The sequence below is a fragment of the Microlunatus phosphovorus NM-1 genome, from assembly GCF_000270245.1.
Classification (GTDB): Bacteria; Actinomycetota; Actinomycetes; order Propionibacteriales; family Propionibacteriaceae; genus Microlunatus; species Microlunatus phosphovorus.
Genome location: NC_015635.1, coordinates 4319511 through 4549187, shown reverse-complemented (window position 1 = coordinate 4549187; position 229677 = coordinate 4319511). Strand labels below are relative to the sequence as shown.

Here is a 229677-nt window from a genome sequence, read left to right as displayed (position 1 = left end):
TCCGGGCTGCGTCAACCCCAGCAGGAGCAGTCGATGCGCGCAGTCGTCGTCATCGAGGAGATCCTGGGAATGCTTCCCGGTGAGCTCGAGTCGCTGACCTCGCCGGGGCGTCGCCGGCTGCCGCGCTCCGATCTGTTCGCTGTCTATCCAGACCGGCAGGACGTGATCCTTCGACTCCTGCGCGAGCTGGGAATGAGCCACCCGTACGAGGAGCTGGTGGAGCGGGAGGTCACCACGAAGTACGACCTCGACGCGCGGGGGTGCGCCGTACGGTTCACCAACATCGCGGTGCTCGAAGCCGTTGTCCCTGGTGCCCGACGTCTTGCCCTGGTGATGGTGGGCGAGACGCCCGACGAGCGCCCGTTGGAGTTCACCTCGCTCGGGGGATATCGCGTCGGCCAGGTGGTTCGAGACCGGGAGTCGATGGTGACGATCGCCGAGATGCTGCTGGAGGAAGAGCTGCAGGTAGGGGAGACTGCGATCGTCGAGCAGCAGGTGGAGCTCGATGCCGCCGAGGACGACAACGAGCTTCGCTACTGGGCCTGGCCGCGGGTGGGGTCCGTGAGTCTGTGGGTTCGGTACCATCCGGACAAGGTGCCCGTGCGATGTGAGTCATTCACCATCGTCAACGGGACCGAGGAGTCTCACGAGGTGCCGATCCATGGCACCAGCGTGCACCGCACCGTCGCCAAGTTCGGCCCAGGGACGGTTGGCCTTCGTTGGTTCTGGGGCGACTGAGTTCTCGGCGTCGCAGCCGACGGTCAGACATTGTGGCTGGTTCTACGGGGACTTCATCGCGCCGAAGCCGGCGCGTCGAGGTCAAGGCGCCAGAGGTTGCCGGCCACGCCATCACAGCTGAGCGAGATGACCCTGGTCTCGTACGGGACGTTGGGCAACTGAACGACACGTTCGCCCCAGACGTGATGATGACCGTGGACGAGCACTCGCGGCTGGACGGCCTCGAAGACGCGGTTGACCCGGGCGCGGGAGACCGCGGCCCACGACAGCGAGTCCCGCGGCCACCCGTACGGGTTGTGGGCGAGTGTCTCGCGGACCGCGGGGACACACCACTCCAGCTCGGGTGAGTCGTGGGTGATGAGGATGTCGACCGGCCCGTCGGTCACGGCCCCTTCGACGTCTGCCTCCGACGGCATCTCCTCCGGCCACCAGTCGACGCCCTCGGTACGCCGGTGCTTGTCGACAGAAGCAGCACCGCCGAACGAGAGGAAGGTCGTCTTGCCGATGGTGAACCGGTAGCCCCGAGGCAGCACCTGGACGTGCTCGGTCAACCGGACGGGCAGGTCCGCGCCGGTCGCGGGATCGCGATGCTTGCTGTGCTGCCACAGCGTCGTCAGTCGCGCCCAGTCCTCGTGATTGCCAGGCGTGACGAGAACCTCGACACCCTGGCGTACGCAGGCGTTCTCGACAGCCTCCAGGTAGCGCTTACCGAACGAGCCGGGCCAGATCCCGAAGTCGCCGACATGCAGGATCGTCGTGATTCCAGCTGCGCCGATCGACTCGATGCGGCTGGTGGCCCAGCGCACGTTGCCATGCCAATCGCCAGCGAACACCACCTGCACCATGGCAAGGACCGTAGTCGCTGGGTGGTGCCGTTGCCGAGTGAGTTTCTCTGTCGACAGAGTGTTGACAGAAACCCGCTCCGACCAGGTCGGCGACGGCCACCTCACACCCGTTAGGGTTTGGGTCGAGGCTGATATATCGCCTTCTTCGTCGCTCAGGCGGACTGCTTGGCGAGGATCTCGCGGTCGAGTTCGCTGGATGTGCGAGTGGCGATCCTGAACTTCAGGAACAGGGCGTCCCGGATGGCCTCCACGGCGGTGTGTAGTTCCCCGTCAGTCGGCGCGTAGATATCGATCGCGAGTTGCTGACCCGGATAGTCGAGCGCGGGCTCGACCTCAACCTCGGTCGATGCAGGGAATCCGAGTGCGGGCAGCAGCGCGTCGATCTGTTCCATCAGGCTCAGATCAGGGAAGACGATGGTGTCCTCAGCCATGAAACCAGCCTACTGCCAGGTCGTCCGCGAGGACGAGCAGAGTCTCGTCGAGGTGCAGCCCGTAGCGTCGGAGTGCCAAGTCAAGCCCGGCCCTGGCATCGTCGAGATGGGAGCCTTGATTGCGCAGATCGATGACCACCCGGCGCGCCTGTTTGCGGCCCTCTCGGACTCGTTGGGTGATCGCGTTGGCAGTCGAATCGGCGGTCTTGGTCTCGATAGTCACGGCCACATGCGCCGCGACCGCATCGGGCGTCTTGCGATAGCGGCCTTCGAGACGCCTCACCGACAGAGTCGGGCACTCGCGGCCTCGTAGCCATGCCGCCGTTCTTGCCTCGGCAGGGCTGAACCAGCGGTCTGGATCGTCGACCGGGGCGATCAGCCCCGCAGCCTCGAGTTCAAGGTAGGTCGGCGGAGCCGGTGGCATGCCAGATCGTTCCAAGCCGCCAAGCACTCCTTCGAAGACGTGGTCGACATCGAAAGGCAGGCCGCCGACGATTGAGGCGTTCCCCAACAACGAGGTGCTTCTTGTAGGCGATCAGCCCAGACCGCTTGCAGACCAAGCATGCGCGGCCCTGCTTGAGCTTCTTGGGCGTGCCAGCACGACAACCTTGCATGAGCAGGACGCACTAGGCGAGAGGTTCCGGGAACTCGGCCCGCGCGTTTCCACCAGTGTGAGGGCGCTGGCTGAGGCGCTCATTCGTGCACATGTCGACATGGATATGGAGTGGATGGAGCCGGAACGTCCAACAGTCAGGGCTTCTCTGCCGGTATCGGCGGCTGGCTGGATCCGAGAGTTCGTTACGGGCAGGGAACTCGATGAGGAGGAGCTGACCCTGGTCGGCGTGGTACGCACAGTCAGTGATATTGCGAAATGGTCCGTTGAGACAGCCGAGAGGCTCGAGCAGGTTGATGCAAGCCGCCTGCCTGTCGAGGTAGTCCACTCAACGAAGGTCGGCGACGAGATCCGACTGTTGGTTCTCGCCCGACTGACCGAGCGCCCAGACGGGACTGTTCGTCGGGAGATGAGTGCTCGGCAACTCCTGGCGGACGATGGCCGGGAGTGAAGCGGCGGCGACCTTGCTGGGCTTCCTTCGGATGAGATGAGTCGTGAACTGCGGAGCCTGCCGACCGCTGACCGTCGCAGACGCTCGATCTTCAGCGCAGCCGGACTCCTGCCGGCACTTCCTGCGGGTTCTGTGCCCTTGGCCAACTGGTTGGTTCACCGATCATGCGAACGTATGGCTCATCCGAAACCACGCGGCGTGTCGGGCTTGTTTCTGGGATTGAGCCGCAGATTTGTCACAGGTGAAGGGCTCAAGCTGGGTGCAGACTGCTGTCCAGCGGTCAGCACCTCAGGCTCAAAGCCTCTCGGGGAGCAGCGTGAACGCCTCGACGTGACGACGCCGAACTGCGGTGAAGTGCCGACGGTCGAGCGTGGCGATCTCGGTGATGCCCAAACGCTCGGGCGAGCGCGATGACTGAGGCATCGGTGGTGCCGAGTCGCATGTCGTCGTACTGTTCGACGAGCTCAGCCATCCGGCGGTAGTCGGCGGTCGTCAGCTCTACGGGCTCGAACCCGCCCTCCGCCACCCCGACCAGGAACGTCGCTTCGTCGGCTGGGCCGCCGAGTCTGTCGATGAGGTAACCCGGTTCCGCAGCCACCGTCGCCGGGAGTAGGAATCGGCGGCCTGGGAGACGCAAGCCGGTGAAGGTCCACGCAGGCACGATCGTGGTCTTCTGTCGTGAAAGCGGCTGCAACGATTGGTGCGGTGTCAAACAGAATCACGGTCAGTCGCGACCGAAACCCTCGGTCAACGACGCATCGATACGTTGGGCGTTGTCGGTCCGCCCATTCCTGGCCGGCCCCATCGCGATCCAAGTGAACGCCTTGTCAGATGGTGCCGGACGCGGCCTTGTGCGGCGCCGCACATCAGACAGCACCTGTCCGACCTGCTCCTCAGAGAGGGAGTCAATCAGCTGGTGTAGTTCGTCGCGACCTGCGGACACGACTCAAGTCTGGGCGGTGGCGGCACCGACCGTCGAGTGAGGCCGGCCTCCTTGTGGGGAGTTGGGAAGCACGCGACAGGCGACGCTGGCATTGAGAAGCCAGGCTCGGTTGTCGGAGGTGTTGATGGAAGTGTCAGGCGAGCAGACCGCGTGCCTTCTCGATCAAGGCAGCACTGGCGCGTTCGGCCTTCTTCTGTGCATCCACGTTGATCAAGGCGATCGAGTAATGGGCGGTGTCTTTGAGGTCGAGCAGTGCGCTGAGGTGCTTGCTTGGCTGGTCGCTGGGAACGGCGCTGCGGAGGAAAGCGATAGCCCCTCGGTGGTCCTCCCCGCGCCATCGTTCGCCGATGGAGCCAGCACCGATTGCGTCGGCAGACGCTATCCCGGCCAAGACGTAGAGCGATACGGCTACCTTTCCGGCGTAGGTGTCGTCGCGGTCAGAGCCAACGAGTTCGGCGGTTTCATGGCACTTGCGAGCGAAGTCAAGTCGCTGTCGACCCTGTGCACGGTTAAATACCTCGGTCCTGCTGCGGCTCGAACGACTCATGCCGCAGTCTCTGCTTCATTGAGGAGATCGATTCCGTCTCGGCGGAGGCTGCCGACCAGGGGATCGGCGTCGCGGGTCATCTGCGCCCAAGTTGATTCGCTGACGGTGACTAGTTGCGCATGGTTGCCGGTCCAACGACGCACTGCTGCGCGCAGCGACTCCATCTCGGACTCGAGTGGCGCCGCCAGGTCGCGGTGAATGATCAAGATGTCGACGTCGGACGAAGTATCACCGTCGGCGCGGGCCGTAGAGCCGAACAGTCTCGCCCGCGTCGGCGGGTTGTCCCATCCGGCCAAGTGGTCACGGATGCGTCGGAGCAACGTCTCCCGGATGCCGATGAGGATCTCGACGGCAGGCCAGGCAAGGTGGTCGCGGTTCGCCTCGTAGAGGATCGCTGATCCGGCGCGCTCGGCGGTCACGATGCCTACCTCAGTAAGTCGGTCAAGTACGGCCGCAATGCCGGGAACGCTGCCTCGTCGTGCCAACCGTTGGACTTGACGACCTGTGATCGGCCTGCCTGCCCGGGCGAGTACTTCCAGCACCGCACCATCAAGCGAAGGTACGACGCTCTCGTACGGGGCCGACACATCCATGCGTTAAGAATAACAGACACGTGTCCGAAATACTTGTCGTCATGGAGGTGGATGGCTTCGCGCCAAAGCAGGTCTGACCTACGCAAAGGGGTTCGTGAACCCACGAGCAAGGGTCTAGCCGATGCCTTCGGAACGGCTCAGTTGCGGCCGAAGCCCTCAAGCTGGTCGGGGTTGGTCGAAAGATCCGCAGGACCGCTGAACGAGCCGATCCAAGCGGAGGCAGAGTCCGGTGGCGTCATGCGCCGCTGAGTACGCCGACGCACATCGCTGAGCACCAAGTCGACCTGCTCCTCGGGGAAGGAGCCGATCAGGTGGTGCAACTCGTCGCGGTGCGCAGACATGGCAATCAGTGTAATGCGGCGTTGGCGTTGAGAAGCAGAGTCGGGTATCGCATGCCATTGCGGCCGTGTGTGGAGTGACTATTCGGCCTTTTGCATAGCTTGTAGTCGACCTTTTGCATAGGACTGGATCGACTTTCACGGAGCTCGCGAACGGCTGGCGTCCGCCGATCATCTCTGGCCCGGAGGCGCGAAACGTACGAAGACCACGCCTAACCGCTGATCGTCTGTGGCCCCGTGGCGCCAAAACGGGCCGCCGGAGGCAGGTACGCACGGTGCCGGAGGCAGACAGGCGCGGCGACACGCAAGGGCCCAAGCGAAAAGGGCCTCTGACCCAGGCAAATGTCCAGGTCAGAGGCCCTTTTCGTGGCTACGTACGAAGGATCAGCAGTCGTAGTAGAGCTCGAACTCATGCGGGTGCGGACGGAGCCGGATGCCGTCGATGTCGGCCCGCTTCAGCTCGACCCAGGTCTCGATCAGGTCGGGGGTGAAGACGTCGCCCTGCAGCAGGAACTCGTGGTCGGCCTCGAGTGCGTCGAGGGCGCCGTCCAGGCTGTCCGGCACGGTCGGCACGCTGGCGTGCTCCTCGGGCGGCAGCTCGTAGAGGTCCTTGTCGATCGGTGCCGGCGGCTCGGTCTTGTTCTGGATGCCGTCCAGACCGGCGAGCAGGATGGCCGCGAACGCCAGGTATGGGTTCGACGAGGGGTCGGGGCAGCGGAACTCGACCCGCTTGGCCTTCGGGTTGGTGCCGGTGATCGGGATCCGCATGGCCGCGGAGCGGTTGCGCGAGCTGTAGACCAGGTTGACCGGGGCCTCGAAGCCGGGGACCAGGCGGTGGTAGGAGTTCACGCTCGGGTTGGTGAATGCCAGCAGCGCCGGGGCGTGGGCCAGGATGCCGCCGATGTACCAGCGGGCAATGTCGGACAGGCCGCCGTAACCGGCCTCGTCGTAGAACAGCGGGGTGCCGTTCTGCCACAGCGAGGAGTGCACGTGCATCCCGGAGCCGTTGTCACCGAAGATCGGCTTCGGCATGAAGGTCGCGGTCTTGCCGGCGGCCCAGGCGGTGTTCTTGATGATGTACTTGAACTTCTGCACATCGTCGCCGGCAGACAGCATGGTGTTGAACCGGTAGTTGATCTCGGCCTGGCCGGCGGTGCCGACCTCGTGGTGCGACCGCTCGACAGTCAGGCCCGAGGCCTCCAGGTTGAGGGTCATCACGTCGCGCAGGTCGGCGAAGTGGTCGACCGGCGGCACCGGGAAGTAGCCGCCCTTGTACTTCACCTTGTAGCCGCGGTTGCCGCCCTCTTCGACCCGGCCGGTGTTCCAGGCGCCGGCCACGGAGTCGATGGCGTAGAAGCCGGTGTTCTGCTTGGTCTCGAACCGGACGTCGTCGAAGACGTAGAACTCAGCCTCCGGGGCGAAGAACGCGGTGTCGCCGATGCCGGTGGAAGCCAGGTAGTTCTCCGCCTTGCGGGCGATGTTGCGCGGGTCGCGGCTGTACGGCTCCTTGGTCAGCGGGTCATGGACGAAGAAGTTGAGGCACAGCGTCTTGGCCTCGCGGAACGGGTCCAGGTAGGCCGTGGTGGGATCAGGCAGCAGCGCCATGTCCGACTCGTGGATCTTCTGGAAGCCGCGGATCGAGGATCCGTCGAACGCCAGGCCATCTTCGAAGACGCTCATGTCGAACGAGCCGGCGGGCACCGTGAAGTGCTGCATCGTGCCGGGCAAGTCGCAGAATCGGACGTCGACGATCGCGACGCCCTCGTCCTTGATGTAGGCCAACAGCTCGTCGGCGCTTTGGAACATCTGTCCTCCGGTGAATGTTGGTGCGAAGACTGCTCCGGGCCGGGAACAATCTCGAGCTGGATCGAGCGCGGTTCGGTGCCACCATGCCCGTTTCCAGCACTTTAGGAAAGTGCCGTTTCCGTCCAGTTGCTGAAATGTTTCGTGCAGGTAACACCGCTTGTCAGACCGCTCGAAGTCCATTGATGGGCTTGCCGGTCCGTCGAAGAGCCACCCTCTCATGGCCAACCGGTAACCTCGCAGAGTGCCCGACCAACCACCCGCGTACGCCGGCAGCCGGCTTGGTCTGCCCGAGGCCGGACGGGGCTCACTGGCCTCGTGGCGGGCTCGGGTCGCGGCCCTGATCTTGGACTGGGCGGCTTCGATGGCGATCGCCGTGGGTTTGTTCGGTCCCGGGGCGGTGACCGGCAGCGGCTGGCAGGCCTGGATGACTCTGGCCGTGTTCTGGGTGGAGTCGACCCTGTTGGTGACCGTCGCCAGCGGCAGCTTCGGCCAGCTGATCTGCCGCATCGCGGTGGTCCGGCTGGACACCAAGCCGGTCGGATTTCCAAGGGCGGTGCTGCGCCAGGCCCTGATCTGCCTGGCTCTGCCGCCCCTGGTGATCGGGCCGGACCGGCGCGGTCTGCAGGACCTCGCCGCCGGCACTGTCGTCGTCAACCGCCGCTGAACCTTTGCCGGGTCAAGATCCCGGCCGTACGCGAGAAGTTGCTCGGGTTTGTCGGCTTTGCTCGATCTACAGATCGAGCAAAGCCGACAAGATCGAGCAACTTCGGCCCGCTGAGCCCGAGTCCGCTGAGCCCGAACCTGAGCGCACTCGTCAGCCAACCGTCAGGAGGTGGGTGGGGCAGGGATCAGGTCCGGCGAGTTGATTGACCTGTGGTCCACGGACGACGTGGCCGCTCGGCAAGTCCAGCTTGGGGGAAGCCATGGATCAGTCAACGTTGCGTCGCCTTGCGCTCACACCGGTCGGCCGCCGCTGGGTGCTGAAGGTCGGTGGGGCCTCCGCGCTCGCCGTAGCCCTCGCAGCAGGTCTCGACCCCGTCCTTGCGACGGCGAAACCGCACGCGCCGAAGCAGCCCAAGCCCAAGCCCACACCCGCACGTTCCCGCCGTCGGCATCGCGACGTGTACGCGGCACTGCCCCGCTCCCGCGACTATCGCGACCTGGTGCTGCGGGTGGCGGCGCAGGATTACCCGGTCCGGCCGGTCACCGATCGCGATCGCCGCCGGCTGCGCCGACTCGGGGGCTTGTACGCGCTGATCGACGCGAACAAGATCACCCATATCGCCGAGCGGGTCCCGTTCGTCGACAATGCGCCGACCATGATGGTGCTGCTCGGTCGGCCCCGATCCGACAGACCCCGATCCGGCAAGTCCCAAGCGGGCAAGCACCGTTCGAGCCCGCGGCAGGGCGTGCTCGCGCAGCGCATGGCCGTCCCGCCGGCGTCAGCCACCCGAATCGCCCGGGTCAAGATCCGGCTCGCCGGGTCGGTGGCCAAGGCCTATCGCGACGCGCCGTGGATCGAGAGCCTGGGCATCCGCCGCGTACGCTCCCTGAACCGACTCAAACCCCAGGAGCTGGCCGAGCTCGACATGCTGATGGACGACGCCTCGACCGGGGCGGCGCTGGTCAACATGCACCCCGAGATCCTCAACCTGGACGACGACTCCGCCGCGATCACCACCGACATCCTGCTGGACACCCCCGAGGTCGCCGCCCTCGGCGACAGCATCGCCGCGATGCGGGAGGAGGGCGAGCTGCCGTACTGGATGACCGACGTGATCGACCCGACCACCGGCGAACAACTGCTGCTGACCGACGCGGACGGCAACTACATCCTCGATCCCGACACCGGGCAGCCGACCCCGTCCCAGATGTTGACGGTCAGCCCGGACCTGAACGACAGCTACGGCACGGCGGTGCGAGCCTCCCTGACCGGCATCAAGGCAGAACCGTCGTTGGAGGGTTCCACCTACTACGTCCAGCCATCCGATGCGCCGACCGTCACCGACACCGACTCCGACGAACTGTCCGATCCGGAGCTGACGGTGCAGTTGAGCAGGTCGGGCTGGAACTGGGGCACCAGGATCAGCGTGCAGGGCTTCGATCAGAATGCGCGGAAGATCGACCTGCGCTTCTACAACAACTGGGAGCGGGTGCTGCAGACCCACGTCCAGTACTTCGCCGACAAGGACACCCAGCTCGCGGTCGACAACCACGACCAGGATCCCGACTCCGACCAATCGTGGCGCTCGACCCCGAACTCGGAGTATCTGACCTACGTCAGTGACATGCCGACCTCGTACGGCATCCCGTGGGCCTACGACGAGAACTACACCAGCGCCTCGATCACGCTGCCCGACGAGGCCAACTATGCGCGGATCCTGCTCTGCGGACCAGGCAGTTCCTCCGGCTCGTCGCAGTGGCGGCAGTTCATGAGCAACGACGACTACCCGGGCCAGAACTTTCCCGACGAGTGCAAATGGCCGCTGATCTTGACCTGGGTCTTCGACGTCGGCGTGCCCTCCATCCTGCTGGGCTTCGACGCCGCGATCGCCGGTGGCGAGGCCATCTCGGCCTACAAGTCGGCCCTCAAGTACAGCGCGACGGCGGCCAAGAACATCACCCTGCAGGCCGACGACGGCTTCGCGTCCTTCGGTGATCTGGGTGCCTATCTGCGCAACGGCAGTGACGCGCCACCCCGCTCGCCGAGCGACGAGATGGCGCAGATGGCGCTGTCCATCTGCCCGTTCCTGTGGTCGAGCGATCCCAATATGGCGCTCTTCGGCGAGGCCGCGGCCCTGGTCACCGCCATGATCATCGAGTACGCGCTGACCAAGGCGATCCCGGTGATGGGGGAGGTGTTCGGGGCCCTGGCCGCCGCCGGTGACCTCGCCCAGATCGCCACCTCGAGCGCGGAGATGTCCCTGTCGCCGTGGGTGATCGACTGCGACGTCCGGCTCACCTACGCGGCCGAGGTCACCCTGCTGCACGATCCCAAGGACGCCACCTGGCCGCGGGCGGTCGGTGGGGCTCGCTGGACCCTGCAGGTGATCACCGACGGAACCGACAACGCCACCTCGCTGACCGGCACCATCCCGGACGGGCAGTCCGACCCGATCGTCGTGCAACTGCCGGCGGTCGCGGTGTCGCGGACGATCCAGTACACCTTCCAACTCGTCGACGTGAACCAGAACATGATCGGCAAGGGTCAGTCGGACGTCCTCGCCAACAACGACACCTCGAACCTGCCGACCGAGTTGACCATCCAGACGCAGGAGCTGTTCAAGCCGATCACGGCCCAGACAATCTTCGTCCGGCAGGACACCCTGCAGGCGACAAGCACGGCCGGCCGCTATCACTGGCAGGCCGGTGCCACGGTGACCGGCACCGTGAACAATGTGCCCAGCGATCTGGCGGAGCTGGACACGGTCAGTGTCGGCACCGTGAGCGGGATGCTGGGCTCGATCTGGCGATCCAACGACACCAACCGGTCCTACTGGGTACGCAACACACCCACCGTCGAGAACAACAACGCCGGTGTCGAACAACAGCTGGCGGGCCCGTACACCCGGCGGCCGTTCCTGGTCTACGACCGGCTCAACCCGGATCTGACGCTCGGCAACAACTTCTTCCTGGAGCCACTGGACGGCGGTGGCTACCTGGTCCGCCGGCTCATCCTCAGCGCCGACGGTGGCACGCTCGGCTGGACGCCGAACCAGGCCTGGGGTCACATCTTCCAGGACCTCTCCGCGGTCACCTACCACCCGTACGGCTATCTGATCGGGGTCAACGCGACCACCGGGAAGCTGCAGTCGCTGAAGGTCCCCAGCACACCGGTCGCCGACGACGCCGAACCACCACTGTCCAGCCTGTACGCGGGCGTCGGGTCTCGACCCGGTCTGACCATGAGCCCGACGGCGCTGACCTGCACCCTGGACGGGGTGGTGATCGTCTTGGAGGGCGGGGCGAACCGGATGCAGGCCTTCGACGTCAACGGCAACCCGGTCAGCTACTTCGGCACCGATCCGGACAACCTCGGCTCGCTGCAGCAGCTGCACGGCAGTGTCAACGACACCCGGCTCGGCATCGCCGTCGACGGTCAGAGCTTCATCTATGTGCTGACCAGGGCCGGCGGCAGCACCGCCCCGGTGAGCAACTATCGCGTCGACGTGCACAAACCCGACGGCACCTTCGTGGTCGGTCCCACCGGCGTGAACCTGGCCCAGTTCGACGTCGACTACTGGCGCTCCATCTTCGGTCTGGACTACGCGGCCCTGACCGGCCCGGACGGCGCCACCCCGTATGTCGATCCGGCGCTGGGTCGGATCCAGCCATCCCTGAGCATCTTCCTGGCTACGACACCGAGCGCCGGGCAATGAGTGCCTCGGACGGTCGTCGTCGGGATCGGCGGCTGCTGGCCGCGCTGCTGGTTGCGACCTTGGCGATGCTGCTCGCACCGGCCGGCGTCATTCCCGTGGCGGATGCGCAGCCGCGTACGTCACCTCAGTCCGCGTCGTCGTCCCCTAACAAGTCGACACCTCACCAGACCAGGGTGCCCAAACCGAAGGCCGCCAAGCACAAGTCCACACCGCCCAAGCCTCACAAGCCGAACTCCCATGGGCCGAAGCCACATAAGCCCAGGCCCAGGGCGCTCCCGGTGCTGCCGCGCGCTCAGCTCGACAATCCGTGGGCGCAACGGCTGCGGTTCGCCCAGCGGCGGGCTCTGGTCACAGAACTCGAACGCCGAGCGACCAAGGCCAGGCCCAGGCACCACGCGCGGCCGTCCAAGGACCGGCCGACCTGGCCGGATCGCCGGCATCGCAATCGTGTGCATCGTCCGGCAACGGCCCTGGGCGCACCCGCCGGCGCCGCCAGCTGCCCGTCGAGCCTGAACACCCAGCCGGTCACCGGCAACTTCTCCCAGCAACCGGAGCATGCGGCCTCGCTGCTGATCCGCAGCGGCCGGACCGACCCGTACTATCTGGTGGCCCGGATCCAGGGTCCAGGAACGGCCGCCACCGAGAGCTGCTCCAGCGTCTCGCTGGAGGCTAACCTGGTCGCCACCGAGCCGACCGCCTCCTGGCTGATGTACACCGGTCCGCACACCGTCGTGCAAGCAACGGCGTACGGCAGCACGAGCCGGAACCCACCGGCCACCTGGACCAAGTACTACCGGACCGCGCTCTGGGACGACACCGGCGGCTGGGACCAGAACCCGCTGTTCGACAACGTGGCCGCGGGCACCACGCTGGCCAAGGCGTTCCTCGCCGGGACCGGGACCATTGAGGTCTGGGACACCCTCGACTGGCTGCAGACCACCGGCGGTTGCCAGCAGTGCGACCTGTCCGGCTACACCATCGAGTCCGCGACCCTGCAAGAGACCAACGGCGGGCTCCCGGCCAGCGACCTGTCCGGCGCGACCATTCGCAACGTCACGTTCGGCCCGGGCTACTCCCTTGACGGGGCGAACCTGCGCGGTGCTCGATTCGAGAACGTCACGTTCGGCACGGGGGCCAACCTGGCCGGCGCGGACCTCACCGGCGCGACCTTTGTCAACGTGACCATGCCGTCGGTGGTGCTCACCGGCGCCAATCTGAGCGACGCTGCCTTCGTCGGCACCAACGCCATCACCGCACCGCAGCTGGCCGGAGCCAAGCTCGACGGGATCTCCCTGTCGGCCGGCACCTCGATCAGCGGAGCGCTGATCGGCAAGGCGGCCGCGAGCACGAAATGCACCACCGCGGCCGATGCCGACCTCACTGTCGGAGCCTTCACGGTGGCGTCGGTGACACCGTGCCTCGAGACTCCGTCATTCGCCGGCAGCATGATCAAGCCGAGCGCCGTCCCGCTGTCGCTGTGGACCTCGGTCAGCTGGAACAACGCGATCCCGGTCTTCGACGGCTCCACGCAGGCGTATCTGAAGGGTGCGAATCTGACTGGGCTGCAGATGCAGGGGGCCAGCTTCTGGGGGTCGGTTGCTGACTTCAGCGGGGTGAACCTGACGAAGGCCGCGCTGGACGGCACCGCGTTCACCAACGCGACCCTGACCGGCGCCACGCTGCAAGGCGCCAGTGCCACCAGGGCATCGTTCGCCGGTGCGAATCTGTCGTCGGCCAAGCTCGACCAGCCGCAGGGGATGATCACCACCTTCGACTACGCGTCGTTCATGCGGGCCACGCTGGACAACGTCACCTTCAACGGCTCGTTGATCAGGGCAGCCAACTTCACCCAGGCCAGCGCTCACGGCAGCACCGACTTCGGCAATGTGAAAGCGGCCGCCGCGATCTTCGACCGAGCCCACATCCTCGGCAATCCGCTCGCCTTCCGCGGTGCCGCATTCGGTCCGAGTGACAGCTTCACCAAGCCGGTGTCGTTCGTCTCGGCCGTTCTCGGCGGAAACAAGAACGCGAGTACGGGGATCAGCTTCGAGAGCGCCGATCTGGCCGGCGCCAACTTCGCCTAGTCCCAGTGCATCGGCTGTGCCTTCAGCAACGGCACCGATTTGACCGGCGTGGACTTCCAGGAGTCCTACCTCGAGGGCGCGACGTTCGTGTCGACGACCCTGACCGACGCCACCTTTGCCAACTCCCAGACCAGCTCCGGCAACGGGACTTGGACCTTCGCGCTCGGTCTGACGGAGTCGGCCTCGGGTGCTTATGCGGTGAGCTATGGGCCGACCTCGTTCGCCGGCAGTGCCAGCACCGACGTGGCGTTCTGCCCGACAGGAGAGCGTCCGGATCCGACGACCGGATGCCTGACCAAGATGGACGGGCACCCGACCGTGCCGACACCGGGCTGTTCGGCGGCCGGGCTGGACGCCTGCCCGACCAAGGTCACGACGGTCGTCGGCACGAGTGGTGTGGCTGGCGCACCAACCACCCACGTACGCCAGCCGCAAGCGGTCGCAGTGGCACCCAACGGCAGTGTCTTCTTCGCCGATGCCGCCAACCATGTCGTCGTGCAGGTGGAGTCCGGCGGGCAGGGAGTGCCGATCGCGGGAAACGGTCAGTCCGGCGACAGCGGGGACGGTGGGCCCGCCCTGGACGCCGAGCTGGAGTCACCAACCGGATTGGCGATCGCCTCCGACGGCACCACCTTGTATGTCAGCGATGCCGGGAGCAACCGGATCCGCAAGCTCACCCGGGTGGTCGACACCGGCACCGGCACCGTCAGCTACACGATCAGCGCGGTCGCCGGGTCGGGGGAGGAGTGCGCCAACCTGCAGTCGACCTGCGGCGACGGCTCGGATCCCCAGCAGGCCCAGTTCAGCGAACCGGCCGCGCTGTGGGTCGATCCGGTCGACAACGTGTACGTGGCCGACACCGAGGCCGATCGGGTTCGCGTGATCATCGCCGGTGGCGGGGTCGGCACGGTGCAGAGCGGGCTCTCCGGGCCGGCCGGAATCGCCGGCGACCAACTGGGTCAGCTCTACGTGTCGAACACCGATGCGGCCACCGTGCTCCGACTGGGGCCGAACGGGTCGTCCACGACGGTGCTCGGCACCGGGACGGCGGGCTACAACGGCACCTACACCGCCGACCCGCTGAACCCCAGCGTCAAGGATCAGCCCAAGCTCGGCACCCTGGCCCAGACCAACCGGCCCATGGGTCTGGCCACGAACCTCGCCAACCAGGTCTTCGTCGCCGAGGCCGGCAACGGGATCGTGCGCCGGATCAGCACCTCGGGCTATCTCTCCATCACCGCCGGCAAGACGAACAGCTCCGACACGGCTACCGACACGTCAACCAACCCGGACGGGCTCTATTCGAACCAGACGGGCTTCAAGACACCGGTCGGGATCGCGGTCACCGCCGACGGCCAGTTCGTGGTCACCGACGCCGGCTACTACCGCGTACGAGGGTTCGGCCCGTACCCGCCGTCCTAGCCCAGTCCTAGCCCCTTCCAGACCTACAGGATCGCGCCAGGATTGAGGATGTTGTCGGGGTCGAAGAGCTGCTTGACCTGTCGGTTCAGCTCGGTCACCCGGGGACCGAGCTGGGCGGGCAGCATCGACTTCTTCAGTCGACCGACGCCGTGCTCGCCGGTGATGGTGCCGCCCAGGGAGATGGCGAGTTCCATGATCTCGGTGAAGGCCAAGGCAGCCCGCGCCGGAGCATCCGGATCGGTCGGGTCGACCACGATCGAGGGGTGTGTGTTGCCGTCGCCCGCATGCGCGACGACCGGGATCTCGAGCCGATGCTTCGCCGCGATCGCGGCGACACCGCCCAGCAGCGCAGGTAGCTGGGGAAGCGGTGCCCCGACGTCTTCCAGCAGGAGGGTGCCCCGGGATTCGAGTGCGACGAAGAAGGACCGACGGGCTTGGACGAACATCTCACCCTCCGCGGGATCATCGGTGCTGAAGCACTCGCTCGCCCCGTTCTCGCTGCAAGCGGTCTCGACCATCGCGATTTCTGCCGCGGCTGCGGGCCCCGGGGCATCGGACTGAATCAGCAGCAGGGCGCCGGCAGCTCGATCCAGACCCATCCGGTACGCGTCCTCGACGATGTTGATCGAGGCCTTGTCCATCAGCTCGACCATCGCCGGCCGCGCCACCCTCCCGAGCGCGACCACTGCGCGGCCCGCGTCTTCGAGGTTGGGAAACATGGCAACCAGGGTGGCCTTCGCCGGTTGGGTCGGGACCAGCCGGAGGATCGCCCGGCTGATGATGCCGAGCGTTCCTTCCGACCCGACGAACAGCTTGAGCAGCGAGAGTCCGGCGACGTCCTTGAGCCGCTTGCCGCCGAGCGTGATGAGTTCCCCGTCTGCCAGCACAACGTCGAGTCCCAGGACATAGTCGGTGGTCACCCCGTACTTGACGCAGCACAGCCCGCCCGCGTTGGTGGCGATGTTGCCGCCGATGGAGCAGATCTCGTACGAGGAGGGATCCGGGGGATACCAGAGCCCGTGTTGCGCAGCGGAAGCCTTGACCTCGGCGTTGAGCGCACCTGGCTCCACGACCGCGACCCTGGTGGCGGTGTCGATCTCGATGGCTCGCATCCGCTCCATCGACAACACGATCCCGCCGTCCACGGCACTCGAGCCACCCGACAGACTCGTACCAGCGCCGCGCGGGGTGATCGGCACCCGATTCGCCGCGCACCAGCGAACCACGGCCTGGATCTGAGTGGCATCGGTAGGGCGCACGACGGCGAGCGGCGTACCTGCGTCGGGGTCCCGGGACCAGTCGTACCGGTAGTTCTGGATCGTCGCGGGATTGGTGATGACGATCCCCTCGGGCAGCGCTGCGACGAGGGACTCGGTGGTGATCACGCTCATAGCGGTCAACCTACTCTGGCGCCCGGCCCGGCCTTTTGGTCGAAAAACCCGACGAGACACGGATACCTGACCGGAACTGCCCCTGGACCGGCGAACTCAGCGGCCGAGGGTGACCTCGCAGCTGGTGCTGAGCGCCAGCTCTCCGACCGGCCGATCCTCCGTGCCTTGATAGACGAGATTGGTATAGCTGACTTCGATCAGATAGGCGCCACGGGTGATTTCGTCAAGGTCAAGGTCGAGGTTGAGGACGGTGCCGTAGGAGTATCCGGGATCGAGCGGGAGATAGCTGTCGTTGCGCGACGGCTTCAGCTTGGGCTTGAACTTGGGTACGTCCGTGGCGAAGACCGAGTCCCCGGCGGTGTTGCGTACGTCGACGCGTACGAACGCGCCGACCGGGCGCAGCAGCCGCGGCACCCAGACAGGTTCCGCTGCGGCATCAGGTAGCTGCAGGCTCACGTGCAGGCGTAACGGGTCGGTGTCGAGCACCTCGACCAGGAGCTCGATCGAGGTGTCGGCTACCACTTCTGTGCCTTCTTGTGGGCCTTCACTCGAGCGGCCAAGGCATCGACGGCCGGCGCCTGCGCTTTGTACGGCGGATCTCCCGGGGAGTCGCCCATGGCGTTCCACTTGGTGCGAGCCGCCTGCATCTCCGCGTCGAACAGTGCTTTGGCCTGCGGCTCCAAGACCTTCTCGGCGTCAGCCTGGGTCGCCGCCGTCGCGGAATCCACCTTGAGCTTGGCGATCTTCGACTCGGCCTTGGCCATCGCCTTTCTGGCCAGCTTCAGCCATTCCTGCTTCCAGTGGTAGTCCTCGTGCAGATCCTCGGCGAGATAGGCAGACCAGTGGTCCGGGATGCCCTTCCGGTTGTCCTTGAAGTCCTTGAGGATGGTGTTGACGTTGGCACTGGTGACGTTGGTCAGTGCACCTGAGTCGTCCTCCGGGGTTGGGGCGGGATAGCGGTCGGCGGTGAAGTAGACGATCTGGATCGTCCCCTCCGCCTCGACCGTGTCCAGCTCGTACGTCCAGCGCTGACGCTTCTTGTCCTCGACCGCATGGCCAGTGAAGGTCGGGTCCTTCGCCTTCGTGGTGCTCGAGGCGGTGTTGGAGCGGGTCGGAGCAGGCTTGTTCAGGGTTGAGTTGAAGGCTGCGCGCTGCAGAGTCAGCGTAATCGCCGAGGGTGTGACCGTTCGCTGGATGCTGAGTTCTTCCTTGAGACGTTCCTTGTCCTCGTCACCCTCGGACTTCGGCTTGCTGTGCACCGTCGTACCGGCGACCAGCCGCTGCACCGCCTGGTTGCCGGCCCCACGCTGGATGGCGAGGATCGCTCCGGCTCGCGCGTCTCCGCTCGGATCCACGTTGGGGGAGATCGTCAAAGGTCGCCTTCGCGGCTCAACCACCAGTTCGTCGGACCGCAAGACCCTGTAACTCATCACGCATCACCTGCTCGGCAGTCGAGAGCATCCCTGGCCCCTCCGTCCAGGGTACGGCAGGCAACTCGTGGTAGATCTGTTCACCAGATCTGATGCCGACGCTACGAGAAGACAGGAGTGTTGAGGATCCTCATGCCGACTTGGCAAAGCGCGTCGACCCGGCCGTTTCGTACGTCGGCGGTCGGCAAGGTGCCGGTCATCGCGGTCACGGGACATCTCGGCGCGGGCAAGACGAGTCTGCTGAACCAGCTGTTGCGCACTCCGGGCGCCCGGCTGGGTGTGATCGTGAACGACTTCGGGACTTTGAACGTGGATGCCGCGCTGGTGACCGGGCAGATCGATGAGGCTGCGGCGATCTCGGGTGGGTGCCTGTGCTGCCTGCCCGATGCCGGTGGGCTCGATGAGGCGCTGGAGAAGCTCGCCCATCCGCGGCTGGGTCTGGATGCGATTCTCGTGGAGGCCAGTGGCGCCGCCGATCCGCTCGCCCTGGCGCGGCTGATCCGTTTCAGCGGGGCGGAGCGGGTCAGGCTCGGGGGCGTCATCGAGGTCATCGACGCGGTGGAGCATTTCCGCACAGTCGACATCTGGACGGATCCGCCGCTGCACCATGCGGCGGCGACGCTCGTGGTGATCGGCAAGGCTGACCTGCTGCCGGAGGGCGAACGGGATCGCACCGTCGAACGCATTCGGCAACGGGTACGTGAGCGCAATGCCGATGCTCAGCTGGTCGTAGCGAGACAAGGGCGGATCGATCCTGTGCTGGTGTTCGATACGGTGACCGACGAGGATCCCGACGACCAGCTCCCCTTTGCGCAGGTGCTCCGCGACCAGGCACCCGATGGCCACGCCAACCATGACCATGGCCGTCACGAGCACGCCCAAGCCGCCTCCGTACCGCTGACGGGGCCCGTGTCACCGAGCGCACTCGTCGATCTGCTCGAGGACCCGCCGGAGGGTGCGTATCGGCTGAAGGGTCGGGTGCGGTTGCGGGGCTCGAGGGCCGAACAGGGCTATCTCGTCAATGTCGTCGGGCGGATGATCCATGTCGACCGGCTGCCGGAACCGCCGCCCACGGGCGAGCTTGTCGCGATCGGCATGCAACTTGACTCCGCCATCGCTGAGCAGAAGCTGCTGGCGGTTGCGGCAGCATCGGCCGAACGTCCCGACGCGGCTGGTTTGCGACGACTACGACGCCACCGCCGGCTCAGCGACTGATTCGGCCGTTCGCTTCGGCTGCTGATGGCGCAGCAGGTGGGTGATCGCGGTGAGGTGGGGGAACTCGATGAGCATGCCCAGGATGATCGCCGCGTGCACGACAGGCTGATCAGGCAGCGCGATCGTCGTGACGGCAAGCATCAATGGCGCGTTGCGGGCGGAGGTGGTCATCGTCAGCAGCGCATGCTCCGGGTAGCGGAGTCGGAGCAGCCGGGCGACGGCTTCGCCGAGCACGTACGTGGCCGCGAAGAACAAGAACACCACCACCAGCACCCAGGCGAAGGCGGTCGGGTTCACGAGAATGGTGCCGACGTTGCCGGCGAAGATCGCGTCGATCAGCGCGGCGATGACCATCGGCACGGCTCGATCCACGACCGCCACGATCCGCTGGCATCCCCTCCTGGGCACCGCGAGCCGCAACACCAGCCGGAGGCCGAGGCCTGCTGCGGCAGGGATGAGGAACCAGGTCAGCAGGGTCGGACCTGCGCTCGCGACGGTCGCCTCGACCTGCTCGCCGGCGAACAGGTCGAGCCAAAGCGGGTACAGCACCAGCTGCAGGACCATCTGAACGGGGATGAGCGCCGCCCCGGTCGTGGTGTTGCCGCCGGCGAGGCGGGTGAATCCGAGGAACCAGTCCGTGCACGGAGCCAGGCAGTAGATCAGGACACCCAGACGCAGCGCGTCGTTCGGCAGCAGCGTGGTGAGTGCGAGGGCCAGCAGCGGGATCGCCAGAAAGTTCATTCCGACCGCCAGCAGCACCGTACGCGGGGCGCGGCGCAGGGCCGGCAGCCCGTCCAGCCGCAGCGTGAAGAAGAGGGTGCCGACCAGCAGCAGGATGAGCGGATCGGTGATGTCGCCGACTCGTTCCGCGGCGACGGGCGCCAGCGCGCCAAGCAGACTTCCGACGAGGATCGCAGCGAGGAACACAATGGTGGTGATCACCGGTCGCAGAGGTGTGGTCAGCATGCGCACTCCACGCCGCAGCAGGAGAGATCGTCGGTGAGCATGCCGGCCGTACGCCACGCCTCCAAGGCGCCGACATCCTTGCCGGCCCGTTCGCCGATGACGCGGGCGACATGGGCGAACCGCTGGCGGAACTTGTAGATGAAGCAGAACTTCAATCCGGCGTGCCGAATCGCCGGGCCGGACAGGAACAGCCCGGGAACAAGCGTGGACTGGTCGTCCTCGTCGAGCTCCGGCCAGCCGTCCGGGCGCCGGGCGAACAGCTTGTCGACCGGACCGAGACCTGGCCCGTACCCGGTGGCGGCGATGGGGCGGGAGTCGACGCGCAGGCGGGTGCCGTTGTCCAGACTCACCGTCCACTCGGTGCCGGCGCGTTTGATCCCGTTGGCGTGGGCGTCGACCAGGTCGAGTCGGCCGGTGTCCAGTGCGGTGGCTAGGCGTATCCGGGAGCGTGGCGCCAGCCGGAAGGAAGGATCGGATCCGGTGCCGGCATCCCAGGGGGTTGAGCCGTCGACGACGGTGACGTGGGCGCCACGTTCGGCATGATGGCAGGCGAGGTCGACGCCGGACTCGTAGCCGCCGATCACCAGCACCCGACCCGCCCGCGGCTCCCAGGCCTCGGCGGTGTGCGCGAGGTCGGCGAAGCCGCTGCCGGAGATGCGCGGCTTCAACGGGTGATGGAACTCGCCGCCGGCCCAGACCAGTGAACGAGCCACCACCGGACCGCGTCGGCACCGGATCTCGAAGCCCTGCTCGTGCCGGGCGACCGCGGTGACCTCGGCATCGTCGAGGACGGGGACCCGGAAGTGTGCTGCGACGCTGCGCAGGTATTTCGCGTACTGCGGCCCGGTCAGATAGTCCACCCCGAGGCTGAACGCCGGGGACGTCTCCGGGTGCACGGCGTTCAGGTCCGTGGCGCCGAAGCCGTTGCCGGTGAACGACGGGGTGAGGAAGGTCTGCTCGGCCGGCCAGTCGAGGAAGGTCTGACCGATCTGGCCGCGTTCGAGCACCCCGAAGGTCAGGTCCGGGATGGCAGCCAGGGCGAGGGCGGTGCCGATGCCGGCCGGTCCGGCGCCGACGACGAGCGCATCGAGGGCTTGAGGTTCTGTGGGCATCGCTCAGCTTCTAGCAATAGTGATAATCATTTTCATTAGTCTAGAACAGGAGAGGCAGTCCTGCGAACCGCGCCCACGGTTGAAGGAGCGTCCACGAACCACGACAACGCGGAGCCGCCGAGGGGTCCGAATCTGCGCGGGTCACTCATGGCCTCAATTGCACCATGCTGTTGCGCGGTGCGGCTCTCGGCGAGCTAGACCTAGCCGATCAGGCACCGTCACGATACTGATCAGGACTGGAGCCCTCGCAAGAGCAGGTCGATCAATCTGCGCGGGTTGTAGCGGGGATCGCGCTCGGGGGCAATGCAGAGGTTGCCGATTCCGCGCATCAGCTCGTAGGGCTGGATCTCGGCCTTGGCCTCGCCGGCGTCGACCGCAGCTTTCAGGAGCTGCTCGGCGACGGGCAGGAGTCGGTCGAGAAAGTACGTGTGGAGGGTGGCGGAGCTGTTGTCCGCCTGGGGGATGGCGGCGAGGCCGTGTTTGGTGATCAGGAAGTCTACGAAGCGGTCGATCCACAGGCGCAGCGCTGCCATCGGGGACTCCGTCTCGGCCAGCAGCCGCGGTCCAGCCTCGGCGCATTCCTCGACCTGATGGCGGAAGACGGCCACGACGAGATCCGCCCGTGTCGGGAAGTGGCGGTAGAGCGTGCCCATGCCGACGCCGGCTCTGGCGGCGACCTCGCGAACAGGTGCATCGACACCAGACGTTGCGAACACCTCCGCTGCGGCAACGAGCAGCTTCTTCTGGTTGCGCACCACGTCGGCCCGCTTGGCCGTGGCACCCATCTCTCCGGGCTGCTCCGCACTGCTGGCCACCACGCCCCCTTCGGTTCGGCGAACTCTCTTCCCGGTTGCAAAATGGAGCGGCGCTCCGTATTGTAAATGGAGCAGCGTTCCGATTCGGCTTGAGTGTAGCCGAGCCTGAACGTTTCTCACCGCTCCTGCCACCCTCCGCGCCGCGATCTGCCACGGAGGCCTTAGAAGGGAAACACGCATGCCTGAGTGGACTTCCGTCGCCGACACCTACCTCCACCCGACCGCCCCGCCCGTGATATCGGTCAGCCCCGTCACGCTGGCCGTGCCCGGACGCCCCCTGGACCTTGAGGTCCGAGTGTCCGCGCCCCTGACCGGCACGGACCTGGCGGTCATTCTGTTGTCGCACGGCCACGGCGGGGCCTACGGCCAGTCCTCGCTCGACGGCTATCTGCCGCTCGCCAAGGTCTGGGCGGCTCGCGGCTTCGTCGTGATCCAGCCCAACCATCTCAGCGCCCCCAGGCTGAGCCACCTGGTCGGCGACAGGCCCGAAGCGCCGCTGTTCTGGCGTTCACGCGCCGAGGACATGAGCAGCATCCTCGACCGGCTGGACGAGATCGAGCAGGCCGTGCCGCTGCTCGCCGGGCGCATCGACCGTAGCAAGGTCGCGGTGGCCGGTCACTCTCTCGGCGGCTTCACCGGCGAACTCCTCCTCGGCGCCCGGATCACCGACCTCGACACGGGAGAGGAGGTGAACCTCTTCGAGCCGCGGATCACGCAAGGCGTGCTGATCTGCGCCACCGGCAGGGGCGGCGACACCTTCAACGGGTTCCTGACCGATCACGCGCCGTTCCTCAAGACCGTCGACCTCACCACGATGACCACCCCCGCGTTGGTCGTCGCCGGCGGCAAGGACGACTCCCAGCACTGGACGACCATGGGACCGGACTGGCATGCCGACCCCTACCACCTGGCCCCCAGGCCCAAGACCCTGCTGACCGTCTTCAACGGTGAGCACCTCCTCGGCGGCATCCAGGGCCACGACAACGTCGAGACCACAGACGAGAGCCCCGATCGGGTCGCCGCGGTCGCCGAACTGACCGCCGCCTACCTCCGCACCGCCTTCGACTCCGACGACACCGCCTGGCAGACGGCACAGGACGCACTCGCCACAGGCCCCGACGCCTTCGGCCAGGTCGAATCCAGGTAGTCCCCGGAGGCTGGGCAAGCACTGAAGGAGCCCCATGAACCACTCAATGATCGCCCTGGTCACCGGCGGCAATAAGGGAATCGGTCGCGAGATCGCAGCCCAGCTCGCCGGACTCGGCCATACCGTCCTCATCGGTGTACGAAGCATCGAGCGCGGTGAAGAGGCAGCCGCCGAACTGCGCGCAGCAGGCGGCGATGTCACGGTCGTAGCCCTCGACGTCACCGACCCCGACTCGGCGTCCGCCGCCGCCGAGACCGTCCGGTCCCGCTTCGGCCGGCTTGACGCATTGATCAACAACGCTGGTATCAGCCATCAGCCTGGCGTCGACTTCGCCGGGCAGCTACCCCGCTCGGCAGACGTCGATCACGTCCGCTACGTGTTCGAGACGAACGTGTTCGGTGTCATCACCGTCAGCAGCGCCTTCCTGCCGCTGCTGCGCCGCTCCGACAGCCCGCGGATCGTCAACGTATCCAGCAGCGCCGGCTCCCTCGCGGCGATCTCGGACTTCGCCAACACCGATCCCATCGCACTGGGCTACGTCGCATCCAAGACCGCGCTCACCGCGGTGACCATGATGTATGCCCGCGACCTCGCCTCCGAGCACATCCTGGTCAACGCCGTTTGCCCCGGATTCGTTGCCACCGATCTGAACAACCACCGCGGTGTTCGCACACCGGCCGAGGGAGCCGCATCAGCTGTCCGCATGGCAACTATCGCGCCAGACGGGCCTACTGGCACGTTCACCGACGACCAGGGACCCGTCGCCTGGTAGCGCGGCCTCGACCGCCTTGAGGTGGCAACCAAGCAGTCACCAGGTAAGGGATGCTTAATCCAGGTCGATCAACTCATCGACGGCGAGCGCGGTGAGAGCCGCCTGGGCTTGAGGCGGCAGAACGCCGGACTACGCTGAGAGACTGGCCTAGTCGATGAGGTCGGAGAGCTCCAGCCAGCGTTCTTCGAGTTCGACCGTCTCGCCCTCGACGGCGCGGAGCCTGCCCGCGAGCTTCTGTAGGCCTTCGTAGTTGCCCTGATCGTGGTCGACCATGTGCTGATGCAGGGTCTTCACCTCGGCGTGGAGTCTGTCGAGACGGCGTTCGATCGAGGCGACTTCCTTCTGCGCGGTGCGTCGTTCGGCACCGGAGAGCCCGGACGCACCCGCTCCCGCGTCGCCGGTCGTCGGAGTAATCGGGCTATTCGTGCGCGACGACGGTTGCTCGCGTCGCAGCCGCAGGTACTCGTCCACTCCGCCGGGCAGATGCCGCAAGCGTCCGTCGAGGATCGCGTACTGCTGATCGGTGACTCGCTCCAGCAGGTAGCGGTCGTGCGAGACGACGATCAACGTGCCCGGCCAGGAGTCCAGCAGGTCCTCCATCGCCGCGAGCATGTCGGAGTCCACGTCGTTCGTAGGTTCATCTAGAGCGATCAGGTTGGGTTCGCTCAACAGCAGGAGCAGCAGTTGCAGCCGCCGTTTCTGACCGCCCGACAGTTCTGCGACCCGTGCGGAGAGGTGCTCGCGGGCGAAGCCGAGCCGTTCCAGCAGCTGCGCGGGCGTCAGGTTTTTGCCGTCGATCATGAACGTGGTCTTGGTCCGCGCCAAGACCTCCCGCACCCGGTCTCCGGCGATCTCGGTGAGCTGGGTGAACTGCTGATCCAGCAGACCGAGCCGTACCGTCTTGCCACGCTTGACCCGCCCGGAGGCCGGCTGCACGGTCCCCGCGATCAGCCCCAACAGGGTCGACTTCCCGCTTCCGTTCGCCCCGAGGATCCCGGTCCGCTCACCTGGGGCGATCCGCCAGGTCACGTCCCGCAGCACGTCGCGGTCGCCATACCGGACGCCCGCGCCTTCCAGATCGATCACGTCCTTGCCTAGCCGGGCGACAGCGAGCCGCTGCAACTCGATCGGATTGCGTACCGGCGGCACGTCCTCGATCAGCTGATTCGCGGCATCGATGCGGAACTTCGGCTTGGACGTGCGGGCGGGTGCGCCACGACGGAGCCAGGCCAACTCCTTGCGCATCAGGTTCTGCCGTTTCGCCTCGGTGGCCGCAGCCATCCGGTCCCGCTCGACCCGCTGCAGCACATAGGCGGCGTAGCCGCCCTCGAACGGCTCCACGATCCCGCTGTGCACCTCCCAGGTCTCGGTGCAGACCTCATCGAGAAACCAGCGATCGTGGGTGATGACCAGCAGCCCACCGGAGTTCTTCGCCCAGCGGGTCTTCAGGTGCTGAGCCAGCCAGGCGATGCCCTCGATGTCGAGATGGTTCGTGGGCTCATCGAGAGCGATCACGTCCCATTCGCCGACCAGCAGCGCGGCCAAGGCCACTCGGCGCTGTTGACCTCCACTGAGCGAACCGATCGCCGCGTCCCACGGCAGGTCGGCGACGAGACCGCCGATCACCTCTCGTACCCCTGCGTCGCCCGCCCACTCGTGGTCGGGGCGGTCGCCAACGATCGAGTGCCCAACCGTGGCCGCCGGATCCAGGTCGTCGCGCTGGGAGAGCATCCCGAACCGGACACCACCCCGCCTGGTCACCCGGCCAGACAGCGGCTCGATCGAGCCGCCGAGCATGCCCAGCAGGCTCGACTTGCCGTCGCCGTTACGACCGACGACGCCGATTCGGTCGCCCTCTTCGATGCCGACGGTCACCGAGTCGAACACGACCTTGGTCGGATACGCCAAGTGCATGGACTCTCCGACCACCAACGGCACAGCCATCAGTGCATCATCGTGTCGTCAGAAAGCTTGTCGTCGGAGCGCGATTCAGCGACCACGCATGGCCTGGCGGGCGCCCTTGACCTGCCGCGGGTTGGTGGGCATCGGGCCCTTCGGCATGGGTGCCATCGGACGGACGGCATCCAAGGCGCGCAGCCGCTGCTTGATGTCGGTGATCTGATGCGGCGCCAAGGTCTTGGGCAGCTTGCGGATGTGGTCGGCCAGCTTGTTCAGCGGCACCTGACCCGGCTTGTCGCCCATCACGATGGTGATCACCTTGACCCCGTACGCGACCCGCTCGTGCTTCTTGACCTCGCCGGCCAGCAATGCCTTGAGCCGGCCCGGATCGCCCTCACCGATCAGCACCAGCCCACCGGGACCGAGGGTGCGGTGAATGGCGTCCATCTGCCGGGTGCCCGCGATGGCAGCCTTGGACACCCATTGCTTGGGCAGCATTGACAAGGCGACCTCGGCCGAGCCCGCCTGGCCGGCGTACCGACGATAGGTCGCTGCCTTGGTTCGGCGGACCAACATCATCATCGCCAGCAGCATGCCTGCCGACAGACCGAAGAGCGCCAAGTAGATCGGGTGGCCGATGACGAACCCGATGGCCAGGAAGACCACGACCACCAGGGCCCATGAGCCGAACACCCACAGCGGCAGCATCTTGTCGTACTCATGCGTCAGCTTGTACGCCCGGGCGATCTGGCGCATCCGGCCCATGTCGGCCGGGTCGGTGCTGTTCTTGCGGCGCAGCTTCTCTGCCTTCTTCTCGGCCTTCAGCTGGGCCTTGGCTTCTTTGCCGGCCTGGTCAGCCATGCCGTGCTCCCTCGTGCTTCATCTGCTCTTCTCGGTCTTTCTGCGGTGGTGCCGGCCTACGTCGCCGGCTGGTGCTCAGCTATCACCGTTGACTGGCGCTCAGTCAGCGCCGTTGGCTGGCGCTCAGGGCTGACCGCCGACGGGACGAGGTCGTCGCGAGTCGCCATCGCCTGACGATACAGCCGGCCAGCACGGTAGGAGGAACGCACGAGCGGTCCGCTCATCACGCCTGCGAACCCTATCTGCTCTGCCTCGGCTTTGAGCTCGATGAACTCCTCGGGCTTCACCCAGCGCTCCACTGGGTGGTGTCGAGGCGAGGGACGCAGGTACTGGGTGATGGTGATCAGCTCGGTGCCCGCATCGTGCAGGTCCCGCAGTGCGGCCGACACCTCTTCGCGGGTCTCGCCCATGCCCAGGATCAGGTTGGATTTGGTGACCAGGCCCGCTGCGCGGGAGGCTCGTAGCACCTCGAGCGAGCGCTGGTATCGAAAGCCCGGGCGGATGCGCTTGAAGATTCGCGGCACCGTCTCCACATTGTGGGCGAACACCTCCGGGCGGGTCTCGAACACCTGGTTCAGGTAGTCGAGGTTTCCGGAGAAGTCCGGTGCCAGCATCTCCACCCCGGTGTCGGGGTTGTACGCATGGATCTGCCGGATCGTCTCTGCGTAGAGCCAGGCCCCCTCATCGGGCAGATCGTCGCGGCAGACACCGGTGACCGTTGCGTAGCGAAGCCCCATCTTCTGCACCGACTCCGCGACCCGGACCGGCTCGGCGGCGTCGAACTCGGCCGGCTTGCCGGTGTCGATCTGACAGAAGTCGCAACGCCGGGTGCACTGGTCGCCGCCGATCAGGAAGGTCGCCTCGCGGTCCTCCCAGCATTCGAAGATGTTGGGACAGCCCGCTTCCTGGCAGACCGTGTGCAGGTCCTCGTTCTTCACCAGGGCGCGCAACTGGGTGTACTGCGGGCCCATCCGTGCGGTCGTCTTGATCCACGACGGCTTCTTCTCGATGGGCACACTCGCGTTGCGGACTTCGAGGCGAAGCATCTTTCGTCCTTCAGGGGCAACGGTCACCAGGTCAGCCTACTCGTTGAGCGTCTGCGCATCAGGTGACGTCACGGCGGCGGAAGACCAGCGAGGTGATGGTGATCAGCAATCCGAGCACGACCGCCCAATAGCCGAGCCCGTGCAGCAGGCTGACTGTCTTTTCGACGCTCGGGACCTCGTAGATCTCTGATCCCGTGCCGGTGCTGACCACGTACGTCGTGCCCTTGTTCAGCACCGCCTGGAGATTGACGTCCGGGCTCCACGGGGACAGCCGTTGGGCCCATCGGGAGCTGAAGGCCAAGATGGTGCGCACGTACAGCACGAAGACTCCACCCAGCAGCATGCCGATCGTGGCACCGGTCGAGCCGGTCAGCAGGGCCAGGCAGAAACCCACGACTCCGAAGACCGTGACCACCAGCGAACCGCGCGCGGCCATCGCGGCGATGTCGGGCAGGCCGGTCAGCGGCTGGCCGTGCACGCTGGTCAGCAGCGCGGAGACCGCGACGGTGAGGGCGCCGACCGCCAGGCCGACGAGCAGACTGAACGCGGTGGCGACCAACAGCTTGCTGGTAAACACCCGTCGGCGGTCGGGCACGAAGGTCAGCCAGTTTGCCAGTGAGCCTGTGGTCACTTCTGCCCCGATGAACGAGGCCGTGACGACGAGGGTGACCATGCCACCCAGATAGGCACCGAAGGTGACCGCGATACTGGCGGCGTCCTTGTACGGCAGCGCGGCCAAGCCCCAATCGCTCGGCTCGGGCCGTTCCGAGGCACAGTCCTGCGCCGAGCCGCCATCGGCCAGGCACTCGGCCTCCCATTCCTCGTGATTGGCCTCCCAGTCCTTCACATACTCCTGGTATTCAGCCTGGGAAGTCGCCACCTCCTCGGCTGACGGCGGGGTCACCAGCTGATTGACCTGCAGCTGGAAGAGCCCGATCAAGGCCAGCAGGCCCAACAAGGCGAGCAGGGTCAAGCGGCGCGCGAACAGTCGCCGGATCTCAGCCCGCAGCACGTGGATCATCGCAGCGGCTCCGATGACGACGGAAGCGCCGGGGGCGGCTGGCTCCCAGGCGGCTGGCTCGTCGCAGGGGGACGCGCCGGGGAAGTGGGTGGGGCCGGGGGAGAGGGCTGACCGAGGGCAACGCCAGCTGTGAGATCCAAGAAGACCTGCTCCAGGCTGTCGGTCTGGCGATACAGCTCGGCGGCGAAGATCCCACGCTCGGCCAGGAACCGGTTGAGCGCCGCGCCATCGACGGCCGACCCATCAGGAGCGAGGGTGACGAGCAGGCCCCCATCTGGGTTCTGCGTCAGACGGAAACCCGCCGACCGCAGCAGCTCGCCGGTGGCGACCGGGTCGGTGGCCCGCACCACGAATCCGCCGCCCGCCGAGGCCAGCAGGTCTCTCACTCGGCCTTCGGCCAGCAGCCGGCCTTGACCAACGATCGACACCGTGTCCGCCACCTGTTGGACCTCGGCCAGGATGTGACTGGAGACCAGCACCGTCTTGCCCTGTCCGGCGAGCTGGCGCATGGTCAGCCGGACCGCATGGATCCCGGCCGGATCGAGGCCGTTGGTGGGCTCGTCGAAGATCAGCAGGTCAGGGTCCTTCAACAGCGTCGCGGCGATCGCCAGCCGCTGTTTCATGCCCAATGAATAGGTCTTGTAGCGGTCCCTGGCCCGTTCGCTCAGCCCCACCTGTTCCAGCACCTTGCCGACCTGCGCCGGCGGGGTGCCGATGCCGGTAGCCAGCAGTTCCAGGTTTCGTCGGGCCGAGAAGTTCGGGAAGAACTTGGGCTGTTCGACGATCGCTCCGACTCTGTCGACCACCTCGGGCAGCCGCTGCGGGACCTGAGTGCCGAAGATCTCGATCTGCCCGGCGTCGGCACGGATCAAACCCAGCGCCATGCGGATGGTGGTCGTCTTGCCGGATCCGTTCGGTCCGAGGAATCCGTGCACGCCGCCAGCCGGCACATTCAGATCGAGTCGGTCGACGGCAGGGACGCTGACTCCACGGCGCCGCCGGTAGCTCTTCACCAGTCCCTGGGTGCGCAGCGCCCACCCGTCGGCAGATGCGGACATCGCGCTGCCGGACACCGACACCTCCCCGATCTGAGCTGGCCCTTGCCTCACCCCGCCGACTCTCGGCTGATCGGGTCAGCCTGCCAGATAGCACTGACAGCCAGGATGCGGCGCGCGGCGTGCTGGGTATGTGATCCGCGGTCGGGCCTGGTGTCTTGTGTCGGGCGTCTTTGGCCCGGCGGCGCGAAACGGGTCGACCATGCGCCCGATCCGCAAACGTCCTTGGCCCCGGGGCGCCGAACGCATCGGGCTCGCGGTCTTCTGTGGCCCGGGGGCGTGGGGCGTACCGGCTTTGCGCTCGGCTCGCGGTCTTCTGTGGCCCGCAGGCGCGAAACGTACGGGCTTTGCGCTGGATCCGCGGTCTTCTGTGGCCCGCAGGCGCGAAACGTACGCGGATCGCGCTCAGCCGCCGATCGCCTTGCGCCGCCGGGCCAAGAACGTCCGCAGACGCCTCACACCCACCGCGCGCTCAGGCGACGGCGATGTCCAATCCGTAGGTGACAGCAGGTTGCGGCGGCAGCGGCGCGGACTGCTCGTACGGCTGGAACGACAGATAGCGCTCCAGGTGGGGGCGGAGCACATGTGCCACCTCAGGCAGCGACGGTGATTCGCCGAGCTCGGCAGCCAAGGAGGTCACGCCGGCATCGGTGATGCCGCACGGGATGATCGCGTCGAAGGCGCTGAGATCCGGATCGACGTTGAGGGCGAACCCGTGCATCGTCGCTCCGCCGGCCACCCTGACTCCGATGGCGGCGATCTTGCGTTCCTGCTTGCCGGGCTCGGCCGGCAGCCAGACGCCGGATCGCCCCTTCACCCGTGCCGCGCGATGGAGTCCGTAGTCGGCGCACAGGTCGATCAGGGCCTCCTCCAGCCGACGGACGTAGTCCACGACATAGACCGCCTGCGGCAGCTTGACGATCGGATAGCCCACCAGCTGACCGGGCCCGTGCCAGGTGATCTTTCCTCCCCGGTCGACGTCGACCACCGGCGTGCCGTCCAGCGGTCGCTCGTGCGGTTCGGTCCGCTTGCCGGCGGTGTAGACGCTGGCGTGCTCCAGCAGCAGCACGGTGTTCGGGCGTTCGCCCGCGACGACCTCGGCGTGCAGCTTGCGTTGGGCTTCCCACGCCTCGCGGTAGTCGACAAGGTCGGTGCCCAACGGACCGGGGTAGAGGAAGTCCAGGCTCATGGATTGGAGTCTACGAGCAGTGTTGGTCGTCACTCGCTGTTCGGCCGCGCTCCCAAGACTCCGTCTTCCTCCTTCACTCACAAGACGAAAAGGCGTGTCTTGTTCGCTCAGTCGTCCAGACGGAGCCGTCGCTCCGCCTCACGGCCGCTCGCTGTGTCCTCGTCGCTCGCTGTTCGGCCGCGCTCCCAAGACTCCGTCTTCCTCCTTCACTCACAAGACGAAAGGCGTGTCTTGTTCGCTCAGTCGTCCAGACGGAGCCGTCGCTCCGCCTCACGGCCGCTCGCGACGGGGTCGTCACTCGCTGTTCGGCCGCGCTCCCAGGACTCCGTCTTCCTCCTTCACTCACAAGACGAAAAGGCGTGTCTTGTTCGCTCAGTCGTCCAGACGGAGCCGTCGCTCCGCCTCACGGCCGCTCGCGACGGGGTCGTCACTCGCTGTCGTGCTCAGCGACGCAGGGCGAACCGGACGGCAGTCTGGACATCCGGCGCGAGGAAACCGAATCCCTGGTCGACCGCTCGCTGGGGAACCAGCCAGGCGTCGCCCAGGAGTTGCTCGGCGAAGTCCCCCAGCACGGTTGACAACACCACCTTGGGCACGGTGAAGAGCCGCGGCCGACGCAGCTGAGTGGCCAGTTCGTCGCTGAAAGCGCCGTTGGTTGTCGGTTCCGGCAGGGTGAGGTTGTACGGACCGGAGGCTGTGGGATTCTCCACCGCCCAGAGGACGAAGCGCAGATAGTCGGTGAGATGAACGAGGGGCATGTGCTGCTTGCCGTCACCGAACCGAGCGCCGGCGCCGAACCACCAGGCTCGCCGCATCAGCGGGAACATCCCGCCGGAGGAATCCAACACCGGACTGGTCCGGGTCCACACCACGCGTACGCCGGCATCGGCCGCCGGCCGGGCCGCCTCTTCCCACTCGTCGACCAACTCGGAGATCCAGCTCTGACCGGGCACGTTCGTCTCGGTCATGGGCTGGTCGGTGCTGTCGGTCGGGTAGTAGCCCGTGGCACTGGCCTGCACCAGCACCGGCGCTGACCCGGTCTGCACCTGCCGCTCAGCCAGCGCCCGGGCCAGCGTCTGGGTCGGGTCGATCCGTGACGACCGGACAAGCGCCTTGCGTCTGGTGGTCAGCGGTCGGTCCGCGATGCCGGCCCCGCAGAGGTTGATGACGGCATCGACGTCGTCGAACAGCCGAGGCGGGAGCGAGCCGGTCTGGGGGTCCCACTGGGCCTCGGTCCCCACACCCGGCTCGCGCCGGACCAGCCGAACGACGTGATGTCCTTCCTGCGCCAGCCGGATCCGCAGGGCTGTGCCCAGGAATCCGGAGGCGCCCGCCAACAGGTATTTGATGACTAGACCCCGAACTCGGAGCCGAAGTCGCCTTCTTCCAGTCGGGCCTTGACCGCGGACAGGAAGCGAGCGGCATCAGCGCCGTCGACGATCCGATGGTCGTACGACATCGACAGATACATCATGTCCCGCACGGCGATGACCTCTCCGAGAACCGGATCGGTGAGCACCACCGGCCGCTTGACCAGCGCACCGGTGCCCAGGATGGCGACCTGCGGCTGATTGATGATCGGGGTGTCCATCAGGGTCCCGGCCGAGCCGTAGTTGGTGATGGTGAAGGTGCCACCGCTCAACTCGTCGGGGGTGACCTTGTTCTTCCGGGTCCGGGCCGCCAGATCGCCGATCTTCTTGGCCAGGCCGGCGATGTTGAGGTCACCGGCGTCCTTGATCACCGGAACCATCAGACCGCGCTCGGTGTCCACGGCGATGCCGATGTGCTCCGCGCTCGGGTAGGAGATCTCGCCGGCCTCGGTGTCGACGATGGCGTTGAGCTTCGGGAAGACCTTGAGCGCCTCGACGGCGGCCTTGGTGATGAACGGCAGGTACGACAGGCTCGCACCCTCGCGGGCCTTGAAGGCGTCCTTGGCCTGGGCACGGATGCGAGACACCGCGGTGAGGTCGACCTCCACGGTGGCGGTGAGCTGAGCCGAGGTCTGCAGCGACTCGACCATCCGCCGGGCGATCGTCTTGCGCATCCGCGACATCTTCTCGGTGGTGCCGCGCAGACCGCTCGGCTCGGCAGCCGGCTTCTTGGCCGGTGCCGGGCTCGCGGTCGGGGCTGCCGCCGGAGCCGCAGCTGGCTGCGCCGCCGCTGCCTTGGCCGCGGCCTCCGCCTTCGCTGCCGCCTCCGCGGCCCGCTTGGCGGCTTCCGCCGCAGCCAGCACGTCCTGCTTGCGGATTCGGCCGCCGACCCCGGTGCCCTGAATCGTCGACAGGTCGACATTGTGCTCAGCGGCCAGCTTGCGGACCAGTGGGGTGACGTAGCTGCGATCCCCATCGGCTGCCGGTGCTGCCGGAGCTGGGGCCGCCGGAGCTGGGGCCGCTGGAGCCGGTGCTGCCGGGGCTGGCGGCTCGGCCGCGCGCTGCAGCGGCAAGGACTCGGCGGCCGACCGCGCGGCCGCCGGAGCGGGCTTGGGCGCTGGTTCCGGCTCGGGCTCGGGTTCCGGCTCCGGTTCGGGCTCAGGCTCCGGCTCGGGCGCCCCGGCCTGGGACGCATCACCGATCACAGCCAGTACGGCGCCGACCTCTACGGTCTCGTCCTCGCTGACCCTGATCTCGAGGATCGTGCCGGCGACAGGCGAGGGGATCTCGGTGTCGACCTTGTCGGTGGAGATCTCCAGCAGTGCCTCGTCGGCATCGACCGTGTCACCGACCTGCTTCAGCCAGCGGCTCACGGTGCCTTCTGTCACGCTCTCGCCGAGCGCCGGCAAGGTCACCTCGGTGCCGGCCCCGCCGGCGGGCGCGGAACTGCTGGCCGCGGGCGCCTGGGACTCGGACGTCGCCGCCGGCTCCGGGTCGGGCGCTGCCGCCTCCGGAGCTGCCGGGGCGGGCGCCGCAGCGGCGGAGTCGCCGCCGTCGCTGCTCGCTGCCTCGTCGGCGTCCCCGATCACGGCCAGGGCCGCGCCGACCTCGATGGTCTCGTCTTCAGCGGCCTTGATCTCCAGCAGCACGCCGGACACGGGTGACGGGATCTCGGTGTCGACCTTGTCGGTCGAGACCTCGAGCAAGGGTTCGTCAGCCTCGACACGGTCGCCCACCTGCTTCAGCCACCGGGTGACCGTGCCCTCGGTGACGCTTTCGCCGAGGGCGGGAAGGGTTACGGAAGTCGACATGGGGTGTTTGGACTCCTTCTGGCGCGGAACCGGGTCAGACGCTGGTCGCGTTTGACCTGAGCGTAACGGTGGGGGCCAGCCTAGCCATAGGAGCATCCGGCCTGCCGCGCGCGTCACCGTAGATACCGCGCGCGTCACCGGAGACGGCGTGGCCGACATCGTCAGCTGTGGGCATGGAGCGGTTTGCCGGCCAGGGCGAGGTGCGCCTCGCCCAGCGCTTCAGCCTGGGTCGGATGGGGGTGGATGAGACCTGCGACATCCGCGGGGAAGGCATCCCAACCGGTGATCAGCTGCGCCTCGGCGATCAGCTCGCTGACTCGTGATCCGATCAGGTGGACACCCACGACCGGCCCGTCAGTCTGTCGGATCAGCTTGACGAAACCCTGCGTCTTCAGGATCTGCGAGCGGCCGTTGCCCGCGAGGTCGTAGGTGAGCGTCTCGATCTCCCCGTACGCTTCCCGCGCCGCTTCCTCGGTCAGGCCGACAGAGGCGACTTCGGGGTCGCTGTAGGTGATCTTGGCTAGGTCGCGATCGCGGACCGGTACGGGCGCACGATCCAGCCGGGCCAGTTGGTGGGCGATCTGTTCGGCCACATAGATCCCGTGCGCGAAGCCGCGGTGCGCGAGCTGCGGACCCGACACCAGGTCACCGACGGCGTACACATCATCGACCGAGGTCTGCAGTTGCTCGTCCACGCGCACCAAACCGCGCTCCAGCACCACACCGGCATCCTCGTAACCCAGGCCGGCGCTGACCGGCCCACGGCCCACCGCCACCAGGACGAGTTCGCCGCTGACCGTGCTCTGGTCGGCCAGGTGAAGGGTCACCCCCTCGTCGGTGACCACCACCTGCTCGACGCCACTGCTGGTACGGATGTTCATTCCGCGCTTGCGCAACGCCCGTTCGAGAGCGGCCGAGATCTCCGGCTCCTCGCCCGGGAGCAGGCGCGGCAGCGCCTCGACCACGGTCACCTCAACGCCGAGCGAGGTCCAGGCCGACGCGAACTCGACGCCGATCACGCCACCGCCCAGCACCAGCGCCTTCGCTGGCAGGGTCTCCAGACGGAGCGCGTGCTCACTGGTGAGGACCCGGGTGCCGTCGATCTCGACGCCGGGGATGCTCTTGGGCGCCGATCCGGTGGCCAGCACGGTCGCGCGGCCAACGATGAGGTCGTCTCCGACCCGGACCGCGATCTGGCCGTCCGGAGCGCGCTCCACGCGTCCCTCGTCCGCGACCACGGTGATTCGACGGCTCTTCACCAGGCCGGTCAGGCCCTTGTACAGGCGGCTCACCACCGAATCGGCGTACGTCACGATCTCCTTGGCATCGATCCGATCCAACCTCGTGTGCACCCCGAACCGAGCGCTGTGCCGCGCGCTGTCGGCGACCTCGGCAGCATGCAGGATCGCCTTGGTCGGGATGCAGCCCCGGTGCAGGCAGGTGCCGCCCAGCTTGCCTTTCTCGATCAGCGTCACGCTCAGCCCGAGTTGTGCGGCGCGTAGTGCCGCCGCATAGCCACCGCTGCCCCCGCCGAGAACGACGACATCCACCTGATCACTCATGGAGCCATCTTCGCAGTACCTTCGTCGCTCGCTGTTCGGCTGCGCTCCCAGGACTCCGTCTTCCTCCTTCACTCGCAAGACGAAAGGCGTGTCTTGTTCGCTCAGTCGTCCAGACGGAGCCGTCGCTCCGCCTCACGGCCGCTCGCTGTGTCCTCGTCGCTCGCTGTTCGGCTGCGCTCCCAGGACTCCGTCTTCCTTCCTCGCTCGCAAGACGAAGAACGTGTCTTGCTCCCTCGTCAGTCCAGACGGAGCCCTCGCTCCGCCTCACGGCCGCTCGCAACGGGGTCGTCACTCGCGACGGGCCCCGTCAGCCGCGTTCGATCAGGCGGGAGAGCACGATGATCGACTCGGTGTGGTCGATGGTCTCGTCGCCGCGGATCCGCTCCAGCGCCTGCTCGAGGTGGCGGACGTCGCGGGCCCGGACCCGCAGAATCGCGTCAGCTTTCCCGGTGATGGTCGACGCACTGACCACCTCGGGGATGGACTCCCAGGTAGCCAGCAGAGCCTGCGGTGACACGGTGCCCTTGCAGTAGACCTGGACGTACGCCTCCGTGCCCCAGCCCAGCGACTCCGGATCGACGATCGTGGTGAAACCGGCGATGGTGTTGTCGGCGAGCATCCGATCCACTCGTCGTTTGACCGCCGGTGCCGACAGGTTCACCTCGGCGCCGATCTCGGCGAACGTCGCGCGCGCATTGCGGACCAGGTGCTGCAGGATTCGTTCGTCGACAACGTCCATGGTTCCCTAACCTAGCTGCACAACAAATCGCTGCATAGTCTGAACGTACACATGAGTTGAGGCGTGAAAGACGCAATGTATGGCGATTGATTGTGAGCGGGCGTCTTCCTACGATCGAAGCACCACACCACCGGGACCCCGGTGGATTCGTCCGTGCCAACTTCCGTGTCGATCGGAGCGTTCGTCATGACCAATCTGGCATTCACCTCACCTCTGACGGTCGAGCGCTCGGCGCGCTCCCGGCACTACTTGATGACTCCACCTCGATACTTCGCGGTGCAGTATGCGATCAATCCCTGGATGCATCCAGGCATCGAGGTCGATGTCGACCTGGCATTGCGGCAATGGCAGAGCCTGGTCGACAGCTACCGTCGGCTCGGCCATCGGGTGGACATCATGGAGCCGGTCGCGGGCCTGCCCGACATGGTGTACGCGGCGAACGGTGCCTTGATCACTCCCACGGCGACCATCGCGGCTCGTTTCGCCTATCCGCAGCGGGCCGAGGAGTCGAAGGCGTACGCGGCGTGGCTGGACAGCCATGGCCTCGGTCCGGTCCATGTCGCGCAGGAGATCAACGAAGGTGAAGGCGATTTCCTGGTCGTCGGCGACCTGATCCTGGCCGGTACCGGCTTTCGGACCGCGCCGGCCGCACATGCCGAAGTGGCGAGGCTGACCGGGATGCAGGTCGTCAGCCTCGAGCTGGTCAACCCGAGTTATTACCACCTCGACACCGCGCTGGCGGTGCTCGACGACCGCACGATCGCCTACTATCCGGCGGCGTTCTCGCCGGTCGCCCAGGCTACGCTGGCCACGATCTTCCCCGACGCGATCATCGCCACCGAGGCTGATGCGGCGGTCTTCGGCCTCAACGCGGTCTCCGACGGCAAGCACGTGATGCTGGCCGCGGCGGCGTCCGGGTTGGCGGCCCAGCTCGTCGGTCGCGGCTTCGTACCCATGCCGATCGACCTGACCGAACTGCTCAAAGGCGGCGGCAGCGTCAAGTGCTGCACTCTCGAGCTCCGCCGTGCCCTCCCTTCGCTGGGGGACCAGCGCTGAAAGACGCTGTGCTGGGAGCCCCAGTGCTGAGAGACCCCGTACAGACCTCAGGAGAGAAGTGATGATGGACGTCATGACCGAGACCACAGACCGGACCCTTCCGGACGAGATCGAACTCGAGGACGAGTTCGTAGCCCACAACTACCATCCCCTGCCGGTAGTCATCGCCGAGGCGGAGGGCGCCTGGGTCACCGACGTGACCGGTCGCCGCTATCTGGACTGTCTGGCTGCCTACTCAGCGGTCAACTTCGGTCACTGCAATCCCATCGTGACCGCCGCCGCCAAGGAGCAGCTGGACCGGGTCACGTTGGTCGGTCGCGCCTTCCGCTCTGATCGGCTCGGGCCGTTCGCGGCTGAGCTGTGCGAGTTGGCCGGCAAAGAGATGATGCTGCCGATGAACACCGGTGCCGAGGCGGTGGAGAGCGGCATCAAGGTGGCCCGCAAGTGGGGCCACGAGGTCAAGGGGATCGAGAATCCGAGCATCATCGTGGCTGCCGGGAACTTCCACGGCCGAACCATCTCGATCGTCTCCTTCTCCGACGATCCGGATGCGCGGGTCGGCTTCGGGCCCTATACGCCGGGCTTCCGCACGGTTCGGTACGGCGACGTCGAGGCGGTTCGGGCAGCCTGCGACGAGACGACGGTCGCGGTCCTGGTCGAGCCGGTGCAAGGCGAGGCCGGGATCATCATCCCGCCCGATGACTACCTGCCAGGCCTGCGGGCGCTGTGTGATGAGCGTCAGATGCTGCTGATCTGCGATGAGATCCAGGCCGGGCTCGCTCGGACCGGTACGACGTTCGCCAGTCAGCATTGGGGGGTCGAGCCCGACCTCTACCTGCTGGGCAAGGCCCTGGGCGGCGGCGTGGTGCCCGTGTCGGCCGTGGTCGGCAACCGCGATGTGCTGGGCGTGCTGCGCCCTGGTCAGCATGGCTCCACCTTCGGCGGCAATCCGCTGGGCGCTGCGGTGGGCCTGAGCGTGGTACGGATGCTCGCCGATGGCAGCTGGCAACAGCGGGCTGCCGAGCTCGGCACGGTGCTGGGTGACGCGTTGCGGGGTCTGATCGGCCAAGGTGTGACCGCCGTACGCTGTATCGGGCTGTGGGCCGGCATCGACATCGACCCGGCGTTGGCGACCGGTCGCGAGGTCAGCGAGCGGCTGATGGAACGCGGGATCCTGGTGAAGGACACCCACGGCTCCACCATTCGGATGGCGCCACCCCTGGTCGTCACCGCCGAAGAGATCACCTGGGCCGTCAACCAGCTCGCCGAGGTTTTGGTGGACTTGCGTCGCGGGTGAACAGCGAGTGAGGACCAAGGTCTCCCGTCGCGAGCGGCCGTGAGCGTAGCGACGGCTCCGTCTGGACTGAGGAGTGAGCAGACAACGCTTTATCGTCTGCGAATGACGAGGGAAGACGGAGTCTGTGGAGCGGAGTGAACAGCGAGTGACGACCAACACAGCCTTGGCGCCGCTGCGGGCGCGGTACGGCTATTGGCTTGGGCTGAACGCCGCCGAAGTGGAGCAGAATCGCGAGGAAGCGGCGGAGGACATCCGGGCCTTGCAACTGCTGATCCGGATGGAGCGAGACCGACCGCCGTCCTGGCACCGCGCCCTGGAACTGGCCGCTTCTGGAGCGGCAGCCATCTGTCTTGACCCGCGGGCCGAGCCGGGCGGCGAATGGTTCGACGCGGTGGCCGCGTACTGCGCGGGCCACATCCGCAAGGTCACCCGGCGCGGGCGTGGCGCGCAATGGGAAGCGACCGCCGATATCCCCGGACTGACACTGACCAGCGCCGACACACAGGTACGGGCGCTGGTCCCCGGTCTGGTGTCGCAGCTGGACAAGCGGGTCAGCAAGCTTCAGGTTGGCGGCACCGATGTCGACCGAGATGACCCGGGACCCGCGCCCACCGAGCCGGATCGAGTGCTGCGTCTGCTACTGCCGCCCTCCCTCTCGATGACCATGGGCAAGGCGATGGCTCAGACCGGGCATGCGGGGATGATCGCCGCCGCGCTGATGGCCGATGGGGCGAGTGATGCGTTGAGCCGATGGATCGCGGCCGGCTGCCCGGCGCATGTCGACACGCTCGACCAGACCTCGTTCGCTCAGTACTGTGCGCTGCTGGCCGACCCTGCGTCAGCCTGGCGGGAACACCGATTGCTCGCGGTCCGGGACGCCGGGTTCACCGAGGTCGACCCCGGCACCATCACGGTGATCGCTATCGCTCCGGCTTGATACCGGCTGCAACTGCCTCCGGTCTTCGCGTGAGGGGGCGGCGCCCGATTCGTTTCGCGCCGGCGGGCCACGTACGTACGCGGTCCGCGCCCGGCCTTGGGTTGTCTTGCGCCACGGGGCCATAGATGATCTGCCGGTACGCGGTGCCCAGGCACGTTTCGCGCCCGCGGGCCACGGACGATCCCGGGTGCCGGGCCTGGGGCCACGTGCTCACAGCCGAATCACAGTCGGCATTCCTGTGGCGCATTCATAATGGCGGTATGGCCTGGTGGAAACGGAGTTCCCAGAAGCAGCGTGCTGGCGGCGCAGCCAAGGGCAAGTCCGGCAAGGTCGACGACGCAGTGGTGACGCATTTGGCGTCGTTCGTGCAGACTCGGCGTGGGGTCGAGGCCTTCATCGAGCCGCGTACCGCAGTCACCCAGACCACGCTGCTGCTGGTCGCCTGGGACGGGGAATGGACGCGGCGCGTCGTGCCCAGCCCACAGTGGGGCCACAAATTCGCCGAAAGCATGAAGATCCCCGGCTACGACGCCGCGGTCGTCGGGTATCCGCAACGCATGCGTGACTACAACACCCGCAACAAGAAGCATCCCGATCTGCGCTGACCCGAACCTGCGCTGACCCAAGCTGACTCCGGAGCCAGCGCCCGACGAGAAGGGGGTTTGGCACCCAAATTTCGCGAAATCAGGTGCCAAGCCTCCTTTTCGATGGGCGATTGAGATGGCCGATTGAGCGGACGACCAACAGCCAGCGCCCGCCGGGCCCTACTTCTCCAACGAGCGCGCCAGGGCGACCAGCGTCCGTACCCCGAAGCCGGTGCCACCGGAGGAGATGTAGCCGGAGCCGCCGCCGTCGGTCCAGGCCGGGCCGGCGATGTCGAGGTGCGCCCAGGAGATGCCTTCGCCGACGAACTCCCGCAGGAACGCCGCCGCCACGAGCGCACCAGCGGTCCGATCGCCGCCGGTGGAGCGGATGTCGGCGACCTTGGAGTCGAGCTTGCCGCGGATGTGCTTGGGGATCGGCAGCTGCCAGATGTCCTCGCCCGCGGCCTCGGCGGCGTCCAGCAGCCGGTCGGCGGTGTCGTCGTCGCTGGCCATCAGACCAGCGGTCTTGTCACCGAGCGCGACGATCGCAGCGCCGGTCAGGGTGGCCACATCGACGATGAGGTCCGGGGCATCCTCGCTCGCCCGCGCGATGGCATCGGCCATCACCAGTCGGCCCTCGGCGTCGGTGTTGCCGTTCTCGACGGTCTTGCCGCCATACATCGTCAGCACGTCGGACGGACGGTACGAGGTGTCCGAAGGCAAGTTCTCCGCCATCGACGCATACGCGGTGACCTTCACCCGCAGGCCGAGGTCAGCGATCGCCTTGACGGCGGCGATCACCGCAGCAGCCCCCGCCATGTCGCACTTCATCGTGTTCATGCTGTCCCCGGGCTTGAGGTTCAAGCCACCGGAGTCGAAGGTGATGCCCTTGCCGACCAGCGCTAGGTGCAGCTTGGCGCCGCGCGGCGCGTACGCCAGCCGGACCAGTCGCGGCAGCCGCGACGAGCCGCCGCCGACCGCCAGGATGCCGCCGTACCCGCCCTTGGTCAGCGCCTTGTCGTCGAGCACCTCGACAGCGACCTTGGAGCCCTTCAGGTACGCAGCAGCCTCCTCGGCGAACGAGGCAGGAAAGAGCAGGTTCGGCGGGATGTTCACCCATTCCCGTGCGGCGACCACCGAGGCGGCGACCGTCCGTGCCGACTCGACGGCATGGGTGACCGCGGATCGCCGCCCGGCCAGCGGGGTGATCACGGTGAGCGCGGAGATCGCGGCCGGCTTGCCATTGCTGCTATTCGCCGTGCCGGTGCTGACCGGCTGGTAGCGATAGCTGCCGAGCAGCGCGCCCTCGGCGACGGCCTGGACTGTCTCGGGCTCGTCGGCTCCGAGCGCGACGGCCACGTGGGCATCGCCGCCACCCTGCTTGGCTGCCTGGCGGACCCCTGCGCCGGCGGCCTGTCGGAGATCCTCCTGCGTGGGGGTGCCGTCGCCGATGCCGACCACGATCACCACCGGCCAGCCACCGACCGCAGGCAGTGTCCGGGTATGACCGCTGTCTGTCTTGATGCCGACGCTGGCCGCCAGCGCGCTGACCGACTGCCCGAGTCGCCTGGCGTACTCCTTGTCGAGGGTGCTCGGGGCACCTACGACACCATCGGGCCCATACCCGACCACCAGCGCAGACGCGCCTTTGTCCGGGACCTTGGCGACGGTCAGAGTGGGCAAGCTGGGCACAGGCACGAGATCTCCTCGATTCGAACGACTCGGCCGGCTCGGGACACCGACCACGGCCCACAGTAGTGGGGTAGGTTCGCCTCCGTGTCCACCGCATCCTCGGACCTCAGACTGTCGCCTGTCCATGACCGGCACGAGGCCGCCGGCGCCAAGTTCTCCGAGTTCGGCGGCTGGTCGATGCCGCTGGAGTACGCCGGTGCCGGTGTCCTGGCCGAGCACACCGCAGTGCGGTCGGCGGTCGGCCTGTTCGATGTCAGCCACCTCGGCAAGATCTCTGTGATGGGATCCCAGGCGGCAGCATTCGTCAACCGTTGCCTGACTGCCGATCTGGCCAAGATCCAGCCCGGCCAGGCGCAGTACACGCTGATCTGCAACGACGACGGTGGAGTGATCGACGACCTGATCGCCTACCTGAACTCGCCCGACGACGTGTTCCTCATCCCGAATGCGGCCAACTGCGCCGAGGTCGCCCAGCTGCTTGCCGACACCGCCTCGGCTGGTATCGGAGTCAGGAACGAGCACGAGGCGTACGCGGTGTTCGCCGTGCAGGGGCCGCTCAGCAACGAGGTGCTGACGACCGCTGGGTTGCCGTCCGAGCTCGGCTACATGTCGTTCCTGCACGCCGAACTGGCCGGCGTTCCGCTCACCGTCTGCCGGACCGGCTACAGCGGTGAGCGTGGCTACGAGTTGGTCGTGCCGAGCGCGCAGGCCGGTGCCGTCTGGGACGCGGTGGTGGCCGCCGGGGAGCCCTACGGACTGCAGCTGGCCGGGCTGGGAGCTCGGGATACCTTGCGCACCGAGATGGGCTATCCGTTGCACGGCCAGGACATCTCACCCGATATCTCCCCGGTCCAAGCTCGGCTCGGCTGGGCGATCGGTTGGACGAAGGATGCCTTCTTCGGCGATGCCGCGTTGCGCGCGGAGAAAGAGGCCACCCCGAATCGGCGGCTGTGGGGCTTGCGCGCCGTCGGGCGAGGGATCCCGCGACCCGGCATGCTGGTCCGCGACGCCCATGGGCACGAGATCGGCTCGGTCACCTCCGGCACCTTCTCGCCGACTCTCAAGACCGGGATCGCGCTGGCCCTGTTGGATTCTCGGTTCGTGGTGGGGGAGCAGGTCCAGGTCGACATTCGCACCAGGCGGGAGGCGTTCACCATCGTCAAACCGCCGTTCGTCACCACCGACGTACGGAAGACGTGAACGCGGTGACCCGGCGGCGCATTGCCCATCTGCTCCTCGCCCTGGTCGGCGTGCTGATCGTGGCCTACCCGTTCACCCTGGGTGCGAATCCGACACCCACCTGTCGCGGCGTCCAGCTCCAGCCAGGACAGACCTGCAGCAAGGCCGACGGCAGCGCCGAACAGACCTACGAGGAGCGCCTGGCCACCGCAAAGAACGCCACCCCGGTGATCGTCGGGGTGGGTCTGCTGATGGCCGGTTTCGGCACCGCCTTGTTCATCGGCGACGTACGCCGGGGGCGAGAGCAGATCAGCGCTCGGTAGCCGGCGGCACCGGGCTCTCGGTCAGTACGACCTCCTCGGTCGGTACGACATTCTCGGTCAGTACGAAGGTGCAGGCCGGATCGGCCGATAACGCGTCGGCGATCCGGCGGTGGTCCTTCGGTTCCAGGTCGGGAAGCGCCTGCAGCTCGAACCAGGCAACCGCCAGCGACTCGTCGTCGCCCACCGCGGCTTCTCCGCCGAGATAGCGGCAACGAAAGGTCATCGACATGAACTGACAGCGGTCGCCGTTGGGATAGCTGATCTCCGGGTCCGCCGATACTCGAACGAGCCGCTCAGGAAGCGCCCGGATCCGAGCCTCCTCCCAGATCTCCCGAGCGATGCAGTCACCAGGCTGCTCGTCGGGCTCGACGATGCCGGCCGGTAGGCTCCAGCGGCCGTTGTCGCGGCGTTGGACCAGCAGCACCTGATTCTCCTGGTCTGGATCGCCGCGCAGCACCACCCCCGAGACTCCGGGCAGCAGCAGCGGCCGGTGTCCCCAGACCTCGCGCAGGGCAGTGATGTAGGTCGGCGTAGGCACGAGACTCAGGTCTGGTGGCTCAGGGCAGCTTGACGACCTGACCCGCGTACGCGAGTCCGCCGCCGAAGGCGAAGAGCAGAGCCGGCGACCCCGAGGGCAACGGGTTCTCCTCCAAGAGCTTGGACAGCGCGAGCGGAATCGAGGCCGCCGAGGTGTTGCCCGAGACGGTGACGTCGGTGGCCACCACGGCGTTGACGGCACCGATCTTGTTCGCCAACGGCTCGATGATCCGCAGATTCGCCTGATGCAGCACGATGGCCGCCAGGTCCTCCGGGGCGATCTTGGCTCGGTCGATCACCTCGCGGGCGATTCGGGGCAGCTCGAAGGTGGTCCACCGGTACACCGCCCGCCCGTTCTGGGCGAACTTGTCGTCGTTGGCGCGCTCGATGCGCACCGCATCACCCAACTCGGGTACGCAGCCCCACAGCACCGGCGAGATGTGCTCGTCGGCGTCCGCGGTGAGCAGGAACGCGCCGGCGCCGTCCGCGGTCAGCACGCAGGTCGTCCGGTCGGTGAAGTCGGTGACGTCGGTCAGCTTCTCCGCCCCGATCACCAAGGCGGTGGTCGCGGCGCCGGCTGAGATGGCGTGCTGGGCGATCGCGACCGCATGTGGGAAGCCGGAGCAGGCCGTGTTGATGTCGATGGTGACCGGGCTGGTGGGGATGCCGAGCCGAGCCGCGACGCGGGCGGCCATGTTGGGGGATCGATCCAGCGCGCTGCAGGTCGCGACGATGACCATGTCGATCTGATCCACACCGGTGCCGGCTTTGGCCAGCGTGTCCAGCGCGGCGCGCTCCGCCAGCACGTCGACGGACTCCTCCGGCGCGGCCCAGCGCCGCTCCTTGATGCCCACCCGACGCTGGATCCACTCGTCGCTGGTCTCGACCATGGTCTCCAGCTCGGAGTTGGGAACCACGCGCTCCGGCTGGTAGTGCCCCACTGCGACAAGACGGGTACCGGTCATGGGCGGAGCCTCTCGGGAGTGCGACCAGTCAGCACAGTCATGGCCGGAGCGTATGCCATACCGCCGGAATCGAGCGGCCTGTCCCAACCGCGTCCTGCCGCCCGGGGGCGCTCAGGAGGCATCGGGGTCGAGCGACATCGGTCCGTACACGCGACGATCCTCCTCGTAGAGGGTGACCGAGCGGACACCGGCCGTACGCAGGTCGGGATAGAACTCACCCAGCCAGGTCTCGGCGTCGCCCTGGCTGGGCCAGCTGTGTTCGTACTCCTTCGGGAGCTGCGGGTCGCCGACCCAGCGCCAAGCCATCAGCTGAGCCGACGCGACGGCGAGGCCTGGCCGACGACCGAGCCATCGCGCTGGACGGCGTCGCCGAGCGCCGCATCGATCCCGGCCAGGGTCTCCGCCGACAGCTTCTTGCCCGCCGCCGCGGCGTTCGCAGTGATCTGTTCCGGCCGGGAGCCACCGGTGATGGCGGACGCGACGTTGTCGTTGGCCAGCACCCAGGCGATCGCCAGCTGCGCCATGGTGAGTCCCTCGGCGTCCGCCAGCGGCTGGAGTTGCTGGACCTTGCTGAGCGTGTCGTCGGTGAGCAGGTTCTTGATGAACACCGAGCCGTCCTTGTCGGTGGCCCGCGAACCCTCCGGCACCGGCTGACCCGGCTTGTATTTGCCGGTCAGTACGCCTTGGGCGATGGGGGAGAACACCACCTGGGAGATCCCCAGCTCGCGGCAGGTCGGCACCACCTCGGGCTCGATCACCCGATAGAGCGCGTTGTACTGCGGCTGGTTGGAGACGAAGGGGATCCGCAGCTCGCGGGCCAGGGCATGGCCCGCCCGTAGTTGCTCCGGCGTCCACTCGCTCACCCCGATGTACAGCGCCTTGCCCGAGCGCACCACGTCGGCGAACGCCTCCATGGTCTCCTCCAGCGGCGTGAAGTGGTCATAGCGGTGGGCCTGGTAGAGGTCGACGTAGTCAGTCTGCAGCCGCTGCAGCGATCCGTTGATCGACTCGAGGATGTGCTTACGCGACAGCCCGGTGTCGTTGTGGCCCCGGGGTCCGGTCGGGAAATAGACCTTGGTGAAGATCTCCAGACTCTCCCGCCGCTGGCCCGCGAGGGCATCGCCGAGGATCTTCTCGGCTGCGGTGTTGGCGTAGACGTCGGCGGTGTCGAAGGTGGTGATGCCCGCCTCGAGCGCCGCCCGGACACATACCGTGGCCCGGTCGGCCTCCACCTGGGAACCGTGGGTCACCCAGTTGCCGTAGCTGATCGCCGAGACCTTCAGCCCGCTGTTGCCGAGATAGCGGAATTCCATCGTCCGTGCTGCTCCTAGTCGATTCGCGTTGCTAGCCGACCCTACTGCTCAGCCCGAGCGAGCAATCCCGTCGCGAGCGGCCGTGAGGCGGAGCGACGGCTCCGTCTGGACGACTGAGCGAACAAGACACGTCTTTTCGTCTTGTGAGTGAGGGAGGAAGACGGAGTCTTGGGAGCGCAGCCGAACAGCGAGCGACGACAAACACAGCCCTCAGTACTTTTGTCCGCGCTTGAGTCGGGGTGCAGGCATCCGGAAGCGCCGGATCTGGATGGTCCGGTTCATGGCATACATCATCAGGCCCTTGGTTGAGGATCGCGGATACCGTTCGGCCAGCACCTTCTTCAGGCCACGCCACATCCACCAGACGTCGATGATCACCCACGCGATGTAGCCGTACATCAGCACCGTCGCATACAGCGCCACGCCGGGGATCATCGAGTTGAGGAAGCTGAGCGACAGGATGAGGACCAACGCCGGGAGCAGGAACTCGCCGATGCTGAATCTGGCGTCGACATAGTCGCGGGCCAGCACCTTCTCCGGTTGCGCCTCGCGGGCGTTGAGGGCCCTCATCCGCTCGGTCCGGTTTCTGGCGGCGGTCTCCTTGCGCGCCTCCTTCGGCGTCAGCTGGCGGTTCACTCGCGCTCGACGGGCTGCCTCAGCCTCCTTGCGGGACGGGGTGGGTCCGTCCTTCTTGGCTCGGCCGGATTCGGCGGCGGTGTCGAGCTGTGTGTCCTCCGGCTCCGGCTGCGCTGCCTCGGACTTGTTCCGGCGGAAGAATGCCACTGCTGCCTCTCGATGCTTGCGACGCCCGGCGAGACTCGAGATTGCCGGACTGGGTGATGCGGGTAGGTATCCCTGGATTGTGTCAGGGGATACCCGTGATCTCGAATCCTCGACACCCATTGTCTGTCACTCGTCCGGCGACCGGGCTACGGTAGAAGTCGGTGTACACCCGCCCCGGCGCGCGCCGGGGCCGCGAAGGGACAGTTGAGGACACGATGGCAGGCATCTTTCAGCGCATCTCGTTGATCTTCCGCGCCAAGACCGACAAGGCCTTGGACAAGCTGGAGGATCCGCGCGAGACGCTCGACTACTCCTACCAGCGTCAGCTCGAGCTGTTGCAGAAGGTACGTCGCGGTGTTGCCGACGTGGCGACCAGCCGCAAGCGCGTCGAACTGCAGGCCGCCGGACTCAACACCCAGATCGACAAACTCACCCAGCAGGCGCAGAAGGCGCTCGAGGTCGGGCGGGAGGACCTGGCTCGCGAGGCGCTCACCAGGCGTTCCGGTCTGCAGCAGCAACTCGGTGATCTCCAGGCCCAGCACGCCCAGTTGCAGGGCGAGGAGGAAAAGCTGACCCGGGCGAGCCAGCGGCTCCAGGCCAAGGTCGATGCCTTCCGAACCCGCAAGGAGACCATCAAGGCCACCTATTCCGCGGCCGAGGCGCAGACCAGGATCAACGAGGCGTTCTCCGGGATCAGCGAGGAGATGGGCGACGTCGGTCTGGCGATCCAGCGGGCCGAGGACAAGACCGCACAGATGCAGGCGCGTGCCGGAGCGATCGATGAGCTGCTGGCTTCTGGCGCCTTGGACGATCCGAGCGGGCTGGCCAAGGACGACATCACTCGTGAGCTCGAGCAGTTGGCCTCCACCTCCGAGGTCGAGGACGAGTTGGCCCGGATGAAGGCCCAGCTCGGTGCCGGACCGGCTGCGTCCGGCCCGCAGGCCATTGGCGGCGCCAACCAGCCGCCGGTCGGCCAGCAGGCGCCGAACCAGACGTACGGGCAACCCCCTCAGTCCTACGGTCAGCCGCCTGCCCAGCCCTACGGGCAGCCTCCGGCTGGGCAGCAGCCGAATCAGGGTGACCTGCGATGATCGTGCGGATCCTCGGCGAGGGTCAGTGGCGGATCGATGACGCCGTACGTGCGGAGTTGAACTCTTTGGACGACGAGGTCGAAGCGGCCGTGCGGGCCGATGACTCCGAGCGCCTCGGTGTCGCGCTGAGCCGACTGCACGACCGGGTACGGGCGATCGGTGCCGAGCTGCCCCTCGATGAGCTGGCCGACTCCGACCTCATCCTGCCGGAGACCGACGCGTCCCTGGCCGAGGTCCGGGCGCTGCTGAGTGAGTCGGGCGAGGGTCTGATCCCGGACTGAGTGACAAGTCGAGTGCGTGTGCTGATCTGTCCCGACCGGATGGGCTCGCTGTCCTCCGCGTCGGCCGGCCAGGCATTGGCCGTTGGCTGGCCGGGGGCCGACACCGTCGCGATAGGGGAGGCTGGTCTCGGCCTGGTCGAGGCGACCGCCGATGGCTGGGGGGTCCCGTTGCAGACGGGAGTGCTCGACGGAGCACTGTTCGAATGGGCGGTCACCGATGGTCAGGCGGTGCTCGGCATCCGTGGGCCGAGTGGCCCGCCCGCCGCCGACTCACCGATCCCGTACGAGGCGACGTCGCTGCCGCTCGGCCGCGCCGTCGCGACGGTGCTGGCCGAGCACCGACCGCGACAGCTGTTCGTCGATCTCGCCGGGTTGGACTGCCACGACGGAGGGGCCGGCCTGCTGGCCGGGTTGGGTGCTGTGGCCACGGGTGCCGAGCTGACCGGTGGCGTGGCTGGGCTGTCTGGGATCGACGGCGTCGATCTGGCGCCGGCGCGCGCGCTGCTCGCCTCGACCGAGCTGATCGGCGTCGTGCCCAGCCAGCAGCGCGATGCCTTGCTGCTGGGTCTGCGTGGCATCACCTCCCGGCGCGGTCATGCGGCGCGGGAGGACGCGGCGCTGCTGCTTGCGGCCGACGCCGCGCTGCAGCGGCTCACCGGATTGGTCGCCTCCGAGGCGGCGGCAGCTCCCGGGGCCGGCGCGTGCGGCGGGCTGGGCTGGATGGTGCTGGCCTTGGGCGGTCGGTTGACCACCGGCCCCGAGTTGGCGCTGGCGGAAGTGCGAGGTCCCTACGACCTGGTGGTCACCGGCTGTGGCCTCTTCGACTTCGCGACCCGCGGCGGGGGCGTGGTGGCCGCCTCCGCTGAGTTGGCGGCGGAGTTGTTGGCGCCCTGCATCGTGGTGGCGGGCGAGGTGCTGATCGGGTCTCGGGAGATGCGCACGATGGGCATCGAGGCGGCGTACCCGATCCGCGAGTCCCACCTGGACCGGCCTGCCGGAGGCGACCTGCAGGAGGCCGAGTTGGTCGCGACAGTGACACGGATCTCACGTACTTGGCGTTGGTGAGGGGAGTTTCCCGGACTCGATCGCGGTTCTACACTGAGACTGAAAGACCAGCCCAACCCCGTGGAGACAGACATGACGGTTACCGACCAGAGCACCACCCCGATCGCGGATGGTGTGAGCCTCACCGACGGCGCGGCCTCGAAGGTCAAGGCGCTGCTCGACGGCGAAGGCCGCGACGACCTGGCGCTGCGAATCGCGGTGCAACCGGGCGGCTGCTCCGGGCTGCGCTACCAGCTGTATTTCGACGAGCGAAACCTGGACGGTGACATCGTCGCCGAGTTCAGCGGCGTCAACGTCGTCACCGACCGGATGAGCGCGCCGTATCTGATGGGCGCGACCATCGACTTCGTCGACACCATCGAGAAGCAGGGCTTCACCATCGACAATCCGAACGCCACCGGATCCTGCGCTTGCGGCGACAGTTTTCACTGAGTCTGCACGAACGATCCTACGTTGGCTCCCCGGCATCGGCCGGGGAGCCTTCGTCGTTCTCGGAGGGCTTCGCGTGATGAGACGCCACGGTCTTCGAGACCGGCTGCCGCAGCCATCGTCTGACTCCTACGTTATGGTTTCCCAAGAGGATTGGCTCCCCCCGCAAACCTCGAGACCGACGCGTCGCGTCGGGACCGTGTTGGGGGGCCGCTGGGCCTCCCAGTTGACACGGACGAAAGGCGCGATGTGGGTGGCGCGGAGATGCCTGAACTGACGAGACGGACTCGCTCGTCGGTTGGATGGCAGCGGTTACGGCGACCGGTGGCGATGGCGGCCGGGTTGGGTGTGTTGTTCCTCGCGTCGTGCTCGGTCGAGGACACCACGAACTCGTTCCAGCGTGTGGGGCTGCCGGAGCCGGCCAGCGACAACGCGGTGGCCATCGGCAATCTGTGGATCGGTGCCTGGATCGCCGCAGCGGCGGTCGGCATCCTGGTCTGGGGCCTGATCGGCTGGGCGGTGCTGCGCTACCGGCGGCGCGCGAACCTGCTGCCGCGGCAGAACAGGTACAACCTGCCGCTGGAGATCATGTACACGATCGTTCCGTTCATCATCATCGGCACGCTCTTCTATTTCACCGTGGTCACCCAGAACAAGGTGCTGGAGAAGCAGCCGGATCCCGATGTGAAGATCAACGTCATCGGTCAGAAGTGGTCGTGGACGTTCAACTACAAGTCCGCGGACAATCCGGCCGTGGGCGAGGATGTCTGGAACGCCGGCACCGTCAACCAGACGCCCGACCTCTATCTTCCGGTCGGCAAGCGGGTGGAGTTCAATCTCCATTCGCCGGACGTGATCCACTCCTTCTGGATCCCCGCCTTCTACGACAAACTCGACATCGTGCCTGGGCGGGACAACGTCATGCAGGTCACCCCGACGAAGGAAGGCGTCTTCGCCGGCAAGTGCGCGGAACTGTGCGGCACCTACCACTCGGCGATGCTGTTCAACGTCCACGTGGTGAGCGAGGCCGAGTACAACGCCTACCTGAAGTCATTGGTGGCGAAGGGTCAGACCGGCGAGGTCAAGGGATCGGTCGACGCGCAGGCCCATGGCCCGGCGATCCAGAGAGAGGAACGGCGATGACCACCCTGCAGCGCACGGCGTCCGGTGCCGAGGTTGCTGAGCCGACTCGTCAGCTCGGCACCATGATCTGGAAGTGGATGACCACCACCGATCACAAGGTGATCGGCAACCTCTACTTCATCACCTCGTTGGTCTTCTTCGCCTTCGGCGGGATCTTGGCTCTGTCCATCCGCGCCGAGCTGGCCTTCCCCGGTATCCAGTTCCTGTCGTACGAGACCTTCAATCAGTTCTTCACCATGCACGGTGCGATCATGCTGCTGCTGTTCGCGACGCCGTTGTTCGCCGGATTCGCGAACGCGATCATGCCATTGCAGATCGGCGCTCCGGACGTCGCCTTCCCACGGCTGAACATGTTCGCGTACTGGCTGTATCTGTTCGGCGGCATCATCGCTTGCTCCGGCTTCCTCACCCCGCAGGGCGCGGCGAGCTTCGGCTGGTTCGCGTATGTGCCGCTGAGCGACGCGGTGAACTCGCCGGGCGTCGGCGGCGACCTGTGGATCATGGGCTTCTACATGGCCGGTATCGGCACGGTGCTCGGCTCGGTGAACTTCATCACCACGATCCTCTGCCTGCGGGCTCCGGGTCTGACCATGTTCCGACTGCCGATCTTCACCTGGAACATCCTGGTGACCTCGATCCTGGTGCTGATCGTGTTCCCGGTGCTGGCGGCGGCGCTGCTGGTGTTGGAGGCCGACCGAGTGCTCGGTGCGCACATCTTCGATGCGGCCACTGGTGGCCCGATCCTGTGGCAACACCTGTTCTGGTTCTTCGGGCATCCCGAGGTGTACATCATCGCGTTGCCGTTCTTCGGCATCATCACCGAAGTGCTGCCGGTGTTCAGCAAGAAGCCGGTCTTCGGCTACATCGGTCTGGTGGCGGCGACGCTGCTCATCGGCGCCTTGTCGGTGGCGGTCTGGGCGCACCACATGTATGTGACCGGAGCGGTCAACCTGCCGTTCTTCTCCTTCATGACATTCCTGATCGCGGTGCCCACCGGAGTGAAGTTCTTCAACTGGATCGGCACCATGTGGGGTGGCAACATCTCCATGGCCACTCCCATGCTCTGGGCGGTCGGCTTCTTGACCACCTTCTTGTTCGGCGGTCTGACCGGCGTCATCCTGGCGTCGCCGCCGCTGGACTTCCATGTGTCCGACTCCTACTTCGTGGTGGCGCACTTCCACTACGTGGTGTTCGGCACGGTCGTCTTCGCCATGTTCGCCGGCTTCTACTTCTGGTGGCCGAAGTTCACCGGGCGGATGCTGGACGAGCGGCTCGGCAAGATCCACTTCTGGCTGCTGTTCGTGGGCTTCCACACCACCTTCTTGGTGCAACACTGGCTGGGTGTCGAGGGCATGCCGCGGCGCTATGCGGACTACCTGCCGACCGACGGTTTCACCACGCTGAACCAGGTGTCCACCGTCGGTGCGTTCCTGCTCGGCGCCTCGATGATCCCGTTCTTGATCAACGTCTGGAAGACCCGGAACAGCCCGAGGGTCACCGTCGACGACCCATGGGGTTGGGGACGTTCGCTGGAGTGGGCGACCTCGTGCCCGCCGCCACGGCACAACTTCGCCTCCCTGCCGCGGATCCGGTCGGAGTCTCCGGCCTTTGATCTGCACCACCCGGAGGTGGCCTTGGCGGAGTACCCGGCCAACGACGCTCCTGCTGATGGGCTGGTCGACGCCGGCGATGACACCGGGCGGGTGGACGAGTTGAAGGCGCGGGTCGGGGGACAGTCCGATGACGTGGTCGGCGATTCGTCCGATCAGACCAAGGGAGAGGGTGACAAGTGAAGGTCGAAGCTTGGATCTTCGGCGGGTTGATGATCTTCTTCGCCATCGTCACCCCGGTCTACTGGTTCCTGAGTCACGAGCTCACCGGCACGGTCGCGCTGATCTTGACCTTCTTCCTGGTGATGATGATCTGCACCTATCTCGGTCTGGTCTCGCGGCGCTTGGCGGCGCGGCCGGAGGACCGACGTGACGGTGAGATCGCCGAGGGTGCGGGCGAGTACGGCTTCTTCCCGCCCCAAAGCAAGTGGCCGCTGTTCTGCGCGGTGTCCTTCGCCCTCTTCGTGCTCGGACCGGTCTTCGGCTGGTGGCTCTCGATCATCGCCGTCGGCACCGCTTTCGCCACCCTGACCGGCTGGATCTACCAGTACTACCGGGGTGACTACGCGCACTGAGCTAGTCGTCACTCGCTGCGCCAACTACGCGCCGATTGGTTCCGTCTTCCCTCGTCGCTCGCAAACGAAGAACGTGTTTGCTCGCTCCTCAGTCCAGACGGAACCGGGCGCTCCGCGGCGCGGCCGCTCGCGACGGGAGTCGTCACTCGCTGCGCTCCTGACTCCGCTCTCGGTCGCTCGCAGGGTAAGCCGGCTCGCTGACGCTCGCCGGAAGGCCCGCTGCGCGGCACTGATTGTCGTTTGTGGCCCGGGGGCGCAAGCCGTTCTCTGGGCACGCTCGACCGCCGGCCGTTCGTGGCCCGCCGGCGGCAGCCGTGCGGGTGTTGTGCTTGGCTTTCGATCGTTTGTGGCCCGGGGGCGCAAGCCGTCTGCTGGGCGCGCCTGACCGCCGATCGTTCGTGGCCCGCCGGCGGCAGCCGTACGGGTGTTGTGCTCGGCTTTCGATCGTTTGTGGCCCGGGGGCGCAAGCCGTCTGCTGGGCGCGCCTGACCGCCGGTCGTTTGTGGCCCGCCGGCGGCAGCCGTGCGGGTGTTGTGCTTGGCTTTCGATCGTTTGTGGCCCGGGGGCGCGAGCCGTCTGCTGGGCGTGCCTGACCGCCGATCGTTCGTGGCCCCGCGGCGCAAGCCGTCTGCTGGGTCCGCGTGATCGCTGGTCGTTTGTGGCCCGCGGGCGTAGCCCGTACGGGTGTTGTGCTTGGCTTTCGATCGTTTGTGGCCCGGGGGCGTAAGCCGTCTGCTGGGCGTGCCTGACCGCCGATCGTTCGTGGCCCCGCGGCGCCAGACGGTTCGCCATCGACCGCTCCCGGTGCTCGACGCGGCTGAGCTGGCGGCTCAGGGCCACTGAAGACCAATGGTCAACCGAGGATCCGGGCGTGGATGTCGCCGGGGAAGCGGACTGAGAAGCGGGTGTCGCCCACCATTGCTTTGAGGTCGGCGACTCGGGCGTCGATCTCGTGACGGCGGGTGGCAGCAACCCGTTCGAAGTAGTGCAGGTGGATCTGGCCCTGTTTGTCTTGGGCCCAGGCGCCGACGATCCGGCCGTCGACCCAGATGGTCGGCCCACCGTTGCCGACGGAGTCGAACGCCTCAGCCGCAGCGTCCGGGAGATACCAGGCGCGCTGTTTCCAGCCCATCGTGGTCGGGTCGAGGGCCGGCAGCAGCGCCACCCACGGCTCGTCGTCCTCGACCGGATCCTCGTCGGCGGCAATCCAGCCGGCACCGGCTGCCAGTTGCACCGGGACGGCATCGCAGCCCTGAAGTGCGCGGCGGGTCAGACCGAGTGTCCAGCCCATCCACCACTGCAGGTCGGTCGTGGTGCCGGGACCGAAGCGGCGCAGCCAGCGGCGGGCGAGCTCGATGGCCGAAGCCTCTTCGTCCAGCTCGCCCAGACCGTCGGGTAGCCAGTCCTGAGCGGTCACGTACGCGTACGCACCGGTGATCCAGCTGGATGGCCGCGCCCGGAGGATCTGCCCCTCGAACCCGAGCAGGACGATGACTCGACTGTGCGCGCCCTGGATGGACGCGTACGACTTGCCAGGCGCCAAGTGCAGCGGAAGTCGGACAGCCTCGACCCGCTGGCCGATCTCACGCGCGGTGCTCGGGCCGTGACTGCGGAGGTCGTCGAGGATGGCCGCTCGCGCGTCATCCAGCCAGGCGTCGGGATCTGCCACTCCGTGTCGGGCGAGGGCGGTGAGCAGCCGCCGCCGCTCGGGTGCCACCAGCTTGCGGCTCGTGGCGGCGTTCATCAGCCGCATCGTTTCCGGCGGTGCGAGCCACAGAGTGCGGCGCATGGCATGGTGCCTGATCAGGGCCCGCTGCTCGTACACCACCTGCTCGATGATGGCGAGGGACGGGTGCTTCATCCGCACCATCGGTGACATCATCGCCGTCACGGGGTCCGTGGAGTGCAGCGCGACGAGGTCGTCGGCGATCTGGACGACATCGTCGGTCCGCAGCCGCGGCAGCAACCGATGCCGCTGAGCCAGCCGCGTACGGCGTTCGTCGTCGTCGATGATCCTCATGGCCAAGAAGTCTGGCGGAGACTCCGGTCCTGCTCCGCACCAGGTGACTCATCTCCGCACCATTTCGATGCGCCTCGGAATCGGGTGGGGCAGCAGGTGGGCCTATTGTCGAGATATGTGCCGGAACATTCGCCAGCTCCACAACTTCGAGCCGCCCGCGACGAGCCGGGAGGTGCATGAGGCAGCCTTGCAGTACGTCCGCAAGATCGCCGGGACGACCAAGCCATCCAAGGCCAACGAAGAGGCGTTCAACGAAGCCGTTCACGCCGTCGCACACGCCACCCAGCATCTGCTCGACCATCTGACGACGACCGCGCCGCCCAAGAACCGCGAAGAGGAAACGCTGAAAGCGCGAGCAAGGGCTGCGAAACGGTACGCCACCGTGTGACGGGCAACCAGCACGGCCGAGCTAGACTGCGGACTGATCTCGGGGAAACGGGCTCGATGAGCAGCGAGGGATTGGCATGTCAGCAGTCGCACACGCGTCTGAGAACGTCCGAGTGTCCGCTCGGCAGGTGCTCCTGGTGGAGGACAACCAGCTGAACCAGATGGTCGCCGAAGGCATGCTGCGGCTCCTCGGCTATGAATGTCGGAGCGTGAACGACGGGCTCCAGGCCGTCGCGGAGCTGCACACGACGTTCTATCCGATCGTGCTGATGGATGTGCAGATGCCGGAGCTCGACGGCTACGAGGCCTCTCGTAGAGTTCGCGCTGAGCTGCCGGACGAGCGGCAGCCGTACATCATCGCGCTCACAGCCAATGCCATGGCCGGTGACGCCGAGCGCTGCCGGGCCGCCGGCATGGACGACTATCTGGCCAAGCCGTTGACGAAGACCGCACTGAGTGCGGCGCTGGGTCGTGCGCCGTCCCGGAGGTGACAGCGCCGACGTCCAGGATCTGACTCCGCGCTTCGTCGGGACGCAGTCCTGACGGTTGATGTCAACGTGCGTATGATCGGAGCGTAATCGTCGCGCTCGGGGCGGATGAGGAGTAGCTGCCACATGCCCCGGAGCCGTCAGACCGTGGATCCTTCGGTCACAGCTCACCAGAACCACTTCCCAGACCGCGCCAGGCGGTTGTTGATCGCCTTCGGCATCGGTTGGGCGTTGGCGGTTCTGCTGGTCGCGTTGCTGCTGGCGCGTCGGGATCCGGCGTCGATCCAGGCCCAGGTCATCGGCAGCGTCTCGATCCTGGCGGCGCTCATCTTCGCATGCGTTTGCTGTGTGCTTGCGGTACGCCGTCGAACCGCAGCACGGCTGGCCTGGATCTTCATGGCAGTCGGGATGGGCCTGGGCGGGCTCGGCCAAGTCGGCTGGGTGCTCACGGCTCTCTCGAACACCGAGTCATCGCCATCCGCGATCGCTGACACGCTGTCGTTCCTCGGCTACATGGTGCCGTCCGTCCTTGCTGTGCTTGCCTTTCCCCGTCGCTCCGAGCTGTTGATCTCTCGCTTCCGTCAGCTACTGGATGCGCTCGTCATCACCATCGGTGTGCTGCTGATTAGCGAGGCCACCGTTCTCGGCGCCGTGCTGCGAAACGCGGACTTCGGCACCCTCGACAGCTGGCTGCACCTGGCCTACCTGGTCTCCGATGTCGCGATCTGCGCGTTGGTCCTCGGCTTTGGCATGCGGCAGCTGCCGGGGGACCGGCTGACCTGGTTCTTCCTGGGTTCTGGTCTGCTGATCATCGCGGTCTCCGACAGCGTCTACGTGTGGCTGATGGCACACGGGGTCGAGTTCGCCACCGCCACCCCGTTGGCGGCAGGCTGGATGGCTGGGCCGGCGCTGATCGGGCTGGCGACCTTCATCCCGATGAGCGGCTGGCACTCACGTGGTCGCGACTACACCTTGCTGCTCCAACTGCTGCCGTACCTGCCGTTCGCGGGTGCCTTGGTGCTGCTCGGCATCGGAGTCGGCGACCGGGACCCGTACTTCCTCACCACAGCGGGTCTACTGCTGGTCGTGGTGACCGGTCGGCAGGTGATGATCGTGTACGAGAACGTGAGTCTGACCCGCGACCTCGAGGCCAAGGTGGCCAGGCGAACCTCGGAGCTCGCCGCGCTGGGGTCCATCGTCACCTCCTCGACGGACGCGATCGTCGGTGTCTCCCTGGACAGCCGGATCACCTCCTGGAATCCGTCTGCGGCCCGGCTCTACGGCTACCCGCTCGATCACGTGATCGGACGATCTCCCGACTTCCTGCTCGCGGATGCCGGGGTCGATGCCAAGACACTGCTTGCCAGGGCCGTCCGCGGCGAACGGATGGACGGGTACGAGATCGACTGGTCCCGCCCGGATGGCAGTGTCGTCCCGATCGCGTTGACCGTCTCACCCATCGTCGGCGGCGAACGTGTGGAAGGAATCTCGATCTTTGCCCAGGACATCACCAGCCGGCGTCGCGAGGCCGAGGCTCTCGAACGGGCTCGTGAGGAGGCGCTGACCACGGCACGGTTGAAGTCGGAGTTCCTGGCGACCATGAGTCACGAGATCCGGACGCCCATGAACGCCGTGATCGGCTTGACCGCACTGCTGTTGGAGACCGAACTGGACCCGACACAGCGGCTCTACACCGAGGGCGTGCAAAGCGGAGGTGATGCACTGCTCAGTGTCATCGACGACATCTTGGACTTCTCGAAGCTGGAGGCCGGCAAGGTCGTGCTCGAGCAATCGGACTTCAGCCTGCGCCACGTCGTCGAAGAGGTCGGCGCTTTGATGGCCCCCACTGCTACGACCAAGGGGCTGGAGCTGATCGCCTACTGCCTGCCGGACGTGCCCGAGGCACTGCATGGCGATGCCGGTCGGATTCGCCAGGTTCTGCTCAATCTCGCCTCGAACGCGGTGAAGTTCACCCAGGAAGGCGAGGTGATCATCAAGGTGGCCGTGGTGGGTGTGGATCGTGATCGCTGCCGGTTGCGACTGGAAGTGATCGATACCGGCATCGGCATCGCGGAGGAGCATCGTGGCCGATTGTTCGAGTCGTTCTCTCAGGCCGATGCATCGACGACCCGCCGCTTCGGCGGCACCGGGCTCGGGCTGGCGATCTCCCGAAGGCTGGTGGAGGTGATGGGAGGCACGATCACCTTGGAGAGCGAGGTCGGTGTGGGCAGCCGGTTCATCGTCGAGTTGGGCCTGCGGACAGCGACGCGGGCCGAGCCGACTGCCAGGTCGGTGAGCCACGACCTGCTGGCCGGTCTGCGCGTTCTGGTCGTCGACGACAACTCCACCAACGGAACCCTGCTCGAGACGCAGCTGAGATCTTGGTCGATGGAGCCCGAGATCGTCGATGGTGCACAGGAGGCCTTTCAACTGCTGCGTAGCGCCGCGATCGAGGGGCGACCGTACGATCTGGCCGCCCTGGACGCCCATATGCCCGAGGTCGACGGCCTGGAGCTGGCACGCCGAGTGACGATGGACCCGATCCTGCGGGGGCTCCCGATGATCATGCTGACCTCGGGTTTGTATCCCGGCCCGGAGGCCATGCGTGAGGCGGGGATCAGCCAGTGGTTGCCCAAGCCAGTGCGGAACGGGGACCTCTTCGATCGGCTGATCCGTTTGATGGCTCCGCGGGAGAAGGAACTACTTCGTCGCCGTGCACATCAAGGGGAGTCGGGGTCCCCGCACGAGCCCGGGGGGAGTGACCCCGTCTTGGTTGTCGGCGAAGACCCTGCCCGAAGGATCCTCACCGGCCGGTTCCTCGCGAGCCTCGGTTTCGAGATCCGGAGTGTCGCCGATGGTGAGGAGGCACTGGAGGTGCTCGCAGGCACGGCCGTCAGAGCTGTGCTGATCGATCTCGAGGTCGAGGAGAGTCTCGACGTTGCCCGTGCCATCCGGCGCACGCAGGGCGCGGGTCGTGAGATACCGATCGCGGCAGTCGTCTGTAACGCCACGGCCGAGGACCGAGAGCGTTACCTTGCCGTTGACGTCAGTAGCCTGCTCTTCTGTCCACTGGACACGGCCTCGCTGCGGTCGACTTTGGTCGAACTGCCACCTGCGCAGGGACTGCATGACGTACCGCTGACCACGGCGCCGGAACCGGCGGAGGAGCCGGACGACGATGTTCTGGATCTCAGCAGACTGATGGATCTGACCGAGTTGGTCACGGCCGACGGCACCCGGCTGGTCGAGTCGATGGTCGCCTCCTACGTGCGTCGCAGTTCAGACTGGGTCGAGGCGCTGAGGGATGCCGTCGCCACCGACGATCGGGAGGCCATGGTCGCGATCACCCACGAGCTGAAGGGGTCTTCGGGCACGATCGGGGCACAGCGAGTCATGCATCATGCAGCCGGGATCGAGCAGCGGACTCGATCCGGTGCGTCGCTGAGCGCAGCAGCGGTCGACGATCTGTTGGCCGAGATGGATGCCGCTGTTCGAGCGCTGTCCACGCTCGGCCCGCCGCTGCTCTGCGACGCTGTCGAGAGTCCGCTCAGCGAGCGGTCTGGTAGCTGACCCACACGTTCGGCTCGACATATCGCCCCTGGTCGGCCGTCCGGTCGACCAGGAGCGGCACCAATCCACCGTCGATCACGAACTCGCCGTTGCCGGGCAGCGGCATGCCCAACCAACCTTCCCACTGTGCGATCGTGCCGGTGACGACCATGGACTCGGGGGCAATGGCAAGGACGGTCGCACCAAGACGCAGGTGCACCCGCAGCCACCGATCGAAGGACTGAGCGTCGGCCCGGGTCCAGCTCAGGTATTCCGTCATCGAGATCAACGGATAGCGCGACTTCTGGCTGGGACGAACCGGAATGATTACGGCGTGCGCTCCCATGCCGCTCGCCCGCTCCTTGAAGGCACCGATAAGCCGCTCAGCAAGGCCGCGGCCGGTCAAATGTGGTGCGACCGTGATCGACAACACACAGACCGTGTCGAGTCGGCCGCCGATGCGCTGCAATCGCTCGCTGGCCACGATCGCGTCGTCCCAGCCTCCCGGCAGATCGTCGACGGTGCCGTCCCACTGCAGCGGCACCGAGAAGCCCACGCCGGCTAGTGCCTCCTGCTCGTCCACCAGCAGCAGTTGGCTCTCGGCAAGGCCGAGCAGCAGCCCGTCCAGGTCCACCCCGTGACCTGCGTTGCCGATCAGAGTGTAGGCCGGCCACTGCTTGCTGAGCAGCATGCGGACGTCGTCGAGGAGATCGGGGCGCTCAGCGAGAGAGGTGAGGGCATAGCAGTCGTTCGAGCGTTGCGATGTCCGGTAGTCGGCGATCAGGTAGGTCTGCGTGTCACCGCGGACGACCTCTCGGCTGCTGGGGAACAGCCGCTGAAGGCGCCGGCCGATGCCGTGCTCCATGGCGAATCCGCACATGTCGAGCCCGATCACACCGTGCACGGAGGAGACTCGCTCGTCGACGGCCTCCGTCATCATGGCGAAGGCACGGGTACGTCGATGCTCGATGTCGACGAAGCTGTAGCCCAGATAGAACATCGTGCCGTTGGCGCACTCGTCGGGATAGCGCTGCTGATAGAAGTCCGGATTGATCCACGGGATGGCATCGAGATCGGTCGTCATCGTGGTCATGGCGACGACGCGATCGTCGGTGTCGAGGACCACGTACTTCTCCAGCCGGGGGTCGAGCATCTCGTGACGGAACTCCTCGGCGCTCAGCCGGTGCCGCGCAGCGGCTTTGGGCAAAAGCGACTCCCAGGCAGCGGCGTACCGGGGATAGAGGTCATCGATGGTGTCGAGAGGCAGGATCGGCATCATGATCGTACGCATCGAGGGATTGGCTCCAAGGTGTAGGGGGTTGGGGTGCGGGGGGATGGACCTTGATGGGAGAAGAAGGTTCGGATCGGTATCGATGGCTGGGACAAGGCGAGGGCTGACCATGCTCACCACATCCGGGCGAGGATGGTCTTGACGATGTCCATCGAGGTGTTCGGGTGGAGGAAAGCCAGCCGAGCAACGGTTTCGCCGTGCCAAGTGGTCGGTGGGGCGAACGCGATCTGATCGGTGAGGAGTGCCGCCGACCAGTCGTGATAGTCAGCGGTGGACCAGCCCAGCCGGCGAAAGAGCACCACGCCGAGATCGGGGTCGCAGACCAGTTCGAGACCAGCCGTGTCTTTGATGATGTCGGCGGTTGCCTCGGCGAGGCACAAGGACGCCTCGATCGCTTCCCGATAGGCGCCCACCCCGTGTACGGCCATGGAGAACCACAGCGGGAGACCGCGCGCCCGCCGCGTCAGATGGTAGGCGTAGTCGGAAGGGTTCCACTCCCCGTTGGCGTGCAGCACCTCCAAGTAGGGCGCCCGCTGCGCGTGGACGGTGCGGGCAGTCGCCGGCGTACGGTATAGCAACGCGCAGGAGTCAAATGGGGCAAACATCCACTTATGCGGGTCGACGATGAAGGAGTCCGCACGTTCGAGACCCCGAAATCGGGGGCGCAGGCTCGGCGCGAAGATCCCCGCGCCGCCGTAAGCGCCGTCGACATGCAGCCAGAAGCCGAACTCTTGTGCCAAGTCGGCGATTCCGGCGAGGTCGTCGATCATCCCGGCGTTTGCGCTGCCGGCCGTCGCCACGACTGCGGCCACGGTGCTGAGATCGGTCTCCTGGGCCAGGGCGCTTGCCAGGGCCTCGGCTGTCAGGCGGTGGTGGGGAGTGTGCACGACCAATGGCTCCATCTCCAGGAGCCTGAGAGTGCTGAGGATGGAGGAATGCGCGGACTGGCCCACGACGACCCGCCAGGTCCTTCGCCGGCCATCGCTGCTGTCGCCGGCTTTCGACTTCGCCACCTCGCGAGCCACCGCCAACGCCGACAGATTGCCGGCCGAGCCACCCGACACGAAGCAGCCGCCGGCGCTGGGTGGCAGCCCTGCCTCGTCAGCGATGATCCGGAGAACCGAATTCTCCGCTGCGATGATGCCGGACGCCTCCGTCCAGGAGATCCCCTGCAGTGATGCGGACGAGGCAAGGGCGTCGAACGCCAGACTGGCCTTCGTCGGTGCGGCCGGGATGAAGCCGAGGAAGCGCGTGCTGTCTGCGGAGAGCACGGTTGGTGCGATGACCGAGGTGTAGAGATCGAGCACCTCATCGGGGTCACGGCCTTGCTCGCGGATCACACCTCCCAGACACGAGTCCAGTTCGGCACGGCTGCGGACCTGGCCGTCCAGTGGGACGTCGTCGGTTCGGAGCCGATAGTCGACATAGCGCAGGACACTGCTGATGACGCGGTCGGTTGTCGGGTCGGCCTGGTGCACCCGCCGATTCCTCTCTGATCCACCCCCGAGGTGGCAAAGGCCAGGCAGGAGTTGCTTGGCCCGAGATCCTTCTACGCTGTGAGTCCGGAGCGCCGGGGCTCGTCGGCCGTCAAGTGCGCAGAGAGTGGGTGAGTCGATAGCCCACCCCACGGACAGTCTCGATGAAACGTGGCGAGTTCACCGGGTCACTCAGCTTGCGCCGAAGATTGGCCAGATGGACCTCGACCGCGCGACGATCGGCGTCGAGAGCGTACTCTCCGGTAGGTCCACCCCGGAGTCTGAGCGCGAGCTCTTTCTTGCTGATCACCCGTCGTCGCCCCTCCACCAACGCCAACAACAGTTCGAACTCGCTTCGGGTGAGATCGATGGGCCGACCGTCCAGCTCACACTGCCACATCTCCGGATGGATGCGTAGCCCGTTGTGATCCAGCCAGCCGTCGCTGGTCTCGTCCAGTCCCGGGCCGGGCGAGCCGCCAGTTGCCAGGGCCACAGGAGCCCGTGTGGCGACACCGGAGGCCGAGGAACTGTAGCTGACCTCAGACGGCTTCTCGTACTGGTGGAAGCGGCGCAGCACCGCCTCGATCCGAGCTCGGAGTTCACGTGGGCGGAACGGCTTGGTCAGATAGTCGTCTGCGCCGGCATCGAGCCCCATCAAGGTGTCGATCTCCTCGTCCCGAGCGGACACCATGATCACGTAGGTGGTGGAGAAGCTGCGGATGCGTCGGACCACCTCGAAACCGTCGATACCGGGCATGCTGACGTCCAGCGTGGTGAGGATCGGGTGGTGCTCGCGGATCGCTTCGATGCCATCGGGTCCGTTCGAGGTGATGATGCAAGTGAATCCTGCCTGCTGCAGGATGGCCGCGAGAAGGTTGCGCACATCGGCGTCGTCGTCGACGATCACCGCGGTGCGCTCCGGGGCCTGCTGCATGGCCTCAACCTTAGTTGTATGGGGTGAAGGCCGTGGTGCGGCCCGGCAGGCGGCCGATGTCGTCACCACGAGGTGCTCAGCGGCCGGCCCTCGTCATAGCCGGTGTTCGACTGCACCCCGACCACAGCAAGCCGGTGGAAGCCTTCCAAGGTGGTGGCGCCGGCATAAGTGCAGCTGCTGCGGATCCCGGCGACGATCGAGTCGATCAGGTCCTCCACACTCGGCCGCTCGGGATCCAGGTACATCCGTGAGGTGGAGATGCCCTCCTCGAAGAGTCCGGCCCGGGCTCGGTCGAACGCTCCGGCATTCTTGGTCCGCATCTTCACTGCCCGAGCCGAAGCCATGCCGAACGACTCCTTGTAGAGACGACCCTGTGCGTCGGTCATCAGGTTGCCGGTGCTCTCGTACGTGCCGGCGAACCAGGAGCCGATCATCACCGAGCCGGCGCCCGCAGCGAGTGCCAGCGCCACGTCGCGGGGATAGCGAACTCCGCCATCGGCCCAGACCGAGCGGCCGAGTTCGCGAGCTGCGGCGGCGCACTCCAAGACGGCGCTGAACTGGGGCCGACCGACCCCGGTCATCATCCTTGTCGTACACATCGCGCCAGGTCCGACCCCGACCTTGACCACGTCGGCACCGGCCTCGACCAGGTCGCGGACACCTTCTGCGGCGACGACGTTGCCCGCGGCCAGCGGGATCGACCGTCCGGTGAGCGCGGTCAGTCGGTCCCGGACCTCACGGACAGACGTCAATGCCTGCAGCATCTTCTCCTGATGGCCATGAGCGGTGTCGACGACCAGCACGTCAACCCCCGCTGCCAACAGCCGCTCGGCCCGGCCGGCCACGTCACCGTTGATACCCACTGCGGCGCCGATGATCAGCTTGCCGTCCGGGTCGACCGCCGGTTTGTACAAAGTCGCTCGCAATGCATGCTTGCGCGTCATCACGCCGAGCAAGTGGTCGTCCTCGATGATCAGCGCCACGGCCAGGTGACTGGTGCTCAGGGCGTCGAAGACCGCTCGTGGCGAGTCGGTCGACGAGACCAGCAGCAGATCGTGGTTCATCACCTCGTGGACCTGTGCGAATCGGTCCACGCCGGCGGCCTCGGCCTCGCTGATCGTGCCGATCGGCTTGCCGTCGTCGACCACGACGACGAGCCCATGAGCCCGTTTCGGGAGCAGTGACATCGCTTCGCCGACCGTGGTGTGCGGGGTGACGCGTACGGGGGTGTCGAAGACCGTGTGCGAGGCCTTGACTCTGGCGACCACGTCGGCAACGACCTCGGTCGGAATGTCCTGGGGAATGATGGCCACGCCGCCGCGGCGAGCGACCGTCTCGGCCATTCTGCGCCCGGAGACTGCGGTCATGTTCGCGACCACCAGCGGGAGCGTGGTGCCGACGCCATCGGTGCTGCGCAGGTCGACATCGAGCCGCGAAGTGACTGCCGAGCGACCCGGCACCATGAAGACATCGGAGTAGGTGAGGTCGTACTCGGGAGCAGTGTTCAGAAAGCGCACGTGCTCGATTGTCACTCAAACGAAGGGTTCTGCCTAACAAGGGCCGGCATTGCGTCGAACTTGCCTCAACAGCGCTCCTATGGCCCGACATGCCCTGTCTGGCCGGGAGTCAGGGCTAGTTGGCCGCAGTCCGGGCCGCATCGATTCACCTAGGCTGACCGTATGACCGATGATCACTCCACCAAAGGCGCGTACGTGACCAGCGGGGCAGAGTTCACCCGCGACACGAACTACATCACCACCCACATCACCCGTGACGGTCGCGACGGCTATCCGGTGGAGCCGGGCCGCTATCGGCTGATTGCGGCCCGGGCCTGCCCCTGGGCGAACCGGACCATCATCGTGCGTCGACTGCTCGGGCTCGAGGACGTCATCTCGATGGGACTGTGCGGGCCGACTCATGACAAACGGTCGTGGACCTTCGACCTCGACCCCGGCGGCGTCGACCCGGTACTGGGCTACGAGCGGCTGCAGCAGGCGTACTTTGCTCGCTTTCCCGACTATCCGCGCGGAATCACGGTGCCTGCCGTCGTCGATATTCCGAGCAAGGCAGTCGTCACCAACGACTATCCCCAGATCACCATCGATTTCTCGCTGGAGTGGAAGGAGTTCCACCGTGAGGGTGCTCCGGAGCTCTATCCCGAGAAGCTGCGGGAGGAGATCGACACCGTCAACAAGCGCGTCTTCACCGAGGTGAACAACGGCGTCTACCGTTGCGGGTTCGCCGGCTCACAGGCCGCGTACAACGCCGCCTACGACCGGTTGTTCACCGCCTTGGACTGGTTGAGCGAGCGGCTGGCAACCCAGCGCTATCTGGTGGGCGACACCATCACCGAGGCCGATGTGCGGCTGTTCACCACGCTGGCTCGCTTCGACCCCGTCTACCACGGGCACTTCAAGTGCAACCGGGAGAAGCTGAGCGAAATGCCGGTGCTGTGGGCCTACGCGCGGGATCTGTTCCAGACACCCGGGTTCGGCGACACCGTCGACTTCACCCAGATCAAGCAGCACTACTACGTGGTGCACACTGACGTGAATCCGACTCAGATCGTGCCCGCTGGGCCGGATCTGACCAACTGGCTGACAGCGCACGGGCGTGAGGAGCTAGGCGGCCGGCCCTTCGGCGAAGGTACGCCGCCTGGTCCGGTCAAGGCAGGCGAAGAGGTGCCGGCCGCCGACTGGGTGCCGCAGAACTGAGTAATAGGCAACCCTGACGTGTGCCTTCGCCCACGGGGCGTGTCCCTGGGCGTCAGCGGTCGACGATCGTGCCGTCCGTGCTGTCGGCCTGACCGCGTACGCCGCCTTGGTCACCCGCGCCGGCGCCGGCCGAGGGGGTCTCGGTGGTCGTGGCTGGCGGCACCGTCGTCGCGCTGGGCGTGCTGCTCGGCGCAGCCGACTGACTCGGCTCGGCGGATGGCGCTGAGCTGGTCTCGGTCGATGCCTCGGTGCTCGCGCTGTCGCTGGGCTGCGTCGACGGCGCATCCGACGGCTTGCTCGAGCCGCTGGAGCGTCCTTCGCTCACCTGCGTGATCGTGGTGCCCTGACCACCGGAGATCGCATGGCCGGTGAGGACCTCGAATCCGGTGATGGCCGCGAACGTGAGCACGAACACAGCGGCCGTGCTCATCAGGATCGCCTTCCACGGCCAGCGACGCCCGGGTTGGCCCGGCTCAGTTGCATCGGCAGCGGCCGCTGGCTGTACGGCAGGGTCTGCTGCCAGTGACCGCTGCAGCGTACGTGTGTCGCCGACAGTGACCTGGTTGGAGGTGTGCTGGTCCGCGATTCGGTCCGGCTCCACCGAGACCGGAATGATCTCGGTCTCCGCGTCACCCGCCTTGGCGACGATGACTTCGGAGATCTTCTCCTTGGTGTGCCGCAGCGAAGTGGTGTAGAGCGTGCCGGCCACCCCGGCCACGACGCTGCCCACTGCTGCGCCGAGCACCGTGCCGGCGACGCCGAGACGCGCGCCGACGACCGCTGAGGTCATCGCAGCCAGCGCGCCGCCGGCGAGCTGGGTCGGCGACAGATCGATCCGCTTCGGCTTGGGTTCCGGCTCCTGCGCGGGCGGTCGTCCGTGGTTGCTGCGGTAGTAGGTCTTGTCTTCGGTGGTCAAGTCGCGGGCGCGGTATTCAGTCTTGGTGTCAGTCATGGCGAAGCAGATAATTCCCTGGTGTTTCGGTGCGGCGCAGAACCAGGCCCGGACAGGGCATGGCGGACGCCTCTGTCCGTCCAAGTCAACGCGGGGGAGGGGCTCATCGTTACCAACGCGCGCCGGGGGTGATCAAACGCACACGGTGCTGGCTGCACCTTCCCGGGACGCCATCGGGGTGCGTGTCCGACTTCGCTGGCACGCAGGGCGAAAGCACGAACGCCCCGCCCTGACGGGCGAGGCGTTCGGCATGGCTGCGGTGGAGGTGGACGGTCAGTCCGCGGCGCGCCGCGCTCCTGAGCTGGCACCCAGCGCCTTGGCGTCGTGGCCGCCGTGCCCGTCGCCGTCCGCACCGTCGTGATCCCCGCCATCGTGATGATGCGCAGCCTCTTCCAGCTCGGCCCGGGTGGGCTTGCGCAAGGCATCCAGGAACCAGAACCGGGTCGCCTTGCGACGACGCTGCTCGGCCTTGTACTCCTTATCGGAGAGGTCGCCCTGCTCCGTGAGCGGCGCCAGCGGCTTCGGCTCGACGTGCTGGGTGAGAGCGTACGCCTCCTCCTGGCTGATCGGGACATGCGCCTCGGAGTAGGAGCCCGAGGGATCGCGAACGATGATGGCGCTCTCCGAGCCATGCAGCAGCCGCTCCTCGTCGGCGCGCTGCAGAGCGATGCAGATCCGTTTGGTGATGATGAACGCGATCACCGGTCCGACGAACACCGCGACCCGGAGGAAATAGGTCACCGAGTTCAGCGAGACGTGGAACTGGGTGGCGACCAGGTCGTTGCCGCCGCCGATCCAGAACAACCCGTAGCAGGTCATCGCGGCGACGCCGAACGCGGTCCGGGTCGGGGCATTGCGCGGCCGGTCCAGGACGTGGTGCTCGGACTTGTCCCCGGTGACCCAGGCCTCGATGAACGGGTAGGCCGCCATCAGGCCGAACATCAGACCCATCAGCCCGAGACCCGGAATCGCCACGTTCCACGACCAGGTGGTGCTGCCGATGTGCGACTCCCAGTTCGGCATGATCCGGATGGCGCCTTCGACGAAGCCCATGTACCAGTCGGGCTGGGAACCTGCCGTGACCTCCGCCGGGTTGTACGGCCCGTACGTCCAGAGCGGGTTGATCTGCATCAGGCCACCCATCAAGGTGACGACGCCGAACACGATGAAGAAGAAGCCGCCAGCCTTGGCCATGTAGACCGGGAAGACCGGGTAACCGACGACGTTGCCGTCGTTACGGCCCGCCCCCGGATACTGCGTGTGCTTGTGGTAGACGACGAGCGCCAGGTGAGCACCGATCAAGCCGAGCAGCAACGCCGGAATGAGCAAGATATGGGCCATGTAGAGCCGGGCCACGATCAGGTCGCCGGGGAACTCGCCACCGAAGACGAACATCTCCGCCCAGGTGCCGATCACCGGGATCGAGCGGATCAGGCCGTCGACGAAGCGCAAGCCGGTGCCCGACAGCAGGTCGTCCGGCAGCGAGTAGCCGGCGAAGCCCTCGACCAGGCCGATGCTCAACAGCCCGACGCCGATCAGCCAGTTGACCTCACGCGGCTTGCGGAACGCGCCGGTGAAGAAGATGCGCAGGCTGTGCGCCAACATGGCGGCGATGAAGAGCATGGCCGCCCAGTGGTGCATCTGGCGGATCAGCAGGCCACCGCGGATGTCGAACGAGATGGCCAGCGAGGATTCGAACGCCTGGGACATCTGCAGGCCGCGAAGCAGCTGATAGGTGCCCTCGTACTCGACCTCGGCCATCGACGGCTTGAACCACAAGGTCAAGAAGACGCCGGTGAGCAGCAGGATGATGAACGAATAGAGCGCAACCTCACCCAGCAGGAACGACCAGTGGTCGGGGAACACCTTGCGGATGAAGGGCCGGCTGAGCTTGGCAACACCGATCCGCTCGTCGGTCCACTTAGCGGGACCGGCCGCGGCTTTGAAGACCGGACCGAGTTGCTTGGCCGGCGTCTCGGCCGGGACCGAGGCGCTGCCGGAGACAGTGGGTGCTGGCTTGGCCATCAGTTGTCACCCCGCTTGAAGTCGTTTCTGGAATCCCGCTCGAAGTAGCTGGGACCCGTTGGCACATCGAATCCGTCTCTGGCGACCAGATAACCCTCGGCGTCGACCGTGATCGGCAACTGAGGAAGCGCGCGAGCCGCCGGCCCGAAGACCACCAGACCGGAGTCGCCCAGATCGAAGGTCGACTGGTGGCAGGGGCAGAGCAGATGATGGGTCTGCTGCTCCCACAAGCTGATCGGGCAACCGACGTGGGTGCAGATCTTGGAGTAGCAGAGGATGCCCCCGACATGCCAGTCCTTGCGGGACTCGGGGATCTTGATCGTGTTCGGGTTCATCCGGACGACGATGATCGATGCCTTCGCCTTCTCCTGGAGGAACTCGGTGCCGTGGAAGTCCTGCAGGTTCTCCGGCTGGGCGTTGATCAGCTGACCGATCTGGACCTGCTCCGCCTTGATCGGGGTGTACGTGACGTCGTTGACCAGGCGGATGCCCTCCTTCCAGATCGTTGTCTCCAGCGTCCGCTCCAAGAACTTGCGCGTCGGCCAGGGACCGAGATCGGCGAGCAGCACGACACCGGGCAAGGCCACCAGACCCAGCGCGCCGAGGAGGCTGGCACCGAGCACCTTGCGGCGGGTGATGCCGGACTCGTCGATGCCCTTCTCGAGCTCGGTGATGACGTACTCGCGGTCCTCATTGCTGGACGCCGCGCCGTGCCGGTGGTCGACCATCTCGTGATCGTCCATGAGTTGCCGCGCCCACTGGATCGCACCGGTGCCGATCAGCAGCAGCGCCAGTCCGAGCGTGAGACCGAAGATGACGTGCTGGGCCGGCGTGTGCAGCGGGCCGAAGTCGACAACCACGTCTTTCGGAACCGCGAAATAGCAGACCACGAAGATCAGGGCCAGGATCGGCACCAGGCCGAACATGGTGGCGACCTGGCGGGTCGCGCGATTGGCGGCCGCCTCGTCGATATCGGTGAGGCGAGGAAGATGCTCGGGCTCGCCGGGATCCGGCACCGGGAACCGCTCGCTGTCCACGGTCGCGAGCTCGTGGTCGGTTGCGCCGTGACGCTGGAGGTCGCTCATCGCGCCCTGACTCCCTTCGCTGCGATCCAGATCGCGAACAGCACCAGCACACCAAGGCCGGCGAGCCAGGCCCACAGGCCCTCGGACACCGGGCCGAGCCCGCCGAGTGCCAGACCGCCGCGGCTGGGCTGCTCATGCAGTTCGTTGAGGTAGCCGATGATGGCTCGCTTGTCGTCGACGGTCAGCACACCGTTGGAGAAGACCGGCATCTGCTGCGGGCCGGTCAGCATGGCCTCGAACAGGTGCAGGTTGCTGACCCCGAACAGGGACGGGGCGTACTTGCCGTTCGGCAGTGCGCCGCCGGCGCCTTCGAAGTTGTGGCAGGCCGAGCAGTTGGTGCGGAACAGTTCGCCACCACGAGCGATCTCTTCCTCGCTGAGACCCGCCGGGTCGTAGTCCGCAGGCTCGGGGATGGCCGGGCCGGGGCCGAGGCTGGCGACGTACGCGGCGAGGGCGAGCGTCTCCTCCTCGGTGAACTCGCTTGCCTTCACCTCGGCCTGCGGGCCGGGGCGGGCCATCGGCATCCGGCCGGTGGCGACCTGGAACTCCACGGCGGCGGCACCGACGCCGATCAGTGGGGGACCTTGGATCGTGCCTTCGGTCTGTCCTTCGCCGTTCAGCCCGTGGCAGGAGGCGCAGGAGACCGCGAACAGTGCGCGCCCCTCCTCGACCTGCTGGCTGGTGCTGGTGTCAGCAGCGGACTTGGAGCTCGGGGCGAGCGCGGAGTAGAGAGCGCCCATGACAAGCAGGGCGAACACCAAGACCAGCGCTTTGGCTGCCGGATGCCGTCGTCTTGCGGTCAGGAATCGCACGTGGGGGTCCCTCTCGGTTGTGCGGTACTTGGTGGATATTCACTTGGCGGAGCTTGAGCTTGCGATGGGACTCGCCCAAGGGTCTTTCAGTCGAGCATGAGGGCAGGCTATCGGTCGGGTAATTCAGCGGAGCAGGTAGATGACGCCGAACAGGGCGATCCAGACGACGTCGACGAAGTGCCAGTAGTAGGAGACCACGACGGCGCTGACCGCCTGCTCGTGGGTGAAGGTGCGGGCCAGGTAGGTGCGGCCCAGCAGCAGCACGAAGGCGATCAGGCCGCCGGTCACGTGCAGACCGTGGAAGCCCGTCGCCAGGAAGAACGCCGACCAATAGACGTCGGTGGAGATGGTGGCACCCTCGGAGAACAGCGCCGCGTACTCGTACACCTGGCCGCCGATGAAGAAGGCGCCCATCAAGAAGGTCAGGATGTACCACTCCCGCAGCCCCCAGCCCTTGATGTTGGCCAGCGAACCGGCCCGCTTGACCTGGCCACGCTCGGCAGCGAAGACACCCATCTGGCAGGTGAATGAGCTGGCCACCAGCACCGTGGTGTTGATGATCGCGAACGGGATGTTGAGCATCTCGGTCGAGGTGTGCCACAAGGTCTCGGTGCCTGCGGCGGCAGCCTGTCCATTGGTGATGTTGCGGATCGTGAAGTACGCCGCGAACAAGGCCGCGAAGAACATCAACTCCGACGCAAGCCAGACAATGGTGCCGACGGCAACCATGTCGGGGCGCCCTGCGTGCCCGCGCAGCCGAGACTGGGGAATGCGGTGCAGCGCGCCGTGGGGCTGGATCATCGAGCCGCTGACCTCGTGTGTATGGAGAGCCACGGGGTCATTATGTCGGTATGACACCCGGAGGTCACCCCAGGGCTCGCAATTGTGGGCTGAAAGCCTAGATCTTCGGAGGCAGCAGCGTGTGTTCGAGCGGGTTTGGGCCCCAGCCGAAGGACCCGGGCAGCGGCGGCGCGGGGTTGCCAGCGCCGTTCGGCTACGATCCCTGCCAAGACCGGAATTGGACGGCGGACGGTGGACGCCGGAGGCGAAGGACGCGACGCGATGACCGATGGGGCCCAGCAGACCAAGCACGGTGAGCAGACGCCGAGCGGCGAGCAAGGTCGGGCGGCAGACGAGTCTCAACTGACGATCCTGCTCTATTCCTCCGACCGGACGGTCCGGGAGAACATCCGCTTCACCTTGGGACGCAAGCTCGCCGACGATCTGCCACCGATCCGGGTGTTGGAGGTGGCGACACAGCCAGCGGTGCTGACGGCGATGGATGCCGGCGGCATCGATCTGGCGCTGCTGGACGGGGAGGCCGTGCCGGGGGGCATCGGGATGTGCCGTCAACTCAAGGACGAGATCTTCCCCTGCCCGCCAATCATGGTGCTCACCGGACGCCGCGACGACGCCTGGCTGGCCACCTGGTCCCGGGCCGACGGTGTGGTGCCGCACCCGGTCGATCCGATCCGGCTGCCCGAGGCAGTGGCGACCATGCTGCGGCGTGCCCGCGCGGTCGTGCCTGCGAGCCCGGCCTGATGCCGGCGTCGAGCACCGGGCACGGCGGGCGTACCTGGCCGCAGGTGCTCGGTCCGCTGGTCGCCGGGCAGGATCTGTCGCGGGAGGCGACCGCTTGGGCGATAGAGCAGCTGCTCAGTGGTGAGGCCACCCAACCGCAGCAGGTGGCTTTCGCAGTCGCGTTGCGCTGCAAGGGCGAGACGGTCGAGGAGATCGCCGGTCTGGCCGACACGATGCTCGACTTCGCGACCCCGATCGAGGTGCCGGGTCCGGCGGTCGACATCGTGGGCTCAGGTGCGGATCGGTCGAACTCGGTCAACATCTCCACCATGGCGGCAATTGTCGCCGCGGCGGCGGGTGCCCGAGTGGTCAAGCACGGCAATCGGGCGGCTTCGTCCATGTGCGGCGCGGCCGACGTCCTCGAGGCGCTCGGGGTCAAGCTCGACCTGGCGCCGGAGCGACAGGCCGGGGTGGTGGACGAGGCCGGGATCGGCTTCTTGTTCGCACCGATCTATCACCCGGCGCTCCGGCATGCCGTCTGGCGCCGGGAGCTCGGCATCCCGACCACGTTCAACATCCTCGGGCCGCTGACCAATCCGGCCCAGCCGATCGCCCAGGCAGTCGGGGTCGCCGACGAGCGGATGGCCCCGCTGATGGCCGGCGTCTTCGCCGCCCGCGGCCAGCGCGGCCTGGTGGTGCATGGCGGCGACGGTCTGGACGAGCTGACCACCACCACGACGTCCCGATTGTGGGTCTACCGCGACGGGGTGGTGCGCGAGCGGGAGTTGGATCCGCTCGAGCTGGGCATCCCGCGGGCGGAGGTGGACGACCTGGTCGGTGGCGACCCAGCCTTCAATGCCGGTGTGGTCAACGACCTGTTGGACGGCAAGCCAGGACCGGTACGCGACGTGGTGCTGCTCAATGCTGCCGCGGCGCTGGTCGCCTTCGACGGCCCGGTGGCCGACGAGTTCGAGACACAACTGGCGGGCGCCCTGGATCGGGCCCGAGAGGCGATCGACAGCGGGGCTGGTCGAACCAAGCTCCAGCTGTGGGTCGACGCCACTCGGGCCTGAGCCTGACCCCGGGCTGGTCAGTTGATCCGCAGGCTGGCGAGCGACTGTGCCGCAAGCTCGCGGATCTCCTCACTCGCGTCGTTCGGGATGGAACTGAAGGCCGCGATGACCGAGCCGTCGTCGAGCCGGACGACTTGGGCGGTCACCTCGTCGTAGTGATTGGGCAGCCCGGCGATCTTGTAGTGGATCTGAGCCGTCACCCGCATCCCGCCGTGTCCGTCCACTGCGTGGTCGAAGGCTTTGAGGTGGCGGATGCGGGTGGGTCCCGTGCCGTACATCTTCTCCGCGAGCCGACGTACCGTGTCCACGGAGTCCGCGTCGAGATCGAAGTCCGCCGTGAGCCGCTCATGGACCGAGGCAAGGCAGACCACCGCGCCCCAGCTCGGCTCCTGGGAGGAAGTGCGAGAGTGCGTGGTTGCCTCGGCGACGAAGGCGGTGTCGAGGATCCCCGGCACCGAATGTGCGCCGGCCACCTTGTACGGCGCACCGGGTAGGTCCATCGTGACCGGACCGATGCTGGCTCGCCGAGCCCGCTCATCGAGCTGGCCGCCGATGGGCGCGGTGACCTCGACCGGCTGGTGTCCACCGCTGGCTTCGGGTCCGGTCCACAGCAGCACCAGGGCGCCGGCCGCGGTCGTCACGACCAGCGCCACGATCACGGTCCAGGACACGACCTGGATCATCCGTGACCGCGGGCGGCGGGGGGCCGTGATGTCGGCGATGTCCGGGGCCGGCGCGTAGCCGTGATCCGCGACGTGGTCGGTCCAGCCGCTGCCGTCCCACCAGCGAAAACCGCCGCGTTCGGCGTCCTCGGCAGGGTCGGGATACCAACCCGGTCGCGGCGTCGTGGTCACGACGTCGAGAGTAGTCGGAGTGCGAGCGGCCGGGATCGCCCGCCGGTGTGCTGAGGAGGAGTGGGGAGAGGCGTTCTTCCTCTCCGCGCGACGACGAAGTAGCCGGGCTGGAAGGGCGGTCCCAGCGAGCACGACCATTCAACGGAGTGCGAGCGGCCGGGATCGCCCGCCGGTGTGCTGAGGAGGAGTGGGGAGAGGCGTTCTTCCTCTCCGCGTGACGACGAAGTAGCCGGGCTGGAAGGGCGGTCCCAGCGAGCACGACCATTCAACGGAGTGCGAGCGGCTGGGATCGCCCGCCGGTGTGCTGAGGAGGAGTGGGGAGAGGCGTTCTTCGTCTCCGCGTGACGACGAAGTAGCCGGGCTCGAAGAGCGGCGACCGTTGAACTCGTAAGCTCGCAACGTGATCTCCCGCGAGCTGGCCCGAGAGCTGCAGCCGTACCTGCGCTGGCAACCGCGCAACGGTGATGAGTTCTTCATCCCGCAACCGGAGATCGCTGACTCAATCTTTCTGGTCAGCGACATGGTGGTGGAGCTGGTGACTCGCGACAACGACACCCGATTCCACTTCAACGGCACGGTGGAGTGGGCGCTGGACTCGGTGCAGGTCGGTCAGGTGATCTGGCTGCCCAGGGAGGATCAGCTGCGCACCCTGCTGGGCGACCACTTCTTGTCCCTCGATGCCGGGCCGGACGGATTCGTGGTGGCCGTCAGCGGACCAGGGCATGCCATGCACACGCCCCCGGAGCCTGAGGCGGCCGATGCCTACGCCCGAGCGCTGCTCCATGTGGTCGGCCACGGCGACTCTCAGGCGAGCAACCAGCGGGCCAGCAAGGCAAGGTAGCCACCGGCCAGGATGGACGGCGCGTATGCGAAGGCGCTCCGCTTGCCTGCGGCCAACCGGACGAGCCCGACCACGGCGCCGACCAGGCTGCCGAGCACGAGTGCCCAGGCCAGCAGCGACCACGACACCGATGCCGTGGCTGCGCCCACCAGCGGGGCATAACGGACGTCGCCGAAGCCGAATCCTCCTCGGGTCAGCAGCCAGACCAGGCCGAACAGGGCTCCGGCGAGCACAAACCCACCCAGCCCGCGGAGAGCGTCGCCCCAGCTCCCGAGCACGCCGTCGATGATGAGCGCCAGCGCCGTGGCAAGCCACGCCACGCGAGTCAAGGGCAGTGGCAGCCAGGTCGTCCTGGCGTCGATGGCGGCAAGCAGCATGCCCAATGTGCTCAGGGTCAGCCAGACCGGCAGCCCGGAGGACGGCAGCAGGAGGCCGGCCACGATGCTGCCGAGTGCTGTGAGCCCGCCGACGACCAGAGAGAACCGCGGCGTGGCCAGCGACGCGTAGGGGATCTTCGACTCGCCGGACTCGCCGGACTCGCCGGACTCGCCGGACTCGACCGGGACGACGCCAGGTTCGTCCAGGTCGGGCTCGGTGAGCTGGTCGTGCTCGCTCGGGTCGGCAGACGGCGCCGGTGGCTCGGGTAGCGCGCGCAGCATGCGTGGCGTCAGCAGGGCCATCAGGATCCCGAGGCCGAGGGCGACGCCGATCGTGGCCATCATCGAACGTGGCCCGTCACGCGACCGCCGGGCAGCCGGGACCGGCTTCCTGCTGGGCGATCCACCGCTGGTACCCGACGGCGATCTTCAATGCGCAAAGCTGGGAGCAGGTGGCCGACCCACGGCCCACGATCCGCGCCACCTCGTCGATCCCGAGACCGGTCTGGTCTGCCAGCTGATCGACCGACCAGCCGGCGCCGACCATGGTCCGTAGTCGTTCGCGGCTGAGCCGGACGGGCACCGGGCGAAACCGGACTGCTCGAGCCTCCAGCGTGGTGATCCGCAACAACCGTCGTCCGGTATCGCGGCAGATGCGATGGACTCGACGACCCTCGCGGCCGTGGGCCAGATGCTGGACCGAGCGCTCGCGTACACCCGCCAACTGGGCGATCACCGGCACTGTCAGACCCGTGGCGAGCAGTTGGGCGACATGGGCTCGAAACGGTGTCGCGTCGACCCACACCGCCTCCCGCTCGGGGTCGTAGGAATACAGAACCGGCTGCAGCGCCGCTGACATGGATCCTCCTCATGAAGCCTCTATGAAGAGAAGGCCTCGTCGAGGAGGTTGTTGTGAGCGCTGCAGCCGATGTTTTTCTGCTCAGGTGTGGGCGATTTCCGGTCGGTGTTTCCCGACGGGCAGGAGCCGTCTCCCGGGACTACTTGTTGTTGTCGTTCTCACCCTCGGTGTTGTCGCCTTCGCCCTCGGTGTCTTCCGAGCCCTCGGTGTCTCCCGAGGCAGAGACATCGCCCCCGTCGGCTTCGGCGTCTTCGCTGGGCAGCTCGCCGCCGGTGCCGTCGCTCGACTCGTCCGACGCTTCCTCGGACGCCGACTCCTCGGGCACCTCATCGGACGCGGCGACCTCAGCTGTCTGGCCTGCCTCCGCGGAGACGGCGTCTTCATCGGCGTCGGCATCGGCCTCGTCAGCAGTCGGGGCCGATGGGCTGACCTCTGTGGTGGGGTCGGCCGCAGCGGACTCGCTGGCCGGTGACGTCGCCGGAGCCGAGGTGGGGGCATAGGGCGCGGTCGGCCGGGCCGCCTGCCAACTGGCGTCCGAGCTGCCCAGCAGCTTGCGGGCGACGATTGCGGCGATGCCGCCGACTGCCACCACGACGGCGATCCGGCGCAGCCACCGTCCCTTGGACCGGGTCGGCTCGACCTCCTCCGCGGCAGTAGACACGAGGGCCTTGCTCTTCTCGGCGGCAGCGGTCACCACCGGAGCGGCGGCTGCTGCGGCGAGCGCCTCCGCGAGCTTCGGCAGCACATCGACATGCATCTTCGTCTTCGCGGACTCGACTGCGGGTGGCACTCGATCCAACGCGTCCTCGAGAACCGGGCCGAACCTCTCGACCGCATCGTGCGCGACCTGGGCGCCTCGCTGCTTGGCGGTCTTCGCGTACGGACCGACGACCTCCGCGGCATGATGGGCATACGGGCCGACCTTGTCGGTGACGACTCCCGCGGCGTGCTGTGCGTATGGGCCGACCCGCTCGCTGACCACCTCAGCGGCGTGATGTGCATATGGTGTGACGGTCTCGACCGCCTGGTGGGCGTAGGGGCCGACCGCGTCGGCTGCCTGGTGGGCGAGGGGGCCCACCTTGTCCGCTGCCTGGCCGATCTTCTCGGCCGCGAGGTGTGCGAAATCTTGCGCCGCCGGCACCACGTGCTCGTTCACCACCTCGGCTGGCGTGCTCTTCTTCCCCATTGCATTCCTCCATCGTCGGGTGCTGCAGTCCGCCCGGTCCGATCCTGGGCTGTCGGATTGGCCCAACCTACCGCTCGGCTCGAACAGTCGGCTCGACGGTGGCCCCGCGCCCACATGTCAGTCCGCGCCGGCAGCCCTGTCGCGGGTTCGCATGATGTTGTCCCGACGCTCGGCATTGCCTTCCGGGCGGCGAAAGCCACATGTGTCGGAGAACGTCAGGCTGTCACCGGATCTCGTACCAGTGCAGAAGGGCTCGTGTGCCCCCGGCGGGTTGGGCACTCATGACAGGATGTCTGCGATCTCCGTGACCGACGGAGCCTTGACGGAAAGGTACGACCCCGGTGCCCACGACGGCGACACTGCACACCAACCACGGTGACATCACCGTGAACCTGCTTCCCGACCATGCTCCCAAGACGGTGGCGAACTTCGTTGGCCTGGCCTCGGGCACCAAGGAATACCGCGATCCGGTGACCGGCGCGCCGACCACGGGAAAGTTCTACGACGGGCTGACCTTTCACCGGGTCATCGACGGCTTCATGATCCAGGGCGGCTGTCCGCTGGGCACCGGCACTGGTGGCCCCGGCTACGCATTCGCCGACGAGATCCACCCCGAGCTCGTGTTCAACAAGCCTTATCTGCTGGCCATGGCCAATGCCGGTCCGGGCACCAACGGCTCGCAGTTCTTCATCACCGTCGGCCCGACGCCCCACCTCAACCGGCGCCACACCATCTTCGGCGAGGTCGCCGACCAGGCCAGCCGCGACGTCGTCGACCAGATTGCCCGGGTGCGTACCGGTCGGCTGGACCGTCCCGCCGAGCCCGTCGTGATCGAGTCAGTGGACATCAGCGAGTGACGTGACCGAGCCCGGGCCGAGCTACACCGCACCCGACTTCACCGGCTGCTACCGCCACCCCGATCGGCTGACCGGGATCACCTGCCGGCGTTGTCGGCGACCGATCTGTGGGGAGTGCATGACCGAGGCGTCGGTCGGGTTCCAGTGCCCGAAGTGCGTCGGGCTCGGCCGGGCCAGCGTCCGGCAGCCGAAGTCCGGATTCGGGGCAGCGCTTCGTCGCGGTGGATCACCGGCCACCAAGGTGATCATGGGCACGCTGGCTGCGGTGTGGGTGCTCGACCTGGTGACTCGCGGGCTGGTCACCGGGCTGCTGGCGATGAGCAACGGGTACGTACAGACCGGACAGCTCTGGCGGCTGGTGACCTCGTCGCTGACCTCGGGTCAGCTGTTCGGCGTGCTGATGAATCTGCTGGTCCTGTGGCTGGCTGGTCGTGCACTGGAAGCAGAGCTGGGTAGTTGGCGGTTCGCGGTGCTCTATCTGGCGTCCGGCTTTGGCGGTGCGACGCTGTTTTTCCTGGTGGCACCCCTCACTGCCTGGTCGATCGGTGCAACCTCGGCGATCATCGGCCTGCTGGCCGCCAACATGATCGGCAAGGCCAAGAGCGGCGAGGACATCCGGCCCGACATCGGGCTGCTGGTCCTGCTAGTGCTCTATTCGGTCCTGGTGGGCTTCGCCAGCTTCGGCTGGGTCACCATGATCGGCGGGATCATCGTCGGCGGCCTGTCCGGCGCGATCCTGGCGTACGCGCCGCGGCAGAACCGGCTCACCATCCAACTGGTCGGCATGCTCGCGCTGGTGGCAGTCTGCCTGGGCCTGGTGGTGGCCAAGCTCGCGTTCTGACGCCGCTGTGGATGGAAGTCCGCGGGTGGCGGAGTAGCGCTGCTGGCTGGTGCCTTGACGAGTGCCGAGTCGCACTCTCAGGTGCGACCGACCGAGGGCACCGGCACGGGCTCGTACGACGGGGGCGCGGCGACCACCATCAGCATGATCGCCGAGCCGACAAACGCCAGGGTCAGGACAGCGAGGACGACCAGTAGAGCCTTGGGCTGGCCGCGTACCCAATGCCGGATGCTCACCATGGGCAGACTGGCCGCGGCGCTAGCCACCGAGTGAGAAGGCCGCTTCGAGGTCGTGGCTCGAATACGCCCGGAAGGCGATGTGGGTCTCGGTGGCCTGGACACCGACGACCTTGTTCAGCCGATCGGCGACCACCTCCGCGACCTGCTCGTGGCTCGACACCCGGACCAGGACGATCAAGTCGATCGTGCCGGTGACCGAGTAGACCTCGCTCACGCCCGGCAGCGCCGCGATCTCCTCGGCGATCTCGGGGATCCGGGCCACATCGGCCTTGACGAAGACGATCGCTGTCACCATGACGCCATCCTAGTGATCGTCGGTTCGGCTGGATCCTCCGCCCACCGAGCACGAAGTGCGACCAGCAACGCGATCACGAGTCAGCTCATCGACCAGTCCGGCATGGTCCAGGGTGGTGTGCAGCGGCCAGCTCCAGTCGCCCTCCAGTTCCATCAGCCGAGAGCCGGGCTGCTCCAGCCAGGCTGCGATCCGTTCGGTCTCCTCGATACCGGCCGCCGGCAGCGGACCGACCGGCGCCAGCACGGTCTCGGCGGTGGCGCGAACCGCCCGGGCGACAGCTTGAGGCACGTCGTTGGGTCGAGCGCGCCCGGCGGCGGCCAGTCGGCCGAATCTGATGACGTGGATCTCCCAGTCGTCCCCGTTGCGTCGCGCGGCGACGATCTCCGGGCATGCGGCGAGACTGCGAACCCGATGGAAGCGGATCCCGGTACGCAGCAAGGCATCCAATCGACTGCGCACCGTGGCAGCCTCCTCGTAGCGCTGCTCACTGGTGAGGCGCTGCAACCGGCTACGCAGCCCGCGGACCGCAGGGCGGACATCACTGGCCAGCGTGGTGCGCACCTGCTCGACCAGGTCGGCGTAGCCGTCGAGAGAGATCGCGCCCGTGCAGGGGGCGAGGCACCGGCTCATCTCGGCCAGCGCGCAGGCGGGGGACGGATGGCGTGGGCTGAGCCGCTGGGTGCACTGGCGGATCGGGAAACCGTCGTAGATCGCCAGCACCACCTCCTCCGCGGCTTGGCGTCGGCGAAAGGGACCGAAGTAGGTCGCCCCGTCGTCGCGTACCTCGCGCACGATGCTCAACCGGGGATAGGCCTCGGTGGTGATCTTGATCCACTGGGTGCGCTCGGGGAATTTGGACCGCCGGTTGTAGCGCGGCGCATGACTGGCGATCAGCCGGAGCTCGACCACCTCGGCGTGCAGCGGGGTGGCGCAGGGCACCGCCTCGACGCCGGTGGCGACCCGCAGCATCTCCTCCATCCGCGGACGCTTCTCGGCGGCGGTGAAGTAGGTCCGGACCCGCTTGCGGAGGTTGCGTGACGTGCCGACGTACAGCACCTCACGACTGTCGTCGTGCTCGGCGACGAACAGGTAGACGCCGGGCACTTCTGGCAGGGCATGCGCCCAGGTGCGCTTCGCCCGGCGTTGCGGAGAGACCCGCCGGGTGAACTCGCGAAGGTCCTCGATCGTGTGCACGCCGAGGTTGCCGACGCGCTCGATCAGACCGTGCAACACATCGACGGTGGCCTCGGCATCGGTCAGCGCGCGGTGGTTGGGAGCGGTGACGGACCGGAAATGCCGGGCCAGCGTCGCGAGCCGGCAGTTGGGCACTTCGTCGCGCAGCAGGATCGCCCGCGCCAGACTGGCGGTGTCCAGCACCGGCCATTTCGGGTACGGATAGCCGAGCGACTCGCAGGCGCGTCGCAGGAAGCCGGTGTCGAAGGGTGCGTTGTGCGCCACCAGCACGGTGTTCTCGGCGAAGGCGAGGAAGGCCGGCAGCACCTGCCGCAGCGGCGGGGCGTCGGCGACCATGGAGTTGGTGATCCCGGTCAGCACCGCGATCAGTGGCGGGATGCTCCCCTTCGGGTTGACCAGCGTCTGGAACCGTCCCTGCACCTCGCCACCGCGCACCTTGACCGCGCCGATCTCGGTGATCGCATCACTCTCCGCCCCACCGGTGGTCTCCAGGTCGACGACACAGAACGTCACCTCCGACAGATGCGTGCCGAGGTCCTCAAAGGAGTCCTGCAGGCTCTCGCGGCCGCGCGTCGATGTCATGCCCGGAAACCTAGCCACCGCCTCTGACAGTGTTGGTCGTCGCTCGCTCGTTCGGCTACGCATTCCACACGCAGCAGCGAGAACTCGCTGCTGCTTCTCCTGTGCGTGTGTGGCCCAGGGGCCAAAGACGTACGCGGTTCGTGCGGGACCCGCGGTCGTATGTGGCCCGCGGGCGCAGGACGTGACAGAGTCCCGTGCCGATCCGAACGGGCGAGCGAGACAGCACTGTCAGACCCCTGCTTCACAGTGATCGTGCCGGTTCCGACGGGGCCGGGCAGGACGAGCGGAGGTTGGAATGGATACGGTGCATGTGGACTGCGACGACTGCGTGGCGCGAGGTCCCGCATGCGCGGACTGCGTTGTGACAGTGCTGCTTGGCTCACCCCGGCACGGCGTCGATCTGGACGCGGACGAACAGCAGGCCTTGGCCGAGCTGGCGCGGGCCGGTCTGGTGCCGCCGCTTCGGTTGCTGCCCCGGGCCAGACGGGTACGGTCGGTGCAGAGCCCGCTGGATTGGAGCGAGTCCGGCTGACACGCCAACGCAGTGGCTTACATCACAAATTGGTTGTGAGAAGCTGCGAATTTCGCAGAACAATTTGGCAGTGACCATTCCGTGACCTAACCTGATTCGGTGACCTCACGCTGTACTGAGGCCGTCCGACTCGGGGACCGCCTGCGCAGGCTTGCGCGAAACGGGACCCTCGGTCTGTCTGCTCTTGCCCTCGCCGGTGCCCTCATGGCTGCTCCGCAGCTGGCCTCCGCGGACCCTCCGCTGACGGTCGAGGAGGCCAAGGTGCAGGTCGCCGAGCTGGAGACCGAAGCAGCGGCGATCGACCAGGAGTACGTGGGAGTCAAGGAGAGCCTGGCGCAGAGCAAGGCTCAGCTGAAGCAGAAGAAGGCCGACCTCGCGGCGCAGACCAAGAAGGTCGAGCGCCTGCGGGTCCAGGCAGGTCAGGCCGCGCTGGCTCAGTACCAGAACCGGCACCTCGACACGGCGGCCAAGCTGCTGCTCAGCGACGACACCGAAGACTTCCTCAGCCAGGTCTCGACGCTCGAGAAGGTCAGCGAGAACCAGAACTCCGCGCTCCAGGACTATCAGTCCGAGCAGGCCAAGCTCGCCGAGTTGGAGCGGTCCACCGAGACTGAGACCGCTCAGCTGACCAAGGAACAAGCCGAGCTCAGCAAGCTCCGGAAGTCCTCGGACAGCAAGATCGCCGAGTCCAAGACGGTTCTCGACCGGCTGACCGAGGAGGAGCGCCAGCGGATCGCGGCCGAGGAGAGCCAAGCTCAGGCGGCTGCGCAGGCCACCGCCGAGGGCGGGTCCCCCGTCTCGTCGACCACTGTTCCCGCCGGCTCCAGCAAGGGAGCGACCGCGCTGGCCTTCGCCAAGTCGCAGCTCGGCAAGCCCTATCGGTACGCCTCCGCCGGTCCCGATGCGTACGACTGCTCCGGCCTCACGTCGGCGGCATGGGCCAAGGCTGGCGTCTCGCTGCCGCGTACCTCGCAGTCCCAGATCGGTGCGGGTCGTTCGGTCTCGAAGTCCGAGCTGCAGCCAGGTGATCTCGTCTTCTACTACAGCGGCATCAGCCATGTCGGCTTGTATGCGGGCAACGGCCAGATCATCCACGCCCCGCGGCCGGGCAAGTCGGTGGAGTACGCCGCGCTCGACTCGATGCCGTTTGCCGGCGCTCGTCGCCCGGGCTGATCGTCACCCTCGCTCGAACCAGCCACCAGGCGTGGCTTGGATCATCCGGTAGCTCATGCCGGCTGGGCATTGCGCTGGTCGTCCTTCTTCTGCTGCTCGTCGGCGTCCTCTCCGGTTGCTCGCCCTCCCCGACGCCAGCCCAAACCAACGGATCGGATCCGGGCGAGACCAGTTCCGTCGAGCGCACCGCGGCCGCTCAACAGACAATCGACGACTTCGTTGCGGCCGCCCGCCGTGGCGATCAGACAACGGCGGCCGCTCTGGTTTCGCCCCGCGATGGCAGTTTCGCCGGTCGGGCGGCGATCTGGGCCACCAACCTGGCACGTCTGGATTGGTCGACGCTGACCTGGACCGTGCAGTCGGCGCAGGGTGAGCTGTCCGACGCCAGGCAACAGCGCATCGGCACTGACGCCTGGGTTCAAGAGGTCACCATCTCGTGGGCGTACGCGGGGGAGAAGCGGGTCGCCCAGGAGAGCGTCTGGCTGACGTTCGTCACCGAGCCTCCGACGGCCGCGGATGGGGTGACGACGAGACTGGCCGGCGACGCGGACGATCCGACGGGCAGTTCGCCGACGCCGCTCTGGCTGCAGCAGCCGGTTCGGTTGCATCGATCCGGGTCGGTGCTGGTGCTGACCGCCTCGGCTGCGGCGGACCGCTGGGTTGCCGAGTCGTGGGGTGCCCAGCAGGCTGTCGCTCAGCGCGTCGGGAGTGCCCGTCGGGGTCGGCGCAGCGTACTGGTGGTCGAGGTGCCGCAGAGCCGGGCGCTGTTCGAGCGCACCGTCGGTGTGTCGCCGGGATCATACGCGGCCGTGGCTGCCGCGGCGTGGCCGATGGGCCCGGATACGACGCGCGCACCGATCCATGTCGTGGTCAATCCGGAGGCGGCCGGTCGGCTGACCGAGCTCGGTCGGAAGGTGCTGTTGACCCACGAGGCGGTCCATGTGGCGGTCCGGTCACCGGGCTCGCCGACGCCGACCTGGCTGGTGGAGGGTTATGCCGACCAGATCGCCTACGACGCCTGGCCCGCCGGACGTCTCCCGGCGCTGCGGTCGGTCGAGCGGTCGGTCCGCGAGCACGGCGCGCCGACCCACTGGCCGTCGGCGGAGGACTTCGCGCCCGATGCCAAGGATCTCGACCTGGCCTATGACCTGGCTTGGACCGCCGCCCACTCCATCGCTGCGGCGGATGGTGCTGATGCGCTGAGCCGCTTCTATGCGGCAGTGGCTGCTGGGAAGTCTGTCGACGAGGCGGCTGCGACCATCGGCACGACTGAGTCCGCGTTGCGGAAGCGGTGGCGGGCCGACCTGGCACAGCTGGCCGATCGATGACCGTCTTGGTCGTGACGAACGACTTCCCGCCGCACATCGGTGGCATCGAGTCGTTCGTGGCGCAGGCCTGTGGGTTCCTGGACAACGAGGTCGCGGTGCTGACCTCCATCGCACCCGGGTCCGCGGCCTGGGATGCCGCCGCCGGGTATCCGATCGAGCGCCTGCCGGGACCGCTGTTGCCGACCCCGGCGGTGGGCCGGGCGGCCGTGGGCCTGTTGCGGCGCAGTGGCGCGAGCCGGGTGCTGTTCGGTGCCGCGGCACCCCTGGCGTTGCTGGCGCCGGTGCTGCGGAGCGCTGGGGCAGAGCGAATCGTCGCCCTGACCCACGGCCACGAAACCTGGTGGGCGACACTGCCGGGTTCGCGTGCCCTGCTGCGGCGGATCGGTGACGAGGTCGACGTGCTGACCACGATCTCGGACTACGTCAGCGTACGGATCGCTGCTGCGTTGAGTCCCGAAGGGCGGGCCAAGCTGGTCCGTCTGCCGCCGCCGGTGGATCTGACGGTGTTCGCGCCACCTGCGGCTGGTGCGCGTCCACAAGGTCAGATGCGTCGCGTGATCTCGGTGGGCCGGATGGTCAAGCGCAAGGGGTTCGACACGCTGCTGCAGGCGTGGTCACTGCTGCCGAGCCTGCTCGATGTGCGCTCGGGGCCGTACGAGTTGGTGCTGGTCGGCGACGGCCCGCAGCGTCGACGGCTGGAGCGACTCGCGATTCAGGCTGGACTCGACCAGGTCAGGTTCACGGGTGCCTTGAACCGATCCGACGTGCGCGCCGAGCTGCAGCGCAGCGACGTGTTCGCCTTTCCGGTGCGGACCCGGCTCGGCGGTCTCGATCCCGAGGGTCTGGGGCTGGCACCGCTCGAGGCGGCCGCCTGCGGGCTCCCGGTCGTGGTCGGTCGCTCGGGTGGTGCCCCGGAGACGGTGCGCCACGGACGTACCGGCTATGTCGTCGAGCCCCACGACCCGTACGAGCTCGCCGGCCGACTGGCCCAGCTGCTGACAGACCCGGATCATGCCCACGCTCTGGGTGTCGCTGGCCGAGTCTTCGTCGGTGAGCGCTACGGTTCCGAGCAGGCGCGCCGTGTGTTGCGGTCCGCGTTGCTCCAACCGGAAGGGATGCCAGGTGGCTGATCAGACCAAGGACACCATCGAGATCACGGCCTCACCCGAGGAGGTGATGGCGGTCATCGCCGATATCGCGGCCTACCCGCAGTGGGTCAGCGCCATGAAGCAGGTTGACATCCTGAGCAGCCATCCCGACGGGCGACCGGATCACGTGAAGATCAAGCTGGAGCACAGTGTGGTGTCGGATCAGTACACGCTGGCCTACGACTGGCAGCCGAGTCTGGTCAGCTGGCACCTGGTGGAGGGCTCGCTGCTCAAGGCCATGGACGGCTCCTACGAGCTGGCGCCGACTGCCAGGGGCACCAAGGTCACGTACGCGTTGTCGGTCGACATCCGGATGCCGATGATCGGGATGTTCCGGCGCAAGGCCGAGAAGACGATCATCGACGGCGCGCTGAAGGACCTCAAGCGACGGGTCGAGGGCTGACCACTGGTGTCCGCGTCGCACGCTGACCACGACTCCGCAGCCCTACCGCTCAGCGTCGGCATCGACATCGGTGGCACCAAGGTCGCCGCCGGCGTCGTCGACCCGGGCGGTGGCATCGCCGAACGGCTGCAGATACCGACCCCGTCGCGCAGCCCACAAGCGGTGGAGGACGCGATCGTGGACCTGGTGACCGAGCTGTGCGCCAAGCACGAGGGCGTGGAATCGGTGGGCATCGGCGCGGCCGGTTGGGTGGACAGCACCCAGTCCATCGTCCGCTTCTCGCCGCATCTGGCCTGGCGGGAGGAACCGCTCAAGCAGCGGCTGCACCAGCGGATCGACCTGCCGCTGATCGTCGACAACGATGCGAATGCGGCTGCCTGGGCCGAGTATCGATTCGGTGCCGGCCAGGGTTCGTCGGTGATGGTCTGCATCACCCTCGGCACCGGCATCGGCGGTGGCCTGGTGCTCAACGGCGACCTCTTCCGTGGCGCCTACGGGATGGCCGGCGAGTGGGGCCACATGATCAGCGTTCCCGGCGGGCACCGCTGCGAGTGCGGCAATCGTGGCTGCTGGGAGCAGTACGCCTCCGGCAATGCACTGGTCCGCGAGGCCAAGGAACTGGCCAGCTCCAACTCACCGATGGCCTTCCGGCTGCTGGAGATGCTCGGCGGCGACCCGGAGACGATCACCGGGCCGGAGGTGACAGCTGCGGCGGTGGCGGGGGAGCAGACCGCGATCGAGCTGCTGGCCGATGTCGGACAGTGGCTGGGACAGGGCATCGCCAACCTCGCCGCCGCGCTGGATCCGGATCTGGTGGTGATCGGCGGTGGCGTGAGCGCGGCCGGTGACCTGCTGCTGCAGCCTGCTCGCCAGATGTTCGCGCGCACCCTGACCGGCCGCGGGTTCCGCCAGCAGGCGCGGCTCGAGCTCGCGCACTTCCGCAACGACGCCGGCCTGATCGGTGCCGCCGACCTTGCCCGGCACGCCGTCCTCAACCCCCCAATGTCCGACTGCGGCGGCTTCTGGCCCGGCCGCGGCTACGACCGCCAGGAGTAGGCCCCGTTCGGTCCCGAGCGAGCGTAGCGAGCGAGCCTGTCGTGAGCGACGAGGCGGAGCGCGGCTCTGTCTGGACCGAGGAGGGAGCAAACACGTTTTTCGTTTGCGAGCGACGAGGGAAGACAGAGTCCTAAGCGCGCAGCCCGAGTCGCTCACGACTTACAAGACAGCCCCGTCGCCGGCGTCCGGCGGGCGATGTCGAGGCAGCCGACTGAGCAGCAGGCCGAGACCACCGGCGAAACCGATGACGCCTGCCCACGCGGCCCAGCGGGGCAGTGGGAACCCGAATACGCCGACCAGAACCGTCAGCAAGGCATAGCCGATGCCGATCCAGCCGACCAGCATCGGCCAGCTCGGCCGTGGCAGCGGAGCAACCGGGCCCGGGTCATAGCGCTCCTCGTGAACCGGCTCCGATTCCTCCTCCGCATCCGGCACATCGATCTGGGGCGCGTCGGTCGTGGGCGTTTCGAAGACCGATCCGGGTGCCGCCGAGTCTGGGACGGCTTCATCCCAGTCCGACGGCTGGCCCGAGTCCGGTCGCTCGGCCGTCTTGTGGAAGCCGGCGACCAGGTCGGCGAACGCGCGGTCGACCGCTGCTCGGTCGTCGGCCTCGTTCATCGGCTCCCTGACGTCGTTGCGGGCTGCGGAAGTGGGTCAGCCCGGCCGGACGGCACCCGCGTACGGCATCGAGCTGATCTTGCTGTACGACACCGTCTTGCCGGGTCGTGGCGCGTTGATGATCAGACCGTCACCAGCGTACAGACCGACGTGGCTGGGATTCGAACCGTAGAAGAAGACCAGATCGCCGAGCTGCAGGTCGGCGCGCGCGACCCGCTTCCCGACTTTGAACTGGGTGTAGGTGGTGCGTGGGATGGAGACTCCTGCTGCTCGCCACGCGGCCTGGGACAGGCCCGAGCAATCCCAACGGTCTGGACCGGTCGCGCCGAACACGTACGGCTCGCCGAGCTGGGCACGAGCGAAGGCGAGGGCGACCTGCCCCCGGTGGCTGGAACTGACGGGGTTGCTGATGCTCACCGGCACCGGCCGGCTGGGGGAGGCGGAGCCCACCGCTTCGGCGAGGTACGCCGCCGAGACCCAGCGGGTGGCCGTCCCCTGCCGGAACTGCGCGTAGCCGCCGCTGAATCGACCGGTCAGCGTGATCGCGCTGCCCTCGGCCAGTTCGCTGGCGATCCGGTAGCGGGTGCTGGGTCCGGTGCGCACGTTGAGCTCTTCGGTGGCGATCTTGGTCCCGCCGGCCGGGATGCGCTTCGGCGCTGCCGGACGGGCGCCGACCCGATCCAGGTACTCGCCGTCCATGTACGCGGTGGTGCCACGGAACCGGACCTTCACCCAGTCACCGGTGGCGTGGCCGTTGACGGTGATCTTCTGGCCGCGGACCAGCCTGCCCACGACGGTGGCCGACGTGCTGGCGCCGGTACGGATGTTGACGGTGGTGGTCGCCACCCCAGTGCTGGACGCGGCATGAGCGGGCGTGACCCCGCAGATGGCGATCAGCACACCCGCGCCGCTCAGGGCGGCGAGGCTGGTGATCACGCGGCGTCCGAGCGGCGCGCGCGCCGGACAAGCTTCGAAGACGGACATGGTGTGATTCCTCACCGATGTGGTTGCTCTGTGGTCACTTCAGTCACAGGAGACTGAGATTTCCTCAGGAGGCTAACCATGCACCAATGATCACAGCAAGATCACGGGCAACATTTGGGTGTGCTATGCAAGGCGACACGCCGGTGAAGGTCGAGATGAGGTTGAGACTTTTCGGGTGCTTTTGGGCTGAAGGCCCAGTTCAGGACGAGAGGCGACCGATGAACTCCACGGACGCGTCGAAGATCTCCTGGGCCTCGTAGTCGAGGGTCGCCACGTGGAAGCTGCGGGTCAGGGTGCGGAATTCGGCATCCGCGGAGCCGACCCGCTCTTTCAGGATCGCCACCGAGGAGGGGTCGACGACGTGGTCCTGTTCGGAGCGGAAGACCAGCAGCGGCTGCGTGACCAGATCGAGATGGGCGACGACATCGGCCCACAGCTTGCTCTGGGAGTGCAGCGCGCGCAGTGGGTTGCGGTCATAGGCGATTTCTCGGGCCGCCGGGTCGGCGACGTCGTTGCCGATGGCCGAAAGAGACGGCACGAGCCGGGACAGCACCGGCAGGACTTTCATCCGCGGGTCGGTGATGTTGATAGCCGGGTTGACCAGGACCAGACCGGAGACCGCGTCGCCATGCTGCTCGGCCAGCCGCAGGCTCAGCGCACCACCCATCGACAGACCACAGATGAAGGTCTGCGCACAGCGCTCCCGCAACTCGTTGAACGCAGCCTCGATGTGGGCATACCAGTCGATCCACTGAGTGGCGTTGAGCTCCTTCCAGTGGGTTCCGTGCCCGGGCAACCGGGGCAGTGACACGGCGTAACCGGCCGCGGCCAGGTGCTCTGCCCAAGGGCGCATGGACTGGGGAGTGCCGGTGAACCCGTGCACGAGTAGGACCCCGATCGGGCCCTCTCCGGCTGCGTACGGCTGGATGGCCGGGTCGTCGACAAAAGCTGGCGGCGTCGGTTCGTCGCGGCCGTGAAAGCGATCGACGAGTCGGACCACCGGCTCCAGGGCTCTGCTCAGCAGTGAGGTCACGAGCGCATCGTGGCACAGCTTCCGCCACCGCGGGCGAGGGCACTAGGCTCGGTGCGGAAACAAGCCGCTGGAGGGCCTGGAGGGGCGTTGTTCTACTGGATCTTCAAGTGGTCGCTGTTCGTGCCGGTCGTCCGGCTGATCTGGCGTCCCAAGGTCACCGGGCTGGAGAACGTCCCCGACTCCGGACCGGCCATCGTGGTGTGCAACCACACGTCGGCCGTGGAGACCTTCATCGTGCCGGCGATGATCAGTCGCCGGTTGACCTTCCCGGCCAAGGCGGAGTTGTTCACCCAGGGTGGCGGCATCGGCAAGCGGATCGTCGCCTGGTTCCTGGCGGCGGTCGGCCAGTTGCCGATGGACCGCTCCGGCGGACGCGCCAGCGCTGGGAGCATGGACGGCGTGCTTCAGGTGCTCAAGAACGGCGAACTGCTGGCGATCTTCCCCGAAGGCACTCGGTCGCCGGACGGACGCCTCTACAAGGGCAAGACCGGGGTAGCTCGGCTGGTGCTGCAGGCCAAGGTGCCGGTCATCCCGATCGGTATTCGTGACTCGGTGGCCAGGCGGACCAAGCGGCTGGGGATTCCGTACTACCCGCGAACCAAGATCTCCATCGGCCCGCCGATCGAGTTCGACCGTTATGCGGCGGCTGCCACTGACCGGAACGTCATCCGCTATGTCACCGACGAGATCATGGCGGCGGTCCAGGCGCAGTCCGGTCAGGAATACGTCGACGCGTACGCAGCCTCGGTGAAGTCTGCGCTCGCCGAAGGGCGTCAGTTGCCCTCGGCGGTAGTGGTGGCTCGCCCAGGGCTCGGCCGGCCCGTGCCTCCGGTGCCGGGAGACGAGCAGGTTCAGGATGAGGCCTCGTGACCAAAGGGGATCGTAGGCGGGCCAAGTCTGAGCTGGCGGTGCGCAAGGACAAGCAGGATCGCCAGGGCCGTGGGCTCTACTGGGTGATGCGCAACGTGCTGCTGGGACCGCCGGTGCGCAGGATCTTCAACCCGATCGTCGAGGGCGCGGAGAACGTGCCGAAGGAAGGCCCAGCGATCCTCGCCGCCAACCATCTCTCCTTCGCGGACTGGCTGTTCATGCCGCTGGCGTTCGATCGGCGGATCACCTTCGTGGCGAAGTCGGACTATTTCACCGGCGATGGTGTCAAGGGATGGGCACAACGCCGGTTCTTCGCCGGCACCGGCCAGGTGCCGATCGACCGCAGCGGCGGCCGAGCGTCGGAAGGGGCGCTCCGGGCCGGTCTGCGGGTGCTGGAGCGCGGTGATCTGTTCGGCATCTTCCCGGAGGGGACCCGCAGCCATGACGGACGGCTCTACAAGGGCCGCACCGGCGTGGCGCGGATGGCGCTCGAGGCGAAGGTGCCCGTGATTCCGGTCGGTGTCATCGGCACCGACGTGATCGCCCCACCCGGCAAGGTGGTCAGCAAGGTGATCAGCCCGACCGTGAAGTTCGGCAAGCCGTTGGACTTCTCCCGCTACGACGGGATGAGCGAGGACCGGTTCATCCTGCGCTCGGTGACCGACGAGATCATGTACGCGATCATGGAGTTGACCGGGCAGGAGTACGTCGACATGTACGCGCCGGCAGCGAAGGAGCTCGCCGCCAAGCAGGCCAAACAGGCCGAAGAGGACGAGGTCTCACCGCAGACGTGACCCAGTCGTGGGTCGTCGTGTGAGTTTTCGTGGCGTACTCGCCCCAAGAACTCACTCAATGATCGCCGGGGATCGGGTGGCGGGCGCGATCCCACGCACCGTAAAGCGCGCGCCGACCGATGTCGAGCCGTCTAAAGTTGCCGCGTGCCCGACAACCCCCCCATTCCCTCCCTGGACGAGCTTCACGCGCTCAAGCCACTGCAGCAGCCCAGCTACGACGACCTGACTGAGGTTGCCCACGTCGTGAACCGGCTGCGCTCGTTGCCGCCGCTGGTGTTTGCGGGGGAATGCGATGCCCTGCGCGCCAAGATGGCCAGCGCCGCGGCCGGTGAGGCGTTCGTCCTGCAGGGTGGCGACTGCGCGGAGACCTTCGACGGCGTGACCGCGGCCAACATCCAGGGCAAGCTGCGGACCCTGTTGTCGATGGCGATCGTGCTGACGTACGCCGCCCAGGTGCCGATCGTCAAGGTCGGCCGGATGGCGGGGCAGTACACCAAGCCGCGCTCGGCGGCGAACGAGACGCGGGGTGACGTCACGCTGCCGGCCTACCGTGGGGACGCGGTGAACGGGTTCGCGTTCACGCCCGAGGCGCGGCGGCACGATCCGCAGCGGCTGCTCGGGGTCTACAACGCCTCGGCCGCCACCCTCAACCTGGTGCGGGCCTTCGTCACCGGCGGCTTCGCTCACCTGCGCAGTGTGCACACCTGGAACGCCGACTTCGTCAAGAGCTCCGCGGCTGGCGTGCAATACCAGACGCTGGCGAACGAGATCGATCGCGCGCTCGCGTTCATGGTGGCCTGCGGCATCGACGACGAGGTGTTCGGCACCGTCGACTTCTACGCCAGCCACGAGGCGTTGAGCCTGGAGTATGAGCACGCGATGACGCGGGTCGACTCGCGGACCCAGCTGCCGTACAACGTTTCCGGTCACTTCTTGTGGATCGGGGAGCGCACCCGGCAGTTGGAGGGCGCCCATGTCGAGTTGCTCCGGCATGTCCGCAACCCACTCGGCATCAAGCTCGGCCCGACCAGCACCGCGGACACCGCACTGGAGCTGGCCGACCGGCTCGATCCCGATCATGAGCCGGGCCGGATCACCTTCATCACCCGGATGGGTGCGCACCGGATCCGCGACGTGCTGCCCGAGATCGTGGCCAAGGTGACCGCCAGCGGCCGACAGGTCGCCTGGGTCTGCGACCCGATGCACGGCAACACCTTCGAGGCCCGCAACGGCTTCAAGACCCGGGCGTTCTCCGATGTGATCGGGGAGCTGAACGGCTTCTTCGACGTGCACGAGGAACAGGGCACTTGGCCGGGTGGGGTGCATGTCGAGCTCACCGGCGACGATGTCACCGAGTGCGTGGGCGGCAGCGAGGACCTGGTCGAAGCCGACCTGGTCAACCGCTACGAGACCTTGTGCGACCCGCGGCTGAATCGCAACCAGTCGCTGGAGTTGGCCTTCCTGGTGGCCGAGCGGTTGACCACCGGCCGGATCCGGCGGCCGAACCCGGTGCAGGCATTCGTGCCCGTCTCGTTTTGAGGTTGCCGCTTCCGAAAGGTTGTTTCTGGTGATCGATCTGCGCTCCGACACTCTCACGTTGCCCACGCCTGGGATGCGCGAGGCGATGCTGACCGCCCCGCTGGGCGACGACGTCTATGCCGAGGACCCGACCATCAACGAGCTGGAGCGGCGGACGGCTGCGCTGCTCGGGCACGAGGCAGGGCTGTTCTGCGCGACGGGCTCGCTCGCCAACCTGCTCGGGGTTCGGCTGTTGGTCGAGCCCGGCCAGGAGGTGCTCTGCGATGCCGCGGCCCACATCGCGCGGGCCGAGATGGGCGCCCACGCCGCGGTGCACGGGGTGACGATGCGGACCGTGTCCTCGGCCGACGGGCTGGTGGACCTGGCGGCGTACGAGGCGATGTTGTCGCCGAATGCCGGTCCGCATCTGGTGTCGACCGCTGCGGTCGCCGTGGAGAACACCCACAATTTCGGCGGCGGCACCGTGCAGCCGTACGAGACGCTGGCCGAACTGTCGGAGCTGTGCCACTCGGTCGGCGTGGGGGTCCACCTCGACGGCGCGCGGCTGTGGAACGCGCACGCGGCGACGGGCGTGCCGCTCGCCGACTATGGCCGGCTGTTCGACACCATCAGCGTCTGTTTCTCCAAGGGCCTCGGCGCTCCGGTGGGCTCGATGCTGGTCAGCAGCGCCGCCAATATCGCCAAGGCCCGGGTGCGGCGCAAACGACTGGGCGGTGGCTGGCGTCAGGCCGGCATCCTCGCCGCAGCTGGGCTGTATGCCCTGGACCATCACGTCGACCGGCTGGCCGAAGATCATCTGGCTGCGTCACTGTTCGCCCGCGCGGTGGCCGAACAGGCACCTGGAGCGGTGGATCCGGAAACGGTAGCGACGAACATCGTGGTGCTCGACACCGGAGAGCGGCCGGCCGCCGAGGTCGCCGCCGCGGCGCTGGATGAAGGGGTTCGGGTCTCGGCGTTGGGTCCGCGGATGTTGCGCGCTGTGACGTACTTGGGCGTGACTGCCGACCAGTGCGCAGGCGCCGGCACCGTGATCGGTCGGCTGCTTCGTTCCTGATCTTCCCGACACTTCGTACGCTGTTCAGAGCGGCCGGCATCACCGTCGATCCCGATGCGGCTGGTGATGCCGAGAAGGAGCAGCCGTCCTCGACAAGGAGCAGATGCACCCCAAACGCGCGGATTTACCTGCGTTTGCTCCTTCTCGAGGCAGCCAGTCGCGGTCAGAGGAGGAGACATTCGACTCCTCGACCACCGCGCGGGCGGCGTCGGTAGGTTGGGTCGTATGCGGATCACACACCTCGGTCACTCGGCCGTCCTCGTCGAGACCGACGACGCACGCGTCCTGATCGATCCTGGCAACTTCTCCGACGACTGGCACGGGGTCACCGACCTCGACGCGGTGCTGATCACCCATCAGCATCCTGATCACGCCGATCCGGCGCATGTGCCGGCGTTGGTGGCCGCCAACCCGGGGGCCAAGGTCTATGTCGAGCCGTCGATCGCCCTGGCCGCCGGGGCGGGCCGGTTTCCCGACCTGAATGCGCACCCCCTGGCCGCGGGCGAGCAGACCGTGGTCGGTGATCTGCTGGTCACCGCTGTCGGTGGCGAGCACGCGATCATCCATCGAGACATCCCGCGGATCGGCAATGTCGGGTTCGTGTTGCGCTCGGAAGGCCAACCGGCGCTGTTCCACCCGGGTGACTCGCTGGCCGCCGTCCCCAGTGGCGTGGACATCGTCGGCGTACCGATGATGGGCCCATGGGCGGCGATGAAGGAGACCATCGACTTCGTCCGTGCGGTGGGATCCTTGGAGGGATTCCCGATCCACGACGGGTTGCTCAACGAGCGTGGCCGCGGTCTGATCTATGGCCGAGTTGTCGACATGACGAGTACGCGGATGACTGATCTGCGGGCAGGAGTGACTCATGAGTTCTGATCAGGCTGGATCCGATCGGGGCGGGTCTGAACAGGGGAGACGGCTCACGGTCGTCTTCGCCGGCGGTCATGGGCAGATCGCTCTGCTCGCGCAGCATCGGCTTGGAGCCGAGGGACATAGGCCGATCGGGTTGATCCGCAACGCCGACCATGCCGACGAGCTGCGCGCCGTCGGGGCCGAACCAGTGGTCTTCGATCTGGAGCGGCAAACCGCCTCTGAGCTGGCCGAGATTCTGCAGGCCCAGGGGGCGGACGCGCTGGTGTTCGCAGCCGGTGCCGGGCCGGGCAGCGGTACGGCGCGCAAGATGACCGTCGACCGGGATGGCGCGATCCTGCTCGCCGATGCCGCCGAGTTGGCGGGGATCGGACGCTATGTGGTGATCTCCGCGATGGCGGCCGATGACTTCGAGGTGGGCTCCGGTGAGGTGTTCCAGGTCTACCTGCGAGCCAAGTCCGAGGCCGACGAGATCGTACGCTCGCGCCCGCTGGACTGGACCATCGTCCGGCCCGGTCGGCTGACCGACGAGTCGGCCACCGGCCGGATCCTGATCGCCGAGCAGACCGGCAGGGGCCCGATCCCGCGGGACGACGTCGCCGAACTCGTGGTCCGGCTGGTGGTCGACGGCACCGGTGTGCGCCGGCAGTTCGAAGTGATCTCGGGCGAGACCCCGATCGCCGAAGCCCTCGCCAGCCTCTGAAGTAGGTCTGCCCAAATCTGCTCGGGATTGTCGGCTTCGCTCGGGCTACAGATCGAGCGAGACCGACAAGATCGAGCAGATCAAGGGACGGACCGCCGGCGGGGGGCGAGCTCGACCAGATACATGGCGGCCAGGATGGCGCCGCCGCCGAGGAGCATCCGCCAGGTCAGGCTCTCCCCGCCGAGCGCTACGGCGAAGCCGGCGGCCCACACGGGCTCCATGGCCATGATGACCGCAGCGCGGGACGCCTCCACCCGAGCCTGGGCCCAGGTCTGCAACAGCATCGTCAGCGCACCGGCGATCAGCGCGAGATAGACGACGATGGCCCAGTCCACTCCGCTGCTCGGCAGCTGGATGCCACCCGGCGCCGCTCCGATCCCACAGACGACCGCGATCGCCGCCATCTGCACCACGCTCAGCTGCAGTGCCGTCCCGGGCTCGCTCACCCGACCGAGCACGATGATGTGCAGGGCGTAGACGACAGCCGACGCCACGGTGAGCAACTCGCCATAGCCGATGGCGAAGCCCTGCAGTGACAGCACACCGAGCCCGACCGTGGCCAGGACTGCCGCCGCCCAAACCGCCGGTGCGATCCGCGTTCTCAAGATCAGCGCCGAGAGCAGGGGAGTGAGCACCACGTAGAGCCCGGTCAGGAAACCCGAGACGCTGGCCGCGGTGTGGGCCAGTCCAACCGTCTGCAGCAGCTGGGCGATCCCGTACAGGACACCGAGCAACAGTCCCTGGCGCAGGGTACGCAGCGGCATCTTGAGTCGCCGCCCGGCGACGATCGCGAGTGCCACCGCGGCGATGGCGAACCGGATGGTCAGCATGTCCGGGACCGGGATCCGGGTGACCACGTCCTTGATCATGAAGAACGTGGAGCCCCAGGCCGCCGTCATCGCCAGCAGCGCGATCAGCGGACCGAGCTCACCTCGGCGCACAGCCATGCAGTCAGATCCCGGATTCAGCCGACGCGTACGAAAGGATGGTCAGACGACGTACAAGGTGATCGTAGAGCCCTTCGGTGCCGCGCTGTTGGCGCCGGGCCTGGTGTAGACGACGTACCCGAGCCCCAAGTAGTTGACGGCCACCGGCTGCACCTTGGTCTTGAAACCTGCCTTGGTCAGGGCCTTCTTGGCCGCCTCGACCCCTTGGCCGCGGACGCTCGGAACGGTCACCATCACCGGGCCGAGCGAACGCTGCAGGCTGATCGTGTCGCCCTTCACGCCGGTGCCGGACTTCGGCGACTGGCTGATCACCAGACCCTTGTCGATGCTGTCGGAGTGCTCGGCGGTGACCTTGACCTTGAAGCCGGCGTTCTTCAAGGACTTCACTGCGGCTGCCGTCGATTTGCCGGTGTAGTCGGTGATCTTGATCGGCTGCGGGCCCTTGGACACGGTCAGGTCGACCGCCGTGCCCGACTTCAGTTTGGTGCCGGGCTGGTAGGACGCCGTGAGCACCGTGCCGCGCTTGCTCGTCTCCGAGTACGTCTCCGATGTCTTGCCGACAGCCAGGTGGGCCTTCTTGATGGCGTCGACGGCATTGGCCTTGCTCAGGCCGACCAGCTTCGGCATGCCGTAGCGCTCCGGGCCCTGGGAGAGCATCGCGGTGATCGAGCCCCCGTCGGGCACCTTGGTGCCGGCCGTCGGATCGGTGTCGATCACGACGCCACGCGGGACCGTCTCGGAGAACGCGTCCACGAAGCTGAGTTGCAGGCCCTCCTGTTCGGCCACGGAGGCTGCCTCGGCCTTCGGTAGCGCTGCCAACGCGGGGGTCGCGGTGAACCGGCCTTCGGTGAGATACCAGCCGGCCAGGGCCGCGACGGCGGTCAGCATCAAGACCAGCAGCACGATCAGCCAGCCGCGCCGCCGGCGCTGGGCCTCCCGCTCGCGGCGCGACACCAGTCGCTCGGTGGAGACGTACGCACCCGGGTTGTGCGACTGGCCGCCGCGAGGATCAGTCGAGGGCACGGCGGGCGGCGGGGCATCTCGGACGGTCGGCGGTGACGTCGGGGTATGGCCGCGCTGATGCACGATCCGCGGTGGGCTGACCGGCACCGCACCCGGCGCCGGCACGAACTGGGTCAGCTCGGCGTCGGGATCGGTTCCGGCCGGCATCGCCGATGACAGGTCGGAGCGCTGCAACACGCTCAGGTCCTGGGTGAGCTCGGGATCGTCGGGCAACCCTTCGCGCAGGGCCATTCGCACGCGACGCACCTGGGAAAGGAACACCTTGCCGTCGTGCGGCCGGGCATCGGGGTTGCGGGCGGTCGCTCCGGCCACCAGCGCGTCGAGATAGGGCGGGATGTGTCCCGCGGTGCGGAACTGCGACGGCGGCGGCACATCGTTGTGGACGTGGGCGTACGCGACCTGGATCGGGGTGTCACCGACATGGGGCTTCCGGCCGGTCAGCATCTCGAACAGCACCACGCCCGCGCTGTAGACGTCGGATCGCGGACCCGACTTGCCGGACAGCACCAACTCCGGCGGCAGATAGGAGACGGTGCCGATCAGCAGTCCCTGGGTGGCGGTCGAGGTCTGTGCGCTGACCGCCTTGGCCAGCCCGAAGTCGACGACCTTGATCTGGCCCCGCTCGGTGAGCAGCACGTTCTCCGGCTTGACGTCGCGGTGCACCAGACCGGCCTCGTGGGCTGCGGCGAGGGCCGCGATCACCGGTTCGATGATCTCCAGTGCCCGTTCGGGCGGCAGCGGCGCCTCGTGGTTGAGGATGTCACGGAGAGTCCGACCCTCGACATACTCCATCACGATGTAGGGCCGGCCGTCGTCGTGTCCCTGGTCGAAGACCGACACCACATTCGGGTGCGAGAGCTTGGCCGCGGACCGGGCCTCGCGGTCGAATTTGCGCGCGAACTCTGCGTCGTCCCCGAGCCCGACGTGCATCACCTTGACGGCGACCGTCCTGGTCAGCCGGGTGTCGGTGGCGACATAGACCGTCGCCATGCCGCCGCGGGCCAGCCGGTGGGTGATCTGATAGCGACCGTCGAGCAGCTGGCCCACCAGGGGGTCACCAACGCTCGTCATGGTCACGCCTGCTCCAAACACGGTGGGGGAAGTTGGCCGTGGGGAAGTCGACCCCGCGGCTCCTGATTGCCCCGGTGGCCTTCCGACGGAGTCTAGGCGCGAGTTCGGTCTGGTTCGGGGAGGGCGCGCCGTGAGATTGAGGAGATTGAGGCCGTGTGAATGGCACTGCTCGCCCGGCGCTCAGGACCGCTCGTTCGTCGCGTCCTGTCGCAGGACGGAACAGCGTGTCCTACGACCGGACGCTCCTGCACTCCCGGTCGCGCCGGGCTGCGCTGCGCTAGTCAATTCTTCCTTCATCCGTCGAGGATGCCTCCGCATAGCGGCGAACCGGAATGCGACCGGCACCGCGGGCCAGCCGACCGGCGCGGACCGCGTACTTCATCGCCTCGGCCATCTGCACCGGACGCTCGGAGCGGGTCACCGCGGAGGCCAGCAGCACGGCGTCGCAGCCGAGTTCCATCGCCTGGGCGGCCTCGGATGCGGTGCCGATCCCGGCGTCCAGAATGACCGGCACGGTCGCCGACTCCACGATCAGCTCGATGTTGTGCGGGTTGCGGATGCCTAGCCCGGAGCCGATCGGCGCGCCCAGCGGCATCACCGCCGCGCAGCCGGCATCGGCCAGCTTGCGGGCCAGGATCGGGTCGTCGTTGGTGTAGGGCAGCACGACGAAACCGTCGGCGACCAGTCGCTCTGCCGCGTCCAGCAGCTCGATCGGATCGGGCAGCAAGGTGATCTCGTCGGCGATGACTTCCAGCTTCACCCAGTCGGTCTCCAACGCTTCCCGGGCCAACTGCGCGGTCAGCACCGCTTCGGCCGCCGAATAGCAACCGGCGGTGTTCGGCAGCACCGCGATCCGATGCCGGTCGAGCACATCGAGCACCGAGCCGGGGGCGCTCGGGTTCACCCGGCGCATGGCCACGGTGGTCAGCTCGGTGCCGGAGGCCAGCAGCGCGGCTTCCATCACCTCCACGCTGGGGGCACCGCCGGTGCCCATCACCAGCCGGCTGCCGAACGCCTTGCCGGCGATCACCAGTGGGTCGTCGGTCGTCGTAGGCACCGCGGTTACCTCACGCGCCATGGCTTCAGCCACCCTGCACCGCCGTCACGATCTCCACTTTGGCTCCCTCGTTGAGCGCGGTGTCGGCCAGCCGCGCCCGGGGCACCACCGAGCCATCGACCGCGACGGCGATGCCGCGGCGGGGCTCGAGGTCCCCGTGCTCGACGATCACGTCGCGCAGTGTCGCATCCTCGGCGACCTCGCGCTGCTCGCCGTTGAGGAAGATGATCACGTACGTACTCCTCGGTCGTTCTGGGGCCGTTCGGATGTGGCACGGCCGCTCGTCGATCGGTCGAATCGCTCGACACCGAACGGTTCGATCACCGGCAGCGACCGGTCATGCAGGATCAACTCGGCCACGGCGTCTGCAGTGATCGGGGTGAGCAGGACGCCGTTGCGGTGATGGCCGGTGGCCAGCACCAGCCCGGCCAGGGCACCTCGGCCGAGAATCGGCGCGTTGTCCGGAGTGCCGGGCCGATAGCCCACCGACGTCTCGGCCAGCACGTACTCGGTGCTCATCGGGATCGCCAGCCGCGCGTCCCGCAGCAGCTCGTACACCCCGCCGGCCGTCACTCGGCGATCGAAGCCCAACTCCTCCGAGGTCGCGCCGACGACCAGCTCGTGGCCACTGTCCCTCGGCACCAGATAGATCTCCGTACCCCGGGTGAAAGCTCGCACGACGAGGCCGGGTTGCGGGAACCTGCCCGGGTCCAGCCGCAGGATCTGGCCCTTCACCGGGCGGACTGGCAGTGCTGGGATCCCGGTCAGCTGACCGGCCCAGGCACCGTTGGCGACGACCACGGTCGGCGCGGAGATCTCGCTGCCGTCGGCGAGCACCACGCCGGTGACTCGGTCCGCGGTCGAGGAGACGTGGTGGACGAACCCGGTCAGAGTCCGTACGCCGGAGCGCCCACCCGCCTCGCGCAAAGCCGCTAGCAGTTGCCGGTTGTCGCAACTCGCATCCCCGGGAACCAGCAGGCCAGCACGGATCGTCGGCGCCAGCAGCGGCTCGAGTTGCCGGGCCTCCCGGCTGGTCAACCGGGTCGACTCCAGGCCCAGCCGGGTCAGATAGTCGGCGAGCTGCGCCATTCGGGCCGCGTCGTCGGCGTTGTAGGCGATCGAGATCGTCGGTCCCGACCGCAGCCCACTGGGCAGCCCGCTGGCCTCGCTGACCTCGGCCGCGAAGCTCGGATAGCGCTCCATCGAGGCCAGGTTGAGGCCGAGCAGCAGCTCTTCGGTGAACGTCGTCTCGGTGACCGGTGCCAGCATGCCAGCCGCGACATTGGACGCCGCGGCCTGCGGTTCGCCGGCGACCACGACCGCGTCCAGCCCGGCGCTCGCCAGCCGCCAGGCCGCCGCCCGGCCCATCAGGCCGCCGCCGATCACCACCACGTCGGCGGTGACCGGCACGGAGCTGATGGTGTTCACGCTTGCAGTCTAGGAAGTCGCCCTGACAGTCGTGACCCCGTCCAGCTCCGAGCCTCCGAGCCGGATTCGGCCGGTGCTGTCGGGTGCGAACGCTAACCTCGACCACCATGACCGCCTTGATGGGCTTGCAGGCACGGCTGCGACTGGCCCGGCTCTATCTGTGCACCGACGCCCGGACCGAGCGCGGCGATCTGGCCGAGTTCTGCGAGGCGGCGTTTGCGGGTGGCGTCGACATCCTGCAGATCCGGCAGAAGGAGATGGATCCTGCTGAGGAACTCGACGCGCTCGAGATCGCCCGGCGCGCCGCCGAGCGGCATCAGGCGCTGATCTGCGTCAATGACTCGCCGCGGCTGGCCGGGCGGTTCGCCGCGGACGTGCTGCATCTCGGCCAGACCGACGGCTCCTCCCGCGAGGCTCGGCGTCAGCTGCCTCGGTGGGCGTTGATCGGTCGGTCGACGCACGAGCCGAAGCAGGCCGACCGGGCGATCGAGGACGGGGACGCGGACTACTTCTGCGTCGGACCCGTGTACGCCACTCCGACGAAGCCGGACTACCGCCCGGCGGGTCTGGATCTGGTGCAGTACGCCGCCGAGGTCGCCCCGCCGAGCGATATCGCAGCCAAGCCCTGGTTCGCCATCGGCGGCATCGATCTGGGCAACCTCGACCAGGTGCTGGCTGCCGGGGCTCGCCGGGTATGCGTGGTCCGGGCGATCACCCAGGCCGACGATCCCGAGGCGGGGGCCCGAGAGCTCAGCGATCGACTGCGCGAAGCTTGGCGATCCGATCCGGCCATGAAGCCGTACGCGCTGGCCGCCGCCGGATTCACCGGCCCGGCCCGCTGACCTGTCGGAAAGCTGCGGCGATGAGCAGGAAGATGAAGGGGATCGGCGGTGTCGTCGCTGCCCTGGCCGCGGTCGTCGTGTTGGCGTTGGCTCTCCTCGATCCAGGCAGCTCGGCACCGACGAACACCTCGACTCCTGGCTCGGGTGCCAGCAGTCAAGGCTCCGGATCACCGACCTCCGGGGCCGGCTCGGCTTCTCCCGGCGGCACCTGTGCCGGGACCACGGTGGATGCCGGCGGCTGGACCTGGGTCTGTCTGACGGAGTTGCCGCGCCAGGCTCAGCAGACCGTGACCTTGATCGATGCCGGCGGGCCGTTCCCGTACGCGAAGGACGGGTCGACGTTCAACAACTTCGAGGGGCTGCTGCCGAAGCAGCCCAAGGGCTACTACCGGGAGTACACGGTGTCGGCACCGGGCAAGCGGGATCGCGGACCTCGTCGGATCGTCACCGGGGATCATGATCGGGAGCTCTTCTACACCGAGGATCACTATGCGTCGTTCGTGCGGGTGAAGCGATGAGTGACTCCGATGCGTTGTGGGAGCTGGCCGCGGGCCACGGCGGTGTCTATCGGCTCGAGTTGCCGGTCAAGACTGGGCCGCCGGTCGAGGCCATGCTCGCCGACGAGGGCTGGCGCGTGGCGGTCGTGGCCGAGGTCTCGCGTACCCGCGACTTCTATGCCGCGCTGCGGACGGCACTCGACCTGCCGGAGTGGACCGGGTCCAACCTCGACGCTCTCTGGGACGTGCTCACCGATCTGCGTGAGCCCACCGCGCTGGTCTGGCGGGGGGCTGACTCGTACGCCGTTGCGCGCCCGCAGCGCTGGTCGCAGCTGCTGGAGGTCCTGACGGAGCGGTCCACCCAGGACCCACCGTTTGCCGTCGTGCTCGCCTGATTCCCGGGGGTTCCACGGGTTTCAGGCCTGACGGCGGACGGCCGCCGTGGCGAGCGCGGTCAGTGCCTCCCGACCTGGAGTGCTGATCGACGGCTCGGCCAGCGCGGCGATCGCCTCCTGGTAGGCGCGGTCGATCATGACCTCGACCGCCTCGCGAGCGCCGCTGCCGATGATCACCTGTTGCAGGGCCGCCACCCCCGCGTCATCCAACTCAGGGTCGCCCAGCCGCGTGGTCAGCAGCGCCCGGCCGGTCGCGTCCGTATGGGCCAGGGCATGGGCGACCAGCACGGTCCGCTTGCCCTCCCGAAGGTCATCGCCCACCGGCTTTCCGGTGACCTCCGGATCGCCGAACACCCCGAGCAGATCGTCCCGGAACTGGAAGGCGCGGCCGAGCGGCGACCCGTATGCAGCCAGGGCATCGAGCAGGGTCGGGGAACCGCCGCCGATCACCGCGCCGAGCTGCGCGGGGCGATAGACGGTGTAGCGGGCCGACTTGTACTCCACCACGCGGTTCGCCGCATCCAGCGCATGGCCGAGCTCGGCCCCGAAGGGACGCGACTGCGCGGTCACATCGAGATACTGACCGCAGGTCACCTCGGTGCGCATCCGCTGTGCGATCGAGTACGCCGCCGGCGCCACGGCGACCGGCATCCCGGCCTGCTCCAGCATCTCCACCGACCACATCACCAGCAGATCGCCGAGCAGGATGGCGCCGGCCCGACCGAACGGCTCCGGCTCACCCAGCCGGTCATCGGCGGTATGCAGGCCCTCGAATTGGCGGTGGGCGGCAGGTGCCCCGCGACGGGTGTCGGAGCCGTCCATCACGTCGTCATGGACCAGGGCGCTCGCATGCAACAGCTCGAGACTGGCGGCCGCATCGAGCACACTGTCGAGCACCGGATCAGCCGGCGCTCCTGTCGCGCCATCCATTGTCGCGCGATCCAGGCCTGCGGCGGCCACATAGCCCCACAGACAGAAGGCCGGGCGCATCCGCTTGCCGCCGGAGAGCAGCCGCTCGGTGACTGCGAGCAACGGTTCGATCTCCGGCTGAAGCTCAATCAGCTCGTCGGCCCGCCGGGCCAGGAAGGCGGTGATCCGCTCTCCGATCCTGGTTCGGAAGGGGATGCCAAGCGGCCTGCTGGGATCCAGCAGCACGGGAACAGCAGGAGCGTCGACCACATGGTGAGCCTACGGATTCGGGGAAAACGCCGTGGTGAGTGGTCACGACCGGAGGTTCGTCGGAGTGTCCGACGCCCAGGCACGCACCTCGCTGCGTTCTCCTCGGTCGTGATACGACCTGGTATCCCTTCCTCGTCGGCCTTGCGATGCACGCACCTGGATGCCGGACACCCGTGACGAACCTCCGGTCGCAACCACTAGGGTTGCCCGCATGGTGGGCCGGAACGTGTACGCGACGCGCCCGCCCACCGTCGCTGAGTTGCTGCATGCCGCCGAACGCCCGCTGTTCTCCTTCGAGCTGTTCCCGCCCAAGGACGACGAGCAGGGCAGGCTCTTGTGGGATACGGTGCGTCGGCTGGAGGCCCTCGGCCCCGACTTCGTGTCCGTCACCTACGGGGCGAGCGGCTCGACGCGGGATCGGACCATCGAGCTCACCCACGCCATCGCCGAGCACACGACGCTGCGCACCATGGCGCACCTGACCTGCGCCAGCCAGTCGCGCGACCGGCTGCGTCAGGTGGTGGGTGCGTACGCCGGGGTGGGCATCCGGCACATTCTGACCATCCGCGGAGACATGCCGGGCGGTCCGTTGCAGCCGTGGGTACGGCATCGCGACGGCTTGGCGAACGCGACCGAGCTGGTCGAGCTGGTCCACAGTCTGGGGGACTTCTGTATCGGTGTCGCAGCATTCCCGGACCTGCATCCCGAGCAGCACAACGCCGATCTCGACGCACGGATCCTGGTGGCGAAGGAGCAGGCCGGCGCCGGTTTCGCGATCACCCAGCTGTTCTTCACCGCCGAGCACTATTTCGAGTTGGTCGAGCGCGTCCGGGCGTTGGGCTCGGACCTGCCGATCATCCCCGGCATCATGCCGGTCACCCGGCTGAGCCAGATTCAGCGGTTCGCCGAGCTGTCCGGGGCCCAGTTGCCCAGCTGGGTCGTCGACCGGGTGACCGCGGCCGGGAATGATCCGGCCGCCGTCCGCCAGATCGGGGTCGAGATGGCCATCGAGCTGTCCCAACGGCTGCTCGCCGGCGGCGCGCCGGGGCTGCACTTCATCACCATGAACCGCTCCACCGCGACGCTGGAGATCCTGCGCGAAGTGGAGCCGCTCGCCCGCGTGCACTGAGTTTCCCGGTGTTCCGCGTGGGCGCCGCCTCCCAGGTCCGCTCGCCTGCTGGGCCACGAAGCGCGTACCGGGCCCGGACTTTTGGTCCGTGGTCCCCTTCTGAGGTGGACCACGGAACAAAACTGTCGGCCAGGCGGCGGCGAACTGGAGGCTCAGACCCCGACGATCAGACCAGGTTCTTGCGCCAGGCCGGGTCCCGGCCGAGATCCAGGGTGATCAGCCGCTGGGTCGGCCGGGTCAGCGCAACATAGAGCGACCGCAGCCCGCCGGCGGACTCGGCCACGATGGCGTCCGGGTCGACGACCAGGACGCCGTCGTACTCCAGCCCCTTCGCCTGCAGCGCCGTGACCACCAGGACCCGCGGATCGCGGTCCTCACCGGTCTCGTCGAGCGCTTGCGCGACCGAGGCGAGCAGCGAGGGCGGGGCTACCACCCCGACGGTGCCCTCGACCGCCGCCAACAGATCAGCGACACCCGACCGCACATCTGTGGCGAGATCCCCGTCCAGGGCGGTCCGCAACTCGGGCAATACTCCGGTCGAGCGCACCGCGACCGGCAGATCGGCGTCCGGATAGGCATGCACCACCACCTTGGCGGCAAGGTCGAACACCTCGGCCGGCGAGCGGTAGTTGGTGCTCATCCGGAACCGGCGCACCGGTGCCGTCCCGATCAACTCACGCAGTGCCCGATCGGTCTCCCGCGGGTCCGGCCAGGAGCTCTGCGCCGGATCGCCGACGACGGTCCAGCTGGCGCTCGACCCGCGCCGGCGCAGCATCCGCCACTGCATCGGGGTGATGTCCTGCGCCTCGTCGACCAGGATATGGGCGTACGTCTGGTGGGGGGTGGCGAACGGGTCGACCTCCCGCTTGGTCTCCAGCCGCTCCATCGTGGTGACCAGCTCCGAGACCGAGGCGTCGTCGTCGAGGAACAGCGACACCTCACGTTCCTCCGGCTCGGGCAGCGGTCCGAGCCGGTGCACCAGTTCGTCCAGCAGTGCGGCGTCGGCGATCGTCCAGTCGTGGGCGCCGCGCCGGTTCCGGTACGAGGCACTGAGCTGCTCGGCCTCGTCGGCGCTCAGCACATGCTCGGACAGCCGAGCCGCCAGGGTCGGCGAGGCCAGCCGGGCCAGCGCATCGGCCGCGCTGACCCGTGGCCACCAGGCATTGGCGAAGACGGCGAACTGGGCGGTGTCGGCCACTCGCTCGTCGAAGTCGTCTCGTTCCAGATCCAGCTCGACCGGCCGCTTGCGCCACAGCGCATTCAGCAGCGCCCGTTCCGCAGCCTCTCGGCCGGCGTTGAGCTTGTTGTGGGCCAGCACGTCGGTCCGGATCCGAGCCAACTCGCCGGCACCCAGGCGCAGCACGTGCCCTTGCACGCTGACGAACAGCTCCAGCGGCACGTCCTGCCACGGCTCGTTGACCAGCCGCTTCAGCACGGCGACCATCCGCAGGCTGCCCTTGATGGTGGCCACCGTCGCGTCGTCGGTCCGCTCCCCGCGAAGGTCGACCACATCGGAGGCGACGGTGCCGACCGATCGGAGCGTCACCGCATCCTCGCCGAGGGAGGGGAGCACCCGCTCGATGTAGTTCATGAACACCTGGCTCGGCCCGACGACCAGCACACCACCGTTCTCGAACCGGCGGCGGTGGGTATAGAGCAGGAACGCGGCGCGGTGCAGCGCGACCACGGTCTTGCCGGTGCCCGGGCCACCGGAGATCAGTGTGAAGCCCTGCCACGGCGCACGGATCGCGTCGTCCTGCTCGGCCTGGATGGTGGCCACGATGTCGCGCATCTGCGGCCCACGGGCGCGACTCAGGGCAGCCATCAGCGCGCCCTCGCCGACCACGACCAGGTCGGCAGCGGAGCCGTCGTCGAGCAGATCGTCCTCGATGCCGATCACCCGATCGCCCGAGCAGCGCAGCACCCGTCGCCGAACCACCTGCATCGGGTTCGCCGGGGTGGCGCGATAGAACGGCTCCGCCGCAGGAGCCCGCCAGTCGATCACCAGCGGCTCGTACTCGGCGTCGCGGACCCCGATCCGGCCGACATAGCGGATCTCACCGTCGGTCCGGTCCAGCCGTCCGAACACCAGACCCTCGTGCTCGGCATCCAGCACGGCGAGCCGCTTGGCGGCCTGGTAGGCGAACACATCGCGCTCGAAGAGACCGGTGCCGTCTTCCTCGCGGACAAAGCTGTCACGCTCGGAGTGATACAGCTTGGCCCCCTCGTTGGCCACCTGCTGGGCCGACCGGGTTGCCTCGTCGAGACGTGCGTACACCAAGTCCACGTGCGCCTGCTCGATCGCCAGCTCGTGCTCCAGCGTCGATTGCTTCAAGGGAAAACCGGCCTCACCGTACGACAGCGAAAAACGAACGACTCACTCTACCCGTGCGTCGTGCCGACCGGGGATCGTCGAGCCTGTCGTCTCAGCTGACCAGCTCGTGCACCGCGTACGAGGCCAGCGCACCGGAGAGGATGGCGGCTGCTGGGCTGTTGCCGGCCGGCGACCAGGGTCCGGCGAGCAGCAGGTGGTCGAGACCGCTGCGGACCGGTGGTCGGTTCAGCCAGCTTTCGAAGCCGTGCCAGGCGGCGCCGTAGCCAGGGTCGGGCTGCCTCCGCTGCCAGTCGTGGATGCTGCGGAGGGTGCCCGCGGTGACCGGACGCTGGTAGCTGACGGTCGGCACTCCTCGGTCGTCCAGCGTGATCGTCTCGCTCACCAGGCCCTCTGCCCAGCCGTCGGCGTACGGCAGCAGTTCGTGGGTGACGGTCGGCGCCTGGGCGGGATGGAGGTGATGCAGGTGCCGACGCAGCGATCGAGCCCGGAACCGGGGGAGTCCGGCATCGGGCAGCTGCCAAGGATCGGCGGTCCACACCACCGCGCTGGCCGTGAGCCGCTCGTGCGTGGTCACCACCCCCCGGACCCGGCCGCGGTCGAGATCGAGCAGATCGACCTTCTCGTTGAGGTGGATGTCGACGCGTCGCAGTTTGGCCCGAGCCGCGAGGGCGTCGATCAGCGTGGAGGAGCGGCCCGTCCGGTCCTGGTCGTCGTCCCCGCAGTCCGACTGCAGCGTCCAGCGGCCGAAGCGGCGTTCGATCGACTGGGCGACCGCGCACCACGCGGGGGTGGTCTCCGGCTCTCCGCCCTGCCGGTAGGCGCCACAGCGCAGCACGGCGGCCAGATGCGGATGATCGATCTCCTCGGCGAGGTCGGCGATCGTCCGGTCCTGCCGGATCCGGCGTCGCACCGGTGCCGTGAGCTGGGCCTTGCCGGTCAGCTCCGCTTCCCAGCCGAGTCGGCGGACGGTCTGCCAGACGTCGTCCAGCTGGTCCACCAGCATCCGCCACCGGGTGGCGGTCGCCGTGCCGTACCGCTTCTCCTGCACCGAGAACAGCTCGCCCCGGTCGGTGGGCCAGCTCAGCTCGGCGCCGTCGGCGAACACGTACGTCGCCGGCGGCGCCGCCGAGAGTGTCGCCGCGGACCGGTCGAACTCGTCGGCCAGGGTGCGGCCGGATTTGCGGTAGAGGTCGCGCCACGGAGCCGGGAACTCCAGCACTGCCGGTGCGTCGTCGACGATGACGTCACCGCCGGGAAAGCTCTGGACTCGCGACGACCAACGGCCACCGAGCCGATCGGCGGCCTCGTACAGCCGGACCGGGTGGCGCGCCTTGGCCAGCCGCATGGCGGCCGCCAGACCGGCCAAGCCGCCGCCGACCACCACGACGGGTGATCCGCCGCCGGGTCGCTGTGCCCTCGCCGCCGCGCTCACACCCGGCAGCGTAAACGACCGAGCCGAAGCTCCGACGATCCCACTGGCTGCGGCGCCCGGTCGGCGAGACCTGAGCGCGGCTAGGCTGCGCGGGTGCAGATCGCCGTGACCGGATCCATCGCCATGGACCATCTGATGAGGTTTCCGGGCAGGTTCGCCGAGTCGTTGGTTGTCGAGCAGTTGGACAGGATCTCGCTGAGCTTCCTGGTCGAGGATCTGCAGATCAAGCGCGGTGGGGTCGCGCCCAACGTGTGCTTCGGACTGGCCGCGCTCGGCCTGAGTCCACTATTGGTCGGCTCGGTCGGGGAGGACTTCGCGGAGTATCGCGCCTGGCTCGACCGGCACGGAGTGCTGACCTGGCCCATCCACATCTCGCAGACCCAGCACACGGCTCGATTCGTCTGCACCACCGATGCCGACAATGCGCAGATCGGCTCCTTCTACACCGGGGCCATGGCCGAGGCCCGCCAGATCGAACTGGCGCCGATCGCCGAGGTCACCGGCGGTCTCGACCTGGTGATGATCTCTCCGAACGACCCGGAAGCGATGCAGCGGCACACCGAGGAGTGCCGAGCCCGTGGCTACCGGTTCATCGCCGACCCGTCGCAACAGCTGGCCTGGCTCGACGGCCCGGACATCATCCGGCTCATCGAGGGCGCGGACTATCTGTTCTCCAACGACTACGAGGACACCCTGATCAGCCAAAAGACCGGCTGGTCGCACGACGAGATCGTGTCCCGGGTTGGCGTGCGGGTGATGACCCGCGGTCGCGACGGCGCGCGGATCGAGATCGCCGGGCGGCAGCCGATCGAGGTGCCGATCGCGCCGGAGACGACCAGACTCGACCCGACCGGGGTCGGGGATGCCTTCCGGGCAGGCTTCATCGCCGGGCTCTCCTGGGGCGTCTCGCTGGAGCGGTGCGCGCAGGTCGGCTCGTTGCTGGCGTCCTATGTGATCGCGGTCGTCGGCACACAGGAGTATCGCTTCCACGGCTCCTTCGGGCGACGGTTCGCTGCGGCGTACGGTCCTGAGGCGGCTGCGGAGATCGCACCCCACCTGGCAGAGTTGCGGCTGTGATCGAGTCCGCAGGCGCGAGCGATGCCGCCGAATCGGCTGCCGTGGCGCCTGGGGCGCGACCGCGGATCGTCATCACCTACTGCACGCAGTGCCGCTGGCTGCTGCGAGCGAGCTGGGTGGCGCAGGAGCTGCTGACCACATTCACCACCGATCTGGGGGAGATCGCCCTGCGGCCTGGTGTCGGTGGCGTGTTCACCGTCGAACTGGACGGCGAACTGATCTGGGACCGCAAACGCGACGACGGCTTCCCCGATGTCGCTCCGCTGAAGCGGCTGATCAGAGACCGGATCGATCCCGAGCGCTCGCTGGGCCACTCCGACCGGACTCATTGACCTTCCCGCCCGCACCCTGTGACCCGCCGGTCCTATGGTTGGAGACGTGACCGAGGAGACCCGAGAGCCCTTCGTTCCCGTCGATGAGAACTGGGAGCGCGCGCTGTGCGTGGTGGCGCATCCAGACGATCTCGAGTTCGGCACCGCAGCGGCGATCGCGCGCTGGACCGATCAGGGCAAGACCGTCGTGTACGCGATGGTCACCAGTGGTGAGGCCGGCATCGATGCGATGTCGCCGGACGAGTGCCGTACCGTTCGAGAGGCCGAGCAGATCGCCTCGGGACGGGTCGTGGGCGTCGATGTGGTCGAGTTCCTCGGCCAACCGGACGGCGTGCTGGAGTACGGCGTCGCGCTGCGGGCGGTGATCTGTGCCGCCGTGCGTCGTCACCAACCCGAGATCGTGATCACGAACAACTTCCGGCCAAGCTGGGGCGGGCAGTCGCTCAATCAGGCCGATCACATCGCCGTGGGCATGGCCACCCTGGACGCGGTACGCGATGCGGGCAACCGCTGGGTCTTCCACGACCAGATCGCCGACGGGCTGCAGCCGTGGGGCGGGGTCAAGCAGGTCTGGGCAGCCGGCTCGCCGGACAGCCGGCATGCCGTCGACACGACGGCCACCTTCGACCGGGGCGTTGCGTCCCTGGAGGCGCACCGCGCCTACATCGACGGTCTTGGCTGGGAGTTCTTCGATCCGCGGGAGTTCCTCGAAGGCGGTGCTCGTCAGGCGGGCACCCGGCTCGGTGTGCCGATGGCCGCGCCGTTTGAGGTCTTCCCGATGGGCTGGGGCGAGTAGCCGACCGATGGGATGGGTCGAGTAACCGTCCTGTGACCTGGCCGAACGGGGTCACAACGCTTCGATCACGACACGACACGCCGAGTCGGGGAAGCAGACCGAGTGTCGGAGCGGCCGTGTAGCGTATGTCTTGCTTCGAACGCGATTTCGATTCAGTTGCTTGGGGAAGACCTGGTCGAGAGCGCGCTCGAGGTGCCGCAGTGATTCGCGCCTGCGGGCCCGGGTTTGCCCCGGCGCGGACGGACCTCGACCCCCGTGCGTGCCGGGGCTCCCGATGACCTCGGTCGATGTGATGGGATCTTCGAAGGACCGCCGGATAGCCTCGACCCTGGGCTCTGCCGTCCGTCGACCAGCCCTGAGGAGGACTGAAGTGCCGGACCTGCATCGTCGCCGTTCCGTGTCTCAGACGCGCTTGAGCGAGATCCTGGTCGCTGCGCTCGACGGATGGAGTGTCGACCACCCCGGCCGAGAGGTGGTCGACCTGGGCGGTGGCACCGGCGGGATGGCCATCGGGCTGGGGGAGCGCGGTTATCGGGTCCGAGTGGTCGATCCGAGTCCCGATGCTCTGGCGGCACTGGGCCGACGGACCGCGGAAGTGCACCTGAACGACAGCGTCAGCGGGTTGCAGGGGGATGCCACCGACCTGGTCGAGGTCGTCGGCGCAACCAGCACGGATCTCGTCGTGTGTCACAAGGTGCTCGAGGTGGTCGACGATCCCGGCCAGGCATTGGCTGCCATCCGTACCGTGCTGCGACCCGGTGGGGCGCTGAGTCTGGTGGTCACTCAGCGGCATGCGGCGGTCTTGACCCAGGCGATCGGCGGGCACATCGCGCAGGCGCATCGCACCTGGGCTGCGCCGGGGATGTTCGATCGTGATCAGGTTCTCACCTTGGTGCGGCGGGCCGGCTTCGAGGTCGTGGCGACTCGCGGTGTCGGGGCCATCGCCGACCACGTCGCGGAGTCGGTGTTGGACTCCGAGGCGGGTGCCCATGCCGAACTGCTGGCCTTGGAGGCGGCGGTGGCGACCGATGCCGCCTTCCAGGCGCTGGCGCCGTTGTTGCATGTGTTCGCCTTGCGCTCGTCGTAGTCGGTCGGTGCTCCGGCGGTGGGCCCGCGCTTGGCTGCGGGCTGTTGGTGCGGGTCGCCGCTGTTGTGCCGCCGCCTACCCGGTAAATCGAATATGTGTACGATGAGGTGGTGCGCGACGACAGAGCGAGCCGGATCATCATGCATGTCGACATGGACGCGTTCTATGCCTCGGTCGAGCTGCGACGCCGGCCTGAGCTGCGCGGTCGGCCGGTGATCGTCGGAGGCTACCCGCGAGGTGTGGTGTTGTCGGCGACCTACGAGGCGCGGGCCTTCGGGATCCGCTCGGGCATGGCGTCGGGCCAGGCCGTACGGCTGGCACCCAATGCGGTGTTCCTCGATCCCGACTTCGACAGCTATACGGCAGTATCGGCCGGGATCGCGGCGGTGTTTCGATCAGTGACCTCGGTGGTGGAGTCGGCCTCGATCGACGAGGCATACCTGGACATCACCGGTGCGCTGCGCATGTTCGGCTCCCGCATGGGCATGGGCATGGGCATGGGCATGGGTGTGGGCAGGAGCGGGGGCGAGGGGTGGGGGCAGACACCCGCCGGGATCGGGGAGTACGTCCGTGCGGTCGTGGCCGACGAGCAGCAGATCGCCTGTTCGGTCGGCATCGGGCCGACGAAGTTCGTGGCCAAGGTCGCTTCCAAGCAGGCCAAGCCGGACGGGCTGGTCGACGTGCCGCCCGACCGGGTCGAGGCGTTCCTGCATCCGTTGCCGGTCGAGGCGATGTGGGGCGTGGGTGCGAAGACGGCCGAACGGTTGCACAATCTGGGCATCAACACCATCGGGGAGTTGGCGCATACGCCGCGTGGTGGGCTGCGCCGTACGTTCGGTCCGCACGCCGGCGGCATGCTGCGCGAGCTGGCGTGGGGTCGCGACGGGCGCCAGGTGGTTGCCTCCGAGCCGGAGCGCAGCATCGGCTCGCAGGAGACCTTCGGTGCCGACAGCGACTCCGATGCGGTGATCCGCCGCGAGCTGCTCCGGATGGCCGACAAGACCGCCGGCCGGATGCGGAAGGCGTCCCTGGTCGGGCGGACAGTGACCATCTCGGTGCGCTTCGCCGACTTCGCCGACCTGACCAGGTCGATCACCTTGCCGTCTGCGACTGATGTGACCGAGGAGATCTATGCCGCTGCGCTGGGTCTGTACGAGCGGTTGAGGCTGGATCGGCCGCGGATCCGGCGGGTGGGGGTGCGGGTCGAAGGGCTCGTGCCGATCGAGAAGGCCTGTTTGCAGCCGACTCTGCTCGAGCCGGAACTGGGCTGGCGCGACGCCGATCATGCCGTGGATGCCGCGATCGGCCGGTTCGGTTCCGGAGCAGTGCGCCGGGCGGTCCTCACCCAGCGGATCAGCCGACCGCCGGCTCCGGACTGGCAGCCTCGCAGCTCGCGATCCGAGGGCGGCTGACGCTGGCTCGCAGGGTGGATCCAGTGGCTGGACCTTGAGGAAAGATGAAGAGTTCCACCAGGGATGGGCCCTGGATCGACTCCGTTACCACACTGGAGTTTCCCTGGACACGCGTGACACATACACTGGCGTCACGAATGGCGGTGCTCTCGGCAGTTTGTTCGGTGGTCCGGGATCCTTGCCGAACACCAGGCGCGTACAGTGAGAGTAGGCGCACGACGAGACGTGGGAGGTGGCCGATGGCCCTCTCAGAAGAGGAGCAACGGCTTCTCGATCAGATGGAGGCGGCGCTTGCCGCCGAGGACCCGAAGCTGGTTAGCACCCTGCGCGGAACCGGGACCCGCAAGATCCATCGGCGACGGGCCGCTACCGCCGGGGTCGGGTTCTTCCTCGGTTTGGGGCTGCTCGTCGTTGGGCTGTACCTCATGTCGGACGGCCCGATCGGCTTCGTCGCGTTGAGCCTGGTCGGCTTCGCCGCCATGGTCGCCTCGGCCGTCACGGCGATCTATGCCTGGCAGCATGTCGGTCACGCTGCGCCGGATCAGGGCCGCGACCGGCCCCGCGCCCAGCAGGGCACGTCGTCCGACGGCAGCTTCATGGACAAGATGGAGGAGCGCTGGCGTCGTCGCCGCGACGAGTCAGGCTTCTGAAACTCCTGGACAGCCGTCGGTGAGCACCGTCTCCCGGCGGCTGTCGCATGTCTGCCTGGTTGGTCCACGGTCGTTTGTGGCCCGCGGGCGCGAGCCGTGCGGAGGTTCCGTCTGGCTTGTGGTTGTTTGTGGCCCGTGGGCGCGAGCCGTGCGGGAGTTCCGTGTGGTCTGTGGTCGTTTGTGGCCCGGGGGCGGCAGCCGTGCGGAAGTTCCGGCTGACTTGTGGTTGTTTGTGGCCCGTGGGCGCGAGCCGTGCGGAAGTTCCGTGTGGTCTGTGGTCGTTTGTGGCCCGGGGGCGGCAGTCGTACGGAAGTTCCGCCTGGTCTGCGGTCGTCTTTGACCCGCGGGTGCCAGCCGTGCGGTTCAATGCTCCGGCTGACTATGGTCGTGCGTGGCCCGCGGGCGCGAGCGGTGCGGAAGCTCCTCCTGGCCCCGGGTCGTTTGTGGCCCGCGGACGGCAGCCGTACGGAAGTTCCGCCTGGTCTGTGATCGTCGTTGGCCCTCGGCGCAAGAGCATCAGCCCCGACCGGGGAAGTGCTGGCGCCACTCGGGATTCCAACGGGCCGGTGGCTCGCCGCCCATCGCACGGATCGCATCGGCAACGCGGCGAAGCGTCTTGGCGGGATCTCGGTAGATGCCGAGCGAAGTCACGGTGACGATCTTGTATCCCTGGCGCTCCAGCTCCTCGCGTCGGTCCTGATCCGAATCACGCTGCTCAAGCTCGCCGTGCTGCTCGCCGTCGTACTCGATGATCAGCTTCAACGCTCGATAACAGAGATCGAATCGCCGTCCCCACTCACCGTCGAACTCCCGCAGGATGACCCTGATCTCCGGCTCGGGGAACCCGGCGAGCACCAGCAGCATGCGCAGCCGTGACTCCATCGGCGAATCCACGCCCGTCCTGATGTAGTGCAGTGCCCGTCGGGCCACGCGTACGCCGTTGCCGGCCATCCGATCGACTGCTTTGGTCAACGACGCGAGACTGGCCCTCTTGCGTTTGAGCATGGCATCCCCAGCGACAACCAGGTCAACCAAGCCGACGCCTGCGCTAGCGAGTTCGCAAAAGACCTGGTCAGGAGACGAGAGCCGGATGCCGTTCTGGGTTTCGATGCGTCCGATCAGCTCGATCGGACGATGTGACAGGATGCCCCGGCAGCGATTCCGTCGGGCGTCACGGTCAACGGTGATGTGGATGCGCCCGTCCTTGGGAACCGGGATTCCCCACAGTCCCGCGGCCGTGTGATGACTGGCATATGCAGTCGCCGACTTGGTCCGTGCGATTGCGGCCTTGGCGCGTACCTCCATGGTCAGTGCCATCGTCGAGCAGAGATAGGTGTCGTAGAAGATCCGTTGATATGCCGAGGACAACAGCTCTCGCGTCGAGATGCCTGCCGCTCGGGCATCGGCCCGGCTGAACGGTGACCGGGGATTGAAGGGGATCGAATCCAATGATGTCGTCATACCCAGATACATAAGGATGTCGGCGAAAATCGACCGCGACTATCCACAGGGCATCGGAGCATCAGTCTGGGTTGTGGATAACTCGCCGGAAATCACCTCCTAGGGCTGAGGTGGTCGCTACGGCTGGCGCCCGCGGGCCACGAACGATCGCGGGCCGGGCGGGGACTGGGGTACGGCTGGCGCCCGCGGGCCACAAACGACCCCGGGCCGGGCACAATTCCGGTACGACTCGCGCCCGCGCGCCACAAACGACCCGGGGCCGGGCACAACTCCGGTACGGCTGGCGCCGGCGGGTCACAAACGACCAGCAGCCCGTCCGACCCGAAGTGGATCAGAGTCAGCGCCGCCGGAAGAGGGATTTCGGTGCCAGGTTCGCCAGCAGCCGACGCCAGCGGGATTCGGGGGCCAGGCCCCGGCGGATCTGGTGGGTCACCACCGGCAGTTCGCCTACGTCGTCGAGGTCGTCGGCTTCGAGGGTGCGGGCATAGCGACCGCGTTCGACCAGGACCGCGACCCGGCCGATCGCCTCGGACTCCGGGGGCTCGAGCCGACCACCTACTACCGCCCCGATCGTGCGTGGCGAACCGGGCGGCCAGGTGCCGCCATAGTCGATGACCGTATCCCGCAGTTCGGCCCAGGCGTCTTCCACCTGCTCCTCCGGTGCCTGGTCACCGGAGAGTCGCGCCGCACGCCGCCGGACTCGCAGCGTGGCCGGCGTCGCCAGAATGGCGAGCACCAGCAGCGTGATGCCTGCGACGAGCAGGTTGCGGCCCCACGACGAGCCGGTTTCGGTGTCCACCGCCAAAGGGTCGTCCGATGCTTCGGCGGAGGGTGCCACGCTCTCGTCCGAGGCGTCGGAACTCGGCTCGTCGGTCGGTGTCAGCGTCTCCGAATCGTCCGGTGAGTCGGACTGGGGGAGGGTCCACGAGGGCGGCGCACCGGTCACGGTGGACGGCGTCGGCTCGAACCGCACCCACCCCTGTCCGGCGAAGAACAGCTCGGGCCAGGCGTGCATGTCATGGATCGACACTTCCCAGGTGTCTCCCTCGGTGCGCTTGCCGGGCAGGAATCCGACCGCGACCCGGGACGGGATGCCGACGATCCGCGCCATCATGGCCATCGAGGTGGCGAACTGCTCGCAGTAGCCCTCCCGGTCGCGGAGCAGGAAGTTCTGCAGGGCCCGATAGCCGCTGCCCGGTTGGGGATCGGTGCTGTAGGTGAACTCCGAGCTGCGGAGGAACTCCTGGATCGCCCACGCCTTCTCCGCGTCGGTGTCGGCGTCCTCGGTCACCTCGCGGGTCAGGTCGATCAGATCCTCAGGCAGGTCCGGCGGCACCTCGGAGGTGGTGTTCTCGTCGGGCGGGGTGCCGGCCACCGCGCGGGCCAGAGTCGCGGCACTCGGCTCAAGGTCTCGGCTCTCGACCGTGTAGGTCAGGTTGCGGATCGCGTCGGTGCGGTTCCCCGTCCGGGCCACGGAGAGCATCACCAGTGAGTTCGGGTCGTACGCCCAGTCGCCGCTCACCCGCACTGTGCGCGGCGCGTACGGCAGCGGCAGATATTCCGAGCCGAAGTCGAGGATCGAGACCTCGGTGGTCCGCGGTTCGCCGGGCTCGCCGCTGACCCCCGGGATCACCGACAGCCGGGTGCCGCTCTCCAGCCGCATCTGCACGTTGCTCCAGCCGCCGGCGTCGAAGGACGGCAGCGAGGCCATCCGCAGGTAGAGTCCGCCGGGGCGATCCGAGGTGTAGTGCAGCACGACGCTGTTCTCGCCCTGCTTGAGGTTCCGGCGCAGATCCAGGGTCGGGTCGGTCAGCTGCAGCGGCCCGCCGCCACCGGGGCCGTTGCCGAGCGACAGCCCGGGCACCGTCAGCGTCGGCAGCGCCATGCCGAGCACCGCGGTCGCGATCAGCGCCGGCACTCCGATCAGAGCGGCGGCTCGCCAGACCACGGCGGTCGCGCTGCCATACCCTTCGGCGGAATCCCGGGAGAGCCCGCGAGTCCACCGCCCGGTCCGGTTCAGGCCGTCGGCGATCAGGATGCCGAGATAACCCAGTGCCAGGCAGAGAAACGCGCTGATCCAGGTGTCGGTCGGCAAGCCGAGAGCCGGTACGGCGAAGGCGGCGGCCGGTGGCATGATCCCCCACGCCGGACGGTCCAGGCCGCTGACGACGAGGTCGGTGAGCACGAACAAGACACCGATCACCGAGACGAAGATGATCTTGACCCCGGGATCGGCGTCCATCGGTGCCACCGATGTCTGCATGTGCTCGACGCCTTGGGCCCACAGCTCGGCGTAGTGCGCATACCAGGGCACGCCCCGGTTCGGAGTGAGCGAGCTCAGCACGAACAGCATGACGACCAGCAACACCACCTGGGCGCCGACCACGAAGCCGGGAGTCAGCCGCGCTCGCCGCATGCCGACGGTTGCCCCCGCCAGCACCAGCACCAGCAGCCAGGACTGGCCGAGATAGGTGTCCTGGGTCAATGGCTGGGCGGTCAAGCTGATCAGCAGCACCGCGACCGCCGAGGCGATGACCAGCCGGTCGCTGGCCCGGATCATGATCGTGCTCCGATCGCCGCCGCACCCAGCCGGTCCAGCCCGGCCCAAGCCTCGGCCACGCTCATTCCTCGCCGTACGCCGACGACGCGCCACTGGTGCTGGACGAGGATCTCGGTGGCCAGCTCGTGCTGGCTGCGCGTCCGCTCGCTGGTCGGCTCATCGCTGAAGGTGTCGACGTCGAGCACCATCGCCAGGCCCTGCGCGCGGTTGCGCCGCAGCCGCAGCAACGAGTTCGCATCGGACGGCGTGAGTCGACCCAGGATCGCCACCACCAGCTGGCCCGCCTTGTCCACGTCGGCGGCCTGGACGGCATAATGCAGGCTGGTCGTCTGCCGCGGCCGCAGATCGGTCAGCCGGCCGATGGCCAGATCGCTCGACGCGGAACTGTGCTGGCCGAGATTGCCGGAGATGTGCATCGAGCCATCCGGCTCGTAGATCTCGACCCCGAATCCGTCGTCGAGGAAGTGCACCGCGACCGAGGCCGCGGCCGAGACGGCCCACTCGAGCGAGCCGTGCATGCCGCGGCCGGCATGGCAGCCCGACCGTACGTCCAGCAGCACGCTGGCAGTGGGGTCCCACGCCTGCTCCTCGCGGCGCACCATCAAGTCTCCCCGGCGGGCGGTGGATCGCCAGTGGATGCGTCGCCGGTCGTCGCCGTGCCGATACTCGCGGATCAAGACGTCGTCCTGGCCGGTGATCCCCACCCGGTGCGGGCGCGACTCACCGGCACTGCCGGCACCGCCGGCCGATCGCATGGCCGGCAGGACCTCCACCACGGGGGTGATCATGACCTCGCTGGTGGCCTGGAAGTGCCGGTCCAGCTGGACCAGTCCGAACGGGTCGCTGGTTCGGACCAGCAACGGCCCGGTGTGGAAGCGACCGCGTACCCGACCCAGCAGCGGATATTCGATCTCCCGCCGCCAGGTCAGGTCGGCCTTGTCCACCGAGAATCGCGGCCGGTTGCCCAGCTCGGGCGGCACGGAGTCCTCCAGCAGCAGAATGCCGGCCGGCAGTCGACCCTCCTGGCGGAGGGCGATCCTGCCGCGCAACGGCGAGCCCAACGGTGCCCGGGCCGGTTGAACGCTGCGTTCGCACGACAGTCGCAGCCGGGCCCGGGCGACCAGCACGGCCGCGATGATCGGCAGCACCAGCAGGAGCAGGCCGACCCGCATCAGGTCGCGCTGCCCGGCGATCATGGCGGCCAGCACCACCAGCAGCCCGATGACCAGGAACGCATGGCCGCGGGCCGTGAACAGTCGCCAGGGTCTGCGCATCTCGGTCCGCCCGGTCCCGTCGTGTCCGCCCGCGGCTAGCGGTGGTCGGGTAGGTGTACCGAGGCGATCAGATGGGCGACGATCTCGTCGACCGTACGCCGGGAGATCTGAGCATCGGCCGACGGCAGCACCCGGTGTGACAAGACGGTCGGCGCCAGGCCGGCGACGTCATCGGGGCTGACGTAGCCGCGCCCGCCCAGTGCCGCCAAGGCTCGGCTGGCACGCAGCAACTGCAGCGTGGCCCGCGGGGAGGCGCCGAGCCGCAGCTCGCGACTGTTCCGGGTCGCGTGGACGATCTGCACCAGGTAGTTCTTCACGGCCGGGCTCACGTACACGGTCTTGACCGCCTCGATCAGCCCTTGGACGGTGGCCCCGTCGGTGACTGGTTCGAGGGCGGCCAGGGGGTCGGTGGTGCCGTGCGACTCGAGCATGGCCAGCTCGGCAGCGTGGGTGGGATAGCCGATGGCGACCCGGGCCATGAACCGGTCCCGTTGCGCCTCGGGGAGCGGATAGGTGCCTTCCATCTCGATCGGGTTCTGGGTGGCGATCACCATGAACGGCAACTCGAGCTGATAGGTCGTGCCGTCCACGCTGACCTGGCGTTCCTCCATCGACTCCAGCAGTGCGGACTGAGTCTTGGGTGAGGCGCGGTTGATCTCGTCACCGACCACGATGTTGGCGAAGATGCCGCCGGGCTTGAACTCGAAGTCGCGGGTCTCCTGGTTGAACACCGACACGCCGGTGATGTCGGAGGGGAGGAGATCGGGGGTGAACTGCACCCGGCGGACCGAACAGTCGATCGACCGGCCCAGTGCCTTGGCGAGCATGGTCTTGCCGACCCCCGGCACGTCCTCGACCAGCAGATGGCCTTCGGCCAGCAACACGGTCAGCGCCAGGTCGACCGCCGGTCGCTTGCCCTCGATCACCGACTCGATCGCGGTCCGGACCCGGCCCATCACCGAGACCACGTCATCGAGCGTCAATTCTCCGGTGGCCAGGCCGGCACCGCTCCGCTGGTAGCTGAGTGTCACGCGGCCTCCCGCCTCCTCGCGTCCGGTGTTCCCCGACCGGACAGGTCTCCTCGCACCCTACGTGCTGGGAGGGTGGTGTTAAACGACGACCTACTGCGCGGCACCCGCGCACGCGCCAGGCTGCCTTGTCGGTCGTCGCGGATAGAACCCAACCGCCCGCACGGGAGCAACCAACCCAGATCCAGCCTCAACCAGTGCCCAAGTGGAGCGAAGTGGAGTACAGTGGCGCGAAGTGGAGGAGATAGGGCGTCAGGTGGAGCGAGGAGGTGGGGAACGGGATGTTCCTCGGCACTCACACACCTCGCCTGGACGAGAAAGGACGGCTGATCTTGCCCGCGAAGTTCCGTGACGAGCTGGCTGCCGGCCTGGTCATCACGCGAGGGCAGGACCGATGCCTGGCCATCTGGCCGATGGAGACCTTCATCGCTCAGACCGCCGATCTGCGCAACGCCTCCTCCAGCAGCAAGCAGGTCCGGGACTACCAGCGGATGCTCGCCTCGGGAGCGTCCGACGAGGTGCCCGACAAGCAGGGGCGGATCACCATCCCGCCGCACCTGCGGGCCTATGCCGGTCTCGACAAGGAGTGTGTCGTGGTCGGCGCGATGAACCGGGTGGAGGTCTGGGATGCGGCGTCTTGGAACACCTACTCCACCGAGCAGGAAGCGGAGTTCGCCGATCTGAACAACGAGGGTTTCCCAGGGCTCTGAGCCCGTCCTGGGAGATGTCACACATCGGCTCGAGAGAACACGACAGCGCGTGCGGCGAGGCTTCAACCCGCAGGTCCGTTTGCCCTGGCACACCTTCCCCGGTGCCAGGTCAGATGAGGCGGGTCTCGGGTTGAAACCTGGCGGTACGCGCTGACTGTCCGCAGCAAGCGGGCAGGACGAGAGCAGGACAAGAGCAGGACGAGAAGGGTCGAGATGGCTACCCCCCGCGTGCCGCCGCGTCACGAGCCGGTGATGCTGGACGAGATCGTCGCCGTCCTCGCTCCCGCTCTGACCGCGCCCCTGGCTGACGACGCATCCAACAGCACCCGGCCGGTGCTGGTCGACTGCACGCTCGGTCTCGGAGGGCACGCCGAGGCGCTGTTGCGGGCCTGTCCCGAGTTGCACCTGATCGGCCTTGACCGTGACCCCAACGCCTTGGCCCTGGCGACCCGGCGGCTGGCCCCGTACGCCGATCGGACCACCTTCGTCGAGGCCGTCTACGACGAGCTGACCGACGTACTGGCCGAACTCGGTCGCCCCCGAGTCCAGGGCATTCTGCTCGATCTCGGTCTCTCCTCGCTGCAGATCGACGACACCGACCGCGGCTTCGCGTACGCCGTCGACGCGCCGCTGGACATGCGGATGGACGGGCAGCAGGAGCTGACCGCCGCCGAGGTGGTCAATACCTACAGCGCCAGTGAGCTGGCACGGATCCTCCGCACCTACGGCGAGGAACGGTTCGCCGACCGGATCGCTCGACGGGTCGTCGCGGCCCGGGCCGAGCAGCCGTTCGACACCTCCGCCCGGCTGGTCGGTGTGCTGGAGGCGGCGATTCCGGCGGCGGCCCGCAAGACGGGCGGGCATCCCGCCAAGCGCACCTTTCAGGCCTTGCGGATCGAGGTCAACCGTGAGCTGGCTGCGTTGGAGTCCGTGCTGCCGCAGGCGGTCGCGGCCCTCGCCGTCGGCGGCCGGATCGCGGTGTTGGCCTACCACTCGCTCGAGGACCGTTTGGTCAAGCAGGTGCTGGCAGCCGGTTCGCGCGACACGGCTCCCCCGGGGCTGCCGGTTGTCCCGGATGAGCATCAGCCGCAGTTAATGTTGCTAACCCGTGGTGCCCAGAAGCCGACGGAGGCAGAGATTGTGAGCAACCGCCGTGCTGCCTCGGCGCGTTTCCGGGCAGCGGAGCGGATTCGAGAGCCGCAGACCCGGGGGAGGGGAGCGGCATGAGCGCGCTGTGGTCATCGCTGCAGGCGCCCATCGTCGGCGGCCGGTCGTACCAGACCGGGGACAAGGACACTGGCGACAAGAGCTCGGAGCGGCGACTCCGGGCGGTCCCCTCGCTGCCGGCTCGGATGGCCCGGATCCCGTTCATCAGCGTGCTGATCGCCGTCTTCGGGGTCGGCATGGTCGGGTTGTTGATGGTCAACACCACACTGCAGAACCAGGCCTTCGAATCCCGGTCGCTGAATCGGCAGGCCGCGCAGCTGGTCTATCAAGAAGCCGAGCTGCAGTCTCAGTTGAACAAGCTGCGGACCCCCGATCAGATCGCCAGCAAGGCGTCGGCGCTCGGCATGCGGGCCAACCCGAAGCCGGCCTTCCTGGTCGTGCCCTCCGGCAAGGTGATCGGTGAGCAGTATCGGGTCACCGGTGACGAGATGAAGGGTCTGATCGTCAAGACACCGGAGCAGCTCGCGGCCGAGAAGGCCGTACGGGAGGCCAAGGCGAAGGCGAAGGCGGAAGCAGCCGCCAAGAAGAAGGCTGCCGCCGAGGCCAAGGCGGAAGCCAAGGCCAAAGCCAAGGCGGAGGCTGCGGCGCTGGAGGCAGCCGCGAAGAAGATCGCGGCCGAGGCCAAGGCGAAGAAGGCCAAAGCCGCCGAGAAGGCCAAGAAGGCGAAGCAGGCCAAGAAGCGGAACGGCGGCAACTGATGGCTCCCGGACGACCACTGCGGGAATCGGCGAAGCCGGCCGCCGCGCGGCACCGCCGAAGCGACAGCCAGACCGATCGCCGGCTCCGCGATGGCGGCAAAGCTCGGACCTCGACGGCCGCCCGCCGGCGCCGGAGGATCCGCCGGGTGCCGCTGGCCGACGGCACGCATCGCCTGCACGTCGTCTTGATCATGCTCGCGGTGGCGATGTCGTTGTGCGCCGGTCGGCTGCTGCAACTGCAGGGATTCGACTCGTCGGCGTACGCGGCCGAGTCCGCGGCGGCGCTGACCCAGCGGATGCCGCTGCTGCCCTCCCGGGGTGACATCACCGACCGCAACGGCACAGTCCTGGCGGCCACTGAGCCCGCCGTCGCCGTGACCGCCGACCCGTCCCTGACCGGTAAGCAGCCTGGTGCCTTCGCCGTCGTGATCGCGCCCTATCTCGGCATGACGGTCGAGGAGCTGCTGCCGCTGCTCACCAAGCGGGACACGCACTTCGTGTACCTGAAGAAGCAGGTGCCGGCGATGACGTACACCCGGATGGCAGCGGCGCTGGCCGAACAGAACCTGTACGGGGTCTTCCGGGAGAGCGACCCGATCCGCACCTACCCGGCCGGCTCGCTGGCCGGGCCGATCGTCGGCTTCGTCGATGGCGACGGGACCGGCAAGGCAGGGCTGGAGAGCTCGTTGCAGAGTCAGCTGGCAGGCGTCGAAGGGCAGGAGGAGTACGAGAGCGCGCCCAACGGCAGCAAGATCCCGCTCGGCGACAGCAAGATCACCCCGGCCCAGAACGGCTACGACTACCAGCTGACCCTGGACTCCGAACTGCAGTGGGTGGCACAGCGGCGGGTGGCGCAGCAGGTGAAGAAGGCCAAGGCCGACTTCGGCTTCGCCATCACCATGAACATCAAGACCGGCGAGATCTTGGCGCTGGCCCAGGCGCCGACGTACGACTCGAACGATCCCAAGTCGTCGCTGAAGAAACACCGCAACCTGCAGGCGGTCACCGCGCCGTACGAACCGGGCAGCGTGCAGAAGATCCTCACCTCGGCCGCGCTGCTGGAGTCGGGTCATGCGGGGGAGGGCACCCGGGTGAGCATCCCGAACCGGCTGCCGTCGGGCCCGTACCTGATCAAGGACCACTTCGAGCACTCTGACGACTATCGCTTGAACATGCGCGGGGTGATCGCGAAGTCGTCCAACATCGGCACCGCGATGCTGGCTCGGCAGATGCCGATCGATCAGTTGCACGACTATCTGGCGAAATTCGGACTCGGGAAGAAGACCGGGATCGAACTGCCTGGTGAAAGCCTCGGCACGCTGCCGGACGCGGACATGGAGCCGATGACACGCGACCGGGTCGCGTTCGGTCAGGGGCTGGCGGTGACCGGGATCCAGGAGGTCTCGGCGATCGCCGGACTGCTCAATGGCGGTGTCTACAACCCACCGACGATCATCAAGTCGGCTACCGACTCCGACGGCAAGCAGGTCGCGCTTCCGGTCCGAGAGCCGCGCCGGATCGTGTCGACGACGACCTCGGCACACATCCGTGACCTGATGCGCGCGGTGGTCGACAACTCGAGCACCGGCAAGTACTCGTTGCGGCTGGACGGCTACACCAGCGGCGGCAAGACCGGCACCGCGCAGCGAGGCACCGCGAGGGGCTACCAGGGCTATATCACCTCCTACGTCGGTTTCGCCCCGCTGAAGGATCCGCAGATCATCACCTATGTGGTGGTCAACAACCCGAAGAAGGGCGATCCGACCGGCACCCAGGTCGCCGCCCCGGTCTTCCGCGACATCATGCAGTACGCGCTGCCGCGCTATTCGGTGGCGCCGTCCAAGAAGGCAGTGCTGAAGCCGAAGCCGATCTCCTGGTGAACGGCGCGCCGAGCCTGCGGCCGACCGGGCTGGCCGGTCTCAGCTGGTTCGAGCTGCTGGGAGCCGACGTCGTCCCGGTGAGTTCGACCGGTGCCGCGGGGGAGCTGCGGTTCACCGGAGTCACCGCAGACTCGCGACTGGTGCAGCCGGGCGACCTGTACGTCGCGGTGCCCGGTGCCAGCCGGCACGGTGCCGACTTCGTCGCCGAGGCACTGGCACAGGGAGCGCTGGCTGTGCTCACCGACCCGGCGGGCGAGGAACGCGCGCTGACCGCGGCGAGCTCTCCGACAGGCTTGCCGGACGGGGACGGAGCGGGCTCATCGGTAGCCGCGGCGCCGGTCGCCGTGCTGCCGCAGCCCAAGTCCTTGATCCCGCTGCTCGCCGACCGGGTGTATCACCATCCGGCAGCCCGACTGCAGCTGTACGGGATCACCGGCACCAACGGCAAGACCACCACCGCCTATCTGCTGCAGGCCGCGCTGCGGGCCGCCGGCCAGCGGGTCGGTCTGATTGGGACGATCGGCTACCAGCTCGACGATCGTCGGTTGGAGTCCCGGCGGACCACGGTGACCACTCCCGAGGCGGCCGAGCTCTATGCGCTGCTGGCCGTGTTGGTCGAGTTGGGCGCGGACGCCGTCGTGATGGAGGTGTCCTCACATGCGCTCGTCCTGGGTCGGGTCGACGGGCTCTGCTTCGACGTCGCCGCCTTCACCAACTTTGGCTCCGATCACCTGGACTTCCATCACGACCTGGACTCCTATTTCGCCGCCAAGGCTTCGCTGTTCACTCAGCGGCGGGCCGCCCGGGCCGTGATCAACGTCGATGACCCGCGCGGGCAGCAGCTGATCGACCAGGCCCACCGGGAGGGTCTGGACGAGGCGCGATCGGTCAGCCTGGACGGTCCGGCGGACTATTCGGCCGCGGAACGGCGACCGGCCGGCAAAGGTCGGACCCTGATCTCGGTCCGCACACCGCACGGTGCGCTGCCGGCGACCCTGGGGCTGCCGGGAGAGTTCAACGTGCGCAACGCCTTGACCGCGCTCGCGATGGCCGATCTGGCCGGGATCGACCTGGCACTGGCTGCGGGTGGACTCCGCGACGCGGTGGTGCCGGGCCGGATGCAGCGGATCCCGCTCGGCCCGGAGGCGCCCGCGGTGTTCGTCGACTTCGCCCACACGCCACAGGCGGTGGGTGCGGTCCTGGCGACCCTGGCCGGTCACCGTCGGATCGTGGTGCTGGGCTGCGGCGGCGATCGGGACTCCGAGAAGCGGGCGCCGATGGGCGCGGCGGCGGTTGCGGGCGCCGAACTGGTCGTGGTGACCGACGACAACCCGCGTACCGAGGATCCGGCAGCGATCCGGGCCGAGGTGCTGCGCGGCGCCGCGGACGAGCTCGCCCGGTCGGGTAGGGACGTGACGGTCGTCGACGGTGGTAGCCGCCGGAAGGCCATCGCGGCCGCCCTGGCAGCTGCCGGGCCGGACGATGTGGTGGCGATCCTCGGCAAGGGGCACGAGCGCGGGCAGGAGATCGCCGGCTCGGTGGTGCCTTTTGCCGATGACGACGCGGTACGAGAGGTCTGGGCGGAAAGGGGCACGCCGTGATCCCGGTGACTGTTCGTGAGGTCGCGTCGTTGCTCGGGGCCGAGGTGACCGGGCCCGGCGAAGGGTATGACGACGGGCTCGACGAGGTGCTGACCGGCCTGGTCGTCGACTCCCGTCAGGTGGCTTCCGGGAGTCTGTTTCTGGCGCTGCCCGGCGAGCACGTCGACGGTCATGATTACGTCGTCGGCGCGTTCGCCCGTGGTGCCGCGGCGGCGTTGACCGCCAGACCGGTCGACGGGGCTGCGGGTCCTTGTCTGGTGGTCGCCGATCCGCTGCTCGCCGCCGGCCGAATCGCGCGTGACCAGGTGGATCGTGGGACGGCGGGCGGACTGCGTACGGCGGCGCTGACCGGTTCGGCGGGCAAGACCTCGACCAAGGATCTGCTGGCGCAGCTGTTGGAAGCGGCCGGTCCGACGGTCGCCCCGATCGGGAACCTCAACAACGAGCTCGGTCTGCCGCTGACCGTCTGCCGGATCGAGTCCGACACCAGATACCTCGTTGCCGAGATGGGGGCCCGGGGGATCGGTCACATCGCCTATCTGTGCGGCATCGTGCCGCCTCAGGTGGCGGCCGTGCTGAACGTCGGGACCGCGCATGTGGGCGAGTTCGGCGGCCAGGAGCAGATCGCGGTCGCCAAGGGCGAGATCGTGGAGGCGCTGCCCGCCGACGGCACGGCCGTGCTGAACGCGGACGATCCGCTGGTCTGGGCGATGCGCTCGCGGACCGCGGCGCGGGTGGTCGCCGCCAGCACCGCCGGTGAGCCGAGTTGGCCGGACGCGGTCTGGGCCGACGACATCGTCGCCGATCCGCTCGGTCGCTGCTCGTTCCTGCTGCACCAGAAGTGGTCGGCAGAGCCGTCGGCGGACCCGGTTCGGATCCAGTTGGGCGTCTCCGGTCACCATCAGGTCGGCAACGCCGTCATCGCGGTCGCGATGGCGCGGGCCCTGGGCGTGGACCACGCCACCGTGGTCGAGGCGCTGCCCGCGGCGCAACCCCGATCTCGATGGCGGATGGAGCTCACCGAGCGAGCTGACGGCGTACTCATCGTCAACGACGCCTACAACGCCAACCCGGAGTCGATGCACGCTGCGTTGGACACCGTCGAGGAGATGCTTGCCGGCCGGACGGCTCCCGATGGCCGGACCGCCGCCCAGCCGACTGCAGCTGGTGTGCCGAGGGTACGAGGCTGGGCGGTGCTCGGCGACATGTTGGAGCTCGGGGACTCGGCGGCGGCCGAACACCGGGCACTGGGCAGCTATGCGATCCGACATGGGATCAGCCGGTTGATCGCGGTCGGCTCCTTCGCCGACGAGATCGTCGCCGGCGCCCTGGCCGCCGGAGCTGTTGCCGCGGATGCGAGGGCGGTAGGAGCGACCGTGGAGTCGGTCGGGGACGACCGGGACGCTGCCGTACGACTGGTGGCAGAAGGGCTCGCGCCAGGCGACGTGGTTCTGGTCAAGGCCTCGCGTGGCTTAGCCTTGGACACCGTGGCCGCCGCCCTTGCGGTGGCCGATCCAGTCGGCCGAGACGACCAACACGGCCGAGAAGACGAGTCGGGCCACGACCAGCCCGGCCTGGACGAGCACAGTGGGGGCACCGCGTGAAGACGATCGTTTTCGCCGGTGCACTGGCTCTGCTGGGCACGCTGCTCGGCACCCGGCTGGCCATTCGCGAGCTCGTGAAGAAGGGCTACGGCCAGCTCATTCGGGACGACGGGCCGACCTCGCACCACGTGAAGCGGGGCACGCCGACGATGGGCGGCCTGGTCATCATCGCGGCGGTCCTGGTCGCCTATATCGGCAGCCATCTGCTGACCTGGACGCCGCCGTCCGCGTCGGCGGTGCTGGTCTTGTTCTTGTTCACCGGGCTCGGTGCGGTCGGTTTCCTCGACGACTACATCAAGATCCGCAACCAGCGCTCCCTGGGTCTGCGCAGCAAGGCCAAGATGGCCGGCCAGGTGCTGGTCGCGGTCGTCTTCGCGCTGCTGTCGCTGCAGTTCCCCGACGAGCGAGGCATCACTCCGGCATCCACGCACATCTCCTTCCTGCGCGACATCCCGTGGCTGCAGCTGCCGATTATCCTGGTGGTGCTCTGGGTCATCCTGCTGATCGCGGCGGCCAGCAACGGTGTCAATCTGACCGACGGCTTGGACGGGCTGGCGACGGGCTCCTGCACGATGATCTTCGGCGCATTCACGCTGGTGAACATCTGGCAGTACAACCAGTCCTGCGCCTACACCGCCTCGGCCGGACCGAAATGCTATGAGGTGCGAGACCCGTACGACCTCGCGGTGGTCGCCATCGCGCTCGCCGGCGCCTGCTTCGGCTTCCTCTGGTGGAACGCCGAGCCGGCCAAGATCTTCATGGGCGACACCGGCTCGCTGTCCCTGGGTGGTGCGTTGGCCGGGTTGGCGATCTTCACCCGGACCGAGCTGCTGCTGCTGATCCTCGGCGGTCTGCTGGTGATCGAGGTCGGCTCGGTGATCCTGCAGACCAGCTACTTCAAACTGACCCGAAGAATGACCGGCACTCCACGCCGCCTGTTCAAGATGACGCCGTTCCATCACCACTTCGAACTGCTGGGCTGGGCCCAGGTGACGATCGTGATGCGCTTCTGGATCATCTGCGGGCTCTTCGTCTCCGCTGCCTTGGGCATCTTCTACGCCGAATGGGTCGTGGGAACGTGAGTAGTTCTTCGGGTGGTCTGAGCTGGCTGCCCACCGCCGACGGTGCATCGCCGTGGTCGCAGGCCCGGGTGCTGGTGACCGGGCTCGGCGTGTCCGGGTTCGCGGCGGCGGACGGGCTGTTGGAGTTCGGCGCGCAGGTCGTGGTGGTCGAGGACAAGGTGACCGAGGCCAACAGTGACAAGGCCGAACTGCTCCGTACGCTCGGCGCGGAGGTCCGGCTCGGGCCGGGGTCCAGCACCCTGCGACCGGACGGTATCGATCTGATCGTCACCACCGGGTGGAGTCCGACGCATCCGCTGCTGGCCGCCGCGGCTGCCGCCGGCATCCCGATCTGGAGTGAACCCGAGCTCGCCTGGCGGCTCAGCCGGCCGAAGCGCCCCACACCCTGGCTGGGCATCACCGGCACCAACGGCAAGACCACCACCACCCAGATGCTGGAATCGATGCTGCGGGCCGCCGGGCTGCGGACGGCAGCGGTCGGCAACATCGGCCGGCCGCTGATGGAGACCGTGCTGGACCCGGAGCCGTACGACGTGCTCGCCGTGGAGCTGTCCAGTCATCAGCTGCACTGGTCGCACGCGCTGGCGCTGCACTCGGCGGCCGTGCTCAACTTGGAACCGGACCACTACGAGTGGCACGGCGGACCACAGGGCTACCGCGACGCCAAAGCGAAGATCTACTCCGGCGTCCAGGTCGCCTGCGTCTACAACGTCGCCGATCCGGCCACCGAGCAGATGGTCGAGGACGCCGAGGTGGTGGAGGGTGCCCGGGCCATCGGGTTCACCCTGGGCACCCCAGGTCTGTCCATGCTCGGGGTGGTCGACGATCTCTTGGTCGATCGCGCGTTCATCGAGCAGCGCCGCGACTCGGCCCTGGAGCTGGCCAAGGTCGCCGACGTGACCCCGGCAGCGCCGCACAACATCGCGAATGCGCTGGCGGCGGCGGCGCTGGCCCGGGCGTACGGTGTGCCGGCCACCGCGGTCCGCGATGGGCTGCGCGGCGTGCGGGTGGGTGCGCACAAGATCGAGACCGTCCTGGTCCGCGACGGCATCACCTACGTCGACGACTCCAAGGCGACCAATCCGCATGCGGCCGACGCCGCGCTCCGGGCATTCGAATCGGTGGTCTGGATCGCCGGCGGCCAGGCCAAGGGCACCACCTTCGACGACCTGGTCGTCAGCCACCGCGACCGGCTGCGTGGCGCCGTGCTGTTGGGGCTCGACCGCGCCGTGATCGCCGACGCACTGAGCCGACACGCGCCCGAGGTCCCGGTGATCACCATCGAGGAGACCGAAGATGGAGCGATGGCGCAGGCCGTGGCGGCCGCGGACTCCCTGGCTCGTCCGGGAGACACCGTGCTGCTGGCTCCGGGATGCGCCAGCTTGGACATGTACAGCGACTATGCCGCCCGAGGAGACGCCTTCGCCGCGGCCGTACGCACTGGGTGAGGAGTGACCGCGTGGCGACCAAGCCGAAACCGGATATCTCGCCCACGGGCACCCGTACCCTCCGCACCTGGCTGCAGACCATCCTGGAGCGGCCGCTCACCAGCTATCACCTGGTGTTGGGCTCATCCGCGATGTTGCTCGCGCTCGGGTTGATGATGGTGCTGTCGGCGTCCAGTGTCAGCGCCTACCTGGCCTTCGACGACGCCTACTACTACGTCAAGCGGCAGGCAGTGTTCCTGGTGCTCGGCGTGCTCGGGGCGTTCGCGCTGGTCCGGCTGCCGCAGAGCGTACTGCGGGTCTTCGGCTGGATCGGGGTGGCGCTGGCGACCGTGCTGCTGATCTTGACCTACACCGCGCTCGGCTTCGAGAGCGGCGGCAACCGCAACTGGATCGACCTCGGCTTCACCTCCATCCAGCCGTCGGAGTTCGCGAAGCTGGCCATGATCATCTGGGGGGCCGATGTGTTGGCCCGCAAGGACCGGCTGATCGACCAGCCCAAGCATCTGCTGATTCCCTATCTGCCGGTCTGCGGCACCTTGATCCTGCTGGTGGTCTTCCAGGGCGATGCCGGGACCGCGGTGGTGATGGGCTCGATCATGGTCGGGGTGCTGTTCATCGTCGGCGCCCCGCTGCGAGTGCTCGCGGTGCTGGGCCTCGGTGCGGTCGCCGGTGTGATCACCTTGTTCGTGACCAGCCCGGTCCGGATGCGCCGGCTGGCCGCGTACCTGGATCCGACCACGAACCTCAACGGCGCCAACGACCAGGCCAACGCCGCGATGCTGGCGATCGCCTCCGGCGGCTGGTGGGGGCAGGATCTCGGTGGCAGTCGACAGAAGTGGGGCGGGCTGCCGGTCGCGCACTCCGACTTCATCTTCGCGGTGATCGGCGAGGAGCTGGGGCTGTTCGGCAGTCTGATCGTGCTGACGCTGTTCCTGGTGCTCGGCTATGCAGGTCTGCGGATCGCCACCCGCAGCGACGAGAAGTTCCGTCGGTACGCGGCCGGTGGAGTGACGATCTGGTTCATGATCCAGGCGCTGATCAACCTGGCCGTGGTGCTGCGGCTGCTGCCGATCGCCGGCGTGCCACTGCCGCTGGTGTCGTACGGGGGATCGGCGCTGATCGCCAACCTGCTGGCCCTGGGCGTGTTGTTGTCGTGTGCCCGGCATGAACCCGAGGCCCGCAAGCTGCTCGCCGCCCGCCGGAACAAGACGCCGAAGCGTAGGTTCAGTGCGGTGACCGAATCACCGAAGGCAGCCGATGCACGGAAGGCGAGCGTATGACCAGTGTGGTGCTGGCTGGAGGTGGGACGGCCGGGCACACCTCGCCGCTGATCGCGACCGCGCAGCAGGTGCTCCAACTGGCACCGGAGGCCCGGGTGACGGCCGTCGGCACCGCCCGTGGCCTGGAGACCACCGTCGTACCTGCCGCCGGACTGACCCTGGAGCTGATCCCGCCCGTACCCTTGCCGCGCAAGCCGGGTAAGGACCTGCTGCTGGTGCCTTCCCGGCTGGGCCGAGCCGTCGGCGACGCCGGTCGGCTGCTGGACAAGGTGGGCGCCGACGTGGTGGTCGGCTTCGGCGGGTACGTCTCGACTCCCGTCTATCTCGCTGCCCGACGCCGCAAGCTGCCGATCGTGATCCACGAGCAGAATGCCCTGCCTGGGCTGGCCAATCGACTGGCTTCGCGGTTCACCGACCATGTCTTCACCTCCTTTGCCGACACTCCACTGCCACACGCCACCTGCATCGGGCTGCCGCTGCGGGCCGGGATCACCGACCTCGATCGGGCGGCATCCCGGGCTGCGGCGCGGGTTCGGCTCGGGCTGCCGGCCGAGGGGCAGGTGCTGTTGGTCAGCGGTGGCTCGCAAGGTGCGGCGAGCCTCAACCGGGCGGTGATCGGCTCGATCCGGACGCTGCTCGAGGCCGGCATCTCGGTGCTGCATGCCGTCGGCCCCAAGAACCTGACCGATGACCTGGCCACGCTGACCGATCAGGGCACCGGTGCGGTCTATCTACCGCTGGCCTACATCGAGGAGATGGATGTCGCGTACGCGGCTGCCGACCTGATGCTGGGCCGCTGCGGGGCGAGCACGGTCCTGGAGACCGCTGCCGTCGGCCTGCCGGCAGTCTTCGTGCCCTATCCGCACGGCAACGGTGAGCAGGCTCGTAACGCCGCCGGCGTGGTAGCGGCCGGCGGCGGGGTGCTGCTGGCCGACGCCGACTGCACCGCCGACTGGGTGACGGCCGAGATCCCGACCCTGATCCGCCCGGACGTGCTGGCCAGGATGACCCGGGCGCTGGCCGGGGTCGGCCGCCGGGACGCGGCCACGGTGCTGGCCCGGGAGACCTTGCGGCTGACCGGTTGGAGTGATGAGGACGCGGTGGAAGGACGGACCGGCTGATGGGGCTGCTGACACCGGTCGAACTCGTCGGGGTGCGCGAGCTCGGCCCGGTCCACTTCATCGCGATCGGCGGCTCCGGCATGAACGGCATCGCCTCGGCGCTGCTGCACCTCGGGGTCCCGGTCAGCGGCAGCGACCGGCAGGACTCGAAATATCTGCGCGCGTTGGAAGCTGAAGGAGCCCGGGTCTACGTCGGTCACGATGCCGCCCAGCTGTCCGACGATGTGCAGACCGTGGTCGCCTCGTCGGCGATCCGGGAGGACAACCCGGAGTTGGCCAAAGCGCGCCGCCGGGGGCTGCGGGTGCTGCACCGCAGTGCGGCGCTCGGCTCGATCATGCTCGGTCGCCGCGGCGTGGCCGTGGCGGGGACGCACGGCAAGACCACGACGACGGCGATGATCTCCCACGTTCTCTCGGGGGTGGGCGCCGATCCCTCGTACGTCATTGGTGGCTCTCTCACCGGCGCGAGCACCGGCGGCCACATCGGCGGCGGTGACGCGTTCGTGGTGGAGGCCGACGAGTCCGATGGCTCCTTCCTGCAGTATCCGGCCGAGATCGCGGTCGTCACCAACGTCGACCCGGATCATCTGTCCAACTGGGGGACCGCGGAGAACTATGCCGACGGGTTCCTGCGGTTTGCGACCGGTGAGACAGTCCGGTTGCTGGTGATCAGCGCCGACGATCCAGGTGCGGTGGTGCTGACCGAGCGAGTTCGCGGGTTGGCGGGGGAGCGGCCGAGGATCGTCACCTACGGTGCGGCCGAAGGGGCGGATATCCGGATCGCCAACGCCGCCTTCGAAGGCACCGGTTCGAGTTTCACGCTCGCTGGGGAACAAGTCCGGCTGAGGGTGCCGGGGGATTACAACGTCTGGAACGCCGCGGCGGCGTACACGGTCGCCGTTGCACTGGGCGCCGATCCGGCGGCGGCCCGCGCCGAGCTGGAGACGTACGGGGGCACCAAGCGCCGGTTCCAGCTGATCGGCACCGTCGATGACATCCGGGTGTACGACGACTACGCGCACCACCCGACCGAGGTGGCCAACACCTTGCGAGCGGCCCGAACGGGAGTTGCGGGCACCGGCGGGCGGGTCGTGGCCTGCTTCCAGCCGCATCTCTATACCCGGACGCGGGACTTCTGGCGGGAGCTGGCGGCGGCCCTGGAGATCGCCGACCAGGCCGTCGTGATGGACGTCTGTGGTGACCGGGAGGATCCGATCCCGGGCATCGATGGGGCGATGGTGGCGGAGGCGGTGACGCCCGGGACGGCCGAGGTGACCTACGTGCCCGGTTGGGACGATGCCGCGCCGACGGTCGCCAGGATTGCCCAGCCAGGGGACCTGGTGGTCACCCTCGGCTGCGGTGACGTGACCAAGGTCGCGCCGCTGATCGTCGACGAGCTGGCGGCCCTGCGTGGGGCAGGGGCCTGATGGCGACGACCATGACGACCCGGCCACCCTCGGTGGCGGACGGCAAGAAGGGCCGGCAACTGCGCCGCCGCCGACGGATCTGGCCGTTCGTGCTCGGTGGCGTGCTGCTGGTGGCACTGCTGGGCGCCGGAGTCTGGCTGGTCTGGTTCTCCTCGGTACTGGCCACCCAGCACGTGCAGATCACCGGGCTGAAGACACTGAGCAAGGACGAGGTCAACAGCAGGGCCGCGGTGCCGCTGGGTGTCCCGCTGGCACGTCAGGATCTCCCGGGAATTGCCGACCGGGTCGCCCAGTTCCCGCAGATCGAGCACGTGGTGGTCGAGCGGTCCTGGCCGAACGACGTCAAGGTCGTGGTGACTGAGCGGACCCCGGTGTTCGCGGTCCGCTATGCCAATCTGTATGTGCTGGTGGACAAGAGCGGCGTTCCGTACCTGACGGTCACCAAGCAGCCCGACGGACTTCCGCTGGCGGCCGCCAGCAAGGACGACCGAGCCAGCCTGGTCGAGATCGCCACCGTCTCCCGGGACCTGTCGAAGAAGCTGCGCCAGCAGGTGGTGACGATTCGCGCCGATTCCCCGTACGCGCTGGTGCTGGTGCTCGACTCGGGCGTGGAGATCTCCTGGGGCACCTCGGAGCAGTCCAAGCTCAAAGGTCAGGTCGCGCTGGCCTTGCTGAAGCACGACCCGAAGGCCATCGACGTCTCCGCCCCCCATAACGCCACGATCCGTTAGTCGTCACTCGCTCGGGTTCCCCCACCGGAACCCCCACAACTCAGAAGTCGAGCGAGCCCGTCGCGAGCGGCCGCGAGGCGGAGCGAGGGCTCCGTCTGGAACGACGAGAGAGCAAACACGTTCTTCCGTTTGCGAACGAGGAGCGAAGACGGAGTCCTGGGAGCGCAGCCGAACAGCGAGTGACGACAGCACAGCCCCCTCAAGGTCAACTTCAGGGTCAGCGTTGAGGGTGTTTTCTCGACCCTCGGGCGTGTCCAGGGGTCCCATGTGGACAGTGGTTGAAGCGACTTACTAGCGTTGCCGGAGCGTCGTCGGCCACCCTTGAGTTTCCTTCCCCGCAGACCTGAGGTCCAGGCTGTCGCGCGCACGGAATGTCCCATCAGCACAAGAGGCAGGAACCACGTGGTGTCGGCATCACAGAACTACTTGGCCATCATCAAGGTCGTCGGCGTCGGCGGAGGCGGGGTCAACGCGGTCAACCGGATGATCGAGCAGGGTCTGCGGGGGGTCGAGTTCATCGCGGTCAACACCGACGCCCAGGCGTTGCTGATGAGCGATGCCGACGTCAAGCTCGACATCGGCCGGGATCTCACGCGTGGTCTGGGCGCCGGTGCCGACCCGGACAAGGGCCGCCAGGCGGCCGAGGACCACGCCCAAGACATCGAGGACGCCCTGAAGGGCGCCGACATGGTGTTCGTCACCGCCGGCGAGGGCGGTGGCACCGGCACCGGTGGTGCACCGGTGGTGGCTCGGATCGCCCGGGCCCTGGGCGCCCTGACCATCGGCGTGGTGACCCGCCCGTTCTCCTTCGAGGGCAAGCGGCGTGCCAACCAGGCGGATCAGGGCATCTCGAACCTCCGCGAGGAGGTCGACACTCTCATCACCATCCCGAACGACAAGCTGCTCCAGATGATCGATCACCAGATCGCCATCCTGGATGCGTTCAAGCAGGCCGACCAGGTGCTGCTGCAGGGCGTCTCGGGCATCACCGATCTGATCACCACGCCCGGTCTGATCAACCTCGACTTCGCCGACGTCAAGGCGGTCATGTCCAATGCCGGCTCGGCCTTGATGGGCATCGGCGCCGCGCGCGGTGAGGACCGCGCACGAGCCGCGGCCGAGATGGCGGTCTCCTCCCCGCTGCTGGAGGCCAGCATCGACGGTGCCCACGGCGTGCTGCTGTCGATCGCCGGCGGCTCCGACCTCGGTCTGTTCGAGGTGTCTGCCGCCGCCAACCTGATCCAGGAGGCGGCCCACGAGGACGCCAACATCATCTTCGGCACGGTGATCGACGACGCCCTCGGCGACGAGGTGAAGGTAACGGTGATCGCGGCCGGGTTCGAGGGCGGCTCACCGCCTCGGCGGCAGCCGGGCATCAGCCGGGCCGCCGATCTGCGCGCCAACCGTCCCGGCCCGGCCACCATGGCCGGCCACTCCGCGGCAGCGGCGGGTTCGTCGCGGAACAACCCGTTCTCCTCCGAGCAGGCGGCACCGCGACCGGCGACACCCCCGGTGTCCACCTCTCGGCCGGCCGCTCCGGCAGCCGACGACGATGACCTGGACGTGCCAGACTTCTTGAAGTGACCGCGTGTCGGCCCCGGCGATCCCGGGGTCGTGCCGTCTTGGGCGGTAGGGTCGAGCGCGGAACCTGGACCTGCACGGAGGGTAAGGACTCAATCCCATGGCCGAAAGACTGAAGCGGGCAGCTGCCTGGCTCGGGCTGGTGACCGACGACCGGTACGGGCAGTACGACGAGTCCGACGGAGAGCTGACCGAGGGCATCAGCCGCGAAGAGCTGGTCGGTGACACCGACCAGAGCACCGCGGCCAAGACCTCGACCTCCGCGACCGGCTGGAACGCCGGCCAGGACAGCGCCTCATCCTCGGGGGTCGGCAGCGTCACTCCGCTCGAGACGAAGCGTCCCGCCGCCACCTCGGTGGTGGCATCCAATCCGCCTGTTGCTCCAACGCCCCGGACGGCTGACATGTCGCGCATCATCACTGTGCACCCGCGTACCTACAACGAGGCCCGCACCATCGGCGAGCACTTCCGCGACGGGGTGCCGGTCATCATGAACCTGTCCGAGATGGAGGACGTGGACGCCAAGCGGCTGGTCGACTTCGCCGCTGGTCTCATCTTTGGTCTGCGTGGCAGTATCGAGCGTGTCACCAGCAAGGTGTTTCTCCTCTCGCCCCCCAACGTCAACGTGACGGCGGAGGACAAGGAGCGCATCGCGGGCGGCTTCTTCAACCAGAGCTGACCCGCCGGTCGGTGACGGACGCCGGCACACGACAGAGGCTACGGGACTCGACTCATGTTCATCATCGGACTCATCATCCAGTGGGTGCTCTGGATCTTCTTGCTGATCCTCTTCGCCCGGATGATCCTTTCCTGGATCCCGGTGCTGGTGCGGGACTGGCAACCGCGCGGTCCGATGCTGGTGGTCGCGGAGGTCGTCTATTCGATCACCGATCCGCCGCTGCGGGCGCTGCGGAAGGTCCTCCGACCGGTCCGGATCGGCAACATGATGCTCGACCTCGCCTTCCTCGGTCTGGCCATCGGTGTCAGCATCCTGATGCGTGTCAACGCCGCCATCTTCTTGTAGCGCTGGTCGGTCGCTTGTGGCCCGCGGGCGTCATCCGTACGAGGTTCACGCTCAGCTCGCGTTCATACGTGGCCCAGTGGACAATTTCCATCCGTGGGCGGTGTTTGTGGCCCGGGGGCGCGAAACGTACCTGGGATGCACCTGACCTGTGGTCGTTGATGGCCCGCGGGCGGCAGACGTACCGGTCGCGGCTCGGCACGTGTCGAACCTGACATCTCGGCTGCGGTGTGCGCGGGTGAGCAGAGGCAGACCCGGCGAGTACGGTAGGTGCCGGTCGGTCGCATGCGACGCCCGGCGACTGTCGTATCAGCGAGACACGGCCAGGTCGGGAGCCCCGGACCGGGCCGAAGAAACAACAAGAGAAGCAACTAACTGAGGTGGACGATGACGCTGTCGCTGGACGACGTGCGCAACAAGCGGTTCCGGATGACTCGTAGGTCCGGCTACGAAGTGATTGAGGTCGACGAGTTCGTGGACCAGGTGGAGGTGTCCTTCGAGCAACTCACCGAGGAGAACCAGAACCTCAAGAAGCAGCTGGAAGCGTTGCAGGCGACGGCGCCCGAGCCACCCGCCGCCACGCCGGTGCCGGCTCCGCCGAGCACGAGCGGCGCCGAGACCATTGTGGTCACCACGGGCGCTGAAGCGAGTACCGCTGTCGTACGGCTGGTTGCCATGTCCACCGAGCAGGCGGAGCGACTGGTCGTCGAAGCCACGGACGAGGCGAACGAGATCAAAGAGAAGGCGGCGGCGTCGGCGCACGAGGTGACCAGCGATGCGCAAGCTCGGGCGGATCGCCTCGTTGCCGAGGCGCAGCAGACCGCTGAGCGGGTCCGGGCCGAGGCTCAGGGTCGTGCCGACAGCCTGGACGCGGAGGTCGCAACTCGTCGCGTCGCGCTGCTGGATGCACTGAACAGCGAGCGGGACGCGTTGCAGCTGGCGGTCGGCGAGTTGCGCAGCTTCGAGAACAGCTTCCGGGCCAACCTCACCGGCGAGCTTCGTCAGCACATCAGTGCCTTGGAGGCCGGGCATGCCCAGCCGGCCAAGGTGCCTGCCCTGGCCTCTGACACCGATGCAGCCGCCGGGACCGGTACGGCCAGTGTCGGGACGTCATCGGCGGACGCGGCCAACGACTCTGCTGACTCGGTGTTCCCCGGCGAGGACCCTGCCCAGAACGCCGGAGCCGAAACCGCTGACCAGGGCAGCGAGACGCCTCGGCTGGATGCGTTGCTGGGCGACCGTTGATATCTGGGAACCGATACTAAGAATCTTCGGTGTCTCGTTGAAGTACGAGACCGCAAGCCCTATGGTTCGTGCGACATACAGCAGCACAGCCGAGCCATGGCTGCTTCACTGACCCCAGGGGGCCAACCTATGACGACGACGCGGGCGACCGCCGACGACAGAGCCGGGACCGACAAACCACGGCTGAAGCTGGATGCTGCAAGCCTGCCCGTGCGAGACGGGGAGGACCCCTGGACTGCCGAGGAGCTCGAAGAGGTCCGCGAGACCTTGGTGAGCGACATCGACCGATTTGCCAGTCAGCTGCAGATTTCCGAGGCCGAACTGGTCGGGCTGCTCTGGGAGGGCAATGAGGGCGCCGGCCGTGACCCTGCCGACGTCGGCTCGGCGAACTTCGAGCGCGATGCCGAAATGTCGCTGGCGAACAATGCCCGCGAGATGCTCGATCAGGCGCGGTTGGCGCTGCGTCACATCGAGCAGGGTGCGTACGGCCGGTGCGACAGCTGCGGCCAGCCGATCGGCAAGGGGCGTCTGATGGCGTTCCCGCGGGCGACGCTGTGTGTCACCTGCAAGCAGCGGGAGGAGCGTCGATAGCCGGCGGTGCAGCGTCCGGCGCCCACCAGCGCCGGATGCGAGTGGTGTTCGCCCTTGTCGGCGCCTGTGGTCTGCTGCTTGATCAGCTCACCAAGCTGCTGGCCGTGCGCAACCTCGATCCGCTGGATCCGCCGGTGCTGCTGGGCGGCTTGGTCACCTTGCGACTGATCCGCAACCCGGGTGCGGCGTTCTCCCTCGGCGAGAACTTCACCATCGTCTTCGCCCTGCTGGCCGCCGCCGTGCTGACCTTCATCTTGGTCAGGCTCGCGCCACGGATCAATCATCCCGGCTGGGCGGTCGCCTTGGGGCTCCTGGTCGCCGGCGTGGCCGGCAATCTGATGGACCGGATCTTTCGCGAACCCGGGTTCCTGCACGGTCACGTCGTCGACTTCATCCAGCTGCCGCACTTCGCGATCTTCAACGTCGCGGATATGTGCATCACCTCGGCCGCGGTGCTGATCATGGTCTTGGCGGTGGTGAAGAACGTCGGCATCGGCGGCGAGCATTACACGCGGGCCGGGGAAACCGTCGCCGATCCAGCGGCGAAGCCATCCGAGGAACCGGAACGGGAGTCGCGCGAGTGAGCGAGCCACGCGTGCTCCTGGTGCCCGAAGGGCTGGAGGGGGAGCGAGTCGACACCGCAGTCTCCCGGATGCTCGGGGTGTCCCGCAGCCGGGTCGCTGAGCTGGCCGCCGACGGATCGGTGGTGGTCGACGGCCAGGTGGCGGGAAAGTCCGACCGGATCCGGGCGGGGTCGGTGCTCGAAGTGATCCTCGGTGAGCCCCGGACGGCGACTGTGCAGCCGATGATCGCAGCGGGGCTGACGGTGGTGTACGACGATGACGACATCGTGGTGATCGACAAGCCGGTCGGCGTCGCCGCCCATCCCAGTGTCGGGTGGAGCGGTCCGACCGTGCTGGGTCACCTGGCCGCGGCGGGTTTCCGGATCTCGACCTCCGGGGTGCCGGAGCGACAAGGGATCGTCCAACGGCTCGACGTCGGCACCTCTGGGCTGATGGTGGTGGCGAAGAGCGAGATCGCGTACAGCGTGCTGAAGCAGGCCTTCCGTTCCCGGACGGTCGACAAGACGTACCACACCCTGGTCCAGGGCCATCCCGATCCGTTCACCGGAACCATCGACGCACCGATCGGGCGGCATCCCAGTGCCGAGTACAAGATGGCCATCACGGCCAACGGCCGGCACAGCGTGACCCACTACGACACGCTGGATGCGTTCGTGGGCAGCACCCTGTTGGAGGTCCATCTGGAGACCGGACGGACACACCAGATCCGGGTGCACATGGCAGCGATCCATCACCCGTGCGTCGGCGATCCCATGTACGGCGGCGATCCGGTGCTCGCCGCCCGGCTCGGTCTGGAGCGGCAGTGGCTGCATGCGGTCCGGTTGGGTTTCGTCCACCCGGTACGGGGCGAGTACGTGACCTTCGAGTCCGACTATCCCGACGACCTCCGGCACGCTCTCGACATGGTGCGGGACGCCTGACCCTCCGCCGGACCTCGAGAGCCGGCTGACTCGGCGGATGGCAGGGGAGGAGACCAGCGGTGTCGGTGGCACGCATCTGCGGTGGTCACCTTATGTAGGGTCGGCTCGTGCGGAGAGCAAACATCGTGTGTACGCTCGGGCCGGCCTCAGAGTCGCCCGAGCGTCTGGTCGAACTGGTAGAAGCGGGCATGGACGTCGCTCGGCTCAACATGAGCCACGGCGACTATGCCGAGCATCGCAAGCGACTGGAGGCCGTCCGCGAGGCGGCGCGGCTCGCCGGCCGACCAGTCGGTGTGCTGGTCGACCTCCAAGGCCCGAAGATCCGGCTCGGCCGCTTTGCCGCCGGCAAGGAGGTGCTGGTTCCGGGGGCCCAGTTCACGATCACCATCGATGACATCCCCGGCACTGTCGACCGCTGCTCGACCACCTTCAAGGGGCTGCCAGGCGACGTGGCCCCCGGCGACACGATCTTGATCGATGACGGCCGGCTCCAGCTGGAGGCGATCAGCGTCACCGACACCGACGTGGTGACCCGGGTGGTCGTGGGCGGTGAGGTGAGCAACAACAAGGGCATCAACCTGCCCGGCGTCGCCGTGAGCGTGCCGGCGATGAGCGAGAAGGACATCTCCGATCTCCGCTGGGGCCTGCGTAATGGCGCCGACATGGTGGCGCTGTCCTTCGTCCGCAACGCCGAGGACGTGAAGCTGGTCCATCAGGTGATGGACGAGGAGGGCCGGCGAGTTCCGGTCATCGCGAAGATGGAGAAGCCCCAGGCCATCGAGAATCTCGATGAGATCATCGACGCCTTCGACGCGTTCATGGTCGCGCGAGGCGACCTGGGCGTGGAGCTGCCGCTGGAAGAAGTGCCGCTGGTCCAGAAGCGGATCGTGACCGCGGCCCGGCGCTGGGCGAAGCCGGTCATCGTGGCGACCCAGATGCTGGAGTCGATGATCTCGGCCCCGCGACCGACCAGGGCAGAGACCTCCGACGTGGCCAACGCCATCCTCGACGGCGCCGACGCGGTGATGCTCTCGGGCGAGACGAGTGTCGGTGCCTATCCCGTGCTGACCGTGCAGACGATGGCCAGAATCGTGGCGAACACGGAGGCCCACGGACAGGATCAGCTGACCAACATCGACTGGGATCCGCACACGACCAGCGGTGTCATCACCAAGGCGGCCGCCGAGATCGGCGAGCGAGTCAACGCCAAGTTCCTGGTGGCCTTCACCCACTCCGGCGACGCCGCGCGCCGGCTGTCACGGCTCCGGTCGCCGATCCCGATCCTGGCCTTCACACCGATCGAGGCGACGCAGGCGGCGCTGACCCTGGCGTGGGGTGTGGATACGGTCCTGGTGCCGATGGTGTCGCACACCGACGACATGATCCGTCAGGTCGACAAGGCGCTCACGGAGAACGGCTTCATCAGCGAGGGCGAGCGGGTCGTCATCATCGCCGGGTCCCCGCCCGGGGTGGCCGGTCACACCAACATGATCCGGGTCCGCCGCATCGGCTCGCCGCTGTGACTTCGTCACTCGCTGCTCCGCTGCGCGCCGATTGAATCGATCTTCCCTCCTCGCTCGCGACGAAAAGCGTGTCGCTCCCTCGTCAGTCCAGATCGATTCGGGCGCTCCGCTGCGCGGCCGCTCGCGACGGGGCCGGCGGGTCGCATTCAACCCGGATTCTCCGCCGGTCGATGGAGGAGTGATGAGGTCGACACGCTTTTCGTCGGCCGAAGAGCGACGACTCCCGTCGCGAACAGCGAGTGACGACCAACACAGTGCCGGGAAGGGGAGTCGAACCCCTATGTCCTTGCGGACAGACGGGTTTGAGCCGTCCGCGTATACCATTCCGCCACCCCGGCCGGCCCGTCCGTACGGGCGTGAGGCGCGCGCCATTCTGCCACAGACACCGGCGGAAGCGAGCATTCTGGGACGGTTGCCACCCGAGCTAGCAGACCGGGGATCGGATTCGACCAGCAGACCAGACCGGCACGAGGACTGAAGCCTGACGCCGGTGCTGGCTTAGAGTGAGCGCGTGACGAACGAGGAGACGAAGGCCGGCACGGCGACCCGAGTGGTCGTGGCCGAGGACGAGGCACTGATTCGCCTCGACGTGGTCGAGATGCTGACCGAGGAAGGGTACGAGGTCGTCGGTCAGGCCGGTGACGGGGAGGCCGCGGTGGCGCTGACCATCGAGCTGCGGCCTGACCTGGTCGTGATGGACGTCAAGATGCCCAAGCTGGACGGGATCAGCGCGGCGGAGAAGATCGCCGCCGACCGGATCGCGCCCGTGGTGATGCTGACCGCCTTCAGCCAGCGTGAGCTGGTCGATCGGGCTCGTGAGGCCGGCGCCATGGCGTACGTGGTCAAGCCCTTCGGCAAGGCCGATCTGATCCCGGCGATCGAGATCGCCCGGGCCCGGTTCTCCGAGATCAAGGCTGTTGAGGCCGAGGTCGAGGATCTGACGGAGCGTCTGGAATCGCGCAAGGCCGTGGACCGGGCGAAGGGCATGCTGCAGACCGGACTGGGGCTGACCGAGCCCGAGGCGTTCCGCTGGATCCAGAAGACCGCGATGGACCTGCGCAAGTCGATGCGTGAGGTGGCCGAAGGCGTCATCGAGCACGGTGCCGGCGCCAAGCGAAGGTAGCGGTTTTCCGGCGGATCTCTTTTAATCGTGTAACGAACTGACAACACGACCGGCAAACCTCGTGGTTGGCTGAGGCACGGCGCATATCGTGCGTCTTGCTCGCGGAATGTCGGTCTGCCGACCCAGTGCAGAGTGGGCCGCGGGCACGCAGCGATCCTTAGGAGGAAGCATCGTGCGAAAGCATCGGCTCGTAGCCGTCGGAGCAACCCTGCTTGCGGCGACGATGGCCTTCTCAGCATGTGGCAGCCGCGCCCAGGAGGGCGGCACCAGTGAGGAAGCCACCACCAAGGTGGCCAAGATCGGCGTGATCGCGCCGCTGTCCGGAGATCTGTCGGCTTTGGGTCTGGGCATCCGGAACTCCGTTGACCTCGCCATCCGGCAGGCGAACGAGTCCAACGCGATCCCGGGCTGGAAGCTCGAGATGGCCGCTGAAGACGACCAGGCGTCGCCCGATGTGGGGAAGAACGCCGCCACCAAGCTCGCCGGTGACGACCAGGTCATTGGTGTCGTCGGCACGCTGAACTCGTCGGTGGCCCAGTCGGTTCAACCGGTGTTGTCAGCCGCCAACATCGTCCAGGTCTCCCCGGCGAACACCAATCCCACCCTGACCCGGGGCCCGGATGACAACAACCCGAAGCGGCCGTACGCGAACTATTTCCGGACCTGCACCACAGATGCGGTCCAGGGTCCGTTTGCCGCGCGGTATCTCTACAACACCGCCGGGATCAAGAAGGTCGCCACGATCCACGACAAGCTGGCGTACGGCCAGGGCCTGGTGTCGGCGTTCAGCGGCGAGTTCAAGAAGCTCGGCGGCGAGATCGTGGAAGCGGAGACCATCAACCCCGACGAGAAGGACTTCGGCTCGGTCATCACCAAGGTGAAGAGCGCCGGCCCGGAGGCCATCTACTACGGCGGTCAGTACCCGCAGGCAGGTCCGCTGAGCCAGCAGGCGAAGGCGGCAGGTCTCAATGTGCCGGTGATGGGTGGCGACGGGATCTTCGACCCGACCTTCATCAAGCTCGCCGGCAAGACCTCCGAGGGTGACCTGGCCACGTCCGTCGGCGCGCCGACCGACACGCTGCCCAGTGCCAAGGCATTCGTCGAGGCTTACTCGGCGGCCGGCTTCAAGGAGCCGTACGCGGCCTACGGGGCCTACTCGTTCGATGCGGCAAATGCCATCATCGAGGCTTTGAAGGTGTCGTTGAAGGATGCCGCGGACGCCAAGTCGGCTCGTCAGCCCACCATCGACGCGATGGCCAACGTCTCCTTCGATGGCGCAACCGGCAAGGTCGCCTTCGACGAGTTCGGTGACACCACCACGAAGGTCTTGACCGTCTACAAGGTCGAGGGTGGCGAGTGGAAGGCCGCGACGACGGAGGAGTTCAAGTAAGCAGTGCCGCTGCTTCCTTGATCGCTCGCTAGCAGCGGGGGCAGGACCTACGGGATCTGCCCCCGCCTGACGCCGGACCCCGGATCGTTGGTCGAGATCGGGCAGGTTCGGCTCGCCGATCTCGACCTCCGCGTCAGTAGGGGTGCCTGTGGAACTGTTCTTTCAGCAGTTGGTCAACGGATTGTCGCTCGGCGCTCTGTACGCGCTGATCGCTGTGGGCTATACCGTCGTGTACGGCATCATCCAGTTGATCAACTTCGCGCACGGCGAGATCTTCATGATCGGCGCCTTCGGAGCTTTGACGGTTTGGATGGTGGTCCCGGGCGGCAGCACCGCTCTTTGGATGCTCCCTGTCATGCTGATCGGCGGCATGGTCGCCGCGATCGGTGTCGCATTGTTGACCGAGAGATTCGCCTATCGGCCGTTGCGCAATGCGCCTCGGCTCGCACCGCTGATCACCGCCATCGGCGTGTCGATCTTCCTTCAGGAAGCGGTTCGGCTCTTCTACGGCCGAATCCCGGGCTTCCCGGATGCGAAACTTGCCATTCCGTTCCCACAGATCGACGTGGTGACAGGGCCGGCAGTCAACATCGGTGGCGTACTCATTCAGCGCGCGGCCATCTTCACCTTGGCTGCGCTGGTCGTCTGCACCGTGTTCCTCTACATCTTCGTCAACAAGTCACGCCTCGGCCGCGCCATGCAGGCCACCTCACAGGATCCCGACACCGCCCGACTGATGGGCATCAACGTCGATCGCATCATCATGGTGGCCTTTGCGCTCGGAGCCGCGCTGGCCGCGGTCGCCGGCCTGGCGCACGGGCTGCGGTACACGAACATCGACTTCCGCATGGGTTTCCTGGCAGGTCTGAAGGCATTCACCGCTGCTGTGCTCGGCGGTATCGGCAACATCAACGGCGCCGTGCTTGGCGGACTGGTGCTCGGCATCATCGAGGTGATGGCGACCACGTACATCCCGGGGCAGTTCGGTGGGTCTGCCTGGAAGGACGTCTGGGCCTTCGTGCTGTTGATTTTGGTGCTGGTCTTCAGACCGCAGGGTCTGCTCGGCGCAAGGGTGGTGGATCGAGCATGAAGATCCCCAATCCGCTCACCGCGGAGCTGCAGCAAAGGACGCAGCACAGCGGATACCTCCTCGGCCTGGTCGGTGGCGCGATCATCATCGCCGCCCCGTTCCTGCCGTGGGCGTACGGCCGTAGCGCCCTGGACAACATGACGGTGCTCGGCTACCCGTCCCCGATGCAGTTCCTGTCGTTGGTGCTCGGGGTGCTCGTGGTCGGCCTGCTGCTCGGCCGCACGTTCTATGCCAAGAAGAAACGCAGGCGCAGGGTCGGCTGGGTCCGGGGCGCCAAGTCCGCGGCCACGGGCGCGCTGATCTACCTCCTGCTGATCATCATCAGCATCGCCGTCGAACTCGAGGGCCTGGTCAACGTCGAGTACGGCGGCTGGATCGCCCTGGTCGGCGCGCTGCTCGCCTTCGTTGGCACCAAACTGATGCTCGCCGACCGTTCACCCACGCTCGGGGCCGCGACCGCCCGCCCGTGGGTGGAGGTTCTCGCCATCGCGGGGGTGATGGCGCTGGCGCTGTTCGCTGCCGCCTTCGCGCTGAACATGGACGACGGCGGGTCGTTCGTCTCCTTCCTCGGTTTCGTCGGCGCGATCATCGCGGTGCTGATCACCAGCGGCGCGATGGGCTGGCTGTCCGCCTGTACGCAGCGGCATCGCAAGGTCTTGATCTTGTCCGCATTCATCGTGGCGTTCGCCTTCCCGTTCACCCAGAACGGCTCGGACGCGAACATGTCGATTGCGACCCAGGTGATCATCTTCGCGGCGACGGCGATGGGTCTGAACATCGTGGTCGGTTTGGCCGGCCTGTTGGATCTCGGCTACATAGCCTTCCTCGGTGCGGGCGCCTTCACGGCGGCCGTGTTGTCGAACTCGGTGTTCTCCAGCGTGAACTGGCATCCGCCGTTCATCGTCGTCGTGATCATCAGCGGTGGGGTCGCCGCCACTCTGGGCCTGATCATCGGCTCGCCCACCCTGCGGGTCTCCGGCGACTATCTGGCCATCGTCACGCTGGCCTTCGGTGAGATCTTCCGGATCACCATGAACAATCTGGACGGCGAGAACGGGCCGAACGTCACCCGCGGTCCGAACGGCATCCCGGCCATCCCGGACCTGAACCTCTTCGGCTTCGACTTCGGCAAGACCCATGAGTTGTTCGGCATCACGCTCGGTCGGTTCTCCAACTACTACTTTCTGCTGCTGCTCATCATCGGGCTGATCATCCTGGTCTTCGTCCGGCTCAACAACAGTCGGATCGGTCGCGGTTGGGTGGCGATCCGGGAGGACGAGAAGGCCGCCGAGGCGATGGGCGTGAACGTCTTCGGCCTCAAGCTGTTCGCCTTCGCCGGTGGCGCCTTCCTGGCCGGTGTCGCCGGGTCGGTCAAGGCACACGTCGACGTGTCCGTCACCCCAGATCAGTACGTGTTCTTGGAGTCGGCATTCCTGTTGGCCGCGATCGTGCTCGGTGGCATGGGCACCGTGCTGGGCGTGCTGGTCGGCGCCACCCTGCTGAAGCTGATGCCGGAGAAGCTCCGGTTCGTCAGCGAGTACCGGCTGTTGATCTTTGGATTGCTGCTGGTGCTGATGATGCGGTTCCGACCCGAGGGCCTGGTCCCGAGTCAACGTCGTCAGCTGGAGTTCCATGAGGATGACGAGGAGCTGGCGGAGCGGATCGAGGGCGAGATCGAGGAGACCGGAGTCGTCAAGGGAGGCGGTGCGCTGTGACGGCTGTGACCACCGAGACCGGTGCCACCGACAGCATCGGCGGCGTGATCCTGCAAGCAGAGAACGTCACCATGCGGTTCGGAGGACTGACTGCCGTCGACTCGGTGAACTTCACCGTGCATCGCGGGGAGATCATGGGACTCATCGGGCCGAACGGTGCCGGGAAGACCACCTTCTTCAATTGTCTGACCGGGATGTACCTGCCCACCAGCGGACAGGTGGTCTTCGACGGAGCCGTGCTGCCGCCGAAGCCGCGCAAGGTGGTTCAGGCCGGCATGGCCCGGACGTTTCAGAACATCCGACTGTTCGGGAACATGACGGCGCTGGAGAACGTGATGGTCGGGCGCTACTGCCGCACCACCACGGGACCGCTGACCTCGATCCTGCGTGGCCCCAAGTTCCGTCGGGACGAGGCGGCGGTGCGGCAGCGCGCTCAGGAGCTGCTCGACTTCGTCGGCTTGGGGCACACGACCGACCAGCTGGCCCGTAACCTCCCGTACGGTGATCAACGCCGGCTGGAGGTCGCCCGGGCACTGGCGACGGATCCCAAGCTGATCCTGCTGGACGAGCCGACTGCCGGCATGAACCCGCAGGAGACCAGGCAGGCAGAGGAGCTGATCTTCCGGATCCGCGACCTGGGGCTGGCTGTCGTGGTGATCGAACACGACATGCGGTTCATCTTCAGCCTGTGCGACCGGGTCCTCTGTCTGGTGCAGGGGAGAGCTCTGATCGAGGGAACGCCGGCGCAGGTGCAGTCCGACCCGAGGGTGATCGAGGCGTACATCGGCACGGGGCCCGAGGACGCCTCGGCGTTGGAGGCTGAGCTGCAGCATCCGGCGGAGTCCGACGGAGATTCAGGGGATGGCGATGCTTGAGATCAAGGACCTGAAGGTCGCCTACGGTCGAGTTCGCGCCGTGAAGGGGATCAGCTTCACCGTCGAGGAGGGCCAGGTCGTCACCCTGGTCGGCACCAACGGAGCCGGCAAGACCACCACGCTGCGGACCATCTCCGGTCTGATCAAGCCCGAAGACGGCGAGATCTGGTTCCAGGGCAAGCGGATCGACGCCATGCCGGCGCACGAGATCACCATGCTCGGGTTGGCGCACTCGCCGGAGGGACGGCGAATCTTTCCGCGGCTGACGGTCGAGGACAATCTGATGCTCGGCGCCTTCGCGCGCAAGGACAAGACCGCGATCGGACAGGATCTGGATCGGGCCTTCGATCTGTTCCCGATTCTGAAGGAGCGGCGGGCACAGCCGGCCGGCACCTTCTCCGGTGGTGAGCAGCAGATGCTCGCCATCGGCCGGGCGATGATGAGCCGGCCGAAGCTGCTGATGCTCGACGAGCCCTCGATGGGATTGTCGCCGCTGATGATGCAACGGATCATGTCGACGATCGTGGAATTGCAGAAGGAGGGTGTGACCATCCTGCTGGTGGAGCAGAACGCGCAGGCTGCCTTGTCGCTCGCCGACTACGGGTATGTGCTGGAGGTCGGCCAGATCGTGCTGCAGAACACGGGCCAGGCACTGCTGACCGATGAGAACGTCCGCAAGGCATATCTGGGCGAGGACTGACACTCCGTACGCAGGTGGTTCCTGGAGTCCGGGGTGGGCTGCGGTGATCACGTCCTGATCGGGTGCGCGGGGTGTGGGGGCGACGTCCTGCCCACCTCGCTCCGCAAGCTCCGCTCGGAACGCCCACCACTCCCTGACGCCGCCCCCACACCCCGCTTGATCCGGGACTGACGTGACCACCGCAGCCCACCCCTCAGTGGCTCCAACTCACTCGCGTACGGAGTGGTCGTCCTCGACCCTTCGGGTTGGTGAGGCAAGCTCCGCTCGGAACGCCCACCATTCCCTGACGTCGCCCCCACACCCCGCTTGATCCGGGACTGACGTGACCGCTGCCGACCACTACCCCTGTGGCCGCCCAATTCCGGCGCGGCCCCTCGGTTCGGGGTCAGTCCTCGTCGGTGAGGATCTCCAGGGCCGTCTCGGCGTCGATGCGGTGCTGGCCGGTCAGCACGGTCCAGAAGATGTTGTCGGGAGTGAGCCGGGTGCGCAGCGTCCGGAGCCGGGATCGATCGGAGCCGACGAAGCCCTCGCGTTCGGCGAACGGGTCGTCGATGCAGGCAAGCAGGACCACGGCGTCGCGCAGGTGGCGGTCGGGGTCGCGGGAGTCGGTCTTGTAGGCAGCGGCCTTCAAGATGAGTGCACTGAATGCGCCAGGCACCGAGAGTGTGGTGATGATTCCGGGCTCGATCTCCAGACGTGCGTTGATGGTGCGTCGCAACGCCTGCGTGCCGCCCTCGATGTGGACCATGTCGCGTCCAGCGAGCCGCTCGGTGACCTTCGGAGCGTGGTGGTCGGAGACCAAGACGTCGACGACCTCTTCCGACTCCTCGTCGAGACCTTCGGCAACCAGGTCGATCTTGCTGGTGCCGCGACAGAAACGGTGTGCAGTGTTGTCGCGTGGATCGACGGCCGGACGCAGGTCGTAGCCAAGGGAGCGCAGCGCGGTCGCGGTCTCGGAGGCAACGCCGCGGGAGGTCTCGATGTGCAGCACGATGTCGACATCGTTGGTCGGGCGCACGATGCCCATGCCGTGGTGGATGGAGTGCAACTGGGTCATCAGGCCACCGACCAGGGTCCACCTGTTAGTCGGGAGCACCGCGGCGATCTCGGCAACGTTCGGCCATGGGTTGGGCCAGCCGCCAGTGGCGGCGGCGATATCGACGATGGGGCGCTCAATGCCCGGATGCTTACGGTCTGACATTCTCGCGGAACAACTCCAACCGGCGAACCAGGACCTGCTCTCCCACGCCGCGTTCACGCGGGTCGAGGGAGGTGGCGGCGTCTACGGCGGCCAGCGTTCTGTTGAAGGCTGCCAGGTACTTGATGAAGTCGATGTCCATGTAGGCGTAGCGCAGGGTGATAGACCCAGTGGTGTCCTCACTCAGCCGGTAGCGGCGCACAAGGTCCGCGATCCGGTCTGCATGGATGTAGCCGTCGACGGTGGTGTCGTCCTCGACGAGCCCGAGCCGCCGGCGTCCGGGGATGACCAGTTCCTCGCGGACGCGCTCTATCACGGAGCGGTGGCCGGACCAGGTGGTGACGGTTGCGCGATCGCGCAACCGGATGGCCAGTTCGGCCGGGTCGGTGATCTCTCGCAGAGCGGCGCGGAGCCGGTACGTCTGGACATCGCCGAGGCCCAACGGGGCCGCCCCCGAGAGCATTGCGATGGCTCCCCAGGCGGTGTGTTCAGCCCAGGTCCGGGTCCGGCCCGATCCGCGCTCGGCGCGGTAGCGCTCTACCGACGTGCGGTCGAAGATGCCGCGGGCGACGCGGGTAATGGATCCCGTCTCGGCGAGGACGCGGACCTGACGCGCTTCGACGCCCAAGAGAGCGGATACCTCTTGGGTCGTCAAGATGTCCCCTCTTGTCGCCATAACAGAATACTGCCTCTTCCGGTTGTTATCTGTAAAGCAGGAGCAGGTGCTGAGCAGCGGGGTCACCAGCATCCATGAGTCCTTGCGTCCGAGGACCTCGACGGTGCCGTTCGCTGGGTTGAGGCGGCGCACGTACAGCGGGGCGCAGACCAGCGCTGGGCCCCGGTTTCTGGGGAATCTCAAGGGGCCAGATCGAGCGGTGGGCTTTCCCGGCGAGGTAGCCGTCGATGCGCTATCGATGTGTTCGAGAGAGTCGTACCTGGGCGAGGACTGACGCTCGTACGGGCTGGAAGGTTAGTGCTGGATCCCGGAACTCCGGTTCTCAGGGCGCCGGGGCTCAGCGTGCGGCGTGCACGATGAGCCACTGGGCGACGGTGTCCTCGGTGCCGGTGTTGTGCAGTCGATGCGGCCGTGAGCAGGGATAGCTGATGGCGTCGCCGGCACGCAGCACGACGCGCTCCTCGTCGAAGTCGATGGTGAGCTCGCCGGAGATGATCGTGCCCACCTCGTAGCCGTCGTGCCGGAACAGGCTGCCTTCGTCGTGTGCGGTCGACCCCGGAGGGTACGTCGACTCGAAATAGTCGACCCCCGGCGTACGGCCAGGGGAGAGCCGGCGGAAGGTCACCCCGGTCTCCAGCGTGACGACCGAGGCTTGCTCGGCGCGCTGCAACGCGAAGCCCCCGGCGGTGGCGATCGTCTCGGCCACCGGGTCTGACGAGGTGTCGAACACAGCGGCCAGCGGTACGCCGAGTGCGTCGGTGATGGCGATGAGCCGCGACACGCTGGGTTGCAGCACACCGCGCTCGATCTGCGACACGGCACTCGGTGAGATGCCGAGCGCACTTGCCAAGGTGCGTGCCGACATTCCCTGCTGGTGACGCAGATCGCGCAGCCGCGCGCCCACATCATGGCCCGCCTCGACAGTGGCACGAGCCGTCACGACATCTGACATGCCCCGATTGTATGAGTGACAGGTGATGCGTGAAGGAGGAACTTCACATCGACGTTACTTCGGCGAAACCAAACCGGTCTTGTTAATTAATAGCTTCACGTGCAGTACCACTAGGCCGCGGACTCCAGGTCGTGGTCGATCCTCACGACGCGGGGCCGATCGGCTCCCCAGATGGAAGGCACTCACGTGACCTCAACCCAAGACCCGGCGGCGGCGCCGACCAAGCCGCAGGACATCGTGGAGGCCGCGGGAATGCCCGTCGGCTCCGGCAACATGAAGCCCGGATACGATCCGCGCCTCGCGAACGAGGATCTTGCTCCACTGCGCAAGCAGAAGTGGAACTCGTACAACATCTTCGCCTTCTGGATGTCGGACGTGCACTCCGTCGGCGGCTATGTCACGGCCGGTTCGCTGTTCGCGCTCGGCATCGCCGCCTGGCAGGTGCTCGTCGCGCTCATCGTCGGCATCGTCATCGTGCAGGTGTTCACGAACCTCGTCGCCAAGCCCAGCCAGAAGACGGGAGTCCCGTACCCGGTCGTCAACCGTGCGGTCTTCGGCATCAAGGGTGCGAACATCCCGGCCGTCATCCGCGGCATCATCGCGATCGCCTGGTACGGGGTGCAGACGTTCCTCGCCGCGCAGTCGCTCAACATCATCTTCCTGAAGTTCGTCCCGGGCACCGAGAACCTCGTCGAGCCGAGCTTCCTCGGTCTGTCCGCGCTCGGCTGGATCTCGTACGCGATCCTGTGGGTCGCGCAGGTCGCCCTGTTCTGGAACGGGATGGAGGTGATTCGGCGCTTCATCGACTGGGCCGGTCCCGCGGTGTACGTCGTCATGATCGTCCTCGCCGTCTACCTGGTCTCCCAGGCCGGTTGGGAGAACGTGAGCTTCGACCTGTCCGACCCGAACCAGCCGGCACTCGGATTCTGGGGTGCGACCGGCCTGATGTTCATGGCGATCGGCATCGTGATTTCGTACTTCTCGGGCCCGATGCTCAACTTCGGCGACTTCGCGCGCTACGGCAAGAGCTTCGCCGCGGTGAAGCGGGGCAACTTCTGGGGTCTCCCGGTCAACTTCCTCTTCTTCTCGCTGCTCGTCGTCGTCACGGCATCCGCCACGGTACCGGTGTTCGGCGAGCTGATCACCGACCCGATCCACACCGTGGAGCGGATCGACACGCCGGTCGCGATCCTGCTCGGTGGCCTGACCTTCGTCACCGCCACGGTCGGCATCAACATCGTCGCGAACTTCATCTCGCCGGCCTTCGACTTCTCCAACGTCGCACCGCACCGGATCTCGTGGCGGATGGGCGGCATGATCGCGGCGGTCGGGTCGGTCTTCCTGCTCCCGTGGAACTGGTATTCCAACGCGACCGCGATCCACTATTCGCTGGGGCTGCTCGCTGCCCTGATCGGGCCGCTGTTCGGCCTGCTGATCGCCGGCTACTACATCGCCGCCAAGCAGCGCATCAAGACCGACGACATGTTCACCATGTCGGAGCAGGGTGCCTACTGGTACAAGAACGGCTACAACCCCAACGCGGTCCGGGCGCTGCTGTGGGCAGGCATCCCGACGATCGTGCTCGCCGTCTTCCCGAAGATGTTCGCCGACCTCGGCCTGTTCGACGTGTCCTGGATCGGCAACTTCACGTGGTTCATCGGCTGCGGTCTCGGCTACCTTTTCTTCGTGTTCTTCGAGAAGCAGAACCCGCAGGTGCCGACCTTCGAGGGTGAGACCGAGGGGATCTCGGACGGCACGATCATGAGCGCTGTTTCGACCGTCGACCCCGAGCCCTCGGCGATCTCCGGCGAGATCCCGGTGGAGCACTCGGCGGTGAAATGAGGATCACCCTCGTCAACCCCAACACCTCCCGGGCGATGACTGCCAAGATCGCGGCCGTTGCCCGGGAGGTCGCCGGACCGGACGTCGAGATTCGCGCGGTGTGCTCCAATGACGGCCCGGCGGCTGTCGAGTGCCACGTCGATGAGGCGTTCGCGGCTGTCGCGGTGGTCGACCTCATCGAGCGCGATCTGCGGGACGGCGGCAGCGACGCGTACGTCATCGCGTGTTTTGGTGATCCCGGGCTGGACGCGGCGCGCGAGCTCGTCGGCGTGCCGGTGATCGGGATCGCCGAGGCCGCGATGCACGTCGCCGCGCTGTCGGGCCGGTCGTTCGCGGTCGTCACGACCCTGAGCCGAACGCTCGGCCGCGCGCGTGACCTGCTGGCGCGCTACGGGATGACCCAGGCCTGCGTTTCGCTGAGCGGCTCCGGCATCGGTGTCCTCGAGCTCGAGGACACCACCTCGGAGGTGTACGAGACCATCGCCCGGCTGTGTGAGGTAGCCGTCCAGCAGCGGGAGGCCGATGTCATCGTGCTCGGCTGCGCCGGCATGGCAGACCTGTGCCAGACCCTCAGCCTGCGCGTCGGGGTGCCCGTGGTCGACGGCGTGGCCGCAGCCGTGGGGCTGGCGACGGCGATGGTGCGGATGGGTGTCGGCACGAGCAAGCGAGACGAGTACGCGCCCGCCTCTCGGCGCGGGATGCCTCCCGTGGCGGCCGACGACCTCGTCGGCTCCGCGTACCGATGAACGGGGCGGACTCTGCGGGAAACCCTCGCGGGCGACGGAGTCGGTCAGTCATCCGGGCTGTACGCACGTTTCTCGGCGGTCGGCTCCAGCCCGCTGCCGTGGTGATCGAGGACGGGCGCATTGCCGACGTGGTGGGCCCGCTCGATCCTGTCCTCGATGCACGAGCCGTCCAGGTGCCCGACGACGCCGTGCTGCTGCCGGGACTCGTCGACTCGCACGTGCACGTCAACGAACCGGGGCGGACCGAATGGGAGGGCTTCCGCAGCGCGACGCTCGCCGCGGCGGCGGGCGGGATCACGACGCTGGTCGACATGCCGCTGAACTCGATCCCGCCGACCACGACGGTGGCGAACCTGGCGGTCAAGCGCCGCGCGGCGGCACCGTCGGCGTACATCGACGTCGGCTTCTGGGGCGGCGCCGTGCCGGAGAACCTCGGCCGACTGGCACCTCTGCACGAGGCAGGCGTGTTCGGTTTCAAGTGTTTTCTCGCGCCGTCGGGGGTCGACGAGTTCGGCCACCTCGATCGGCGGCAGCTCGATGCAGCAATGGAGGAGGTCGCCGCACTGGGCTCGCGGCTCATCGTGCACGCCGAAGACCCGGCGCTCCTCACCGGCGATGGCGAGCTCGGACGCAAGTATGCCGCGTTCCTCGCCTCGCGGCCGCCGGCGAGCGAGGAATCGGCGATCGACGCCGTCATCGCCGCCGCCCGGCGCACCGGCGGCCGCGCGCACATCCTGCACCTCAGCAATGCCGGTGCGCTGCCCGCGATCCGGGCTGCCAAGGCGGCAGGCCTCGCGCTCACCGTCGAGACCTGCCCGCACTACCTGACGATCGCCGCCGAGGACATCCCCGACGGCGCCGGCGAGTTCAAGTGCTGCCCGCCGATCCGCGAGGCAGCCAATGCCGACCTGCTCTGGGAGGCGGTCGTGGACGGCACCATCGACGCGATCGTGAGTGACCACTCGCCGAGCACTCTCGATCTCAAACGATCGGGTGACGGCGACTTCGGCCTCATGTGGGGCGGCATCGCCGGTCTGCAGGTGGGGCTCTCGGCGGTCTGGACGGAGGCTCGACGCCGGGGGATCCCGCTGGAGCAGATCCTGCCGTTGTTCACCACGGGCCCGGCGCGGGTCGCCGGACTGGCCGATGCCGGTGAGATCGCCGTGGGAGCGCCCGCGCACCTGACCGTGTTCGGCGACGACGATCCACTGCCGGTCCGTGCCGATGATCTGCTGCATCGCAACCCGGTCAGCGCCTACGACGGCAAGCTGCTCACCGGCCGCGTACGCCGTACCTGGCTGCGTGGCGTCTCGATGTTCGACGCCGACGAGGGCGGCCCGGGCGACGCGCCGCGGCTTCGCGGACGAGTCCGCGGCGAGCTGCTCGTCGCCCCCGTTCCCCGGTCGGCTCACCGGTCGTGAATCTGGGGTTCTGACCCGCGCAATGGATCCCTGAGGGGTGCGGGCGGGCTTGGGCATCGGGAGGGCTACCGTGCGGGGATGAACGCGAGCGATGCCTCATCCACTCCCGCCGACGGCGTTGACCGGGCCGACCAAGGGGCCGTGTTGCGGCTCACCTCGCCAAGGTTGTGAGGACGCCGCCGCGAACCGGGCGACAGGGGAGTTCACCCCGGTGCTGCTTGTAGACCGTCGACCCTCGGGTTCCGGGCTCGCGAGCGTGGTCGGCGCGAGTTCGCGTCGAGGAGGGCGGCGGCGGTCTGTTCGTCGATGATGAGGTCACTGATCGCGCCGGCGCGGAGGGCGGCGGAGGTGCCGGGGATCCGGCTGGCGCTGGCGACGACGCAGACCCGCCGCGGGAGGGCGGCCAACTCGGCGAGGTCAGGGCCGCTGCTGCGCTGGTTCATGGCCAAGTCGGCCCACGTGCCGTCGGCGCGGATGAAGGTGGTGCAGATGTCGCCGACGGCCCCGGCTCTCTTCAGTGCCTTCATGTCGTCGGGGCCAAGGTAGCCGGCTGCGTAGACCTGGGAGGTGACCGAGCCGGTCCAGGAGCCGACGCCGAAGAGGGCGATGTCGCAGTGTCGTTGCAGTTCCACGACGCTGGCGATCGAGCGTTCTCGCCAGAGCGCGGCTTTGGTGGCGGGGTCGTCGAAGAACGCCGGCACGGGAAAGAACACGGGCCGTGCTTCGAAGGCGTCGCAGGCTCCGCCGAGCAGATCGCTCACGTAGCGGACCTCGGAGCTGCCCACGTGGACCGCGCCGTTCAGCTGCACCACGGTCGAGCCGCGGGTCGGTTTAGGCACGAGGTTCTCCATCACCGCGGACACGGTCGTTCCCCAGGCCACACCCATCACGGTGTCGTTGTCGAACCAGTCGCTGAGCAGTCGCCCGGCGAAGCGGGCGACCTGGGTGAGTCGTTGGTTCTGCGAGGCGGTCTCGCGGACCGGTACGACGTGTGCTTCGATGCCGAACAGGCTCCCCAGTTGGGCGCCGACTCCACGGGCTGACTCCGCGGTCGTGATGGAGATCCGGACGATTCCGCGCGTGCGGGCGGCTTTGAGCTGTCGGGAGACGGTCGAGCGGGAGAGGCCGGTCCGGCCGGCGATGGCCTCCATCGTCTCGTCGCCGACGTAGTACAGCGTCGCAATCCGACGCAGTTCGTCGTCGTCCCATGGCTCGGCGAGCATCGTCGTTCCTCCATCTGCTCGGCTCCAGGCGGCGGTGCTGCACGTTTGTGCAAGATATTGAGAGATTGTGCAAACACCGGGAGACTACTACGCATAGCCCGGATCCGGCTGCATATGCGGAAGAGCTCAGTCGAGCTCATTCGTCCACCTCTCGACGAGGAGACACCATGACTGCCCTGAACACAGGGAACCGCACTGCGGCATTGAGAGCCATGAGCGACGATCGGGGACTCGATGTCCTGGTCATCGGCGGTGGCGTGACCGGTGCCGGCGTCGCGCTGGACGCCGCGACCCGGGGCCTGCGAGTCGGTGTCGTCGACGCGCAGGACTGGGCTTCGGGCACCTCCAGCCGGTCCAGCAAGCTCGTTCACGGCGGCCTGCGCTACCTGCAGATGCTGGACTTCAAGCTCGTCTCCGAGGCGCTCGGTGAGCGAGGTCTGCTGATCGACAAGCTCGCGCCGCACCTGGTGCGGGCCGTGCCCTTCCTGTATCCGCTGACCAAGTGGTACGAGCGCCCCTACGTCGGTGCGGGGATCGCCCTCTACGACGCGCTGGCCACCTTCGGCACCCGCAACCGCGCCGTCCCGCTCCATCGACACGTCTCGAGGCGGGGCGTACGCGAGGTCTTTCCCGGGATCAAAGCGGATGTCTGCCGTGGCGCGGTGCGCTACTACGACGGTCAGGTCGACGACGCGCGGCTGGTGATCGCGTTGATCCGCACCGCAGTTCAGCTCGGCGCGTACGCGGCCAGCCGGACCGAGGTCGTCGAGCTGGTCAAGGACGACTCGGGTCGGGTGACCGGGGCCGTGCTGCGCGATCTGGAGAGCGGAGCCGAGCATCTGGTGAGGACCCGATCGGTGATCAACGCCACCGGGGTCTGGACCGAGCAGACCCAGAGCTTGGTCACCGACGGCGGGCTGCACGTGCTGGCGTCGAAGGGCATTCACATCGTCGTTCCGCGGGAGCGGATCGCCGGCACGTCGGGCATCATCCTGCAGACCGAGAAGTCCGTGCTGTTCCTGATTCCCTGGTCACGCTATTGGGTGATCGGCACGACCGACACCGCCTACCACGGCGACCTCACCCATCCGGTGGCCAGCCACGCCGACATCGACTACGTCCTCGACCATGCGAACGCCATCCTCGCCCATCCGCTGACTCGCAACGACGTGGTCGGCACCTGGGCCGGGCTGCGGCCACTGCTGCAGCCCGGCACCAAGGGCGACGAGAAGTCCTCGACCAAGGTGTCCCGCGAGCACACCGTGACCGAGGCCGCGCCCGGCCTGGTCTCGATCGCCGGCGGCAAGCTGACGACGTACCGGGTGATGGCCGAGGACGCGGTCGATTTCGCCCTCGGTGAGCAGCGCGCCACCGAGCTGCCTTCCGAGACCGCGACCACGCCGCTGGTCGGGGCGGCCGGCTACCACGCCTACGCCCGCCGGGCATCGGAGATCAGCCGGACCTACGGCTGGTCCGATGCCACGGTCGCGCACCTGCTGCACCGCTATGGCTCGGCACTGTCCGAGCTGCTCGACCTGGTCGACGCCCGGCCCGATCTCGGCCGGCCGCTCGCCGGCGCCGAGGCCTACCTGCGCGCCGAGATCGTCTACGGCGTCAGCCACGAAGGTGCCCTCCACCTGGAGGACACGATGACGATCCGCACCCGCCTCACCTACGAGGTGGGCAACCACGGCCTGGCCGCGGTCACCGAGATCGCCGACCTGATGGCCGGCCAGCTGGGCTGGGACGAGGCTCGGCGTCAGTTCGAGCTCGACGCCTACCAGGCACGCTGTGCCGCCGAGGACGCTGCGGCCGCCGCGCCCGACGACGAAGCTGCGCAGCAGGCCCGGCAGCGGATCGGTGACGTTCTGGCCGACCTTCCCGGTGCCGAGGTCACCACGCTCGCCTGACTCCCGAGGGGCCCGGTCGGCCCCAGCTCATCAGCGCTGCGTCCCCGTCAGCGTTGCGTCCCCGTCAGCGTTGCATCCACGCGGCCGTCCCCGAACCGCGACAGCCCACAGGAGTGCTGGTCCATGTCCGCTTTACCACTTCCGCTACTACTTCCGTTGTCCACCGATCCTGCCCTGACGCAGGTCTTCGTCTCCGAGCTCCTCGGCACCATGATCTTGCTGCTGCTCGGCTGTGGCGTCGTCGCCAACACCGTCCTGCCCAGGGTCAAAGGGGCCGGCGCCAACTTCTTGATGATCGGCTGGGGTTGGGGCCTCGGCGTCTTCGCCGGCGTCTATGTCTCGTTCCGATCCGGCGCACACCTCAACCCCGCCGTCACCGTGGGCATCCTGTCCAGCGGTGCCGCCGAGTATGCCCCTGGCGTCCCGGTGACCCTGACCTCCACCCTGACCTACTTCGGCGGGGAACTGCTCGGTGCCTTCCTCGGCGCCATCCTGGTCTGGCTCGCCTACCGCCAGCACTTCGACGCCGACGCCCCTGCCGGGATCAAGCTGGCCGTCTTCTCCACCGGCCCCGAGATCCGCTCCTACCGCCACAACCTGCTGACCGAGGTGATCGCGACCTTCGTCCTGGTGTTCGTGATCCTGGTCTTCGGCGAGACACCCTCCGGTCTCGGTCCGCTCCCGGCCGCCTTGCTCGTGGTCGGGATCGGCATCTCCCTGGGCGGCCCGACCGGCTACGCCATCAACCCGGCCCGCGACCTCGGCCCTCGCATCGCCCACGCCCTGCTCCCGATCAAGGGCAAGGGCGGCAACGACTGGGCGTACTCCTGGGTGCCGGTCGCCGGCCCGCTGATCGGTGCCGTGATCGCGGGCCTTATCGCCAGTGCGTACACCGCATGAGCCGAGGCGACTCCGTACGCGGTCCTCCTTCCCAACCTCACCCCCTCTATTCGACCAACCACCGTCCATCCGACCAACAACAGTTCATCCCTACGAAAGGACTCAACGATGAGCAGCAACACCTACGTCATGGCGATCGACCAGGGCACCACCAGCAGCCGGGCGATCATCTTCGACCACGGCGGTCAGATCGCGTCCACCGGACAAGTGGAGCACGAGCAGATCTTTCCCCGAGCCGGCTGGGTCGAGCACGACCCGGTGGAGATCTGGACCAATGTCCGCGAGGTCGTCGCCTTCGCCTTGTCGTCGGCCGACATCGATGCCCGTGACGTTGTCGCGATCGGCATCACCAACCAGCGTGAGACCGCGGTCGTCTGGGACCGCCACACCGGCAAGCCCGTCTACAACGCCATCGTCTGGCAGGACACGCGGACCAAGGCGATCGTGGAGGAGCTCGGCGGCGACGCCGGTCCGGACCGGTTCAAGGATCTGGTCGGGTTGCCGCTGGCCACCTACTTCACCGGCCCCAAGGTGAAGTGGATTCTCGACAACGTCGAGGGTGCTCGGGCTCGCGCCGAGGCCGGCGACCTGTTGATGGGCACCACGGACAGCTGGGTGCTGTGGAACATGACCGGCGGTGCCGTGAACGGCATTCACGTGACCGACGTCACCAACGCTTCCCGCACCATGCTGATGAACATCGACACCCTCGACTGGAATGCCGACATCTGTGCCGAGATGGGGATCCCGCTGTCGATGCTGCCCGAGATCCGCTCCTCCTCGGAGGTGTACGGCATCGTCCGGCCGGCCGGCTTGATGGCGGGCGTCCCGGTCGCCGGGATCCTCGGAGACCAGCAGGCCGCCACCTTCGGTCAGGCGTGCTTCGAGAAGGGCATGGCCAAGAACACGTACGGCACCGGCAGCTTCCTGCTGCTCAACACCGGCACCACTCCGGTACGCAGCAAGAACGGCCTGCTCACCACCGTCTGCTACAAGATCGGCAACGCCCCGACGGTGTACGCGCTCGAGGGATCCATCGCCGTGACCGGGTCTCTCGTTCAGTGGATCCGGGACAACCTCGAGATGATCGACGACGCGTCCGAGATCGAGGGTCTCGCCCGCAGCGTGGACGACAACGGCGGCGCCTATATCGTCCCGGCCTTCTCCGGTCTGTTCGCCCCCTACTGGCGCTCCGACGCCAGGGGTGCTCTCGTCGGCCTCACCCGCTTCGTCCGCAAAGGCCACCTCTGCCGGGCCGTGCTGGAGTCGGTCGCGTACCAGACGCGCGACGTGGTCGAGGCGATGAACGCCGACGCCCAGACCGAGCTGAAGGAGCTGAAGGTCGATGGCGGGATGACCGGCAACGAGCTGCTGATGCAGTTCCAGGCCGACCAGCTCGGTGTCGACGTCGTCCGGCCACAGGTCGCCGAGACCACGGCGCTCGGCGCCGCCTACGCCGCCGGGATCGCCGTCGGCTATTGGAACGGTGAGCAGGACGTCATCGACAACTGGGCCGAAGGCAAGCGGTGGACACCGAAGTCCGGCAACGGCGAGTGCGCCCGGCAGTACCGCAACTGGAAGAAGGCCGTCCAACGGACTCTCGACTGGGTCGACGAAGACGTCCTCTAGATCCCACTCGATCCCACGGGATCGATCGCAGCTAGACCCGCAACCGGCAAGCCGCCAACGCGTGGGGGAGTTCCGGCACGACCTGGTCGTGCCGGAGCTCACCCCGACGCTCCTGGACACCCGAACAAAGGACCCCAGCCATGACCGCCATCCAGACAATGACCGCCACCCAGACCCGCATCGGCCCCGACCCGGACCGCAATCTCGCCCTCGAACTCGTCCGGGCCACTGAGGCCGCCGCCATCAACTGCTCCCGCCTGCTCGGCTTCGGCGACAAGAACGCCGTCGACGCGGCTGCCGTGGATGCCATGCGCCCCGTTCTCGGCACGGTCCGGATGAACGGCGTCGTCGTCATCGGTGAGGGCGAGAAGGACGAGGCGCCGATGCTCTACAACGGCGAACGAGTCGGCGACGGCACCGGTCCGGAGTGGGACATCGCCGTCGACCCGGTGGATGGCACCACACTGACCGCCAAGAGCCTGCCGGACGCCGTCAGCGTGCTCGGGGTCTCGCCGCGCGGCACGATGTTCAACCCCGGCCCGGCCGTCTACATGTACAAGCTCGTCGTACCCGGTCTCGTGGCTGACGCCATCGACATCGACGCGCCCCTGGCCGACACTCTCAGCCGGATCGCCAAGGCCACCGACCGATCGGTCTCCGACCTGACCGTCGCCGTGCTGGACCGTCCGCGGCACGAGCAGCTCGTGGCCGAGATCCGTCAGGCCGGCGCTCGGATCCGATTCCTGCTGGACGGCGACGTGGCCGGCGCGATCATGGCCGTCAGCCCCGGCACGGGCGTGGACCTGCTGGTCGGCGTGGGCGGCACGCCTGAAGGTGTGCTGGCGGCCTGCGCCCTGCGCTGCCTGGGCGGGGAGCTGATCGGTCGGCTGACTGCGCGCGACGCCGACGAGAAGCGGGCGATCATCGACGCCGGCTACGACCTGGACCAGGTGCTGACCACTACCGATCTGGTGTCGGGGAACAACGTGTTCTTCGCCGCGACGGGCGTCACCGACGGGGCGCTGCTTCAGGGTGTCCGGTTCGAGTCGAATCGGATCACGACCCACTCGCTGTCCATGCGCTCCCGATCGGGCACCGTACGGCTGATCGAGGGGCGCCACGACCCGGAGCGCTCGCTGCTCGTCAACCACTGAGGCGAGCGAGCTGACGTAGCTTGGTGATGCGGGCGCAGCGCTGTGTCAGGGGGCGCGGATAGAGTCACCTTCGTGCCTGTGAAGAAAGCTGCTGCCCCGACGAGCGCGATGCCCGAGCGGCCGAAGCTGTTGTTGATCGATGGCCATTCGGTGGCATACCGGGCGTTCTTCGCGCTGCCGGTGGAGAACTTCTCGACCCAGACCGGGCAGCACACCAATGGAGTGTTCGGGTTCACGTCGATGCTGATCAACGTGCTGCGGGACGAGGTGCCGACTCACCTGGCGGTGGCGTTCGACGTCTCCCGCAAGACGTTCCGCTCCGAGATCTACACCGAATACAAGGCGAATCGGTCGACCAGCCCGGACGAGTTCAAAGGGCAGGTGGACCTGGTCAAGGAGGTGCTGGACGCGCTCAACGTGCCGCATGTGGCCGTCGATGGTTACGAAGCCGACGACGTGATCGCGACGTTGGCGACCCAGGCTGAGGCCGCGGACTACGACGTGCTGATTTGCACCGGCGACCGGGACGCGTTCCAGTTGGTGTCGGATCGGGTCACCGTGCTCTATCCGCGTCGCGGTGTCTCCGATCTGGCCCGGATGACCCCGGCCGCGGTGGAGGAGCGCTACTTCGTCCCGCCGACTCGCTACCCGGAGCTCGCGGCGCTGGTGGGTGAGTCCAGCGATAACCTGCCGGGCATTCCGGGCGTCGGGCCCAAGACAGCGGCGAAATGGCTGGCAGCCTACGACGGCCTGGACAACCTGATCACCCACGCGCCGGAGCTGAAGGGCAAGGCGGCCGAGGCGTTCAAGGAGCGGATCGACGCCGTACGCCTGAATCGCCAGGTGAACGCTTTGGTTCGCGACCTGGAACTGCCGGTGGGCGTCGACGATCTCGGGCGTCAGCCTTGGGATCGCGAGGCCACGCACCAGTTGTTCGATCAGCTGGAGTTCCGGGTGCTGCGCGATCGGCTGCTGGAGGCACTGCCGAACGAGGAGATCGTGCCCGAGGGCGGCTTCGAGCTGTCCGGCACGATCCTCCAACAGGGCGAGCTCGCCGACTGGCTGGCCGAGCATGCCGCCGGCGACCGCACGGGTCTGGACGTGATCGGGCACTGGGGGTCCGGCAGCGGCGACATCGCCAGCATCGCCTTGGCGGCTGCCGACGGAGCTGCAGCGTACGTGGATGTCACCGAGCTGCTGCCCGCCGATGAGAACGCGCTTGCCGACTGGCTGGCCGATCCTGGCACAGGCAAGGCGATGCACGACGCGAAGGGCCCGCTGCTGGCGCTGTGGGCCCGTGGTTGGGAGTTGGGCGGCCTCACCTCGGACACGCAGCTGGCCGCCTATCTGGTGCGCCCGGATCAACGGACGTTTGACCTGGCCGACCTGACCATCCGCTATCTCAAGCGGGAGCTCAAGGTCGACTCGGGTCCGGATGCCCTCAACCCTGGGGCCGACGACCAGCTCGCCCTGGACTTCGGTGACGACGACTCCGGTGCCGAGATCGCGGCCGAAGCGGCCATGGTGCGGGCACGCGCGGTGATCGACTTGGCCGACGCGCTGGACGCCGACGTCGAGGCACACAACGGCACCAGCCTGCTCTACGGGGTGGAGCTCCCGCTGCAGCGCACCCTGGCCCGGATGGAGCGAACCGGTGTCGCGGTCGACGTCGGCCTGCTCGAAGCGCTGGAGGCCGAGTTCGACTCCACCGTCAACCGGGCGGCCGACGAGGCGTTCCGGATCCTCGGCAAGCAGATCAACCTCGGCTCGCCCAAGCAGCTGCAGGTGGTGCTGTTCGACGAGCTGAAGATGCCCAAGACCCGGCGGACCCGCACCGGCTACACCACCGATGCGGAGGCGCTCCAGCAGCTGTATGCGAAGACCGAGCACCCCTTCCTGCAGCAGATGCTGATCCACCGCGACGCGATCCGATTGCGTCAGACGGTCGAGGGGCTGCTCAAGTCGATCTCCGACGACGGCCGGATCCACACCACGTACGCCCAGACGATCGCCGCGACCGGCCGGCTGTCCAGCACCGACCCGAACCTGCAGAACATCCCGATCCGCACCGAGGAGGGTCGCAGGATCCGCGAAGCCTTCGTCGTCGGGCCGGGGTTCGAGTCGCTGATGAGCGCGGACTACTCCCAGATCGAGATGCGGATCATGGCTCATGTCAGCGCCGACGAGGCGCTGATCGAGGCGTTCAGGTCCGGCATGGATTTCCACACCGTGACCGCGTCGCGGGTCTTCGGCGTGGCGCCGGACGAGGTCTCGCCGGGGGAGCGGGCAAAGATCAAGGCGATGAACTATGGACTTGCCTACGGACTGAGCGCCTACGGGCTGTCCCAACAGCTCGGCATCGACACCTCCGAGGCCAAAGCGCTGATGGAGGAGTATTTCGAGCGCTTCGGTGGAGTGCGGGACTATCTGCGTTCCCTGGTCGTCGAGGCCCGCCGGACCGAATACACCGAGACGCTGCTCGGCCGGCGTCGCTATCTCCCAGACCTGATGAGCGACAACCGGCAGCGCCGGGAGATGGCCGAGCGGATGGCGCTCAACGCACCCATCCAGGGGTCGGCCGCCGACATCATCAAGGTGGCGATGCTCGACGTCGAGAAGGCGCTCGACGATGCCGGGATGCACAGTCGGATGCTGCTCCAGGTGCACGACGAGCTGGTCTTCGAAGTCGCGCCGGGGGAGGCGGAGTCGCTCACGGAATTGGTCCGGAACAAGATGGGCCAAGCCGTTGAGATGGAGGTGCCGCTCGACGTTTCGGTCGGCATCGGCCATTCCTGGCATGCGGCCGCTCACTGATCGAAGAGAACTTGTCGGGCGAACCTGATGGATTCGCGCTCCGACTGGACTCGACACGCCGATGAAACCCCGCCCGGGCTCAGGTCGGGTCTGATATATCACTTCTCGTGGTCGGGCCCGGACGCGCGATAGCCGGCGACGGCAGCCTCGACCGTGTCGTAGACATGATCGATGTGGAGCAGTCGCAGAATGCCGAGCCGGGCGAGCATCTTGCGCAGCTCGGGATCGACGCCGGCGAGAGCGAAGACGGCGCCACGGTTGTGGACGAAGGTGACCAGCTCGTGCAGCGCTGCACCGGCTGAATAGTCCGCATCGGTGATGGAGGAGCAGTCCAGCACCAGCCAGCGGACGGGATCCGGGGCCGAGGTGATGATCTGCCGCACGCTGTCGGCGAACTGGTTCGCGTTGGCATAGAACAGGTCGGCGTCGTAGCGGAACACCACCAGCCCTGGCGAGCTCTGCATCCCGGGCTCGGCTGGCCGGTAGGAGGGTTCGCCGTCGGCGTCGAGACTGATCACGAAGCGGTGCGGCCGATACTGCCGGCGTACCAGGTTGAGCAGGGACAGCGCCACCGCGAGCACGATGCCGTGCTGAACACCGGCGACCAGCACGACGACCGCAGTCACCACCGCGATCACGAACTCGCTGCCGCGCACCAGCCGTACGCGCTCGAGGCCTCGGAGATCGATCAGGTCGACGGCGATCAGGAACACGATGGCACCCAGCACCGGTCGCGGCAGCTCGGCGAGCACCCCGGTGAAAAAGAGCAGGATGACCAGGACGACACCAGCCATGGTGAGGTTGGCGACCTGAGTGCGGGCCTGCTGTTCGTCCAGGATCTGGGTCTTGGTGGGACTGCCGTTGACCACGAAGGTGCCGCTCAGTCCGGCCGCCAGGTTCGCGGCACTGAGCCCGACGATGTCGCGGTTGACGTCGACCCGCTCGCCGTGCCGGCTGGCGAAGCTTCGGGAGGTGGCTGCGCTCTGCGCGATGATCAGGACGAAGCAAGTGATGGCCGTCGGCAGAACGCGGGTCACATCCGACCAGCCGATCCCGCTCGGCAGCCCGAGTGGTGGGAACCCGCCTGGTATCGGCCCGACCACCGCCACGCCACGCGCCGACAGGTGCAAGGTCGATGACACGATGATCGAGATGACGACGGCGAGGATCGCTCCTGGCACCTTCGGCGCCAGTCGCTTGCCGCCGAGGACCAGCACGATGGTGCCGACCGCAAAGGCGAGCGAGAGCAGATCGGTCTCACCCAGATGGGAGAGCAGGTGGGCCTGCTGTTCGAGCCAGCTACCGCTGCCCTTGGAGATGCCGAGCATCTCCGGCAGCTGACCGACGCCGACCTGGATCCCGACGCCGGTGAGGAAGCCGATCAGCACCGATGCGGACAAGAAGTCGCCGAGAAAGCCCAGCCGGAGCAGTCGCGCCAACACCAGCAGTCCGCCGCTCACCAAAGCGATCAGGGAGCCGAGCGCGACCCAGTGTGGGGAGCCGGGCACCAGAGTGCTGACTCCCAGACCGGCCAGGCCGCTGGCCAGGATCGCTGCGGTCGCGGAGTCCGCTCCGACCACGAGCAGCCGGGATGAGCCGAGCAGCGCGAACAAGATCGTCGGGAACAAGACCGTATACAGACCGGTGACCACCGGCATCTGGGCGATCGAGGCGTACCCCATCGTCTCGGGGATCGCCACGGCGGCCAGCGTGAGACCGGCCAGCACATCGGCTCGCAGCCACGACCGCTGATAGCCTCGCAAACCCGATGGGATCAGCCTCCGCCAGGTCTGCTGCTCGTCAGCCATCCGACCTCCGCTGATCCTGCCCGTTCCCGCCGTCGTGCTCCAGCATCCCACCGGAGGAAGGTTTGACCGGCTTTCGCTGGGGCGAGTAGTCTGGGCTGTCGCTGTGGCCTGCGCGACTTCGGACGGAGTAGGTCACGCTCGTACGGGCCCTAGATCGTCGTCAGTAAATCGCTCGCCTCGGTTGTTGGTTTGGTACGGACCGGGCTGCAGCGTCGCACGAACTAGTCCCATCCCTATCGGAGCTTCACTACATGACGTCCTCTCTCGAGGCACCACCCCAGGTCGCGATCGACGACCTCGGTTCGCCCGAAGCCTTCCTCGCGGCTATCGACGCAACCATCAAGTACTTCAACGACGGTGACATCGTCACCGGCACCGTCGTCAAGGTCGACCGGGACGAGGTCCTCCTCGACATCGGTTACAAGACCGAAGGTGTCATCCCTTCCAAGGAACTCTCCATCAAGCACGACGTCGACCCCTTCGAGGTGGTCAGCGTCGGTGACGAGATCGAAGCGCTCGTCCAGCAGAAGGAGGACAAGGAAGGCCGCCTGATCCTGTCCAAGAAGCGGGCTCAGTACGAGCGCGCCTGGGGCACCATCGAGCGGATCAAGGAGGAGGACGGCGTCGTCACCGGCTCCGTCATCGAGGTCGTCAAGGGCGGCCTGATCCTCGACATCGGTCTGCGCGGCTTCCTGCCTGCGTCGCTGGTCGAGATGCGCCGGGTGCGCGACCTGCAACCGTACGTCGGCCAGGAGCTCGAGGCCAAGATCATCGAGCTGGACAAGAACCGCAACAACGTGGTGCTGTCCCGCCGGGCGTGGCTGGAGCAGACGCAGTCCGAGGTGCGGCAGAACTTCCTCACCCAGCTGCAGAAGGGCCAGATCCGCAAGGGTGTGGTGTCCTCGATCGTCAACTTCGGTGCCTTCGTGGACCTGGGTGGCGTGGACGGCCTGGTGCACGTCTCCGAGCTGTCCTGGAAGCACATCGATCATCCCTCCGAGGTGGTCGAGGTGGGCCAGGAGGTCACCGTCGAGGTGCTGGACGTCGACATGGACCGCGAGCGGGTCTCGCTGTCGCTGAAGGCGACCCAGGAGGATCCGTGGCAGGCCTTCGCCCGGACCCACCAGATCGGTCAGATCGTGCCGGGCAAGGTCACCAAGCTGGTGCCGTTCGGTGCGTTCGTCCGCGTCGAGGAGGGCATCGAGGGCTTGGTGCACGTCTCCGAGCTGGCCGAGCGGCACGTCGAGATCCCCGAGCAGGTCGTCGGCGTCAACGACGACGTGATGGTCAAGATCATCGACATCGACCTGGAGCGGCGCCGGATCTCGCTGTCGCTGAAGCAGGCCAACGAGGGTGTGGACGCCCACGCCGACGAGTTCGACCCCACGCTGTACGGCATGGCGGCGAGCTACGACGACCAGGGCAACTATCTCTACCCGGAGGGCTTCGACCCGGAGACGGGCGAGTGGCTCGAAGGGTTCGAGGATCAGCGCGCGGCCTGGGAGCAGCAGTACGCCGAGGCCCACGCTCGCTGGGAGGCCCACAAGAAGCAGGTCGAGGAGGCCGCCACCGAGGCGACCACCGCGGCCAGCACCGCTGGTTCCGCGTCGTACTCCTCCTCCAGCAACGACAGCCGGCCGTCGGCCGCGCCGGAGGGCTCACTGGCCTCCGACGAGGCCCTGCAGGCCCTGCGGGAGAAGCTGACCGGCGGCGCCTGATCGCCTGATCGGCTGAGTCGATCGGCTCGCCCGATCGACCACGAGTGGTAGCAGAACGGCCCCGTACGCTCCGGCGTACGGGGCCGTTTGCCCGCGCTCGCTGGGATCGCCCTCAGACCCGGCTACTTCGTCGTCGTTCGGAGAGGAAAGAGCGCCTCTCCTCTCTCCTCCTCAGCACGCCGGCGGGCGATCCCGGCCGCTCGCGCTCAGATGTTGGCCCGCGCTCGCTGGGATCGCCCTCAGACCCGGCTACTTCGTCGTCGTTCGGAGAGGAAAGAGCGCCTCTCCTCTCTCCTCCTCAGCACGCCGGCGGGCGATCCCGGCCGCTCGCGCTCAGGTGTGGGTGGGCGTCCTGTCTCGGAACGGACTAGCCTGCCCAGGGTGTTGCGAGTGGGACTGACCGGGGGGATCGCGTCGGGCAAGACGACGGTCTCGGATGCGTTGCGCGAGCACGGTGCGGTGGTGATCGACGCCGACGTGTTGGCTCGGGAGGTCGTGGAGCCCGGCAGCCCAGGGCTCGCCGCGGTGGCAGCGCGTTTCGGGCCTGAGGTGCTGACCGAGGACGGCCGGCTGAACCGAGCAGCACTGGGCCAGATCGTGTTCGCCGACGCCGGGGCGCGCCGCGACCTCGAGGCGATCATCCACCCCGCCGTACGAGCGCGTGCGGCGCAGATCGAGGCGGCCGCCGCCCCGGACGCGGTGGTGGTCCAAGTCATCCCGCTGCTGGTCGAGACCGGTCAGCATGACGACTTCGACGTGCTGGTCGTGGTGGACGCCGAACCGGATCGCCAGCTCGGCCGGCTGCGGCAGCGCAATGGATTGGATCCCGAGGCAGCTCAGGCGAGGATCTCCGCGCAGGCTGCTCGTCACGAGCGCCTGGCGGTGGCCGACATCGTCCTCGTCAACAACGCGGACCGGGACGATCTGCGCCGGCAGGTCGACCGGCTATGGGTCGAGCTGCAGGCCCGTGCCACCGTCGGCTGACATACTCACTCGGGTCCGGGATGGGCGAGGGAGGCCACCCGGAACGCAGGATCCCATCGTCACGTACTGCAGGAGGACTGTCCGTTGAACTGTCCCCGGTGTCACGCCGAACTGCCCGACGTAGCCCATTTCTGCCACGTCTGCGGTCAAGACATTCGTTCTGATGACCTGACCCGGCGCCGGTCGTTCGCGGCCAAACCCGACGAGCCGGTGGCCTCGTTCTCACTGATCTCGACGATCATGCCGCGTGGTGCTGTCGATCGACCTCAGACCTATCGGATCGGGCTCACCATCTCCCTGGTGGTGGCGCTGATCGCCGCCATCTTCGGAGCGCTGCCGATCGCGATCCTGGTAGCGGCCTTCGCCATCCCGATCGTCTACATCGTCTATCTCTACGACGTGAACCTCTGGGACGACGAGCCGATCCCGGTGACCGGGTTCGCCTTCGGACTGACGGGCGTGCTGACCGTGGCCTTCACGATCGTCGTGATGCTGGTGCAGCGTCCAGCGCTGCCGACGACCGCCATTGACGGGACCGACCTCACCGAAGGCCCGAGCGTGTGGACCTTTCTGCTGGTGGCGTTGATCGTGCCGATCGTCGGCGAGGCGATCCGACAGGTGGGGCCGGTGCTGCTGGCGAGCCGTCCGGAGTTCGACGATCTGATGGATGGGCTCACGTTCGGCGTGATCAGCGGCGTCGCGTACGCCAGCTTCGACACGATCGTCCGGTTCTGGGACCTGCTGATCGGCGGCCGGGCGGAGACCGATCCCGGACTCTGGATGTCCCTGATCTTCCTGCACGGCTTCGTCAAACCGCTCGTGCTGGGGACGGCGACCGGTATCGCCTGCGCGGAGTTCTCGGGCTTGGGCCGCGGCTATGACGGTTTCACCCCGCGCTACTACCGTGGCCTGGTCGAGGCGGTGCTGGCCAATATCGGCTTCTGGGGTGGCCTCTATCTGTTCTCCTTCGTCGGGAATCCGACCGTGTCGGTCCTGTTGGCCACGATGTGGGGGCTGCTGATCCTCGGGATCCTGATCTTGCGGGTACGCAATGTGCTCCATGCCGGTCTGATGGAAGCGGCGCTGGAACAGTCCGCACGTCAAGCTGGAGTCGGGGAGCACGGCGAATTGCACTTCTGCGCTCGCTGCGAGATGCCGTTGCTCGACGACGCGTCGTTCTGCACCGCCTGCGGCCTGGCTGTGCGTACGCAGGCGAAACCCCACCGGATGCCCGTCGCTGCCGGCTCACCCCCGCCAACTCCCTCGTCAGCTCCTCCGACGGCTGATGCGGCCGACGAAGACGCCAACTCGAACCCACGCCAGGACGAGGAGGGTCAGGCATGAGCCAGAATCCTCCGTGGCCGTCGCAGGGCCGCTACCCGCAGCAGGGTCAGCCGCAGCAGGGTCAGCCGCAAGGCGGTTACCCGCAGCAACCACCACCGCAGGGCGGCTATCCCCAACCTGGCTACCCGCCACCGGGCCAGCCTCCTCAGGGCCAGCCGCAGGGTGGCTATCAGCCGCAAAGCTATCTGGGACCGTTCCAGGGTCAGCCGCCGCAAGGTGGCTATCCGGGTCAGGGCGGTCAGGGTGGCGGCTATCAGCCTCCGCCTCAGGGACCGTACGGGCCTCCGCAGGGCACGCAGCCACCGCGTCGTAGCACTGGGGTGATCATCGGCATCGTGGTCGCGGCCGTGGTGCTGCTGGTGGCGGTCGGCGGCATCGTGATGGCACTGGGCGGCCGGGGCGGCGACGAGCCGGTGAGCACGATCACACCGAGCCCGCTGCCGATTCCGAGTGGTGATCCCACGACTCAGCCCACGACGGCTCCGACCGAGACGCCGGGACCCCAGCCGAGCCAGCCTACGACGCCCCCGACCACGGCTCCTCCGACGACGGCACCCCCGACCAAGAAGCCGACCGCGCCGCCGAGTGGAGACTCGATCGACCTCGGCCATGGGGTCAAGCTGATACCGGCTGCCGACTGGCAGGTGCGGAGCAAGAAGAAGAGCGCCGTGCAACTCGCCAACGGCCGGGACATCTTCCTCGGCGTCGTCGCCATGGACGAGCCGGGCAGCAGCCCAAGCCAGACCTGCGACGGCTACCACCGGGAAGTCGCCAAGCAATACACCAACGGCAAGTTCTCGGATCCGAAGAAGGTCGACCTCGGCACTTCGAAGTTGAAGGGAGCCACGTGCGCGGCCCAGGTCACGCTGACCAACGGTGGCGATGCGCTGCAGGTCTACATCTATTCCCTGGTCTCGGTCCGCACCGACGGCCTGACCGTGGTCGGCTCGCTGTATTTCACCGACGACTCCGATCTCAAGGATCTGAACAAAGACTTCAGCGCGATGGTGAACTCCATGCTGAGGACCCAGGTCGCGGGTGGCTGAGCCGCTTAGGGTCGATCCATCGGTCTAGCGAAAGGTGAGTGTGATGACGTACTGCGACACGGTGCTGTCGATGAGCGACGAGGACATTCGTCAACTACCTGCGGCTGTCTGGGACGACCTCAAGAAGCAGGTGACCGACGAGGCCGCCGACGCCCGGAACGCCGCTGAGCGAGCGAAAAGCGAGGAAGCGCTGCAGAAGCTCGCTCGCCGCTCCAACGGCGACCTGTAGGAGCTGTGGTCGTCGGCGGTCCTTCGTTGACGGCGACCGGTTTCGACTCCGGACCCTCTACTGGCGCTCCGCACCATTTCGATCGGGCCTGACCCGACTCCGCACCAGCTGGGTCATCCGCGCACCGGGCACGCCTGGTGCGGAGTCGCATCAGCTGGTGCGGAGTCGATGCCGGGCTGGGGATAACGGCCGCTGGGACCGCGCCAACCCGGCGGTTGGGCGTGTCAGGCGTGCGGTTTGCGCCCGCGGGCTGCAGACGACCGCGAATTGAGCGGAAGGTCCGGTACGCATGGCGCCGGCGGGCCACGAACGACCATGGCTGGCGACGGGGTCTGTGGAGCGCAGTCGAGTAGCGAGTGACGAAGAGACTGTCAGTGGCTCGTCGTAGTCTCGCAGCATGCGTCCGATCGAAGACCTGTTGCGCTCAGTGGCACCGCTGAAGGTGGTGAGCGACTTCGAGCCGTCCGGTGACCAGCCGCAGGCGATTGCCGAGCTGGAGCGCCGGATCGAAGATGGTGAGAACGACATCGTGCTGCTCGGTGCGACCGGCACCGGCAAGACGGCGACGGTGGCCTGGCTGGCGGAGCGGCTGCAGCGACCGATGCTGGTGATGCAGCCCAACAAGACGTTGGCTGCCCAGTTCGCCAACGAGCTGCGGCAGTTCTTCCCCGAAAACGCGGTGGAGTATTTCGTGTCCTACTACGACTACTACCAGCCGGAAGCCTACGTTCCACAGACCGACACCTACATCGAGAAGGACTCCTCCCTGAACGAGGAGGTCGAGCGACTCCGGCACTCGGCTACCAACTCGTTGCTGACCAGGCGAGACGTGGTCGTGGTGGCGACGGTCTCGGCCATCTACGGACTGGGTACCCCCCAGGAGTACGTCGATCGGATGGTTCGGCTGCGACTGGGGGAGGAGCATGATCGAGACACGCTGCTGCGACGCCTGGTCGGGATCCAGTACGCGCGCAACGATCTGGCCGGTACGCGCGGCACGTTCCGGGTGCGCGGCGACACGCTCGAGGTCTTCCCGATGTATGAGGAGCTTGCGGTTCGGGTCGAGTTCTTCGGCGACGAGATCGAGAATCTGTCCACGCTGCATCCGCTGACCGGCGAGGTGGTGACCGACCATGACAACGAGGTCTATCTGTTTCCGGCCAGCCATTATGTCGCCGGCCCGGAGCGGATGGAGCGGGCGATCGGTGGCATCGAGCACGAGCTGGGCGAGCGGTTGGCGGAGCTGGAGCAGCAGCAACGGCTGTTGGAGGCCCAGCGGCTGCGGATGCGCACGTCGTACGACATCGAGATGATGCGCCAGATCGGCACCTGCTCCGGCATCGAGAACTACTCCCGGCACATCGACGGCCGTGGCCCGGGCTCGCCGCCGAACTGTCTGCTCGACTACTTCCCCGAGGACTTCCTGCTGGTCATCGACGAGTCGCATGTCACCGTGCCGCAGATCGGCGGGATGTATGAGGGCGACATGTCCCGGAAACGGACCCTGGTCGACCACGGGTTCCGACTGCCGAGCGCGATGGACAACAGACCGCTCCGGTTCGAGGAGTTCGTCGAGCGGATCGGGCAGACGGTCTATCTGTCCGCGACCCCTGGCAACTATGAGCTGGCCAGGTCGGATGGCTACGTGGAGCAGCTGATCCGGCCGACCGGGCTGGTCGACCCGGAGGTGATCGTCAAGCCCACGCACGGTCAGATCGACGACCTGATGGCCGAGATCCGGTTGCGCGCCGAGCGAGATGAGCGGGTGCTGGTCACCACGCTGACCAAGAAGATGGCCGAGGATCTCACCGACTATCTGCTGGAGCACCAGATCAGGACGCGCTATCTGCACTCCGAGGTGGACACGTTGCAGCGGATCCAGTTGCTCCGCGAGCTGCGGATGGGGGAGTACGACGTCCTGGTGGGGATCAACCTGCTGCGCGAGGGCCTCGACCTGCCGGAGGTGTCCCTGGTCTCGATTCTGGATGCCGACAAGGAAGGCTTCCTGCGTAGCGAGAAGAGCCTGATCCAGACCATCGGCCGGGCCGCCCGAAACGTGTCCGGTCAGGTGCACATGTACGCCGACAAGATCACCGACTCGATGGCCGCCGCGATCGAGGAGACCAATCGGCGGCGTGAGAAGCAGGTGGCGTACAACCTCGAACACGGCATCGATCCGACGCCGCTGCGGAAGAAGATCGCCGACATCACCGACATGCTCGCTCGTGAGGACGCCGACACCGACGAGTTGTTCAGCGGTCGCAACGGCCGCCGACAGAAGACCGCGGTGCCCAGCCTGGGCATGAAGGACGCCAGCAAGACGGCGCGGAACCTGGCCGGTATTCCGGCTGGAGACCTGGCCGACCTGATCCAGGATCTGACCCAGCAGATGCACGCGTCTGCTGCCGACCTGCAGTTCGAGGTGGCGGCGCGGCTGCGTGACGAGATCGCGGAGCTGAAGAAGGAGCTCAGGCAGATGGTCGAGGCGAGCCGCTGATTGGACGCTCCGGCGGCTGCGACTCGAGTCTTGCCCACCTCGCTCCGCAGGCTCCGCTCGGAACGCCCACCACTCCCTGACTCGAGTCGCAGCCGCCAAAGCGTCCACCTGGTTGAGGTCGATGGCGGGCGAGGCTGGCTCGGAACGCCCGACCAGGCCCTGATCCGGCCAGGGCACCAACTCCTTCGTGCGCCAGCTCGTTCTGGTGAGGTTGACGGCGGCTCGCCCGATAGTGGGACAAATGAGCGGTTCAACTGAGGTCATACGGCGTGTCGGACCCGTTTACGCGATTGAACCGCGGATTTGTCACGGATTCGACAGCTACCGCCCGGATCGGACGGCATCCGCCGCGGTCCGCGCCCCAGGGACGTGGTCTGACTCACAGGATTTCTCAGGTTGGGGTGTGGCCTGAGATACTGGATGCGGAGGGGAGTATTCCTTCGCGTCGTATCGTCAGCACGGACGCTCGCATCCCATCAACGACAACGTAGGTCGTCGGGGTGTGCCCGGTGCGGCGGCTGGCCTAGGGTGGCCGGTGGAAGAGACCTCCGAGATCGTGTCGTTCTCGGATCCATAGTCTCGGAAGGGGCCCCCACCCGCCCATGGATATTCATCTGTACACCTGGGTCGTCACCGTCGTCGTGATGATCGCCGTCCTTGGCTTCGATCTGTTCATCATCGGGCGCAAGCCGCACGAGCCGTCGATGAAGGAAGCGGGCATCGCGGTCAGCATCTTCGTCAGCCTGGCGATCCTGTTCGGGCTTGGCGTCTGGGCACTGTCCGGTCCGAGGTACGCAGGGGAGTTCTTCGCCGGCTGGCTGACTGAATACAGCCTGTCGATCGACAACCTGTTCATCTTCGTGATCATCATGGGCGCGATGAAGGTGCCCAGGCACCTGCAGCAGTACGCCTTGATGGTCGGCATCATCTTGGCGCTGATCTTCCGAGGCATCTTCATCGCCCTCGGCGCTGCGGCGATCAATCAGTTCTCCTGGATCTTCTTCCTGTTCGGCGCGTTCTTGATCTACACCGCGATCAAGCTGGTCATCGACTATCGCAGCCACGATGAGAGCGATGAGATGCCGGACAACGCGGCCATGCGGTTCGTCAAGCGGCGGTTCAAGTCAGTCGACGAATACCACGGCACCCGGCTTTCGGTGAACCTCGACGGCGTTCGGCACATCACGCCGATGTTGTTCGTCATCGTGGCCCTCGGCTCGACGGACCTGTTGTTCGCACTCGACTCGATCCCGGCGATCTACGGCCTGACCCAGGAGCCGTACCTCGTCTTCACTGCCAACGTGTTCGCCCTGATGGGCCTCCGGCAGCTCTACTTCCTGATCGGCGGCCTGCTCAAGCGGCTGGTCTACCTGTCGCTCGGCCTGTCGGTGATCCTGGCCTTCATCGGTGTGAAGCTGATCCTGCACGCGCTGCATCACTACCACCTGGCTGACTGGGCGCCCTGGGGCGGCGAGATCCCGATCTGGGTATCGCTGACAGTGATCATCGTGACCCTCCTCATCACCACCGTGGCCAGCCTGGTCAAGAGCCGGTACGAGGAGGACAGCGACGCGTCGAGCACCTCCAAGGGCACCTCTGAGGACTGAGGCCATACGGTGGCAGCGTGTCCGAGGTGCGTGTTCCCGACGATCTGCGTGCGGATCTTCGACGCGCGCGTGATCACGCCGATCGGAACTTCGCGGAGCCGCTGACGCTGGAGGATCTGGCCGCGGTGGCGATGCTCAGCAAGTACCACTTCCTCCGGCTGTTCCGGGCCGTCTATGGGCAGACACCTGCGGCGTATCTGTCGCAGCGTCGGGTGGAGCGTGCCCAGGATCTGCTGCGGACGACGAACCTGACGGTGACCGAGGTCTGCTTCGCGGTGGGGTTCGCCAGCCTCGGCTCGTTCAGCAGCCGGTTCAGTGAGATCACCGGGGAGACGCCGAGCGCCTTCCAAGCGCGGTGGGCGCGGGCCGGGGCACCACGGATTCCGGGCTGCTATGTGTTCATGTGGGGTCTGGCGGAGCGGCGGTCGGCTTTTGTCTCACCGTCCCCGCCAGACGTGGACAGTGAGACAAAACCGGGTCACCGAGGGGATCCGGCCTCCGCAATCTGGGAGAAGCCTGCCGGGGGATAAGCCTCGTAAGTTCGTCCCATGATCACCAACATCTCTTTGATCAGTGTCTGGGTGAAGGACATCGACGAGTCGCTGGCCTTCTACACCGACGTGCTCGGCTTCCAGGCCAAGGACGATCTCCAGCTCGGACCCGACTTCCGCTGGTGCACGGTGGTGCACCCCAATCAGCCCGAGCTGCAGGTGCACCTGACGACCCCGAGCAAGCCGCTGTCCGACGATCTGATCGCCGCCATGCAGCGAGCGCAGGAGTCCGGTGGACTGCCTGGGATCGGGCTGACCGTCGACGACTGCCGGGCCACTTACGAAGACCTGTCGGCCAAGGGCGTCCAGTTCATCCAGACCCCGGAGGAGCGACCGTACGGGGTCGAAGCCCTGATGCGGGACAACTCCGGGAACTGGATGGTGCTGGTCGAGCAGCGTGAGTACAGCGCGGCCGACTTCGAGGGTGCCGACATGTCCTCCTGACGCATCTCCGGCAGCCCTCTTCGTCAGCCCCCTGCGTCAGCTCCTTCTGTCAGCCCCTTGTGTGTCAGCGCAGTGGGACCTTGGGGAAGTCGACCGGCACTCCGAGCGCGATGTTGACGTAGTTGGTGAACAGGTTGAGCGCCACCTGCCCGATGGTCTCGACGATCTCGTCGTCGGTCCAACCCTGGTCGCGGACGGACTGCACGTCCTCCGGTGTCACCTGGCCGCGGCGTTCGACCAAGGCCAGGGCGAACGCCAGCAGGGCCGCGGTACGCGGATCGTCGGACTCGCCCGCTTGCGCAGTCCGCAATGCGTCACGGGAGAGGCCCGCCTTCCGTCCGAGGGCCGTGTGCGCGGCGAGACAGTATTCGCAGCTGTTGCGGTTCGCGACCGCGACGGCGATCTGTTCGCCCAGCGCCGGCCCGAGGGCGCCGCCGCCGTAGGCGACGAACGCACCCCACATGCTCTGCAGGGCGGCGGGGGAGTTCGCGACGGCTGCGAACATCGCGGGCACGGTGCCGAAGGCGGCATGGATCTGATCGAGCTGGTCCTTGACCGCACCGGTGGTGGACTCGCGATCGATCAGGGCGACATTGGGCATGGGTGCTCCTTGGATAGTGGCGACCTCCGGCGCTGCTCGCTGGAGGGGCTGCCCCAAGGCTGGCGTCTGAGTGCTGGACGAACTGCACCAGATCGTCTCGAATTCTTACCACTTCGTCTGGCAAGCTGTCGCTGTGACGTCACTGGATCGCCTGACTCCGCTGCTCGAACGCTTCCGGGTGCATACCCATCTGTTCCACGCTGGGCCGCTGTGCGGTGTCACCACCTTCGCAGCCCGGCCTGGACGAGGCTTCCTTCATGTGCTGCGGCGCGGTGAGCTGGAGATGACCTACCGAGTCGCCGGCGGTGGCCCAAGCAGGGCTCGGATCGATCGTCCGAGTCTGCTGTTCTATCCGCGCCCGCTGGAGCATGCTTTCCACAACGCGCCTACGCCGGACTCCGACTTCGCCTGCGCGGCACTCGACTTCGACGGCGGGACGACCCATCCGCTGGTCCGTACGCTGCCGCCGGTCATCGTTCTGCCGCTGGCAGAGGTCGACACTCTCACGCCGGCGCTCGAGCTGCTGTTCGCCGAGATCGACCAGGTCGGATGTGGCCGGACGGTGATTGCGGACCGGCTGTTCGAGGTGGTGTTGATCCAGCTCTTTCGCTGGATGCTCGAGCATCCCGACGAGCTGGCGCTGCCCACTGGTTTGCTGACGGGCCTGGGCGACGAGCAGCTCGCCCGGGCGCTCGTCGCCATCCACGAGGCTCCGGGCCGACCGTGGACCCTGGCCGCACTGGCGCGGGAGGCGGCCATGTCCAGGAGCTCGTTCGCCGCGAGGTTCAAACAACTCGTGGGGCAGCCGCCCGCGGAGTACCTGACGTGCTGGCGGATCACCGTCGCGCAGCAGCGGCTGCGCGACGGTGACTCCGTCGCCCGGACGGCCGTCGAACTCGGCTATGCCAACCCGCCCGCGTTCTCTCGTGCTTTCGCGAAACGAGTCGGCTGTTCGCCTCGCGCCTGGCTGGCGAGCTGATGGGCCCGCTCACGGGCGAGCGGGCCCATCAACTAGTGCTCACCGGCAGGCACTAGGCCGCGGTCGGTTGGCTGGCGGGGGCCGTCATCGACGGTTTGCCTGCAGCCGGCTCGAGTGCCAGTCGTACGATCTCGGCCACGTCGGTCATCGGACGTACGTCGATGTCGGCCAGCACCTCGGCCGGTACGTCATCGAGATCCGGCTCGTTGCGCTGAGGCACGAACACCGTGGTCAGACCCGCGCGCTGAGCAGCCAGCAGCTTCTGCTTGACGCCGCCGATCGGCAGCACTCGGCCGTTCAGGGTGACCTCGCCGGTCATCCCGACCTCGGAGCGCACCGGCTGACCGGTGGCCATCGACACCAGTGCGGTGACCATGGTGACGCCGGCCGATGGACCGTCCTTCGGCACCGCGCCCGCGGGTACGTGGATGTGGATATCACGATCCAGCGTTGACAGATCGGTGATGCCGAGCTGATCCGCGTGCGCCCGGACATAGCTCCACGCGATCTGCGCGGACTCCTTCATCACATCGCCCAACTGCCCGGTCAGGGTCAGGCTGCCGCGGCGCCGCTCCGCCGGTGTCGGGCTCGAGCCGGTCGCGGTACCGTCGGCTGCCGCCTCGATGAACAGCACATCGCCGCCGAGTCCGGTGACCGCGAGCCCGGTCGCAACTCCTGGCACCGAGGTCCGCTCATGCCCCTCGGGTGTGAAGCGTGGCCGGCCGAGATAGTGCACCAGGTTCTCGGCGTCGACCACGATCGCCGACACCTCCTCCCCGGAGTCGTCCCGATCGGCGGGCTCCTGGGACAGCGTCTCGGAGGCCAGCTCGGTGGCCGCCTTGCGCAGCGCCTTGGCCAAGAGTCGTTCCAGCTGCCGTACGCCCGGCTCCCGGGTGTAGTTGGCCGCGATCTCCCGCAGCGCCTCGTCGGTGATCTCCACCTCGGCGGAGGTCAGCGCCGCCAGTTCGGACTGCTTCGGCAGCAGGTAGTCCCGAGCGATGGCGATCTTGTCGTCCTCGGTGTAGCCGTCGAGGGTGACCAGCTCCATCCGGTCCAGCAGCGGCTGGGGGATCGATTCCAGCACGTTGGCGGTGGCCAGGAACACCACGTCGGACAGGTCGAGGTCGACCTCCAGATAGTGATCGCGGAACGTGTGGTTCTGCGCGGGGTCCAGCACCTCGAGCAGGGCTGCACTCGGATCGCCGCGGTAGTCCGAGCCGACCTTGTCGATCTCGTCCAGCAGCACGACCGGGTTCATCGAACCGGCCTCGGTGATCGCGCGTACGATCCGGCCGGGCAGCGCGCCGACGTACGTCCGCCGGTGTCCGCGGATCTCAGCCTCGTCCCGGACGCCACCGAGGGCGACCCGGACGAACTTGCGGCCCAGGGCACGGGCGACGGACTCGCCGAGTGAGGTTTTGCCGACGCCGGGCGGTCCGACCAGGGCGAGCACCGCGCCGGACCCACGTCCACCCACGACCTCGAGACCACGATTGGCGCGGCGGGCACGGATTGCCAGGTACTCCACGATCCGGTCCTTGACGTCGGTCAGGCCATGGTGGTCGGCATCGAGCACCGCTCGGGCGGCGACGATGTCGGTCGAGTCGGTGGTCTTGGTGTGCCAGGGCAGCTCGAGGATCGTGTCCAGCCAGGTGCGGAGGTAGCCGGCCTCGGGGCTCTGGTCGCTGCCGCGCTCCAGCTTGCCCACCTCACGCAGGGCGGCCTTGCGTACGTCCTCGGGCAGATCGGCTTCCTCGACCCGGGTGCGGTAGTCCTGGGCGCCGTCCGGTTCGTCCTCGCCGAGCTCCTTGCGGATGGCGTTGAGCTGCTGGCGGAGCAGGAACTCCCGCTGGCTCTTGTCCATCCCCTCGCGGACGTCGGAGGCGATCTTGTCGTTCACCTCGACCTCGGCGAGGTGATCCTTGGTCCAGCCGATCAGCAGGGTCAGTCGCTCGGCGACGTCAGGCGTCTCCAGCAGCTGCATCTTCTGCTCGTCGCTGAGATATCCGGCGTAGCCGGACAGGTCGGCCAGATTGGACGGGTCGGTGACCCGGTTGACCGTCTCGATCACCTGCCAGGCGTCACGACGCTGCAGAGACGCGATCACCAGCGACTTGTATTCGCTGGCCAGCGCCCGCACGGCGTCGGACTCGTGCCCGTCCTCGGTGATGTCCTCGGCCTCGACCCACAGGGCCGCGCCCGGACCGGTCACCCCGGAGCCGATCTTGACCCGGCGCTCGGCGCGGATCACCGCGGCGGCCTGACCACCCGCCGTGCGGCCGAGCTGCACGATGGTGGCGACTACGCCGTAGGTGGCATAGCGCTCCTCGAGCCGCGGTGCGACCAGCAGCTCATCGTCGCTGCTGGCCCGGGCCGCGTCCACGGCCGCCCGTGCGGTGTCGTCGAGTTCGATCGGCACGACCATGCCGGGAAGGACGACCAGATCGGTGAGGAAGAGAACGGGAAGTTGGGTTGTCGTCATGTATGTCCTCCAGACTTGCGGTCGCTCGAAGGGTTGAGCGACATACACTCAAGGCGTTGGAGGGCCGGTTTGTTCCCCGTTCGCTGTGGGCGTACAGGTGGATGTGCTTGTGTCAAATCCTGTAGGTTCTCGACCCACTTGTCGTTTCTCATTAACTTGTCGGTGGGCTGTCGTCTTCTCACTAACTTGTCGTCCAGCGGCTCGCGCTATTCGAACACCTGACGGCTGGCGAGGCCTATCCCCAGTCGCCGTTTAGCCCCCGATCACCGAGACTGATCACCGAACCAGTCTTGCGGGACGGCCCCTGAGCGTGGCGATGATGACAGCCGTCGTTGGTCGAGGGTGCATGCCGTTCACCGGACGTCTTGCTGGCCGAGGTACGTGAGGTGCCCGCCTTCGTACTGGCGGTAGGCGTACCTACTTAGAGACAGGGCGCTGAGACCAATCCGCTCCGAGGACCTGCAGTGCCTCGTCTACCGGCACTACGGCGACAGGCTGCGAAATCTCCCATAGGTAGCCGAACGGGTCAATGCACTCGGAAACCCGATCACCGTAGCTCGTGTCGGCCGGTTGCGCAGTGATCGTGCAGCCGTGGCCTTGGCAGTAGGCATAGGTGGCCGCGAGATCGTCCACGCCGAGCCCTAAAGCGACGCCTAGCCCGCGAGGCCCGCTCTGCACCTGGCGCTCACGCTCTGTGGGGGCGAACGGCATTCCGATCAGCGCATCGACGAGCAGCATCACTCCCTCCCGCTGGAGGATCGCCATCAACACTCGACCGTCATCCGCAGGGACCATCCCGACCTCGCCAAAACCCAGCCCACGGTAGAAGTGTGTTGCCTCGGACACGTCCGGCACCCGCAGTCCGACGCGGAATCTGCCCAACTCCATCAGAACATCCTGCACGAAACTCAGCGGCTCGGCTCGTTCGCTGGCCGGTCGTCTTCCGAACCGGGCGCACTGAGGGCAAGGTCATCGCCGTGAGGTTGCGCAGCACTCTTGCCCCGGAGCAGCTCACATCTGGAGCAGTCCCGTGAGCACGCCGCGGACTGTGCGCTCGAACAGGTCGCCAGCGATGGGTTCCTCCGCGGGCTGCGCGACGGCCGCCGCGAGGTGCGGGTAGGACTCGAGCGGGACGAGCGGAAAGATCGTTGCAGCGCCTGACGTCTCGCTTCGAGCCTGCTGGGCGAACAGGGCGGCGAGACCGGTCAGTACGGCGATGGCTTCAAACTTCACACGTGCGGTGGCATGGGTCGGCGTGAGCACGCCGAGACACGCGTCGAAGTAGGCCAGACTCTCAGGCCCGATGCTGGACGAGCGATAACCGAGCGTGATCAGCCACGGATGCCGCTCGTGCAACGCACGCTGTGCCGCGGCCAGGATCGCGGGCACCATGGGCTGATGCGAGAGTCGTCGAGGCCCATTGACTGGATCTCACCGACGCTTCCTCACGTCATTGAGCCGTTGACCTTCCCGATGTCAGATCGGCGACGAGCGAGTTCCATGCGCGGCCCAGAGGATGGAAGCATCGGCGTACGTGAGCCACGCCGTCCCCGTACCTCATCGACCAGGCGGCGGCACCTGGTCTCCAATCCCACCAGCAAGATGTCGTTGCCCTAGTCAACGCCACATCGCCGACGCCACATCGCCGACGCCACATCGCCGACGACAGATCGCGCGAGAACCTACATGTGCAGGTCGGGCGGGTCATGCGGCAATCGCCCTGATCCAGGGCCGAGCTGATGCAGGAGTTCGAGGTCGACGGCCGCTGGGCCGATCCTGAGCTCCCCGCCTCCTACAACGACGCACCCACGCAGACCTCCTCCTCCGTGGGCGTAGACCTTCACCAGGACAGGTTCGACGCGGGATGGAGGCGGGCCGGTGGATCGTTGCGAGCCGCAGCCTCCTCAATGGGGTCTGGTGATAGAGGACCGTCACACCGGCTGGCTTGTCGTGGATGATCGCGGCGCGACCCGTTTGACCGACCGTGGGCTGAGGAAGCGGATGGTGTTCCATACGGTGCCGACCTTGTCGTTGGTGCCGGACGCTCTGGCGCCACCGAAGGGTTGCTGGCCGACCACAGCGCCGGTGGGGTGGGAGTTGATCACGTAGTTGCCGGCGGTGTAGCGCAGGATGTCGTCGGCCTCGGTGATGGCGTGTTCGTCGGTGGCGAAGACTGCGCCGGTCAGTCCGTATCCGGTCGCGTTGTCGACCAGGTGCAGGGTCTTGGTCCAGTCGGCGTCGTCGTAGATGAGGGCCGCGGTGACGGGGGCGAACAGTTCCTCGGTCAAGAACGGAGACTGCGGGTCGTCGACCTGCAGCACCGTCGGCTCGACGAACCAGCCGACCTGGGCGTCGGCGTGCCCTCCGGTCAGGACGAGCCCTTCGGCCCGGGCCTGGGCCAGGGCGGCCTCGTGCTTGGCGAACTGGCGGGCGTTGATCACGGCGCCGATCTGGATGCCCGGCTCGGTCGGGTCGCCCATCCTCAACTGGGCGGTGCGGTCGAGAAGTTGATCACGGACGGTGGGCCACAGGCTGCGCGGGACGAAGAGCCGGGAGGCGGCCGAGCACTTCTGGCCTTGATAGTCGAACGCGCCGTGCACGACGGCATCGGTCAGCGCGTCGACGTCGGCCGATGGATGGACGACGACGAAGCCCTTGCCGCCGGTCTCGCCGACGACGCGGGGATAACTGCGGTATCCGGCGATGTTCGTGCCGACCGTTGTGAAGATCTGTTGGAACGTTGCGGTCGATCCGGTGAAGTGGACGGCGGCCAGTTCAGGGTGGGTCAGCACGGTGCCGCCGATCTCGGCGCCGTTGCCGTGCACCAGGTTGATCACGCCGTCGGGCAGGCCGGCGACTCGCAGCAGTTCCAGGGTCAGGTAAGCCGACCAGGACGCGCTCTCGGCCGGCTTCCAGACCACGGTGTTGCCGAGCAGCGCCGGTCCGAAGGCCAGATGGCTCATCGAGGCGTAGTTGAACGGAGACACCGCGAACACGAAGCCTTCCAGCGGCCGGTAGTCCAGGGTGTTGGTGACGCCGTCGACTGAGTCTGGCTGCACCGCGTACGCGGCCTCGAGGTTGGCTATGCCGGCCAGGAGCAGGTCGATGGTTTCGGCGGCGGCGTCGCCGTCGGCCTGGCCGTGGGTCTTGGACAGTTCGAGCATTGCCGCCGCGACGAGCCGGTCGCGCCATTCGCCGGCGGCGAGTAGTTCGGCGGCGCGGCGGAACGGCTGGACCCGCTGTGACCAGTCCTGGCGGTGCCAGTCGCGGGCCGCCGTCAAGGCGGTGTTGATCGCGGCCTCGGCCTCGGCCGCCGTTCCCCAATGCACGACGCCCAGCGGTCGATGGTGATCATGCGGCGCGACCACGGGGGCGGTCCAGCCGGTGCGGACCTCGCGGCCTCCGATGACGTGGGGGATGTCGACGGCGGTGGCGCGGGCGGTCGTGAGGGCCTGTTCGATGGTCACGGACTCGACCTTATGGGCCGAAGGATGGCCGGCGCCTCCGTCGGCCGCGGGAAGTTCACCGTCGATTCTTCGACAGCTGTCGAACGGTGCAGCCTGAACTTCCTCGGTCTGCCGGAGCAGGCGCCGACCGCGGATTCCTAGGCTGCTGCCCGTGAGTCCTACCTATGACTACGTGGTGATCGGGGCCGGCTCGGCCGGCTGCATCGTGGCCTCCCGGCTGAGTGAGGACCCGACGGTGCAGGTGCTGCTGGTCGAGGCCGGCGGTACCGACCGGCGACCGGAGTTGATCATGCCTGCGGCGCTGCCGTTCGCCTATCAGAACGCCGGCATCCAGTGGGGCTTTCGGGCCGGCCCGGAGCCGGAGCTGTCTGGCCGCAGTACTGAGGAGAAGCAAGGCAAGGTGCTGGGCGGCACCTCGTCGATCAATGCGATGATCTTCAACCGGGGCAATCCGCTGGACTATGAGGGTTGGGCTGCGCAGGGCTTACCGGATTGGGACTACGCCCACTGTCTGCCCTACTTCCGCAAGATGGAGACCTTCGCCGAGGGCGGGAACGAGTGGCGCGGCGACTCGGGGCCGATGCAGGTCAGTCGATGCGCGGCCGAGCACCAGCTGTACGACGCGTTCCTGATCAGCGGGGAGCAGGCCGGCCAACAGGTGGCGTCGGACCATAACGGCTTTCGCCAGGAAGGACTGCACATCGCCCAGTCGTCGATCCACCGGGGATTGCGCTGGAGCACCGCGCGCGGCTTCCTGCGGCCGGCCATTCGGCGGCCGAACCTGCACCTGTTGACCCGGACCCAGGTCACCAAGATTGTCGTGAGCGGCGGCGTGGCTACCGGGATCGGGTACGCCGACGGCAGCCGGACCAACGTCGTGCACGCCCACCGCGAGGTGATCGTCTCGGCCGGCGCGTTCAACTCGCCCAAGCTGCTGCTGCTGTCGGGAATCGGGCCGGGGGAGGAATTGCGCCGGCACGGCATCGAGATGGTCAGTGAGCTGCCGGCGGTGGGTCGGAGTCTGGAGAACCATCCCGGCGTCGACGTGCAGTGGTCGGTCGATGACGCCGACTCGCTGACCAGCCAGGTCGGGCCGATCGGTCAGGTCAAGCTGGCCGCGCAGTGGGCGGTGCTGCGGCGGGGTCTGGGGGCGAGCAACTTCTTCGAAGCGGGCGCGTTCCTGCGGACGGATGAGTCGCAGCCGTTCCCCAACGTGCAGTACGAGTTCCTCCCGTTGACCCGCAAGCTGGTCGGCCGCAGGCTTGTGCCAGTCCCGGGGTTCCAGTTCTGGATGGATCTGTCCCGGCCGCTCAGCCGGGGTTCGGTCACTCTGCGTTCCTCCGATCCGGCCGCGGCGCCGTCGATCGTGTTCAATCATCTGGCGCAGCGGCAGGACCTGCTCGATCTGGTGGCAGCGATTCGGCTGATCCGTGGTGTCGTCTCTCAGCCGGCCTTCGCCCGCTACAACAAGGGCGAGCTCCATCCCGGCTCGGACTGCCGGAGTGATGCCGATCTCGAGGCCTTTGTCCGGGCCAAGCTCGGCACCTCCTACCACCCGTCGGGAAGCTGCCGGATGGGTACCGGCGACGACTCGGTGGTCGACCAGCAGGGCCGGGTCCACACGGTCGGCCGGCTCCGCGTGGTCGACGCCTCGATCATGCCCCGAGTCCCGACCTGCAACCTCAACGCGCCGACCATGATGATTGCCGAGAAGCTGTCCGACGCCATCCTCGGCCGGCCGGCGCTCGCCCCGTCCACGGCCAACTTCTACCGAACGGAGGCGGCGTGAAGATCACCGCGGTCGAAGCCATCCCGCTGAAGGCGACTTTCGCTCAGACGTTCCGGTTCGGCACCACCGACCGCACCACCTCGCCGAACGTGGTCGTGATCATCCGGACCGACGACGGTGCGGTGGGCTATGGGGAGGCGTGTCCGGTTCCGGCGTTCACCTCCGAGACCCAGCACTCGATCGTCGAGCTGATCGCCGAGCGGGTCGCGCCGGTACTCATCGGCCGCGACCCGATGCAGCATGTGCCGCTGCTGGCCGACGTGGCCCGGGTGCTGAAGTTCGCGCCGTTCACCGTGACCGCCATCGATACCGCGCTGTACGACCTGGCCGGCCGCGCGCTTGGTGTGCCGGTGTCCACGCTGCTCGGCGGTGCCTTCCGGGACCGAGTCGCGGTGCACGGCTCGGTCGGCTGGGACGAGGACCCGGCGGCCATGGCCGACCTCGCCGTCGAGCAGGCCGCGACCTACACCTCGATCAAGACCTACGCGGGCCGCGGCGAACTGGGCGCCGACCTGGACCGGCTGCAGGCGATCCGCGATGCCATCGGCCCCGAGATCGCGCTGTTCGTCGACGTCAACGGCATGTGGCAGCCCAGCGATCTGGTCCGGGCGTTGCCCCGGGTGCCCGAGATCGGGTTGTCGATGCTCGAGCAGCCGCTCCCGGTGCAGTCCACCGGCCTTTTGACCACCCTGGTCGGGCAGCTACGGGTCGACATCTGCGCCGACGAGTCGGTGCGGACGGTCACCGACGCGGCCCGGCTGGCTGCCGATCGCACGGCAACCGTGATCAACCTCGGGCACTCCAAGCTCGGCGGTCCGACCGCCGCCCGGCAGGCCGCGCAGGTCGCCGACGCGGCCGGCCTGGGGCTGATGGTCGGCAGCGTCATCGAGATGGGCATCGCCACGGCCATGGGTCTGCACCTCGCCGCGGCGCTGCCGCGGCTGGCCTACCCCGCGTACCTGATGGGCCCGCTGAAGTACCGGCAGGTGATCGCCACCCCGCAGGTCGAGGTGATCGGTTCGGCCATTGCCGTGCCGACCGGTCCAGGTCTCGGCGTGGACGTCGACGAGGCCGCACTGCGCCGACTGGACGCCCGCCGATGAACCCCGGAACGGCGGACGTGGTGGTGGTCGGCGCCGGCATCGTCGGAGTCTGTGCGGCCGCCGAACTGGCCGAACGTGGAGCCAAGGTCGTGCTGCTGGAGAAGGAGTCCGGTCCGGCCCGTGAGGGGTCCGGTCGGGCTCAGGGTTCGCTGCGAGTTCAGGGGCGCCACGGATCGGAGCTGGCGTTGGCCCGCGAAGCGCTGGACCGCTGGCACGCCGCAGCCCAGGACGGTGACTTCGAGCTGGTCCGCGGCGGCAATCTCTACCTGCAGACCCGACCCGAGGAGGCGACCCTGCTCACCGCCCTGGTTGACGAGGCCCGCCGGGTCGGGTTCGACAGCGTGGAACTGCTCACCCCCGATCAGGTACGCGAGCACGTCCCCGCCGCAACCGGGGATTTCCTCGGCGCGATGTGGAGCCCGACCGACGCCCAGTGCCAGCCTGACCAGGGCACCGCACACTTCGCCGCCCGAGCCGAACGGCACGGCGCCGACCTCCGCTACGGAGCCAAGGCGACCCGGCTGATCGAGACCGGCGGTCGAATCCGCGGCGTCGACACCGCGAACGGGCCGATCCATGCGGGCGCTGTCGTGCTCGCCGGCGGGGTCTGGACCCCGTACCTGGCCCGGACAGTCGGGTTGCGGGTGCCGATCATGCCCGTGGTCATGTCCGAGCTGGAGACCGAACCGGTCGAGCCGTTGTTCGCCGCCACCCTGCGCGCGTTCGGGTTCGGCGCCCGACAACGCCCCAACGGTCAGGTCGTGGTCAGCGCAGGACTGAACGCCCGGGTCCGGCACGGCGTCTCACTGTCCGATCTGGACGGTCTGCGCCACTGGGCCCCGCGAGCCTGGTCGTTCCGCAAGTCGATCGGACTGCGGCTGGACTGGCGACGGATCGGACAGCAGATCCGGCACCGCAAGGTGATCCACCCGGCGCTCATTCCCGACACCTCGCCGGAGCCGACCGTCGACCTCCCCCTCGTCGATGCGTCGCTGGCCCGGCTGGCCACCGTCATCCCGGCCCTGCGCACCGCCCGGCGTGCTCGCTCCTGGGGCGGACTGGTCGACATGACCCCGGACGGACTGCCGATCATCGACGCCCCCGGCCCGGCCGGCCTGGTCACCATCACCGGCCTGTGCGGTCATGGCTTCACCCTCGGCCCGGCCCTCGGGGCGACCGCCGCCGACCTGGCCACGACCGGACGGACGGAACGCGACCTCACCGCATTCACCTTGAACCGGTTCGACGGCAAGGTCGCCCAACCGCAATTGCTGATCTGACGGTCAGTCGGCGACCCGGCGATAGGCGTCGAGCCACAGAGCCAGGTGAAGGTCGGCGGTCTCACCGCCACCCAACAGTCTGACCCCGGTCAACTGCTGGATCCGCTCCAGCCGGTAGTACAGCGTCGTCCGATGCAGGTGGAGATCGGCCGCGGCCACGGCCACGTCTGCGCCATGGTCCAGCACCACTCGAGCGGTGACCAGGAGATCGTCCCTCGGTTGCGTGCGCAGCACCTCGACGGCCGGGTGTACCGCCGACACCGCCAGCTCCGGCGGCGCGGCCACGACGAGCCGCCACCCGCCCAGGCAGTTCCAGGTGGGCGCCTTGAGCGTCGCACCGGCCGCGATGACCCGAACCACTGCCAGCGCCCGGTCCGCGGCCACCTTGAGGTCGGCCAGCGGCAGTGGGTCCCCGCTGGTGGCAGGCCGGGGACGACGTCGTACGACGTGCGCGCTCATCGCGCCCGGCAGCCGCCAGCCACCGGCACGCGCGGGAGCTTCCACCTGGACCGCAACATCGTGGGGCAGATGCTCGATCCGAGCCAGTTCGGCGGCAGCGTCTGGGTCGGACCGGGTCAGCAGCATGCCGATCAGCTCGTCGCGGCGCAGTCGTCGATCCAGCTCCGCGCTCGCGACCGCCGCCAGCGCGTCGCCGGCGATCTCCGCACACTCGATCAACACCGGTAGCAGCCCGGCCCGGCCGAGCGCATCATCGGGATCTAGGACCCAGACGTAGCCCATCAGGCGGCCTTGGTGGCGAGCGGGCATGCACCATCGGGCCAACATTCCACGATCCGGCAGGTCCGGCGTGCGCACCGGACCTTCCGCTTCCCGGATGCCGAAACGGGGGATCACTTCGGCGGCCAGCGGATCAACCCGGCGATCGAGGATCGTCGATGCCCGACTCGGGTCCACCGCACCACGCGTGCTCCACCACATCGGACGTTGCCGAACGTCCTCCACCAGCACCGACAGATTCGCTGCAGCCGCGAGCCGGTCGACAGCCCTTTGGGCCTCTACGGACGAAGTCACCGACCGCTCCCTCCGGTATCGATCCTGACTCTACAGATGTCGAATTCACTATGTCGCCGCGAGTCGCGTTCACTGGTCCCTTGCTGGACGCCGCTCGTGGCCGGACGTAGGCTTTTCGCGGGCAGGTCTTGGGGCGAAACCCTGCGCCTGTGGCCTGACGCAGGGCCGATCGGGTCCTAGAGCGGACGGCTTGTGGAACGTGGTCTTCCTTTCGTTTCCGGAGGAGGAGGTCACGAGTTCCGACTTGGACTTGGACGCGCTCTTCGCCTTTGCCCATGGGTGGTTGCTGGTGCCTGGTTGGTCAGCGGTCGGCTTCGTAGCCTGGGGTCATGGAGGGGTCGCGGCAGGTCAGGGATTTCTTGATGTCGAGGCGGGCCCGGGTGACACCGGAGCAGGCCGGGCTGCCGGCCGGCGGTGGGAGACGCCGGGTGAGTGGGCTGCGTCGTGAGGAGGTCGCCGTCCTGGCCGGTGTAAGTACGGAGTACTACGCGCAGATCGAACGAGGCGATATCGCCCGGGCCTCGGAAGAGATCTTGGAGGCGATCGCTTCGGCCCTCCAGTTGGATGACGTCGAGCGGCAGCATCTGATCGACCTGGCGTACGCAGCGCGATTACGTCCCCGCCGTCCGATGGCGTCGGGTCGGGTGCCGCCGAATGTGCAGCGGATGCTGGATGCGATGCCGGACCTGCCGGCCATGATCCAAAACGCCCGGCTCGACCTGCTCGCCACCAACGCCCTCGGACGCGCGCTGTACGCCGACGTCTACGCCCACCACCGTGGGCCCCGCGTCGCGAACATGGCCTGCTACCTGTTCCTTCAGGAGAGTAGCCACGAGATGTTCCCCGACTGGAACGCGGTCGCCGACGATGCGGTCGCGATGCTGCAAGCGGCATCGGCCCGCACCCCGCGCACGAAGTCGCTCGTGGAGCTGATCGGTCAGCTCTCGACGGCGAGCGTGGACTTCCGTGCGAAGTGGGCGACGCGGAACGTCTCGGCCCACCGTCGTGGGAGGAAGCGCATCCGTCATCCAGAGGTGGGGGAGCTCGCCCTGGAGTACGAGGCGTTGGAGTTGCCCGGTACCCGGGGCCTGCAGATGGTGACGTTCCTGCCCGTGCCGGGCTCGCCGGCCGAGGACGCGCTACGGCTACTGGGCAGCTGGACCGCCACGCGCCGGGCCCGTCCTGACGACTCGGCGCAACTCGACGCAGGCACAACACCCGGCCACGCCTAGATACCCGACCGACGGCGGGCGCGTTGGGGTGGGTCACCAGCACATGCCTTGTTCCTCGCCAGGTCCATACCGTGGAAAGCGCACCGGTCTCGACCGCGCGAACAGCGTTTCCCGACTCTCCCGAAGGAGTTAGCCCATGCCGAGCATCGAGCACGTCACGTTCAAGAACCGCGACATGTTCTGGGAGATCGCGGCAGACATCTACCTCCCGCCGCACTTCGATCCAGATCGTCAGTTCCCGACGATTGTGGTGGCCCACCCGATCGGCTCCTGCAAGGAGCAGACCTCGGGTGAGATCTTCTCCGCCCGGCTGGCCGAACAGGGCTTCGTCGCCGTCGCGTTCGACGCGAGCTTCCAAGGTGCCTCCGGCGGTGACCCTCGCGCAATCGAGGACCCGACCCTGCGAATCGAAGACTTCCGCCACGTCGCCGACTTCCTGGGCGCGACCGACTACTACAAGACCGATCGCGGGGCCAAGCCTCACGGTCGCAACCAGACCCTGCGCTCTCACCTGGGATCCGGCTACGGCTGGGATGCGTTCCACCTCGCCGAAGAACTGCTCACCCAACCGCTGTTGGTGATCGTGGGCAGCGTGCCCGGCGGCTTCGGCGCGTACCGTGACGGCCACGAGATCGTGCGCCGAGCCCGCTCCCAGCAGAAGGAACTCGTCGTCATCGATGGCTGGTCGCACTACGACCTGTACGACAAGCCGGAGCCGGTCGCCCAGGCGATGGCGAAGCTCGTCCCGTTCTTCACCAAGAACCTCTGATCAACCTGACTCTCATCCAGCCCTTTTGACAGGAGATCCCTCATCACCAAGGTATTAGTCCTCGGCGCCTCCGGGCAGATCGCCCGCCACGCCATCCCGTTGCTGGCCGATCAAGGCGAAACGCTCACCCTGTTCGCTCGCGACACCAGCCGCATCCACGCCGTCCCCGAGGGTGCGGCCGTGATCCAGGGTGACGTCAACGACCGCGTGACTCTCGCCCAGGCGGTCCGCGGACAAGACGTGGTGTACGCCAACCTTGCCGGTGACATCGACCGGCAAGCCCAGGCCGTTGTCGAGACGATGCAGGCCGAGGGCGTGCAGCGCCTGATCTTCGTCACCGCGCTCGGCATCTACCGCGAGGTGCCCGGCGCGTTCGGCCGCTGGAACCGCGACACCATCGGCGAAGCCACTCTCGATACCTATGCCGCCGCCTCCGACACCGTCGAGGCGTCGACACTGGACTACACCGTGCTGCGGCCGGCGTGGCTGTCCGACGCCGACGAGATCAACTACCAGACCACCCGACGCGACGAGCCCTTCCGCGGCACCACCGTGTCACGCAGAAGCGTCGCCGCGCTGGTCGCCGACCTCGTGGCGAACCCGGACACGCACATCCGGGAGAACCTCGGCGTGAACAAACCCAGCACCGACGGCGACCGCCCCGTCTGGTAGCCCACCTCTGATCTGTTCAGCAAGCCCTTCCCTCCACCGAAAGACACACCTCATGCAGACCGTCACGCTCAACAACGGCGTCGAGATGCCGATCCTCGGCTACGGCGTCTACCAGATCGACCCCGCACACACCGAGGAAGCGGTCGCCGCGGCTCTCGCCGCCGGCTACCGATCTATCGACACCGCCGCCGCGTACGAGAACGAGGAAGCCGTCGGCGCAGCGATCGCGAACTCAGGCATCCCCCGCGACCAGCTGTTCATCACTACCAAGCTGTGGGTGCAAGACGCCCCCGCCGAAGCCAACACCCTCGGCGCGTTCGACGCCTCGCTCCGCAAGCTCGGGCTGGACTACCTCGACCTGTATCTCATCCACCAGCCCTTCGGTGACTATTACGGCCAGTGGCGGGCGATGGAGAAGATCAACAAGGACGGCCGTGCCCGCGCGATCGGTGTGTCGAACCTGCCGTCCGACCGGCTCATCGACCTGTGCCTCAACAACACCATCACACCAGCTGTCAACCAGATCGAAACGAACCCGTACCACCAACGCATCGCCGACCACGCAATCCTCACCGACCACGGCGTTCAGATCGAATCCTGGGGGCCCTTCGCCGACGGCAAAGACGGACTCTTCACCAACGACCTCCTCCTCGGCATCGCCGACAAGCACGGCAAGACCGTCGCCCAGATCACCCTCCGCTGGATGATCCAACGCGGCGTCGTCGTCATCCCCAAATCGGCCAACCCCGACCGCATGGCCGAGAACCTCAACGTGTTCGACTTTGCTCTTAGCGATGACGACATGAACCAGATCGCCACCCTCGATGAAGGCACCTCCCGGCTCTTCAACCACCAAGACCCCGCCACCGTCCGCTGGCTCGCTACCCGCCGCATCGACAGCTGACGTCGCTCTGGGCCGCAGCGGCTCATGGAGCTCATCTCCGGTAGCCGGTCCCGTCCAGGACGCGGATCAGGGCCGCACGTAAACCGAACGGCGATGGCCGGCGAGCACCGAGGAATCCGACAAGATAGTGAGAAAGTGGTGTACAAGATGGCTGCCGAAGCCCTGGTGAGGCGGATCACTCGCGTCGATACTGCGAGCAACCATCCGACGTCCAGCGTTGACGTGACGCTGCTGCACGAGCTGGAAATCGAAGGCGGGCGGTCGGTGGTTCTTCTCCGCGATCGCGGCTTCGGCGGCTCGACGCCGTGGGGGACTGTATCGGTCGATGAGCTCGAAACCCACGCTCGGGCAACGGTCGGTCCTGATGAGCCGTTCGATGGACTGACCGCCGAGGACATGGAGCGCGACTATTGGCGCTATCTCGCTGCGCTGGCCGCCGAGCAGGGTGTCCTTGTGACCGCCGTCGAGCTCAGCGAGCTTTCACATCATGTCGAGTTTGCCCCTCGGTTGCTCCGGCTTCTTGACACACGGACTCCCTAGCGAGCCCAGCCCTTGTGGGGCCCGTACGTCTTGCGCCCATGGGCCAAAGATGATCGGCGGCGAGGCGTAAGGCCCGTACGTCTCGCGCCCGCGGGCCAAAGACGACCAGTATGCGAACTGCCCGGGTTACTCATAGCTCCTGCGGTCCCAACTACGAAGCTGACGCACACCCGTCAGACCCCGCAGCAATACGTGGATGTCGGTGGTCGTGCATATGGTCAGAGACATGCCTCTCTCCGCCCATGAGCGCCAGCAGTTTCTAGCCGAGCCCCACGTCGCCGCGCTGTCCGTTACTGCAGGCCCAAACCGGGGGCCACTTACAGTTCCGATCTGGTACCAGTACGCGCCCGGCGGTTTGGTCTGGATCCTCACGCCGCCGGAATCGCGCAAAGCGAAGCTCATCGAGAGTTCTGGTCGATTCACGCTTCTTGTCCAACGGACGACCCCGACCACGCGGTATGTCAGCGTCGAGGGGCGGGTGACTGACATGAGGCCGTCAACTGAGGACGAGGTCGGACAGATGGCATGTCGGTATCTGCCGGCAGATCAGGTCGGGCCTTACATCGAATTCGCCCGGCATGAGCACCTGATCCAGATGACGCCTGAACGCTGGCTCTCAGCCGACTTGGGCTCGATGGGGAGTAGTTGACGGTCGGACCCGAGGATTCGTTGACCGGACGCTGACCGGCGGGCCTCGCTGTTGGCTCCGACTCCAGTGACTCCGTCGGCTTACTCTGAGCGATGAGTCGGGAGAAGGACGTGGAGGCGAGTTTCGAGCCCGATCCATGATCATATTGCCCGCAATGCCGTGCTCGGTTTCGATTCCTAGAGGCGCTGGTCGGGTGGGTCGACGCTGCTCGTCGTCGGGTTCGATGAGGCGCGTCGTGCGTACGCGCCGGGGCTGATGCCGATCTGGGCCCGGAAAGCGACGATGAAGGAAGACGACGTCTGGTAGCCGACGTCGCCGGCGAGTTGGTCCACCTGCGCGCCAGCGCCGAGGGGAGCCAGGGATGCGCTGATCCGGGCACGGCTACGCCAAGCGCTGAAGGTGAGTGCGGTCTCGCTCTGAAAGGCGCGTGCGAGGGTCTTTGTGCTGACGCCGAGCTCGTCGGCCCAGTCGCGCAGCTCACGTCGGTCGGAGGGATCTTCCAGCAGCGCTGCTGCGACAATCGCGGCGCGGTTGTCGCGGGGCAGCGGCAGGGTGGCTCCGCTGACGGGCGACTCCTCGAGTAGGTCAAGAAGCACGGCAGTGGTCCGGCCCCGCTGGGAGTCGGTGAGTTCGCGTGACTCCAGCCGCCTGATCATGGCGGCGAGGACATCGTCGACGAGCAGGGAGTGCGATCGGGTCCAGCGGTGCCCGATCGGCCCCACCTCGGGGTAGAGGTAGAGGCTGTGGAACTCGGCGGGCGCAGTCATCGACATCGTGTGGGTGACGTCGGCGGGCATCCAGATGGCGGCACCTGGTGCGATCATCCAGGCCCCCAGTGCGGACGAGATCATGGCGCTGCCGCGGGTAGCCCACATCAACTGGTGCTCGTCATGCCGATGGTCCGGGAACGACACCGACCTGGCGAGTTCGTGACGAAAAGCAGAAACTTCTGTCCACGTCCGTGGGGGAACACTCACCGCCAGAATCCCCCTCTCGAGCGGCTCGGATCGTCACCAGACGACATTTGCTGTCCGACAATCACAATTATGAGTCGACTGATGACGATACCGCAGAAAGTAAGGTGGGGCTAAGTTCGGTGCTCGGTCCCGGCAGATGTATTCCGGCGACGCCACAAACCGAACGAAAGTGTCACGTCGATGACTCGCACAGCGCCACAACCTCGATCCCTGGTGGCGGTGACCTTCCTGGTCATCGCGCTCCTGCTCTCCGCCTGCTCGACATCCGGCACCGCATCGTCCCCTGAGACGACACCTGGGGACGCCGGCTGGTCGAGCGTCACGACGACCGGCGCGTTCGGTGATGCGACGATCGAGAGCCGGCCCGAGCGGGTCTTCGCACTGTCGACGACCGACGCCGACATGCTTCTGGCGGTCGGCATCGTGCCGATCGCGGTGCCGTCGATGCCGCAGACCGACGCGGCGACCGGCGGTACGAGCATCTACCCGTGGCAGGTGGGGTTGTATCCCGAGGGCACACCCAAGGTCGAGGCGTCGACGACCGAGCTCAACATCGAGGCGATCGCGGCCACCGATCCGGACTTGATCGTGGGCACAGCCTTCTTCGGTCTCACCAAGCCGATCTACGGCAAGCTCGCCGAGATCGCGCCGGTCGTGCACTACGACACGGTCGCCAACTCCGACGACTGGAGAGATTCCACCCGCAAGATCGCCCGCGCGGTAGGGCGCGTCGATGCCGGGGATGCCGCCGTCGCCACGGCGGAGGCGACACTGGCCAAGACCCGGTCGAACAACCCGATCTTCGAAGGGAAGACCTTCAACGCCGTCATCTCGCCGTCGGCTGACGGTGTGTGGATCTTGTGCTCCGAACAAGACAATCTCGGTCGGGTTATGACCGGCTTCGGAATGAAGCTCAGCGAGTACGCGCAGAGTGTCGAGTGCGACGGCGGCAAGGCCGAGCTGAGCTGGGAGAACATGTCCGATCTCGACGCCGACGTGCTCTGGGCGATCCCGGACACGGCCGACCAGATGCCTGAGCTGACCAAACGCAAACTCTGGACCTCCCTCCCGGCGGTCCAGCGAGGCGCGGTGGTCATCGTCACCAAACCCGAAGGCGTCCCCTTCGCACTCGCCTTTCCCTCGCCACTGAGCCTGGTATGGGCCGCCGACCGACTGGCGCCGAAGATGTCCGAGGCAGCGGCAAGAAGCTGAACCGACCGCCATCCTTACCCCGTCAGGGCTTGTCACGCGGGGAGCGGCCGGTCGCCGACGGCGAGGGCCACCGCCACGAGCATCTCGTTGGCGCGGGGCGTCTTGAAGGCGCGCTCATCAGCTGTCGAGCGTCGAGGTGAGCAGTTCCTCGAGGCGAGCCCGAACGCGTGTCGGGATATCGACGCTGTCGGCGTCGAGCAACCACTGGATTTGCAGCCCGTCGATGAGCGCGACGAGATCGGTGGCGGCACCGGCGAGGTCGATCTGATCTCGTAGCAGTCCGCGGCCGGCGAGGTCGGCCAAGGCGTCGGCGATGTCGGCACGCAGCCACCGGTAGCGATTGGCGAAGTAGGCGTGGGCGGGGTGGGCAGGGTCCGCCGCCTCCGTGGAGAGTGTCGCGAACAGGCGCACGATCTCGCGCTGGCTCGCATTGTGTTCGATGACGCGCAGGAGGCGGCGAAAATAGTCGAGGCCGTCGGCGCCGGGAGCGGCCATCCCGGCGAAGAACAGCTCGCCGTTGATGCGATCGCGTTCGGCCAGCACCGCGGCCAGCAGCAACTCCTTCGACGGGAAGTGGTGCAGGAGGCCGGCGCGGGACACGCCACACGCAGCGGCGATCTGCACCATGCTCGCCCCCCGATATCCGTCGGCCGAGAAGGCGCTGAACGCTGCCCGAACGATCTGGGTACGGCGCCGGTCCCCCTTCGGGTAGGTCCGCGACGGCGGTGTGGCGGACCAGCGGTCCTCGGTGTTCATGCCCGGCCCCGAACCAGGGCCGATGTACGGCTGCGCAGCACGATGACTGCCGCCACCGCCGCCAGCACTTCGCCCGCGGGGAGAGCGATCCAGATCCCCAGCGGGTCGACGTGGCCGAGCAGGAGCACCAGCGGCACTTTGAGGAGCAATAGTGTGCCGACCGAGATCAGGTACGACGGTGCGGGACTGCCCAGTGCTTGGAAGTATGCGGAAATCAGCGGTGGAACGCCCGCGAAGACAAATCCCACGGCGATGATCCGCAACCCGGTGATGGCGACCTCGACGGTTTCCGGGTCCGTGAGGAACAGTCCGACGATCGGCCGCGCGGCCAGCGCGATGACGCCGGCCCCCACCGCGCCATAGACGGCGGTGGCACGCAACGCGAGCGTGCGGGTGCGGTGAACCCGCTCGGGATGCTGCCGGCCCGCGTTGAAGCTGATGATCGGCTGGGCTCCTTGGGTGATGCCGATCTGCGGCATCGATACGAACGTCTGGACGCGGGCGCACACGGCGTACGCCGCGATCACGGCGGCGCCTGCGGCGGCCAGAGTCGTGTTGACCAGCACGACGAGGAGGGTGGCACCGAACCCGGCGAGGAACGACGGCGCCCCCACCGAGAGGACCGACCGCACCGTGGGTCCGTGAGGGAGCAGTTCCTTGAGCCGGATCCGATAGGGGCGACGCCGCTGGACGAAGAAGAACCAGACGGCCATTCCCGCCGAGACTGCTTGGCCGCCGACCGTCCCCAGGCCCGCCCCGACGACGCCCAGATCGAGTCCGAAGATCAGCAGCGGGTCGAGGATGATCTGCACGAGCACCGGCACGACCCACAGCATGGTCGAGAACAGCAACCGTCCCTCGGCGCGGACCAGGGCGGAGAACCCGGTGGAGAAGATCGCCCCTGCGATGATCACCATCGCGTACGGCCGGGCGTACGGCAGTGTCTCGTCGGTCGCACCGACGAGACGCAAGAGGGGGTCGAGGAACGCCAGCCCGACGACCGTGACGGTCACCGCCGTCGCCCAGAAGATCGCGAAGGAGTTGCCCGCGGCGCGTGCGGCGAGGTCGGGCCGCCGAGCGCCGAGGCTGCGCGAGACCAGGGACGCGCCGCCGACCCCGACCGTGGTAGAGACCGCCCCCAGGAGCAGCAGAAGTGGTGCCACCAGGTTGACGGCGGCGAGGGCGGTCTCACCGACACCGCGGGCGACGAACCACGCGTTGGTGAGTGCGTAGATGCCGTAGACGCCGACGGAGAGGGTGGTCTGGGAGCAGGTCCACCACAGCAGGCGCCCGATGGGGCGGGTGCCGAGATTCTCAGCGCTGTCGTTGCGGTCCGATACGCTCACCACCGGCTCAGCGTGTGTGGCCGAACGTGGCCATCAACGCGTCGAGCTCACGACGGCCGAAGTCGTAGATCTCTGTGTCCGTGTGGCCGCGATAGCGCGTCTCGACGACCATGATGACGGCGAGGTAGAGCGAGTACAGACGCCGCCGCGTCCGCTGGTTCGGAGTGAGTTCGGTGAGTCCGAAGCCGGCCATGAACTCCGTCGGGTCGCCGAAGAAGGGCATGTCCAGCCCTGTCAGGCCGGCCTCCATCAGGGGGTCGCCGTAGACCGCGCGCTCGTGATCGAGGATCGCTACGATCCGGCCGTCGCGGATCATCGAGTTCTTCGCCCACAGATCGACCTCCACCAGCTGCGGAACCGTGACCTCGTCGAGGGCGTCGGAGTTCTCCGCGAGCACGGCCCGGATCTGGTCGGGCTCCCACCCGAGGTCGATGCCGACGCGCTCACCGTCGTCGAGGGTGTCGACGACCATGGTCGTGAACGCCTCGCGCCACGTTGCGGACCCCGCACCGAGAAGCGGGCCGAAGTGGGGGCCGACAACGGTGTTGATCTCCCGGTTGAGGGCACCGAGCTCGCGGTTCCCCGCCGCGACCACCTCTGGGCTCAGCCGCCCGGCGTCCGCCGAGAGCCCGAAGTTGTCCGCGACGACGTACTCCATGAAGAACAGGTCCGCGTCGACCACGTCATGCGAGAGGTCGACATAGTCCACCCTGGGCACCGGGACGGACGTCTGCGTCGAGACCAGCCGCATCGCCTCGAGCTCGGCGCGCATCATCCCGACCTCCCGGGTGAGCACCGGGATCTCGGCCGGCGGCGCGATCTTCAGCACCACCTGCTGGCCGTCCCGCAACACGATCCGGTAGGCGACGTTGAACCAGCCCTCGGTGATCTCGTGGGCGAAGTCATCACCCTCGGGAACCTGCCCGGCACCGTACGCACGCTCAATGAGCGTCCGCAGCACCGAGACAGGTTGGCGGTTCTTCGTCGTGCTCTCCATCTGAGTCCCTTCGCAGCGGCTGGAGGGACGATATCAGAAACCAACAGCCCTGTCTGTTTCTTAGCTGGGCCGCCGCGGCGGGCACACCGCCGCCGCGGTCACCAACGAGACGGGGCCGTCGTGACGAATCAAAGGGAGTTGCCGGTCGCCCACCTCGAGCAGCCATCTCGCGCGGCCTGAGCCTTGACTAGGCATTGGGGCCGTGACGCGGCGATCGACGGGTTCGCCTACGGAGGAGTCGTCGGCGATTGCGGTCATTCGCCCTAGATTCCTCACGCATCGTGGCTTCTTCCTCGGCCTTCTTGCGAGCCTTCTCGGCTCGGGCTGCTCTGCGATCGGCCCACGCGGCCACGGTGGCCTCGATGTCACGCGGCATGGTGATCAGAGGCGGCCCCATTGGGAGTTGGTAGCGGGCACGGATAACCCGCTGGTTGAACTGCTCGATCTCACAGCGCACGGCCACCTCGTTCGAGAGCTGATCGAGTTGCTCGTCCAGCGCGGCGTCATCCTTGCGGAGTTCGATGGACGGCGGCGACATCACGAGGCCCTCCCGCTTCATGAGGCTCTTGAACCACCAATCGGGGTCATGGTGGTCAGGCAGATCGAGCGGCTTGCCGCTGCCAGGCAGATTGTCGAACTCACCGCGCTCGATCGCCTTGCGTATCCGCATGTCGGCGATCAGCGCGATCACCACGTCGGTGTCGAACGCGAAGGCCGCGGGGTTGTAGAACGTGAGGGGTGGCCCCGAGTCGGGTTCCGTCATCAACCCCTCCCTTCTGGGCATTCAAGTCACCTGTATTATGTCACGCGTATTGGAAAACGGGAGGTCTGGTGCCTAGGCAGGTCGATCATCGCGAGCGACGCGAAACCATCGCCCATGCGCTGTGGGCGGTCGTCGACCAGCAGGGCTGGGCGCGAGCGACCATGCGCGAAGTCGCCCGCGAAGCGGGAGTCTCGCTGGGGCAGCTACAGCACTACTTCTCCTCCCGCGGGGAGATGCTGACCTTTGCGATGGAGTTCGCCGCCGATCAGACGTCGCAGCGGGTCACACAGGGCATGGATTCGCTCGACCAACCTCCGCATCCTCGCGACGTGCTGCGAGTAACTCTCGTCGAGCTTCTCCCTCTTCGACCTGACGCTCGGGCTACCAGCCGTATGAACGCGGCCTATGTTCTCGAAGCGATGCACGACCCGGTGCTGCATGAGCAGGCTGTCGTCGGACTACGCGGCGGGCGCGCAAGGGTCGAACGCCTCATCCGGCAGGCGATGGACGACGGGCAGATAGCCCTGGACCGCGACCCGGCGATCGAGACGGACCTCATTCTTGCCTTGACTGGCTTCGCACCGCTTCTCGAACTCAACGTCATCGAACCGCAAGCAGCGCTCGCGGCCATTGACCAGCACCTAGATCGACTCTTCTGTCCTGCGTCATGACGGAACTGATCTCGGGTCCTGTTGTCTTGGTCGCCTGCCTCGTCAGGGAGGAAGCGGCGCTCGGTCGCGGCAGAGGCGACGACTTCGCGGACAGGATGTCTGGGTGGCTGCTACCGACTGGTGAGCGTGTTGCCGAGGATCGCGGCGGCTTCGGCGAAGCGGTCGGGGTCAGGCCCGGAGAAGTTGAGTCGGATGTAGGGGGCGGGCGGTTCGGCGGGGAACCATTCGCGGCCGTCGGCGATGATCAGGCCGCGAGCTTCGCAGGCGCGAGTGAGAGTGTCGAGGTCGGTCCCGTCGGGTAGCCGGAGCCACAAGTTGAGTCCGCCGACCGGGGGCCGCTCGAGGTGCGCTTGCGGGACATGGTCGCCGATGCTGGTGATCAGTAAGTCGCGGCGTGCGCGGAGTTGGTGACGAATGGTTCGCAGGTGGGTGCGCCAGCCGGGCTGAGTGATGACGTCGAGGGCTGCGGCTTGGAGCACGCCGCTGACATACATCGACTCGGCCGAGCGGTCGGCGAGGATGCGGTCTCGTGCCGGTCCGCGGGCGATCACCGCGGCTACGCGCAGCGACGGCGAAACGCTCTTGGTGAGGGAACGGAGGTAGATCACGTGGCCGTCGTGGTCGTGTGCGGCGATCGGGTGGGGGTCGGTGTCGATGGCGAGGTCGTGCGCCCAGTCGTCCTCGATCAAGAAGGCGCCGTGGCGGCGACAGATGTCCAAGACGCGCTGCCCGGCTTCGACCGGCCACTGACCGCCGGTGGGATTGGCATAGGTGGGTTGGGCGTAGAACCCGCGGGCGCCGGTCTGCGTGAACGCCCGGTCGATCTCGTCCGGGTCCGGCCCGTCCGGCCCGGCTGGGATCGGGACAAGCGTGACCCCGGCCTGTGCGGCGGCCAGGATCGCTCCCCAGTAGGTGGGTGACTCGATGAGCAGAGGCTGACCAGGGCCGATGAGGGCTCGGAAGATCGAACTCAGGCCGCTCTGGCTACCCGAGAGGATCAGCACGTCGCGTGCTGTTGCCGGCGTAACCGCGGCGGGGGCCGTACGCGCAAGCTCGGCAGCGAACCAGGATCGCAACTCGGGCATCCCGGTGGCGGGGGAGCGGGTGAGGGCGGCCTCAGTACGCGCTGCTCGGCTGATCGCGGCGCGCACCAGCCGCGCTGGCAGCAGGTCATGGGCGGGGTAGCCGGAATGGAGACCGATGGCATCCGGGGCCGCCGTACGCTGCGGCGTCGCCAGAGTGGGCAGACGGGCAGGAGGAGCGCCGAGTGCAGCTGTCTGCCACCCGAGGTCGGCCGGACCCAACGCGCGGACGGTTCGCACGAACGTGCCAATGCCGGGGCGGCTCTCGATCAGGCCCAGTGCGGCGAGAGTCCGCATCGCCTTCTGCACGGTGACGGGACTGGCCCCGTACTGAGCTGTCAGCGCGCGATTCGAGGGCAGCTGTGCACCCGGAGGAGCACCGGAAATCCACCGTCGGAGATCCGCAACGATTCGATCAGTGCTATCCTGACTCATGAAAGATCAGAGTAGCGCTATCCTTTCTCGCTTCACGGTGTTACCCGGACATTCTGGCTTGTGGTGGGGCTTGGTCGGCGTCACCGCCTTCTCGTTCACAGTCCCGTTCACGCGGGTCGCGGTCGGCGGGCTGTCGCCGCTGTTCATCGGCTCAGGGCGCGCCGTGATCGCCGCAATCTTGGCCGCGTTGGCGTTGTCGATTACTCGCCAGCGGCGTCCCCGTCGCGGGCAGTGGGCGCGGCTGGGGATCGTCGCCGGTGGCGTGGTCGTCGGATTCCCGATGCTGACCTCGTACGCACTTACCACCGCGCCGGCGAGTCACGGCGCTGTTGTGATCGCCCTGCTGCCGGCTGCGACCGCCGTCATGGCCGTCCTTCGTACCCATGAGCGGCCCGCCGCGTCATTCTGGGCGTTCGCGGCGCTGGGTGCGGTCGCCGCCGTCGTCTTCGCGATCCTGCAAGGCGGTGGGCTCGGCCACCTCCACTGGTCGGACCTGCTGCTGTTCGGCGCGGTCCTCGCCGCTGCGGTCGGGTATGCCGAGGGAGGGCTGTTGGCTCGCGAGCTGGGCTCTTGGCAGACGGTGTCGTGGGCTCTCGTACTGGCCTCGCCACTGATGGTCACACTGGCGGGTGTCTCGCTCCTTCAGCAGCCGCCATCCGCAACGCCGGAGCAGTGGCTCGCGTTCGCCTACCTCGCGGTGGTCAGCATGTTCCTCGGCTTCTTCGCCTGGTATCGCGGACTGGCGATCGGGCCGATGGCCCAAGTCAGCCAGGTCCAGTTGGTGCAACCTGTGATGAGCATCGCCTGGGCTGGGCTTCTGCTACACGAGCTGCTCAGCTGGGCCACGATAGTTGGGGGTGTCGCCGTCATCGGCTGCGCCGGCCTGGCCGTCCGTACCCGCCTGTACCGGAAAGGAGACAACTGATGCGCCACACGCCGCACTACCTGATGACCGATCCCCACGAGGTGAGGCGGCTCATCCGCCAGCACCCGTGGGCCACCTTCGTGTCACCCACCAACCAGGGCCTGATCGCCTCCCACTATCCCGTCCTGGTCGAAGACGGCGATGCCCTTTCCATCGTCAGCCACTTCGGCCGGCCGGACGAGGTTCTCCATGAACTCGGCCAGCACGAGGTCCTCGTCATCATCCAAGGACCCCACGACTATGTGTCGTCGAGCTGGTACGAACCCGGCGATCTCGTGCCGACGTGGAACCACGTCACCGCGCACCTCTATGGCATCCCCGAGATCCTCAGTGACGAGGAGAACTATCAGATGCTGTCCCGCTTGACCGATCACTTCGAACAACACCAGCCCGGCGGCCGGAGCCTCAGCGAGGACGAGGCCGGGACCAGGCGGACCGCGAAGGGGACCGTTGGCCTGCGCATAAGAGTGACGCGATTCGACGCGCGCGCGAAACTCAGCCAGAACAAGTCAACTGACGTCGCCAGCAATATCGTGGCCCACCTCGAATCCCGCAACCCAGAACTTGCCGACGAAATGCGCCGCGCACACATGGGTCGGTGAGTGACGGCGGGCGTCGGCAGCAGCGGCGTGGAGATAGTCGGTCAGTCCAGCTGAACCCACGCGGTCGAGTTGCGGCACCCGCGACACTCGAACCGATCCTGACCATGCATGGCGGAGTGCGGTTCACGCCCGTGGGTCACAAATGACCGCGGATGAGACGGAAGGATCGTACGTCTCGCGCCCGCGGGCCGAAGACGACCGACACGACGACCGAGTTGGGCCGGCATGAGCACCTGATTCAGATGACGCCTGAACGCTGGCTCTCATCTGACTTGGGCTCGACGGCGAGCAGTTGGGTTTGGTCGCTGGTGCCCGCGGGCTTATGGAATCCGACAAGTTGGTGAGATTCACTGCTACGGCGTACGGAGCGGCTCGCTGCCGAGGCTGGCCGCCGGGGCCGCCGGTGATGTGGTGTGACGTGGCCAGGTCCAGGCGGTGCGCAGGATGAAGGCCAGGAGCAGCAGCTCGAGTCCGATGGAGAGTCCGTAGAAGTAGGCGTACGCCCAGGACTCCTCCCCGGCCACGTTGTAGATCGTGACGGGGATGAAGAGTGCCGCTACGACGAGGTTGACGATGCGGTTGAGGCGGGCGGGCAATGTCGCGGAGAGCAGGATCATCAGGCTCGGGATGGCCATGAGTGTGAGTGCAAGGGCGACAAAGGTCGGGCCGGTGTCGAACTCGTGGACGATGCCGGCCAGGATGTCGTCGATCACGCCGGGCTTGAAGAAATTGAGGATGTCCACGTAGACATACAGGAACATGAGGCTCGACCAGGCTGCCGCGAGCTTGGCCCGCACGGGCAGGCGCAGGTCTTCCAGCGTGCTCCGGGACGACGGATTCTCCAGCGTGGTGGGGGATTGAGGCGTTCTCATCGGAATGCTCCTTGGCTTGGATGGATAGGTGCATCCACTGTCACGGTTGCCGGCGGCGGGCACATCAGCCCCGGAGTCAGAGTCGAGCTAACCGTTGGCACAGCCGCGCTCTCATACTTTCGGCCGATACGCCGAGCACCCGGGCTGTCTACGCTGATCAGGTGGCCACCGACGCACTTCGCTCGCTGTGGGCCGAACCTCGGCCCACCGGTGCCTCTGACCGGGGTCTGTGGGACTGGGTCCTGGTCGCAGGACTGGCCGGCTGGTCCGTGGTGGAGGTGGTGCTTCTCCAGGACTTGGCGCCACTCCCGCTGCTGCTGCTCGCGGTGCTCGCGGTCCTCGGCCCCTTGCTGTGGCGACGTACGCACCCGCTGGTCGCGGTGGCGGTCTGCTTCGGCACGTTGACGATCGTCGACCTCGTCAGAATCCTCACCGGCACGCAGGGCGTGCTGCTGAACAGCGTTGCCGCGGTGCTGATCCTGGCGTACGCCCTGTTCCGGTGGGGCTCCGGTCGGGAAGCCGTAAGCGGTCTCGGCATCATCCTGGGATGGCTGGCGATCACCTGCGTCGCCGACTCCATGAGCCTGTGGGAGACGCTCACCGGGTACGCGGTCTTCCTGTCCGCCGCCGCGCTCGGTGCCGCCGTCCGCTATCGCGCGAAGGTCCGCCTCCGCGACATCGACCAGGCCAAGGCCCGCGAACGTGAACAGCTCGCTCGTGAACTCCACGACACCGTCGCTCACCATGTCTCGGGCATCGCCATCCAGGCCCAAGCAGGACGGGCTGTCGCGGCATCCCACCCCGAGCGTGCCGTCGAGGCTCTGACTGTCATCGAAGATGCAGCGACTCGGACCCTGACGGAGTTGCGCGCCGTCGTCGGCGTGCTCCGCGCCACCCAGGACACGGAGTTCGCGCCGCAGCCCGGCGTAGTCGAGGTCGAGCAGCTCGCCACCGATGACCAGACGCGTCCCTGCGTCGAGGTGAGGCTCTCCGGCGAGCTCGACGACCTCAGCCCGGCGGTCGGGGCCGCGATCTACCGCCTGGCCCAGGAGTCCATCACCAACGCTCGACGGCACGCCCGCCACGCGACCCAGGTCACGGTCGCCGTCACCGGCGACGCCGACCAGGTACGGCTGACCATCGACGACGACGGCTCCGTCGCCGGTGGCCGTGCCGCAGCAGGCTACGGCCTGGTGGGCATGCGGGAACGTGCCTCACTGCTCGGCGGCACCTTCCACGCCGGCCCCGCCGCCGAGCGGGGCTGGCGGGTCGAGGCGGTCCTGCCCCGAACCGGGACGTCGCAATGAGCATCAGGGTCCTCATCGCCGACGACCAGCCCATCGTGCGTACCGGGCTGACGATGCTGCTCGACGCCCAGCCCGACATCGAGGTGGTCGGCGCGGCCGCAGACGGGCGCGAGGCCGTACGCCTGGCGCTCCAGCTGCGCCCGGACGTCGGCCTGTTCGACATCCGCATGCCGCTGATGGACGGCATCGAGGCCACCCGACGCCTCGCCGGTCCGGAGGTCACCGACCCCCTGCCGATCGTGATCATCACCACCTTCGACCTCGACGAGTACGTCCACGGAGCGCTCAAAGCTGGCGCCCGCGGATTCCTGCTCAAGGACGCCGGACCCGCCCTGCTGACCCAGGCCATCCACGCCGCCGCCGATGGAGACGCACTGATCGCACCCAGCGTGACCGTCCGACTACTCGCAGCGTTCGCCCACGCCCAGACCACACCACCGAGGCAGCCGATCGAACCGCTCACCGCCCGCGAGGAGGAAGTCCTCGTGCCGGTAGCCCAGGGCCGCACCAACAGTGAGATCGCCAGTGAGCTCTACATCACCCCAAGCACTGTCAAAGCCCACCTCGCCAGCCTGATGCGAAAGCTCGGCGCCCGGAACCGCGTCGAAGTCGCCATGTGGGCCCACGAGACCGGCCGCATCTGACGCCGCAAGATCGGGACTACCAGCATCGTCGGGAGGTGCTACCGACCGAGTGGCAGCGCGGGCGTCTCAGTGCCGGCATTGGGGCGGCCGCGGCTTACAAGGGCCGGGTGAGGTCAACGATCGGTCCGTCTTGGACCTGTGCCCAGGCCGATTCCATGCCATAGTCCATGACCGTGGGCTCGCGCAGGATGGTGGCGCCGGCGGTGCGCGCCTTGTTGACAGCGTTCGTGACGTCGTCGACCCGGCAGTGCACAAGCACCCCTTGCTGGAGTGCGGTCGTGCTTCCGCTCGGGACGTTCAGCCACAGGACGGCGCCGTTCCCCGTGGTCAGCTCAGCGAACGCGCCGAAGTCCTGCGTGATGGTCCAGCCGAACGCGTCGTGCAGGCGGCGGGCAATCGTGCTGGGCTGCTCCACGATCAGGGTGATGGCGTTGATCGACACTGGCGTACATCTCCTGCTGACGGTCGCATCTGATAGCTGACGGTGTGTGAGGCCTGGTTCAAAGTCGCCATCAATCTACCCTCCGAGCACATCCCCGAGTCCCGGCCCGCTGTAGGCGGATCCGCGAACGACACCTCAGGACGTCGAGATGTCTTTCAGGACGCCGTTCTGGAAGGCCCGTGCTTGCCGGCTCGAGGGTGAGGGCTCACCGGAGCGGGCGGCAATCGATTGCTCGATCACCTCGACCGGCTGGTAGCCGGTCGAGAGTAGCTGCCGGCCGGCGTCGACCTTGGACAGCCACTCCCCGTAGCGGTATCGGACCAGCGCCCGGCATGCCCCGAGGACCGCGTCCTCGGCTCCGGCTGTGGGTCGATCGTCAGTCGGACCGGGTAGCGCCATCCACCAGTGCAGCGAGTCGACAAGCAGACTCCGCAGATCATCCGCCGCCAGATCGGCGAATGCCTCGGATGCTGGTGGGCCCGCCAGCACCCGACCGCTTTGATGCAGGATGCTGCGGTCGAGCCCGTACCAGAACGTCCCGTCAGCCGCCGGACGGTCCGCAGGATGAAGAGTCTGCCGGAACGGCATGGCCGCGCCGTCGTTCAACTCGAGCTCGAAGCCCGGTTCCGGGGTGCCCGACCGTGCCGCCGCCACGGTGTAGACGACCAGTTCCAGCCCTCGCGCCGGACACGGCAGGGCGCCGTGTCGCAATCGAGCGATCAACTCCCGCTTTGCCGCCTCGCTCAGCTGGTCGCGGCACAGCACGGCGATGTCGATATCACTGCGACCAGGTTGGAAGGCGTCCAAAGCCAGCGAACCAGCCGCGTACGCACCGACGAACCCGGCGCCGAGCACGTCCCGGGCAGTCTCCACGACAGCTTCGAGATATGGCTCCACATCAATGTCCGGCACCACCCCATCATCCTGGATAGCGCTCAGAGCGGTCAGAGCTGGAGGGCTGAGTTACGGGCCCTCGAGTTGGTTGCTCAAGGCGTCGAGGGTTGGCCAGGGAGGCCCCTCGCGTAGTGATCGCAGCAACTCCTGCCCCCATCGCCGTCGATTCGGGAACTCGTCGCCGACCCTCCAACGCCAGGCTGCGACCATCGCAAGGACGAGCTGTCGGCACGCGTTCAGGAGCTCCTGGTTGATGGCGGGGTAGTGCTCACAGACAGCCTCGGGAACATGGGCGAGGTCGAACTCGACCGGTCCGCGGCAGATCGTCTCGAAGTCGATGAAGACCGAGCCCTGTTTCGTGCCGAGCACGTTGCCGGGATGCGGCTCGCCGTGAAGCAATTGCTGGGTTGCACCCGGCAGGTCGACCCTCCGCCGCAGGTCGGCAAGCCGGCCGGCGAGGAGCTCGCGATCTGTGCCGGCAAGTTCTGGGGACAGGGCGGGATTCGCCGCAACGTGGTGCGCCTCCGCGATCCGATCTGTGAACCGCGGGCTGGGCAGATCTACTGTCCGCATGCCGGCGTGCAAGCGCGTCAGCGCCCGGGCGTAGTCCTCGGGCAACGCGGTGGGCGTCGCAAGCTCGTAGTACGCCCAGAGCGTCACCGCGTAACCATCCCGCACATACACCAGCGGATCCACACGCGGATCCACGGCACCGACTGGGCATCCGGCCTCCGCGAGTCGTTGTGCACGCTGCAACTCAAGACCTGCGTCCTCCTCGCCGACGCGGGTGACCCGGGCGAGGACGTCGCACGGCGTCACCCGTAGCGTCAGCCTGTTCGAACTATGGAGAACGATCGCTTCGTCCGCTGCCAGGCCAAGCGACGCCGCGATGGAGATATGTCAGCGGCCACGAGAAACTGAACGGAGACGGCCAAGAAGTTGATCGTTGGCGGCCATGAGAACTGAACGCTGACGGTCATGGGATCTGCCCGACACGATGTCGTCTGCCTGCCCGGGTTGCCGGGTTTGGGCTCCTTCCTCGGGTGCGATGAGCGGTGCTGATGCGCCCGATCGCTACCCGAGGAAGGGATGAGTTGAAGTCTGCCGAGGAGATCATGAAGATTTTGGATGCCTACGACCTGACCAGGTCGTTGCGTGATGCCGCCGAGCTGGCGGGGTGTTCGCCGAACACGGTGAAACGCTATGTGGAGGCCCGCGCCGCGGGTGGTGCGGTCGCCGACGGTGTGGTTCGGCCGCAGCTGATTGATGAGTTTTTGCCGAAGCTGGAGGAGCTGGTCGAGCGTTCCCGCGGGAAGGTCCGCGCGGATGTGGCCCATGACAAGCTGGTCGCGATGGGCTATGCCGGGTCGGAACGGACCACCCGACGCGCGGTCGCGGAGGCGAAGCAGGCCTACCGTGATGGCCGGTTACGGGTCCACCGGCCATGGGTCCCGGAGCCGGGGATGTGGCTGCAGTACGACTATGGGCAGGGCCCGATGGTCGCCGGGGTCGCCACGGTGTTGTTCTGCGCGTGGCTGGCCTGGTCCCGTTTCCGGGTCGTGCTGGCGTTGCGGGACAAGACGCTGCCGAGCGTGTTCGCCGCGTTGGACCAGACGTTCCGGCTGGTGGGTGGGGTGCCGACCTATGTGCTGACCGACAATGAGAAGACCGTCACCACCGACCACATCGCCGGGATCCCGGTCCGTAACGCGCAGCTGGTCGCGTGGGCGGCTCATTACGCGGTGACCGTGCACACCTGTGTGCCGGCGGATCCGGCGTCGAAGGGTGGCAGCGAGGCCAGTGTGCGGGTCAGCAAGGCTGATCTGGTGCCGACGGAGGCGAACCTGCTGCCCGAGTACGCCTCGTTCGCTGAGCTGCGGAAGGCCTGTGGAGTGTTCCAGACCGGAGTCAACGCCCGCCCGCACCGGATCACCCGGCGGCCACCGGTGGAGATGTTGGCCGAGGAACGGGCCCGGCTGCATCCGGTCGCCGCTGTCCCTTACACGGTGGCGTTCGGCACGACCCGGATCGTGCCGGCGAACACGCCGATGGTCACTTTCGAGGGCGGCCAGTACTCGGTGCCTTACCGGCTGGCCGGCCCCGATGGGGAGCCTTTCGGCGGGACCAGCCTGCTGGGCAAGACGGTGTGGGTCCGCGGCTATGGGGTCGGCGGAGTCGATGAGCAGGTCGTGATCACCTATGTCGACCCGGCCCGGGGGCCGGTCGAGATCGCCCGGCACGACCGCACCCGTCCCGGCAGCCCCCGGGTCGACGACAGCCATTTCCCGCCCGCCCCGGCCGGGCCGCTGGACCGGGCCCCGAAAGCGAAGAACCCGGCGGAGTCAGCGTTCCTCGCCCTCGGCGACGGGGCGGTGCTGTGGCTGCGCGAGGCAGCAGCTGCCGGCACGGGCAAGATGCGGGTCAAGATGGCCCAGGCCGTCGATCTGTCCCGCCTGTTCGACGCCCGCGACGTGGACTGGGCACTCGGCCACGCCGCCGTCCACGGCCGGTTCGCCGAGGCCGACCTGGCCTCCATCCTCGACCACCACGCCCGCCACCCCCGACCCGACCAGCCGTCGGCGGCGCGTCGTGCCGGCGACCAGCACTCCCTGGCCCAGGGCACCCTCAGCTGGGCACAACTCGGCCAACCCGTCACCAACAGCCAGGTGATGACCAGCAGCCCGGTGACCAGCAGTCAGGGGGTTGGCCGATGACCGCCACCACCACTGCCGCGGTCCCGAAAGCCGGGGCACCGCTACCGCCGCCGCTGCCGGCCGATGTCGAGCAGCTGCTGCGGCGGATGCGGCTGCCCCATATCCGCCGCGCCGCGCCGGAGGTGATCGCCACCGCCCGAGCACAACGCTGGGAACCGGTCGAGGTGCTGCGGATCCTGCTCGCCGAGGAAGTCGCCGGCCGGGAACGCTCCGCCCTGGCCACCCGCCGCACCGCGGCCGGGTTCCCCACCGGCAAGACCTTCGGCGGCTGGGACCCCCAGTTGTCGTCGATCCCAGCACCAACCCAGCAAGCGCTACGCACCCTGGAATGGATCGGCCGCCGCGAGAACCTCGTCGTCTGCGGACCGTCGGGCACCGGGAAGACGTTCCTGCTCGAAGCACTCGGCCAGCACGCCGTCGAACAAGGACTACGAGTCGCCTGGTTCACCCTGGAAGACCTCGGGGTGCTGCTGCGCCGGCACCGCGCCGACGACACCGTCACCAAAGCGATCGCCCGGGTGCTACGGGCCGACCTGATCGTGGTCGACGACATCGGGCTGCTCCCGGTCGCCGCCGACGCCACCGAGGGCCTCTACCGGCTGGTCGACGCCGGCTACGAGAAACGCTCCATCGCGATCTCGTCGAACCTGCACCCAGCAGCCTTCGACGAGCTCATGCCCAAGACCCTGGCCACCGCCACCGTCGACCGGCTCCTCCACCACGCCCACATCTGCCAGACCACCGGCGACTCGGTCCGCCTCACCCAAGCACTCGCCGGCCAGGGGGTGAACCCCTTGAGCAGCTGAACCAAGGCCGGACGGTGGCCAACCCCGGGCAGAACCCATGGCCACCACCGTGCACTTCTCGTGACCGCCACCGGTCAGCCATCAAGACCGCCAGTGGTCAAGTTCTGCTGGCCCTTGACAGAGATAGCCGCCGACTTCGCGCGAGTGACCTCCAACTCCTCCACTCCTCAACCTAAGCAGCAGAGAGTCAGCGTCCGATGATCAGGTCCCGATCGGCGTTCCACTTGCGGCGACCTTGCCTGCTCAATCGGCGCTCCAACCGGGGCCGCTAGGGTTCTTCGGTGATCGATGTGTCTGGGGCGTCCCGGTGAGGGACTCGGCGGCTCGTTACCCCTTGCTTCACCGACCTGACCGGTGGGAGTGGGCGTCGATCACTTTCGGGGCCCTTTCATCGTCTAGGTGCACATGTCGGGATCGCTGACGCCGGTACTCACCTGTACCGCTCTCACCTGCCGCATCCCAAGAAGGCATGGCTGTGGCGTGAGCCGAGGTTGAAGTGGTGAGCCCGCCGACGAATCCTGACGATGGCGAGCAGGTCGGGGGGTGCAGACCTTCAGTCTCGCTGACGCAGTCCGCCTCGCGGTCTGCGACAACGCTTGGGGCGGTGAACGATCAAGCTGGCGGCTGAACGGCGAGGTCAATACACCTAGGAACGGTTGCACCGGTGGGGCGAACCATCCTCGCCAGGTCGAGACCAGGTCGCTGCGCAGCGGAATTCCCAGGATCTCATCCACCACCCGCACTCCTTCCGGTGTCCCTTGACGAGTTTGCGGACCTCCGATCCGATCGTGCTGGACCATAGCTCGAACCGACATCTCACTTCCCGCTGGACGGTCTGCTTGCAGTGGTGTGCAACTCGTGGTGGTTGGGGGCGCAGACTGATGACGTGGACCTACTGGTGCTGGGTGGAACCCGATTCGTAGGGCGGGCCATCCTCACCGAGGCGTTGACACACGGCTGGCACGTCACCGCGCTCAACCGTGGCCTCACCGGCGACCTGCCTGCCGCGGTGACATCGTTGGTGGCAGACCGTACCGACGAGAAGCAGTTGCGCGCTGCCCTCGTCGGGCGCTCGTTCGACGCCGTGATCGATACCTGGTCTGGGGCGCCGATAGTGGCAACGACCGCAGCCGCAGCATTGGCCGGATCGGCTGAGCGTTACGCCTACGTCTCCAGCAGTTCGGTCTATGCCTGGGGCACCCATCGAGATGAAGACTCACCGCTGGTCGACGGTGAGGCCAGTGCGGCCGACGGCGATTGTCCGGCGTCGAAGCGAGGAGCCGAGCTCGGCGTGATCGCTGCGTTTCCCGACGCCGTCTTGGCCCGGGCCGGGCTCATCCTCGGACCTTACGAGGACGTCGGGCGGTTGCCGTGGTGGCTCGCGCGGATCGCCAAGGGCGGCGCCGTCGTGGCTCCTGGGCGTCCACGGCGACCCCTGCAGTACGTCGACGTCCGCGACCTCGCCGGCTGGATGCTGTACGCGCTGACCACGGACCTCCGGGGCCCGATCGACGTTATCAGCGAATCTGGCCACGCAACGACGGAGCAACTGCTGTCCAGCTGCAAGGACGCCACCGGGTCCGACGCTGAGTTCCACTGGATCTCCGAGGCAGACTTGGCAGCAGTCGGCGTTCAGCCGTGGACTCAGTTACCGTGCTGGGTCCCCGAAGCCGGTGAGTTCGCCGGCTTCCTCGAGGCCGACACATCGCGAGCACTCGCCGCAGGTCTGCGGTGCCGCCCGATCGTAGAAACGGTTGCCGACACTTGGGTGTGGCTCCAAGCTGACGGATGGCCGACCCAACGCGGAGACCGTCCCACCCACGGACTACCCGTCGAACTGGAACGCGCGCTGCTCGCCCCGCAGACCTACCCCCGATGGCGTCGGCCTACTTGAACAGTCGGGCGCCTGAGCAGACTCGCAGGCTCTAACTCAGCTGACCTGAGTAGGTCGAGACAGGTGTAGCGTCCAACGCGTCCAACACGAGGATGAGAGAACCCTCCGATACGTTATCGCCGACCTTGGTCTTAATTTCCTTGATCATTCCCGCGGCGGAGCTTGGCACCTCGATCATCATGTTGTCCGACTCAAGGGTAATTAGAGGATCGTCTTTATCGACGGTGTCACCAATCTTGACGACGACTTCGATCACCGGTAGATTTTGGTAGTCGCCGATATCCGGCACCTTGACTTCGATTACGGAACTCATCTATTACTTCATCTCCTAAGTCGCAACGCACGCATATGAGACTATTGTGGGGTTAGGCTTAGTTAGGTATCGAAATTGTGCTTCGAGCCCTTCGGAGCACCCATAACGTCTCCTCTCGAGCCTGCGGGGAGCAATGGTGTCCATGCTGGCCGCACCTCAACCGCACGCTGAAGCCTGACGTGCCCGACTATGCCTCACCTGGGTCGACGTCGCCTGCGACCAGTACGCCGCGCTCGTACCCGCCGACCAGCACCTCGTCGAGGTGCGCATCGCGGAGCTTATGGAGCACCCTGGCGGATATCGATCTCGTCGAACTCGAGCCGCTCCGCTGCGGGCATACGCGCCCAGCTGCCCCGGCGTCGTCTTGTATGACAGTCGACAGATACTGACCCTTGTGGAGTCGCTCGATCTCGGTCCGCCGTCTCGGCCCGCTGGCGCTAAGCGGGGACGTCTCGTCGCCGTGGCTGCGGGCGCGGTCGTGATAATCACGAGCCTGGCGATCTACAACAACACCAGAGACCACGAGCCTGCCAGTAGTCCCGCGCCGTCGACCACGCCGACCAATCAACCCCTGCCGACGCCGAGCGCAATGCCTACGCCCACGTCATCACCATCCCCGGGTCAACAGTGGCGAATCCGAGGGTTCCTCGACGACACCAACCTGGATCTATTCGCACGATCGGACAACCGGCTCTACCGCATCCAAACCGCCAAGCAGTTGGTCACCGCGATTGACACTCCGGCTTCGTCCTCCGGCGGCCCAAAGATCTTCATCGTGGACCGCGGTCAAATCATCGTCCGGGATTGGGGCGACGCTGCCGACGGCTTCCGGGTGTACGACGGCAAACGGCCTGAGGCCCTGCCCGAAGGACTGGCAACGCCGGAGACCATCTGGCCCGGACCGCCCGGCCGGTTGTGGGTCACCACGTATCGGGGCGAGGTTCCGACCACTCGGCTGACCGACCTGGAGGGCCGACCGGCCGACGCCGATCGGGGTCCGTCGTCCTACCCGGCCGATGCTGTCCAGACCGACGGTCGCGGTGGGCTGATCTTGTCCAGTTCCGGCGGCTACTACGTCATGACACCCAACGGTCCGCGGCGGCTCACCCGCGGTGAGGTCTTGGCCGTCGGTACGTCCGCGATTCTCATCACCGACTGCGACGACAGATTGCGCTGCAGCCGGTACCTCCTCGACCGCGACACCGGCGTACGGCGGCGGATCGGGCCCGCTCCGGTCAACGACAACGAGAGCGGCGTCATGTCCCGCGATGGTCGCTATGCGGTGCTGCGGAATTGGGCGCGGTCCGGATCAGCCGAACTGCGGATTCTGGACCTTCGGACCGGTGACGTCCTCACCCGCATTGCGGATTCGCGAGGGTACGGCGACGTGAGCTCCCTGCTGTGGCTTCCCGACGATCGGCTCGTCGGCATCCTTGATGGAAGCCTGTTCCTCTACGACCCCACCGACGGCAAGGTCACGAAGCCCGATCTGCACCTCGAGGGCATCCAGCAGCTAGGCCTTCGCGCGCCGACGTGACCAGGCCCCAGCCGCGGCGTACGACGAGGCGTGCCAGGATCGGCTGGTGGACATCGCCGAGCAACTCGACAGGATCGAGCCGGCTGGCTGTGGCGGCGCCTGCGGCGCGAACGACCCGGTAGCTCACCCCGGCCAGCCGGGAAAGAGCCGCTCGGCCGGTACGTCGTCGGCTGTTGCCGCGCCCGCCGAGCCAAGCCGGGACGCGCACGCAGGGTCGCTGTAGGCGACCGCTCGAAGTCGCCACAGCTGAAGCAACGCCTGGAGCATCCGATATTGCTCTGGCCGTCTCGCCTGCTCGATGGCGATGGCGTACTTCCGCAAGAACTGCGCGTGGTGCTGGTCGGGAAGGAGGCCCAAGATCACGGCGGGGTCACTGGGGTCGGGTCGATAGCCCTTGCCTGCGCCGTCATGGTTCCATCCTAGGCAAGAACCGTGCCTCCCGGAGCGCACAATTCCGCTACGGCAGTAGAGGCTTGGTCGTGGCGTCGCGCGTCCGGTCCAGACGCTCGGAGCGTGTTTCGAACCCTGCCGCCTCGTAGGTCCTGACAGCGCTCTGAAGCGAGCTCGGCGTGCAGACGAGCGCGCTCGACGAGCCCAGCTCCCGAAGCGCCGCGGCCGCAGCCATGCAGATTGCCGCACCGTATCCGCGCCGTCGATGGTTGGCGTGCACGCCCAGCGGCTCGAGCAGACCCGGTCTGCCCGGTCCGGCCGCCCAGACTGTCACCGTGGCCACCGCGATGCCCTGGTCGTCACGTCCGAGCAGACACCGAGCCTCGGCGAAGGGTGACCCGTCCGCCATCGCGTACCACTGCTCGTCGGTGAAACCCTCAGATCCCCAAGCCGACCGATGGACCGCCGTGCACTCAGATACCTGCTCGGCGGAATCGACCACCTCGATCCGCGGATCCGTCTGGGCCACACGTCCGGTCAGCCCTAAGTGCAACGGCGTCCACGGATCGCCCGCAGTCCATGCATACTCCGAGAGCAGGTCCTGGATTCGGGTGCTGTCGGGCACCTCGACCGACACCTTTCCGGCGGGCAGGACGCCGCGCTCGGGGGCGGACAGATCTGTTACCACGTCGTGGGCCAGTTCGTCGTCAAGCCAGACCTCGGGTGCAACAGTCATGCGCAGCACATCCGGGCCGTCCAGGAATCCGATCGCACAGATCTCACCGTTCCGACTCCAGGTTCGCACCGTACTCGCCAGCTCATCTGCACCGAACCGCCAGTGCCAGCCGAGGTCTCCTGGGTGCAGCTGGATCGGAGCTTCGTCGCGCTGCCAGCTGCGGAGGGTGCCCACGACATCGTCAAGCTCGCTGGGGTCCGGAATGCTCAACTCGGTGGCCATGCAAACGATCACACCACCGCAGCCCGCTCCACGCAGCCCATTTGTTCCGGTCGCCGCATTCGGCCAACCGGGATCGTACGCGACCACGTCGATCACTGCCGTGGCTCGGGCTGATGCGCCGCCCTGGGATTGGAAGCTCACATCGTGGATGCTGGGCTCCATGGATATGGCCGAGATCTACAGCAAGACCTTCTGGAGTCTGTTCGAAGATCTCGACTCGAGTCTCAACCCGGTCGGGCCCGATCAGCTCTACGACGTCGCCGATGACTACCTTCGCGTCGGCCACCGAATCCTTGATGTTGGCTGTCGAGACGCGCGTCACTTGATCGAGCTGGTCCGCCGCTACGACGCGTACGGAATCGGCGTGGACCCGGTGCCGTGGCATGTCCAGCGAGCCCAGACCGCAGTGGAGGAAGCCAGCCTGACCGACCGGATCACGATCCGATGTGGAGTCGCCGAGAACCTGGCCGAGGCGCCGGCCAGCGTCGATGTCATCTGGTGCCGCGATGTGATCGAGGTACTGCCCGACCTCCCGACCGCCCTGACTCAGATGCGCCGAGTGCTCCGCGCGGACGGACACTTGATCGCCTACACCAATGTCCTGCACGGACCCATCGACCCTGTCGAGACGGCCTCGATCCATGAACCCCTCGGCAACGTCGTGGCCAATCTCGTCGAGGGCGACCTCGAAGCCGGTTTCGATGCAGCGGGCTTCGTGGTCGTCAGGAAGCATGTCATCGGCACCGAATGGCGTGAGTACATCGAGGAACGAAACCAGGTCGTATCGCACGAACTGCTGCGTCTGGCTCGGCTGCGCCGCAGCCGAGACTGTGTCATCGAGCGCTATGGTCAGGACGCCTACCGCACGGCCGAGGCCAGTCTGCAATGGGGACTCCATCAGTTCCTCGGCCGATTTGTGCCGGTGATCTACGTCTTAGCCGGCGCCTCGCTCTGCTAGGACCGGGAGTCCCGCCGCCGGGTCTGCGGTGGTATCCGCGGGCTTGCGAAATCTGAGGTGCTCGGCAGCGAGGCGAAAGCCGAGTTGCTCGTAAAACCGTCTCGCGCCGACCGGGTCGTCCCCCTCCGTCTCCAGCCACACGCGGGGGCTGCAGCGATGTCGGGCCTCTTGCACTACCTGCGCCAACAGAGCAGTCGCGACCCCGCGGCGCTGGTGGTGTGGGTGCACCTGGATATCGACGACCTCCACTCGGGTGGGGTCCTCTTTGACGGCGACGTAGCCGATCAGCGCCGCGTCATGCCAGGCGAGCAGCATCAGCCGAGGATCGGCGTTTCGCACCCAGCTGCGGTACGACTCCAGAGTTGGCATCGCGAAGAAGGGCCGCCCTGCCCAGACCACTGTTGTCAGTTGGTGCATCGCGTCGGCGTCGTTGTCCGTCACGGCGACGATCGATCCCGGCGCTGAGACGGTGGCCAGGGGTGCGGTGTCGCGCTCGAGTTCGACCATGGAGAACACCCGGCGGTAACCGGATGACATCAGCTGTCCGACCCGCTCCGGGTCGTCGGCATCCGCGTTCGCAGCCAGGACGGCACCCAGACGGGCACTGGCCGAGGCGACACGTTCAGCCTCGACAAGATCTGGAATCCGACCCCGGCCAGGACCGGCGACGAGCCAGACCTCAACGCCATCCGACTCGATCCAGCACGGTACGTGCAGTGGCACAGTCATGACTCGACATCGTCCATCATCCGCTGACGCGGATGATCACCGGTCCGCCGGCCGACGGTTCCTGCGGCGGCGCGTTGCTCACGCACTTGGGATGTCTTAACAATCGTGCCGATGGCTACTTGGGCTGACGGCAGCGAGGTTGCGCCAGTAGATCAACCCGTCATGCTCACCGTGGGGCGGCTGCCCCGCTGGGTCGAGCGCACCTACTGTGCTTGACACTCTACGATTTGGCGATGACGCGCACCGGACTGATCATCGAGGTCGCGGCTGCCGAGGGCGCAGTCGGTGTTTGGCGCCGACGCTGCATCACGCGACGACTTGGTTAGGAGTTCAGGCTCCGGCCTGGAGTCGCAGGCCTGCCAGGGTGAGATCGAGGGCGGCGCGGAACTGGTCGGCGTCGTCGTGGCCGTCGAACTCGTCGATGATCTCGTGGACGAACGGGAAGGCCTCGGGATCGAGCTCTCGCCAGGACTGGGCCCACCGATGGAGGTACTCCTCGCGATCCACCGCCCCTTCCCGCACCTCCGGCGGCGGCTCCTGAGCCAGGTCGACGGCGCTGCCGATCACCACGCCGACGATGGCGGACACGGCGTGGAACCGCTGCTTCGGGGTGAGCTGAAGGCGAAGAGTCTGCTGGCCGATGTGTTCGTAGAGTCGCAGTGCGTTGACCTGGAGATCGGTGTTGCGCATGAAGTACGTGCCCAGCCATGGTTGTTGCACGATGGCGTCAAAGAGCGTCGTGGCTATCGCCCGGAGGTCTGCGATGGGGTCGTCGGTGGCCGCGTGCTTCTCGATGTCGGCCAGTACCGCACCGACGACGTGGTCGGTGGCGCGATCAAGCAACTCGTCCTTGTTGGAGACGTACCAGTAGATGCTGGCTGCACCGCCGCCCAGGCGGTCCGCGAGCGCCCGAAACGTGAGAGCGGCTTCCCCTGCCTCATCGAGCAGGGCGACCGCCTCGGTGAGAACGGCGTCCATCGAGTGCGAGGCGCGGCGACGTCCCTGAGACGGTCGGGATCGCCCCGATCGGGATCGTGCCTGCGCCGGCCGAGATCGTGCCAGTCCGGACTGTGCCATGCCTCACATCCAACCAGATCTTGCCCCACATCGAACGTTGTTCTATCGTATCGAACGTTGATCGATACTCGAACAGCATTCGATGGGAGGTTTCGCCATGAGCGCTTTAGCCACTCATGTTCCGTCCCGCAGCTACCCGTCTCTCCGTGCTGCCTGGATCCCGCTGGCGGCTCTGTGCCTGGCCTTCTTCGTCGAGATGGTCGACAACACCTTGTTGTCCATCGCGCTGCCCACCATCGGCCGAGATCTCGGCGGTGGAACGACGTCGCTGCAGTGGGTCGTCGGCGCGTATTCGCTGACCTTCGGCGGGCTGCTGCTCACCGCGGGATCCATGGCCGACCGGTTCGGCCGCCGTCGCATGCTCTTGATAGGGCTCGCTGTCTTCGGGCTGCTCAGTCTGTGCGTCATCGCGGTCACCACCACCGGGGAGCTCATTGCTCTGCGGGCCGCCTTGGGTATTGCTGCGGCGGCGATGGCTCCGATCACCAACTCGTTGGTCTTCCGCCTCTTCGACGACAACCAGGTACGGATGCGGGCGATGACGGTGATGATCGTGGTCGGCATGGCCGGCTTCGTCCTCGGACCGCTGCTCGGCGGTACGGCCTTGGCCCACGTGCGATGGGAGTGGCTGCTGCTGGTGAATGCCCCGATCGCGCTGATCGCGTGCCTCGGCGTCCGCTTCGGCGTGCCTGCTGACCGGCCCGAAGATCTCACCCACGATGCACTCGACCTGCCAGGCGCCGCGTTGAGTCTGCTTGCCATCGGCTTCGCCTGCTATGCGCTGACCAGCGGCGTCGAACACGGCTGGCTTTCGGTGATCACCATCGCGTCAGTCATCGGCGCTATTGCTGCTGCAGTCCTCTTCGTCTGGCACGAGCGTCGCAGCGCAGCACCCATGCTGGACCTGAGCCTGTTCTCCAATGGCACCGTGCGGGGTGCGGCCATTGCCCAAATTGGCACCTCGATCGCCATGGCCAGCGTGATGTTCGGGCTGATCCTGCACTTCCAGTACGCGTACGGGTGGAGTCCCGTCCGTGCCGGTCTGGCTAACCTGCCGATGATTGTGACGATGATCGCCGCTACGCCCTTCTCCGAGTGGCTCGCGCACCGGTTCGGTCATCGGATCGCTTGCCTGGTCGGCGCCGTCTTCCTGGCCGGCTCCCTCGCTGGCATGGCGTTGGCCGTCGACCACGGATACGTTGCCATTGCCGTCTGCATGGTCGCCATGACCATCGGCATGCGAACGGTGATGACGATCTGCGCAGTCGCCCTCGTGGATGCGATGCCCGACAACCGCACCTCGATCGGTGCTGCGCTCAACGACACCGCCCAGGAGGTCGGCACCAGCGTCGGCACCGCGATGATCGGCACCATGATCGCCGCACTCGTCACCGCTCAGCTGCCGGCCGGTGTCTGGAGCAGCGATCTCGTCCAGTCGTTCTTCCACGGCGAGCGGATCAGCTATGCGCTGCTCGCTGTCGTGGTCGGCCTCATCGCCACAGTCGGCGCCTTCACCCTCACCGACTCTCATGCCACTGAAGAGCCGGCGTAGCGAGACGTCGGTGGTTCAGGAGGTAGGCGACTCTGGAGTCCCGGCGTGCTTGCCTCGCTGGCGTCATCGACTGGTGCGTTGCTACTGCTTAAGTGCAGCATCGAAAGGAGCAGCCCTCACCGAAAAGGCGCAGTTACATGCCAAACCGCGACCCTGGGATGTAACTGCTCCTTATCGACGAAACCAGCACCGGCGACCATCCCTTGAGTCCGTCGAGGGCGCGGACGAACGGCGCTCGGCTGGGACTTGCCACCCTTCGACGGGACGCGCTCCGCCGCTAGTTTCCGTCGGACAGTCGATACCGGAGCAGCCGGGTGTCGGGGTATCGCCAGGAGTTGACGGCTTCCCGTACGGTCCAGATCATGCGGGGGCTCGACCAGGCTTGCGATGGCTTGGTGAGCATCCAGCCATCACCGATGGTCACGGTTGCGTGTGCCAGCTCGCCGTGTTCCGTCCAGACGAAGACGACGCCTGGCTCGTTGTCCTGTGAGGTGCCGGTGATCGGCTCGGCGTGTTGCTCGAGCCAGGTCTTGAATTCTCGTGGCGCGACTTGCCTGTTGTCGGCATCGGCCGCGCCTGTCGCCGCCACAACGGTGCCGAGACAGTTCGGCCCTGACCCGGTGTGCGGAAAGGTCCCGGCCAACTGCTGTGCGCGGGGTAGGCGATGTGCTGCCCGTTCCCAAACGGGTCCAGGGACGGCGCGGTGTCGGCTGGGTCGGACCGCGCCGGTGGCAATCCAGTCGAACATCAGCCTGTCGCCGGCGGTTGCGAGTTCCGACGGCCAGACCGGTAGGGGCTTCGGATGGACCGTCCTTCGTCGGACCGCCAGCAGCGACCTGCGCTTGCCCGGGCGAAGGTCCATGAACTCGGCCTCCGTCAGCCAGGTCCAGGTTCCCGCGTACACGAAGAACGTGTCGCGCCACTCGTCGGTTGGTTCCTTCTTACGCTGGGGGATCGCGGCCTGCAGGTCCGGACTCAGCAGATCGGTGCGGAAGGGCTGCTCGGGTGGGGCGAACCAACCTCGCCAGCGCGATATGAGCCGATCGGTGACAGATATCCCCAGCACCTGGGTGGCTCCCGCTGTGTTCCCCGTCGACATCGCACCAACGCTACGTGCTCGGGGCGGCCGCAAGGGGACGCGGGATACGGCCGCTCTCGGCGTTCGGCGATGTCGAGATGTCAGACTGCGCGGATGGGAGTCGTCTGGTCTACTCATGCGACCGACGCTGAGGCCGAGGTCGTTGTGAAGCGTTTCCAGTCCGGCTGTCGCGATGGGGCGCGACGCGAATGGGCGGGACTGCATCTCTTGCTGGAGCATGCGCCCGGGCTGGCCCCACGACCAGTCCGCGAAGACGTCAGCAGCGAGGTGGCCGTCATCTCGATGGAGAGGCTTGTCGGACAGCCACTGCGGGGCTTGGAACTGTCCGAGACTCACCTGGCGGCCCTCGCCCCGGCGCTGAACTCGCTCATGTACGCGCCGCCCTTGACTGCAATCGCTGACCTTGAGCTTGCCCGGTCGCGCCCCGAGCACGTCCTCCCGCGTCTGCACGAGCCGATCGGCTCGGGCGTCGACCTTCCCAGACCAGTCGTCCAGGCCCTGCGGCTGAGCCAGGAATGGGCGACCAAAACATCCCTGATCGAGGGCCCATTGGACTGCCAAACCGTGTTCGGTCACGGCGACGGCAATCTGGCGAACTACCTCTACGACGGTAGCCGCGTACAGATCGTCGACTTCGAGGACTGCGGTCGCAGCGACCGCCCCTGTGAACTCGCCGAGATCGTCGAACACATCGCCTTCTGGCATGAGGCCGGATTCAGCCCAACGTCACTGACATGCCTGTTCGACCTCAACCGGGCCGAGCAAGACCGTCTACTTGAATGTCGGCGGATGCATGCAAGTGCGTGGCTGCGGATCCTGATCAGCGACTTGCTGAGCGATCGGCCACGAAACCACCCTGAGACGCTCGCCAAGCAGGCCGGACGGCTCCTGTGTCTCCTGGATGAGGGATGACTGGCCTTGTCGAGATCACGCTACAGAGCGGTCGCGCGCCGGCGCCGCTCGCAGGCGCAACCTGCGTACGGCCCGCCTATTCTGCGGTTATGCCAAGTCGAATCGCTCAGGTGGCCATCGATGCAGAGCAGCCACAAGTGGTCGCCGAGTTCTGGTGTGCGGTGCTCGGCTGGGTCGTCCATGACGTCGAGGACGACATCGTGTGGTGCATCGGTCCCGCTGACGGGAGCTGGCCGGGCATCGACGTAGGACCGACTCCGGACGCGAAGTCGGGAAAGAACCGTCTGCATCTGGACCTGCGGGCCGACGGGGTGAGCACCGAGGAGGAGCTCGAAAGACTGCTGGCGCTGGGAGCGCGCAAGGTCGACATCGGCCAAGACACAGACGTCAGCTGGACCGTGCTTGCAGACCCTGAAGGCAACGAGTTCTGCCTGCTCAAGAGCACGGTGCAGGAACTCCCGGCCTCGCTCGGTTAGTTGCTGGCTGATCCTCCGTCATCGGGGATGCGCCAGCAACTTGTCGAGTGCCACTGCGGTTGAATGGGTCAGGTGCTGCTTCACCTGGTCCGGCATGGCCGGCCTCAGATCCAGCCAGGTCGAGCTGCGAGCACCTGGCCGCTCGACCCGTCGGCGAACACCGAAGAGATGCATCGGCTGGGGAGCCTCTTGGAGGACCGGGCTCCGACAGCGGCGTGGTTCAGCTCGGACGAGCCGAAGGCAGTCGCCACGGCACGTCTGCTGACAACCGGTCCCGTTCGAGTGTTGCCCACACTGCGAGAGGCGCACCGATCGGACTGGTTCGAGACTCATGAGGAGTTCCGCGCAGTCGTCCTCGATGCGTTCAGCCGGCCGGATCGGCCTGCTCGGCCCGGGTGGGAGCCACTCGACCAGACGCGTCGACGCATCAGTGAAGCCGTCGTCCAACTGGTCGGCCAGGAGAGTGACGATCTCGTGCTTGTTGGACATGGCACAGCGTGGACGCTGCTGATCTCTGAGATCACCGGTCGCGAGCCGGACCTGAATGCCTGGACCAGGCTGCGGACTCCTGATCTGTGCATTCTGGACCTCGGCACACAGACCATCAGTCACCGATGGGGCCGACTCTGACGCCGTACGGCGACTTCTCGATGGCTTTCGCGTCGGCTCCGGATCGTCAGCTCGCTCCCGCCGGCAGACATCTCCTCGCGGTGGAGGCCCGTCGTACCCCCGCGGGAAGAATCTCGGGTCGAACTGTTGCAGCTCCCCGAATGTCGACGATCATCCCAGGGGCCCGTTTCAGCCCGCTGCGGGTGAGCGCGGAGCCAACCCTGATCGCCACCAGCGCCGCATTCACCTATCAGCTGACGGCCACCAGCGGCGGCAGCGACCGGGGGAGCGACCCCCCCGGGTCGCGGCCGGTCGGCTGGGTAACCAGGTCCTGAGGTGCCGCAACCTTGACTTTGCCACGCTGTCGCCGGAGCCTGGCGGTCATGACGTCGACACCATCAGCGGCGACGACCCGGTCCGCGCCTCGCAGGCCTGTTCGCCTTGCAGTCCAGATCGCGCCGCAGCACGCGGCGTACGAGCAGATTCGCCAGACCGCAGCAGAGCTGGAGGCAATGGGGGTCGACGCGCTGTTCAACTGGGACCACTTCTTCCCGCTCTCGGGTGAGCCGGACGGCCTGCACTTCGAGTCGTGGACCATGCTGGCCGCTCTTGCCGAACAGACGAGCCGGGTCGAGATCGGTGCGCTCGTGAACTGCAACAGCTACCGCAACCCGAACCTGCAGGCAGACATGGCCCGCACGATCGACCACATCAGTGCCAAGGGTGGGAGAGGACGGTTCATCTTCGCCATCGGTTCGGGTTGGTTCCAGCGCGACTACGACGAGTACGGCTACGAGTTCGGCACCGCCGGCAGCCGGCTGGATTCCCTTGCCGACAACCTGCCGATCATCAAGCAGCGCTGGACTCAGCTCAACCCGCCACCAACCCGGAAGATCCCGGTGCTGATCGGTGGGGGCGGTGAGAAGAAGACCCTTCGAATCGTGGCGAAGCACGCTGATATCTGGCACAGCTTCGGAGATGCAGCCACTCTCGAGCGCAAGCTCGGCGTGCTGGCCGATCACGGGCAGGCGGTGGGGCGCGATGTGGCCGAGATCGAGATCTCGACCGACGTCTCTCGTCACACGGTCGACGTTGCCGACCAGCTGCACGCGCTCGGCGCCACGTTGTTCACGGTCGGGATCTCGGGGCCGGATTATGACCTCTCGGCCGTGCGGGAATGGCTGCGGTGGCGAGATGAGAAGAACCAAACCTAGCTGGACCGAGCAGTCGGTGGAGGGTCCGGCCAGGCCGACGGCTGTCAGAGCGGGTCGAGGCGGGAGATCAGGAACAAGGTGAAGGCTCGTCACCGACATCGGTGACGAGCCTTCAGCTAGTGGTCGATTCGTTGACCAGTTCCCCACCGAGGTGAAGCCGAGCCGTTCGTAGAACTGCCGGGCCGACAGGACGTTGCACACCGATCGATGAGGTCGAAACGCTGACGGACAGGAAACGAGGTGCGGAACCGGTCGCAGTCATGAACGATCGTCGAGTGAGTTCTGGTTTGCGAGCGTGGTCCGGTGCCGCGGACACCTTGGCCATGCAGGCTCTGGCGAGTCGGTGTTGGCCAGGCGGGCTGCACCCGGGTGGATTGGGCTGGTCCCAGGCGACTGATCAGTTGGCGGAGAAGATCGTCCTGGTCGACGGTGTCGATGGAGAACTGCTGGGATGGGCCGGCGTAACTCAGCCGGGGTCGCTGGCGCTGCAGGTCGCGGCAGGGAGATCAGACGTGCGTTCCGACCTCATTGAGTGGCTGATCGGCACCGCCGATGGCCCAGAGCTCACCGTCGACGCGTTCGACCAAGACACGGTCGACGACTTGAAAGCCGTCGGGCTCGAACCGGTGTCTCCTCCTTTTGGCTACTACCGGATGGGCCAGCCGGGGCTCCACGCCCGCGCCGACCAGCTGATGGCCGAGTCCCCGGGCGGCTTCACCATTCGCCATATGCGTCCCGACGAGGAGGACGACCGTGTCGCTGTGCATCGCTCCGCCTGGCGACCGGCCGACCTGCCCTTCCACCCGGACCATCGCCCGGACATGGATGAATCCTGGACCAGCTCGTTCACCGTGGAGACCTATCGCCGGGTGCGATCCATGGGCCTGTACGACAGCAGCCTCGACCTTGTCGCCGTCGCTCCGGACGGATCACTCGCGGGCTGCTGCATCGGCTGGCTGGATCCCGCCACCGGGTGGGCAGAGATCGAGCCCCTTGGCGTCGTGCCGGCCTACCGCCGAAGGGGCCTGTCCCTCGCCTTGTGCGCCGAGGTCGCACGACGGGTCTCCCGATTGGGCGGCCATGATGTCTTCATTAACACTGGGCCCTCCGAGACGTACCCGGCGCCCTACCGCGCGTACCGGAGAGCCGGGTTCGCGCCGTTCACCCGCAGCACCACGCTCCACCGTCGATGACACCGAGCGCAAAGCGATGCTGCCCAGGACAAGGTGAAGGCTCGTCACCGACATCGGTGACGAACCTTCAGCTAGTGGCCGATTCGTTGAACCAGTTCTCGCCAGGGTGATCGATGCGCCGCTCGGGGTGCCGGCCTGGGCCCTCTGCAGGCGAGTCCGTTAGCCCTAGGATCCGTCTCTCGAAGACGCCGCTTGGACTGGGCGAACAGCAATGCCCACGGCGGCTGTCAGGCTCAAGCCGGCGGTGACGGCCGTGTTCACGATGATCCGCAGCCAGGCCGGCTCGGCACTAGGCAGGGCCAGCGCGCTGGCGAACAGCAGGAGGACGACCGCCGGGAGCGGGCCCCGTCCCTGCGCCGACTGTCGAAAGCCATACCTGTAGTCGCAGGGCTCCGTAGTGGCCGCGGCGAACATCGGTAGCACTACTGAGTCCGCGTTTGGAGAGACCGGCCTCTCAACGTGCATCTCGACAGCCAACCGGGCTGTCCAGCACGAAGGGATCTCCCTCATGCAGTTTCAGACACAGACCCTGGTACGTGGTCTGCTTACCGGTGTGGCAGCGACGGCCGCCGCCTTGGCCATGTTGCCGGTGTCGACAGCTCAGGCGGCCGCGGTCGCCACGGTCAGTTCCTCGCCGTCGGTGGGGGTCAAGTTCGTCGGTACCGATGGTGCGGACAAGATCGTCTTCACCCGGGCTGGCACGGAAAGCGCTCCGAAGGTCCATTTCGACGCCGACAAGCCCATCAGCGTTGGGGCTGGCTGTGTCGCCGTCGTTGGCGACCCGACCCGGGCCTTGTGCGACCTGCCGTTGGTCAACGGACAGGTGAAGAAGATCAGTATCTTCGGCCTCAGCGGCGACGATCTGATCGCCCACGGGACCGGTGCGGCCATCCCGATGATCGTCAATGCAGGCCCTGGGAACGACGTGGTGAACGGCGGC

General features: G+C 67.3%; 214 protein-coding genes and 1 tRNA gene (2 of these 215 running past the window's edge). 125 read left to right on the top strand and 90 right to left on the bottom strand.

Annotated elements, in window-relative coordinates; all coding sequences use genetic code 11:
- A protein-coding gene (locus MLP_RS20565) for a hypothetical protein (RefSeq protein WP_013865104.1) crosses the window boundary here: on the top strand, positions 1–738 show its 3' portion. Its footprint begins 141 nt before the window's first position; 738 of the gene's 879 nt are visible here — the last part of the coding sequence; its start codon lies beyond the left edge, outside the window; its stop codon occupies positions 736–738.
- A gap of 53 nt (positions 739–791) precedes the next feature.
- Here the strand turns inward: MLP_RS20565 and MLP_RS20560 are convergent, their stop codons facing one another.
- The 3 genes from MLP_RS20560 to MLP_RS20550 form a co-directional block, all read right to left on the bottom strand.
- Complete coding sequence (locus tag MLP_RS20560) at positions 792–1583, bottom strand: metallophosphoesterase family protein (protein WP_013865103.1); 792 nt, start codon at positions 1581–1583, stop codon at positions 792–794.
- 152 nt (positions 1584–1735) lie between these two features.
- Entirely contained in the window at positions 1736–2014 is a 279-nt protein-coding gene (locus MLP_RS20555) for a hypothetical protein (RefSeq protein WP_013865102.1), read from the bottom strand.
- Entirely contained in the window at positions 2007–2438 is a 432-nt protein-coding gene (locus MLP_RS20550) for a hypothetical protein (RefSeq protein WP_041790387.1), read from the bottom strand. The genes MLP_RS20555 and MLP_RS20550 overlap by 8 nt, the downstream gene beginning before the upstream one ends.
- On the opposite strand from MLP_RS20550, the gene MLP_RS20545 reads away from it, so the two are divergent.
- Positions 2437–3078, top strand: coding sequence for a hypothetical protein (locus tag MLP_RS20545; protein WP_156821242.1), 642 nt, complete (start codon positions 2437–2439; stop codon positions 3076–3078). The genes MLP_RS20550 and MLP_RS20545 overlap by 2 nt on opposite strands.
- A 294-nt stretch (positions 3079–3372) precedes the next feature.
- Here MLP_RS20545 and MLP_RS29275 read toward each other — a convergent pair whose 3' ends face one another.
- The 5 genes from MLP_RS29275 to glnA all read right to left on the bottom strand — a co-directional run bounded on the left by MLP_RS29275 (position 3373) and on the right by glnA (position 7305).
- Entirely contained in the window at positions 3373–3501 is a 129-nt protein-coding gene (locus MLP_RS29275; protein WP_269453366.1) for a hypothetical protein, read from the bottom strand.
- A gap of 653 nt (positions 3502–4154) precedes the next feature.
- Positions 4155–4568, bottom strand: a complete 414-nt coding sequence (locus tag MLP_RS20530; protein WP_049804613.1) for a basic helix-loop-helix domain-containing protein — start codon at positions 4566–4568, stop codon at positions 4155–4157.
- Entirely contained in the window at positions 4565–4987 is a 423-nt protein-coding gene (locus tag MLP_RS20525; protein ID WP_049804612.1) for a nucleotidyltransferase domain-containing protein, read from the bottom strand. The genes MLP_RS20530 and MLP_RS20525 overlap by 4 nt, the downstream gene beginning before the upstream one ends.
- Positions 4988–5298: 311 nt before the next feature.
- On the bottom strand, positions 5299–5502 hold the full coding sequence (locus MLP_RS20520; protein ID WP_013865095.1) for a hypothetical protein: 204 nt from the start codon (positions 5500–5502) through the stop codon (positions 5299–5301).
- Positions 5503–5883: 381 nt separating this feature from the next.
- The gene (gene glnA, locus MLP_RS20515) at positions 5884–7305 is read right to left on the bottom strand and encodes a type I glutamate--ammonia ligase (protein WP_013865094.1); all 1422 of its coding nucleotides are present in this window, start codon (positions 7303–7305) and stop codon (positions 5884–5886) included.
- A gap of 241 nt (positions 7306–7546) precedes the next feature.
- Between glnA and MLP_RS20510 the strand changes: the two genes are divergently transcribed.
- From MLP_RS20510 to MLP_RS20495, 4 genes are all read left to right on the top strand, one after another.
- Positions 7547–7969 carry an RDD family protein gene (locus MLP_RS20510; protein ID WP_013865093.1) on the top strand — a complete coding sequence of 141 codons (423 nt, stop codon included), beginning with the start codon at positions 7547–7549 and terminating at the stop codon, positions 7967–7969.
- 259 nt (positions 7970–8228) lie between these two features.
- Complete coding sequence (locus tag MLP_RS20505) at positions 8229–11684, top strand: NHL repeat-containing protein (protein ID WP_013865092.1); 3456 nt, start codon at positions 8229–8231, stop codon at positions 11682–11684.
- Complete coding sequence (locus MLP_RS20500; protein WP_013865091.1) at positions 11681–13768, top strand: pentapeptide repeat-containing protein; 2088 nt, start codon at positions 11681–11683, stop codon at positions 13766–13768. Before MLP_RS20505 ends, MLP_RS20500 begins: the two co-directional genes overlap by 4 nt.
- A 48-nt stretch (positions 13769–13816) precedes the next feature.
- Positions 13817–15190: an NHL domain-containing protein gene (locus tag MLP_RS20495; protein WP_013865090.1), complete on the top strand. Its 1374-nt coding sequence runs from the start codon at positions 13817–13819 to the stop codon at positions 15188–15190.
- A 23-nt stretch (positions 15191–15213) separates the two neighbouring features.
- Here MLP_RS20495 and MLP_RS20490 read toward each other — a convergent pair whose 3' ends face one another.
- The 3 genes from MLP_RS20490 to MLP_RS20480 form a co-directional block, all read right to left on the bottom strand.
- Positions 15214–16581 carry an FAD-binding oxidoreductase gene (locus MLP_RS20490; protein ID WP_013865089.1) on the bottom strand — a complete coding sequence of 456 codons (1368 nt, stop codon included), beginning with the start codon at positions 16579–16581 and terminating at the stop codon, positions 15214–15216.
- A 96-nt stretch (positions 16582–16677) separates the two neighbouring features.
- The gene (locus MLP_RS20485) at positions 16678–17103 is read right to left on the bottom strand and encodes a hypothetical protein (RefSeq protein WP_013865088.1); all 426 of its coding nucleotides are present in this window, start codon (positions 17101–17103) and stop codon (positions 16678–16680) included.
- Positions 17097–17954 carry a hypothetical protein gene (locus MLP_RS20480; protein WP_156821240.1) on the bottom strand — a complete coding sequence of 286 codons (858 nt, stop codon included), beginning with the start codon at positions 17952–17954 and terminating at the stop codon, positions 17097–17099. Before MLP_RS20480 ends, MLP_RS20485 begins: the two co-directional genes overlap by 7 nt.
- 189 nt (positions 17955–18143) lie before the next feature.
- Between MLP_RS20480 and MLP_RS20475 the strand changes: the two genes are divergently transcribed.
- Positions 18144–19226, top strand: coding sequence for a CobW family GTP-binding protein (locus tag MLP_RS20475; RefSeq protein WP_049804611.1), 1083 nt, complete (start codon positions 18144–18146; stop codon positions 19224–19226).
- Here MLP_RS20475 and MLP_RS20470 read toward each other — a convergent pair.
- The 3 genes from MLP_RS20470 to MLP_RS20460 all read right to left on the bottom strand — a co-directional run bounded on the left by MLP_RS20470 (position 19197) and on the right by MLP_RS20460 (position 22119).
- Positions 19197–20192 (bottom strand): arsenic resistance protein, encoded by a 996-nt coding sequence (locus MLP_RS20470; RefSeq protein ID WP_013865085.1) that lies wholly within the window; start codon positions 20190–20192, stop codon positions 19197–19199. The genes MLP_RS20475 and MLP_RS20470 overlap by 30 nt on opposite strands.
- Positions 20186–21304, bottom strand: a complete 1119-nt coding sequence (locus MLP_RS20465) for an NAD(P)/FAD-dependent oxidoreductase (RefSeq protein ID WP_013865084.1) — start codon at positions 21302–21304, stop codon at positions 20186–20188. The genes MLP_RS20470 and MLP_RS20465 overlap by 7 nt, the downstream gene beginning before the upstream one ends.
- A gap of 230 nt (positions 21305–21534) precedes the next feature.
- Positions 21535–22119, bottom strand: coding sequence for a TetR/AcrR family transcriptional regulator (locus MLP_RS20460; protein ID WP_231851361.1), 585 nt, complete (start codon positions 22117–22119; stop codon positions 21535–21537).
- 178 nt (positions 22120–22297) lie between these two features.
- Here MLP_RS20460 and MLP_RS20455 point away from each other — a divergent pair, with 178 nt between their 5' ends.
- A complete protein-coding gene (locus MLP_RS20455; protein ID WP_013865082.1) occupies positions 22298–23266 on the top strand; it encodes an alpha/beta hydrolase family protein in 969 nt (322 codons plus the stop codon).
- Between the two features lie 34 nt (positions 23267–23300).
- On the top strand, positions 23301–24038 hold the full coding sequence (locus tag MLP_RS20450; RefSeq protein WP_013865081.1) for an SDR family NAD(P)-dependent oxidoreductase: 738 nt from the start codon (positions 23301–23303) through the stop codon (positions 24036–24038).
- A gap of 147 nt (positions 24039–24185) precedes the next feature.
- Here the strand turns inward: MLP_RS20450 and MLP_RS20445 are convergent, their stop codons facing one another.
- The 10 genes from MLP_RS20445 to MLP_RS20400 all read right to left on the bottom strand — a co-directional run bounded on the left by MLP_RS20445 (position 24186) and on the right by MLP_RS20400 (position 36591).
- Positions 24186–25982, bottom strand: coding sequence for an ABC-F family ATP-binding cassette domain-containing protein (locus tag MLP_RS20445; protein ID WP_013865080.1), 1797 nt, complete (start codon positions 25980–25982; stop codon positions 24186–24188).
- Between the two features lie 45 nt (positions 25983–26027).
- Positions 26028–26798, bottom strand: coding sequence for a DUF4191 domain-containing protein (locus tag MLP_RS20440; RefSeq protein WP_013865079.1), 771 nt, complete (start codon positions 26796–26798; stop codon positions 26028–26030).
- A 56-nt stretch (positions 26799–26854) separates the two neighbouring features.
- A complete protein-coding gene (gene lipA / locus MLP_RS20435) occupies positions 26855–27844 on the bottom strand; it encodes a lipoyl synthase (protein WP_172641606.1) in 990 nt (329 codons plus the stop codon).
- A gap of 58 nt (positions 27845–27902) precedes the next feature.
- Positions 27903–28865, bottom strand: coding sequence for an ABC transporter permease subunit (locus tag MLP_RS20430; protein WP_013865077.1), 963 nt, complete (start codon positions 28863–28865; stop codon positions 27903–27905).
- Positions 28862–29974, bottom strand: coding sequence for an ATP-binding cassette domain-containing protein (locus tag MLP_RS20425; protein WP_013865076.1), 1113 nt, complete (start codon positions 29972–29974; stop codon positions 28862–28864). The genes MLP_RS20430 and MLP_RS20425 overlap by 4 nt, the downstream gene beginning before the upstream one ends.
- Positions 29975–30392: 418 nt before the next feature.
- Positions 30393–31109, bottom strand: a complete 717-nt coding sequence (lipB, locus tag MLP_RS20420; RefSeq protein WP_013865075.1) for a lipoyl(octanoyl) transferase LipB — start codon at positions 31107–31109, stop codon at positions 30393–30395.
- A 443-nt stretch (positions 31110–31552) separates the two neighbouring features.
- Positions 31553–32446, bottom strand: coding sequence for a TIGR01777 family oxidoreductase (locus MLP_RS20415; RefSeq protein ID WP_013865074.1), 894 nt, complete (start codon positions 32444–32446; stop codon positions 31553–31555).
- A gap of 14 nt (positions 32447–32460) precedes the next feature.
- A complete protein-coding gene (gene sucB, locus MLP_RS20410) occupies positions 32461–34290 on the bottom strand; it encodes a 2-oxoglutarate dehydrogenase, E2 component, dihydrolipoamide succinyltransferase (protein ID WP_041790380.1) in 1830 nt (609 codons plus the stop codon).
- Between the two features lie 161 nt (positions 34291–34451).
- Positions 34452–35852, bottom strand: a complete 1401-nt coding sequence (lpdA, locus tag MLP_RS20405; RefSeq protein ID WP_013865072.1) for a dihydrolipoyl dehydrogenase — start codon at positions 35850–35852, stop codon at positions 34452–34454.
- Between the two features lie 307 nt (positions 35853–36159).
- Positions 36160–36591 carry an Lrp/AsnC family transcriptional regulator gene (locus tag MLP_RS20400; RefSeq protein ID WP_013865071.1) on the bottom strand — a complete coding sequence of 144 codons (432 nt, stop codon included), beginning with the start codon at positions 36589–36591 and terminating at the stop codon, positions 36160–36162.
- A gap of 153 nt (positions 36592–36744) precedes the next feature.
- Here MLP_RS20400 and ddaH point away from each other — a divergent pair, with 153 nt between their 5' ends.
- From ddaH to MLP_RS20380, 4 genes are all read left to right on the top strand, one after another.
- Complete coding sequence (ddaH, locus tag MLP_RS20395) at positions 36745–37647, top strand: dimethylargininase (protein WP_231851360.1); 903 nt, start codon at positions 36745–36747, stop codon at positions 37645–37647.
- A gap of 73 nt (positions 37648–37720) precedes the next feature.
- Positions 37721–38944, top strand: coding sequence for an ornithine--oxo-acid transaminase (gene rocD, locus MLP_RS20390; protein ID WP_049804796.1), 1224 nt, complete (start codon positions 37721–37723; stop codon positions 38942–38944).
- Positions 38945–39089: 145 nt separating this feature from the next.
- The gene (locus MLP_RS20385; RefSeq protein ID WP_013865068.1) at positions 39090–39881 is read left to right on the top strand and encodes an aminoacyl-tRNA hydrolase; all 792 of its coding nucleotides are present in this window, start codon (positions 39090–39092) and stop codon (positions 39879–39881) included.
- 260 nt (positions 39882–40141) lie between these two features.
- Entirely contained in the window at positions 40142–40486 is a 345-nt protein-coding gene (locus MLP_RS20380) for a hypothetical protein (protein ID WP_013865067.1), read from the top strand.
- A gap of 159 nt (positions 40487–40645) precedes the next feature.
- Here MLP_RS20380 and MLP_RS20375 read toward each other — a convergent pair whose 3' ends face one another.
- Positions 40646–42163 (bottom strand): leucyl aminopeptidase, encoded by a 1518-nt coding sequence (locus tag MLP_RS20375; protein WP_231851359.1) that lies wholly within the window; start codon positions 42161–42163, stop codon positions 40646–40648.
- 78 nt (positions 42164–42241) lie between these two features.
- Between MLP_RS20375 and gcvT the strand changes: the two genes are divergently transcribed.
- Positions 42242–43357 (top strand): glycine cleavage system aminomethyltransferase GcvT, encoded by a 1116-nt coding sequence (gene gcvT, locus MLP_RS20370; RefSeq protein ID WP_013865065.1) that lies wholly within the window; start codon positions 42242–42244, stop codon positions 43355–43357.
- Entirely contained in the window at positions 43354–43659 is a 306-nt protein-coding gene (locus MLP_RS20365) for a hypothetical protein (protein WP_013865064.1), read from the top strand. The genes gcvT and MLP_RS20365 overlap by 4 nt, the downstream gene beginning before the upstream one ends.
- On the opposite strand, the gene MLP_RS20360 is transcribed toward MLP_RS20365, so the two are convergent.
- The 5 genes from MLP_RS20360 to MLP_RS20340 all read right to left on the bottom strand — a co-directional run bounded on the left by MLP_RS20360 (position 43646) and on the right by MLP_RS20340 (position 47257).
- On the bottom strand, positions 43646–44197 hold the full coding sequence (locus tag MLP_RS20360) for an NUDIX hydrolase (protein ID WP_013865063.1): 552 nt from the start codon (positions 44195–44197) through the stop codon (positions 43646–43648). The two genes, MLP_RS20365 and MLP_RS20360, sit on opposite strands and share 14 nt — an antisense overlap.
- A 19-nt stretch (positions 44198–44216) precedes the next feature.
- Positions 44217–45161, bottom strand: a complete 945-nt coding sequence (locus tag MLP_RS20355) for a beta-ketoacyl-ACP synthase III (protein WP_013865062.1) — start codon at positions 45159–45161, stop codon at positions 44217–44219.
- 111 nt (positions 45162–45272) lie between these two features.
- On the bottom strand, positions 45273–45467 hold the full coding sequence (locus MLP_RS20350) for a hypothetical protein (RefSeq protein WP_013865061.1): 195 nt from the start codon (positions 45465–45467) through the stop codon (positions 45273–45275).
- Positions 45467–46474 (bottom strand): aldo/keto reductase family protein, encoded by a 1008-nt coding sequence (locus tag MLP_RS20345; protein WP_013865060.1) that lies wholly within the window; start codon positions 46472–46474, stop codon positions 45467–45469. Before MLP_RS20345 ends, MLP_RS20350 begins: the two co-directional genes overlap by 1 nt.
- Positions 46475–46684: 210 nt before the next feature.
- Positions 46685–47257, bottom strand: coding sequence for a DUF3043 domain-containing protein (locus MLP_RS20340; protein ID WP_013865059.1), 573 nt, complete (start codon positions 47255–47257; stop codon positions 46685–46687).
- A gap of 215 nt (positions 47258–47472) precedes the next feature.
- Between MLP_RS20340 and MLP_RS20335 the strand changes: the two genes are divergently transcribed.
- From MLP_RS20335 to MLP_RS20305, 7 genes are all read left to right on the top strand, one after another.
- Positions 47473–48348, top strand: coding sequence for a PspA/IM30 family protein (locus MLP_RS20335; RefSeq protein ID WP_083843893.1), 876 nt, complete (start codon positions 47473–47475; stop codon positions 48346–48348).
- Positions 48345–48629 (top strand): PspA-associated protein PspAA, encoded by a 285-nt coding sequence (pspAA, locus tag MLP_RS20330; protein WP_013865057.1) that lies wholly within the window; start codon positions 48345–48347, stop codon positions 48627–48629. Before MLP_RS20335 ends, pspAA begins: the two co-directional genes overlap by 4 nt.
- Positions 48630–49694 carry a glycerate kinase gene (locus MLP_RS20325; RefSeq protein WP_156821239.1) on the top strand — a complete coding sequence of 355 codons (1065 nt, stop codon included), beginning with the start codon at positions 48630–48632 and terminating at the stop codon, positions 49692–49694.
- Positions 49695–49766: 72 nt separating this feature from the next.
- Complete coding sequence (locus MLP_RS20320; RefSeq protein WP_041790374.1) at positions 49767–50126, top strand: HesB/IscA family protein; 360 nt, start codon at positions 49767–49769, stop codon at positions 50124–50126.
- Positions 50127–50387: 261 nt separating this feature from the next.
- Complete coding sequence (ctaC, locus tag MLP_RS20315) at positions 50388–51266, top strand: aa3-type cytochrome oxidase subunit II (RefSeq protein WP_083844049.1); 879 nt, start codon at positions 50388–50390, stop codon at positions 51264–51266.
- Positions 51263–53059 (top strand): aa3-type cytochrome oxidase subunit I, encoded by a 1797-nt coding sequence (gene ctaD, locus MLP_RS20310; protein ID WP_013865053.1) that lies wholly within the window; start codon positions 51263–51265, stop codon positions 53057–53059. The genes ctaC and ctaD overlap by 4 nt, the downstream gene beginning before the upstream one ends.
- Complete coding sequence (locus MLP_RS20305) at positions 53056–53451, top strand: cytochrome c oxidase subunit 4 (protein ID WP_013865052.1); 396 nt, start codon at positions 53056–53058, stop codon at positions 53449–53451. Before ctaD ends, MLP_RS20305 begins: the two co-directional genes overlap by 4 nt.
- 853 nt (positions 53452–54304) lie before the next feature.
- On the opposite strand, the gene MLP_RS20300 is transcribed toward MLP_RS20305, so the two are convergent.
- Entirely contained in the window at positions 54305–55471 is a 1167-nt protein-coding gene (locus tag MLP_RS20300) for a winged helix DNA-binding domain-containing protein (RefSeq protein WP_013865049.1), read from the bottom strand.
- A gap of 115 nt (positions 55472–55586) precedes the next feature.
- Between MLP_RS20300 and MLP_RS20295 the strand changes: the two genes are divergently transcribed.
- The 3 genes from MLP_RS20295 to MLP_RS20285 all read left to right on the top strand — a co-directional run bounded on the left by MLP_RS20295 (position 55587) and on the right by MLP_RS20285 (position 59916).
- Positions 55587–55859 (top strand): DUF2277 domain-containing protein, encoded by a 273-nt coding sequence (locus tag MLP_RS20295; RefSeq protein WP_013865048.1) that lies wholly within the window; start codon positions 55587–55589, stop codon positions 55857–55859.
- Positions 55860–55935: 76 nt separating this feature from the next.
- Positions 55936–56349 (top strand): response regulator, encoded by a 414-nt coding sequence (locus tag MLP_RS20290; protein WP_013865047.1) that lies wholly within the window; start codon positions 55936–55938, stop codon positions 56347–56349.
- Between the two features lie 123 nt (positions 56350–56472).
- Positions 56473–59916 (top strand): hybrid sensor histidine kinase/response regulator, encoded by a 3444-nt coding sequence (locus MLP_RS20285; RefSeq protein ID WP_049804610.1) that lies wholly within the window; start codon positions 56473–56475, stop codon positions 59914–59916.
- Here the strand turns inward: MLP_RS20285 and MLP_RS27580 are convergent.
- From MLP_RS27580 to MLP_RS20265, 4 genes are all read right to left on the bottom strand, one after another.
- On the bottom strand, positions 59894–61186 hold the full coding sequence (locus tag MLP_RS27580; protein ID WP_013865045.1) for a GNAT family protein: 1293 nt from the start codon (positions 61184–61186) through the stop codon (positions 59894–59896). The genes MLP_RS20285 and MLP_RS27580 overlap by 23 nt on opposite strands.
- A 113-nt stretch (positions 61187–61299) precedes the next feature.
- On the bottom strand, positions 61300–62664 hold the full coding sequence (locus MLP_RS20275) for a pyridoxal phosphate-dependent decarboxylase family protein (RefSeq protein WP_013865044.1): 1365 nt from the start codon (positions 62662–62664) through the stop codon (positions 61300–61302).
- 109 nt (positions 62665–62773) lie between these two features.
- The gene (locus MLP_RS20270) at positions 62774–63661 is read right to left on the bottom strand and encodes a response regulator transcription factor (protein ID WP_231851358.1); all 888 of its coding nucleotides are present in this window, start codon (positions 63659–63661) and stop codon (positions 62774–62776) included.
- Positions 63658–65112 carry a GuaB1 family IMP dehydrogenase-related protein gene (locus MLP_RS20265; protein ID WP_041790367.1) on the bottom strand — a complete coding sequence of 485 codons (1455 nt, stop codon included), beginning with the start codon at positions 65110–65112 and terminating at the stop codon, positions 63658–63660. The genes MLP_RS20270 and MLP_RS20265 overlap by 4 nt, the downstream gene beginning before the upstream one ends.
- A 162-nt stretch (positions 65113–65274) precedes the next feature.
- Here MLP_RS20265 and MLP_RS20260 point away from each other — a divergent pair, with 162 nt between their 5' ends.
- Positions 65275–66309: a glutathione S-transferase family protein gene (locus tag MLP_RS20260; protein ID WP_013865041.1), complete on the top strand. Its 1035-nt coding sequence runs from the start codon at positions 65275–65277 to the stop codon at positions 66307–66309.
- 52 nt (positions 66310–66361) lie between these two features.
- Here MLP_RS20260 and MLP_RS20255 read toward each other — a convergent pair whose 3' ends face one another.
- The 5 genes from MLP_RS20255 to ctaE all read right to left on the bottom strand — a co-directional run bounded on the left by MLP_RS20255 (position 66362) and on the right by ctaE (position 72017).
- Positions 66362–67261 carry a hypothetical protein gene (locus MLP_RS20255; RefSeq protein WP_013865040.1) on the bottom strand — a complete coding sequence of 300 codons (900 nt, stop codon included), beginning with the start codon at positions 67259–67261 and terminating at the stop codon, positions 66362–66364.
- Between the two features lie 273 nt (positions 67262–67534).
- Complete coding sequence (qcrB, locus tag MLP_RS20250; protein WP_013865039.1) at positions 67535–69286, bottom strand: cytochrome bc1 complex cytochrome b subunit; 1752 nt, start codon at positions 69284–69286, stop codon at positions 67535–67537.
- Positions 69286–70371, bottom strand: coding sequence for a cytochrome bc1 complex Rieske iron-sulfur subunit (gene qcrA, locus MLP_RS20245; protein WP_013865038.1), 1086 nt, complete (start codon positions 70369–70371; stop codon positions 69286–69288). The genes qcrB and qcrA overlap by 1 nt, the downstream gene beginning before the upstream one ends.
- Positions 70368–71183, bottom strand: a complete 816-nt coding sequence (qcrC, locus tag MLP_RS20240; RefSeq protein ID WP_013865037.1) for a cytochrome bc1 complex diheme cytochrome c subunit — start codon at positions 71181–71183, stop codon at positions 70368–70370. The genes qcrA and qcrC overlap by 4 nt, the downstream gene beginning before the upstream one ends.
- Positions 71184–71306: 123 nt before the next feature.
- Entirely contained in the window at positions 71307–72017 is a 711-nt protein-coding gene (gene ctaE / locus MLP_RS20235; RefSeq protein WP_013865036.1) for an aa3-type cytochrome oxidase subunit III, read from the bottom strand.
- 228 nt (positions 72018–72245) lie between these two features.
- On the opposite strand from ctaE, the gene MLP_RS20230 reads away from it, so the two are divergent.
- Positions 72246–72725: a response regulator transcription factor gene (locus tag MLP_RS20230; protein ID WP_231851357.1), complete on the top strand. Its 480-nt coding sequence runs from the start codon at positions 72246–72248 to the stop codon at positions 72723–72725.
- The gene (trpD, locus tag MLP_RS20225; RefSeq protein ID WP_013865034.1) at positions 72725–73777 is read left to right on the top strand and encodes an anthranilate phosphoribosyltransferase; all 1053 of its coding nucleotides are present in this window, start codon (positions 72725–72727) and stop codon (positions 73775–73777) included. Before MLP_RS20230 ends, trpD begins: the two co-directional genes overlap by 1 nt.
- Before the next feature lie 17 nt (positions 73778–73794).
- Here trpD and MLP_RS20220 read toward each other — a convergent pair whose 3' ends face one another.
- The gene (locus MLP_RS20220) at positions 73795–74631 is read right to left on the bottom strand and encodes a DUF2510 domain-containing protein (RefSeq protein WP_013865033.1); all 837 of its coding nucleotides are present in this window, start codon (positions 74629–74631) and stop codon (positions 73795–73797) included.
- A gap of 400 nt (positions 74632–75031) precedes the next feature.
- On the opposite strand from MLP_RS20220, the gene MLP_RS20215 reads away from it, so the two are divergent.
- The gene (locus tag MLP_RS20215) at positions 75032–75472 is read left to right on the top strand and encodes a hypothetical protein (RefSeq protein WP_013865032.1); all 441 of its coding nucleotides are present in this window, start codon (positions 75032–75034) and stop codon (positions 75470–75472) included.
- Here the strand turns inward: MLP_RS20215 and MLP_RS26695 are convergent.
- The 3 genes from MLP_RS26695 to MLP_RS20200 form a co-directional block, all read right to left on the bottom strand.
- Positions 75436–76191 carry an A24 family peptidase gene (locus tag MLP_RS26695; RefSeq protein ID WP_049804609.1) on the bottom strand — a complete coding sequence of 252 codons (756 nt, stop codon included), beginning with the start codon at positions 76189–76191 and terminating at the stop codon, positions 75436–75438. The genes MLP_RS20215 and MLP_RS26695 overlap by 37 nt on opposite strands.
- Positions 76192–76207: 16 nt before the next feature.
- The gene (locus MLP_RS26690) at positions 76208–76708 is read right to left on the bottom strand and encodes a hypothetical protein (protein WP_013865030.1); all 501 of its coding nucleotides are present in this window, start codon (positions 76706–76708) and stop codon (positions 76208–76210) included.
- Positions 76709–76847: 139 nt separating this feature from the next.
- On the bottom strand, positions 76848–77894 hold the full coding sequence (locus tag MLP_RS20200; RefSeq protein ID WP_013865029.1) for a DUF5324 family protein: 1047 nt from the start codon (positions 77892–77894) through the stop codon (positions 76848–76850).
- A gap of 341 nt (positions 77895–78235) precedes the next feature.
- Here MLP_RS20200 and MLP_RS20195 point away from each other — a divergent pair, with 341 nt between their 5' ends.
- Together MLP_RS20195 and MLP_RS20190 are read left to right on the top strand one after the other, a co-directional pair.
- The gene (locus MLP_RS20195) at positions 78236–78751 is read left to right on the top strand and encodes a peptidylprolyl isomerase (RefSeq protein WP_013865028.1); all 516 of its coding nucleotides are present in this window, start codon (positions 78236–78238) and stop codon (positions 78749–78751) included.
- Position 78752: 1 nt separating this feature from the next.
- Positions 78753–79592: a rhomboid family intramembrane serine protease gene (locus MLP_RS20190; RefSeq protein ID WP_013865027.1), complete on the top strand. Its 840-nt coding sequence runs from the start codon at positions 78753–78755 to the stop codon at positions 79590–79592.
- A 77-nt stretch (positions 79593–79669) separates the two neighbouring features.
- On the opposite strand, the gene MLP_RS20185 is transcribed toward MLP_RS20190, so the two are convergent.
- From MLP_RS20185 to MLP_RS20175, 3 genes are read right to left on the bottom strand one after another with little or no spacing between them, the layout of a single operon-like run.
- Entirely contained in the window at positions 79670–79858 is a 189-nt protein-coding gene (locus tag MLP_RS20185) for a hypothetical protein (protein WP_013865026.1), read from the bottom strand.
- Positions 79851–80126 (bottom strand): Lrp/AsnC family transcriptional regulator, encoded by a 276-nt coding sequence (locus MLP_RS20180; protein WP_013865025.1) that lies wholly within the window; start codon positions 80124–80126, stop codon positions 79851–79853. Before MLP_RS20180 ends, MLP_RS20185 begins: the two co-directional genes overlap by 8 nt.
- A gap of 9 nt (positions 80127–80135) precedes the next feature.
- Positions 80136–81902 carry a DEDD exonuclease domain-containing protein gene (locus MLP_RS20175; protein WP_013865024.1) on the bottom strand — a complete coding sequence of 589 codons (1767 nt, stop codon included), beginning with the start codon at positions 81900–81902 and terminating at the stop codon, positions 80136–80138.
- 361 nt (positions 81903–82263) lie between these two features.
- Here MLP_RS20175 and MLP_RS20170 point away from each other — a divergent pair, with 361 nt between their 5' ends.
- The 6 genes from MLP_RS20170 to MLP_RS20145 all read left to right on the top strand — a co-directional run bounded on the left by MLP_RS20170 (position 82264) and on the right by MLP_RS20145 (position 87542).
- Positions 82264–82434: a hypothetical protein gene (locus MLP_RS20170; protein WP_231851356.1), complete on the top strand. Its 171-nt coding sequence runs from the start codon at positions 82264–82266 to the stop codon at positions 82432–82434.
- A 204-nt stretch (positions 82435–82638) separates the two neighbouring features.
- The gene (locus MLP_RS20165) at positions 82639–83607 is read left to right on the top strand and encodes a C40 family peptidase (RefSeq protein ID WP_049804608.1); all 969 of its coding nucleotides are present in this window, start codon (positions 82639–82641) and stop codon (positions 83605–83607) included.
- A 353-nt stretch (positions 83608–83960) separates the two neighbouring features.
- Positions 83961–84935: a hypothetical protein gene (locus tag MLP_RS28140; protein WP_013865021.1), complete on the top strand. Its 975-nt coding sequence runs from the start codon at positions 83961–83963 to the stop codon at positions 84933–84935.
- A complete protein-coding gene (locus MLP_RS20155) occupies positions 84932–86065 on the top strand; it encodes a glycosyltransferase family 4 protein (RefSeq protein WP_013865020.1) in 1134 nt (377 codons plus the stop codon). The genes MLP_RS28140 and MLP_RS20155 overlap by 4 nt, the downstream gene beginning before the upstream one ends.
- Positions 86058–86486 (top strand): SRPBCC family protein, encoded by a 429-nt coding sequence (locus MLP_RS20150; RefSeq protein WP_013865019.1) that lies wholly within the window; start codon positions 86058–86060, stop codon positions 86484–86486. The genes MLP_RS20155 and MLP_RS20150 overlap by 8 nt, the downstream gene beginning before the upstream one ends.
- Before the next feature lie 6 nt (positions 86487–86492).
- On the top strand, positions 86493–87542 hold the full coding sequence (locus tag MLP_RS20145; RefSeq protein ID WP_013865018.1) for an ROK family glucokinase: 1050 nt from the start codon (positions 86493–86495) through the stop codon (positions 87540–87542).
- A gap of 159 nt (positions 87543–87701) precedes the next feature.
- Here MLP_RS20145 and MLP_RS20140 read toward each other — a convergent pair whose 3' ends face one another.
- The 3 genes from MLP_RS20140 to MLP_RS20130 form a co-directional block, all read right to left on the bottom strand.
- A complete protein-coding gene (locus tag MLP_RS20140) occupies positions 87702–88160 on the bottom strand; it encodes a hypothetical protein (protein ID WP_013865017.1) in 459 nt (152 codons plus the stop codon).
- Between the two features lie 36 nt (positions 88161–88196).
- Positions 88197–89144 carry a C40 family peptidase gene (locus MLP_RS26680; RefSeq protein ID WP_049804607.1) on the bottom strand — a complete coding sequence of 316 codons (948 nt, stop codon included), beginning with the start codon at positions 89142–89144 and terminating at the stop codon, positions 88197–88199.
- Between the two features lie 199 nt (positions 89145–89343).
- Positions 89344–90177, bottom strand: a complete 834-nt coding sequence (locus MLP_RS20130) for an alpha/beta hydrolase (protein WP_013865015.1) — start codon at positions 90175–90177, stop codon at positions 89344–89346.
- A gap of 87 nt (positions 90178–90264) precedes the next feature.
- Between MLP_RS20130 and MLP_RS20125 the strand changes: the two genes are divergently transcribed.
- From MLP_RS20125 to MLP_RS20100, 6 genes are all read left to right on the top strand, one after another.
- Complete coding sequence (locus tag MLP_RS20125; protein ID WP_013865014.1) at positions 90265–91047, top strand: lysophospholipid acyltransferase family protein; 783 nt, start codon at positions 90265–90267, stop codon at positions 91045–91047.
- Positions 91044–91841: a lysophospholipid acyltransferase family protein gene (locus MLP_RS20120; protein WP_013865013.1), complete on the top strand. Its 798-nt coding sequence runs from the start codon at positions 91044–91046 to the stop codon at positions 91839–91841. The genes MLP_RS20125 and MLP_RS20120 overlap by 4 nt, the downstream gene beginning before the upstream one ends.
- A 144-nt stretch (positions 91842–91985) precedes the next feature.
- Positions 91986–93380, top strand: coding sequence for a class II 3-deoxy-7-phosphoheptulonate synthase (locus tag MLP_RS20115; RefSeq protein ID WP_013865012.1), 1395 nt, complete (start codon positions 91986–91988; stop codon positions 93378–93380).
- A gap of 28 nt (positions 93381–93408) precedes the next feature.
- Positions 93409–94434 (top strand): threonine aldolase family protein, encoded by a 1026-nt coding sequence (locus MLP_RS20110; RefSeq protein WP_013865011.1) that lies wholly within the window; start codon positions 93409–93411, stop codon positions 94432–94434.
- A 225-nt stretch (positions 94435–94659) separates the two neighbouring features.
- Complete coding sequence (locus MLP_RS20105) at positions 94660–95313, top strand: MBL fold metallo-hydrolase (protein WP_013865010.1); 654 nt, start codon at positions 94660–94662, stop codon at positions 95311–95313.
- Positions 95303–96010 carry an SDR family oxidoreductase gene (locus MLP_RS20100; protein WP_013865009.1) on the top strand — a complete coding sequence of 236 codons (708 nt, stop codon included), beginning with the start codon at positions 95303–95305 and terminating at the stop codon, positions 96008–96010. The genes MLP_RS20105 and MLP_RS20100 overlap by 11 nt, the downstream gene beginning before the upstream one ends.
- An 80-nt stretch (positions 96011–96090) precedes the next feature.
- Here MLP_RS20100 and MLP_RS20095 read toward each other — a convergent pair whose 3' ends face one another.
- The 5 genes from MLP_RS20095 to thiO form a co-directional block, all read right to left on the bottom strand.
- Positions 96091–96957 (bottom strand): DMT family transporter, encoded by an 867-nt coding sequence (locus MLP_RS20095; protein WP_013865008.1) that lies wholly within the window; start codon positions 96955–96957, stop codon positions 96091–96093.
- A gap of 42 nt (positions 96958–96999) precedes the next feature.
- The gene (gene pknB, locus MLP_RS20090) at positions 97000–99051 is read right to left on the bottom strand and encodes a Stk1 family PASTA domain-containing Ser/Thr kinase (protein ID WP_041793095.1); all 2052 of its coding nucleotides are present in this window, start codon (positions 99049–99051) and stop codon (positions 97000–97002) included.
- A gap of 277 nt (positions 99052–99328) precedes the next feature.
- Positions 99329–100129, bottom strand: coding sequence for a thiazole synthase (locus MLP_RS20085; protein ID WP_013865006.1), 801 nt, complete (start codon positions 100127–100129; stop codon positions 99329–99331).
- A 4-nt stretch (positions 100130–100133) separates the two neighbouring features.
- A complete protein-coding gene (gene thiS / locus MLP_RS20080; protein WP_013865005.1) occupies positions 100134–100340 on the bottom strand; it encodes a sulfur carrier protein ThiS in 207 nt (68 codons plus the stop codon).
- Complete coding sequence (gene thiO, locus MLP_RS20075) at positions 100337–101536, bottom strand: glycine oxidase ThiO (protein WP_013865004.1); 1200 nt, start codon at positions 101534–101536, stop codon at positions 100337–100339. The genes thiS and thiO overlap by 4 nt, the downstream gene beginning before the upstream one ends.
- A gap of 107 nt (positions 101537–101643) precedes the next feature.
- Between thiO and thiE the strand changes: the two genes are divergently transcribed.
- The 3 genes from thiE to MLP_RS26675 are packed head-to-tail and all read left to right on the top strand — an operon-like array spanning position 101644 to position 103270.
- Complete coding sequence (gene thiE, locus MLP_RS20070; RefSeq protein WP_013865003.1) at positions 101644–102378, top strand: thiamine phosphate synthase; 735 nt, start codon at positions 101644–101646, stop codon at positions 102376–102378.
- 20 nt (positions 102379–102398) lie between these two features.
- Positions 102399–102896, top strand: coding sequence for a ribonuclease domain-containing protein (locus MLP_RS20065; protein ID WP_083843887.1), 498 nt, complete (start codon positions 102399–102401; stop codon positions 102894–102896).
- Complete coding sequence (locus MLP_RS26675) at positions 102893–103270, top strand: barstar family protein (RefSeq protein ID WP_013865001.1); 378 nt, start codon at positions 102893–102895, stop codon at positions 103268–103270. The genes MLP_RS20065 and MLP_RS26675 overlap by 4 nt, the downstream gene beginning before the upstream one ends.
- 21 nt (positions 103271–103291) lie before the next feature.
- Here the strand turns inward: MLP_RS26675 and MLP_RS20055 are convergent, their stop codons facing one another.
- Positions 103292–104449, bottom strand: a complete 1158-nt coding sequence (locus MLP_RS20055; RefSeq protein ID WP_013865000.1) for a polyprenyl synthetase family protein — start codon at positions 104447–104449, stop codon at positions 103292–103294.
- 211 nt (positions 104450–104660) lie between these two features.
- Here MLP_RS20055 and metF point away from each other — a divergent pair, with 211 nt between their 5' ends.
- On the top strand, positions 104661–105578 hold the full coding sequence (metF, locus tag MLP_RS20050; RefSeq protein WP_013864999.1) for a methylenetetrahydrofolate reductase [NAD(P)H]: 918 nt from the start codon (positions 104661–104663) through the stop codon (positions 105576–105578).
- 166 nt (positions 105579–105744) lie between these two features.
- On the opposite strand, the gene MLP_RS20045 is transcribed toward metF, so the two are convergent.
- Both MLP_RS20045 and MLP_RS20040 read right to left on the bottom strand, forming a co-directional pair.
- On the bottom strand, positions 105745–107898 hold the full coding sequence (locus tag MLP_RS20045) for a HelD family protein (RefSeq protein ID WP_041793089.1): 2154 nt from the start codon (positions 107896–107898) through the stop codon (positions 105745–105747).
- Positions 107899–108004: 106 nt separating this feature from the next.
- Positions 108005–109345: an FAD-dependent oxidoreductase gene (locus tag MLP_RS20040; protein WP_172641605.1), complete on the bottom strand. Its 1341-nt coding sequence runs from the start codon at positions 109343–109345 to the stop codon at positions 108005–108007.
- Between the two features lie 93 nt (positions 109346–109438).
- Between MLP_RS20040 and MLP_RS20035 the strand changes: the two genes are divergently transcribed.
- From MLP_RS20035 to MLP_RS20010, 6 genes are all read left to right on the top strand, one after another.
- Positions 109439–110422 (top strand): carbohydrate kinase family protein, encoded by a 984-nt coding sequence (locus MLP_RS20035; RefSeq protein ID WP_013864996.1) that lies wholly within the window; start codon positions 109439–109441, stop codon positions 110420–110422.
- A complete protein-coding gene (locus MLP_RS20030; protein ID WP_013864995.1) occupies positions 110419–110754 on the top strand; it encodes a SelT/SelW/SelH family protein in 336 nt (111 codons plus the stop codon). Before MLP_RS20035 ends, MLP_RS20030 begins: the two co-directional genes overlap by 4 nt.
- 34 nt (positions 110755–110788) lie before the next feature.
- On the top strand, positions 110789–111550 hold the full coding sequence (locus MLP_RS20025; RefSeq protein ID WP_013864994.1) for a PIG-L deacetylase family protein: 762 nt from the start codon (positions 110789–110791) through the stop codon (positions 111548–111550).
- 397 nt (positions 111551–111947) lie between these two features.
- Positions 111948–112637 carry a methyltransferase domain-containing protein gene (locus tag MLP_RS20020; RefSeq protein ID WP_231851355.1) on the top strand — a complete coding sequence of 230 codons (690 nt, stop codon included), beginning with the start codon at positions 111948–111950 and terminating at the stop codon, positions 112635–112637.
- Positions 112638–112747: 110 nt separating this feature from the next.
- The gene (locus MLP_RS20015; RefSeq protein WP_231851354.1) at positions 112748–114049 is read left to right on the top strand and encodes a Y-family DNA polymerase; all 1302 of its coding nucleotides are present in this window, start codon (positions 112748–112750) and stop codon (positions 114047–114049) included.
- A 239-nt stretch (positions 114050–114288) separates the two neighbouring features.
- The gene (locus MLP_RS20010) at positions 114289–114699 is read left to right on the top strand and encodes a DUF3040 domain-containing protein (protein ID WP_013864991.1); all 411 of its coding nucleotides are present in this window, start codon (positions 114289–114291) and stop codon (positions 114697–114699) included.
- A 516-nt stretch (positions 114700–115215) separates the two neighbouring features.
- Here the strand turns inward: MLP_RS20010 and MLP_RS20005 are convergent.
- From MLP_RS20005 to MLP_RS19990, 4 genes are all read right to left on the bottom strand, one after another.
- A complete protein-coding gene (locus MLP_RS20005) occupies positions 115216–116160 on the bottom strand; it encodes an endonuclease domain-containing protein (protein WP_172641604.1) in 945 nt (314 codons plus the stop codon).
- 337 nt (positions 116161–116497) lie between these two features.
- Positions 116498–118720: a transglutaminase family protein gene (locus tag MLP_RS20000; RefSeq protein WP_013864989.1), complete on the bottom strand. Its 2223-nt coding sequence runs from the start codon at positions 118718–118720 to the stop codon at positions 116498–116500.
- On the bottom strand, positions 118717–119994 hold the full coding sequence (locus tag MLP_RS19995; protein WP_013864988.1) for a DUF58 domain-containing protein: 1278 nt from the start codon (positions 119992–119994) through the stop codon (positions 118717–118719). The genes MLP_RS20000 and MLP_RS19995 overlap by 4 nt, the downstream gene beginning before the upstream one ends.
- Positions 119995–120029: 35 nt before the next feature.
- Positions 120030–120950, bottom strand: a complete 921-nt coding sequence (locus tag MLP_RS19990; RefSeq protein ID WP_083844046.1) for an AAA family ATPase — start codon at positions 120948–120950, stop codon at positions 120030–120032.
- Positions 120951–121303: 353 nt separating this feature from the next.
- On the opposite strand from MLP_RS19990, the gene mraZ reads away from it, so the two are divergent.
- The 20 genes from mraZ (at position 121304) to pyk (ending at position 143296) form a co-directional block, all read left to right on the top strand.
- Positions 121304–121732, top strand: a complete 429-nt coding sequence (gene mraZ / locus MLP_RS19985; RefSeq protein ID WP_041790358.1) for a division/cell wall cluster transcriptional repressor MraZ — start codon at positions 121304–121306, stop codon at positions 121730–121732.
- Positions 121733–121945: 213 nt separating this feature from the next.
- The gene (rsmH, locus tag MLP_RS19980; RefSeq protein ID WP_013864984.1) at positions 121946–122959 is read left to right on the top strand and encodes a 16S rRNA (cytosine(1402)-N(4))-methyltransferase RsmH; all 1014 of its coding nucleotides are present in this window, start codon (positions 121946–121948) and stop codon (positions 122957–122959) included.
- On the top strand, positions 122956–123657 hold the full coding sequence (locus MLP_RS28695) for a hypothetical protein (RefSeq protein ID WP_013864983.1): 702 nt from the start codon (positions 122956–122958) through the stop codon (positions 123655–123657). Before rsmH ends, MLP_RS28695 begins: the two co-directional genes overlap by 4 nt.
- Positions 123657–125537: a peptidoglycan D,D-transpeptidase FtsI family protein gene (locus MLP_RS19965; RefSeq protein WP_013864982.1), complete on the top strand. Its 1881-nt coding sequence runs from the start codon at positions 123657–123659 to the stop codon at positions 125535–125537. Before MLP_RS28695 ends, MLP_RS19965 begins: the two co-directional genes overlap by 1 nt.
- Positions 125534–127138, top strand: coding sequence for a UDP-N-acetylmuramoyl-L-alanyl-D-glutamate--2,6-diaminopimelate ligase (locus MLP_RS19960; protein ID WP_013864981.1), 1605 nt, complete (start codon positions 125534–125536; stop codon positions 127136–127138). The genes MLP_RS19965 and MLP_RS19960 overlap by 4 nt, the downstream gene beginning before the upstream one ends.
- A complete protein-coding gene (locus MLP_RS19955) occupies positions 127135–128742 on the top strand; it encodes a UDP-N-acetylmuramoyl-tripeptide--D-alanyl-D-alanine ligase (protein ID WP_013864980.1) in 1608 nt (535 codons plus the stop codon). The genes MLP_RS19960 and MLP_RS19955 overlap by 4 nt, the downstream gene beginning before the upstream one ends.
- Positions 128739–129824, top strand: coding sequence for a phospho-N-acetylmuramoyl-pentapeptide-transferase (gene mraY, locus MLP_RS19950; RefSeq protein WP_013864979.1), 1086 nt, complete (start codon positions 128739–128741; stop codon positions 129822–129824). Before MLP_RS19955 ends, mraY begins: the two co-directional genes overlap by 4 nt.
- Positions 129806–131272 carry a UDP-N-acetylmuramoyl-L-alanine--D-glutamate ligase gene (murD, locus tag MLP_RS19945; protein WP_041790353.1) on the top strand — a complete coding sequence of 489 codons (1467 nt, stop codon included), beginning with the start codon at positions 129806–129808 and terminating at the stop codon, positions 131270–131272. The genes mraY and murD overlap by 19 nt, the downstream gene beginning before the upstream one ends.
- A gap of 11 nt (positions 131273–131283) precedes the next feature.
- Positions 131284–132552: a putative lipid II flippase FtsW gene (ftsW, locus tag MLP_RS19940; RefSeq protein WP_013864977.1), complete on the top strand. Its 1269-nt coding sequence runs from the start codon at positions 131284–131286 to the stop codon at positions 132550–132552.
- Complete coding sequence (gene murG / locus MLP_RS19935) at positions 132549–133673, top strand: undecaprenyldiphospho-muramoylpentapeptide beta-N-acetylglucosaminyltransferase (protein ID WP_013864976.1); 1125 nt, start codon at positions 132549–132551, stop codon at positions 133671–133673. The genes ftsW and murG overlap by 4 nt, the downstream gene beginning before the upstream one ends.
- Positions 133673–135100 (top strand): UDP-N-acetylmuramate--L-alanine ligase, encoded by a 1428-nt coding sequence (murC, locus tag MLP_RS19930; protein WP_013864975.1) that lies wholly within the window; start codon positions 133673–133675, stop codon positions 135098–135100. Before murG ends, murC begins: the two co-directional genes overlap by 1 nt.
- On the top strand, positions 135100–135831 hold the full coding sequence (locus tag MLP_RS19925) for a cell division protein FtsQ/DivIB (protein WP_013864974.1): 732 nt from the start codon (positions 135100–135102) through the stop codon (positions 135829–135831). Before murC ends, MLP_RS19925 begins: the two co-directional genes overlap by 1 nt.
- Positions 135832–136233: 402 nt before the next feature.
- On the top strand, positions 136234–137415 hold the full coding sequence (gene ftsZ, locus MLP_RS19920; protein WP_013864973.1) for a cell division protein FtsZ: 1182 nt from the start codon (positions 136234–136236) through the stop codon (positions 137413–137415).
- Between the two features lie 97 nt (positions 137416–137512).
- Entirely contained in the window at positions 137513–138091 is a 579-nt protein-coding gene (locus MLP_RS29650; protein ID WP_013864972.1) for a cell division protein SepF, read from the top strand.
- Between the two features lie 54 nt (positions 138092–138145).
- Positions 138146–138436 carry a YggT family protein gene (locus MLP_RS19910; RefSeq protein ID WP_013864971.1) on the top strand — a complete coding sequence of 97 codons (291 nt, stop codon included), beginning with the start codon at positions 138146–138148 and terminating at the stop codon, positions 138434–138436.
- A gap of 384 nt (positions 138437–138820) precedes the next feature.
- The gene (locus MLP_RS19905) at positions 138821–139678 is read left to right on the top strand and encodes a DivIVA domain-containing protein (protein ID WP_013864970.1); all 858 of its coding nucleotides are present in this window, start codon (positions 138821–138823) and stop codon (positions 139676–139678) included.
- Positions 139679–139807: 129 nt separating this feature from the next.
- The gene (locus MLP_RS19900; RefSeq protein WP_013864969.1) at positions 139808–140269 is read left to right on the top strand and encodes a TraR/DksA family transcriptional regulator; all 462 of its coding nucleotides are present in this window, start codon (positions 139808–139810) and stop codon (positions 140267–140269) included.
- A gap of 35 nt (positions 140270–140304) precedes the next feature.
- Positions 140305–140853 carry a signal peptidase II gene (locus tag MLP_RS19895; RefSeq protein ID WP_013864968.1) on the top strand — a complete coding sequence of 183 codons (549 nt, stop codon included), beginning with the start codon at positions 140305–140307 and terminating at the stop codon, positions 140851–140853.
- A complete protein-coding gene (locus MLP_RS19890) occupies positions 140850–141773 on the top strand; it encodes an RluA family pseudouridine synthase (protein ID WP_013864967.1) in 924 nt (307 codons plus the stop codon). Before MLP_RS19895 ends, MLP_RS19890 begins: the two co-directional genes overlap by 4 nt.
- A 107-nt stretch (positions 141774–141880) precedes the next feature.
- The gene (pyk, locus tag MLP_RS19885) at positions 141881–143296 is read left to right on the top strand and encodes a pyruvate kinase (RefSeq protein WP_013864966.1); all 1416 of its coding nucleotides are present in this window, start codon (positions 141881–141883) and stop codon (positions 143294–143296) included.
- A gap of 255 nt (positions 143297–143551) precedes the next feature.
- Here the strand turns inward: pyk and MLP_RS19880 are convergent.
- Positions 143552–143634, bottom strand: a tRNA-Leu gene (locus tag MLP_RS19880).
- A gap of 173 nt (positions 143635–143807) precedes the next feature.
- On the opposite strand from MLP_RS19880, the gene MLP_RS19875 reads away from it, so the two are divergent.
- From MLP_RS19875 to MLP_RS19850, 6 genes are all read left to right on the top strand, one after another.
- Positions 143808–144419 carry an ANTAR domain-containing response regulator gene (locus tag MLP_RS19875; protein WP_013864965.1) on the top strand — a complete coding sequence of 204 codons (612 nt, stop codon included), beginning with the start codon at positions 143808–143810 and terminating at the stop codon, positions 144417–144419.
- A 172-nt stretch (positions 144420–144591) separates the two neighbouring features.
- The gene (locus MLP_RS19870) at positions 144592–145809 is read left to right on the top strand and encodes a branched-chain amino acid ABC transporter substrate-binding protein (RefSeq protein WP_041790350.1); all 1218 of its coding nucleotides are present in this window, start codon (positions 144592–144594) and stop codon (positions 145807–145809) included.
- Positions 145810–145957: 148 nt separating this feature from the next.
- Positions 145958–146899, top strand: coding sequence for a branched-chain amino acid ABC transporter permease (locus MLP_RS19865; RefSeq protein ID WP_013864963.1), 942 nt, complete (start codon positions 145958–145960; stop codon positions 146897–146899).
- A complete protein-coding gene (locus MLP_RS19860; protein WP_013864962.1) occupies positions 146896–148614 on the top strand; it encodes a branched-chain amino acid ABC transporter permease in 1719 nt (572 codons plus the stop codon). Before MLP_RS19865 ends, MLP_RS19860 begins: the two co-directional genes overlap by 4 nt.
- Complete coding sequence (locus MLP_RS19855; RefSeq protein WP_013864961.1) at positions 148611–149489, top strand: ABC transporter ATP-binding protein; 879 nt, start codon at positions 148611–148613, stop codon at positions 149487–149489. Before MLP_RS19860 ends, MLP_RS19855 begins: the two co-directional genes overlap by 4 nt.
- Positions 149482–150189 (top strand): ABC transporter ATP-binding protein, encoded by a 708-nt coding sequence (locus MLP_RS19850; protein ID WP_156821236.1) that lies wholly within the window; start codon positions 149482–149484, stop codon positions 150187–150189. The genes MLP_RS19855 and MLP_RS19850 overlap by 8 nt, the downstream gene beginning before the upstream one ends.
- 385 nt (positions 150190–150574) lie before the next feature.
- On the opposite strand, the gene MLP_RS19845 is transcribed toward MLP_RS19850, so the two are convergent.
- The 3 genes from MLP_RS19845 to MLP_RS19830 form a co-directional block, all read right to left on the bottom strand.
- Complete coding sequence (locus MLP_RS19845; protein ID WP_013864959.1) at positions 150575–151390, bottom strand: hypothetical protein; 816 nt, start codon at positions 151388–151390, stop codon at positions 150575–150577.
- Positions 151377–152135: a type IV toxin-antitoxin system AbiEi family antitoxin domain-containing protein gene (locus tag MLP_RS19840; protein ID WP_156821235.1), complete on the bottom strand. Its 759-nt coding sequence runs from the start codon at positions 152133–152135 to the stop codon at positions 151377–151379. Before MLP_RS19840 ends, MLP_RS19845 begins: the two co-directional genes overlap by 14 nt.
- Positions 152136–152400: 265 nt before the next feature.
- Complete coding sequence (locus MLP_RS19830) at positions 152401–153015, bottom strand: helix-turn-helix domain-containing protein (RefSeq protein WP_013864957.1); 615 nt, start codon at positions 153013–153015, stop codon at positions 152401–152403.
- 186 nt (positions 153016–153201) lie between these two features.
- Here MLP_RS19830 and MLP_RS19825 point away from each other — a divergent pair, with 186 nt between their 5' ends.
- From MLP_RS19825 to allB, 3 genes are read left to right on the top strand one after another with little or no spacing between them, the layout of a single operon-like run.
- On the top strand, positions 153202–154857 hold the full coding sequence (locus MLP_RS19825) for an NCS1 family nucleobase:cation symporter-1 (RefSeq protein WP_041793064.1): 1656 nt from the start codon (positions 153202–153204) through the stop codon (positions 154855–154857).
- Positions 154854–155603: an aspartate/glutamate racemase family protein gene (locus tag MLP_RS19820; protein WP_013864955.1), complete on the top strand. Its 750-nt coding sequence runs from the start codon at positions 154854–154856 to the stop codon at positions 155601–155603. The genes MLP_RS19825 and MLP_RS19820 overlap by 4 nt, the downstream gene beginning before the upstream one ends.
- Positions 155600–157024, top strand: a complete 1425-nt coding sequence (gene allB / locus MLP_RS19815) for an allantoinase AllB (RefSeq protein WP_013864954.1) — start codon at positions 155600–155602, stop codon at positions 157022–157024. The genes MLP_RS19820 and allB overlap by 4 nt, the downstream gene beginning before the upstream one ends.
- Before the next feature lie 203 nt (positions 157025–157227).
- Here allB and MLP_RS19810 read toward each other — a convergent pair whose 3' ends face one another.
- Positions 157228–158247 carry a sugar-binding transcriptional regulator gene (locus MLP_RS19810; protein ID WP_013864953.1) on the bottom strand — a complete coding sequence of 340 codons (1020 nt, stop codon included), beginning with the start codon at positions 158245–158247 and terminating at the stop codon, positions 157228–157230.
- A 167-nt stretch (positions 158248–158414) separates the two neighbouring features.
- Here MLP_RS19810 and MLP_RS19805 point away from each other — a divergent pair, with 167 nt between their 5' ends.
- From MLP_RS19805 to polA, 5 genes are all read left to right on the top strand, one after another.
- Positions 158415–160157, top strand: coding sequence for a glycerol-3-phosphate dehydrogenase/oxidase (locus tag MLP_RS19805; RefSeq protein WP_041790342.1), 1743 nt, complete (start codon positions 158415–158417; stop codon positions 160155–160157).
- Between the two features lie 123 nt (positions 160158–160280).
- Positions 160281–161057 carry an MIP/aquaporin family protein gene (locus MLP_RS19800; protein WP_049804604.1) on the top strand — a complete coding sequence of 259 codons (777 nt, stop codon included), beginning with the start codon at positions 160281–160283 and terminating at the stop codon, positions 161055–161057.
- Positions 161058–161165: 108 nt separating this feature from the next.
- Positions 161166–162686, top strand: coding sequence for a glycerol kinase GlpK (glpK, locus tag MLP_RS19795; RefSeq protein WP_013864950.1), 1521 nt, complete (start codon positions 161166–161168; stop codon positions 162684–162686).
- A 140-nt stretch (positions 162687–162826) separates the two neighbouring features.
- Entirely contained in the window at positions 162827–163840 is a 1014-nt protein-coding gene (gene glpX / locus MLP_RS19790) for a class II fructose-bisphosphatase (RefSeq protein WP_013864949.1), read from the top strand.
- Positions 163841–163948: 108 nt separating this feature from the next.
- Positions 163949–166654 carry a DNA polymerase I gene (gene polA / locus MLP_RS19785; protein ID WP_013864948.1) on the top strand — a complete coding sequence of 902 codons (2706 nt, stop codon included), beginning with the start codon at positions 163949–163951 and terminating at the stop codon, positions 166652–166654.
- Between the two features lie 98 nt (positions 166655–166752).
- On the opposite strand, the gene MLP_RS19780 is transcribed toward polA, so the two are convergent.
- Complete coding sequence (locus MLP_RS19780; protein WP_013864947.1) at positions 166753–168462, bottom strand: SulP family inorganic anion transporter; 1710 nt, start codon at positions 168460–168462, stop codon at positions 166753–166755.
- 251 nt (positions 168463–168713) lie between these two features.
- Between MLP_RS19780 and rpsA the strand changes: the two genes are divergently transcribed.
- From rpsA to MLP_RS19730, 9 genes are all read left to right on the top strand, one after another.
- Positions 168714–170180: a 30S ribosomal protein S1 gene (gene rpsA / locus MLP_RS19775; protein ID WP_013864946.1), complete on the top strand. Its 1467-nt coding sequence runs from the start codon at positions 168714–168716 to the stop codon at positions 170178–170180.
- 390 nt (positions 170181–170570) lie between these two features.
- A complete protein-coding gene (gene coaE / locus MLP_RS19770; RefSeq protein ID WP_231851352.1) occupies positions 170571–171164 on the top strand; it encodes a dephospho-CoA kinase in 594 nt (197 codons plus the stop codon).
- Between the two features lie 84 nt (positions 171165–171248).
- Complete coding sequence (locus MLP_RS19765; RefSeq protein WP_013864944.1) at positions 171249–172508, top strand: zinc-ribbon domain-containing protein; 1260 nt, start codon at positions 171249–171251, stop codon at positions 172506–172508.
- Positions 172505–173554 carry a hypothetical protein gene (locus MLP_RS19755; RefSeq protein ID WP_013864943.1) on the top strand — a complete coding sequence of 350 codons (1050 nt, stop codon included), beginning with the start codon at positions 172505–172507 and terminating at the stop codon, positions 173552–173554. Before MLP_RS19765 ends, MLP_RS19755 begins: the two co-directional genes overlap by 4 nt.
- 43 nt (positions 173555–173597) lie before the next feature.
- The gene (locus tag MLP_RS19750) at positions 173598–173783 is read left to right on the top strand and encodes a hypothetical protein (RefSeq protein WP_013864942.1); all 186 of its coding nucleotides are present in this window, start codon (positions 173598–173600) and stop codon (positions 173781–173783) included.
- A 397-nt stretch (positions 173784–174180) separates the two neighbouring features.
- Positions 174181–176280 carry an excinuclease ABC subunit UvrB gene (gene uvrB / locus MLP_RS19745; RefSeq protein WP_013864941.1) on the top strand — a complete coding sequence of 700 codons (2100 nt, stop codon included), beginning with the start codon at positions 174181–174183 and terminating at the stop codon, positions 176278–176280.
- Between the two features lie 602 nt (positions 176281–176882).
- Positions 176883–177887, top strand: a complete 1005-nt coding sequence (locus tag MLP_RS19740) for a TerC family protein (RefSeq protein ID WP_013864940.1) — start codon at positions 176883–176885, stop codon at positions 177885–177887.
- A gap of 17 nt (positions 177888–177904) precedes the next feature.
- A complete protein-coding gene (locus tag MLP_RS19735) occupies positions 177905–178417 on the top strand; it encodes a helix-turn-helix domain-containing protein (RefSeq protein WP_013864939.1) in 513 nt (170 codons plus the stop codon).
- 18 nt (positions 178418–178435) lie between these two features.
- Positions 178436–178882, top strand: a complete 447-nt coding sequence (locus MLP_RS19730; protein ID WP_013864938.1) for a VOC family protein — start codon at positions 178436–178438, stop codon at positions 178880–178882.
- Between the two features lie 64 nt (positions 178883–178946).
- Here the strand turns inward: MLP_RS19730 and MLP_RS19725 are convergent, their stop codons facing one another.
- Positions 178947–179483, bottom strand: a complete 537-nt coding sequence (locus MLP_RS19725; protein WP_013864937.1) for a carboxymuconolactone decarboxylase family protein — start codon at positions 179481–179483, stop codon at positions 178947–178949.
- A 133-nt stretch (positions 179484–179616) separates the two neighbouring features.
- Here MLP_RS19725 and MLP_RS19720 point away from each other — a divergent pair, with 133 nt between their 5' ends.
- Entirely contained in the window at positions 179617–180462 is an 846-nt protein-coding gene (locus MLP_RS19720; RefSeq protein WP_041793061.1) for an AraC family transcriptional regulator, read from the top strand.
- Positions 180463–180514: 52 nt separating this feature from the next.
- Here the strand turns inward: MLP_RS19720 and lon are convergent, their stop codons facing one another.
- The 4 genes from lon to MLP_RS19700 form a co-directional block, all read right to left on the bottom strand.
- The gene (lon, locus tag MLP_RS19715; RefSeq protein ID WP_041790335.1) at positions 180515–182944 is read right to left on the bottom strand and encodes an endopeptidase La; all 2430 of its coding nucleotides are present in this window, start codon (positions 182942–182944) and stop codon (positions 180515–180517) included.
- Positions 182945–183361: 417 nt separating this feature from the next.
- Entirely contained in the window at positions 183362–183832 is a 471-nt protein-coding gene (locus tag MLP_RS19710; protein ID WP_156821234.1) for a VOC family protein, read from the bottom strand.
- A 123-nt stretch (positions 183833–183955) separates the two neighbouring features.
- The gene (locus MLP_RS19705; protein WP_172641603.1) at positions 183956–184333 is read right to left on the bottom strand and encodes a TetR/AcrR family transcriptional regulator C-terminal domain-containing protein; all 378 of its coding nucleotides are present in this window, start codon (positions 184331–184333) and stop codon (positions 183956–183958) included.
- Between the two features lie 542 nt (positions 184334–184875).
- A complete protein-coding gene (locus MLP_RS19700) occupies positions 184876–186411 on the bottom strand; it encodes an aldehyde dehydrogenase family protein (protein WP_013864932.1) in 1536 nt (511 codons plus the stop codon).
- Between the two features lie 151 nt (positions 186412–186562).
- Between MLP_RS19700 and MLP_RS19695 the strand changes: the two genes are divergently transcribed.
- From MLP_RS19695 to MLP_RS19685, 3 genes are read left to right on the top strand one after another with little or no spacing between them, the layout of a single operon-like run.
- Positions 186563–188200, top strand: a complete 1638-nt coding sequence (locus MLP_RS19695) for a choline dehydrogenase (protein WP_013864931.1) — start codon at positions 186563–186565, stop codon at positions 188198–188200.
- Positions 188197–189303 carry a mandelate racemase/muconate lactonizing enzyme family protein gene (locus MLP_RS19690; RefSeq protein ID WP_013864930.1) on the top strand — a complete coding sequence of 369 codons (1107 nt, stop codon included), beginning with the start codon at positions 188197–188199 and terminating at the stop codon, positions 189301–189303. Before MLP_RS19695 ends, MLP_RS19690 begins: the two co-directional genes overlap by 4 nt.
- Positions 189300–190583 (top strand): NAD(P)/FAD-dependent oxidoreductase, encoded by a 1284-nt coding sequence (locus MLP_RS19685; RefSeq protein WP_013864929.1) that lies wholly within the window; start codon positions 189300–189302, stop codon positions 190581–190583. The genes MLP_RS19690 and MLP_RS19685 overlap by 4 nt, the downstream gene beginning before the upstream one ends.
- Positions 190584–190586: 3 nt before the next feature.
- Here MLP_RS19685 and MLP_RS19680 read toward each other — a convergent pair whose 3' ends face one another.
- Positions 190587–191615 carry a helix-turn-helix domain-containing protein gene (locus tag MLP_RS19680; protein WP_013864928.1) on the bottom strand — a complete coding sequence of 343 codons (1029 nt, stop codon included), beginning with the start codon at positions 191613–191615 and terminating at the stop codon, positions 190587–190589.
- A 329-nt stretch (positions 191616–191944) separates the two neighbouring features.
- Between MLP_RS19680 and MLP_RS19675 the strand changes: the two genes are divergently transcribed.
- The 6 genes from MLP_RS19675 (at position 191945) to MLP_RS19650 (ending at position 196381) form a co-directional block, all read left to right on the top strand.
- A complete protein-coding gene (locus tag MLP_RS19675; RefSeq protein WP_013864926.1) occupies positions 191945–192847 on the top strand; it encodes a helix-turn-helix transcriptional regulator in 903 nt (300 codons plus the stop codon).
- 136 nt (positions 192848–192983) lie between these two features.
- A complete protein-coding gene (locus MLP_RS19670) occupies positions 192984–193616 on the top strand; it encodes an alpha/beta hydrolase (RefSeq protein ID WP_013864925.1) in 633 nt (210 codons plus the stop codon).
- Between the two features lie 42 nt (positions 193617–193658).
- Entirely contained in the window at positions 193659–194288 is a 630-nt protein-coding gene (locus MLP_RS19665) for an NAD(P)H-binding protein (protein ID WP_041790330.1), read from the top strand.
- 52 nt (positions 194289–194340) lie between these two features.
- Positions 194341–195192, top strand: a complete 852-nt coding sequence (locus MLP_RS19660) for an aldo/keto reductase (RefSeq protein WP_013864923.1) — start codon at positions 194341–194343, stop codon at positions 195190–195192.
- Positions 195193–195285: 93 nt separating this feature from the next.
- Positions 195286–195732 (top strand): hypothetical protein, encoded by a 447-nt coding sequence (locus MLP_RS19655; RefSeq protein WP_156821232.1) that lies wholly within the window; start codon positions 195286–195288, stop codon positions 195730–195732.
- A 196-nt stretch (positions 195733–195928) separates the two neighbouring features.
- Positions 195929–196381: a pyridoxamine 5'-phosphate oxidase family protein gene (locus tag MLP_RS19650; RefSeq protein WP_231851351.1), complete on the top strand. Its 453-nt coding sequence runs from the start codon at positions 195929–195931 to the stop codon at positions 196379–196381.
- 176 nt (positions 196382–196557) lie between these two features.
- On the opposite strand, the gene MLP_RS19645 is transcribed toward MLP_RS19650, so the two are convergent.
- Positions 196558–197295: an AraC family transcriptional regulator gene (locus MLP_RS19645; protein ID WP_013864920.1), complete on the bottom strand. Its 738-nt coding sequence runs from the start codon at positions 197293–197295 to the stop codon at positions 196558–196560.
- Positions 197296–197538: 243 nt separating this feature from the next.
- On the opposite strand from MLP_RS19645, the gene MLP_RS19640 reads away from it, so the two are divergent.
- Complete coding sequence (locus tag MLP_RS19640; protein WP_041790327.1) at positions 197539–198570, top strand: ABC transporter substrate-binding protein; 1032 nt, start codon at positions 197539–197541, stop codon at positions 198568–198570.
- A gap of 117 nt (positions 198571–198687) precedes the next feature.
- Here MLP_RS19640 and MLP_RS19635 read toward each other — a convergent pair whose 3' ends face one another.
- The 4 genes from MLP_RS19635 to MLP_RS19620 all read right to left on the bottom strand — a co-directional run bounded on the left by MLP_RS19635 (position 198688) and on the right by MLP_RS19620 (position 202432).
- Entirely contained in the window at positions 198688–199326 is a 639-nt protein-coding gene (locus MLP_RS19635; RefSeq protein WP_013864918.1) for a TetR/AcrR family transcriptional regulator, read from the bottom strand.
- The gene (locus tag MLP_RS19630; protein WP_013864917.1) at positions 199323–200675 is read right to left on the bottom strand and encodes an MATE family efflux transporter; all 1353 of its coding nucleotides are present in this window, start codon (positions 200673–200675) and stop codon (positions 199323–199325) included. Before MLP_RS19630 ends, MLP_RS19635 begins: the two co-directional genes overlap by 4 nt.
- 4 nt (positions 200676–200679) lie before the next feature.
- Positions 200680–201669 carry a phosphotransferase family protein gene (locus MLP_RS19625; RefSeq protein WP_013864916.1) on the bottom strand — a complete coding sequence of 330 codons (990 nt, stop codon included), beginning with the start codon at positions 201667–201669 and terminating at the stop codon, positions 200680–200682.
- Between the two features lie 187 nt (positions 201670–201856).
- Complete coding sequence (locus MLP_RS19620; RefSeq protein WP_172641602.1) at positions 201857–202432, bottom strand: DnaJ family domain-containing protein; 576 nt, start codon at positions 202430–202432, stop codon at positions 201857–201859.
- 68 nt (positions 202433–202500) lie between these two features.
- Between MLP_RS19620 and MLP_RS19615 the strand changes: the two genes are divergently transcribed.
- Positions 202501–203103, top strand: coding sequence for a TetR/AcrR family transcriptional regulator (locus MLP_RS19615; RefSeq protein WP_013864914.1), 603 nt, complete (start codon positions 202501–202503; stop codon positions 203101–203103).
- 110 nt (positions 203104–203213) lie between these two features.
- Here the strand turns inward: MLP_RS19615 and MLP_RS19610 are convergent, their stop codons facing one another.
- The gene (locus tag MLP_RS19610; protein WP_013864913.1) at positions 203214–204620 is read right to left on the bottom strand and encodes an aminotransferase-like domain-containing protein; all 1407 of its coding nucleotides are present in this window, start codon (positions 204618–204620) and stop codon (positions 203214–203216) included.
- On the opposite strand from MLP_RS19610, the gene MLP_RS19605 reads away from it, so the two are divergent.
- Both MLP_RS19605 and MLP_RS19600 read left to right on the top strand, forming a co-directional pair.
- Positions 204619–205545, top strand: a complete 927-nt coding sequence (locus MLP_RS19605) for a DMT family transporter (RefSeq protein WP_013864912.1) — start codon at positions 204619–204621, stop codon at positions 205543–205545. The two genes, MLP_RS19610 and MLP_RS19605, sit on opposite strands and share 2 nt — an antisense overlap.
- A complete protein-coding gene (locus tag MLP_RS19600; protein ID WP_013864911.1) occupies positions 205545–206147 on the top strand; it encodes an FMN-binding negative transcriptional regulator in 603 nt (200 codons plus the stop codon). The genes MLP_RS19605 and MLP_RS19600 overlap by 1 nt, the downstream gene beginning before the upstream one ends.
- A gap of 353 nt (positions 206148–206500) precedes the next feature.
- On the opposite strand, the gene MLP_RS19595 is transcribed toward MLP_RS19600, so the two are convergent.
- Positions 206501–207019 (bottom strand): DUF6326 family protein, encoded by a 519-nt coding sequence (locus tag MLP_RS19595; RefSeq protein WP_041790319.1) that lies wholly within the window; start codon positions 207017–207019, stop codon positions 206501–206503.
- A 161-nt stretch (positions 207020–207180) separates the two neighbouring features.
- Between MLP_RS19595 and MLP_RS19590 the strand changes: the two genes are divergently transcribed.
- Positions 207181–208326, top strand: coding sequence for a sensor histidine kinase (locus tag MLP_RS19590; RefSeq protein WP_013864909.1), 1146 nt, complete (start codon positions 207181–207183; stop codon positions 208324–208326).
- Positions 208323–208970, top strand: a complete 648-nt coding sequence (locus MLP_RS19585) for a response regulator (protein WP_013864908.1) — start codon at positions 208323–208325, stop codon at positions 208968–208970. The genes MLP_RS19590 and MLP_RS19585 overlap by 4 nt, the downstream gene beginning before the upstream one ends.
- 94 nt (positions 208971–209064) lie before the next feature.
- On the opposite strand, the gene MLP_RS19580 is transcribed toward MLP_RS19585, so the two are convergent.
- The 3 genes from MLP_RS19580 to MLP_RS19570 form a co-directional block, all read right to left on the bottom strand.
- On the bottom strand, positions 209065–209412 hold the full coding sequence (locus MLP_RS19580; protein WP_013864907.1) for a VOC family protein: 348 nt from the start codon (positions 209410–209412) through the stop codon (positions 209065–209067).
- Between the two features lie 135 nt (positions 209413–209547).
- The gene (locus tag MLP_RS19575) at positions 209548–210324 is read right to left on the bottom strand and encodes a hypothetical protein (protein WP_041793048.1); all 777 of its coding nucleotides are present in this window, start codon (positions 210322–210324) and stop codon (positions 209548–209550) included.
- A gap of 51 nt (positions 210325–210375) precedes the next feature.
- Positions 210376–211125 (bottom strand): phosphotransferase enzyme family protein, encoded by a 750-nt coding sequence (locus MLP_RS19570; protein ID WP_013864905.1) that lies wholly within the window; start codon positions 211123–211125, stop codon positions 210376–210378.
- A 275-nt stretch (positions 211126–211400) separates the two neighbouring features.
- On the opposite strand from MLP_RS19570, the gene istA reads away from it, so the two are divergent.
- The 3 genes from istA to MLP_RS19555 all read left to right on the top strand — a co-directional run bounded on the left by istA (position 211401) and on the right by MLP_RS19555 (position 215720).
- Complete coding sequence (gene istA / locus MLP_RS19565; RefSeq protein WP_041791596.1) at positions 211401–213020, top strand: IS21 family transposase; 1620 nt, start codon at positions 211401–211403, stop codon at positions 213018–213020.
- Entirely contained in the window at positions 213017–213826 is an 810-nt protein-coding gene (gene istB / locus MLP_RS19560) for an IS21-like element helper ATPase IstB (RefSeq protein ID WP_013862440.1), read from the top strand. Before istA ends, istB begins: the two co-directional genes overlap by 4 nt.
- An 886-nt stretch (positions 213827–214712) precedes the next feature.
- Positions 214713–215720 carry an NAD-dependent epimerase/dehydratase family protein gene (locus tag MLP_RS19555; RefSeq protein WP_013864903.1) on the top strand — a complete coding sequence of 336 codons (1008 nt, stop codon included), beginning with the start codon at positions 214713–214715 and terminating at the stop codon, positions 215718–215720.
- 31 nt (positions 215721–215751) lie between these two features.
- On the opposite strand, the gene MLP_RS19550 is transcribed toward MLP_RS19555, so the two are convergent.
- Entirely contained in the window at positions 215752–216033 is a 282-nt protein-coding gene (locus tag MLP_RS19550) for a biotin/lipoyl-containing protein (RefSeq protein WP_013864902.1), read from the bottom strand.
- Between the two features lie 775 nt (positions 216034–216808).
- On the opposite strand from MLP_RS19550, the gene MLP_RS19545 reads away from it, so the two are divergent.
- Positions 216809–217570, top strand: coding sequence for a TolB-like translocation protein (locus MLP_RS19545; RefSeq protein WP_156821230.1), 762 nt, complete (start codon positions 216809–216811; stop codon positions 217568–217570).
- 123 nt (positions 217571–217693) lie between these two features.
- Here MLP_RS19545 and MLP_RS19540 read toward each other — a convergent pair whose 3' ends face one another.
- The gene (locus tag MLP_RS19540; protein WP_013864900.1) at positions 217694–217933 is read right to left on the bottom strand and encodes a DUF6247 family protein; all 240 of its coding nucleotides are present in this window, start codon (positions 217931–217933) and stop codon (positions 217694–217696) included.
- Between the two features lie 94 nt (positions 217934–218027).
- Complete coding sequence (locus tag MLP_RS19535; RefSeq protein WP_231851347.1) at positions 218028–219059, bottom strand: GNAT family N-acetyltransferase; 1032 nt, start codon at positions 219057–219059, stop codon at positions 218028–218030.
- Between the two features lie 19 nt (positions 219060–219078).
- Here MLP_RS19535 and MLP_RS19530 point away from each other — a divergent pair, with 19 nt between their 5' ends.
- On the top strand, positions 219079–219876 hold the full coding sequence (locus tag MLP_RS19530) for a class I SAM-dependent methyltransferase (RefSeq protein ID WP_013864898.1): 798 nt from the start codon (positions 219079–219081) through the stop codon (positions 219874–219876).
- Here the strand turns inward: MLP_RS19530 and MLP_RS19525 are convergent.
- Together MLP_RS19525 and MLP_RS19520 are read right to left on the bottom strand one after the other, a co-directional pair.
- Positions 219853–220605, bottom strand: a complete 753-nt coding sequence (locus MLP_RS19525; protein ID WP_013864897.1) for a GNAT family N-acetyltransferase — start codon at positions 220603–220605, stop codon at positions 219853–219855. The two genes, MLP_RS19530 and MLP_RS19525, sit on opposite strands and share 24 nt — an antisense overlap.
- Before the next feature lie 330 nt (positions 220606–220935).
- The gene (locus MLP_RS19520) at positions 220936–221583 is read right to left on the bottom strand and encodes a TetR/AcrR family transcriptional regulator (RefSeq protein WP_041790310.1); all 648 of its coding nucleotides are present in this window, start codon (positions 221581–221583) and stop codon (positions 220936–220938) included.
- A gap of 196 nt (positions 221584–221779) precedes the next feature.
- On the opposite strand from MLP_RS19520, the gene MLP_RS19515 reads away from it, so the two are divergent.
- Positions 221780–223234 carry an MFS transporter gene (locus MLP_RS19515; protein ID WP_041793041.1) on the top strand — a complete coding sequence of 485 codons (1455 nt, stop codon included), beginning with the start codon at positions 221780–221782 and terminating at the stop codon, positions 223232–223234.
- Between the two features lie 277 nt (positions 223235–223511).
- Here the strand turns inward: MLP_RS19515 and MLP_RS28380 are convergent, their stop codons facing one another.
- Positions 223512–224333: a hypothetical protein gene (locus MLP_RS28380; protein ID WP_041790308.1), complete on the bottom strand. Its 822-nt coding sequence runs from the start codon at positions 224331–224333 to the stop codon at positions 223512–223514.
- 93 nt (positions 224334–224426) lie between these two features.
- Between MLP_RS28380 and MLP_RS27555 the strand changes: the two genes are divergently transcribed.
- From MLP_RS27555 to MLP_RS28125, 7 genes are all read left to right on the top strand, one after another.
- On the top strand, positions 224427–225245 hold the full coding sequence (locus MLP_RS27555; RefSeq protein ID WP_013864893.1) for a phosphotransferase: 819 nt from the start codon (positions 224427–224429) through the stop codon (positions 225243–225245).
- A 110-nt stretch (positions 225246–225355) separates the two neighbouring features.
- Complete coding sequence (locus tag MLP_RS19500) at positions 225356–225721, top strand: VOC family protein (RefSeq protein ID WP_013864892.1); 366 nt, start codon at positions 225356–225358, stop codon at positions 225719–225721.
- Between the two features lie 72 nt (positions 225722–225793).
- Positions 225794–226351, top strand: a complete 558-nt coding sequence (locus MLP_RS19495) for a histidine phosphatase family protein (protein WP_172641601.1) — start codon at positions 225794–225796, stop codon at positions 226349–226351.
- Between the two features lie 140 nt (positions 226352–226491).
- Positions 226492–226665: a hypothetical protein gene (locus tag MLP_RS28130; RefSeq protein WP_013864889.1), complete on the top strand. Its 174-nt coding sequence runs from the start codon at positions 226492–226494 to the stop codon at positions 226663–226665.
- 48 nt (positions 226666–226713) lie between these two features.
- Positions 226714–227544 carry an LLM class F420-dependent oxidoreductase gene (locus MLP_RS19490; RefSeq protein WP_013864888.1) on the top strand — a complete coding sequence of 277 codons (831 nt, stop codon included), beginning with the start codon at positions 226714–226716 and terminating at the stop codon, positions 227542–227544.
- A gap of 275 nt (positions 227545–227819) precedes the next feature.
- Complete coding sequence (locus MLP_RS19485; protein WP_013864887.1) at positions 227820–228737, top strand: GNAT family N-acetyltransferase; 918 nt, start codon at positions 227820–227822, stop codon at positions 228735–228737.
- Positions 228738–229245: 508 nt separating this feature from the next.
- Positions 229246–229677 carry the start of a calcium-binding protein gene (locus tag MLP_RS28125; protein WP_013864885.1) on the top strand. Its footprint extends 639 nt past the window's final position, so 432 of the gene's 1071 nt are visible here — the first part of the coding sequence; its start codon is at positions 229246–229248; the stop codon falls past the right edge of the window.

What these genes read in the sequence shown, in the direction of transcription:
- MLP_RS20560 (WP_013865103.1), bottom strand. Translation starts at nt 1,583, where the DNA reads ATGGTGCAGGTGGTGTTCGCTGGCGATTGGCATGGCAACGTGCGCTGG.
- MLP_RS20555 (WP_013865102.1), bottom strand. Translation starts at nt 2,014, where the DNA reads ATGGCTGAGGACACCATCGTCTTCCCTGATCTGAGCCTGATGGAACAG.
- MLP_RS20545 (WP_156821242.1), top strand. Translation starts at nt 2,437, where the DNA reads ATGCCAGATCGTTCCAAGCCGCCAAGCACTCCTTCGAAGACGTGGTCG.
- MLP_RS20550 (WP_041790387.1), bottom strand. Translation starts at nt 2,438, where the DNA reads ATGCCACCGGCTCCGCCGACCTACCTTGAACTCGAGGCTGCGGGGCTG.
- MLP_RS29275 (WP_269453366.1), bottom strand. Translation starts at nt 3,501, where the DNA reads ATGCCTCAGTCATCGCGCTCGCCCGAGCGTTTGGGCATCACCGAGATC.
- MLP_RS20530 (WP_049804613.1), bottom strand. Translation starts at nt 4,568, where the DNA reads ATGAGTCGTTCGAGCCGCAGCAGGACCGAGGTATTTAACCGTGCACAG.
- MLP_RS20520 (WP_013865095.1), bottom strand. Translation starts at nt 5,502, where the DNA reads ATGTCTGCGCACCGCGACGAGTTGCACCACCTGATCGGCTCCTTCCCC.
- glnA (WP_013865094.1), bottom strand. Translation starts at nt 7,305, where the DNA reads ATGTTCCAAAGCGCCGACGAGCTGTTGGCCTACATCAAGGACGAGGGC.
- MLP_RS20505 (WP_013865092.1), top strand. Translation starts at nt 8,229, where the DNA reads ATGGATCAGTCAACGTTGCGTCGCCTTGCGCTCACACCGGTCGGCCGC.
- MLP_RS20500 (WP_013865091.1), top strand. Translation starts at nt 11,681, where the DNA reads ATGAGTGCCTCGGACGGTCGTCGTCGGGATCGGCGGCTGCTGGCCGCG.
- MLP_RS20490 (WP_013865089.1), bottom strand. Translation starts at nt 16,581, where the DNA reads ATGAGCGTGATCACCACCGAGTCCCTCGTCGCAGCGCTGCCCGAGGGG.
- MLP_RS20475 (WP_049804611.1), top strand. Translation starts at nt 18,144, where the DNA reads ATGCCGACTTGGCAAAGCGCGTCGACCCGGCCGTTTCGTACGTCGGCG.
- MLP_RS20470 (WP_013865085.1), bottom strand. Translation starts at nt 20,192, where the DNA reads ATGCTGACCACACCTCTGCGACCGGTGATCACCACCATTGTGTTCCTC.
- MLP_RS20465 (WP_013865084.1), bottom strand. Translation starts at nt 21,304, where the DNA reads ATGCCCACAGAACCTCAAGCCCTCGATGCGCTCGTCGTCGGCGCCGGA.
- MLP_RS20455 (WP_013865082.1), top strand. Translation starts at nt 22,298, where the DNA reads ATGCCTGAGTGGACTTCCGTCGCCGACACCTACCTCCACCCGACCGCC.
- MLP_RS20450 (WP_013865081.1), top strand. Translation starts at nt 23,301, where the DNA reads ATGAACCACTCAATGATCGCCCTGGTCACCGGCGGCAATAAGGGAATC.
- MLP_RS20445 (WP_013865080.1), bottom strand. Translation starts at nt 25,982, where the DNA reads ATGGCTGTGCCGTTGGTGGTCGGAGAGTCCATGCACTTGGCGTATCCG.
- MLP_RS20440 (WP_013865079.1), bottom strand. Translation starts at nt 26,798, where the DNA reads ATGGCTGACCAGGCCGGCAAAGAAGCCAAGGCCCAGCTGAAGGCCGAG.
- lipA (WP_172641606.1), bottom strand. Translation starts at nt 27,844, where the DNA reads ATGCTTCGCCTCGAAGTCCGCAACGCGAGTGTGCCCATCGAGAAGAAG.
- MLP_RS20430 (WP_013865077.1), bottom strand. Translation starts at nt 28,865, where the DNA reads ATGATCCACGTGCTGCGGGCTGAGATCCGGCGACTGTTCGCGCGCCGC.
- lipB (WP_013865075.1), bottom strand. Translation starts at nt 31,109, where the DNA reads ATGAGCCTGGACTTCCTCTACCCCGGTCCGTTGGGCACCGACCTTGTC.
- sucB (WP_041790380.1), bottom strand. Translation starts at nt 34,290, where the DNA reads ATGTCGACTTCCGTAACCCTTCCCGCCCTCGGCGAAAGCGTCACCGAG.
- lpdA (WP_013865072.1), bottom strand. Translation starts at nt 35,852, where the DNA reads ATGAGTGATCAGGTGGATGTCGTCGTTCTCGGCGGGGGCAGCGGTGGC.
- MLP_RS20400 (WP_013865071.1), bottom strand. Translation starts at nt 36,591, where the DNA reads ATGGACGTTGTCGACGAACGAATCCTGCAGCACCTGGTCCGCAATGCG.
- rocD (WP_049804796.1), top strand. Translation starts at nt 37,721, where the DNA reads ATGACCGAGACCACAGACCGGACCCTTCCGGACGAGATCGAACTCGAG.
- MLP_RS20380 (WP_013865067.1), top strand. Translation starts at nt 40,142, where the DNA reads ATGGCCTGGTGGAAACGGAGTTCCCAGAAGCAGCGTGCTGGCGGCGCA.
- MLP_RS20355 (WP_013865062.1), bottom strand. Translation starts at nt 45,161, where the DNA reads ATGACCGGTACCCGTCTTGTCGCAGTGGGGCACTACCAGCCGGAGCGC.
- MLP_RS20350 (WP_013865061.1), bottom strand. Translation starts at nt 45,467, where the DNA reads ATGGCTTGGCGCTGGGTCGGCGACCCGCAGCTCCCGAAGGAGTACGAA.
- MLP_RS20345 (WP_013865060.1), bottom strand. Translation starts at nt 46,474, where the DNA reads ATGGAATTCCGCTATCTCGGCAACAGCGGGCTGAAGGTCTCGGCGATC.
- MLP_RS20335 (WP_083843893.1), top strand. Translation starts at nt 47,473, where the DNA reads ATGGCAGGCATCTTTCAGCGCATCTCGTTGATCTTCCGCGCCAAGACC.
- pspAA (WP_013865057.1), top strand. Translation starts at nt 48,345, where the DNA reads ATGATCGTGCGGATCCTCGGCGAGGGTCAGTGGCGGATCGATGACGCC.
- MLP_RS20320 (WP_041790374.1), top strand. Translation starts at nt 49,767, where the DNA reads ATGACGGTTACCGACCAGAGCACCACCCCGATCGCGGATGGTGTGAGC.
- ctaC (WP_083844049.1), top strand. Translation starts at nt 50,388, where the DNA reads ATGCCTGAACTGACGAGACGGACTCGCTCGTCGGTTGGATGGCAGCGG.
- ctaD (WP_013865053.1), top strand. Translation starts at nt 51,263, where the DNA reads ATGACCACCCTGCAGCGCACGGCGTCCGGTGCCGAGGTTGCTGAGCCG.
- MLP_RS20300 (WP_013865049.1), bottom strand. Translation starts at nt 55,471, where the DNA reads ATGAGGATCATCGACGACGACGAACGCCGTACGCGGCTGGCTCAGCGG.
- MLP_RS20295 (WP_013865048.1), top strand. Translation starts at nt 55,587, where the DNA reads ATGTGCCGGAACATTCGCCAGCTCCACAACTTCGAGCCGCCCGCGACG.
- MLP_RS20290 (WP_013865047.1), top strand. Translation starts at nt 55,936, where the DNA reads ATGTCAGCAGTCGCACACGCGTCTGAGAACGTCCGAGTGTCCGCTCGG.
- MLP_RS20285 (WP_049804610.1), top strand. Translation starts at nt 56,473, where the DNA reads ATGCCCCGGAGCCGTCAGACCGTGGATCCTTCGGTCACAGCTCACCAG.
- MLP_RS27580 (WP_013865045.1), bottom strand. Translation starts at nt 61,186, where the DNA reads ATGCGTACGATCATGATGCCGATCCTGCCTCTCGACACCATCGATGAC.
- MLP_RS20260 (WP_013865041.1), top strand. Translation starts at nt 65,275, where the DNA reads ATGACCGATGATCACTCCACCAAAGGCGCGTACGTGACCAGCGGGGCA.
- MLP_RS20255 (WP_013865040.1), bottom strand. Translation starts at nt 67,261, where the DNA reads ATGACTGACACCAAGACTGAATACCGCGCCCGCGACTTGACCACCGAA.
- qcrB (WP_013865039.1), bottom strand. Translation starts at nt 69,286, where the DNA reads ATGGCCAAGCCAGCACCCACTGTCTCCGGCAGCGCCTCGGTCCCGGCC.
- qcrA (WP_013865038.1), bottom strand. Translation starts at nt 70,371, where the DNA reads ATGAGCGACCTCCAGCGTCACGGCGCAACCGACCACGAGCTCGCGACC.
- MLP_RS20230 (WP_231851357.1), top strand. Translation starts at nt 72,246, where the DNA reads ATGACCGATGGGGCCCAGCAGACCAAGCACGGTGAGCAGACGCCGAGC.
- trpD (WP_013865034.1), top strand. Translation starts at nt 72,725, where the DNA reads ATGCCGGCGTCGAGCACCGGGCACGGCGGGCGTACCTGGCCGCAGGTG.
- MLP_RS26695 (WP_049804609.1), bottom strand. Translation starts at nt 76,191, where the DNA reads ATGGCCACGATCGGCGTCGCCCTCGGCCTCGGGATCCTGATGGCCCTG.
- MLP_RS26690 (WP_013865030.1), bottom strand. Translation starts at nt 76,708, where the DNA reads ATGTCAGCGGCGCTGCAGCCGGTTCTGTATTCCTACGACCCCGAGCGG.
- MLP_RS20200 (WP_013865029.1), bottom strand. Translation starts at nt 77,894, where the DNA reads ATGGGGAAGAAGAGCACGCCAGCCGAGGTGGTGAACGAGCACGTGGTG.
- MLP_RS20180 (WP_013865025.1), bottom strand. Translation starts at nt 80,126, where the DNA reads ATGGTGACAGCGATCGTCTTCGTCAAGGCCGATGTGGCCCGGATCCCC.
- MLP_RS20175 (WP_013865024.1), bottom strand. Translation starts at nt 81,902, where the DNA reads ATGACATCGACGCGCGGCCGCGAGAGCCTGCAGGACTCCTTTGAGGAC.
- MLP_RS20165 (WP_049804608.1), top strand. Translation starts at nt 82,639, where the DNA reads ATGGCTGCTCCGCAGCTGGCCTCCGCGGACCCTCCGCTGACGGTCGAG.
- MLP_RS20155 (WP_013865020.1), top strand. Translation starts at nt 84,932, where the DNA reads ATGACCGTCTTGGTCGTGACGAACGACTTCCCGCCGCACATCGGTGGC.
- MLP_RS20140 (WP_013865017.1), bottom strand. Translation starts at nt 88,160, where the DNA reads ATGAACGAGGCCGACGACCGAGCAGCGGTCGACCGCGCGTTCGCCGAC.
- MLP_RS26680 (WP_049804607.1), bottom strand. Translation starts at nt 89,144, where the DNA reads ATGTCCGTCTTCGAAGCTTGTCCGGCGCGCGCGCCGCTCGGACGCCGC.
- MLP_RS20105 (WP_013865010.1), top strand. Translation starts at nt 94,660, where the DNA reads ATGCGGATCACACACCTCGGTCACTCGGCCGTCCTCGTCGAGACCGAC.
- MLP_RS20100 (WP_013865009.1), top strand. Translation starts at nt 95,303, where the DNA reads ATGAGTTCTGATCAGGCTGGATCCGATCGGGGCGGGTCTGAACAGGGG.
- MLP_RS20095 (WP_013865008.1), bottom strand. Translation starts at nt 96,957, where the DNA reads ATGGCTGTGCGCCGAGGTGAGCTCGGTCCGCTGATCGCGCTGCTGGCG.
- pknB (WP_041793095.1), bottom strand. Translation starts at nt 99,051, where the DNA reads ATGACGAGCGTTGGTGACCCCCTGGTGGGCCAGCTGCTCGACGGTCGC.
- MLP_RS20085 (WP_013865006.1), bottom strand. Translation starts at nt 100,129, where the DNA reads ATGGCGCGTGAGGTAACCGCGGTGCCTACGACGACCGACGACCCACTG.
- thiE (WP_013865003.1), top strand. Translation starts at nt 101,644, where the DNA reads ATGACCGCCTTGATGGGCTTGCAGGCACGGCTGCGACTGGCCCGGCTC.
- MLP_RS20065 (WP_083843887.1), top strand. Translation starts at nt 102,399, where the DNA reads ATGAGCAGGAAGATGAAGGGGATCGGCGGTGTCGTCGCTGCCCTGGCC.
- MLP_RS26675 (WP_013865001.1), top strand. Translation starts at nt 102,893, where the DNA reads ATGAGTGACTCCGATGCGTTGTGGGAGCTGGCCGCGGGCCACGGCGGT.
- metF (WP_013864999.1), top strand. Translation starts at nt 104,661, where the DNA reads ATGGTGGGCCGGAACGTGTACGCGACGCGCCCGCCCACCGTCGCTGAG.
- MLP_RS20025 (WP_013864994.1), top strand. Translation starts at nt 110,789, where the DNA reads ATGGTTGGAGACGTGACCGAGGAGACCCGAGAGCCCTTCGTTCCCGTC.
- MLP_RS20010 (WP_013864991.1), top strand. Translation starts at nt 114,289, where the DNA reads ATGGCCCTCTCAGAAGAGGAGCAACGGCTTCTCGATCAGATGGAGGCG.
- MLP_RS20005 (WP_172641604.1), bottom strand. Translation starts at nt 116,160, where the DNA reads ATGACGACATCATTGGATTCGATCCCCTTCAATCCCCGGTCACCGTTC.
- MLP_RS20000 (WP_013864989.1), bottom strand. Translation starts at nt 118,720, where the DNA reads ATGATCCGGGCCAGCGACCGGCTGGTCATCGCCTCGGCGGTCGCGGTG.
- MLP_RS19995 (WP_013864988.1), bottom strand. Translation starts at nt 119,994, where the DNA reads ATGCGCAGACCCTGGCGACTGTTCACGGCCCGCGGCCATGCGTTCCTG.
- MLP_RS19990 (WP_083844046.1), bottom strand. Translation starts at nt 120,950, where the DNA reads ATGGGCCGGGTCCGGACCGCGATCGAGTCGGTGATCGAGGGCAAGCGA.
- mraZ (WP_041790358.1), top strand. Translation starts at nt 121,304, where the DNA reads ATGTTCCTCGGCACTCACACACCTCGCCTGGACGAGAAAGGACGGCTG.
- rsmH (WP_013864984.1), top strand. Translation starts at nt 121,946, where the DNA reads ATGGCTACCCCCCGCGTGCCGCCGCGTCACGAGCCGGTGATGCTGGAC.
- MLP_RS28695 (WP_013864983.1), top strand. Translation starts at nt 122,956, where the DNA reads ATGAGCGCGCTGTGGTCATCGCTGCAGGCGCCCATCGTCGGCGGCCGG.
- MLP_RS19965 (WP_013864982.1), top strand. Translation starts at nt 123,657, where the DNA reads ATGGCTCCCGGACGACCACTGCGGGAATCGGCGAAGCCGGCCGCCGCG.
- murD (WP_041790353.1), top strand. Translation starts at nt 129,806, where the DNA reads ATGGGTCGTGGGAACGTGAGTAGTTCTTCGGGTGGTCTGAGCTGGCTG.
- murG (WP_013864976.1), top strand. Translation starts at nt 132,549, where the DNA reads ATGACCAGTGTGGTGCTGGCTGGAGGTGGGACGGCCGGGCACACCTCG.
- murC (WP_013864975.1), top strand. Translation starts at nt 133,673, where the DNA reads ATGGGGCTGCTGACACCGGTCGAACTCGTCGGGGTGCGCGAGCTCGGC.
- MLP_RS19925 (WP_013864974.1), top strand. Translation starts at nt 135,100, where the DNA reads ATGGCGACGACCATGACGACCCGGCCACCCTCGGTGGCGGACGGCAAG.
- MLP_RS29650 (WP_013864972.1), top strand. Translation starts at nt 137,513, where the DNA reads ATGGCCGAAAGACTGAAGCGGGCAGCTGCCTGGCTCGGGCTGGTGACC.
- MLP_RS19910 (WP_013864971.1), top strand. Translation starts at nt 138,146, where the DNA reads ATGTTCATCATCGGACTCATCATCCAGTGGGTGCTCTGGATCTTCTTG.
- MLP_RS19905 (WP_013864970.1), top strand. Translation starts at nt 138,821, where the DNA reads ATGACGCTGTCGCTGGACGACGTGCGCAACAAGCGGTTCCGGATGACT.
- MLP_RS19900 (WP_013864969.1), top strand. Translation starts at nt 139,808, where the DNA reads ATGACGACGACGCGGGCGACCGCCGACGACAGAGCCGGGACCGACAAA.
- MLP_RS19895 (WP_013864968.1), top strand. Translation starts at nt 140,305, where the DNA reads ATGCGAGTGGTGTTCGCCCTTGTCGGCGCCTGTGGTCTGCTGCTTGAT.
- MLP_RS19860 (WP_013864962.1), top strand. Translation starts at nt 146,896, where the DNA reads ATGAAGATCCCCAATCCGCTCACCGCGGAGCTGCAGCAAAGGACGCAG.
- MLP_RS19850 (WP_156821236.1), top strand. Translation starts at nt 149,482, where the DNA reads ATGCTTGAGATCAAGGACCTGAAGGTCGCCTACGGTCGAGTTCGCGCC.
- MLP_RS19845 (WP_013864959.1), bottom strand. Translation starts at nt 151,390, where the DNA reads ATGTCAGACCGTAAGCATCCGGGCATTGAGCGCCCCATCGTCGATATC.
- MLP_RS19840 (WP_156821235.1), bottom strand. Translation starts at nt 152,135, where the DNA reads ATGCTGGTGACCCCGCTGCTCAGCACCTGCTCCTGCTTTACAGATAAC.
- MLP_RS19830 (WP_013864957.1), bottom strand. Translation starts at nt 153,015, where the DNA reads ATGTCAGATGTCGTGACGGCTCGTGCCACTGTCGAGGCGGGCCATGAT.
- MLP_RS19820 (WP_013864955.1), top strand. Translation starts at nt 154,854, where the DNA reads ATGAGGATCACCCTCGTCAACCCCAACACCTCCCGGGCGATGACTGCC.
- allB (WP_013864954.1), top strand. Translation starts at nt 155,600, where the DNA reads ATGAACGGGGCGGACTCTGCGGGAAACCCTCGCGGGCGACGGAGTCGG.
- MLP_RS19810 (WP_013864953.1), bottom strand. Translation starts at nt 158,247, where the DNA reads ATGCTCGCCGAGCCATGGGACGACGACGAACTGCGTCGGATTGCGACG.
- MLP_RS19805 (WP_041790342.1), top strand. Translation starts at nt 158,415, where the DNA reads ATGACTGCCCTGAACACAGGGAACCGCACTGCGGCATTGAGAGCCATG.
- MLP_RS19800 (WP_049804604.1), top strand. Translation starts at nt 160,281, where the DNA reads ATGTCCGCTTTACCACTTCCGCTACTACTTCCGTTGTCCACCGATCCT.
- glpK (WP_013864950.1), top strand. Translation starts at nt 161,166, where the DNA reads ATGAGCAGCAACACCTACGTCATGGCGATCGACCAGGGCACCACCAGC.
- glpX (WP_013864949.1), top strand. Translation starts at nt 162,827, where the DNA reads ATGACCGCCATCCAGACAATGACCGCCACCCAGACCCGCATCGGCCCC.
- polA (WP_013864948.1), top strand. Translation starts at nt 163,949, where the DNA reads ATGCCCGAGCGGCCGAAGCTGTTGTTGATCGATGGCCATTCGGTGGCA.
- MLP_RS19780 (WP_013864947.1), bottom strand. Translation starts at nt 168,462, where the DNA reads ATGGCTGACGAGCAGCAGACCTGGCGGAGGCTGATCCCATCGGGTTTG.
- rpsA (WP_013864946.1), top strand. Translation starts at nt 168,714, where the DNA reads ATGACGTCCTCTCTCGAGGCACCACCCCAGGTCGCGATCGACGACCTC.
- MLP_RS19755 (WP_013864943.1), top strand. Translation starts at nt 172,505, where the DNA reads ATGAGCCAGAATCCTCCGTGGCCGTCGCAGGGCCGCTACCCGCAGCAG.
- MLP_RS19750 (WP_013864942.1), top strand. Translation starts at nt 173,598, where the DNA reads ATGACGTACTGCGACACGGTGCTGTCGATGAGCGACGAGGACATTCGT.
- uvrB (WP_013864941.1), top strand. Translation starts at nt 174,181, where the DNA reads ATGCGTCCGATCGAAGACCTGTTGCGCTCAGTGGCACCGCTGAAGGTG.
- MLP_RS19740 (WP_013864940.1), top strand. Translation starts at nt 176,883, where the DNA reads ATGGATATTCATCTGTACACCTGGGTCGTCACCGTCGTCGTGATGATC.
- MLP_RS19730 (WP_013864938.1), top strand. Translation starts at nt 178,436, where the DNA reads ATGATCACCAACATCTCTTTGATCAGTGTCTGGGTGAAGGACATCGAC.
- MLP_RS19725 (WP_013864937.1), bottom strand. Translation starts at nt 179,483, where the DNA reads ATGCCCAATGTCGCCCTGATCGATCGCGAGTCCACCACCGGTGCGGTC.
- lon (WP_041790335.1), bottom strand. Translation starts at nt 182,944, where the DNA reads ATGACGACAACCCAACTTCCCGTTCTCTTCCTCACCGATCTGGTCGTC.
- MLP_RS19710 (WP_156821234.1), bottom strand. Translation starts at nt 183,832, where the DNA reads ATGGAGTTGGGCAGATTCCGCGTCGGACTGCGGGTGCCGGACGTGTCC.
- MLP_RS19685 (WP_013864929.1), top strand. Translation starts at nt 189,300, where the DNA reads ATGAACCCCGGAACGGCGGACGTGGTGGTGGTCGGCGCCGGCATCGTC.
- MLP_RS19675 (WP_013864926.1), top strand. Translation starts at nt 191,945, where the DNA reads ATGGAGGGGTCGCGGCAGGTCAGGGATTTCTTGATGTCGAGGCGGGCC.
- MLP_RS19670 (WP_013864925.1), top strand. Translation starts at nt 192,984, where the DNA reads ATGCCGAGCATCGAGCACGTCACGTTCAAGAACCGCGACATGTTCTGG.
- MLP_RS19660 (WP_013864923.1), top strand. Translation starts at nt 194,341, where the DNA reads ATGCAGACCGTCACGCTCAACAACGGCGTCGAGATGCCGATCCTCGGC.
- MLP_RS19655 (WP_156821232.1), top strand. Translation starts at nt 195,286, where the DNA reads ATGGCCGGCGAGCACCGAGGAATCCGACAAGATAGTGAGAAAGTGGTG.
- MLP_RS19650 (WP_231851351.1), top strand. Translation starts at nt 195,929, where the DNA reads ATGTCGGTGGTCGTGCATATGGTCAGAGACATGCCTCTCTCCGCCCAT.
- MLP_RS19640 (WP_041790327.1), top strand. Translation starts at nt 197,539, where the DNA reads ATGACTCGCACAGCGCCACAACCTCGATCCCTGGTGGCGGTGACCTTC.
- MLP_RS19635 (WP_013864918.1), bottom strand. Translation starts at nt 199,326, where the DNA reads ATGAACACCGAGGACCGCTGGTCCGCCACACCGCCGTCGCGGACCTAC.
- MLP_RS19625 (WP_013864916.1), bottom strand. Translation starts at nt 201,669, where the DNA reads ATGGAGAGCACGACGAAGAACCGCCAACCTGTCTCGGTGCTGCGGACG.
- MLP_RS19620 (WP_172641602.1), bottom strand. Translation starts at nt 202,432, where the DNA reads ATGACGGAACCCGACTCGGGGCCACCCCTCACGTTCTACAACCCCGCG.
- MLP_RS19605 (WP_013864912.1), top strand. Translation starts at nt 204,619, where the DNA reads ATGAAAGATCAGAGTAGCGCTATCCTTTCTCGCTTCACGGTGTTACCC.
- MLP_RS19610 (WP_013864913.1), bottom strand. Translation starts at nt 204,620, where the DNA reads ATGAGTCAGGATAGCACTGATCGAATCGTTGCGGATCTCCGACGGTGG.
- MLP_RS19600 (WP_013864911.1), top strand. Translation starts at nt 205,545, where the DNA reads ATGCGCCACACGCCGCACTACCTGATGACCGATCCCCACGAGGTGAGG.
- MLP_RS19595 (WP_041790319.1), bottom strand. Translation starts at nt 207,019, where the DNA reads ATGAGAACGCCTCAATCCCCCACCACGCTGGAGAATCCGTCGTCCCGG.
- MLP_RS19585 (WP_013864908.1), top strand. Translation starts at nt 208,323, where the DNA reads ATGAGCATCAGGGTCCTCATCGCCGACGACCAGCCCATCGTGCGTACC.
- istB (WP_013862440.1), top strand. Translation starts at nt 213,017, where the DNA reads ATGACCGCCACCACCACTGCCGCGGTCCCGAAAGCCGGGGCACCGCTA.
- MLP_RS19550 (WP_013864902.1), bottom strand. Translation starts at nt 216,033, where the DNA reads ATGAGTTCCGTAATCGAAGTCAAGGTGCCGGATATCGGCGACTACCAA.
- MLP_RS19530 (WP_013864898.1), top strand. Translation starts at nt 219,079, where the DNA reads ATGGATATGGCCGAGATCTACAGCAAGACCTTCTGGAGTCTGTTCGAA.
- MLP_RS19525 (WP_013864897.1), bottom strand. Translation starts at nt 220,605, where the DNA reads ATGACTGTGCCACTGCACGTACCGTGCTGGATCGAGTCGGATGGCGTT.
- MLP_RS19520 (WP_041790310.1), bottom strand. Translation starts at nt 221,583, where the DNA reads ATGGACGCCGTTCTCACCGAGGCGGTCGCCCTGCTCGATGAGGCAGGG.
- MLP_RS19515 (WP_041793041.1), top strand. Translation starts at nt 221,780, where the DNA reads ATGAGCGCTTTAGCCACTCATGTTCCGTCCCGCAGCTACCCGTCTCTC.
- MLP_RS28380 (WP_041790308.1), bottom strand. Translation starts at nt 224,333, where the DNA reads ATGTCGACGGGGAACACAGCGGGAGCCACCCAGGTGCTGGGGATATCT.
- MLP_RS27555 (WP_013864893.1), top strand. Translation starts at nt 224,427, where the DNA reads ATGGGAGTCGTCTGGTCTACTCATGCGACCGACGCTGAGGCCGAGGTC.
- MLP_RS28130 (WP_013864889.1), top strand. Translation starts at nt 226,492, where the DNA reads ATGTCGACGATCATCCCAGGGGCCCGTTTCAGCCCGCTGCGGGTGAGC.
- MLP_RS19490 (WP_013864888.1), top strand. Translation starts at nt 226,714, where the DNA reads ATGACGTCGACACCATCAGCGGCGACGACCCGGTCCGCGCCTCGCAGG.